193 protein-coding genes and 2 pseudogenes (2 of these 195 only partly in view) are annotated in these 230686 nt (G+C 32.7%); 111 read left to right on the top strand and 84 right to left on the bottom strand.

Annotation, left to right across the window (positions count from 1 at the left end; translation table 11 throughout):
- The 7 genes from IMCC3317_RS01805 to porX all read right to left on the bottom strand — a co-directional run.
- Positions 1-972, bottom strand: partial view of an alanine dehydrogenase gene (locus IMCC3317_RS01805; RefSeq protein ID WP_160127800.1) — the 5' portion only. It extends 228 nt beyond the left edge of the window; only the first 972 of its 1200 coding nucleotides appear in the window; the start codon lies at positions 970-972; its stop codon lies off the left edge, out of view.
- Between the two features lie 57 nt (positions 973-1029).
- On the bottom strand, positions 1030-1554 hold the full coding sequence (locus IMCC3317_RS01810) for a hypothetical protein (RefSeq protein ID WP_160127801.1): 525 nt from the start codon (positions 1552-1554) through the stop codon (positions 1030-1032).
- A 263-nt stretch (positions 1555-1817) separates the two neighbouring features.
- The gene (locus IMCC3317_RS01815) at positions 1818-2375 is read right to left on the bottom strand and encodes a hypothetical protein (RefSeq protein WP_160127802.1); all 558 of its coding nucleotides are present in this window, start codon (positions 2373-2375) and stop codon (positions 1818-1820) included.
- Positions 2376-2624: 249 nt separating this feature from the next.
- Complete coding sequence (locus tag IMCC3317_RS01820) at positions 2625-3083, bottom strand: hypothetical protein (RefSeq protein WP_228054913.1); 459 nt, start codon at positions 3081-3083, stop codon at positions 2625-2627.
- 22 nt (positions 3084-3105) lie between these two features.
- Positions 3106-3261, bottom strand: coding sequence for a hypothetical protein (locus IMCC3317_RS23640; protein ID WP_228054915.1), 156 nt, complete (start codon positions 3259-3261; stop codon positions 3106-3108).
- Between the two features lie 212 nt (positions 3262-3473).
- Positions 3474-3881 carry a tRNA (adenosine(37)-N6)-threonylcarbamoyltransferase complex ATPase subunit type 1 TsaE gene (gene tsaE, locus IMCC3317_RS01825; RefSeq protein ID WP_160127804.1) on the bottom strand — a complete coding sequence of 136 codons (408 nt, stop codon included), beginning with the start codon at positions 3879-3881 and terminating at the stop codon, positions 3474-3476.
- A gap of 90 nt (positions 3882-3971) precedes the next feature.
- Positions 3972-5519: a T9SS response regulator signal transducer PorX gene (porX, locus tag IMCC3317_RS01830; protein WP_160127805.1), complete on the bottom strand. Its 1548-nt coding sequence runs from the start codon at positions 5517-5519 to the stop codon at positions 3972-3974.
- Positions 5520-5610: 91 nt separating this feature from the next.
- Between porX and IMCC3317_RS01835 the strand changes: the two genes are divergently transcribed.
- From IMCC3317_RS01835 to IMCC3317_RS01895, 13 genes are all read left to right on the top strand, one after another.
- Entirely contained in the window at positions 5611-6840 is a 1230-nt protein-coding gene (locus IMCC3317_RS01835; RefSeq protein WP_160127806.1) for an HD domain-containing protein, read from the top strand.
- A 24-nt stretch (positions 6841-6864) separates the two neighbouring features.
- Complete coding sequence (lpxD, locus tag IMCC3317_RS01840) at positions 6865-7893, top strand: UDP-3-O-(3-hydroxymyristoyl)glucosamine N-acyltransferase (protein WP_160127807.1); 1029 nt, start codon at positions 6865-6867, stop codon at positions 7891-7893.
- Positions 7886-9307 (top strand): bifunctional UDP-3-O-[3-hydroxymyristoyl] N-acetylglucosamine deacetylase/3-hydroxyacyl-ACP dehydratase, encoded by a 1422-nt coding sequence (locus tag IMCC3317_RS01845; RefSeq protein ID WP_160127808.1) that lies wholly within the window; start codon positions 7886-7888, stop codon positions 9305-9307. The genes lpxD and IMCC3317_RS01845 overlap by 8 nt, the downstream gene beginning before the upstream one ends.
- Before the next feature lie 58 nt (positions 9308-9365).
- A complete protein-coding gene (lpxA, locus tag IMCC3317_RS01850) occupies positions 9366-10151 on the top strand; it encodes an acyl-ACP--UDP-N-acetylglucosamine O-acyltransferase (protein WP_160127809.1) in 786 nt (261 codons plus the stop codon).
- 15 nt (positions 10152-10166) lie between these two features.
- Positions 10167-10733 (top strand): elongation factor P, encoded by a 567-nt coding sequence (gene efp, locus IMCC3317_RS01855; protein ID WP_160127810.1) that lies wholly within the window; start codon positions 10167-10169, stop codon positions 10731-10733.
- A 191-nt stretch (positions 10734-10924) separates the two neighbouring features.
- Entirely contained in the window at positions 10925-11869 is a 945-nt protein-coding gene (locus tag IMCC3317_RS01860) for a UDP-3-O-(3-hydroxymyristoyl)glucosamine N-acyltransferase (RefSeq protein WP_160127811.1), read from the top strand.
- A gap of 403 nt (positions 11870-12272) precedes the next feature.
- A complete protein-coding gene (gene sucD, locus IMCC3317_RS01865; RefSeq protein ID WP_160127812.1) occupies positions 12273-13145 on the top strand; it encodes a succinate--CoA ligase subunit alpha in 873 nt (290 codons plus the stop codon).
- A 364-nt stretch (positions 13146-13509) separates the two neighbouring features.
- Complete coding sequence (locus IMCC3317_RS01870) at positions 13510-16482, top strand: M16 family metallopeptidase (RefSeq protein ID WP_160127813.1); 2973 nt, start codon at positions 13510-13512, stop codon at positions 16480-16482.
- Between the two features lie 392 nt (positions 16483-16874).
- Positions 16875-17621 (top strand): 3-oxoacyl-[acyl-carrier-protein] reductase, encoded by a 747-nt coding sequence (gene fabG / locus IMCC3317_RS01875; protein ID WP_160127814.1) that lies wholly within the window; start codon positions 16875-16877, stop codon positions 17619-17621.
- Between the two features lie 18 nt (positions 17622-17639).
- A complete protein-coding gene (locus IMCC3317_RS01880; protein WP_160127815.1) occupies positions 17640-18176 on the top strand; it encodes a hypothetical protein in 537 nt (178 codons plus the stop codon).
- Between the two features lie 19 nt (positions 18177-18195).
- Positions 18196-19161, top strand: a complete 966-nt coding sequence (locus IMCC3317_RS01885) for a hypothetical protein (RefSeq protein ID WP_160127816.1) — start codon at positions 18196-18198, stop codon at positions 19159-19161.
- A 3-nt stretch (positions 19162-19164) separates the two neighbouring features.
- Complete coding sequence (locus IMCC3317_RS01890; RefSeq protein WP_228054917.1) at positions 19165-21201, top strand: VWA domain-containing protein; 2037 nt, start codon at positions 19165-19167, stop codon at positions 21199-21201.
- A gap of 18 nt (positions 21202-21219) precedes the next feature.
- Positions 21220-22035 carry a prohibitin family protein gene (locus tag IMCC3317_RS01895; RefSeq protein ID WP_160127817.1) on the top strand — a complete coding sequence of 272 codons (816 nt, stop codon included), beginning with the start codon at positions 21220-21222 and terminating at the stop codon, positions 22033-22035.
- 480 nt (positions 22036-22515) lie between these two features.
- Here the strand turns inward: IMCC3317_RS01895 and IMCC3317_RS01900 are convergent, their stop codons facing one another.
- The gene (locus IMCC3317_RS01900) at positions 22516-23040 is read right to left on the bottom strand and encodes a hypothetical protein (RefSeq protein ID WP_160127818.1); all 525 of its coding nucleotides are present in this window, start codon (positions 23038-23040) and stop codon (positions 22516-22518) included.
- A gap of 9 nt (positions 23041-23049) precedes the next feature.
- Positions 23050-23877 carry an OmpA family protein gene (locus IMCC3317_RS01905; RefSeq protein ID WP_160127819.1) on the bottom strand — a complete coding sequence of 276 codons (828 nt, stop codon included), beginning with the start codon at positions 23875-23877 and terminating at the stop codon, positions 23050-23052.
- A gap of 347 nt (positions 23878-24224) precedes the next feature.
- Between IMCC3317_RS01905 and hisG the strand changes: the two genes are divergently transcribed.
- From hisG to IMCC3317_RS01960, 11 genes are all read left to right on the top strand, one after another.
- Complete coding sequence (hisG, locus tag IMCC3317_RS01910) at positions 24225-25082, top strand: ATP phosphoribosyltransferase (RefSeq protein ID WP_160127820.1); 858 nt, start codon at positions 24225-24227, stop codon at positions 25080-25082.
- Positions 25082-26368 carry a histidinol dehydrogenase gene (hisD, locus tag IMCC3317_RS01915; RefSeq protein ID WP_160127821.1) on the top strand — a complete coding sequence of 429 codons (1287 nt, stop codon included), beginning with the start codon at positions 25082-25084 and terminating at the stop codon, positions 26366-26368. The genes hisG and hisD overlap by 1 nt, the downstream gene beginning before the upstream one ends.
- A gap of 21 nt (positions 26369-26389) precedes the next feature.
- A complete protein-coding gene (gene hisC / locus IMCC3317_RS01920; protein ID WP_160127822.1) occupies positions 26390-27442 on the top strand; it encodes a histidinol-phosphate transaminase in 1053 nt (350 codons plus the stop codon).
- Between the two features lie 53 nt (positions 27443-27495).
- The gene (gene hisB / locus IMCC3317_RS01925; protein ID WP_160127823.1) at positions 27496-28629 is read left to right on the top strand and encodes a bifunctional histidinol-phosphatase/imidazoleglycerol-phosphate dehydratase HisB; all 1134 of its coding nucleotides are present in this window, start codon (positions 27496-27498) and stop codon (positions 28627-28629) included.
- Positions 28630-28782: 153 nt separating this feature from the next.
- The gene (gene hisH, locus IMCC3317_RS01930; RefSeq protein ID WP_160127824.1) at positions 28783-29364 is read left to right on the top strand and encodes an imidazole glycerol phosphate synthase subunit HisH; all 582 of its coding nucleotides are present in this window, start codon (positions 28783-28785) and stop codon (positions 29362-29364) included.
- A gap of 248 nt (positions 29365-29612) precedes the next feature.
- Positions 29613-30332: a 1-(5-phosphoribosyl)-5-[(5-phosphoribosylamino)methylideneamino]imidazole-4-carboxamide isomerase gene (gene hisA, locus IMCC3317_RS01935; RefSeq protein ID WP_160127825.1), complete on the top strand. Its 720-nt coding sequence runs from the start codon at positions 29613-29615 to the stop codon at positions 30330-30332.
- A 145-nt stretch (positions 30333-30477) separates the two neighbouring features.
- Complete coding sequence (hisF, locus tag IMCC3317_RS01940; RefSeq protein ID WP_160127826.1) at positions 30478-31233, top strand: imidazole glycerol phosphate synthase subunit HisF; 756 nt, start codon at positions 30478-30480, stop codon at positions 31231-31233.
- Positions 31234-31438: 205 nt separating this feature from the next.
- Positions 31439-32038 carry a bifunctional phosphoribosyl-AMP cyclohydrolase/phosphoribosyl-ATP diphosphatase HisIE gene (gene hisIE, locus IMCC3317_RS01945; protein ID WP_160127827.1) on the top strand — a complete coding sequence of 200 codons (600 nt, stop codon included), beginning with the start codon at positions 31439-31441 and terminating at the stop codon, positions 32036-32038.
- Positions 32039-32412: 374 nt separating this feature from the next.
- Positions 32413-32799, top strand: coding sequence for a hypothetical protein (locus IMCC3317_RS01950; RefSeq protein ID WP_160127828.1), 387 nt, complete (start codon positions 32413-32415; stop codon positions 32797-32799).
- A gap of 131 nt (positions 32800-32930) precedes the next feature.
- Positions 32931-33719 carry a tRNA pseudouridine synthase A gene (locus IMCC3317_RS01955; RefSeq protein WP_160127829.1) on the top strand — a complete coding sequence of 263 codons (789 nt, stop codon included), beginning with the start codon at positions 32931-32933 and terminating at the stop codon, positions 33717-33719.
- A gap of 189 nt (positions 33720-33908) precedes the next feature.
- Positions 33909-35543 carry a pentapeptide repeat-containing protein gene (locus IMCC3317_RS01960; protein WP_160127830.1) on the top strand — a complete coding sequence of 545 codons (1635 nt, stop codon included), beginning with the start codon at positions 33909-33911 and terminating at the stop codon, positions 35541-35543.
- 129 nt (positions 35544-35672) lie between these two features.
- On the opposite strand, the gene IMCC3317_RS01965 is transcribed toward IMCC3317_RS01960, so the two are convergent.
- Positions 35673-36974 (bottom strand): DEAD/DEAH box helicase, encoded by a 1302-nt coding sequence (locus IMCC3317_RS01965; RefSeq protein ID WP_160127831.1) that lies wholly within the window; start codon positions 36972-36974, stop codon positions 35673-35675.
- Positions 36975-37022: 48 nt separating this feature from the next.
- Between IMCC3317_RS01965 and IMCC3317_RS01970 the strand changes: the two genes are divergently transcribed.
- The 3 genes from IMCC3317_RS01970 to IMCC3317_RS01980 are packed head-to-tail and all read left to right on the top strand — an operon-like array spanning position 37023 to position 42882.
- Positions 37023-39857 carry an FAD-binding protein gene (locus IMCC3317_RS01970; protein WP_160127832.1) on the top strand — a complete coding sequence of 945 codons (2835 nt, stop codon included), beginning with the start codon at positions 37023-37025 and terminating at the stop codon, positions 39855-39857.
- 15 nt (positions 39858-39872) lie between these two features.
- Positions 39873-41792: a LodA/GoxA family CTQ-dependent oxidase gene (locus IMCC3317_RS01975; RefSeq protein ID WP_160127833.1), complete on the top strand. Its 1920-nt coding sequence runs from the start codon at positions 39873-39875 to the stop codon at positions 41790-41792.
- On the top strand, positions 41728-42882 hold the full coding sequence (locus tag IMCC3317_RS01980; protein WP_228054919.1) for an NAD(P)/FAD-dependent oxidoreductase: 1155 nt from the start codon (positions 41728-41730) through the stop codon (positions 42880-42882). Before IMCC3317_RS01975 ends, IMCC3317_RS01980 begins: the two co-directional genes overlap by 65 nt.
- Positions 42883-43241: 359 nt before the next feature.
- On the opposite strand, the gene IMCC3317_RS01985 is transcribed toward IMCC3317_RS01980, so the two are convergent.
- Entirely contained in the window at positions 43242-45767 is a 2526-nt protein-coding gene (locus tag IMCC3317_RS01985) for a M14 family metallopeptidase (RefSeq protein ID WP_174805949.1), read from the bottom strand.
- 482 nt (positions 45768-46249) lie between these two features.
- On the opposite strand from IMCC3317_RS01985, the gene IMCC3317_RS01990 reads away from it, so the two are divergent.
- The 9 genes from IMCC3317_RS01990 (at position 46250) to IMCC3317_RS02030 (ending at position 58838) form a co-directional block, all read left to right on the top strand.
- Entirely contained in the window at positions 46250-47035 is a 786-nt protein-coding gene (locus tag IMCC3317_RS01990; RefSeq protein WP_160127834.1) for an NYN domain-containing protein, read from the top strand.
- A 103-nt stretch (positions 47036-47138) separates the two neighbouring features.
- On the top strand, positions 47139-47807 hold the full coding sequence (locus tag IMCC3317_RS01995; protein ID WP_228054921.1) for a helix-turn-helix domain-containing protein: 669 nt from the start codon (positions 47139-47141) through the stop codon (positions 47805-47807).
- Positions 47808-48032: 225 nt separating this feature from the next.
- Positions 48033-50612: an NB-ARC domain-containing protein gene (locus tag IMCC3317_RS02000; protein ID WP_160127835.1), complete on the top strand. Its 2580-nt coding sequence runs from the start codon at positions 48033-48035 to the stop codon at positions 50610-50612.
- A 326-nt stretch (positions 50613-50938) separates the two neighbouring features.
- Complete coding sequence (gene ychF, locus IMCC3317_RS02005; RefSeq protein ID WP_160127836.1) at positions 50939-52030, top strand: redox-regulated ATPase YchF; 1092 nt, start codon at positions 50939-50941, stop codon at positions 52028-52030.
- A 231-nt stretch (positions 52031-52261) separates the two neighbouring features.
- Entirely contained in the window at positions 52262-52699 is a 438-nt protein-coding gene (locus tag IMCC3317_RS02010; RefSeq protein WP_160127837.1) for a hypothetical protein, read from the top strand.
- 189 nt (positions 52700-52888) lie between these two features.
- Positions 52889-53689 carry a hypothetical protein gene (locus IMCC3317_RS02015; RefSeq protein WP_160127838.1) on the top strand — a complete coding sequence of 267 codons (801 nt, stop codon included), beginning with the start codon at positions 52889-52891 and terminating at the stop codon, positions 53687-53689.
- A gap of 141 nt (positions 53690-53830) precedes the next feature.
- The gene (locus IMCC3317_RS02020) at positions 53831-55690 is read left to right on the top strand and encodes a DNA topoisomerase IV subunit B (protein WP_160127839.1); all 1860 of its coding nucleotides are present in this window, start codon (positions 53831-53833) and stop codon (positions 55688-55690) included.
- Positions 55691-55698: 8 nt separating this feature from the next.
- The gene (locus IMCC3317_RS02025) at positions 55699-56175 is read left to right on the top strand and encodes a hypothetical protein (RefSeq protein WP_160127840.1); all 477 of its coding nucleotides are present in this window, start codon (positions 55699-55701) and stop codon (positions 56173-56175) included.
- Positions 56175-58838, top strand: coding sequence for a DNA gyrase/topoisomerase IV subunit A (locus IMCC3317_RS02030; RefSeq protein ID WP_160127841.1), 2664 nt, complete (start codon positions 56175-56177; stop codon positions 58836-58838). Before IMCC3317_RS02025 ends, IMCC3317_RS02030 begins: the two co-directional genes overlap by 1 nt.
- A gap of 223 nt (positions 58839-59061) precedes the next feature.
- On the opposite strand, the gene IMCC3317_RS02035 is transcribed toward IMCC3317_RS02030, so the two are convergent.
- Positions 59062-59835, bottom strand: coding sequence for a hypothetical protein (locus IMCC3317_RS02035; protein ID WP_160127842.1), 774 nt, complete (start codon positions 59833-59835; stop codon positions 59062-59064).
- Positions 59836-59947: 112 nt separating this feature from the next.
- The gene (locus IMCC3317_RS02040) at positions 59948-60811 is read right to left on the bottom strand and encodes a GIN domain-containing protein (protein WP_160127843.1); all 864 of its coding nucleotides are present in this window, start codon (positions 60809-60811) and stop codon (positions 59948-59950) included.
- A gap of 353 nt (positions 60812-61164) precedes the next feature.
- Here IMCC3317_RS02040 and IMCC3317_RS02045 point away from each other — a divergent pair, with 353 nt between their 5' ends.
- Both IMCC3317_RS02045 and IMCC3317_RS02050 read left to right on the top strand, forming a co-directional pair.
- The gene (locus IMCC3317_RS02045) at positions 61165-62535 is read left to right on the top strand and encodes a tetratricopeptide repeat protein (RefSeq protein ID WP_160127844.1); all 1371 of its coding nucleotides are present in this window, start codon (positions 61165-61167) and stop codon (positions 62533-62535) included.
- Positions 62532-63221, top strand: coding sequence for a tetratricopeptide repeat protein (locus IMCC3317_RS02050; RefSeq protein ID WP_160127845.1), 690 nt, complete (start codon positions 62532-62534; stop codon positions 63219-63221). The genes IMCC3317_RS02045 and IMCC3317_RS02050 overlap by 4 nt, the downstream gene beginning before the upstream one ends.
- Positions 63222-63229: 8 nt before the next feature.
- Here the strand turns inward: IMCC3317_RS02050 and IMCC3317_RS02055 are convergent, their stop codons facing one another.
- Positions 63230-63649 carry a thiol-disulfide oxidoreductase DCC family protein gene (locus IMCC3317_RS02055; RefSeq protein WP_160127846.1) on the bottom strand — a complete coding sequence of 140 codons (420 nt, stop codon included), beginning with the start codon at positions 63647-63649 and terminating at the stop codon, positions 63230-63232.
- A gap of 331 nt (positions 63650-63980) precedes the next feature.
- Positions 63981-66143, bottom strand: coding sequence for an endonuclease MutS2 (locus IMCC3317_RS02060; RefSeq protein WP_160127847.1), 2163 nt, complete (start codon positions 66141-66143; stop codon positions 63981-63983).
- A 369-nt stretch (positions 66144-66512) separates the two neighbouring features.
- Between IMCC3317_RS02060 and IMCC3317_RS02065 the strand changes: the two genes are divergently transcribed.
- Positions 66513-67178: a uracil-DNA glycosylase gene (locus IMCC3317_RS02065; RefSeq protein WP_160127848.1), complete on the top strand. Its 666-nt coding sequence runs from the start codon at positions 66513-66515 to the stop codon at positions 67176-67178.
- A 344-nt stretch (positions 67179-67522) separates the two neighbouring features.
- Here the strand turns inward: IMCC3317_RS02065 and IMCC3317_RS02070 are convergent, their stop codons facing one another.
- From IMCC3317_RS02070 to IMCC3317_RS02095, 6 genes are all read right to left on the bottom strand, one after another.
- Complete coding sequence (locus IMCC3317_RS02070) at positions 67523-67687, bottom strand: hypothetical protein (protein ID WP_160127849.1); 165 nt, start codon at positions 67685-67687, stop codon at positions 67523-67525.
- 366 nt (positions 67688-68053) lie between these two features.
- Positions 68054-68908, bottom strand: coding sequence for a substrate-binding domain-containing protein (locus tag IMCC3317_RS02075; RefSeq protein ID WP_160127850.1), 855 nt, complete (start codon positions 68906-68908; stop codon positions 68054-68056).
- 14 nt (positions 68909-68922) lie between these two features.
- Positions 68923-69792 (bottom strand): nucleoside phosphorylase, encoded by an 870-nt coding sequence (locus IMCC3317_RS02080; protein WP_160127851.1) that lies wholly within the window; start codon positions 69790-69792, stop codon positions 68923-68925.
- Positions 69785-70714, bottom strand: a complete 930-nt coding sequence (locus IMCC3317_RS02085; RefSeq protein ID WP_160127852.1) for a DUF1835 domain-containing protein — start codon at positions 70712-70714, stop codon at positions 69785-69787. Before IMCC3317_RS02085 ends, IMCC3317_RS02080 begins: the two co-directional genes overlap by 8 nt.
- Complete coding sequence (locus tag IMCC3317_RS02090) at positions 70715-71065, bottom strand: translation initiation factor (RefSeq protein ID WP_160127853.1); 351 nt, start codon at positions 71063-71065, stop codon at positions 70715-70717.
- Between the two features lie 564 nt (positions 71066-71629).
- Entirely contained in the window at positions 71630-72580 is a 951-nt protein-coding gene (locus IMCC3317_RS02095) for an isopenicillin N synthase family dioxygenase (RefSeq protein ID WP_160127854.1), read from the bottom strand.
- A gap of 256 nt (positions 72581-72836) precedes the next feature.
- Here IMCC3317_RS02095 and IMCC3317_RS02100 point away from each other — a divergent pair, with 256 nt between their 5' ends.
- The 3 genes and pseudogenes from IMCC3317_RS02100 (at position 72837) to IMCC3317_RS02110 (ending at position 77643) form a co-directional block, all read left to right on the top strand.
- On the top strand, positions 72837-74813 hold the full coding sequence (locus tag IMCC3317_RS02100; RefSeq protein WP_160131849.1) for an alpha-ketoacid dehydrogenase subunit alpha/beta: 1977 nt from the start codon (positions 72837-72839) through the stop codon (positions 74811-74813).
- A gap of 171 nt (positions 74814-74984) precedes the next feature.
- A pseudogene (locus tag IMCC3317_RS02105) lies at positions 74985-75875 on the top strand (IS256 family transposase, variant Zn-binding type); the annotation flags it as partial.
- 448 nt (positions 75876-76323) lie between these two features.
- The gene (locus IMCC3317_RS02110) at positions 76324-77643 is read left to right on the top strand and encodes an alpha/beta fold hydrolase (protein WP_160127855.1); all 1320 of its coding nucleotides are present in this window, start codon (positions 76324-76326) and stop codon (positions 77641-77643) included.
- 25 nt (positions 77644-77668) lie between these two features.
- Here the strand turns inward: IMCC3317_RS02110 and IMCC3317_RS02115 are convergent, their stop codons facing one another.
- Positions 77669-78793 carry a tetratricopeptide repeat protein gene (locus IMCC3317_RS02115; RefSeq protein WP_160127856.1) on the bottom strand — a complete coding sequence of 375 codons (1125 nt, stop codon included), beginning with the start codon at positions 78791-78793 and terminating at the stop codon, positions 77669-77671.
- 174 nt (positions 78794-78967) lie between these two features.
- Between IMCC3317_RS02115 and IMCC3317_RS02120 the strand changes: the two are divergent.
- Positions 78968-79858, top strand: a pseudogene (locus IMCC3317_RS02120) (IS256 family transposase, variant Zn-binding type); the annotation flags it as partial.
- A 214-nt stretch (positions 79859-80072) separates the two neighbouring features.
- Here IMCC3317_RS02120 and IMCC3317_RS02125 read toward each other — a convergent pair.
- A complete protein-coding gene (locus IMCC3317_RS02125) occupies positions 80073-80540 on the bottom strand; it encodes a hypothetical protein (protein WP_160127857.1) in 468 nt (155 codons plus the stop codon).
- A gap of 234 nt (positions 80541-80774) precedes the next feature.
- On the opposite strand from IMCC3317_RS02125, the gene IMCC3317_RS02130 reads away from it, so the two are divergent.
- The 4 genes from IMCC3317_RS02130 (at position 80775) to IMCC3317_RS02145 (ending at position 83444) form a co-directional block, all read left to right on the top strand.
- Positions 80775-81257, top strand: coding sequence for a T9SS type A sorting domain-containing protein (locus IMCC3317_RS02130; protein WP_160127858.1), 483 nt, complete (start codon positions 80775-80777; stop codon positions 81255-81257).
- Positions 81258-81262: 5 nt separating this feature from the next.
- On the top strand, positions 81263-82144 hold the full coding sequence (locus IMCC3317_RS02135; RefSeq protein WP_160127859.1) for a hypothetical protein: 882 nt from the start codon (positions 81263-81265) through the stop codon (positions 82142-82144).
- 231 nt (positions 82145-82375) lie between these two features.
- Complete coding sequence (locus IMCC3317_RS02140) at positions 82376-83050, top strand: DUF4386 domain-containing protein (RefSeq protein ID WP_160127860.1); 675 nt, start codon at positions 82376-82378, stop codon at positions 83048-83050.
- Positions 83051-83279: 229 nt separating this feature from the next.
- Positions 83280-83444: a hypothetical protein gene (locus tag IMCC3317_RS02145; protein WP_160127861.1), complete on the top strand. Its 165-nt coding sequence runs from the start codon at positions 83280-83282 to the stop codon at positions 83442-83444.
- 76 nt (positions 83445-83520) lie between these two features.
- Here IMCC3317_RS02145 and IMCC3317_RS02150 read toward each other — a convergent pair whose 3' ends face one another.
- The 7 genes from IMCC3317_RS02150 to IMCC3317_RS02180 all read right to left on the bottom strand — a co-directional run bounded on the left by IMCC3317_RS02150 (position 83521) and on the right by IMCC3317_RS02180 (position 91937).
- Positions 83521-84642: an acyltransferase family protein gene (locus tag IMCC3317_RS02150; protein WP_160127862.1), complete on the bottom strand. Its 1122-nt coding sequence runs from the start codon at positions 84640-84642 to the stop codon at positions 83521-83523.
- Positions 84643-84939: 297 nt separating this feature from the next.
- Positions 84940-85803 carry a LytR/AlgR family response regulator transcription factor gene (locus IMCC3317_RS02155; protein ID WP_160127863.1) on the bottom strand — a complete coding sequence of 288 codons (864 nt, stop codon included), beginning with the start codon at positions 85801-85803 and terminating at the stop codon, positions 84940-84942.
- Between the two features lie 65 nt (positions 85804-85868).
- Positions 85869-86795, bottom strand: coding sequence for a M23 family metallopeptidase (locus IMCC3317_RS02160; RefSeq protein ID WP_160127864.1), 927 nt, complete (start codon positions 86793-86795; stop codon positions 85869-85871).
- 76 nt (positions 86796-86871) lie between these two features.
- Complete coding sequence (locus IMCC3317_RS02165; protein ID WP_160127865.1) at positions 86872-88197, bottom strand: M23/M56 family metallopeptidase; 1326 nt, start codon at positions 88195-88197, stop codon at positions 86872-86874.
- Complete coding sequence (locus tag IMCC3317_RS02170) at positions 88190-88573, bottom strand: BlaI/MecI/CopY family transcriptional regulator (protein ID WP_160127866.1); 384 nt, start codon at positions 88571-88573, stop codon at positions 88190-88192. Before IMCC3317_RS02170 ends, IMCC3317_RS02165 begins: the two co-directional genes overlap by 8 nt.
- A 460-nt stretch (positions 88574-89033) precedes the next feature.
- Positions 89034-90209, bottom strand: coding sequence for a M50 family metallopeptidase (locus tag IMCC3317_RS02175; protein ID WP_160127867.1), 1176 nt, complete (start codon positions 90207-90209; stop codon positions 89034-89036).
- A 102-nt stretch (positions 90210-90311) separates the two neighbouring features.
- Complete coding sequence (locus IMCC3317_RS02180; RefSeq protein WP_160127868.1) at positions 90312-91937, bottom strand: FAD-dependent oxidoreductase; 1626 nt, start codon at positions 91935-91937, stop codon at positions 90312-90314.
- A gap of 276 nt (positions 91938-92213) precedes the next feature.
- Here IMCC3317_RS02180 and IMCC3317_RS02185 point away from each other — a divergent pair, with 276 nt between their 5' ends.
- From IMCC3317_RS02185 to IMCC3317_RS02215, 7 genes are all read left to right on the top strand, one after another.
- A complete protein-coding gene (locus tag IMCC3317_RS02185) occupies positions 92214-92405 on the top strand; it encodes a cold-shock protein (protein ID WP_160127869.1) in 192 nt (63 codons plus the stop codon).
- 122 nt (positions 92406-92527) lie between these two features.
- Positions 92528-92968, top strand: coding sequence for a KTSC domain-containing protein (locus IMCC3317_RS02190; RefSeq protein ID WP_160127870.1), 441 nt, complete (start codon positions 92528-92530; stop codon positions 92966-92968).
- A 173-nt stretch (positions 92969-93141) separates the two neighbouring features.
- Positions 93142-93606 carry a cold-shock protein gene (locus IMCC3317_RS02195; protein WP_160127871.1) on the top strand — a complete coding sequence of 155 codons (465 nt, stop codon included), beginning with the start codon at positions 93142-93144 and terminating at the stop codon, positions 93604-93606.
- Positions 93607-93705: 99 nt separating this feature from the next.
- Complete coding sequence (locus tag IMCC3317_RS02200) at positions 93706-94275, top strand: hypothetical protein (RefSeq protein ID WP_160127872.1); 570 nt, start codon at positions 93706-93708, stop codon at positions 94273-94275.
- Positions 94276-94560: 285 nt separating this feature from the next.
- Positions 94561-95673 carry an alkene reductase gene (locus IMCC3317_RS02205; protein WP_160127873.1) on the top strand — a complete coding sequence of 371 codons (1113 nt, stop codon included), beginning with the start codon at positions 94561-94563 and terminating at the stop codon, positions 95671-95673.
- An 11-nt stretch (positions 95674-95684) separates the two neighbouring features.
- Positions 95685-96737 (top strand): NAD(P)-dependent alcohol dehydrogenase, encoded by a 1053-nt coding sequence (locus IMCC3317_RS02210; protein ID WP_160127874.1) that lies wholly within the window; start codon positions 95685-95687, stop codon positions 96735-96737.
- Between the two features lies 1 nt (position 96738).
- Positions 96739-97245 (top strand): redoxin domain-containing protein, encoded by a 507-nt coding sequence (locus IMCC3317_RS02215; protein WP_160127875.1) that lies wholly within the window; start codon positions 96739-96741, stop codon positions 97243-97245.
- 242 nt (positions 97246-97487) lie between these two features.
- On the opposite strand, the gene IMCC3317_RS02220 is transcribed toward IMCC3317_RS02215, so the two are convergent.
- Complete coding sequence (locus IMCC3317_RS02220) at positions 97488-98315, bottom strand: alpha/beta fold hydrolase (protein ID WP_160127876.1); 828 nt, start codon at positions 98313-98315, stop codon at positions 97488-97490.
- A 250-nt stretch (positions 98316-98565) separates the two neighbouring features.
- On the opposite strand from IMCC3317_RS02220, the gene hpf reads away from it, so the two are divergent.
- From hpf to IMCC3317_RS02245, 5 genes are all read left to right on the top strand, one after another.
- Entirely contained in the window at positions 98566-98868 is a 303-nt protein-coding gene (hpf, locus tag IMCC3317_RS02225; RefSeq protein ID WP_160127877.1) for a ribosome hibernation-promoting factor, HPF/YfiA family, read from the top strand.
- A gap of 172 nt (positions 98869-99040) precedes the next feature.
- Complete coding sequence (locus IMCC3317_RS02230; protein WP_160127878.1) at positions 99041-99691, top strand: SDR family oxidoreductase; 651 nt, start codon at positions 99041-99043, stop codon at positions 99689-99691.
- Between the two features lie 281 nt (positions 99692-99972).
- Positions 99973-101910, top strand: coding sequence for a ComEC/Rec2 family competence protein (locus IMCC3317_RS02235; RefSeq protein ID WP_160127879.1), 1938 nt, complete (start codon positions 99973-99975; stop codon positions 101908-101910).
- A 131-nt stretch (positions 101911-102041) separates the two neighbouring features.
- Entirely contained in the window at positions 102042-102932 is an 891-nt protein-coding gene (locus IMCC3317_RS02240) for an EamA family transporter (protein ID WP_160127880.1), read from the top strand.
- Between the two features lie 92 nt (positions 102933-103024).
- Positions 103025-105238 carry a DNA cytosine methyltransferase gene (locus tag IMCC3317_RS02245; protein ID WP_160127881.1) on the top strand — a complete coding sequence of 738 codons (2214 nt, stop codon included), beginning with the start codon at positions 103025-103027 and terminating at the stop codon, positions 105236-105238.
- Here IMCC3317_RS02245 and IMCC3317_RS02250 read toward each other — a convergent pair.
- Positions 105231-106160 carry a hypothetical protein gene (locus IMCC3317_RS02250; RefSeq protein ID WP_160127882.1) on the bottom strand — a complete coding sequence of 310 codons (930 nt, stop codon included), beginning with the start codon at positions 106158-106160 and terminating at the stop codon, positions 105231-105233. The genes IMCC3317_RS02245 and IMCC3317_RS02250 overlap by 8 nt on opposite strands.
- Positions 106161-106185: 25 nt before the next feature.
- Complete coding sequence (locus tag IMCC3317_RS02255; protein WP_160127883.1) at positions 106186-106398, bottom strand: helix-turn-helix domain-containing protein; 213 nt, start codon at positions 106396-106398, stop codon at positions 106186-106188.
- A 308-nt stretch (positions 106399-106706) separates the two neighbouring features.
- Between IMCC3317_RS02255 and IMCC3317_RS02260 the strand changes: the two genes are divergently transcribed.
- The 3 genes from IMCC3317_RS02260 (at position 106707) to IMCC3317_RS02270 (ending at position 110056) form a co-directional block, all read left to right on the top strand.
- Positions 106707-108047: a DEAD/DEAH box helicase gene (locus tag IMCC3317_RS02260; protein WP_160127884.1), complete on the top strand. Its 1341-nt coding sequence runs from the start codon at positions 106707-106709 to the stop codon at positions 108045-108047.
- A gap of 213 nt (positions 108048-108260) precedes the next feature.
- Positions 108261-109796 (top strand): SDR family NAD(P)-dependent oxidoreductase, encoded by a 1536-nt coding sequence (locus IMCC3317_RS02265; protein ID WP_160127885.1) that lies wholly within the window; start codon positions 108261-108263, stop codon positions 109794-109796.
- Between the two features lie 68 nt (positions 109797-109864).
- On the top strand, positions 109865-110056 hold the full coding sequence (locus IMCC3317_RS02270) for a cold-shock protein (RefSeq protein WP_160127886.1): 192 nt from the start codon (positions 109865-109867) through the stop codon (positions 110054-110056).
- Positions 110057-110539: 483 nt separating this feature from the next.
- Here IMCC3317_RS02270 and IMCC3317_RS02275 read toward each other — a convergent pair whose 3' ends face one another.
- Positions 110540-111361: an SDR family oxidoreductase gene (locus IMCC3317_RS02275; RefSeq protein WP_160127887.1), complete on the bottom strand. Its 822-nt coding sequence runs from the start codon at positions 111359-111361 to the stop codon at positions 110540-110542.
- 294 nt (positions 111362-111655) lie between these two features.
- Between IMCC3317_RS02275 and IMCC3317_RS02280 the strand changes: the two genes are divergently transcribed.
- The gene (locus tag IMCC3317_RS02280; RefSeq protein ID WP_160127888.1) at positions 111656-112054 is read left to right on the top strand and encodes a GlcG/HbpS family heme-binding protein; all 399 of its coding nucleotides are present in this window, start codon (positions 111656-111658) and stop codon (positions 112052-112054) included.
- Positions 112055-112267: 213 nt separating this feature from the next.
- Positions 112268-112459: a cold-shock protein gene (locus IMCC3317_RS02285; protein WP_117160149.1), complete on the top strand. Its 192-nt coding sequence runs from the start codon at positions 112268-112270 to the stop codon at positions 112457-112459.
- Between the two features lie 97 nt (positions 112460-112556).
- Here IMCC3317_RS02285 and IMCC3317_RS02290 read toward each other — a convergent pair whose 3' ends face one another.
- Entirely contained in the window at positions 112557-114092 is a 1536-nt protein-coding gene (locus tag IMCC3317_RS02290) for an alkaline phosphatase family protein (protein ID WP_160127889.1), read from the bottom strand.
- An 893-nt stretch (positions 114093-114985) separates the two neighbouring features.
- On the opposite strand from IMCC3317_RS02290, the gene IMCC3317_RS02295 reads away from it, so the two are divergent.
- From IMCC3317_RS02295 to IMCC3317_RS02305, 3 genes are read left to right on the top strand one after another with little or no spacing between them, the layout of a single operon-like run.
- The gene (locus IMCC3317_RS02295; RefSeq protein WP_160127890.1) at positions 114986-116074 is read left to right on the top strand and encodes a patatin-like phospholipase family protein; all 1089 of its coding nucleotides are present in this window, start codon (positions 114986-114988) and stop codon (positions 116072-116074) included.
- A 22-nt stretch (positions 116075-116096) separates the two neighbouring features.
- Positions 116097-116972 (top strand): hypothetical protein, encoded by an 876-nt coding sequence (locus tag IMCC3317_RS02300; protein ID WP_160127891.1) that lies wholly within the window; start codon positions 116097-116099, stop codon positions 116970-116972.
- Between the two features lie 5 nt (positions 116973-116977).
- Complete coding sequence (locus IMCC3317_RS02305; RefSeq protein WP_160127892.1) at positions 116978-118228, top strand: TRAFs-binding domain-containing protein; 1251 nt, start codon at positions 116978-116980, stop codon at positions 118226-118228.
- A 13-nt stretch (positions 118229-118241) separates the two neighbouring features.
- On the opposite strand, the gene IMCC3317_RS02310 is transcribed toward IMCC3317_RS02305, so the two are convergent.
- Complete coding sequence (locus IMCC3317_RS02310) at positions 118242-118853, bottom strand: DEAD/DEAH box helicase (protein WP_160127893.1); 612 nt, start codon at positions 118851-118853, stop codon at positions 118242-118244.
- A gap of 228 nt (positions 118854-119081) precedes the next feature.
- Between IMCC3317_RS02310 and IMCC3317_RS02315 the strand changes: the two genes are divergently transcribed.
- Entirely contained in the window at positions 119082-122000 is a 2919-nt protein-coding gene (locus tag IMCC3317_RS02315) for a hypothetical protein (protein ID WP_160127894.1), read from the top strand.
- Positions 122001-122021: 21 nt separating this feature from the next.
- Here IMCC3317_RS02315 and IMCC3317_RS02320 read toward each other — a convergent pair whose 3' ends face one another.
- Both IMCC3317_RS02320 and thiE read right to left on the bottom strand, forming a co-directional pair.
- Positions 122022-123983: an ATP-binding protein gene (locus tag IMCC3317_RS02320; RefSeq protein ID WP_160127895.1), complete on the bottom strand. Its 1962-nt coding sequence runs from the start codon at positions 123981-123983 to the stop codon at positions 122022-122024.
- Positions 123984-124235: 252 nt separating this feature from the next.
- Entirely contained in the window at positions 124236-124880 is a 645-nt protein-coding gene (gene thiE / locus IMCC3317_RS02325; RefSeq protein ID WP_160127896.1) for a thiamine phosphate synthase, read from the bottom strand.
- A 653-nt stretch (positions 124881-125533) separates the two neighbouring features.
- Here thiE and IMCC3317_RS02330 point away from each other — a divergent pair.
- From IMCC3317_RS02330 to IMCC3317_RS23760, 10 genes are all read left to right on the top strand, one after another.
- Positions 125534-127396, top strand: coding sequence for an OmpA family protein (locus IMCC3317_RS02330; protein ID WP_160127897.1), 1863 nt, complete (start codon positions 125534-125536; stop codon positions 127394-127396).
- Between the two features lie 582 nt (positions 127397-127978).
- A complete protein-coding gene (locus IMCC3317_RS02335; RefSeq protein ID WP_160127898.1) occupies positions 127979-128782 on the top strand; it encodes an alpha/beta fold hydrolase in 804 nt (267 codons plus the stop codon).
- 31 nt (positions 128783-128813) lie between these two features.
- Complete coding sequence (locus IMCC3317_RS02340; RefSeq protein ID WP_394351594.1) at positions 128814-129992, top strand: ATP-binding protein; 1179 nt, start codon at positions 128814-128816, stop codon at positions 129990-129992.
- A 973-nt stretch (positions 129993-130965) separates the two neighbouring features.
- Positions 130966-131313 carry a hypothetical protein gene (locus IMCC3317_RS02345; RefSeq protein WP_160127900.1) on the top strand — a complete coding sequence of 116 codons (348 nt, stop codon included), beginning with the start codon at positions 130966-130968 and terminating at the stop codon, positions 131311-131313.
- Positions 131306-132376 (top strand): caspase family protein, encoded by a 1071-nt coding sequence (locus IMCC3317_RS02350; RefSeq protein WP_160127901.1) that lies wholly within the window; start codon positions 131306-131308, stop codon positions 132374-132376. The genes IMCC3317_RS02345 and IMCC3317_RS02350 overlap by 8 nt, the downstream gene beginning before the upstream one ends.
- Positions 132369-133625, top strand: a complete 1257-nt coding sequence (locus tag IMCC3317_RS02355; protein WP_160127902.1) for an ABC transporter ATP-binding protein — start codon at positions 132369-132371, stop codon at positions 133623-133625. The genes IMCC3317_RS02350 and IMCC3317_RS02355 overlap by 8 nt, the downstream gene beginning before the upstream one ends.
- A gap of 1 nt (position 133626) precedes the next feature.
- Positions 133627-135315, top strand: coding sequence for a hypothetical protein (locus IMCC3317_RS02360; RefSeq protein ID WP_160127903.1), 1689 nt, complete (start codon positions 133627-133629; stop codon positions 135313-135315).
- A gap of 318 nt (positions 135316-135633) precedes the next feature.
- Positions 135634-136260 carry a hypothetical protein gene (locus IMCC3317_RS02365; protein ID WP_160127904.1) on the top strand — a complete coding sequence of 209 codons (627 nt, stop codon included), beginning with the start codon at positions 135634-135636 and terminating at the stop codon, positions 136258-136260.
- Positions 136261-136319: 59 nt separating this feature from the next.
- Positions 136320-138692, top strand: coding sequence for a hypothetical protein (locus tag IMCC3317_RS02370; RefSeq protein WP_160127905.1), 2373 nt, complete (start codon positions 136320-136322; stop codon positions 138690-138692).
- A gap of 217 nt (positions 138693-138909) precedes the next feature.
- Positions 138910-139041: a hypothetical protein gene (locus IMCC3317_RS23760; RefSeq protein ID WP_262887075.1), complete on the top strand. Its 132-nt coding sequence runs from the start codon at positions 138910-138912 to the stop codon at positions 139039-139041.
- Positions 139042-139171: 130 nt separating this feature from the next.
- Here the strand turns inward: IMCC3317_RS23760 and IMCC3317_RS02375 are convergent, their stop codons facing one another.
- Positions 139172-139807: a hypothetical protein gene (locus IMCC3317_RS02375; protein ID WP_160127906.1), complete on the bottom strand. Its 636-nt coding sequence runs from the start codon at positions 139805-139807 to the stop codon at positions 139172-139174.
- A 958-nt stretch (positions 139808-140765) separates the two neighbouring features.
- On the opposite strand from IMCC3317_RS02375, the gene IMCC3317_RS02380 reads away from it, so the two are divergent.
- Both IMCC3317_RS02380 and IMCC3317_RS02385 read left to right on the top strand, forming a co-directional pair.
- On the top strand, positions 140766-141800 hold the full coding sequence (locus IMCC3317_RS02380; protein ID WP_160127907.1) for a helix-turn-helix domain-containing protein: 1035 nt from the start codon (positions 140766-140768) through the stop codon (positions 141798-141800).
- Between the two features lie 327 nt (positions 141801-142127).
- Entirely contained in the window at positions 142128-145121 is a 2994-nt protein-coding gene (locus tag IMCC3317_RS02385; protein ID WP_160127908.1) for a BspA family leucine-rich repeat surface protein, read from the top strand.
- 153 nt (positions 145122-145274) lie between these two features.
- On the opposite strand, the gene IMCC3317_RS02390 is transcribed toward IMCC3317_RS02385, so the two are convergent.
- Positions 145275-147047, bottom strand: a complete 1773-nt coding sequence (locus IMCC3317_RS02390) for an ABC transporter ATP-binding protein (RefSeq protein WP_160127909.1) — start codon at positions 147045-147047, stop codon at positions 145275-145277.
- Positions 147048-147388: 341 nt separating this feature from the next.
- On the opposite strand from IMCC3317_RS02390, the gene IMCC3317_RS02395 reads away from it, so the two are divergent.
- Positions 147389-147946: a porin family protein gene (locus IMCC3317_RS02395; protein WP_160127910.1), complete on the top strand. Its 558-nt coding sequence runs from the start codon at positions 147389-147391 to the stop codon at positions 147944-147946.
- Between the two features lie 99 nt (positions 147947-148045).
- Here IMCC3317_RS02395 and IMCC3317_RS02400 read toward each other — a convergent pair whose 3' ends face one another.
- Positions 148046-148606: a DUF4494 domain-containing protein gene (locus IMCC3317_RS02400; protein ID WP_160127911.1), complete on the bottom strand. Its 561-nt coding sequence runs from the start codon at positions 148604-148606 to the stop codon at positions 148046-148048.
- Positions 148607-149042: 436 nt separating this feature from the next.
- Between IMCC3317_RS02400 and IMCC3317_RS02405 the strand changes: the two genes are divergently transcribed.
- Positions 149043-150092, top strand: a complete 1050-nt coding sequence (locus IMCC3317_RS02405; protein WP_160127912.1) for an ImmA/IrrE family metallo-endopeptidase — start codon at positions 149043-149045, stop codon at positions 150090-150092.
- A gap of 11 nt (positions 150093-150103) precedes the next feature.
- Positions 150104-150607, top strand: a complete 504-nt coding sequence (locus tag IMCC3317_RS02410; RefSeq protein WP_160127913.1) for a hypothetical protein — start codon at positions 150104-150106, stop codon at positions 150605-150607.
- 211 nt (positions 150608-150818) lie between these two features.
- On the opposite strand, the gene IMCC3317_RS02415 is transcribed toward IMCC3317_RS02410, so the two are convergent.
- Positions 150819-151154 carry a winged helix-turn-helix transcriptional regulator gene (locus IMCC3317_RS02415; RefSeq protein WP_160127914.1) on the bottom strand — a complete coding sequence of 112 codons (336 nt, stop codon included), beginning with the start codon at positions 151152-151154 and terminating at the stop codon, positions 150819-150821.
- Between the two features lie 366 nt (positions 151155-151520).
- Between IMCC3317_RS02415 and IMCC3317_RS02420 the strand changes: the two genes are divergently transcribed.
- Entirely contained in the window at positions 151521-152036 is a 516-nt protein-coding gene (locus tag IMCC3317_RS02420; protein WP_160127915.1) for a GNAT family N-acetyltransferase, read from the top strand.
- Between the two features lie 147 nt (positions 152037-152183).
- Here IMCC3317_RS02420 and IMCC3317_RS02425 read toward each other — a convergent pair whose 3' ends face one another.
- Both IMCC3317_RS02425 and IMCC3317_RS02430 read right to left on the bottom strand, forming a co-directional pair.
- Complete coding sequence (locus IMCC3317_RS02425) at positions 152184-152879, bottom strand: LytR/AlgR family response regulator transcription factor (protein WP_160127916.1); 696 nt, start codon at positions 152877-152879, stop codon at positions 152184-152186.
- Positions 152872-153891, bottom strand: coding sequence for a sensor histidine kinase (locus IMCC3317_RS02430; protein ID WP_160127917.1), 1020 nt, complete (start codon positions 153889-153891; stop codon positions 152872-152874). The genes IMCC3317_RS02425 and IMCC3317_RS02430 overlap by 8 nt, the downstream gene beginning before the upstream one ends.
- Positions 153892-154070: 179 nt before the next feature.
- On the opposite strand from IMCC3317_RS02430, the gene IMCC3317_RS02435 reads away from it, so the two are divergent.
- The 3 genes from IMCC3317_RS02435 (at position 154071) to IMCC3317_RS02445 (ending at position 159265) form a co-directional block, all read left to right on the top strand.
- Positions 154071-155312 carry a serine hydrolase domain-containing protein gene (locus IMCC3317_RS02435; protein ID WP_160127918.1) on the top strand — a complete coding sequence of 414 codons (1242 nt, stop codon included), beginning with the start codon at positions 154071-154073 and terminating at the stop codon, positions 155310-155312.
- 63 nt (positions 155313-155375) lie between these two features.
- Entirely contained in the window at positions 155376-157364 is a 1989-nt protein-coding gene (locus IMCC3317_RS02440) for a serine hydrolase (protein ID WP_160127919.1), read from the top strand.
- A gap of 521 nt (positions 157365-157885) precedes the next feature.
- Positions 157886-159265 (top strand): pentapeptide repeat-containing protein, encoded by a 1380-nt coding sequence (locus IMCC3317_RS02445; RefSeq protein ID WP_160127920.1) that lies wholly within the window; start codon positions 157886-157888, stop codon positions 159263-159265.
- Between the two features lie 7 nt (positions 159266-159272).
- Here the strand turns inward: IMCC3317_RS02445 and IMCC3317_RS02450 are convergent, their stop codons facing one another.
- Positions 159273-159470: a hypothetical protein gene (locus tag IMCC3317_RS02450; protein WP_160127921.1), complete on the bottom strand. Its 198-nt coding sequence runs from the start codon at positions 159468-159470 to the stop codon at positions 159273-159275.
- An 85-nt stretch (positions 159471-159555) separates the two neighbouring features.
- On the opposite strand from IMCC3317_RS02450, the gene IMCC3317_RS02455 reads away from it, so the two are divergent.
- The 7 genes from IMCC3317_RS02455 to IMCC3317_RS02485 all read left to right on the top strand — a co-directional run bounded on the left by IMCC3317_RS02455 (position 159556) and on the right by IMCC3317_RS02485 (position 167819).
- Positions 159556-159813 carry a type II toxin-antitoxin system ParD family antitoxin gene (locus IMCC3317_RS02455; protein WP_160127922.1) on the top strand — a complete coding sequence of 86 codons (258 nt, stop codon included), beginning with the start codon at positions 159556-159558 and terminating at the stop codon, positions 159811-159813.
- Between the two features lie 986 nt (positions 159814-160799).
- On the top strand, positions 160800-162014 hold the full coding sequence (locus IMCC3317_RS02460) for a multidrug effflux MFS transporter (RefSeq protein WP_160127923.1): 1215 nt from the start codon (positions 160800-160802) through the stop codon (positions 162012-162014).
- A 375-nt stretch (positions 162015-162389) separates the two neighbouring features.
- On the top strand, positions 162390-164564 hold the full coding sequence (locus IMCC3317_RS02465) for a T9SS type A sorting domain-containing protein (RefSeq protein ID WP_160127924.1): 2175 nt from the start codon (positions 162390-162392) through the stop codon (positions 164562-164564).
- A 245-nt stretch (positions 164565-164809) separates the two neighbouring features.
- On the top strand, positions 164810-165724 hold the full coding sequence (locus IMCC3317_RS02470; protein ID WP_160127925.1) for a hypothetical protein: 915 nt from the start codon (positions 164810-164812) through the stop codon (positions 165722-165724).
- Between the two features lie 3 nt (positions 165725-165727).
- Positions 165728-166516 carry a hypothetical protein gene (locus IMCC3317_RS02475; protein WP_160127926.1) on the top strand — a complete coding sequence of 263 codons (789 nt, stop codon included), beginning with the start codon at positions 165728-165730 and terminating at the stop codon, positions 166514-166516.
- Positions 166494-167153, top strand: a complete 660-nt coding sequence (locus IMCC3317_RS02480; RefSeq protein WP_160127927.1) for a hypothetical protein — start codon at positions 166494-166496, stop codon at positions 167151-167153. The genes IMCC3317_RS02475 and IMCC3317_RS02480 overlap by 23 nt, the downstream gene beginning before the upstream one ends.
- A gap of 219 nt (positions 167154-167372) precedes the next feature.
- Positions 167373-167819, top strand: coding sequence for a hypothetical protein (locus IMCC3317_RS02485; RefSeq protein WP_160127928.1), 447 nt, complete (start codon positions 167373-167375; stop codon positions 167817-167819).
- A 161-nt stretch (positions 167820-167980) separates the two neighbouring features.
- On the opposite strand, the gene IMCC3317_RS02490 is transcribed toward IMCC3317_RS02485, so the two are convergent.
- Together IMCC3317_RS02490 and IMCC3317_RS02495 are read right to left on the bottom strand one after the other, a co-directional pair.
- Complete coding sequence (locus IMCC3317_RS02490) at positions 167981-169201, bottom strand: bifunctional alpha/beta hydrolase/OsmC family protein (RefSeq protein ID WP_160127929.1); 1221 nt, start codon at positions 169199-169201, stop codon at positions 167981-167983.
- A gap of 428 nt (positions 169202-169629) precedes the next feature.
- On the bottom strand, positions 169630-171192 hold the full coding sequence (locus IMCC3317_RS02495; protein WP_160127930.1) for a protein adenylyltransferase SelO: 1563 nt from the start codon (positions 171190-171192) through the stop codon (positions 169630-169632).
- Between the two features lie 179 nt (positions 171193-171371).
- Between IMCC3317_RS02495 and IMCC3317_RS02500 the strand changes: the two genes are divergently transcribed.
- Together IMCC3317_RS02500 and IMCC3317_RS02505 are read left to right on the top strand one after the other, a co-directional pair.
- Entirely contained in the window at positions 171372-171605 is a 234-nt protein-coding gene (locus IMCC3317_RS02500) for a hypothetical protein (RefSeq protein ID WP_160127931.1), read from the top strand.
- Between the two features lie 422 nt (positions 171606-172027).
- Entirely contained in the window at positions 172028-172591 is a 564-nt protein-coding gene (locus IMCC3317_RS02505) for an ExbD/TolR family protein (protein WP_228054923.1), read from the top strand.
- 59 nt (positions 172592-172650) lie between these two features.
- Here the strand turns inward: IMCC3317_RS02505 and IMCC3317_RS02510 are convergent, their stop codons facing one another.
- From IMCC3317_RS02510 to IMCC3317_RS02555, 10 genes are all read right to left on the bottom strand, one after another.
- Positions 172651-174552, bottom strand: coding sequence for a GEVED domain-containing protein (locus tag IMCC3317_RS02510; protein ID WP_160127932.1), 1902 nt, complete (start codon positions 174550-174552; stop codon positions 172651-172653).
- 764 nt (positions 174553-175316) lie between these two features.
- Positions 175317-176999, bottom strand: coding sequence for a patatin-like phospholipase family protein (locus tag IMCC3317_RS02515; protein WP_160127933.1), 1683 nt, complete (start codon positions 176997-176999; stop codon positions 175317-175319).
- Between the two features lie 301 nt (positions 177000-177300).
- Positions 177301-179412: a flavin monoamine oxidase family protein gene (locus IMCC3317_RS02520; RefSeq protein ID WP_160127934.1), complete on the bottom strand. Its 2112-nt coding sequence runs from the start codon at positions 179410-179412 to the stop codon at positions 177301-177303.
- 979 nt (positions 179413-180391) lie between these two features.
- On the bottom strand, positions 180392-183355 hold the full coding sequence (locus IMCC3317_RS02525) for a leucine-rich repeat domain-containing protein (protein WP_160127935.1): 2964 nt from the start codon (positions 183353-183355) through the stop codon (positions 180392-180394).
- 980 nt (positions 183356-184335) lie between these two features.
- A complete protein-coding gene (locus tag IMCC3317_RS02530) occupies positions 184336-186531 on the bottom strand; it encodes a TonB-dependent receptor (protein ID WP_160127936.1) in 2196 nt (731 codons plus the stop codon).
- Positions 186532-186696: 165 nt separating this feature from the next.
- On the bottom strand, positions 186697-187020 hold the full coding sequence (locus IMCC3317_RS02535; protein ID WP_160127937.1) for a DUF6660 family protein: 324 nt from the start codon (positions 187018-187020) through the stop codon (positions 186697-186699).
- A gap of 193 nt (positions 187021-187213) precedes the next feature.
- Positions 187214-187546, bottom strand: coding sequence for a hypothetical protein (locus IMCC3317_RS02540; RefSeq protein WP_160127938.1), 333 nt, complete (start codon positions 187544-187546; stop codon positions 187214-187216).
- A gap of 99 nt (positions 187547-187645) precedes the next feature.
- Positions 187646-187828 (bottom strand): hypothetical protein, encoded by a 183-nt coding sequence (locus IMCC3317_RS02545; RefSeq protein WP_160127939.1) that lies wholly within the window; start codon positions 187826-187828, stop codon positions 187646-187648.
- Positions 187829-188200: 372 nt separating this feature from the next.
- Positions 188201-189514 (bottom strand): DEAD/DEAH box helicase, encoded by a 1314-nt coding sequence (locus tag IMCC3317_RS02550; RefSeq protein ID WP_160127940.1) that lies wholly within the window; start codon positions 189512-189514, stop codon positions 188201-188203.
- A gap of 488 nt (positions 189515-190002) precedes the next feature.
- A complete protein-coding gene (locus IMCC3317_RS02555; RefSeq protein ID WP_160127941.1) occupies positions 190003-190920 on the bottom strand; it encodes an SMP-30/gluconolactonase/LRE family protein in 918 nt (305 codons plus the stop codon).
- Between the two features lie 78 nt (positions 190921-190998).
- On the opposite strand from IMCC3317_RS02555, the gene IMCC3317_RS02560 reads away from it, so the two are divergent.
- Positions 190999-192078, top strand: a complete 1080-nt coding sequence (locus tag IMCC3317_RS02560; protein ID WP_160127942.1) for an adenylate/guanylate cyclase domain-containing protein — start codon at positions 190999-191001, stop codon at positions 192076-192078.
- A gap of 5 nt (positions 192079-192083) precedes the next feature.
- On the opposite strand, the gene IMCC3317_RS02565 is transcribed toward IMCC3317_RS02560, so the two are convergent.
- From IMCC3317_RS02565 to IMCC3317_RS02600, 8 genes are all read right to left on the bottom strand, one after another.
- A complete protein-coding gene (locus IMCC3317_RS02565; protein ID WP_160127943.1) occupies positions 192084-192284 on the bottom strand; it encodes a helix-turn-helix transcriptional regulator in 201 nt (66 codons plus the stop codon).
- Positions 192284-192730 (bottom strand): hypothetical protein, encoded by a 447-nt coding sequence (locus IMCC3317_RS02570; RefSeq protein WP_160127944.1) that lies wholly within the window; start codon positions 192728-192730, stop codon positions 192284-192286. Before IMCC3317_RS02570 ends, IMCC3317_RS02565 begins: the two co-directional genes overlap by 1 nt.
- 246 nt (positions 192731-192976) lie before the next feature.
- Entirely contained in the window at positions 192977-193279 is a 303-nt protein-coding gene (locus tag IMCC3317_RS02575; RefSeq protein ID WP_160127945.1) for a type II toxin-antitoxin system RelE/ParE family toxin, read from the bottom strand.
- Complete coding sequence (locus IMCC3317_RS02580) at positions 193269-193526, bottom strand: hypothetical protein (protein ID WP_160127946.1); 258 nt, start codon at positions 193524-193526, stop codon at positions 193269-193271. Before IMCC3317_RS02580 ends, IMCC3317_RS02575 begins: the two co-directional genes overlap by 11 nt.
- Before the next feature lie 134 nt (positions 193527-193660).
- Positions 193661-194401, bottom strand: a complete 741-nt coding sequence (locus IMCC3317_RS02585) for a LamG domain-containing protein (protein ID WP_160127947.1) — start codon at positions 194399-194401, stop codon at positions 193661-193663.
- An 84-nt stretch (positions 194402-194485) separates the two neighbouring features.
- The gene (locus IMCC3317_RS02590; RefSeq protein ID WP_160127948.1) at positions 194486-195220 is read right to left on the bottom strand and encodes a hypothetical protein; all 735 of its coding nucleotides are present in this window, start codon (positions 195218-195220) and stop codon (positions 194486-194488) included.
- A 692-nt stretch (positions 195221-195912) separates the two neighbouring features.
- Positions 195913-196311 (bottom strand): acyl-CoA thioesterase, encoded by a 399-nt coding sequence (locus IMCC3317_RS02595; RefSeq protein WP_160127949.1) that lies wholly within the window; start codon positions 196309-196311, stop codon positions 195913-195915.
- A gap of 503 nt (positions 196312-196814) precedes the next feature.
- Positions 196815-197714 (bottom strand): DUF72 domain-containing protein, encoded by a 900-nt coding sequence (locus IMCC3317_RS02600; protein WP_160127950.1) that lies wholly within the window; start codon positions 197712-197714, stop codon positions 196815-196817.
- A gap of 153 nt (positions 197715-197867) precedes the next feature.
- Between IMCC3317_RS02600 and IMCC3317_RS02605 the strand changes: the two genes are divergently transcribed.
- The 3 genes from IMCC3317_RS02605 (at position 197868) to IMCC3317_RS02615 (ending at position 199230) form a co-directional block, all read left to right on the top strand.
- Positions 197868-198287, top strand: coding sequence for a glyoxalase (locus IMCC3317_RS02605; RefSeq protein ID WP_160127951.1), 420 nt, complete (start codon positions 197868-197870; stop codon positions 198285-198287).
- Positions 198288-198379: 92 nt separating this feature from the next.
- Positions 198380-199003 (top strand): hypothetical protein, encoded by a 624-nt coding sequence (locus tag IMCC3317_RS02610; RefSeq protein ID WP_160127952.1) that lies wholly within the window; start codon positions 198380-198382, stop codon positions 199001-199003.
- Positions 199004-199008: 5 nt separating this feature from the next.
- The gene (locus IMCC3317_RS02615) at positions 199009-199230 is read left to right on the top strand and encodes a hypothetical protein (protein WP_160127953.1); all 222 of its coding nucleotides are present in this window, start codon (positions 199009-199011) and stop codon (positions 199228-199230) included.
- Positions 199231-199286: 56 nt separating this feature from the next.
- On the opposite strand, the gene IMCC3317_RS02620 is transcribed toward IMCC3317_RS02615, so the two are convergent.
- Together IMCC3317_RS02620 and IMCC3317_RS02625 are read right to left on the bottom strand one after the other, a co-directional pair.
- The gene (locus IMCC3317_RS02620; RefSeq protein WP_160127954.1) at positions 199287-199967 is read right to left on the bottom strand and encodes a DUF2461 domain-containing protein; all 681 of its coding nucleotides are present in this window, start codon (positions 199965-199967) and stop codon (positions 199287-199289) included.
- A 145-nt stretch (positions 199968-200112) separates the two neighbouring features.
- Positions 200113-200448, bottom strand: a complete 336-nt coding sequence (locus IMCC3317_RS02625) for a tRNA-binding protein (RefSeq protein ID WP_160127955.1) — start codon at positions 200446-200448, stop codon at positions 200113-200115.
- Positions 200449-200492: 44 nt separating this feature from the next.
- Between IMCC3317_RS02625 and IMCC3317_RS02630 the strand changes: the two genes are divergently transcribed.
- Entirely contained in the window at positions 200493-201047 is a 555-nt protein-coding gene (locus IMCC3317_RS02630; RefSeq protein WP_160127956.1) for a thioredoxin family protein, read from the top strand.
- 103 nt (positions 201048-201150) lie between these two features.
- Here the strand turns inward: IMCC3317_RS02630 and IMCC3317_RS02635 are convergent, their stop codons facing one another.
- The 3 genes from IMCC3317_RS02635 to IMCC3317_RS02645 form a co-directional block, all read right to left on the bottom strand.
- A complete protein-coding gene (locus IMCC3317_RS02635; protein WP_228054925.1) occupies positions 201151-202134 on the bottom strand; it encodes an IS110 family RNA-guided transposase in 984 nt (327 codons plus the stop codon).
- Between the two features lie 282 nt (positions 202135-202416).
- Positions 202417-202953 carry a YfiT family bacillithiol transferase gene (locus IMCC3317_RS02640; RefSeq protein WP_160127958.1) on the bottom strand — a complete coding sequence of 179 codons (537 nt, stop codon included), beginning with the start codon at positions 202951-202953 and terminating at the stop codon, positions 202417-202419.
- Positions 202954-203010: 57 nt separating this feature from the next.
- Positions 203011-203943: a peptidylprolyl isomerase gene (locus tag IMCC3317_RS02645; RefSeq protein ID WP_160127959.1), complete on the bottom strand. Its 933-nt coding sequence runs from the start codon at positions 203941-203943 to the stop codon at positions 203011-203013.
- Positions 203944-204401: 458 nt separating this feature from the next.
- Here IMCC3317_RS02645 and IMCC3317_RS02650 point away from each other — a divergent pair, with 458 nt between their 5' ends.
- The 3 genes from IMCC3317_RS02650 to IMCC3317_RS02660 all read left to right on the top strand — a co-directional run bounded on the left by IMCC3317_RS02650 (position 204402) and on the right by IMCC3317_RS02660 (position 207360).
- A complete protein-coding gene (locus tag IMCC3317_RS02650; RefSeq protein WP_160127960.1) occupies positions 204402-204572 on the top strand; it encodes a hypothetical protein in 171 nt (56 codons plus the stop codon).
- Positions 204573-204668: 96 nt separating this feature from the next.
- Entirely contained in the window at positions 204669-206684 is a 2016-nt protein-coding gene (locus tag IMCC3317_RS02655) for a tetratricopeptide repeat-containing sensor histidine kinase (protein ID WP_160127961.1), read from the top strand.
- A 4-nt stretch (positions 206685-206688) separates the two neighbouring features.
- Positions 206689-207360 carry a response regulator gene (locus IMCC3317_RS02660; RefSeq protein WP_160127962.1) on the top strand — a complete coding sequence of 224 codons (672 nt, stop codon included), beginning with the start codon at positions 206689-206691 and terminating at the stop codon, positions 207358-207360.
- A gap of 64 nt (positions 207361-207424) precedes the next feature.
- On the opposite strand, the gene IMCC3317_RS02665 is transcribed toward IMCC3317_RS02660, so the two are convergent.
- Positions 207425-209623 (bottom strand): RecQ family ATP-dependent DNA helicase, encoded by a 2199-nt coding sequence (locus IMCC3317_RS02665; protein ID WP_160127963.1) that lies wholly within the window; start codon positions 209621-209623, stop codon positions 207425-207427.
- An 85-nt stretch (positions 209624-209708) separates the two neighbouring features.
- Between IMCC3317_RS02665 and IMCC3317_RS02670 the strand changes: the two genes are divergently transcribed.
- From IMCC3317_RS02670 to lptB, 4 genes are all read left to right on the top strand, one after another.
- Positions 209709-210677, top strand: a complete 969-nt coding sequence (locus tag IMCC3317_RS02670; protein ID WP_160127964.1) for a KpsF/GutQ family sugar-phosphate isomerase — start codon at positions 209709-209711, stop codon at positions 210675-210677.
- A 23-nt stretch (positions 210678-210700) separates the two neighbouring features.
- Positions 210701-211498: a twin-arginine translocase subunit TatC gene (tatC, locus tag IMCC3317_RS02675; protein ID WP_317172569.1), complete on the top strand. Its 798-nt coding sequence runs from the start codon at positions 210701-210703 to the stop codon at positions 211496-211498.
- Positions 211491-211838 (top strand): carboxymuconolactone decarboxylase family protein, encoded by a 348-nt coding sequence (locus tag IMCC3317_RS02680; protein ID WP_160127966.1) that lies wholly within the window; start codon positions 211491-211493, stop codon positions 211836-211838. Before tatC ends, IMCC3317_RS02680 begins: the two co-directional genes overlap by 8 nt.
- Before the next feature lie 162 nt (positions 211839-212000).
- Positions 212001-212756 carry an LPS export ABC transporter ATP-binding protein gene (gene lptB / locus IMCC3317_RS02685; RefSeq protein ID WP_160127967.1) on the top strand — a complete coding sequence of 252 codons (756 nt, stop codon included), beginning with the start codon at positions 212001-212003 and terminating at the stop codon, positions 212754-212756.
- Between the two features lie 141 nt (positions 212757-212897).
- Here the strand turns inward: lptB and IMCC3317_RS02690 are convergent, their stop codons facing one another.
- Positions 212898-213647, bottom strand: coding sequence for a CDP-alcohol phosphatidyltransferase family protein (locus IMCC3317_RS02690; RefSeq protein ID WP_160127968.1), 750 nt, complete (start codon positions 213645-213647; stop codon positions 212898-212900).
- A gap of 145 nt (positions 213648-213792) precedes the next feature.
- Between IMCC3317_RS02690 and IMCC3317_RS02695 the strand changes: the two genes are divergently transcribed.
- Both IMCC3317_RS02695 and IMCC3317_RS02700 read left to right on the top strand, forming a co-directional pair.
- Complete coding sequence (locus IMCC3317_RS02695) at positions 213793-214851, top strand: putative type IX sorting system protein PorV2 (protein WP_228054927.1); 1059 nt, start codon at positions 213793-213795, stop codon at positions 214849-214851.
- A gap of 81 nt (positions 214852-214932) precedes the next feature.
- Positions 214933-216129: an Lnb N-terminal periplasmic domain-containing protein gene (locus IMCC3317_RS02700; RefSeq protein ID WP_160127969.1), complete on the top strand. Its 1197-nt coding sequence runs from the start codon at positions 214933-214935 to the stop codon at positions 216127-216129.
- A gap of 226 nt (positions 216130-216355) precedes the next feature.
- Here IMCC3317_RS02700 and IMCC3317_RS02705 read toward each other — a convergent pair whose 3' ends face one another.
- Both IMCC3317_RS02705 and IMCC3317_RS02710 read right to left on the bottom strand, forming a co-directional pair.
- Positions 216356-217753 carry a sugar transferase gene (locus IMCC3317_RS02705; protein WP_160127970.1) on the bottom strand — a complete coding sequence of 466 codons (1398 nt, stop codon included), beginning with the start codon at positions 217751-217753 and terminating at the stop codon, positions 216356-216358.
- Positions 217754-217762: 9 nt separating this feature from the next.
- Positions 217763-219040, bottom strand: a complete 1278-nt coding sequence (locus IMCC3317_RS02710; protein ID WP_160127971.1) for a phenylacetate--CoA ligase family protein — start codon at positions 219038-219040, stop codon at positions 217763-217765.
- A 164-nt stretch (positions 219041-219204) separates the two neighbouring features.
- Between IMCC3317_RS02710 and IMCC3317_RS02715 the strand changes: the two genes are divergently transcribed.
- On the top strand, positions 219205-220083 hold the full coding sequence (locus tag IMCC3317_RS02715; RefSeq protein WP_160127972.1) for a class I SAM-dependent methyltransferase: 879 nt from the start codon (positions 219205-219207) through the stop codon (positions 220081-220083).
- A gap of 63 nt (positions 220084-220146) precedes the next feature.
- Here the strand turns inward: IMCC3317_RS02715 and IMCC3317_RS02720 are convergent, their stop codons facing one another.
- The 10 genes from IMCC3317_RS02720 to IMCC3317_RS02765 all read right to left on the bottom strand — a co-directional run.
- Positions 220147-221154: a glycosyltransferase family 4 protein gene (locus tag IMCC3317_RS02720; RefSeq protein WP_160127973.1), complete on the bottom strand. Its 1008-nt coding sequence runs from the start codon at positions 221152-221154 to the stop codon at positions 220147-220149.
- 1 nt (position 221155) lies between these two features.
- Positions 221156-222124 (bottom strand): glucosamine inositolphosphorylceramide transferase family protein, encoded by a 969-nt coding sequence (locus tag IMCC3317_RS02725; RefSeq protein WP_160127974.1) that lies wholly within the window; start codon positions 222122-222124, stop codon positions 221156-221158.
- Between the two features lies 1 nt (position 222125).
- Positions 222126-223721 carry a hypothetical protein gene (locus IMCC3317_RS02730; RefSeq protein WP_160127975.1) on the bottom strand — a complete coding sequence of 532 codons (1596 nt, stop codon included), beginning with the start codon at positions 223719-223721 and terminating at the stop codon, positions 222126-222128.
- The gene (locus IMCC3317_RS02735) at positions 223718-224674 is read right to left on the bottom strand and encodes a glycosyltransferase family 2 protein (protein ID WP_160127976.1); all 957 of its coding nucleotides are present in this window, start codon (positions 224672-224674) and stop codon (positions 223718-223720) included. Before IMCC3317_RS02735 ends, IMCC3317_RS02730 begins: the two co-directional genes overlap by 4 nt.
- Positions 224671-225987: a hypothetical protein gene (locus IMCC3317_RS02740; protein ID WP_160127977.1), complete on the bottom strand. Its 1317-nt coding sequence runs from the start codon at positions 225985-225987 to the stop codon at positions 224671-224673. Before IMCC3317_RS02740 ends, IMCC3317_RS02735 begins: the two co-directional genes overlap by 4 nt.
- Positions 225987-227054: a glycosyltransferase gene (locus tag IMCC3317_RS02745; protein WP_160127978.1), complete on the bottom strand. Its 1068-nt coding sequence runs from the start codon at positions 227052-227054 to the stop codon at positions 225987-225989. The genes IMCC3317_RS02740 and IMCC3317_RS02745 overlap by 1 nt, the downstream gene beginning before the upstream one ends.
- 182 nt (positions 227055-227236) lie before the next feature.
- Positions 227237-228286: an exostosin domain-containing protein gene (locus IMCC3317_RS02750; RefSeq protein WP_160127979.1), complete on the bottom strand. Its 1050-nt coding sequence runs from the start codon at positions 228284-228286 to the stop codon at positions 227237-227239.
- The gene (locus IMCC3317_RS02755) at positions 228287-229402 is read right to left on the bottom strand and encodes a glycosyltransferase family 4 protein (RefSeq protein WP_160127980.1); all 1116 of its coding nucleotides are present in this window, start codon (positions 229400-229402) and stop codon (positions 228287-228289) included.
- A gap of 1 nt (position 229403) precedes the next feature.
- A complete protein-coding gene (locus IMCC3317_RS02760; protein WP_160127981.1) occupies positions 229404-230183 on the bottom strand; it encodes an FkbM family methyltransferase in 780 nt (259 codons plus the stop codon).
- Positions 230180-230686 carry the 3' portion of a glycosyltransferase family 2 protein gene (locus tag IMCC3317_RS02765; protein WP_160127982.1) on the bottom strand. It continues 495 nt past the right edge of the window, so the window shows 507 of its 1002 coding nt (coding positions 496-1002); the start codon falls outside the window, past its right edge — the gene reads right to left on this strand; it ends in the stop codon at positions 230180-230182. Before IMCC3317_RS02765 ends, IMCC3317_RS02760 begins: the two co-directional genes overlap by 4 nt.

Raw genomic sequence — 230686 nt, forward strand, 5'->3', positions numbered from 1 at the left:
ACAATAATGAATAACGCCGTGTTTTACAAACGTAGGTTTATCGTGAGAAGTTACTTCGCTTGTTTCAATACATCCGCCCATATCAATACTGACGTCAATAATTACAGCACCTTTTTTCATATGACTAACCATAGCTTCTGTAATCAGAATTGGAGATCTGTTTTTTCCGCGAACAGCGCCAATTAAAACATCACAACGTTTCAATGCTTTTAATAAATTTTTTGGTTGAATTGTAGAAGTATATATTGGTCTTCCTAAGTTGGTTTGAATACAACGTAATTTTGTGATAGAATTATCAAAAACTTTAATGTTAGCACCAAGTCCTAGCGCAGAACGAGAAGCAAACTCTCCAACTGTTCCAGCGCCAAGAATTACAACTTCAGCAGGCGGAACTCCGCTGATGTTTCCTAGCATTAATCCGTTACCATTATTGACATTTGCCATTAATTCGGAAGCAATTAAAACGGAAGCGGTTCCTGCAATTTCACTCAATGAACGTACCGCAGGATAGGTTCCATCTTCATCTCGAATGTATTCAAAAGCAAGTGCAGTAACACGTTTGCTTGCTAATATTTCAAAATATTTTTTTGAGCGTGTTTTTATTTGTAAAGCTGAAATTAGAATTGTTTGCGGATTCAATAATTGCAATTCCTCTAATGTTGGTGGTTCCACTTTTAGAATAATCGGGCAGGAGAATACTTTTTGTGTATCATTTGTAATTTCTGCGCCAGCTTCTGTATAGTCTTTATTTGAAAAATTGGCTTCTTTTCCTGCGTGGCTTTCAATCATAACACGATGTCCGTGTGCAACTAAAGCACCAACTGCATCAGGTGTTAAGCAAACTCGTTTCTCTTGATACGAGGTTTCTTTAGGAATACCAATGAATAATTCTTGTTTATGCTTGAGAATTTCAAGAGTTTCTTCTTGTGGAAGTAATTGTTGTTTGGTAAAAGGAGATAAAAATTCTGCCATGAAGCATTATAGTTGGTTAAAACATGAAGTTACAAATAAAAATGAAGTAAAAAAACACTATTTGTTGGCTTCCAGCATTTCTTGTTCTTTTCGTTCGTATTCTGCAAGTTCTGCATCTATTTTTTTCAAATCTATACCATAAACATACTTATCAAATAACTTTAATCTAATTAAATAGACTATGGGCATTATGATCATCATTATTGGAATTAACCAATAAATTTCAACTTCATCAACAGGATTATTTTCATCATGTATAATACTAAATATTTGAAATGCATACATTGCTATTGGAATTAGAATCACATGATACCACCAATCGCGACAAGTAAAAAACCAAAGTATTAATAATACGAGTGGAACTACTTTGCCTGTTAATAGCCAAGCAATATTATATAAACTTGAGCTACTTTTAAATGTAAACAAGAAAGTTTCCCAGCTTTTTTCATCTGGGAAACTCTCGTATAAATAGAATATATAGGGTGTTGTTGCTATGATTATAGCAACAATGCTACCCGTTACGAGGGACTTGGATTTTCTTCCTGTCGATATTTTGTTCTGTTTCGTATGGGTTGTCTTCATCAGCAATACTGTCTGGGTTACAAGATACAAATAATATTGTTGATACAGCGGCTAAAATATAAAGGTAGAATTTAGTTTTCATAATTAATTTAGTTATTTAGTTTAACGATGTGTCAAACTTATTCAATAACCAACTAATTATCAGAAATATAGCAATATAAATTTTCTACGTACTTTTGTTAGATTTGGGTTCATCCAACAAAAGTCGTAGAAATTGGTATTTTATATCTTTTTAACGTAAGTATTTTCGCGAATATACGTAATTATTTAATTTCTATTTTATTTTCAGCTTCTTTTTCTTTACGCTCATATTCTTCTAGTTCAGCGTCTATTTTTTGTAGGTCAATACCTAAAACATATTTATCATAAAGTCTCAATCGCATCAAGTATACAATAGGGGCTATTACCATAAGTACTATGATAACCCAAAGACTTTCATTTTCATCTATTATATTTGAGCCTTTACTCAATGCTGCAAAAAGTTGGAAACCAAATAGTGTAATAGGTACTAATATTATATGGTACCACCAATGTTTGCAGGTAATAAACCAAAAAATCAATAAATACAAAGGTATTAATTTGCTGACATACAGCCAAATAGCTATGTTAACACTTGAAAATCCATTTTTAGTAAAAGTGTATACACCTATGTCCCATGTTTCTCCCTCGGGAGCAGCTAAATATGAATATGCTACAAATGGGGATATGGCAACAAAAAAGACTATAATACTATCAATGAATATTCTTTTTTTAGACCATGTCTCCTGGTTTGATTTTAATTTTTTCGAGTCCTTGTTCTGTTTCGTATGGGTTGTCTTCATCAGCAATGCTATCTGGATTACAAGATACAAATAAAATTGTTGATACGGCTGCTAATAGGTAAAGGTAGAATTTAGTTTTCATCTGAGTAATTTTAGATTATTTAGTTTAACGATGGGTCAAACTTATTGAATAACCAAAAATTACCTTTAAAAAAAGCATAATATATTTTCTACGTACTTTTGTTAGTTTTATCCAAAATTAACCAAATACATAGAAAATAGTATATTTTATTTATTTCAATGAACTTTTTATTCTAATGATTTATCTTTTTGCTCTTCTTCTTTACGTCTATATTCTTCAAGTTCGGCTTCAATTTTCTTTAAATCAATTCCGTTTACTAATTTATCAAATAATTTAGCTCTTATTAAGTAAACTATTGGAATGATTATCATCATGATAGGTATTACATAATAAATTTCAATCTCATCAATATATGTGTCTCTTTGAAACGACGCATAAAATTGAAATGAAAACATTGCTATAGGAATTAATATAATATGATACCACCAATTTTTACAGGTTAAAAACCAAATTATAACTAATATCAGCGGAATTATTTTACTAGCATAAACCCAAGCAGCTGCTCTAACATCTTCATAATAATTACTAGTGATAGTAAAGTAATCATTTTTCCAAACTTCTGTACTTGGAAAACTTTCATATAATTGAAACAAATAAGGAGTAATAGCAATAAGTATTACAACCAAACTATCCCTTAATATTGCCTTATTAATGAGTTTGCGGCGGTGGCTTAAGTTTACTTCTTTCGATTCCTTCTTCGGTTTGGTATGGGTTGTCTTCGTCTGCAATGCTATCTGGGTTACAAGACACAAATGTTACTGATGCAAATACGACTGCTGCAAAAATATAATTTCTTAATTTCATTTTGTTAGGTTTTAGTTTTACGATGAAGCAAACTTATATATTAACCAAATGATTTTCAGAAAAGTATCATATTCTATTTTCTACGTACTTTTATCAATTTTTTACTTTTTTTGTATCTATAAGAATTTTCTTAAATATACTATAAAAGTCATTTATTTGTCAGTCTTTTAGGTTTATTTTACGGTTAAAGTTCTTAGTTTTCGGTAAAGTGTTCAATTTTTTAGATGAATAGAACGCATTTGTTCATTAATCTTATTAATTTTCACTTCTGTAATTTCTTCAGGCAATAAATTTTCAATGCGTTCAGGCCATTCTATGAAGCACCAAGCATCACTATACAAATACTCTTCAATGCCAATATCATAGGCTTCAATTTCGTCTTCTATTCGGTAACAATCAAAATGATAGATTATTTCTTTGTCAGTTCTATATTCGTTTACAATTGAAAATGTCGGACTGTTTGTCAACTCGTTTACACCTAATTGTTTTGCCAATACTTTGATCAAGGTCGTTTTGCCAACACCCATTTCACCATGAAAAGTAATAATTTTATGTTGAGATTCCTCAAGAATAGCCGCAGCTATTGTTTCTATTTCAGAAAGATTATATTCTATTTGCACTAATATTCAAAATTTTGAGACTTCGCGCCAAATTTACTAAATTTTCTCCAATAGTGCATAAAATCACTTGCTGCACTTGTTTTTAACATCTTATCTTGGCGATAAAACCGCAAACGGAATAATCATTTCTTCCAACGAAACGCCACCATGTTGATACGTATTTCTAAAATAACTCACATAATGATTGTAATTATTCGGATACGCAAAAAACAAATCGGTCTTGGCAAAAATAAACGAACTACTCATGTTAATCACTGGCAAATGAATACTTCTCGGATCTTTAGCCGCTAAAACATCTTTTTGTTCGTACGTTAAACTTCTTCCTGTTTTATAGCGTAAATTCAAACTTGTGTTTTTATCGCCAACTACTTTTGAAGGATGTTTTACATTAATAGTTCCGTGATCGGTAGTAATAATCAATTTAAACCCTAAACGTTGCGATTGCTGAATGATATCCAACAACGGAGAATTCTTAAACCAACTTACTGTTAACGATCTATATGCTTTGTCGTCTGAAGCTAATTCTTTTACAACGTCCATTTCGGTTTTAGCGTGTGAGAGCATGTCTACGAAGTTATAAACCACTACCGTTAAGTCATTATCTTTTTGCGATTTAAAGTTGTCTGCGAGCTTCCTTCCGCCTCGTAAGCTTGTTATTTTGTGATATTCATGCTTAATATCCAACCCTAAACGCTTCAATTGCGCTTTTAAGAAATCATTCTCATGCAAATTCTTTCCACCTTCATCGGTATCATTCTTCCAATATTGAGGATGTAACTTTTCCATGTCGGAAGGCATCAAGCCCGAAAAAATAGCATTTCTAGCATATTGTGTCGCCGTTGGCAGAATACTCACAAACGGAACCTCTTTCTCTTTTTTATAATGTGCATTCAAAATTGGTTCAAAAGCTCTCCATTGATCATAACGTAAATTATCAACGACAACTAATAAAGTTGGTTGTGCTTTGCTAATTTCGGGAGCTATTAATTGTCTGAATAAAGTATGTGACATAATTGGTGCTTCGTCGTCACCAAACCATTTCGGATACATTTTATCAACAAACTTTCCAAACTGTACATTGGCTTCATGCTTCTGCGATTCCAAAATTTCAAACATTCCAGTATCTTCAATATCTTCCAATTGCAATTCCCAATAAATCAATTTCTGATACAACTCAATCCATTCTTCAATCGAATTTACCATTGCCATATCCATTGCAATCTTTCTAAATTCTTGCTGATAATTAGAAGTCGTCTTCTCAGAAATCAATCGCGAATGATCCAAATTTTTCTTCAAACTCAATAAAATCTGATTCGGATTCACAGGTTTTATCAAATAATCGGCAATCTTAGAACCAATTGCTTCTTCCATAATATACTCTTCTTCACTCTTGGTAATCATTACCACAGGAAGGTTATTTTGTTTCTCTTTCAATTCAGCTAATGTTTCCAAACCCGTCAAACCAGGCATGTTTTCATCCAACAAAACAATATCAAAATTTTGTTCATCAATCATTTCAATAGCTTCTGTACCGCTTGTGCACGTTGTAACTTCGTAGTTTTTCTTCTCTAAAAAGAGAATATGTGGTTTTAACAAATCAATTTCGTCATCAACCCAAAGAATCTTGAATGTACTCATATATCTTTAATTTTGTAAATTATTAGTAAGGCTTGGCATTATGTACTTATATTTGTGCTTATTCCAAAAAAAATGTATAAAAACTTAGAAGTTGAATACTAGAAATAAGCTTAAAATATTAAACGACCCAATTTACGGATTTATTACAATTCCTAATGCGCTCATCTTTGATTTAATTGAACATAAATATTTTCAGCGCTTACGCAGAATTTCACAAATGGGCATGTCATACTTGGTATATCCAGGTGCGCATCATACTCGATTTCATCATGCGTTGGGTTGTATGCACTTAATGCAAAAAGCGATCCAAGTTCTTTGTTTTAAAGGTGTTGAAATTTCAGAAGATGAAAAACAAGCACTACTAATTGCCATTCTATTACACGATATTGGTCACGGACCTTTCTCGCATGCAATGGAACACAGCATTGTAAATAGTGTGACTCATGAAGAGATTTCACTCTTATTAATGGAACAATTAAACAAAGAATTTAACGGAAGTTTAACGCTTGCCATCGAAATATTCAAAGGAAACTACCCAAGAAAATTCATGTATCAGTTAATATCTGGTCAAATTGACATGGATAGAGCCGATTATCTAAAACGAGACAGTTTTTATACAGGAGTTGCAGAAGGAAACATCAATTCGGAACGAATCATTACGATGTTAAGTGTGGTTGATGATGAATTAGTAATTGAAGAAAAAGGGATTTATTCTGTTGAAAAATTTCTGGTTGCCAGACGCTTAATGTATTGGCAAGTATACTTACATAAAACGAGTCTGGCTGCGGAACAACTGCTCATTCGTGTACTAAAAAGAGCCAAAGAATTAACGCTTCAAGGAACACAATTACAAGCAAGTGCGGCATTGTCTTTTTTCATTCAAAATGAAATCTCTATTGACGACTTTAATTATGATGTTTTAGATCGATTTGCCAAACTAGACGATTACGATATTGTTTCAGCAATGAAAGAATGGATGAGCGAAAACGACTTTGTGCTATCAAATCTTTGCAAAATGATTATCAATCGTGATTTATTAAAAGTCAAAATCAAAAACAAAAAGATTTCGAGCAAAAAGCTTCAAATCGAAACACAAAACTTGATGAATGAATACAACATTACAGCAGCGGAAGCGGCGTACTTTGTGTTCTCAGGCGAAATATCCAATCAAGCATACAAAACCACAAGTCAGAACATAAACATCTTACTCAAGTCAGGAAAAGTACAAGATGTTGTCAAAGCTTCTGGTCAACTAAACCTAAAAGCATTGTCAAAAATGGTAACTAAATATTATATATGTTACCCAAAAGACAAACTTTAGGAGTTTTTTTATACTTTTGCGATAATGAAGTTTACAGCGACACAAATAGCAGGTATTCTAGAAGGAGATATCGTAGGTGATCCAAACACCGAAGTTTCTAAACTTTCTAAAATAGAAGAAGGCATGGAAGGTTCTTTGACTTTCTTAGCTAATCCGAAATATACGCAGTACATATATAGCACGCGCGCTTCCATTACAATTGTCAACAAAGATTTTATAGCGGAAGATAATATAAAAACAACGTTAATCAAGGTTGAAGATGCTTACGAATCGTTCTCTAAAATTTTGGAATATTACGATAAAGTAAAGCTAAATAAGGTCGGAATTGAGCAGCCTGCATTCATATCTGAATCTGCCAAATATGGTAAAGAACTCTACTTTGGTGCGTTCTCATACATGGGAGATAACGTAAAAATGGGTGATTATGTAAAAGTATATCCAAACGCTTATATTGGTGATAATGTCACTATTGGAAACAATGTGGTTATTTTCGCTGGCGCTAAAATTTACTCTGAGTCAGTTATTGGCGACAATTGTGTTATTCATAGTGGCGCTATCGTTGGAGCCGATGGTTTTGGCTTTGCGCCAGATAAAAATGGAGAGTTTCATAAAATTCCGCAAACTGGAAATGTAATTCTAGAAGATGATGTTGATGTAGGAGCAGGAACCACAATTGATAGAGCAACAATGGGCTCAACAATCATTAGAAAAGGAGTAAAGCTCGACAATCAAATTCAAATTGCACACAATGTAGAAATTGGTAAAAACACCGTAATTGCAGCGCAAACTGGAATTGCAGGATCTGCCAAAATTGGAGAAAACTGTATGATTGGCGGACAAGTTGGAATTGTAGGTCATATTACTATTGGAAATAATGTTAGAATCCAGGCACAATCAGGAATAAGTAGAAATATAAAAGATGGGGAAATAGTACAAGGTTCACCAGCTATAAATTATGGAGATTACAACAAATCGTATGTATATTTCAAAAATCTTCCTAAACTTGCAAAAACAATAAATCAAATCGAAAAAAAAATAAACAACAATGAGTGAAATTATTGTTAAACAAACAACCATCGCCAAAGAAATATCTTTAAAAGGCGTCGGATTACACACAGGAAAAGAAGTTTTACTAACCTTTAAACCTGCACCAGAAAATCATGGATATGCTTTTATGAGAGTTGATCTCGAAGGAAGTCCAATCATTGAAGCAGACGCAAACTATGTTGTCAACACACAACGCGGAACTGTTTTAGAAAAAAGAGGCGTCAAAATTCAAACCTGCGAGCACGTATTAGCGGCGTTAGTTGGTTTAGAAATTGACAATGTTCTCATTGAAATGGACGGATCTGAACCGCCAATAATGGATGGTTCGGCAAAATTCTTTCTAGAAGCACTGGAAGAAGCAGGAATTGTGTCGCAAAATGAGCCAAGAGAAGTATACATTGTAAAAGATGTTATCTCATACATTGATGAAGAATCTGGAAGTGAAATCACCATCATTCCTTCGGATGAATATCAAGTAACTACCATGGTTGACTTTGGAACCAAAGTACTTGGAACTCAAAACGCAACCTTAAAGCACATTTCTGATTTCAAAAACGACATTGCGAGTTCAAGAACATTCAGTTTCTTACATGAACTAGAAATGTTGCTAGAACATGGTTTAATAAAAGGTGGCGACTTAAATAATGCTATTGTATATGTTGATAAAGAACTATCACCAGCAACAATGGAAAAATTAAGAGTAGCTTTTGGCAAAGAAAATATTGCGGTAAAACCAAACGGAATTCTTGACAACCTTACACTTCATCATCCAAACGAAGCGGCACGACACAAATTACTAGATGTAATTGGCGATCTAGCTTTAGTTGGCGTTCGCATTCGCGGGAAAGTAATTGCAAACAAACCCGGACATTTTGTAAATACACAATTTGCAAAAAAACTGTCCAAACTCATAAAAATAGAAAAGCGCAACAAAGTACCAACATACGATTTGCATCAAACTCCTTTAATGGACATCAATCAAATCATGGCAATGTTACCGCACAGACCACCATTCTTATTAGTAGATAAAATATTAGAATTATCTGATACGCATGTTGTTGGTGTAAAAAATGTAACGATGAACGAACCATTTTTCGTTGGTCATTTTCCTGGCGCGCCTGTAATGCCTGGCGTATTACAAGTAGAAGCAATGGCGCAAACTGGCGGAATCTTAGTACTAAGTACAGTTCCAGATCCAGAAAACTACCTCACTTTCTTCATGAAAATTGACAAAGTAAAATTCAAGCAAAAAGTAGTTCCCGGAGATACATTGATATTCAAAGCCGATTTAATCACGCCAATTCGTAGAGGAATTTGTCACATGCAAGCATATGCGTATGCAAATGGAAAAGTAGTGGCAGAAGCAGAATTAATGGCACAAATTGCACGAAAAAAAGAAGAAGACATTGTAAAAAAATAAATGTGTAACGCATGTTTTATTACAATTGAAATCATAAAAAATAACTAAAAAATAGTAGATGAATCAACCTTTAGCATATGTTCATCCAGGCGCAAAAATTGCAAAAAATGTAGTTGTAGAACCTTTTACAACCATACATAACAATGTAATTATTGGCGAAGGAACTTGGATTGGCTCAAACGTAACCATCATGGAAGGTGCCAGAATTGGTAAAAACTGTAGCATCTTTCCCGGTTCAGTCATTTCTGCGCCACCACAAGATTTAAAATATCAAGGAGAAGATACAATTGCTGAAATAGGTGATAATACAACCATTCGTGAATGTGTAACCATTAACAAAGGTACTACAGATCGTATGAAAACGAAAATTGGTAAAAATTGCCTCATCATGGCATATTGCCACATTGCACACGATTGTATTGTTGGTGATAACTGCATATTTTCAAACAACAGTACATTGGCTGGACATATTACGGTTGGCGATCATGTAATCCTTGCGGGAATGACGGCTGTACATCAATTTTGCTCTATTGGAAACCACGCTTTTGTAACTGGTGGATCGTTAGTTCGGAAAGATGTGCCACCTTATGTAAAAGCGGCTCGTGAGCCTTTATCATATGTAGGAATCAACTCCGTTGGATTGCGTAGAAGAGGATTTACCACAGAAAAAATTAGAGAAATTCAGAACATCTACAGAATACTATATCAAAAAAATTATAACAATACGCAAGCTGCGGAAATCATAGAAGCTGAAATGGAAGCCACTACCGAGCGTGATGAAATATTACAATTCATCAAAAACTCGCACAGAGGAATCATGAAAGGTTATATTGCTTCAAACTAAAATAAAAAAACACCAATGGCATCAACATCAGACATTAGAAAAGGATTATGTATTCATTACAATCACGACATATTTAAAGTTATTGAATTTTTACACGTAAAACCAGGAAAAGGTCCGGCATTTGTACGTACAAAACTAAAAAGTGTTACCACAGGAAAAGTAATTGACAATACATTTTCGGCAGGTCACAAAATCGAAGATGTACGTGTGGAAACACATAAATTTCAGTTTTTATACAGTGATGGAGATGATTTTCACTTCATGAATACAAGTGATTACAATCAAATTAGATTGAATCGTGAAGTACTAGATTCGCCAGATTTACTAAAAGAAGGCGAAGTAGTAACAATTCTAATCAATTCGGAAGATAACTCACCATTATCAGTAGATATGCCAGCAAGTGTTATTTTAGAAATTACACACACAGAACCAGGCGTAAAAGGAAATACAGCAACAAACGCTACAAAACCTGCAACTGTTGAAACTGGAGCACAAATAAATGTTCCTTTATTTATCAATGAAGGAGACAAAATTAAAGTTGAAACAGACAAAGGTTCCTACATGGAACGTGTAAAAGAATAAAAAATACTGAAATAGGTTGTCTCAAAAGACTTGAAAAGCGTCATTCTGAACTTGATTCAGAATCTCATCGCACTAACTTTCAAGAATTATGTGAAACTGAATCAAGTTCAGTTTGACGAAATTTATACTTTTCCAGACAACCTCTTTTTTAATTTCATTACGTCTGACTTAATTTTAAAAAAAACAAACAGATGAAATTTCCTAGAATACACACACTCAAAGAAATTGCAGCGATTATAAAAACTTCGTACGTTGGTAACGATTCCTTTCCAGTACATGGAATGAATGAAATTCACGTAGTAGAAACTGGCGACATTGTATTTGTAGATCATCCAAAATACTATGACAAAGCGTTAGAATCCAAAGCAACAATTGTGTTGATAAACAAAGAAGTAGCGTGTCCTGAAGGTAAAGCTTTATTAATTTCGGATGATCCTTTCAGAGATTTTAACACGCTTACCGATCACTTTAAACCATTTATAAGTGCTTCCGCGTCAATTTCTCCATCAGCAATCATTGGAGAACGCACAGTAATTCAACCAAATTGTTTTATTGGAAATAATGTGACAATTGGAAACGATTGTATCATTCATGCAAATGTGGCAATCTACGACAATGCTGTCATTGGAAACAATGTAATCATTCACTCAGGAACGGTTTTAGGTGCAGATGCTTTCTACTACAAAAAACGCCCAGAAGGATTTGATAAATTACGTTCTGGCGGACGCGTTGTGATAGAAGACAATGTGGATTTAGGTTCTTTATGTACTATAGATAAAGGTGTTACAGGCGATACAACGATTAAAGAAGGAACAAAAATTGACAACCAAGTACAAATTGGTCATGATACAGTAATTGGTAGAAAATGTTTAATAGCTTCGCAAACAGGAATTGCAGGTTGTGTTATTATTGAAGATGAAGTCACTATTTGGGGACAAGTAGGAATCACAAGCGGAATTACTATAGGAGCAAAGGCAGTTATTTCAGCACAATCGGGCGTGAGTAAAAGCTTAGAAAGTGGAAAAAGTTACTTTGGAACGCCTGCTGATGAGTTCAGAAAAAAATACAAAGAAATTGCATCAATTCGTCAAATTCCAGAATTAATAGAACGAATAAAAAACTTAGAAAATAAATAGTTTTCAGTGTTTAAAAGTTTTTGATAAATAAAACTCAGAAAATACTTTATAAGAAACTATTTTTTACACAATTCATTTCTTTTCCGCAGTGTAGTAATTATTTTTCGTTAAGAATTTTTGAAGCCTTGGAAAAAATTTAGAAAAATGATTGCGGTTTTGACTTTTTCAGTCAACAACACCTCTGGAAAAGCGCATTTTCTTTTGTTTCTTTTCTTTGTGCGAGTAAAGATAAAGAAAATAAAAACCTAAAAATGAAGTGTTTATGCTGTAATTTGATTGATAATTACCTATGTTCTTTGTGAAACTTAGATCAAACTCTCGTTAATTATTGATAAAACTCAAAAAATACTTCTTAAATACTTTATAAAAAACTATTTTTGTTCAGCCAAAAAACAAATATCAAATGAGCGTTTTAGTAAACAAAGATTCAAAAATAATTGTTCAAGGATTTACAGGAAGTGAAGGAACATTTCATGCAGGTCAAATGATTGAGTACGGAACTAACGTAGTTGGTGGTGTAACTCCAGGAAAAGGTGGACAAACACACTTAGACAGACCAGTTTTTAATACAGTTTCTGAAGCTGTTGAAAAAGTTGGAGCTGATACCACTATTATTTTTGTGCCGCCAGCATTTGCTGCAGATGCAATTATGGAAGCTGCTGATGCAGGAATCAAAGTAATTATCACGATTACGGAAGGAATTCCTATTGGAGATATGACAAAAGTTGCTGCATATATTAGTAACAAAGACTGTCGCTTAATTGGACCTAACTGTCCAGGTGTCATTACGCCAGGAGAAGCAAAAGTGGGAATCATGCCAGGATTTGTTTTCAAAAAAGGAAAAATAGGAATCGTTTCTAAATCAGGAACATTAACATACGAAGCTGCGGATCAGGTAGTAAAACAAGGGTTAGGAATCACAACTGCCATCGGAATTGGTGGAGATCCAATCATTGGAACAACTACAAAAGAAGCGGTTGAATTACTAATCAACGATCCTGAAACGGAATGTGTCGTAATGATCGGAGAAATCGGAGGTCAATTAGAAGCAGATGCGGCTAAATGGTACAAAGAAAGTGGAAGTAAAAAACCTGTTGTTGGTTTCATAGCAGGTGTAACAGCACCAGTTGGAAGAACCATGGGACATGCAGGAGCAATTGTTGGTGGCGCAGATGATACTGCAGAAGCTAAAAAAGCAATCATGCGCGAATGCGGAATTCACGTAGTAGATTCTCCAGCAGAAATTGGAAAAAAAGTAGCAGAAGTGATGGCATAAGCATCATTTCTTAAGCATATTTAAAGCGCAATATCAGTCAAATGATGTTGCGCTTTTTTCGTTTACATACTTTTTAGGAATAAAAACATCATGCTAAAATTGTTTCTTCTTTTGATAAAAATCTATACAGTTTCAAGATGAAGATGAAGATGAAGATGAAGATGAAGTTGAAGTTGAAAGATAATTTTTTGGACTCTTTTTTAACAAACTATGATGTAGAAAATAAAAATTTAACAAATAATCTGTAACGTTTCGCTTCAATAGTAGACACATAGCGCGTGAATAAATAAATGTTAAAAATTGAAATTAAATATATAATAATCATAATTTTAACGTTTAAACACTACAAACTAATCAAAATATAATGAAAAGAATCAATCTGTTACTGCTGATCGTGTGTACACTAGCGATTTTCAGCTGTAAAGAAAAAAGCGATACTGCTTCCACAGAAGTAAAAGTAACGCAACAAAAAGATGCGAATGGTCTTTCGTATGAAACTGTATCAAACGATCCAACAGGATTGCGTTTATACACCTTAGAAAACGGACTAAAAGTATATCTAAGTAAAAACAGTGATGAACCAAAAATACAAACGTATATCGCGGTAAGAGCAGGTTCTAACTACGATCCGAAAGAATCAACAGGGTTGGCTCACTACTTGGAACACATGGTTTTCAAAGGAACAGACAAAATTGGTACTTTTGATTGGGAAAAAGAGAAAGTATACCTAGACCAAATCTCTGATTTATACGAACAACACAGAGCTGAAAAAGATCCAGAGAAAAAGAAAACACTCTACAAGAAAATTGATGAAGTATCTTTAGAAGCTTCCAATTACAGCGTTGCGAATGAATATGACAAAATGGTTGGCTCATTAGGAGCAACAGGAACGAATGCATATACATCATTTGAGCAAACAGTCTACACAAATAAAATTCCAACAAATGAATTAGACAAATGGTTGGACCTAGAAAACGAACGTTTTGGCCAATTAGTATTGCGTTTATTTCATACGGAATTAGAAGCGGTATTTGAAGAATTTAACAGAACGCAAGACAGTGATGGAAGAAAATCATACTATGCAATGTTGGAAGGATTATTTCCAAATCATCCTTATGGACAACAAAAAACTATAGGAACTCCAGAACACCTGAAAAATCCTTCGTTAATTGATATCAATAACTACTTTGACAAATATTATGTACCGAACAATATGGCAATGGTTTTAGTTGGAGATTTTGATTTTGATGAAACTATCCAGAAAGTAAACAATACGTTTGGTAAAATGGAAAAGAAGGAAGTTACACATCCAACATTACCAAAAGAAGAAACAATTACATCGCCAATTGTAAAAGAAGTATTTGGTCCAACAGCAGAAAGCGTTTCTATATCATTTCGTTCAAGTGGTGTAAATACGAAAGATCAAAAATTTATCACGCTTGCTGATATGATTCTTGCCAACGGAAATGCAGGTTTAATTGACTTAAACTTAAATCAAAAGCAACTCGTACAATACGCAGGAAGTTCACCAAGATTTTTAAATGATTATGGATACCACCAATTTTATGGAGGACCAAAAGTAGGTCAATCCTTAGATGAAGTGAAAAACTTATTATTGGCACAAATTGAAAAGCTGAAAAAAGGAGAATTTGACGATTGGATGATTGATGCGGTTATCAATGATTTAAAATTGAGTCAAACACAACAATATGAAAATAGTACTCGGTTAGCAGATACATATGTAAATGCCTTTATTTATAATGAAAAATGGGAAGACAAAGTTAAATTCTTAGATGAACTTAAAAAAATATCTAAAGAAGAATTAGTTGCTTTCGCGAACAAATTTTACAAAGACAATTATGTAGTTACGTATAAGCGTAAAGGAGAAGATAACTCAATTGTAAAAGTTGAAAACCCAGGCATTACACCAGTAAACTTAAACAGAGATAAAAGTTCAGAATTTATCATTGCATTTAATGCGATGGAAGCAAAACCATTACAACCTAAATATGTAGATTTTAAATCAGAAATTAAAGAAACAACGCTGGACAATGGAATCAAGGTTTCATACATTGAAAATGAGCAAAATGACTTATTTGACATGAACATTATCTTTGACATGGGAAGCGACAATGATAAAAAACTTGATTTAGGTGTTGGTTACATGGAATACTTAGGAACTGATACATATTCTCCAGAAGAGCTAAAGAAAGAATTCTACAAACTTGGAATTAAGTATTATGTAAGCACTGGCGCTGAAAAATCGTATGTTGGTTTAAATGGTTTAAAAGAAAACTTACCTAAAGGACTAAAATTATTATCACACTTATGGAATAATGCCGTGCCAAACCAAGAAGCATATGACAAATATGTAGCACAAATTATCAAAGGAAGACAAGACAACAAAACGCGTAAAGGAAGTATTTTGCGAAGTGGTTTAATGAGTTATGGGAAATATGGTGATAACTCTCGCTTGCGTAACATCTATAGCAATAGCGAATTAGAAGGAATGAATCCGCAAGAATTAGTGGATTTGGTGAAAGACTTCAAAAACTACGATCAACGGATCTTCTATTATGGTAAAGATATTGATGCTGCAGTTACTTCATTAAACGAGCATCACAAAGTAGCTGATAAATTAAAAAGTTATCCTACTGCGATGAAATATACAGAATTAGAAACTGGCGGAAACGTATACTTTGTTGATTACGATATGGTACAAGCTGAAATGATGTTCTTGGCAAAAGGAAGTCCTTTTAACCCTGAAAATATGGCTGCTTCTACATTATTTAATACCTATTTCGGAAGTGGTTTATCATCAATCGTATTTCAAGAAATTAGAGAATCTAAATCATTAGCATATTCAGCGTATTCATACTATGATGAAGCTTCTGACAAAGGAGATGCTAACTATGTAGTAGCATATATGGGAACGCAAGCGAACAAAATGCCACAAGCAATAGAGGCTATGATGGGCTTAATGAATGATATGCCAGAAGCTGAAAAACAATTTGAAGCAGCAAAAGAAGCTACTTTGAAAAAACTAGCAGCGGAGCGTATTACAAAATCAAACATTTTCTGGACGTACGAAAGACTTAAAAAACTGGGAATCGATAAAGATCATAGAGAAGAAATGTATAAGGCTATCGAAAAAATGACACTTGCAGACTTAAAAGCATTTTTCGATGAAAATATCAAAGGTGAACAATACAATGTAATGGTTATTGGAAACAAAAAAGATGTAGACATGAAAGCATTATCAAAACTTGGTAAAATTCAAGAAATGGATATCGATTATCTTTTTAATTATGAAAAAGCTAAAGAAATAAAGCAATAATCTTAAAATTTATTTACTCTAAAATAGAGTAAAATACAAAAGCGCTTCCAATGAAGCGCTTTTTTTATGTCAATATCTTTCAAACTATGCGCTAAAAAAATTATATTTGAATTATTAATCAAAAATAGTGCTGTTTTATTATCAAGCGAATTTTAAAATGATTGATACAAAATTTGAATTATATTTTTTTTAGATGAAATAGAAATCGAAGATTCATGAATACCTATTTAAGAAAATAGAAATGATATGAACTAAAATATAAGCATAGCATTAGTTACGGTTTTTTTTTATATTGAAGTATAAAGAAAATAGAAACGAATTTAATCAGTCATTCTGAAGTTTATTTAATAAAAGACTTCTATCACAGCAAAAAAAAGATAAAAAAACCAATAATGAAATTACTAGAAGGCAAAACAGCCATCATTACAGGCGCAAGTAGAGGAATAGGAAAAGGAATCGCGCAAGTATTTGCAGCGCATGGAGCAAATGTAGCATTCACATACAGTTCATCTGTTGAAGCTGCAAACGAACTAGAAAAAGAATTAAACGGGTTAGGCGTAAAAGCTAAAGGATATCAAAGCAATGCGGCAGATTATCAGCAATCACAAGATTTGGTTGTGGAAGTATTAAAAGAGTTTGGCACAATTGATGTTTTAATCAATAACGCAGGGATCACAAAAGATAATCTCCTAATGCGTATTTCAGAAGAAGATTTTGACAAAGTAATAGAAGTCAATCTAAAATCTGTATTCAACATGACAAAAGCGGTACAACGTACCATGTTGAAGCAACGCAAAGGATCAATCATAAACATGAGTTCTGTAGTTGGTATCAAAGGAAATGCTGGACAAACTAGCTATGCAGCCTCAAAAGCGGGAATCATTGGATTCTCAAAATCAGTTGCCTTAGAATTAGGATCAAGAAACATTCGTAGCAATGTAATTGCGCCAGGTTTTATAGAAACTGAAATGACAGGAAAACTTCCAGAAGATGTCGTAAATGGTTGGAGAAACGCCATTCCTTTAAAAAGAGGTGGAACTCCAGAAGATGTAGCAAATGTGTGTGTTTTCCTAGCAAGTGATATGTCAGCATATATCACAGGACAAGTATTAAACGTTGACGGTGGAATGTTGACATAAACTTAATAATAACTACATATGAAAAAAGCATTATTTTTAATGACGGTTTTTTTACTGTCATTTGGCGCTGTAAATGCGCAAGATTGGGAAAAGTACAAAGCTGAAGATTTATCTTTTATTGCTTACTACCCACAAGAACCAAAAAGAACAGTTCAAAAAGTCAGTACAGCTGTAGGTGAGTTAGACATGCACATGATAATGCATGCGCCAACTTCAGGTGATGACAACGCTGTATACTCTGTAATTAGATCTGATTATCCAAAATCTCAATTTACCAATGCAGATGATGAGTACAATGCAACTGTATTAGATGGTGCTGTTGAAGGTGCTGTATCAAATGTAAAAGGAAAGTTAGAATTTGATAATAAAGTAAAATTCAATGGATATCCAGGAAGAAGTATTAAAATTGAAATTCAAGGTGGATTTATCTATATCAATGCGTATTTAGTTGAAAACTCTATGTTTATCACGCAAGTAATTTGCTTAACTTCAAATGATGGAAACAAAAGTATTGACCGTTTCCTAAATTCATTTGAAATTATAAAAACAAAATAAGAAAGTTTAAAAGTTACATATGAGAAAGATTTTAGTATTGTTGACATTTATCATAGCTTTCATTTTAAATGTCAACAGTCAAACCCGTATAGGGAAGTTTGAAATTGAAGGAAAACATAACAAACTAAACAAAAAAACGCTAGCTAGTTTCAAAAATACTAAAACGTACTTTATCTTTATTGAAAGTGAAAATGCAGGTTATACCAAAACTGATTACGAAAATATTTTGAATGAAGTGTGGAATATAACACCTTTTCAAGTGATCACTGAAGACGAATTTTATGAAGTAGCGGAAGAAAAAGCTGCTTTTGCTCAATTTAGAGCCTTTTCGATTACGAGACACGGAAAATATGGTTCAACTGTATTCTCTTATCATGTATTAGATTTTTGGTTGATTGATAAATTAAAAAAACTTGACACAGAGAAAAAGAAGCTAAAAGCTAAAAGAAAAACGGTAGCTGCTATTTACTTTACACCAGATATCAATTCTAGACAACAAATTGTATCAGGAAAAAAATCTATTAGTGGAGATTTGATGAATTACCGACTTGGTTATATAAAAAATTATCTTCAGCATATTAATCATGGCTTAAAAGAAAAAAAAAGCTTTAATATGTTTGATGATTTCATCAACAAAGACAAAATTGGAGAGCTTAATAACAAAACACTTTACATGTCTGAAAATTTCATCTATTCCTACTCACCTTGGAAAGTGGAAGAAAAGGAAGAAAAAATGACTCCTGAAAAGCTGTTTGAAGATTATGAGCACACATACAAAGTTATTTCAGATAAGGAGCTAAATAATAAAATACTCGCCAATGAAGATTTTTACTATTTAATGTACAATCAAAACGTTAGCATAAAAGTAATATCTGTTGTCAATGGTAAAACGGGAGAAATCATATACTCAACTTACAAATCAATGTCTTACAACTTAAAGTCAAAAAATTTGAAAGAATTATCAAGAAAAATTTCAAAAAACTAACTATTGCAAACTATAACAATCCTATACATCAGTATAGCGGTACTAATATCAGCACTTATTGCGATATTTCATTACTACTACAAAACGAAAAAACGCACTAACAAACTAGTGCTTTTTTCGTTTTTAAGATTTTTAAGTGTATTTGCTTTATTGCTCTTAATCATCAATCCAAAATTCAAACAAAAAAGTTACTACACAGAAAAACCTGTACTAACAATTGCGGTTGATAATTCTTCTTCAATTGCTGAATTAGGCTACGCCGAAAAGGTCTCAACACTACTAAATGACTTAAAAAAATCAAAAGAACTTCAAGATAAATTCGAAATTGATACCTATACATTTTCGAAAGAATTAAAAGAAAGTGATTCCATAAACTTTTCTGGACAACAAACAAATATTAGCAAAGCACTCAAAGACATTAACAATCTCTACAAAGATGCGATTGCACCAACATTACTAATTACAGACGGAAATCAAACCTATGGAAATGATTACCAATTTCTATCTTCAAAAATAAAACAACCTATATTTCCTATCATTACAGGCGATACAATAACATATATTGATCTAAAAATCAATCAATTAAACGCAAATAAATACGCGTATCTAAAAAATAAATTTCCAGTAGAAATCATTGCAACCTACACAGGAAACGAAACCGTTCAAACGAATTTAGTATTAACGTCAGACGGAAAACGCTTGGCAAGTAAAGCACTTACATTTTCGCCAACAGACAATTCAAAAGTGGTCAACCTGAATATTTCGGCAACAAAAATTGGAGTACAAACATTACGTGCAACGCTCACACCATTAAACACAGAAAAGAATACACAAAATAACACACGCTATTTTGCTGTTGAAGTGATTGATCAAAAAGTGAAAATTGCATTGGTTTCTGATATCATTCATCCAGATTTAGGTGCGCTAAAAAAGAGTTTAGAAAGTAACGAATTGCGCAGTGTTGACATATTAAAACCAACAGAAGCTTCAAGCAAACTAAATGATTATCAATTAGTTATTCTATATCAACCAACAAGAATATTCTCAAAAGTATACGAAAGTGTAAAACGATTAGAAAAAAATACATTCACAATTACAGGAACACACACTGATTGGAATTTCTTAAACGATATACAATTAAACTTTCGCAAAGATGTTTTGTCTGAAACTGAAGAAGTACAAGGGCAATTAAACGCAAACTATACAAATTTCTTAATTGAAAACATTGACTTTTCAGACTATCCGCCACTTGAAAACGCTTTTGGCGAAATAGAATTTAATGTAGCGCACGAAATCATACTTTCGCAAGTAATATCAGGCGTAGCAACCGATGGCGCATTACTAGCAACCTATACAAACGGTACAAAACGTGCCGCAATATTAACAGGCGAAAATAGCTGGAAATGGCGCGCACATAGTTTCTTAGCACAATCAAACTTTATTGAATTTGATACATTTCTTGGAAAATTAGTACAATATTTAGCTTCCAACAAAAAGCGAGAACGTTTAACGGTTGGTTACGAATCGTTCTATTACGGAAACAGAGAAATTCAACTCACAGCACAATATTTCAATCCTTCGTATGAATTTGACGCGAATGCAAACCTAACGGCAATCATCAAAAACAAAGACACGGAAAAAATAACGACGTATCCAATGTTGCTAAATTCAGGCTTTTACACAGTCGATTTAAGCAATTTACCGCCAGCATCCTACAGTTTTACAGTAAGAGCAGAAGGGAAAAATATCCGTAAATCGGGAAGTTTCAAAATACTAGAATTCGACATTGAAAAACAATTTCTCAATGCAGATACAAATCGGTTGCAGGCAATTGCAACAAAATCCAATGGAAAAGCATTTCATATCAATAACGATTCACAAACGATCATTTCAGAATTAATAAACGATCAACGCTTTCAAACTATAGAGAAAAGTAATGAAAAGGTCGTATCTTTGATAGATTGGAAATATCTACTCGCATTAATTGCAATATGCTTATCGATAGAGTGGTTTCTACGAAAATACTACGGACTCATTTAATAAAAACAAATAAATAAGATGGATAAATTACCAAAAATTGGAATACCAATACTAATTGTTATTATCGGATTAATCATACTAATCGTAAAATCGGCAGTCACGATTAAATCGGGAGAAGCAGGCGTTTTATACAAAACGTTCGACGCCGGAGTTGTTATAGATGAAGCGCCTTTGGGCGAAGGATTTCACATCATTGCACCTTGGAACAAAGTATTCATATACGAAGTAAGACAACAAGAGTTATTTGAGCAAATGAAAGTATTATCATCAAACGGATTAGAAATTCAAATTGATGCATCTGCTTGGTACGAGCCTGTTTACAGTGAACTTGGAAGACTACACCAAAACTTAGGTGAAAACTATTTAGACCGTGTAATAAAGCCGTCTATTCGTAGTGCGGCACGTAGCGTTGTTGGTCGGTATACACCTGAACAATTATACTCTAGTAAGCGTGATGCCATTCAAGATGAAATCTTTACAGAGACGAAAAAAATCTTAGAAAAGCAGTATGTTCAGCTAAATGAAGTATTAGTGCGTGATGTAACGTTACCAAACACAATCAAAGACGCAATTGAGCGTAAACTAAAGCAAGAGCAAGAATCTTTAGAATATGAATTTAGATTAGTTACTGCGGCAAAAGAAGCTGAAAAAGTAATCATTGAAGCGCAAGGTAAAGCAGATGCAAACAGAATATTAAGTGCATCACTAACAGATAAAATTCTACAAGACAAAGGAATTGAAGCAACCATAAAACTTTCAGAATCACCAAACACCAAAGTAATTGTGATTGGTTCAGGACAAAGCGGATTGCCTTTAATACTAGGAAATCAATAAAAAAATTACCACATAAAAACAGAAAAGGGAAACATAACAGTTTCCCTTTTTTTATATCTTCAATCCAACATTTCGACTGCGCTCAATGCAAGCATTTTGATTACATTCAATATAAGAAATCTAACGAGTCTTATCAAGTCCAACAAAGTCTAAACCTGAGTTCGATCTAAAATTTCAGAGTGTTTTTTTTGTCTTTTCCGCAGTATAGTAGGGATTTTTCGTTAAGAATTTTCGAATCCTTGGAGAAAATTTAGAAAAATTCATGCGGTTTTAGTTTTTCCCTAAAAGAAAAACTAAAAATACCTCTGGAAAAGCGCACTTTCTTTTGTTGACGCCTGTGCTGAACTTGATTCAGTATTCTTTGTGCGAACAAAGAAAACGAAAATAATGATTTGAAAATGAGATACTTATTACTTATTTCGAAAATTTCTTCAAAATTTTATTTGAGTAAATTTATGTCGAACTCACGTTCTAAGTAGTCTAATCACCTTTCTTCAAAACAGCCGCTTGTCCTTTCCAATCATCACGTTCAATGCGTCCTGGGAAAAAGGAAATCAACTCAGTTACCGTTTGCATATCTTCTGTGCTAAACTTACTAATTTGATCAAAAGTGTAAATTCCAATCGTATTTAATTTATCTTCAATAAAAGGACCAACGCCTTTAATGCGTTTCAAATCGTCTTTCTGAGAAGCATCGGCAACGCCAAAACTTTCAAAATTTAATGGAGAATTTTCAATATCAACAGTTGTATCTGCTGCAGAACCTACTGCTATTCCTGAACGTTCTCTTGTTTTCTTAGCTCTCACACCTTGCGATGATGAAATATCGGTATCAATTTTTGATTTCTCAGATTCACAATCGTCTAACAATTTTTCATACTTGCGTTTCGATTTTCGTTTGGCAAAAATCCATCCAATCAAAAAACAACCAAATCCTATCAAGAATACTATAAAATATTCCCAATTAGAAGTAGGCGAGAGGTTTTGTAAAAATAAAAGTGGCATACAATCAGGTTAATTAGTTATATTAATTTCAATTCGTCTATTCAATTTTTGCCCCTCCGAAGTAGCATTCGTCGCTATTGGAGAAGTTTCTCCTTTAGAAGAAATCGTTAATTTAGAAGCGTCAATTCCTTGTAAAACAAAATAATCCATCACACTCTTGGCGCGTTCTTTTCCAAACCATACATTGGCTTTAGCATCGCCATTACTATCGGTATGACCAATAATTTCCACTTGCTTATTTGGATGTTTTGCTAAATAATTCTTCAATTCAAGTGCATACGTATTCAAGGTATTATCTGGCTGAAATGTTTTTGAACCAAAACCTGCATACAAAATCTTAGAAGCATTTGCTTTATCAATTGAATTCATGCGAGCTTCGGACATCGTCTGATATTCATACGCGAATCCTTTCTCGAACTTTTCAGCTCCTGAAAAATTAAAATCTTCACGTTTTGTCTGCAACACAACACGATCAATATTAATTCCAAAACGCTCCATAGCAGATTTTACTTCGTTTCCACGTAAAAGTGCAATTGCTCCATCTTCATCTCTATTAAAAAACGAAGTAATGACCAACTCTTCACGCTGATTCGTATTTAAATAATCAAAATAAGTTTGCAATGGATTAGAAACACTGTCAAGAATACCAACAGTTTCAGAATTTTTCGTAATAGAAAAAGGCAAATAGGTAATTGGTTTTTCAACAACAACTTTTGGTGGTTCAACAACTGGTGCTGTAGGAACTTCACAAAGTTTCTTTACACCGCATTCGTAATAACGAACGCCAAAATAGAGCCATGTACAAAGAAATACAAAAGCGATCAAAAAATGTTTCATAAGTGGGTTGGCTATTTATGTTCCTAAATTAACAATTCATTTTAGATATCACAATCTAAAAAATTAAAAATTAACGTTTTATCACATATATTCGATAAACTGTTAGGAATTGCCTAAAATTAATTCAAAAAACACTTGCAGGCAACAAAAAATATTAACTACATTTGCATCAAATAAAGAAACAACAATGTCGTTTACTCAATTACATCATCATCATTTTCATACTGGCTATCAAGCGAGCTGAGAATGTATTGAAGTAATTTCAAAATATATTTAAAACCCGTTTGAATTCATCAAGCGGGTTTTTTTTGTGCCCAATTTTTGTATTCAAACATAAAAATAATTCAATGAAAAAATTAAAAATTGCCATTCAAAAATCGGGACGCCTCAATGAAGATTCCTTAAAACTTCTAAGTGACTGCGGAATTTCCATCGACAACGGAAAAGATCAACTCAAAGCTTCCGCACGAAACTTTCCACTAGAAGTTTTCTATCTCAGAAATGGAGACATTCCACAATATTTAAGAGATGGCGTTGTAGACATCGCAATCATTGGAGAAAATGTATTAATTGAAAAAGGCGAAAACATTACCATCGCTGAAAAGCTTGGATTTTCCAAATGTAAAGTCTCGCTAGCCATTCCAAAAGGAGAAGCATACAACTCTGTAAAAGACTTAGAAGGCAAGCGCATCGCGACTTCCTATCCAGAAACGGTAAAATCATATCTCAAAGAAAAAGGTGTCAACGCCGAATTACACATTATCAATGGATCTGTAGAAATTGCGCCAAACATTGGCTTGGCAGACGCTATTTGTGACATTGTTTCTAGCGGAAGTACGCTTTTCAAAAACAATCTCAAAGAAGTAGAAATCATGTTAAAAAGTGAAGCGGTTTTGGCGGTTTCACCTGAAATTTCAACAGAAGAAAAACAATTGCTTCAAAAATTACAATTCCGAATTCAAGCTGTATTAACAGCGCGATCTTCAAAATATATTCTACTAAACGCGCCAAACGATAAAATAGACGCAATTAGCAAAATCTTACCAGTATTAAAAAGTCCAACAATTCTGCCATTAGCACAAAAAGGTTGGAGTTCATTACACTCAGTAATCAAAAAAGAAGATTTTTGGGACGTCATTGACGAACTCAAGCAAAATGGAGCAGAAGGAATTCTAGTATGTCCAATCGAAAAAATGGTATTATAATGCAGAAAATATTCAATCCGAAATCCAAAAATTGGAATACAATCTTAGAACGTCCGACGCAAACTGTGGATGACATTGAAGCTACGGTTTCACAAATCTTCTCGGAAGTTCAAAAAAATGGCGATCAAGCGATCAAAAAATATACATCTTTCTTTGACAATGTTGAGTTGGATAATTTTTTTATCAGTCAAGCTGAAATTGACACTGCAACAAACCATGTTTCTGCGGAATTGAAAAACGCAATTGCGATCGCGAAAGCAAATATTACCAAATTTCACAAAGCACAAGAAACGCCAAAAATTGAAATAGAAACGACGCAAGGTGTCAAATGTTGGCAAGAAAAAAGAGCCATTCAAAAAGTTGGATTGTACATTCCTGGCGGAACAGCGCCATTATTTTCCACCATATTAATGTTGGCAGTTCCTGCGAAAATTGCAGGTTGCAACGAAATCATATTATGTACGCCGCCAAACAAACAAGGAAACGTGCATCCAGCAATATTGTATACCGCAAAACTATGCGGAATCACTAAAATATACAAAATAGGAGGAATCCAAGCAATTGCAGGAATGACGTTTGGAACGGAAACCATTTCCAAAGTCTACAAAATATTTGGCCCAGGAAACCAATTTGTGACAGTTGCAAAGCAATTAGCCACCAAATACGGAGTTGCAATTGACATGCCAGCCGGACCAAGCGAATTATTAGTTGTTGCGGACGAAACGGCAAATGCAAGTTTTGTTGCTTCTGACTTATTAAGTCAAGCAGAACACGGAACGGACAGTCAGGTAATCTTAGTAACGACTTCAAAAAGCTTTTTAGACGAAGTAGAATCTGCTGTGGAAGCACAATTAAAGGTTTTGCCACGAAAAGAAATTGCCACAAAAGCGATTGCAAATTCAAAATTGATTTATGTTGAAAATGATCAAATTGCATTAGAATTAATCAACGAATACGGTCCAGAACACTTTATTGTTTGTGTAAAAGACGAAAATTTCTATATAAACGGAATTCAAAATGCAGGTTCGGTATTTGTCGGAAACTACACGCCAGAAAGTGCGGGCGATTATGCTTCTGGAACCAATCATACCTTACCAACAAACGGATATGCAAAAGCTTATTCTGGTGTAAACCTAGCAAGTTTTCAAAAAAGTATGACGTTTCAAAAAATCACGAAAGAAGGAATCCAAAACATTGGAAACGCTATCGAACTCATGGCAGAAGCGGAAGGTTTACAAGCGCATAAAAATGCGGTAACCTTACGATTACAAAGTCTAAACCAATAGCAAACTGCCAAAAGCTAAAACATGAAAACATTCAACCTAAATTCGCTCATCAGAGAAAACATAAAAACACTCAAGCCATATTCTTCTGCAAGAGACGAATACAAAACTTCGGGCAGTGAAATGGTTTTTTTGGACGCAAACGAAAATCCGTATGAAAATGGTGTCAATCGCTATCCAGATCCAAAACAAGTAGACGTAAAAGTTGCTTTAGGAAAAGTGAAAAACTGCAATCCAAACAACATTGTATTAGGAAATGGAAGCGACGAAATCCTTGATTTAATTTTCAGAGCATTCTGTGAACCAAAAAAAGATAACATCATTATATTGCCGCCAACCTACGGAATGTATACGGTTTTGGCAGGAATTAATGATATAGAAACCAAAGAAATAGTGCTTTCTGAGTCGTTTCAGCCAAAAGCGGATGAAATTTTAAACGAAGCAAACGAACACAGTAAAATCTTATTTTTATGTTCACCAAATAATCCAACAGGAAACAATTTTGACAACGCTACGGTGGAGAAATTGCTCAAAGAATTTAATGGAATCATAGTCATAGACGAAGCTTATATTGACTTTTCTAGCCAAGAAAGCTGGTTAAATCGATTAGAAGAATTTCCAAACCTTATCATTACACAAACGCTTTCAAAAGCGTATGGAATGGCAGGAATTAGACTCGGAATTTGTTATGCTTCGCTTGCTATTATTGAAATTTTAAACCGAATAAAACCGCCATATAACGTAAATTTGCTCACGCAAGCTTACGCGTTAAAACGTATTGAAGATCAAGAAAGTGTTCAATTAGAAATTGCGAGAATTCAAAAAAGTAAAGAACAATTAGTAAAAGCGTTGGAAAGTGTGAGTTTCATTACGGAAATCTTTCCATCAGATGCAAATTTTATCTTAATCAAAGTTGATAATGCAAATTTAAGGTACGATCAATTACTTGAAAAAGGGATTGTAATTCGCAACCGAACTACGCAACCATTATGTGAAAATTGCTTGCGATTGACTGTTGGTACTGAATCTGAGGTTGAAAGATTAATTGCGGAATTATTGACAATTTCGAAATCATAAGTATAAACTATAACAAAAAATAGATTCCTGCCTACGCAGGAATGACAAAAAATATGAAACGAGTACTATTCATAGATCGTGACGGAACGATCATAAAAGAACCAGCAGACGAACAAATAGACAGTTTTGAAAAACTAGAATTCTATCCGAAAGCGATTTCTGCCTTGCGAAAAATTGCAACTGAACTTGATTTTGAATTGGTGATGATTACCAATCAAGATGGTTTGGGAACGGAAGTTTATCCAGAAAATACATTTTGGCCTGTGCACAACTTCATTATGCAATCTCTTGAAAATGAAGAAATTGTATTTGATAAAATTGTCATTGACAGAACTTTTGCAAAAGACAACGCGCCAACACGTAAACCAAATACAGGTTTATTAACGGAATATTTCTCTGAAGCATACGATTTGAAAAATTCGTTTGTGATTGGAGACCGTTTGACAGATATCGAACTAGCAAAAAATCTTGGTTCAAAAGGAATTTACATCAATGATGAAACCTTTTTAGGAACTGATGAAATTACAGTAAAACGTACGGATTTAGACGAATTTATTGGTTTAGAATCGAATGATTGGGACGAAATTTATACGTTTCTAAAATCAAAAGAACGAAAAGCTTCGTTGACACGAAATACGAACGAAACGAAAATTCAAATCGATTTGAATTTGGACGGAACAGGAAAATCAAACATTGATACAGGAATTGCTTTTTTCGATCATATGTTGGATCAAATTTCGCGTCACGGACAATTGGATTTAGATATTATCGTAAAAGGTGATTTAGAAGTTGACGAACATCACACAATTGAAGATACAGCAATTGCTCTCGGAGAAGTTTTCGCGGAAGCGTTAGGAAACAAATTAGGAATCGAACGCTACGGATTCTGTTTGCCAATGGACGATTGTTTAGCGCAAGTAGCCATTGACTTTGGAGGAAGAAACTGGTTGGTTTGGGAAGCAGATTTCAAACGTGAAATGATTGGTAAAATGCCAACAGAAATGTTTTATCATTTCTTCAAATCGTTTACAGATGGCGCAAAAGCCAACTTAAACATCAAAGCAGAAGGAACCAACGAGCATCACAAAATTGAAGCAATTTTCAAATCGTTTGCAAAAGCAATTAAAGCTGCCGTAAAACGTGATGTTGAAAAAATGATTTTGCCATCAACGAAAGGAATGCTTTAGGAAATTATAAATGTTAAATGCTGAATTTTAAATTTAAAAGTATTTTCGAATAAACGAATAAACGAATAAACGAATAAACGAATAAACAAATACCGAAGCGATCAAACCAACTAAAAGCTAAAAGCTAAAAGCCAAAACCCAAGAGCCAAAAAAATGAAAGTAGTCATCATAAATTACGGAGCAGGAAATATACAAAGTATTAAATTTGCGCTCAAACGATTAGGCGTTGAAGCAATTTTGAGTAATAATGTAGATGAAATTAGAAACGCTGACAAAGTAATATTTCCAGGCGTAGGCGAGGCGAGTAGTGCGATGAAAAAATTACGCGAAAGCAAACTCGATGTTGTTATTCCGACGTTAACGCAACCAGTTTTGGGAATTTGTTTGGGAATGCAATTAATGTGTAATGCTTCGGAGGAAGGAAATACAAAAGGTTTGGGGATTTTTGACACAGAAGTTGTTCGTTTTTCAGACAATGTAAAAGTGCCGCAAATTGGTTGGAATACGATTCAAAATTTGGAAAGTCCATTATTTAAAGGAATTCGTGAAAACGAATATATGTATCTGGTTCACAGTTTTTACGCTAAAAAATCATCAGAAATGATTGCAGAAAGCGAATATGACATACAATATGCTTCTGCATTGCAAAAAGATAATTTTTACGGAGTTCAATTTCATCCAGAAAAAAGTAGTAAAGCAGGGAGTTTGATCTTGCAGAATTTTCTCAATCTGTGAATAAGTTACGAGATATTAGTATTAAGAATTGAGAAGCGTCACTTCGAGTTAAATTCTGAAAGAATTTAGTATCGAGAATTGCTTTGAAAACAAATATTTCTCGATACAATTTTTTCCAAAAATCACTCGAAATGACGTTAGAAACATCAACAAAATCGAACAAACAAACGAATAAACAAAACGACAAACAACAAAATAAAAACGAGCTAAAATCTCAATACTCAATACTAATAACTCAATACTTACTAATGAGAATCATACCAGCAATAGATATCATCGACGGAAAATGTGTGCGTTTGTCCAAAGGCGATTACAGCACTAAAAAAATATACAATGAAAATCCGTTGGAAGTTGCAAAACAGTTTGAAGATGCAGGAATTCAATACTTACATATGGTAGATTTGGATGGTGCAAAAGCCAAACATATTGTGAATTACAAAGTATTAGAACAAGTTGCTTCAAAAACGAATTTGAAGATTGATTTTGGTGGCGGATTAAAATCAAATTCAGATTTACATGTTGCATTTGAAAGTGGCGCAAAGCAAATTACAGGCGGAAGCATTGCAGTAAAAGATAGCGAATTATTTACGCAATGGATTCAAAAATACGGACGGGAACGTATTATTTTAGGCGCAGATGCGATGAATGAAAAAGTTGCGATTAGCGGTTGGCAAGAAGAAAGCAATGAAGAATTAATTCCATTCATTCAAGAATATCTAAAAAAGAACATTCAATATGTGATTTGTACTGATATCGCGAAAGATGGAATGTTAGAAGGGCCATCATTTGAATTATACAAAAGAATTATAGAAGAAAGCGATTCTAGGCTAAAATTAATCGCTTCTGGCGGAATTTCCACTTTTGACGAATTACCAAAACTAAAAGAATTAGGTTGCGAAGGTGTGATTATCGGAAAAGCAATTTACGAAAACAGAATCTCACTCAAACAACTTGAAAAATTATTGTAAAAATAAAACGTCTTTGCGAGGAAGTATGACGAAGTAATCTCAAAGTAGCAGATTGCTTCATTTCATTCGCAATGACAAAATAATAAAGTTAAGATTTAAAATTATTGAATCATTCAATTTTAAATCTTTTAATTAAATTTAAAAAATGCTCACAAAACGAATTATTCCTTGTTTAGATATCAAAAATGGTAGAACCGTAAAAGGTGTCAACTTTGTGAATTTGCGCGATGCTGGCGATCCTGTGGAATTGGCGAAAATATACGCAAACGAAGGCGCAGACGAACTCGTATTTTTAGACATTTCGGCAACGGAAGAACGCAGAAAAACATTGCAAAAGCTTGTTTTAGATGTTGCTTCGCAAGTGGATATTCCATTTACAGTTGGCGGCGGAATTTCTTCTACGGAAGATGTTGATCGTTTGTTACAAGCTGGAGTAGACAAAGTTTCAATCAATTCGGCGGCTGTAAAACGTCCAGAATTAATCAATGAATTGGCTTCAAAATTTGGAAATCAATGTATTGTCGTTGCAATTGATGCAAAGCAAATTGAAGGCGAATGGATTGTACATTTAGTCGGCGGAAAAGTACCAACAAAATTAAACTTATTCGATTGGGCAAAAGAAGTCGCACAACGTGGCGCAGGCGAAATTCTATTCACATCGATGGACAATGATGGAACTAAAGACGGTTTTGCAAATGAAGCGTTGGCGAAATTATCAGAAATTGTAAATATTCCGATTATTGCTTCTGGTGGTGCTGGAAATATGAAACATTTTAAAGATACGTTTATCGATGGAAAAGCAGACGCGGCATTAGCTGCAAGCGTATTTCATTTCAAAGAAATTGGCATTCCTGAATTAAAAGCAAATTTAAAAAGTAATGGAATTAATGTGCGAATTTAAACATGAAATTATAAATGTTGAATGCTGAATTTTAAATGCCAATTCGAGCACAGTCGAGAATCCTTAGAAGTTAAAAGTATTTCTCGATATAAAATTTCTTTGAAATTTCACTCGAAATGACGCTCAAGTCCAAAATGAAAATTAATTTTTCTCATAAACTCATAAACTCATAAACTCATAAACTCATAAACTCATAAACTCATAAATGAACATCAACTTCAATAAAAATAACGACGGATTAGTTCCAGTAATAATTCAAGACAATACGACTAAAAATGTATTAATGTTGGGTTATATGAACGATGAAGCGTATCAAAAAACAGTAGCGACAAACAAAGTAACTTTCTTCAGTAGAACAAAACAACGTTTGTGGACAAAAGGTGAGGAAAGTGGAAATTTTCTAAACTTAGTCAGTATTCAAAATGATTGTGATGAAGATACCTTATTAATCAAAGTAAATCCTGTTGGACCGACGTGTCACAAAGGTTCTGAAACGTGTTGGAACGAAGAAAACACAGCTTCATATGGTTTTTTAAGTCAATTAGAAGATACGATTCAAGATCGTAAAGAAAATGCTGATGATGAAAAAAGTTATGTCGCTTCATTATTCAGAAAAGGTATGAACAAAATAGCGCAAAAAGTAGGAGAAGAAGCTGTAGAAGTTGTCATTGAAGCAAAAGATGATAATGACGATTTATTCCTAAGCGAAAGTGCCGATTTATTGTTTCATTACTTAATTCTATTGCAAGCAAAAGGTTTCAAGCTGAATGATATTGTGGATGTTTTGAAAAGTCGGGGAAAATAATATTTTAAATTTTGAATGCTAAATGTTGAATTTTAAATACCAATTCTAATACAGTCGAGAATCCTTAGAAGTTAAAAGTATTTCTCGATAGTTCTGCTGAGTTCATCGAAGTACAAAATTTCTTTGAAATTTTACTCGAAATGACGCTAGAGTCCAAAATAAAAATTAATTTTCTCATAAACTCATAAACTCATAAACTCATAAACTCATAAACTCATAAACTCATAAACTCATAAACTCATAAACTCATAAACTCATAAACTCATAAACTCATAAACTCATAAACTCATAAACTCATAAACTCATAAACTCATAAACTGAAAGCAAAGCGACCAAAATTTTCCCTATCATTGCACAGTCATTAGCACAAAACTATGTTCGAACAACTATTTTACAAAGCGATTCTGAGTTATAAATCGCAATCAAAAAAGCGAAAACATCAAAAAGTGATTTCGTTGGCAACGCTATATATTACGGCGGTTCATTTAAGTATTTTATTCGTGTTGTGTATAATTTTGGTAAAAGCAACAGGCAGTAGTTTTTTACGATTCTATGAAATTTATACGCCAATATTTTATTTAGCTTTGACAGGAATTGTCTTGTATATATTTAATGCGTTGTATTACAATGGAAAACGTTTACTACAAATAAAAAACAGAGCCATTCAAGGAAAAGTTGAAGCTACCGAAGCCTGGAAACTTTGGATAGTTCCTATTGTTATTTTCGGTTTAGGCCTAATTTTACTCCAAACAACTAGATAAATTGAGTAGTGAAAAATTTAAAGTGAAAAGTTACTTAACTGTACGTCGCTGATATGTGTTGACCACTTTTAACAAATCAACGAACAAACAAATTAACAAAAAGGAGCAAAGCGACAAAAACCCAAAATCCATTGCAAAGAAAACGCTATTACTATCTCATCACGCTACAATACTTAGGATTTCGCTATCATGGTTGGCAAAAACAACCAGATGTGAACACAGTTCAGCGAATGACAGAGCGAACATTAGCGTATGTATTTGGACATAAAAACTTCAAATTATTAGCTTCTGGTCGTACCGATGCAAAAGTTTCGGCAAACGAAATTGCCATTGAATTATTTCTTGACAATGAAACCCTCGATATTCCTGCGTTTTTACCTGTTTTCAATCAAAACTTACCACAAGACATTCGCGCATTAGCGATTACGGAAACGAATGAAAAATTCAACATCATTCAGCATCCGAAAGTAAAAGAATACATCTATTTATTTGCGTTTGGTGAAAAATATCATCCGTTTTCAGCGCCATACATGACCAATATTTTGGGCGATTTAGATGTTGAATTAATGAAAAAAGGAGCAAAGCTGTTTGAAGGAAATCACTACTTAAAAACCTATTGCTACAAACCTACGGAACATACCATTTTACAAGGAGAAATTGAGTTATGTGAAATCGTGAAAAACGAAATCTACACAGCGAATTTCTTTCCAGAACAAAGTTTTGTATTGCGTGTGCAAGGTGCAGGATTCAAGCGACATCAAATTCGCATGATGATGGGAACATTAATTTTATTGGGAAAACACGAACTCGATTTAGACTTTATCGAACGTTCATTAGTACCAGATTCTACACTAGAAGTCAACTATATTGCGCCAGCTTCTGGTTTGATTTTGAATAAAATGACGTTTAAAGATTTATGAAACTAAAAAACATTTCTTGTTTATATTATTCATGTACGACATTAATAAATACTAGTATGAGTGAAGTAACAACTATCAAGACGATAACCGACAAACTTTACTATCATCAAATTTAGGAATTTGAACATTAAATCTTGACTACTTGAAGATTTTACCTACTTTTGAGGAGTTTTATGTATAATTATGAATTTGGGCAAAGAAATAACAGAAGCAACTTTTGAATGGGTTGAGAAATTGGCATCTTCTAATGATGTAAAAATAAGTGATGAAGATTTCAAGAAATTAGAAAATGATTATTTCAGAGGAAACAAGAATAATTGGTTTTCTGAAATTGAAGATGACGAGCCTTATATCGATTGGGATAAAGAAAAATGTAAGATTTTTTGGGAATTAATTAGAAAATACTGCATGCCAAGAGGTGAAGAGTTAGGAGTTTATCTATTTAGCGGATATATATTTCCTTCATTTGATGGGTTTAATTTTTTCTCTTTTGAAAAAGAATTTAAGTATCGGGTTGATTTTTCTGATTCTTATTTTTTAGGAGGTATCTTCATTGCTTATACACTATTCAAATCAGATGTTCTCATAAATAATTGTAAATTCTACTCAAATTCATTTTTTCTAAAATCTGAATTTGAAGGAAAACTAACTTTTAAAGAATCTTTTTTTAAAGATAAATTAGAGTTTGAAGAGAATATTTTTTCAAATAATAAGACGGTTTTATTCAGAAATGTACAATTTGAAAAGGCTGTAGGTTTCTATAAATCAGAATTTTTAAATGAAACAGCATTTAAGGATTGTGTTTTTCATAATGATTTTCTATTATTGGATTCTATTATATCAAAAAAAATGTTTTTTATTGATATTGAGTTTGAGGGAAATAATTCATTTATAAATTTAGTAGAAAATCCTCAATTAATATTTGATAATTGTTATAAGAAAATAGATATTAATTTAGTCAGTGATATTATTTATTCAGAAGTTAAAATGTTGAAACAAAGTTACTATAATTATAGTTACAAAAATGTTTTATCCCCTGAAGGATTTATTAATTATTATGAAAAACTATCATATAAAAATGAACAGAAATATCCTCATTTTTTAAAAAAATCATATAAAGACAGAAATAAAATTCTCAAAAAATTTTTTCTTAAAGAACATAGAATAAAAAATATAGACATCTACTTTAAAGGTATAAATCTCAATAATTCAATTTTTCGAAGAATGGATATGAGTAATTCAAAATTTTATGATACTTTTTTTTACAAAACTATATTTGAAAAGTGTACTTGGGGACTTTCAAATAGAGGAAGTAGAATAAAACTTTATGAAGAGAATGATATTATAAATAAAAAAAGGGGATTTTTGCCGCTTGAAGAACAATATCGACAACTAAAAAAAAACTTTGAAGATTCAAAAGATTGGGAATTGTCAAGTAAAGCTTATTATAGCGAAATGGAGATGCGTTTTTTACGCTATAAAAAAGAATATAAATTATCTTCAGTTAAGTCCAATATTGTACTTCTATTATTTTGGATTTATAAATTTTTTGGAGGATACCTTCAAAGTTATGTGAGACCTTTTTTCTTTTTAATTTTATCAACCTTTATTATTTTTCCGATTATTTATGGATGGTCAGATACATTAAAAGAAATAATTTTAAATCTTTCAAATGGAAAACCATTTCAAATGAGTATTGATGCAACAGTCGCATTTTATAGTTTTGAATATGAAAATCATTGGGGTTTGTATCGAATACAATCTTTTATATCAGTAATTTTAATTACTTTTTTTATTTTGGCTTTGCGAAAAAGGTTCAAATAGTAGATGCTTAAAATAGACTTTTTCTAAACTCTCTATTTTGAACCACAAATTATCACTATTTTAAAGCCAACACAAAATTTACAAAGTCCAAAAAGTCAAAGCAAGTCTAAAAATCTAAACAAGTCTAAATTAATACCTTCTCCTAGAATTCGGTTTCTTCTTTTTAGCAGAAGAACTATCACTATTAGAATTAGATTTCCTATTTCGTTGGCTTCCGCCAGAAGTCCCTTTTGATTCCTGTTTCGGTTTTCTAGAAGGGCGTTGTCCTCGTTTTTCTGGTTCTGGTGGCGTATAATTTGGATCTGCCTCAAAACCTTCAATCTCTTCTGAAACGAGTTTTTCTCCTAATAACTTTTCAATTCCTCTAACATATTCATATTCTTCCGCAGAAACTAAAGAAATCGCTTCTCCACTTGCGCCAGCACGACCTGTACGACCAATTCTGTGGACATAATCCTCAGGAACATTTGGCAATTCGTAATTTACCACATGTGGCAATAATGGAATATCCAAACCACGCGCGGCAATATCTGTTGCAACTAAAATACGAATGTTTCCTTTCTTAAAACCATCCAATGCTTTTGTTCGCGCATTCTGTGTTTTATTTCCATGAATCGCTGCCGAACTAATATTGCTAGAAACTAATTTCTTACTCAATCTATTTGCGCCATGTTTTGTTCGTGTAAACACTAAAACTTGACTCCAATTGCCTTCTGAAATCAACTTAATCAGCAACTCAGATTTTTGCGGTTTATCAACTCTATACACTTTCTGAATCACTTTCTCAGCAGTTGTATTCTCGGGAGTTGCTTCCACAGAAACAGGATTATGTAAAATACTTTGTGCTAACTTTCTAATATCTTTCGAAAAAGTAGCCGAAAACAATAAATTCTGACGTCTCTTCGGAACGAGTGCGATCACACGTTTAATATCGCGCAAAAATCCCATATCCAACATTCTATCGGCTTCATCTAAAACTAAAATTTCAACTTTCGATAATGACAATGCTCCTTGATTTTGCAAATCGAGCAATCTTCCTGGCGTAGCGACTAAAATATCAACACCATTTCGTAAGGTTGCAATTTGTGGTCTGGCATTTACACCTCCAAAAATCACGGTAGAACGAATATCTAAAAAAGTACCATATTCTTGTACGTTCGCATAAATTTGTGCTGCCAGTTCTCGCGTTGGTGTTAAGATTAACGCTCTAATTGGTCTTCTGCGTAATGGCGGTTCTTGTGATAATAATTGCAACATTGGCAACGTAAAACCTGCTGTTTTTCCAGTCCCAGTTTGGGCGGAAGCCAACACATCTTTACCTTGTAATACTAATGGAATTGCTTTTTCTTGAATAATAGAAGGCGTAGTATACCCTTTTTTGCTGATTGCACGTAATAATGCATCAGATAATCCTAATGATTTGAATGACATAAAAATTGTTTGTGAAATGACAATTTTTATATAAAACCTCATTTCCTAATGAAGCCGCAAGGTACGGCTAATTTCTATTACTTGTCTTGTTTATTTAAAATACAAAAATCACGTACAACTACGTATTGTTCATCTTACAAATTCAAACTAATTTACGTATTTTTAAATCCAAACCTTAACCCAAACCCAAACATGAACCATACTTTTGAATTTCTAGGAAGTACAAACCTAATAGACAATGATTTAAGCAAGACTGATTTTCAAACGTCAGATTTTAGCTTACAATGTTGGATAAAAACCGAAAGATCTGGTGAAATTCTCTCAAAATCATCCAAAAACACTTCTTTTTCATTACATATAAATGAACAAGGAAACGTTGTTTTTTCTGTTAAAACAGCAACAGAAACACAAAATAGTATAGCAACGAATGTATCTGTTTTAGATGAAAATTGGTATCATATTACTGCGGTAAAAACAACTGCATTTTTATACTTATATATAAATGATCTTGCGTTACAGATTGAAAACAGTACAAAAACACTCAAAACGGGAACCAAAGAAGAACTATTTTCAATAGGAGGAAGCTCAGAAGAAAATTTATTTCAAGGAATCATAAGTCAAGTCGCTATTTGGAACAAAGCGTTGCTTGAAAATGAAGTTTCAAAAATAATTCAAGAAACTGATATTACAAATACTGACGGATTACTGAAAATTTATGATTTTGTTGATGGATACATTCCATTAGATAAATTCAAACTATCTGTAACACTAAAAATAAAAAATACGTCGTTTGAAGCGTTAGAATTAACTGATTTAGTGATGACAGATGTAAATATTCCATCACGCATTAATGTTGATGAAGAAGTGACGATTCGTTTAGAAAGCGGTGCATTTCCTGTCATCAATGCAGCATTTCAATACAAAAATAGAAGCGGAAGCACGCTAATTACGGTCAAAAAGAACTTAGATCGTTTCAACACTTCTATCATAACTTTATCAGATAAAGATTTAGTAGACGATTTAGCAATCAAAGAAAATGAAACGTTTATTTCTAAAGCGGAATTAAATATTGGCGAAAATATGATTGTGGTCAACATGCGAAATCTGTACAATTTCTTAAATGGATTGCGCGGTTATCTAAAATGTGATCAAATACAAACGCCCGGCGGAAACTTATTGGATGAAATAGAATACAACAAAGCGAGTCAAGTATTCAATCGTAGATTTCAACCAAAACCGTTTGCGATTATTTATTGTGAATCTACCGAAGATGTACAACGTGTTTACAAAGATGCAATTGCGAATAACTTACCAATCAGAGTGCGATCTGGCGGACACGATCATGAAGCAGAATGTTCAGGAACTGATGTAATTTTATTAGATCTGTCAAGAATAAATCATGTGGAAGTCAGTCATAACAAGAAATTTGCGCGTATCGGACCGGGAAATCGTTTCAAAGATTTAACGCCACAACTTGCCGATGAAGGTGTTATGATTCCGCATGGAACTTGTGCAACCGTTGGTGTTGCAGGATTTACATTTGGCGGCGGTTGGGGACCGTGGACCCGAAAACATGGAATGAATTGTGAAGGCTTAGTTGGTGCAACAGTTGTTTTAGGAAATGGAGAAATTGTAAAACTTCAAACAGATTACACGGACAAAGAAGATTTGTTATGGGCGTTAAAAGGCGGTGGCGGAATGAGTTACGGAATTGTAACCGAATTGCAATTAGAAGTATTTCCGTTGCCGGAAGAATTAATAAAATTTGAACTCGAATGGAATCCGTATGATGAAAATGATCCTTCTATATTGCATGAAAACACACGAACAAAAAATGTGCTTCAAGCTTGGGAAAACGTCATCATGAACAAAGATATTCCAACTTCTGATGAATTTACAAACGATCAACTCATAGGAACAAACTTGAAAATTTCGGGGAAACATCTACAAGGAGATCTAGATGATTTTAAACCTGAAAATGAAATTCACAACTGTATCATGTATGGATATTGGCAAGGAACAGAAAAAAGTTTATTAGCTTTTGTTAAAACTTCTTTTATGATAGCGATGCCAGAAGAATTACGCTTAATCGGGAAAGGCGGACAACGTTTAAATTATGCTGATGATGGTTTAATGAGTGCTTGGGACAGAGAATCGTTTAGTACAATTAAAAGAAAAATAAAGTTTGGACAAGAAGATCGTGCAATGACAGAAAATGATGCGCCAATGTCCATTCAAACTCAGGAAGAAACATATGATAAAGTATACAAAATCAATGAAATTCTTCTAACAAGTAATGGATTAGATACTGCATCAAAAACAGAAACATTCACGCCAGTTTCTAATAAAAAACCGTTGCCACCAGATTTAGATGCGCCAGCGCCACACAAAATTACATCACGATTTGCCGATAAAGGTGGATTGGGCGATGTAGGAGCAAACCAACTCATACGTTCGTTAACCTCAAAGTTGATTTTGGATGACAGCAGAAAATTAGGATTATTTACCTATATTACTTTAGGCGCAATGGTTGGCGAATATTATGATAACATGTCAGAAGAAGCAAAAGCGAGAAGTGCATTTCCATATAAAGACAAAGCGTATACAATTCAATACCAAACTTGGTGGAATACGGAGTTGATTCAAAAAGAGCAAGAACAAAACAATGAAGTTTACAATCGTACAAACAGAGCATTAGATTGGATGCAAGTCTGTCGTGATTACAAAATAGAAAATTCTGGAGGCTCGTTTATCAGTTTCAAAGATGCTTCCATTCCTACGGAAACGTATTTTGCTGAGAATTATCAAGCATTAAAAGACGTAAAAAAAACGTATTCAGAAGATCCATTAAATCATTTCAGAACACGAAAAACAATTATATAATCAACCATAAAACCTATGAACACAAACGAAATTAGTAGTGTAGCCATTTATCCTCCAATTGGAATATCCAGAATTGGAAATTCGGAAGAATATTTCTTTTCACCCGATATTCCAGGTGTAGAAAAAGCACCTGAAGGCGGCTATAAAGACCAAAAAGGGCGCGTAAAAAAGCAAGTTGCACGTTTTAGAATTTACGCTTTTGACAAAAACGGCAACGCATTAGGAGAAATTACAGAAACACAAAATAGTAACATTGAATGGCGTTTACAGGTTGCCAATGTAAAATCGGCTTGGTACATGTTTAACAATGCCTTAGATTTACCTGGCGCGGGAATTCCCTCTGCATATAGAAACGCTGATGTTAAAGGAGATGAAAGAAAACAATTGGCAATTACGCCAAGTCCTGTTAGTATTTCTGGAAAAAATGAAAAAGGAAAAAAATATGATTTAGATGATGGTAAATTCTTTGATAAAAAAGTAAAACTAGGTCATGTAGAAACTGATGAAGAAGGCAGATTGCTATTTTTTGGTGGCGATGGAGATTCAGCATCAAACGATAATGAACCTGCCATAACTTTTGCAAATAATGAAGGTTGGCATGATGATACGTGTGATGGAGTTGTACGAGCAACCGTAAATATTGGAGGAAAAAAGTTTGAAGCCGAACCTGCAAATGTTGCGGTAACACCACCAAATTTTGGTCCAGGATTGTACGGAGTTGTGACAATGAATGATGTGGTTCAAGACTTATTTATTCGTGAAATGAACTATTCAAATCCATCTGAAGATGGCGTTGTTTTCTACGAACATATTTATCCAATGTTAGAACGTATGACAAATACGCAATGGGTAAACTCAGGTTTCTTCATGTTATTTGGAAAAAACTCGCCTTCAGATTTTACAAATCCTGAATTACTAGAACAATTGGAAAGTCCTTCGGATGATTCAAAACGATTGCGAGAACGTGTATTTGATTGGTTCCGTAATCCAGATTCTGACGAATATACACCAGCTAAAGTACCACCATTTTATGGAGACGGATTTGGCGAATATGCAAAAATTGCCATTGTCGATTTGCCAATTACACGAACACAATATACACGTTTGGAACAATGGGCTAGAGGAGATTTTGAAACTGGAAGACCTCAAAAATATGTTCCTTTTGATGAATTATCGCCAGAAGCGCAAGTAAATTCATTAAATCAAGCGCCAATGGAAGAATGTTTAGGCGGACCATTTCATCCTGGAATTGAACTTACGTGGCCAATGCGCGTAAAAGAGATGTGGAAAAAACCGTATCGTTTAAATGTTGTAGAAGAAGGTGAAGCAACAGATTTAAACTTTGGCGCATTACTATCGCCAGCAATTGCCTTAGGAAAAAACGGACCATTATCTAAAAGTGGACCAGGCTCGTTAACACGTTGGTTAGGTGTTCCTTGGCAAACGGATGAAGCAAGTTGTTTATCGGGTTATGATGTGACAACGTATTTACCATTGCCATCATTTTGGGCGGCTCGTGTGCCAAATCAAGTATTAAGTGTAGATAGTTATGTACGTAGTGTTAGAGCTGAAAAACTAAATATAGCACAACGTTTAAAGCATTTTGATTACCGTCAGGATTGGTTGCGCGATTTAGGAACTGTATATCAGAAAAAAATTAACTTAATGATTGCCGAATGGCACGAATTGGGAATTATTGCCAAAGTTGATAATCGTACAGAAAACAATGAAGAAGGATTCTTGCCAGATACAGTTTGGGTAGAAACTGGTCGTCATTTTGGCGAAGATGATGCTACTTTTAAACAAGTAATAAGAGCAGAAACAATTGCTCATGAAAAGTATGATACAGAAAATTTATTACAACGAGTAGATGCGCCTTCAACAAAAGAAGAAAGTACACGAAAAAGAAGAACGCTGTCTCGTGGAGAAAGATAAATATACATATAAAGTTGTGATAGTTGGTGGCGGTCCTGCGGGAATCGCCACTGCTATTACATTACTTTCTAAAGGAATTGATTGTTGTGTTGTGGAAGCGCATAAAACGCCGATTCGTAAGTCGGGAGAAGCCATTCCGCCAAATGCAAAACCTTTGCTGAAACAATTAGGAATTTTATCTTTAGTAGAGAACGAAAAACATAAGGTTTATTACGGAAATAAAAGCTGTTGGGGAAGCGATATTTTAGAACAAAAAGAATTCATTGCTGATAAATTTGGACATGGTTTTTTGTTAGATCGATTGTACTTTGAAACACAACTTCAAGATTTATATAAAAATACAAATGCTTCATTTTATAGTGGTTATAAGTTGAAAAAAGTAGTTTCTAATGAAAAAGAAGTTAGTACTACGATTGAAAACGATTCGGAAACCATCAAACTAAAAAGTAATTTTATTGTGGATGCAACAGGCAGAAAAGCTTCTGTTTGCAGACATTTAGGCGTTCAAAAAGAAACTTTAGATTCACAATTTGCGATTACGTTTAACGTGAAAATTTCAAACAATATTCCAAATGAAATCAGTGTTGAAGCTACTAAAAATGGTTGGTGGTACGTGGCGCCATTTACTGAAAATGAAATTACAATGATGTTTTTCACGCTTAAAGAGATTATTCCCGATAAGGAAAATATAGAAATATTTCTTCAAAAGGAATTACAAACTACAATTCATCTTTCAAAAATCATTAAAAATATAAAAATAGAGACTATTAAAATAATGCCCGCAGGTACAAGTTGTTTGCAAATTCCGTACGGAAAAAACTGGTTAGCCGTTGGCGATGCTGCGTATTCTTTTGATCCGATATCTTCTTATGGAATCACGTCTGCATTGGCTTCAGGCTTTTATGGCGGTCATGCTGTGGCAGATTATCTAAACGGAAAAGAAGAAGCGCTAGAAGTTTACCGATATGTAATGGAAAATGCATTTCAAGCGTATTTGCACAAATTAATTGCGCATTATGAGGTTGAAAAACGATGGAAACAGAGTTACTTTTGGATGAATAGATTGGAAATGTTGAAAACTAAATGTTGAATTTTAAAATATCCAATAGTGAAGCGAGTCTAGTAGGAGAATTTTAGTTTAAAAGTTTATTAGTTTATCTAATGTATAAATAATTCACATACCAAAATACCAATAATCTAAGAGCAAAACGATACTAAAGGCACTTGCATTGAGCGGAGTCGAAATGAAGCCATTTCTAACCCCAAAGTTTCTAAAGTCGAACTTTTTGATAAATGATTTAAAAGCTATCAACTTATTTACAAAAGAACATGTTGACTTGCAGATTATTTCTTAAAATCAAAAAACGGTGTCGACAAACAACCTTGAATCATTGAATTTTAAATTCTTGAATTGAGCGAAGCGATACTAAAAGCGAAGCAAGTCTAAAATCACATCATATTTGAAAAGAAAATAGCATTCATCAACAACTTATTCGTTCCGTACCAAAACGCTCTAAAGTTGGTGTTGTCTGTGAAAACAATCACGCGTCCGCTTCCCATTCGTGTAGTTTGAAACGGCACAGTATTTTTTAAATGCTCTAAGTTTTCTTCTGAAATATAACCACTTAACAACGGATTATTCGTGTATTGAATTGGATTGTCATAGCTTTTTTCATTCGGTTTAATGAACAACGTCGTGTTTCTAAACATAGGCAATTCATCTTGTAAATAGCCAAAATTAATTGGATGCGAACGATCTATTTTTGTATTAAAAATTGCGCCACCAATCACTTGTGCGCCGTTGTGATTTCTTTTGTCTTCAAACGAAACATTTTTTGATTCAATTTCTGTCTTTTTGAAATCGAGTGAAATGAATTTTTTATCACTTAAAAAACGAGTCGCATTTCGATAACCAATCAATGTTCCACCATTTTTTACCCAAGTTTTTAATTTACTGGTTGCATTTGAAGACAAAGAATACGTATTCGGTAAAATTATATGTGTGTATTTTGACAAGTCAAATCGTCCGAAATTATCAACATCCAACTTTGTCAATGGAATTTCGTAGCGTTGATCAAACAAATGCCAAATTTCTCCAGCGTCGTATGAAGTCACGTTTCCGCCAACAATCATAGCAACTTTGATGTTTTTCACTGCTTCAAAATTATTACTTCCCAAATCAATTCCTTCCGTTAAACCAGAGGAAACTGCCGTAATATTCAAATTACTTTCGCTTGCAACTTTCGTTAAAAACGCCTTGATTTCTTTTGCATTCATTGCCTGATTTTGCGCAGGAATCATAATTGTTCCGTAATCATAAGTTACACCTTCTAGTGTAAACGGTTTCATGGCAACTTTTGCGCGCAATCCTTTTGCCTTGATTTTTGCCAATGCTTTAGGTGAATAATACTCGTTCCACTCAAATACAAATGCATAATTTCCGCTTCCATTTACAATTCCGTTTGGAGCTTTTAAATCCGTTACTTTGTTTCCTGCATTTGAAATTGAAGATAATTCTTCGTATTGTAAATTGAACGCTAATGGCAATGTCCACGCAGAAACATCATAAAATAAACTATCTTGAAATTGTGTGCGTTTCTCAAACATCGCTTTGATCAATCTGCTTTGTCGTTGATTGGTTGGAATGATGAAACTTGCACCTTTTTTATATTTTTTTCCGTTTTGTGTAAAATCGTTTTTTACTTCATGAAACGCAATGTTGTGTCGTTGTAACATTTCTGCAAAATGATAGGTTTTTGCGGCATCTTTTTCATCTCCAAATACAATCGCTTTCGCGGAATTGGAATTGGCTTCGTTTCTTGCGTCTGTATAAAATTGACGTTGATAGTTTAAGATGGAAACACGCATGTTTCGAGCGGCTTCTAATGTTGATAAAGCGGCAGTTAATTGATTTCGAATCGCGAAAGGAAACGTAATCAACCCATTTTCAGTTTCCTGAACGTGTCCGCGAGCACTTCCTTGTTCGAACAAAATTCCTATACTTCCATTAATGTCTGGAAATGTGGAGCCTTTTCCGTAATAGAAATCGTCAAAACTTTCTTCAGTATAATATAAGGAACCAATTTTGTCAAAAGCTTTCGCGTGATAGGTTGCAATTTCTTTCGTTAAATCTTGATTCATTTGTGGTGTTAACGGATGTGTTCGTGAAGGAATTCCTGGTTGAAAAAAGAATGATGAATTTGAACCCATTTCGTGATGATCTGTCAAAATATTTGGCATCCATTGGTGAAACGATTTGATACGCGCGCGCGACTCTGGTAATTGCACAGGCAACCAATCTCTGTTCATGTCAAACCAATAATGATTTGTGCGTCCGGCTGGCCAAACTTCTGAAAATTCTCTATCGTTTGAATCTGTAATTAAGTGTTCGCTTTTGTGCATATTTACCCAACCTGCAAACCGCTGTAAACCATCAGGATTGAAAGATGGATCTAGAAGAATTACTGTGTTTTCTAGCAAATTATCTATTTGAGTTCCTTCGGCGGAAGCCAAATAATAGGCGAGAAGCAGTGAAGCATTACTTCCGCTAGCTTCATTTCCGTGAATGGAAAATCCTTGATAAACTACAATTGGCATGTTGGAAACGTCTGCGTTTTTTCCGCTAATTTCTGTTAAGCCAACATGATTTTTACGAATTGCTTCAATATTTTGATGATTTTTCGGTGAAGTAATTGTCAATAGTAATAACGGACGATCTTCAAAGGTTTTTCCGCGATCTTCCAATGTAATACGATCTGAACTATTTGCCAACGCTTTCATGTACATCACTAATTTGTCGTGCGTTACGTGCCATTTTCCAACTTCATGACCCAAAACACTTTTCGGTGTTGGAATCGTTTTATTATACGTAACTTCTTGTGGTAAATAATAGGAAAGTGCTGTTGTTTCTTGCGCATTCATCGCGAAAGCGGTAAAAAAAAGAACAGAAAATGCAAGCTTTAAAAACTGAGACATATACTATGGTTGATTGGTTTGAAACACAAAAATGAACTATTTACAATTCAATTCAAAACGGTAAAGCCGTATTTAACAGAAAACGACTCTAAAATTTTATATGTTGAACGCTAAATTTTGAATTAGAAAGTGAGTTAAATTCGTCATTACGAGGAGGAATCGACGAAGTAATCTGTTCATCGAGAAACAGATTGCCACAAGTTTTTTCATTTCGACTCAGCTCAATGTAAACAAAACTTTCGCAATGACATTTTAAATTAAAAGTGATTTTTTTAAAATAGTTCTTCATGATTTTGATTTGAGTTTTGAATCGAGTAGATTCGGTTGCTTGAAGAATGTATGTTGTGAATAGTTAACTAAAAATGACTAAAATTGAGCTAGTCAGACAATTTTGAATATTCCATACTTGAAATGGATAAAAGAAAAATAATTAAATTGGAGCTATAATTTACATCATATTAACACTAATCATTAAATAATAAATGGAAAATAAACTAAATATAGCAGTACTAATCGACGGAGATAATGCGCAAGCTAAATTGATTAAAGAAATAATTGAGGAAGTATCGAAATATGGAAAAGCTACTGTAAGGCGAATTTATGGAGATTGGACTTCGCAATATATGAACAGTTGGAAACCAATCATCAATCAGCACTCAATCAGTCCAATACAGAAATTTTCATATACCACGGGAAAAAACTCGACAGATAGTTCTCTTATTATAGATGCAATGGACATTTTACATGGGAAAAATATAAATGGTTTCTGTATCGTTTCTAGTGATAGTGATTATACAGGTTTGGCAAAAAGAATTAGAGAAGAAGGATTGTTTGTGATGGGAATTGGAGAGGAAAAAACGCCTGAAGCATTTGTGAGATCTTGTGAAGTTTTTACGTTTACAAAAAATTTAAAAAGCCCAGAGAGTGAAGAAAATGAAGAGATTGAGGAAGTTGAAGAAAGTGAAGTAAAAACAGTAAAATCAAAAAAGAAAGCGACAAGTCGAAAACCTAAAGTTGCCGCTGCAAAAGTGAAATTATCGAAGGAAGATTGGAAAACCATCAATAAAGCTTTTGATATATCAACAAATGAAGAAGATAGAGCGTATGTATCAACGTTAGGTTTAAATATTAGAAAAATTGATTCTAGTTTCGATCCAAGAAGTTATGGTTTTAGAAATCTAACGAAACTTTTTGAAAGTATTGATAAGTTTGAAGTCATTAAGAATGAAGTTGGCGGTTTGAATCATCCTTTAGTACAAATTAAATAACGGACATAAAACCGTAATAATTACGGCGACGTAAACATGTCGTATGCTTGACGCAATCAATAGAATGCACACAATATATATTTGCTAAGAACAAAAAATAGTTATGATGTACACAAACAATTTAGCAAAGAAATTAAAAGAAATACGAACGCTCAGAGGAATGTCGCAAGAATATTTAGCGGAAGAATCAAGAGTGAGTTTGCGAACTATTCAACGAATTGAGAACGAAGAGTCTGTTCCGACAGGAGAAACCATCAAACGAATTTCTGTTGCTTTAGACGTAGAAATGAGCGAGTTATTAGGCGCAAATACGATTGAAGAAACAAGTGATTTGAAAGGAACTATTATTTTTCTGAAACGGCAACTTTCCAAAACAAAAGACAACGCTGAAATTAAAACTTTTGAAAAGTTTATTTCGATTTTAAGCAATCTGAAAGAAAAAGAGTTGCCTCAAGAGCAATTAACTAAGATAGAAAGTTACATTACCTATTTGGAACTTGAAAAAATTCCGTCATTTAATAATGAAATCTTCAAGCAAAAACTGACGAAGTTTAAAAGATTCCTAAAGAAAAAATTAAAACTTGTACCGAATAACTATTATACAACGTACGCAATTAGTTTTGCTGCTTCATTTGCGATTGCGTTTGTAATTCAAGATGGAATTCCGTTAACTACGAAACTCATTGTGGTTTCAGCAGCTTTGGTATTAATTGGAATTGGAGTCAGTATTGATTCAAAAATAAAAAGACAGGAACGTGCTTTTGGGTTTTGAGGGGAAACTACTTGAAAAAATACCTTTTATTAAGAGAAAAAATAACGCCTTACAGCTTAAAAATGTTGGTTTGTCTTTAGTTTGAAGAAGTCTATCTGTATCTAATGTATGAATTTACGGAAAACCGCATTGCATATATATAATCTTTGTCTTACATTTAGAGAAAATAACTGGAACTTTGGAATTGGAGTTCTGTATATCTTTAGCTAGCATAAAAATAAATGAATGAAATATAGACCCTTAGATAGATTAAAGGTTAAGATTGAAACTGCAAAAGAAGAATCAGACTTAACATACTTTTTCGAACTTCTGAATTACGCAGAGTTCTTAACTAAAAATATTGCACTTTTTCTAGTGTCGGCCATTAATGACGATGCAGAAAGAACTCGATATCGATATCAATATAAACTTAGCAGAGCAAACGCAATAGGAGATTTTTCTAAATCTATCGACGAAGTTGTAATTGGACCTGCTGCACAATTATTAAACTCTAATATTAGGGATTATGAGCTAAAAGAACTTACTCAAAGATGTGGAAGCGGTGAATGGCAATACGATTGCCAGCTGTTGATTTCACAATGTCTATCGGATTTCAATATCGAACATAATAAACTGTCGAATAAAAGCCCTCTTAGAAATTGGTTTCTTTTGTTAACACAACTAAGAAATAAAACGAAAGGTCATGGAGCTCCAAGATTGGATAGTTGTAATAAAGCTTGTCCGAAACTTGATAAATCGATTTCTCTTATTATTAAGAAATTTAGTATGTTCAAGCGATCATGGGCCTTCTTACATCAAAATTTGTCTGGTAGATATAGGGTGTCTTATCTAACCGAAAATGTAGATGATCCATATGCTGATTTAAAAAAAGAAAATCAATTTAATTTTTCAAATGGAATTTATGTTTATCTAGACGAACCTAAGAAAGTTGATTTGTTTTACTCTAATGCTGAGTTAACAGACTTTTGGATTACAAACGGAAATTTAAAAAATGAAAGATTTGAAACTTTGTCCTACATAAGTGATGAGAGGGTTTATCAATCGGCAAATAATTATCTTGTTCCAATTACACAATTGCCAAAAAGTCATACAGAAGGCACTAATGATTTAAATGTAGTTGGAAACTGTCTCTCGAATTTGCCTACTACTCCTGAATTGTATGTAAAACGAAAAGATTTAGAAGATGAACTTAGAACAACTTTGCTACAAGAAGATAGATTTCCGATTATCACGTTGCTTGGAAAAGGAGGTGTTGGAAAAACATCTCTTGCAATAAATCTAATATATAGCCTCACAAATGAAAAAAGGTTTGATTTAATTATTTGGTTTAGTTCTAGGGATATTGACCTGTTAATGGATGGCCCTAAACAAGTCCAAACGAAGGTGTTGAATATTAGGGATATGGCAAAGGATTACTGTTCTTTGCTTTATCCAAAAGCCAAAAATTCTGAACAAGAGCAATTGTTTGCAAATGATTTAACTAAAAATTCATTTGGAAAAACCTTGTTCATATTTGATAATTTTGAAACTATTTCTAATCCAATAGAAGTTTTTGAATGGATAAACACATATATAAGAAACCCCAACAAAGTATTAATTACTTCTAGAATAAGTAGAAGTTTTAAGGCAGACTATCCTATAGAAGTACAGGGTATGACTGAAGAAGAGTGTCTAGAATTAATACATCAATTTGCTAAAGATTTAAACATTGAAGGTCTTTTGAATAATAGTTACATTAAGGATCTAATAGAAGAGTCTGATGGACATCCTTACATAATAAAGATATTACTTGGTGAAGTAGCTAGAAATAAGAAGACTGGTAAAATTAAGAGAATAGTAGCTGAACAAGAAAAAATATTAGACGCTTTATTTAAAAGAACATTCAATACATTGTCTCCAGCTGCGAAAAGAGTATTCTTGACACTTTGTAGTTGGAATTCGATGGTTCCAACAATTGCTCTAGAAGCGGTACTGTGGAGGCCAGAAAACGAAAAGATGAATGTCCAGTCAGCAATCGAAGAATTACGACAAAGCTCTTTTATCGAAATAATAACGAAGGATGATGATGAGATAATAAATGTTCCATTAGCTGCAACAATTTTCGGAAAAGGTGAACTGGAAATAAATCCTGAAAAAATTAAGATAATGTCAGATCGTGAGTTATTGATGGAATTTGGTACTACCACATTTAGTAATCTAAGTTCAGGTCTTTCATTACAAATAGAAAGAAAATTCAAATCTATTTCTAAAAGAATTAATTCTATTACTGAATTTGAAAACGAACTACCTTTATTAGAATACATAGCTTCAAAGTATCCAAAAACATATAATTACATCATTGAATTATTTGAAGAATATAATAAATATGATAGGGTCAAATACTACATCAGAGAGTATATAAAATCAAATATTCCATCTGAACAAAAAGCAAAACTTTGGAATAAGTTAGCCTCAGTTTGTCGGTATAGTAAAGATTGGGATGGGGAAAGTCATGCGCTAACAGAACTTGTTCAAATAGCTGGAGTAAGCTTAGGAGAAATTAGCGAAGCGGCTAACAGAATTAACAACCACATTTATAATAGTATGGCAGCTAAAAGGGATGAGTATAAAGCTGAAATGCTTAAAATTATTATTGATCAATTCACTCATCACATTCCTGAAGGAGATGCTACTGACTATTCAAGATTAGGTTGGCTATTGTTAAATAATAATGACCCAGTTAATGCTAAAATAATAGTTGAAAAAGGATTAGTTATTGATAATGATAATAGATATTGCCAAAAACTATTAGAAAAACTAAAATAATTCTAGAGAATAAAAATGACAACCATTATGCAAACCCATAAAAAAAATTGCAAATTGATTTATACAAAGCCCTTTTTAGGGCTTTTTTACGTTTCTAGCAAATGTCCTTTTTTGAATAATTTACACGAATTGTAATGAACTATTACAAAAAACCTTGAATTGCTTAATATCTAAAAAAAAGTGGTAATTGTAAAAAACTCAAACAATCTAAACACGCCCAATTTACCAACAACAAACCACTAACAACGAACAACCAAAATAAAATTATAATATCTACACATAAATACTATATTTGCACCACGAAATTTTCTATTAAAAGATAACACATGAAAGCTGGAATTGTAGGATTACCAAATGTTGGAAAATCAACCTTATTTAACTGTTTGTCAAATGCGAAAGCACAAAGCGCAAACTTTCCATTTTGTACGATTGAGCCAAATTTAGGCGTTGTAAATGTACCAGATGCAAGAATTGAAAAGTTGGAAGAATTGGTAAATCCAGAACGTGTAATGCCAGCAACGGTTGAAATCGTTGATATCGCAGGATTGGTTCGTGGCGCAAGTAAAGGTGAAGGATTGGGAAATCAGTTTCTTGGAAACATTCGCGAGTGCAACGCAATTATGCACGTATTACGTTGTTTTGACAACGATAATATTATTCATGTTGATAACAGTATTGATCCAATCCGAGATAAGGAAACGATTGATATTGAACTACAATTAAAAGACTTAGAAACGGTTGAAAAACGCCTAGAAAAAGTCAAAAGAGCCGCAAAAACTGGAAATAAAGAAGCGCAAAAAGAAGAAGCAGTACTTCTAAAATTCAAATTAGCTTTAGAACAAGGAATTTCTGCAAGAGCTGTAGAAGTTTCAGATGATGAAGCAGAATTAATAAAAGGTTTTCAATTATTAACTGCAAAACCAATCTTATATGTATGTAATGTAGACGAAGCTTCGGCAAAATCTGGAAATGCATATGTAGACAGAGTTCGTGAAGCGATTAAAGGTGAAGATGCTGAAATTATTGTATTAGCTGTCGGAACAGAAGCTGATATTGCAGAATTGGAAGATTATGAAGAACGTCAACTATTCTTAGAAGACATCGGATTGGAAGAAGCTGGCGTTTCTCGCTTAATTCGTTCTGCGTATAAATTATTAAATCTACAAACTTACTTTACAGCTGGCGTAAAAGAAGTGCGCGCTTGGACAATTCCTATTGGATCAACTGCACCACAAGCTGCTGGAGTGATTCATACAGACTTTGAAAAAGGATTTATTCGTGCTGAAGTTATCGGATATGACGATTATGTAACCTACGGAAGTGAAGCGAAAGTAAAAGTTGCAGGAAAACTTTCTGTAGAAGGAAAAACATACGTTGTAAAAGATGGAGATGTAATGCATTTCCTTTTTAACGTATAAATTGATACTAGAAAATCGAATTTAAGAATTCTGAAAATTCAGGTAGAAAAAGATAGTCAAAAGCGAACTCCGGTTCGCTTTTGACGTTTAAACAAACATTTTATGTAGGTTTCATCTTTCATAAATCACTAAAAAAGTACGATTAAACATTAAAGTTTTTACAATATAACAGTAACCATTTAGATTTTTTCTGGTGTAACTTAGCTTGATAACCAAATAAATTAAAGTATCATGAAAAAATTCACGTATGTATTAAGTGTACTATTATTTGCATTCACAGTAAACGTACAGGCACAAGAGTCTGAAACGAATGATGTGCAAAACAATCAAACAACAGTCGTTGAGCATATGGTTACGGAAGTTGCCAATGTAAATTCAGTAGTTATTTCGTATGATGTTCGTATTGAACTTGTTGACGAGCGTTCAGGACAACCAGTTGATCCAAGAACATTGCCTGGATATGCTGCCGAAAACTTAGATACCAATCAAGTGTATTATCCTGGTTATTATGATTACAATGAGTTTTCTAACTTGCCAGCAGGAACGTATCGATTTGATTCGTACAATGGATATTTTGATGGCTCTTCAAGCGCAGTTGTCACGTTAGATCCTTCCTTAGAAGGAAACGACGGATTTATTGTTGTGACGCTTCAATATTGGTCAGAATAAAAATACTATTCAAAATAGTTTGTAAAAAAGTGCATTGTTCAACAGAATAGTGCGCTTTTTTTTGATTATTTAAAAAAAACATCTGTTCAAAATAAAAGGGAAAACATTAAAAGTTTTACAATATAACAGTACCTATAAAGGGACATTCTATTCGTATCTTATCATGATAACCAAATAAATTAGTTTATCATGAAAAAAATTACGTACGCACTTAGTGCATTATTGATGCTATTCGTTATGAATACGCACGCACAACAATCAGTTATTGATGACTTAGATGAAACTTTTGATTCCGCAGAAGTCATTCGCGTGGAAGCGAAAAGAGGAAAAGCCGCTTTGAAAACTTTGACAGTTGATTATTTAGTCAACAACAATCCAAACCCTGATGTTGCAACGTACATTCAAGTAATCAATCAAAGTATGTCTGTTGTAGAAGAATTTAGCGATGAAGTTATTTATTACATTGGACAAGCGGCGCAAGGAAATAGCAACATTGATCCGAGTAGTATTCAAGGAAAAGCATCTACTATTGAAGCAAATGAAGATTATGTACTTAACAAAAGTGCTTTATTAAAAATAGCAATTGAACAGAACAATAGAAATACTGCTCGACAATTAATTCGTGAAATTCGTGGATTTCTAAATACTCAAATCAGTTTAGCGAAAGAAATTAAAACAGAAGCAACTGCTTTAAAATCGTTGGCGGTAACGTACAATGTTCGTATTGAATTGGTAGATGAACGCACAGGACAATCTATTGATCCGGCTCAACTGCCAGGGTATGCTGCTACGAATCAAGATACAGGAGAAACCATTTATCCTAGTCGTTACGATCACAATTTATTCTACAACTTACCAGCAGGAACGTATCGATTTGATTCGTATGATGGATATTTTGATGGCTCGTCTAGCGAGATTGTAACCTTAGATCAAAGCTTAGTTGGAAACGACGGATTCATCGTTGTGACACTTAGTTATTGGTCAGAATAAAGGCAATACTTCAAAATAGATTTCGAAAAGCGCAATATTCACAAAATATTGCGCTTTTTGTTGATTAATTTAAGGCGTTCAAGTTTTATTTTTTGAATGTATATAGTATATTAGCATCAAACCCTAATTGTACCTCATTCGATGGAAGAAAACACACAATATACCGAAGATAATATACGTTCACTTGACTGGAAAGAACATATTCGTTTGCGTCCCGGAATGTATATCGGAAAATTGGGTGATGGTTCGTCTGCCGATGATGGAATTTATATTCTTGTAAAAGAAGTACTTGACAACTCGGTTGATGAGTTTGTCATGGGCGCAGGAAAAACGATTGAAGTTTCCATTCAAGGACCAAAAGTAATTGTTCGCGATTATGGTCGTGGAATTCCTTTAGGGAAAGTTGTAGACGTAGTTTCCAAAATGAATACAGGAGGAAAGTACGATTCTAGAGCTTTTAAAAAATCTGTTGGACTGAACGGAGTTGGTACGAAAGCCGTAAATGCTTTATCCTCTTATTTTAGAGTTGAATCGTCTCGTGATGGAAAATCGAGTGCAGCGGAATTTGCCCAAGGAAACTTAAACGATCAGGAGTTTTTAGATGAAACTTCTAGAAGACGCGGAACAAAAGTGACGTTTATTCCAGATGAAGCTATTTTTAAAAACTATAAATTTAGAACAGAATATGTTGCAAAAATGCTGCGTAATTATGTCTATCTAAATAGAGGATTAACGATTCTTTTTAATGGTGAAAAGTTCTTTTCTGAAAATGGTTTAAGAGATCTTTTAGAAGATAATAACAATAAAGATGACATGTTATATCCTATCATTCACTTAGAAGGTGATGATATTGAAATAGCAATTACACACAGTAAAACGCAATATAGCGAAGAATATCATTCGTTTGTGAACGGGCAACATACTACGCAAGGTGGAACGCATCAAGCAGCTTTTAGAGAAGCAATTGTAAAAACGATTCGTGACTTCTACGGAAAAAGTTTTGAAGCGTCTGATGTTAGAAAATCGATCATTTCTGCAGTAAGTATTAAAGTAATGGAGCCAATTTTTGAATCGCAAACAAAAACAAAATTAGGTTCTACTGAAATGGGTGGGAAATTGCCAACGGTTCGTTCATATATAAATGATTTCGTCGGAAAATATTTAGACAATTATTTACATAAAAACCCTGATGTAGCTGATAAAATGCAACGTAAAATTCTGCAAGCAGAACGTGAACGTAAAGAATTATCAGGAATTCGGAAACTAGCTAAAGAACGTGCTAAAAAATCAAATTTACATAACAAAAAATTGCGCGATTGTAGAGTGCATTTAGGCGATATAAAAAAAGATAGACGTTTAGAATCAACCTTATTTATTACTGAGGGAGATTCTGCTTCGGGTTCCATCACAAAATCCAGAGATGTCAATACGCAAGCGGTATTCAGTTTACGCGGAAAACCGTTGAATTGCTACTCGATGTCAAAAAAGATTGTATACGAAAACGAAGAATTCAACTTATTACAAGCTGCATTAAACATAGAAGAATCAATGGAAGATTTGCGTTACAACAACATTGTAATTGCAACAGATGCCGATGTTGATGGAATGCATATTCGTTTATTACTGATTACTTTTTTCTTGCAATTCTTTCCAGAATTAATCAAAGAAGGACATTTATATATCTTACAAACGCCATTATTTAGAGTTCGAAACAAAAAAGAAACATTTTACTGTTACAGTCAAGCAGAAAAACGTGCCGCTATAAACAAACTTTCTGGAAAACCTGAAATTACACGATTCAAAGGATTGGGAGAAATCTCGCCTGATGAGTTCAAATATTTCATCGGAGAAGACATTCGCTTAGATCCAGTAATGCTAGACAGAGAAACCTCCATTGAAGAATTATTACAATTCTACATGGGAAAAAATACCCCTAACAGACAAGAATTTATTATTAACAATCTAAAGGTTGAACTGGACCTTGTAGAAGAAGAAAAATAATTGGGTGTATGCGGTTTGATAACGCAAAATCGAAAAAGTGGATACCATTTCTCTACTTTTTCTTGGGAATCGGAGGTATTTTAGTAATACTTTACTTTTTCTTTTTTCGAGAAGATCATAATCAAATAAAAATTTGGTACAGTATTCCTGTGCTATTTGTGGTTGTTGTAGGAATAATTTATAGTTCAGCAAAGTATTTTGAATTTGATAGTGACGGAAGTGTATTAACGTTCATTAACAAAGGATTATTTATTTCAAATTTTATTAATTACAGAGAACATAGAGCGGAATTTCCAAAAGAAAAACTAAAGCGATATCGAATACAGAACTACATTTTATTTTCCTATTTATATGTCTATGTAAAATCGAGAAGTAACAAAACCAAACGTGTACATTTCAACATATCATTGCTAAGCAGTGGAAAAAAGAGAGCCTTAAAAAAATCTTTAGATAAAGTCATAAAGCATAACAACGAAATTTCTTAATGGAAGAACATAACGAAGAATTACATGCTGAAAATCAGCAACATGAAAACAATGCGCAAGAAACCATTACCAAAGTTACAGGCATGTACAAAGACTGGTTTTTGGACTATGCGTCTTATGTAATTTTAGAAAGAGCTGTGCCGGCAATTGAAGATGGTTTCAAACCTGTACAGCGACGTATTATGCATTCAATGAAAGATTTGGATGATGGACGTTACAGCAAAGTTGCCAATATTGTCGGTCATACCATGCAATATCACCCACACGGAGATGCCAGTATTGCGGATGCAATGGTGCAAATTGGTCAAAAAGATATCTTAATCGATACGCAAGGAAACTGGGGAAACATTCTCACCGGCGACAGAGCGGCGGCTTCTCGTTATATAGAAGCACGTTTATCAAAATTTGCATTAGAAGTTGTATACAGCCCAAAAATTACGGAATGGCAATTGTCGTATGACGGACGTAAAAACGAACCTGTAAATCTTCCCGTAAAATTTCCGTTACTCTTAGCGCAAGGTGCCGAAGGAATTGCGGTTGGTTTATCTACCAAAATATTACCACATAACTTTTTAGAAGTCATTGACGCTTCCATCAAGCATTTACAGGGAAAACGTTTCGTAATTCTGCCAGATTTCCCAACATCGGGAATCATGGACGCAAGCAATTACAATGACGGTTTGCGTGGCGGAAAAGTGCGTGTGCGTGCTAAAATTTCGCAACTAGACAAAAATACTTTAGTCATTACTGAAATTCCTTTCGGAACAAATACATCGTCACTAATTGAATCGATTTTAAAGGCGAATGACAAGGGAAAAATTAAAGTCAAAAAGATTGAAGATAACACGGCTGCCGATGTAGAAATATTGGTGCATTTGCCGAGTAATCTCTCTCCAGATAAAACAATTGATGCATTATATGCTTTTACGAATTGTGAAAGTTCTATTTCGCCATTAGGTTGTATCATTTCTGAGAATAGACCTTTATTTATTGGTGTTTCAGAAATGTTACGCAGATCAACAGATCATACGGTTGAATTGCTAAAATCGGAATTAGAAATTCAATTAGAAGAATTACAAGAACAATGGCATTTTGCTTCGTTGGAACGAATTTTCATCGAAAACAGAATCTATCGTGAAATAGAAGAAGAAGAAACTTGGCAAGGTGTTATAAACGCTATTGATGAAGGTTTGAAGCCATTTATTACACATTTAAGACGTGCCGTAACGGAAGAAGATATTGTTCGGTTGACCGAAATTCGAATCAAGCGGATTTCTAAATTTGATATTGACAAAGCGCAACAAAAAATTGATGCTTTAGAAGATTCTATTGCTGAAGTAAGACATCATTTGGCAAATCTAATTACATATGCAATTGATTATTTTACACGATTAAAAACTCAATACGGAAAAGGAAGAGAGCGTAAAACAGAAATCAGAATCTTTGATGATGTTGACGCGAGTAAAGTTGTCATTCGGAACACAAAACTCTATGTAAATAGGGAAGAAGGCTTCATCGGAACTTCCTTAAAGAAAGATGAATATGTAGCCGATTGTGCTGATATTGATGACATTATCGTATTTACACGCGATGGAAAAATGCAAGTCACAAAAGTAGATGCCAAAACATTTATTGGTAAAAACATCATTCATATTGCCATCTTCAAGAAAAAAGACAAACGTACCATTTATAACATGATTTATCGTGATGGAAAAAGTGGCGCGAGTTATATAAAACGTTTTGCTGTGACAAGCGTGACACGCGATAAAGAATACGATTTAACGCAAGGAAAAAAAGGTTCCATGGCTACGTATTTTTCTGCAAATCCAAATGGAGAAGCAGAAGTTGTTACGATACTTTTACGTCAAGCGGGAAGCATTAAAAAGTTAAAATGGGATATTGATTTTGCCGATTTAGGTATTAAAGGTAGAGCAGTAAAAGGGAATATTGTTACGAAATATTCGATCAAACGAATCGAACTTAAAGAAAAAGGAGTTTCTACTTTAAAACCACGTAAAATATGGTTTGATGATACGGTGCAACGTTTAAATGTTGATGGAAGAGGCGAACTGATCGGCGAATTTAGAGGAGAAGATCGTTTGTTAATTATCAATCAAAAAGGTGAACTCAAAACCATTTTACCTGAATTGACGGCGCATTTTGATAGTGATATGATTGTCATGGAAAAATGGAATCCGAACAAACCAATTTCAGCAATTTATTTTGATGGAGAAAAAGAACGGTATTACATAAAACGTTTCTTGGTAGAAAATTCATCGAAAGTAGAACAATTCATTACCGATCATCCAAAATCGCAACTAGAAATTGTCATGACGGATTGGCGACCAATGGCGGAAATCGTTTTTTACAAGCAACGTGGAAAAGATCAAAAACCTGACATGGAAGTGAATTTGGAAGAATTTATCTCTGTAAAAGGAATCAAAGCACTTGGAAATCAATTAACTGCTGATAAAGTGCGTCAAATCAATGTATTGGAATCTTTGCCCTACGAAGAAGAAATTGAAGTTCCTGCAGAAGAAATAGAAGTTGTAGATGAAGAAACCGTAAAAGGCGCAGAAAACGGTGAAAAACCTTCAACTGACGATGATGATTCCGATGAAAAACCACCAATTGCGGGTGATGGACAAATAGGATTATTTTAGACTCGCTTCATTTCGACTCCGCTCAATACAAGTGCTTTTAATATATGTAACATTGAGCGCAGTCGAAATGTTGGTATGTGAATTATTTACCTAACTGCATAAACCTATAAACCTATAAACCTATAAACTTTTAAACTAAAAAATCGTATCGTGAGTTGTTCTCTAACTTATGATTGTTTCACAATATACCATCCTTTAATTATTAAATCCTTTAATCTTTCAATCAAGGAATCAACCAATGTCCATGAAAAGCAGTTTCAAAAATTGCAAAAGCTGTTAACCAATTTTCCTCTTCTGCAGTTGGTGTATCAGTTAGCGTGATAATTGGCGTTCCAAAACCTAATTCTTCAAATACTGTTTTCACAGATGAAACATGTTTAATATCATCATAATTTGGCGCAACGTTAATTGTTGCCAATTGTCTATTATTCAGCGTAAGCGGAAAAAAATCTTCACCCAAACGATGTTGTGAACTTGTAAATAATTGTAAATCAAACGAAGCTTTCATTGGATGTTTTGCGTGTCCAATAACTTTGTCAGTTGCATCGTAAATTGTTCCTGTTTTGTCAAATCGACCTAACAGCATATCGTCACAATAAAAAGTAGCTTCCAAGTCTGTAAAATCGTAGTAAAACGTTTGTTTCTTAGTCATTGCGCCCATATGACCTTTGGTGTGTAAACCACGTTCAATACGTTCAAAGGAAACAATAGGCTTGTGTTTTTCATTCAAAATAACGCCTGATAATTTATTATACGTGACCGCTTTTATGTAATTAAACACCATTGCGTCAGTAACTTGGGAATACAATGCTGCTTTGTGCGGATGCAATTCTTTTCGTTTTTTCTCCACATTGGCGCGCATTTCCTGTTTCTCATTTTCAATAAATTCCTGCGTTTTTTGAGTTGTTGATTTATTGATAACAAACGCAATCAAGATTGTAAATCCGCCAACAACTAGAACCGTTAGAATAATGATAATGGTTAAAAATGTGCCCATGTTCTATTTTGTAAATTTTATGATTTTGAAACGTCATTACGAGGAAGTTTGCGACGAAGTAATCTGTTACTTAAGAAACAGATAGCTTCGTTTCACTCGCTATGACGATTTACTAGAATATTCGTTTCAAAAAACCTTTCTTGTTTTCGTCAATTTTACGCAACAACGCTTCTCCTTCAAATTTATACATAATAATTGAAGCTGGACTTCCTAACAATTCAATTTCTGAATTGTCATGCGCGTCAATCGTAATTTTCTCCGTTACATTTACAACCACTTTTGCTTGTTCGGTTGACGTCACACTAACTTCTCTTGTTTTAAAAGTTGGCGCAATAAATTCACCTTTTTCCTTCACTTCCAAATACAAAACGTCTGTTTGTCCTTGTAGTTTCACTTCTCCAAATTCAACTTGCGAAGTGACTTTCGTAGCAGTTACGTTGGCTTTGATTTTTGAATCTTCAAAAGCTGTTACAATCAATTCTCTTGTATTAATTTGATATTGATGTTTCGAATTTCTGTAGCCGTTAATCGCCAAAGAATCTGACTTTATTCTCAAATCCAGTTTTGAACTTCCCATAGCATTTATTTCAACTTTCTTGATATTTAGTGTTGTCAATGACTTTAATTCTGCATCGCCTTCTGCATGAATTCGTTCTAAATCTTCTGAAATTGTCACGAAAATCTCTAACTTTTTACTGCTTCTAATTTCTTTAGATGTTGAAATAGTAAGCGTTCCATTAACAACATTGACGTTGAATACTTCGTGTAAATTTTCGTCTGTACTAATTTCTACTTGCGGCGTAGAACCGTTGATGAGTGTAACTTCAAGTTCTTCATTTACGACTAAGGTTGTAAATGAATCCAATTCGTAAATAACAGTCGTAACTTCACGATTTCCTTTAATTTTTTCTTTCTTCTGTGCGAAAGCGGAAATTGTTACTAATAATATAATTGCAGTAAGTATTTGTTTTTTCATGTTTTTTTATTTTAGTGAAACCAAATTTTAAGAAGCCTTTTTAGGCGAACTAAAAATTGTAAGTTGAACTAACTCCGCTGAAGAGCGGAGTCTCGTTTACATTATTTATTATTACAAAAATAGTATTTCGATTCGGCTAAAAGCGAGTTATTTATCAAATTCTTAGCGAAAAGTGTACCAATTGTTATTTTTTGGGTTGTAATGGTTTGAATTGTTGGTGAAAGTTTATGAGTTTACTGGTTTATAAGTTTAGATGTTTGTAGTATAGGTTTACGGAAATCCGTAGCATTTGGATTGTTAATTATTTTGTATATTAGATTTTACAAGCATGACAATTTAAGCGAATAAAATTTATGACAAAAAACTGGGTTTTCATTTCTATCGGAATAGGAATTATTAGTGGAATAATTGCGTACTTGTTTGTTCAAAATTGGAAACTTTCTTTAGTAGTCACAATTCTTGTTACTGTAATTAGTTTGGTATTTAACCCGAAACTTTTCTATGCAAGAATTTCGCTGTTTGCATTTTCTGCTTTAATTGGTTTAAATAAATTCTCATTTGAATTTATTGGAAAAATACTAGACATAGATTTCAAAATACAAAATGATACAGCCAATACAACCACAACGATTGTATTGTTTATAATTACCATACTATGTTTGATACTTTTCTTTTTGGAGCGAAATGATAAACTGAAAGGAACATTTTTAGACTTTTCATCGAAAGATAATAAGAAGGCATCTATTGATATTACAGGAGACGGAAATATCGTAACAGTTATTCAATCAAATGACGCAATACGAAAGAAAGAAGCAACCGTTGAACTTTACACATCTAACACTGAGGAAAAAATCAACGATTTACAACAACGATTAAAAGACAAAGTAAAAATTGAAGGTTTATTAGATAAAGAAGTATTGAAATTATCTCAAGAACTTGAAGAATTAAAGAAAGAAAGAGATCGATTAGAGCAAGAAGTTGAAAATATTATTGATAAAAATAAATCCGAAGATTTAGTAAAAGAATCTGATACTTATAAACAAGTTTTTAAATTGTTCTCAAAAGGAAATATAGATAAAGCTTTAAATGAATTAGAGGATGATAAATTAGAAATAGAGGAGATAAAGACTTCAAATAATAGAAAACAAGAGTCTAAATTACGTATGCTAAAAGCACAAATGCTTCGTGTAAAACATAACTACAAAGAAGCAGGAGAAAATTATGAGAAAGCAGTAAATCTCCATGGGAGCTATGAAAACTGTTTTGAAGTCGCTCATTATTTTCAATTTATAAATGAATTTAAAAAAGCAGAAAAATATTATTATAAATGCTTGGACAAAGTAACTTCTAAAGCAGAAAAAGCAACTACCTTAAATAATTTAGGGGTTTTACAAAGTGATCAAAATGAACATGCAAAAGCTGAGAAATCGTATCAAGAAGCTTTGTTAATCAGAAGAGAATTAACCAAATTAAATCCACAAACATATTTACCAAAAGTTGGAACGACCTTAAATAATTTGGGAAGTTTACAAAGCGATCAAAATGAATATACAAAAGCTGAGAAATCGTATGAAGAAGCTTTAATAATTTATAGAGAATTAGCCGAAGTAAACCCACAGACATATCTACCAGACGTTGGAATGATCTTAAATAATTTAGGGGTTTTACAACGAGCTCAAAATGAATTTAAAAAGCTGAGAAATCGTATGAAAAAGCTTTATTGATTAAAAGAGAATTAGCCGAATTAAATCCACAAACCTATTTACCAGATGTTGGAATGACTTTAAATAATTTGGGGAATTTACAATACTATCAAAATGAATATATAAAAGCGGGGAAATCGTATCAAGAAGCGTTAATAATTTATAGAGAATTAGCCGAAGTAAATCCACAAACCTATTTACCAGACGTAGGAATGACTTTGAATAATTTAGCGGTTTTACAAAGTGATCAAAATGAATATACAAAAGCGGAACAATCCTATCAAGAAGCGTTATTGATTAGAAGAGAATTAGCCGAATTAAATCCACAAACATATCTGCCGTATGTAGCAGAAACCTTAAATAATTTAGGAATTTTACAACGTGCTCAAAATGAATATATAAAAGCGGAGCAATCGTATCAAGAAGCGTTAGTAATTTATAGAGAATTAGCCGAACCAAACCCACAGACTTATTTACCAGGCATTGGGATGACGCTTATGAATATGGCAATTTTTTATCAAGCAGCTAAAGCTGATAAAAAGTTATCAATTCAATATGTTGCAGAAGCTATCACTATTCTATTACAATTTCAAGAAATAGGTTATATTCAAAATTATTTAAAAAGAGCTTTTAAGGTTTTAAAAGATTGGGATATTGATGTTGAAGCCTATTTACATGAAAAATTTCCAAACCAAGAAGAAGAGTAAGTATCTATTTAGTCTAAAAACTTAGCCTTCAACTCCGCTGTAGGAATGATACAACTATCTTGTTTTCCATACCATTTGTAACGGTTTTTCGCAATATAATTATACACTACATTTCGTAAAAACTCTGGGAAAATGTAAAAAGCTTGTGTCAATTTCCAAAAACCACCAAATTCATTCATAATTTTCAAAGCCGCTGTAGATTTGTGATAATAGGCTTTTCCAGGTTCATACAAAATAATAGAATCTAAATTCTCAGTATCAATCTGTAAATGATTCTGAATGGCTACACCAAGTTCTGACTGTAACGAAGCAAAGCGAAACACATCGTTTTTATCATGCGAAATAACTTTGTTCACAGAACTATTGCACAAATTGCAAACGCCGTCAAACAATACTATTTTTTTATCTTTTGGTAAGGTTTCAATCATTTTGTGATGTTTTAATGATTTTTGTAAAGATACGACTTTGGGAATTTTAAATTATAAATGTTGAATTTTAAATTGAAAAGCGAGGAAACTTGAAAGTAAGACTTCTCGATACAATTTTCTCTCGAAAATTACTCGAAGTGACGTTTTGTAAAATCAATCAATCACATCAACAAATGAACAAACAAACGAAAAAAACAAATCAACAAAAGAGCAAAGCGATTTAAAAAATATTGAATATCGAATAAAGAATACTGAATGTCGAAATGAAATTCGAGAAGCTTCAACAGACCAACAACTGAAAACTGAAAACCGACAACTGAAAACTAACAAACTACCGAACCAACTCCAATTGCTCCACCGAAATCGTCGTCGTAAACATTCCGTAATTTACCGTTGCTTTTCCTTTTTCTAGGCTATCAATCGTTCCAACGGCTTTTCCGTCAAGCATTCGAACGCGATCGCCAATTTTTAAGATTGCTTTTGGCTTGGAAGCTTCTTTTTTAGCAGCTTTCTTTTTCTCAACTTTTTTCTCTTCACGAATCACAGCCACTTTCTGAATTACTTCTTTCTTAGCGACTTGTTGCTTGACTTTATGTTCTTTTTTCTCCTTAACCGTTTGCTTTTTACGTTTCGAATTCTCCGTTTCTACAATGCGTAAAAATTCAGAGATCAACGGACGTTTTTTCTTAGTATCAAAATATTGTTCGGAAATCTCGTTGATTTTATTTCCCAAATGAATCATGCGTTTGTCATGATCGTACAATTGTTGATAGCTTTCCAATTTCGTTTTTGTTTTCGAATTCAATGCATCCAAACGTTCGTTTTCTTCGCGCGCTTTAATTTCTTCTTCTTTCAGTAATTTGGAAGTTTTTTCCATTGCGCTGCGTTCTTTTTGCAACTTCGCGATTGTTGCATCAAAACGAACTTTTCCACGTTCAATTTTTTTCTTTGCTCTATTTATCAAACTGTACGGAATTCCATTTTTCTGCGCAACTTCAAACGTAAACGAACTTCCTGCTTGTCCTAACGCCAATTTGTAAACAGGCATTAAGGTTTTATTGTCAAACAACATATTTGCATTGGTTGCGTGTGGCAATTCGTTTGCCAGTAATTTTAAGTTGGAATAATGCGTTGTAATAATTCCAAAAGCTTCACGTTCGTAAAAAACTTCCAAGAAGGTTTCTGCCAATGCGCCACCTAATTCAGGATCACTTCCAGTTCCAAATTCATCAATTAGAAACAAGGTTTTATTGTTGCATCGTTTTAAGAAATAATTCATCTGCTTTAAGCGATAACTATACGTACTTAAATGATTTTCAATCGATTGATTATCTCCAATATCTGTCAAAATTCGTTCAAACAAACATACTTTACTACGCTCGTGCACCGGAATTAACATGCCACTTTGTAACATGACTTGCAATAAACCAATCGTTTTTAGCGTAATACTTTTTCCACCTGCATTTGGTCCAGAAATCACAATAATTCTGTTGTCACTTCTGAGTTCAATAGTTTGCGGATATGTCTTTTCTTTTCGTTCTTTATTCGTTAAATAGAGTAGTGGATGATACGCATCTTTCAGTAATAACGTACGTTCTTCCGAGATTTCAGGCAAAATAGCATTCATAGAAGCGGCATATTTTGCTTTGGCATAAACGACATCTAAATCGCTCAGAAAATCTTGATATTGTTCTAAAAGCGGCGCAAACGGACGAATATAATCGGTGAGTTCTTTTAAAATTCGGGTAACTTCTTCTTTTTCTTCATATTCTAAATTGGTCAGTTCACGCGAATATTGCAGCGTAATTTCTGGCTCAATATAGACAATACTTCCAGTTTTGGAATTCCCCATTATTGCACCTTTAACTTTACGTCGATGCATGGCTTTTACAGCTAAAACTCTGCGATTGTCAACAACAGTTTCGCGAATTTCATCTAAATAATCTGCTTGATTGTATCTGCTCAAGGCAGAAGCAAAACTTTGATTTATTTTTCCGCGAATACTTAAAATTCCACGTCGTATTTGTCCTAAACTCGATGACGCCGAATCTTTTACTTCGCCAAAACGATTGATCACTGAATCAATTTGAGTCACTAAATCCTTGGTGAATTCAATTTGTTCTGCGCGCGATTGTAATGTTGGATAGTATTCTTGAAATTTCTTGAAAAACTTCAATAATAAGTTTACTGCGCTAGAAATTGCAGAAATCTTACGAAATCCTTGAATCTCTAAGAAACTATTTTCAATAGCTAACATTTTAATTTCCAATGAAATTCCATCAAAACCATGATTTGGAATCACGTTTTCGTTCGCAAAAGATGCCAAGTATTCGTTTACGTACGCCAAATGTTTTAGCAATACATCTTTATCTGCAAAAGGCTGTGTATCGCTGATTTTTTGCTTTCCGAAAGCGGTAACTGCATGTGTTGAAACCTGTTGTAAAACCGTTTCAAATTCTAAATCATCTAATGTTTTGGAATGTATTTTAATCATTGTAAATTTGAGCTAATTTTAATCTGCATTATAGCGCAGATTCAAGCCGATGCCAAAGGTACTTATTTATATGCTGATTTTGAAATGATGCCTAGAAAGAATGCTATTGGTTAAAGTTTGTTTTCTTTTGGTTCGTTTCCTTTAGGAAAGCAAAGAAATGAACATAAAACTATAACCAGTTGTGCATTTTTAATTCAAAAGTATAATGAAGCGTCAGTTCGAGTGATTTTGAGGCACGAAAAATCGTATCGAGAACCATTTTAGTGTAAAAAAATCTATTCTCGATACAAATTTTACTCATTTTCAATCGTAAAATTCACTCGAATTGACGAATTTTATCAAAATCCACAACGAGTAACTATACTAAACATGATTATAAAAATAGACGAAAGCTGGAAGTTTCATTTGAATGATGAATTTGAGAAACCATATTTTAAAGAGTTATTAACTTTTGTAAAGTCTGAATACACACAGAATCAATGCTTCCCGAAAGGCACAGCTATTTTTGCTGCGTTTGATCAGTGTCCATTTCACAGATTGAAAGTGGTTATTATTGGACAAGATCCATATCACGGCGTTGGACAAGCAAATGGTTTGTCTTTTTCTGTGAATGACGGAATTTCGCATCCACCATCGTTACAAAATATTTTTAAAGAGCTTAAACGCGATATTGGAATTGCTCCACCAGAAAGTGGAAATTTAGAACGTTGGGCAAAACAAGGCGTTTTATTATTAAATGCAACATTGACAGTTCGTGCACATGAAGCTGGAAGTCACCAAAAACAAGGTTGGGAAACGTTTACAGACGCTGTGATTAAGATGATTTCCGAGAAAAAGGAAAATGTAGTATTCTTACTTTGGGGCGGATTTGCCAAGAAGAAAGGAGCAAAGGTGGATGCAACGAAACATTATGTATTAACTTCTGGTCATCCATCGCCATTGAGCGCGAATAGAGGTTTTTGGTTTGACAATAAACATTTTAGTCGCTGTAATGATTATTTGGTAAGTAAACGGATTGAAGGAATTCGGTGGTAATCAGAAAGAGTTTAGTATTGAGAAGTGAGTATTGAGGTTAGTTATCGATATCATTTCGTCAAGTTGAACTTGATTTAACTTCGCATAATAATCTATGTAGCGGAAAAATAGACTTCTTAGATTGTTGGATTTTTAGACTTGCTTAGATTTTTTTAGTAGTTTAATTTGTTTTCAAAGTACTTCTCTATACAAAATTTCTGCGAAATTCCACTCGAAGTGACGTTTTTAGACTTGCTTAGAATTTTAGTCATTGAATCCTTTAATCTTTCAATCAAAATAGAAATAAGAAAAGGTTGTAACATTTTAAATGTTACAACCTTTTATATATAATTGGATAGTTTTTCTTAGTAAACTTCTACACAAGAAGCATCTTCTGCAGTTGCAGTCATGATGTAGTTTTCTTTAGCATCATCTGTATCAGCGAAATTAACGCCTTTTCCCATACAGTTAGATCCACAAGAAGCTAAAAATAATCCTGCTGCTGCTAATAATAGTATTGATTTTTTCATAATGATAGTAGTTGTAATGTTAATAATCTGATAAATTAGTTTGGTTTAAGCTAGAAAGTAATGTTTTGCCCTTACTACTTTCTGATAACAAATGTAATACGCCAACTCTTAATTAAATCATTTAATCGTTTACATGTATAATTTCTCGTTAACTTACATAAAATCGTGCTTTTGTGTCGATTCATAGGGGCAAAAGCACCACTCGTCGACATTTATCCCTTTTTAAAAAGGGGAAAAAGCCCCTAAAAAAACAGGTGCTTTTACTTGTATAAATTCTTAATGTGTTGATATACTTGAGTTGGAAGAGAAATTGTGCGCATTAAAAAAACGTTCGATAGAACGCTTCGTCGAAATATGCTATGTTTTCTAGGAGATTTTGTACGTAAGCTGATCATAATCCCACTTTTCTGGAATAATATCTAAATTTAGCAGTTTGTTTTGCACTTTAGTAATGGTTTCTTCATCTATGAGTTCTTGACTCCATTCTGTTAATGATAACCATTCTTGCACATCTTCTAATTGTTGTTCGTAGCGTGTTGCAATCGTTTGATCGATCATTGGAATGTCTTTAAATTCCGAAGTTGTTGCGTTGATGATGTCTAATATTGTCTTCACCGTTTCTTCATCTTCTTCTAGCAATTCTGTTCGTACAGCAATCACAAAACATGGCCAAGGTGTCGGACAATCGGCAATTCTTCTAAAAATCCCTTGATCTACGAGTGGTTTTGTCGTAAAATGTTCCCACATAAAGTAATCACCCTTTCCTTTATTTAAACCATCAATGGCGCCTTCTAAGTTATTAATGACTTCAAAATCTAAGTTTTCTGTGTCCCAACCGTTATTTTCAGCATTGATATACGCCATTAGATGCGAACCTGAACCATATCGACTAATGGCAGCTTCTGTACCTTTTAAATCTTCTATCGTTTTGTATTTTGAATCTGCGGCAACGTGAATTCCCCAAATTAAAGGCGATTGCACAAAGGTTTGTACTATTTTAGAAGGATTTCCATCAATGATATCTTTTATGATTCCTTCCGTAAGAATAACGGCAATGTCAATTTTTTCACTTCGAAGTGCTTTACACATAGCACCAGTTCCGCCAGGATAATCTTTCCATCGCAAACTGATTCCTTCTTTTTCGTAAGCACGTTCTGTAAGTGTAAGATACCAAGCTAAGTTAAAATGTTCAGGAACTCCACCAATATTTATTTTTTTCATTTGATGCTTTTGTATTATGCTAATTTCCCTAAGGTATATTGAATCAATGTATCAACTGTTTCTTTGGGCGTTTTGCTGAATTCTCCAAGTGGTCGGTTTGCAATGATTGCATTCATAGACAGCGAACGATGTCCTAATAAGTTTGCCAATCCGTAAATTCCGGCAGTTTCCATTTCTAAGTTTGTTATTTTTTTATTGTTATGATTGAATGCTGCAAGCTTTTCATTTAGCTGTTCATCTTGAACGTTTAATCGTATTTTTCGACTTTGCGGACCGTAAAATCCACAATTTGTCGCCGTAAAACCTAAAACTGTTTGTTCCGACGAAAATTGGTCGATCAATTCCTGATTTGCTTTCACAACATATGGAAAAGATTTTTTGGGCGACCAATTGGTTTGTTTTACAAATGCTTCTGCCATTTCTTCATCCAATACATGATCGCACTCATAAAAGTGTAATAAACTGTCGAATCCAATAGCAAGTTCGCTAATTAGAAAAGCATCAACAGGAATAGCTGTTTGAATAGAGCCAGAAGTTCCAATGCGAATAATATCAAGCTGTGTGAAGTCTTTTTTTACTTCTCGCGAATTAAAATCTACATTTACAAGCGCATCCAATTCATTGAAAACAATATCAATATTGTCCGTTCCGATTCCTGTGGAAAGTACCGAAATACGTTTTCCGTTCAGCATTCCTGTATGTGTGACAAATTCGCGTTTTGCTTTTTTTAGTTCGATTGAATCAAAATATTTACTAACAGAAGCCACACGATCAGGATCGCCAACGGTAATTATTGTTGTTGCAATGTCTTCAGGTAGAAGGTTTAAGTGGTAAATACTTCCGTCAGGATTTATAATTAATTCAGATGCTGCTATTTTACTCATGTTTTGTAATTAGTTGTTTTGATAGATGATAGCAATATTCATATTTTTTGCAATTGCCATAAATAGTATCATCTTTAAGTTGATCATAAAAGCTTTTCATATGATCCATTGCTAAAAGTCCTTGTCGATTTAAGACTAATCGTTCATTTTCTATTTCGAAGAAAGAAGCTAATTTAGCAATTATTTTTCGGATTTGTAAATCTCCAAACCCATAATATCCTTGATATTGCAAAACGTAACCTGTTAATTGTAAGGTACTCTTTATCTTTTCTTTTTGAATGATTTTGAGAAGATGTGTTTCCAAGACATTTAATCCGTTTGATACAGCAGGAAATCTTTTTAAATGCGCATTGATACAGCTTGATAGATACGGAAAAGAAGATTTTACCGTAACGTATTTTTTAAAGTCTGTATGATCGTTTGTGCAATACAATCGCCATAAGTCATCGGCGAGTCGGATATCTTCTTTTGTAAGCTCAATTCTATTGTCGTATTGTGTTTCTAGTTGTTTGTCAGTAAGTTCTCCCAATCCTTTTAAATTGGGTTCATGCTCTATCCAACCGCTACATACTAAATAAATAGGAGCTTTTATATGCAATTGTTTTAAATGACTTAAAGCAGCAATCATATTTATATGACAAAATAAATCATATTCAAACCATAATACTATGGACGTATATTTCGCGTAATTTGTAGTTAATAAAGGTATTAAGAATGAACTTGTATACGTTTCTTCTGTTGCGTTAAATTGCTGTAAGTAGGAGAGACGTTCGTTTTTAAACGCTTTCGATTTTAAATCATATACAGTTTTTCCTTCGCATAACATTTCACGCCAAACCAATTGATCGTCATGAATATCGATGTCTTCAAGTCGCGAAATTAAAGTATCGCCATTGAGAATATGTAGTGTTTGATGATTCATTTATCCGCCAACACGTTTTACATTGTATCCTTCTTTTTGTAGAATTTGAACAATTTTATCTCTATAATTCCCTTGAATGATAATTTCGTTGTCTTTCACGCTTCCGCCAACGCCACATTTTACCTTTAGTAGTTTGGCTAAAATTTTCAAATCTTCTTCTAAGCCAACAAAACCTTTGACAACGGTTACTACTTTTCCACCACGACCTTTGTTGCTAAAGTGTGCTTCTAAGTATTGTTCTTTCGATGAAAGCGTTTCTTCTGCCTGATTGTTTTCGAGTTCAAAATCATCATCTGTAGAGAATACAAATCCTCCCAAATCGTCTAAACTGCTGAGTTTTTTATTTCCCATAGGTATTGTACACTTATTTAGTGATTCATTTGGTATAAATATGTTATTTCAAAAAATCTTTTAAAGATAACTATTTTTTGTGTGATGAATGTGCTTAATTCCCTGTGTTTTGGAGCGATTGATTTTAAAAAGAGTGTATTTTGAATTTATGAATAGGTAAACTTCTTCATGAAACAATTACAAAGATATTTTTATATTAAAAAGAAAAGTAGTTGCTAAATAGTTCATTTTTAGTTTATTATTTTCATTTTCTTTGCTCGCACAAAGAAAACAGAAACAAAAGAAAGTGCGCTTTTTCCAGAGGTATTTTTAGTTTTTCTATTGAAAACTAAAACCGAATCTATTTTTCTGAATTTTAGTTTCCTAAGCTCTGTTTACTGCATAAAGTAGATTTATCAATGTTTTTCAAATCTTAGAAATTTCAAACGAAAAAAAGCTACTATACTGCGGAAAAAGGGAAAAAGTACTAACAAGACAAATTATCGAATTCAAACAAAAAAAACACCAAAAGCTATTGCGATTAGTGTTTGTATGATTGTTTATATTTTTTTCTTTCGATAGGAATTATTTCTTTACCAATCCAAGTTCAATAAGTCGCTGATTTAAAAATTCGCCAGCAGTAATATCATCAAATTTCTTCGGATTGTCTTTATCAACACAGTTTTCAAGGCAATCTAAAGGCATTTCGCTAATTGGATGCATAAAGAAAGGAATTGAATAGCGTGAGTTTCCCCAAAGTTCTCTTGGTGGATTCACAACTCTGTGTATCGTAGATTTCAACTTATTATTACTGTGACGCGATAACATATCGCCCACATTAATTACTATTTCATCAGGTTCCGCAATTGCGTCTAGCCATTCGCCATCATGACGTTGCACTTGCAAGCCTTTTCCTTGTGATCCCATTAATAAGGTTATCAAATTGATATCTCCATGCGCTGCCGCACGTACAGCATCTTTAGGTTCGCTTGTGATTGGTGGATAGTGAATTGGACGTAAAATACTGTTTCCGTTTTTGATGAAATTGTCAAAATAAAATTCATCCAATCCTAAGTATAAAGACAATGCTCTTAACACATAAACGCCAGTTTTCTCTAGCATTTGATAGGTTTCTTTACCGACAGCATTGAATTTTGGCAATTCCTTGACTTTTACATTATCAGGATATTCTTTTTTTAATTCATCATTATCTTCTACATATTGACCAAAATGCCAGAATTCTTTTAAATCGCCTACTTTTCTACCTTTCGCGCTTTCTTTTCCAAAAGAAACATATCCGCGTTGTCCGCCGATTCCTTCTATTTCATAGCTGCTTTTTGTTTCTAGTGGTAACGAAAAGAATTTTTTGATCTCATCGTATAAATTATCTACTAAAGTATCGCTTAAAAAATGTCCTTTTAAGGCAACAAAACCAATATCTTCATAGGCTTTTCCTATTTCATCAATAAACTTTTGCTTTCTTTTAGGATCATCAGATAAGAAATCAGTAAGATCTACACTTGGGATATTTTTCATTTAATTCAAGTTTAAATTTTTAAGAAACGTGTGGTTTATAGCTAATTCTGTTTGATTATCATAAAACCAATTGTTAATAACTTTATAGCAGTTAAATGCTTGCTTCTACAAATGTAGCTAAAAATTTACGGTTGAAAAAGGAGAGTTATTAACAATTTAAAAAATTAGTAAAATGTATTTTGATGAATCATTTTTTTTAATCAATTTTGAATATATATTTAATGCACTGAAATAATTGCCAACCATAGAACAATCGATGTTATACAAAAAAGGAAATTTGACCAACGAAACGTTGATCTCATTATATAAGAAAATGCTGAAACCGAGAATGATAGAGGAGAAGATGTTAATTCTGCTTCGTCAAGGAAAAATCTCAAAATGGTTCGGCGGAATTGGGCAAGAAGCCATTGCTATTGGCGTAACTTCTGCGCTTACAAAAGACGAATATATTTTACCAATGCACCGTAATTTAGGTGTTTTTACGACGCGAGAAATTCCGTTGTATCGGTTGTTTTCGCAATGGCAAGGAAAAGCTAATGGATTTACAAAAGGGCGCGATCGTAGTTTTCACTTCGGAACACAAGAATTTAATATTGTGGGAATGATTTCACATTTAGGTCCGCAATTAGGCGTTGCAAGTGGAATTGCGTTGGCAAATAAATTAAAAGAAAATAAACACGCTTGTGCTGTATTTACAGGCGAAGGCGGAACAAGTGAAGGCGATTTTCATGAAGCTTTAAATGTTGCTTCTGTGTGGAGTTTGCCTGTATTATTCTGTATTGAAAATAACGGTTACGGACTTTCCACACCAACTTCGGAGCAATATAATTGTGAAAACCTTGCTGATAGAGGCAAAGGTTACGGAATGGAATCTCATATTATTGATGGAAATAATATTTTAGAAGTCTATTCGAAAGTTTCTGAACTTGCCGATAGTATTCGCGAGAATCCAAGACCAATTTTATTGGAATTTAAAACATTTCGCATGCGCGGACATGAAGAAGCAAGTGGCACAAAGTACGTTCCTGATGAATTGATGGATGCTTGGGCAGCGAAAGATCCGATAGATATGTATCGTAATTTTTTAATGTTTGAAGGTTTACTCACAACGCAAATTGATGAAGTTTTTAGAAATGAAATTACGAATGAAATCAACGAAAATTTACAACTTGCTTTTGATGAAGAGAAGATAATTTCTACTAAAACAAAAGAATTAAGTGATGTTTATAAAGAGTCAATATATCAAGAAGTTACATCAACTTCAGAAACAGAAAATATTCGTTTTATAGATGCCATTTCTGAAGGATTAAAACAGTCTATGGAAAAGCATGATGATTTGATTATCATGGGACAAGATATTGCCGAATATGGAGGCGTTTTTAAGATTACGGATACATTTGTAGATCAGTTTGGAAAGGAACGCGTGCGCAATACGCCAATTTGTGAATCAGCAATTGTTGCTGCTGCATATGGACTTTCTATAAACGGAATAAAATCTGTTGTGGAAATGCAATTTGCTGATTTCGTTTCGAGCGGATTCAACCCAATTGTAAATTTATTAGCAAAATCACAGTATCGCTGGAATGAGAATGCAGCTGTTGTGATACGAATGCCTTGTGGCGCAGGCGTTGGCGCAGGACCATTTCATTCGCAAACGAACGAAGCTTGGTTTACTAAAACGCCAGGATTAAAAGTGGTGTATCCAGCATTTCCGTATGATGCAAAAGGATTGTTGGCAACAGCTATAAACGATCCAAATCCTGTGTTATTCTTCGAACACAAAGCGTTATATAGAAGTATTCGTCAAGATGTTCCAACGGATTATTACACATTACCTTTAGGAAAAGCTTCTTTGTTGAAAGAAGGAAACGATATAACGATTATAACGTATGGAGCCGCTGTACATTGGGCTTTAGAAACGTTAGACAAGAATCCTGAAATCTCTGCGGATTTGATTGATTTACGTTCGTTACAACCATTAGATACTGAAGCTATTTATACTTCAGTCAAGAAAACAGGAAAGGCGATCATTTTACAGGAAGATTCTTTGTTTGGAAGTATTTCGAGTGATATTTCAGCTATGATTATGGAAAATTGCTTTGAATACCTTGACGCGCCTGTAAAACGTCTGGCAAGCATGGAAACGCCAATTCCGTTTGAACAAGGATTAGAGCAACAGTATTTAGCGAAGAATGAGTTTGAAGCGGCTCTTTTAGACTTGTTGGAGTACTAGACGCGCTTTGCTTTTGGAAACGGCTTTGCCTTTGGTATCGCTTCGCTCTTGGTATTTTGGTATGTGATTTTTTGGCGTAATAGACAAAATGGTTGCTAAAAACCCTGTTAGAGCTTATATTAACTAGCTTTGGAGCAAATCAAAGGTTTTGAATAAAAAAAATGCACTTATTGTAACAGCTCCATAACCAAAAAGTATGGAGTCAGAAACGGAAAACAACGATATAAATGTCTAGCCTGTGGCAGGTTTTTTAAAGGCGGTAAATTTATAATTCCAGCTATAATCTGGGATGAATACAGCAAAGGCAAACAGACTTATTTTCAGCTTGCTCAAAAGTATGGATGCTCTAAGAGAACCATCCAGCGTAAAATAGACTTGCACATTGTTTCTATACCTGAGAAAATACCCAAAAAAGTTATCGTTTTAATGGACACAACCTATTGGGGTAGAAGTTTTGGATTGATGTTATTTAAGGATGCCCATACTAAGGAAAATCTACTTTGGTATTATGTACGTTCGGAAACAAACGCACTCTATTTACAAGGCGTCAATCACCTCAAATCAAAAGGATATACCATAGTTGCAATTGTCTGTGATGGAAGAAAAGGACTTATACGTGTATTCAAGGATTTACCTGTACAGCTTTGCCAGTTTCATCAGGTTGCAACTATACGAAGGTACATAACCAAAAATCCAAAAATGTCTGCCTCTATTGAGCTTAAGGAACTTGTGAGCCTATTAAAGCAGACAGATAGAGAATCTTTTGAAGGTGGTTTAACGTTATGGTTTTTGAAATGGGAACTCTTCTTAAATGAGCGTACAACAAACCCAGAGACTGGGAAAAGTCATTATACTCATAAAAGATTGAGAAGTGCTTATAGGAGCCTAAATACAAACATGAAATGGTTATTTACTTGGTATGATAATTACGAGTTGAATATACCTAACACAACGAATATGATTGATGGACATTTTTCAGATTTGAAGAACAAATTAAGAAACCATAATGGCTTGACAAAACAAAGAAAAATCAAGTTTATAAATGAGTTTTTAAAGGCATAATGCCCTCTAAAAAGATATAAAAAAGGAAGCCTAGAAAGGCTTCTTAAATCGACTTTTTTGTCGGGCATCCAATGTATCCCTATCGGGTTGCTCTCCAGCAGAGCCCGTTTCTGTTTTGTTGGATAATGTGAAGATATTAACTACTGTTGAAAATAAAAAAAATAGCCCTAAAAAACAGCAACCGTTTTGTCCACATGAAAAAGATTACATTAAATTAGCAACCATTTTGTCTATTACATCGATTTTTTCACATATTAGATAAACTTTTAAACTGAAATTTTGATCTTGGAATGTTAAACTCGCTCTGCTTTTAGTATCGCTGACGCTGTTGGCTTGCTCGATTTTTTTCTTTACACGTCACTGCGAGAAGCGAGAGAGACGTAGCAGTCTTTTGCTTTGTAAACAAATTGCTGCAGAAATTCATCGATCAAATTAAAAAAAATATATAATGCAAAAGATTTTTATCAAAATTACTATTCTATTATTTTTAGTTTCATTTCAAGTACATTCTGGAGAAACATCTTTTGATCAGTATACGTATCTCGCACAGAATATTGATATTTCAACGCATCAAAATAAAAAATTCAAATTATCTGTGAGTGTGCGAAAGGAAGTTCCCGAAGAAAAGGAATCAACACACTTATTTGTTAGTATAATAGATGATTCAGAGAGTCAAAATTCTTTGCAATACAAAACCTCTGGTAATAAGCAACTCATAAAGCAAAAATGGAGCAAATTTACAATTGAAGATACGATAGATGTAACTGCAAAAAAAATCGGGTTTGGTTTAATGTGCATGGATAGTGGGAAAATTTTCTTTGATGATTTTAAGTTAGAAATTCAAAATGAAGATGGAACTTGGGAACAATTACAACTTAAAAACCCTGATTTTGAAGAGAATTTTGAAAATAAAGAACCGATTTGGGGAAATGAACACATTAAATCAAATAAAAATTTCACAACGCTAATTACTAATGAAAACCCTCATAGTGGCAACTACTGTTTGGTAATTGAAGGAAAAAACATTTATGGAAAAAGTGAAGAAAACGGCGATTTTGTGGCTGTAAATGGAGTGAAATTGTATTATGAAATTTACGGAGAAGGAAAACCATTGTTATTGCTACATGGATCAGGACAATCTATAAGTGCTTTTACAAGTCAAATTGACTTCTTTTCCAAGCATTATAAAGTAATTGCGCTCGATAGTAGAGGCAGAGGAAGATCTACGGATAACGATGAAGAACTAACGTACGTAAACCAAGCAAAAGATGTAAACGATTTTTTAGATGAATTGCATTTGGATTCGGTTTCTATTATTGGTTGGAGTGATGGCGGAATTATAGGATTAATTATGGCAATGAAATATCCTGAAAAAGTCAATAAATTAGTGGCAATGGGCGCAAATATTTATCCAGATGGCTTATTAGCTGAGCGATTACAATTGCATAAAGAAACTGTAAAGAAGCTTGAAATGGATGAAAAAAATACAAACACCATCAATTATAAGCTGTTTAAACTAATGGTTGATTATCCACAGTTAAAATTTGATGATCTTAAAAGTATTACTTCGCCAACATTGATTATGGCAGGAGATCATGATCTTATAAAAGACATGCATACCGTAAAAATTTTTCAAGCAATTCCCAATGCAAACCTTGCGATATTTCCCGGTGAAACGCATTGGTTTCCTGCATCGAACTCAAAATTATTCAATAGTACTGTGTTTGATTTTTTACAGAAAGAATTTAAAAAGCCGAAGCGATTCTAAATTCTCAATTTTTCAACTACTTATTCTATAAATTCATCAAATATAAAACCAAGTCATCGCTAGATTTTAGACCAAGCTTTTTACGTACACGGCCACGAATTCCTTGTACAGTTCGGTGTGAGATTCCTAACATGATGGCAATTTCTTTGGAAGTAAGATTCATTCGGATGTACGCGCAATAGCGAATGTCTTTTGTAGTTAAATTTGGAGCTAATTCGTTTAATTTTTGAAAGAATCCTTCGTGAACTTTATCAAAGTGGAGTTTAAAATTTGTCCAATCTTCACTTTTGTTGAGTTGTTCTTGAAGATTTTCTTTTAATTCATCATTTGATCGATCAATGTTATCAATAACTTCCGTAAGTAATTGCGCTTTTTCATATTGATGCAAAAATAAATCTGCCAATTCTTTATTTTTTAATTGAACTTCATGTTCTAGATTTTCAATTTCTATTTGACTAATTTTATTTTCTTTAGCTGTTAATTCTGTTGCAATTTTGGATGATTTCAATTTTGCTTTAGAGTAGAATAGTAGGAACACCAAGGCAAGTATCAATATCAACGCAGTTAGTAAAATAGTCCAAGTCAGTAATTTTGAATATTCTTCATTTTTCTTTGCTGTTGTAATTTCTAAATCTTTTTTATCAATTTCGTAAGATATTTTTAACGTATTTAACTGTCTACTAGCTTCTTCGTTAAAAACAGAGTCATTCATGTCTGCATACTGTTTATAGTATTCAAGTCCTTTGGCATGATTTCCTTTCGTTTCTTCTAGTTCAGATAAGGCTTCAAATATTTGAGCTTGCGTGTCTAAATCGTTTGCTTTTTGTGTGAGTACAAGTGCTTTTTGTAAGTAGTCTTCTGCTTTTTTAAATTCTTTTTTTTTGGTGTAAATTAATCCTGCGTTGAGGCTCGTTTCAATAATATCACGGGAATCTACTAATCGTTCTTCTACTTTCCCTACAGAATCTACTTTTTCAATGTACTTTAACGCGTTGTCATATTCATCTACTTCATAATAATAATCAGACATAACAGCATACGCATATATCACATGTTGAAGGTCTTGACTTTCAAGTGCAAGCTTTATTCCATTTAAAATATATTTTTTAGCTTTTTTATAATCATTCACAGCCATAAATGCTGAACTCAACTCAATGTTAGATTTCGCTTCGACTGACTTGTGATAAATTGAATATTTATGAGCTAATAATAAGAATTCAATTTGTGGCGTAATAGACAAAATGGTTGCTAAAAACCCTGTTAGAGCTTATATTAACTAGCTTTGGAGCAAATCAAAGGTTTTGAATAAAAAAAATGCACTTATTGTAACAGCTCCATAACCAAAAAGTATGGAGTCAGAAACGGAAAACAACGATATAAATGTCTAGCCTGTGGCAGGTTTTTTAAAGGCGGTAAATTTATAATTCCAGCTATAATCTGGGATGAATACAGCAAAGGCAAACAGACTTATTTTCAGCTTGCTCAAAAGTATGGATGCTCTAAGAGAACCATCCAGCGTAAAATAGACTTGCACATTGTTTCTATACCTGAGAAAATACCCAAAAAAGTTATCGTTTTAATGGACACAACCTATTGGGGTAGAAGTTTTGGATTGATGTTATTTAAGGATGCCCATACTAAGGAAAATCTACTTTGGTATTATGTACGTTCGGAAACAAACGCACTCTATTTACAAGGCGTCAATCACCTCAAATCAAAAGGATATACCATAGTTGCAATTGTCTGTGATGGAAGAAAAGGACTTATACGTGTATTCAAGGATTTACCTGTACAGCTTTGCCAGTTTCATCAGGTTGCAACTATACGAAGGTACATAACCAAAAATCCAAAAATGTCTGCCTCTATTGAGCTTAAGGAACTTGTGAGCCTATTAAAGCAGACAGATAGAGAATCTTTTGAAGGTGGTTTAACGTTATGGTTTTTGAAATGGGAACTCTTCTTAAATGAGCGTACAACAAACCCAGAGACTGGGAAAAGTCATTATACTCATAAAAGATTGAGAAGTGCTTATAGGAGCCTAAATACAAACATGAAATGGTTATTTACTTGGTATGATAATTACGAGTTGAATATACCTAACACAACGAATATGATTGATGGACATTTTTCAGATTTGAAGAACAAATTAAGAAACCATAATGGCTTGACAAAACAAAGAAAAATCAAGTTTATAAATGAGTTTTTAAAGGCATAATGCCCTCTAAAAAGATATAAAAAAGGAAGCCTAGAAAGGCTTCTTAAATCGACTTTTTTGTCGGGCATCCAATGTATCCCTATCGGGTTGCTCTCCAGCAGAGCCCGTTTCTGTTTTGTTGGATAATGTGAAGATATTAACTACTGTTGAAAATAAAAAAAATAGCCCTAAAAAACAGCAACCGTTTTGTCCACATGAAAAAGATTACATTAAATTAGCAACCATTTTGTCTATTACATCCAATTTGTTTATAATTATTTCCTAATCCAGATTCATCTGCGGCAATAGAAGAATACGCAAAATAGAGATGTTTGGGACTTTTCGTTTGTTGTGCGATTTTTAATAAATCGTACGCAATTGGTGCTGCTTTTTCATAATCGCTAAAAGCATAATATACGGCTTCCATTAAATGAAATAGATCATATTTCAAATCTAGATCCGTTATTTTATCAGAATCATCAAATTCTCTTTTTACGTATGTATATAATTGTGGAGAATAATTTTCTATATACAAATGATCAATTTTTGAAACAAACGTAACTCGCTTTAAAGGTTCGTTTTCCAATGAATTTATTGAATCAATAATTATAGCAACATCTCCAGCATTAGATTGTGCTACTACTGTGTTTATAGAGAATATAAGCCAAATAGAAAAGAATACGTATAGGTGTTTCAACATCATGTAGCTAAAGTAAGTTCTTTAAAGTGAAAATCATTAAAATTTTGTGACATAATATCCTACTGCGTACCTATTACGTAGCTATAACGTAGCTAGTGCGTATGTAAAAATAAGGATACGTACCACTCACAAACTACTTTTACATCAGTATTATATAGTTGAAAAGAACACATAAAACTCAATTCTAATTTTTAACAAAATCTAAATTAAATAAACAAGTATTAAATCTATGATTATATGAAATATAAACAAGTAAAACACATGACTTTTTGTTTCCTTATGGGAACAGGATTTCTTTTTGCGCAAGAATCTGTTAATACGGCAGGAGGAACCGCCACAGGTTCTACAGGGAATTCTACTTTTTCTGTTGGACAAGTAACGTATACTCTAAATACAGGATCTAACGGATCACTTTCGCAAGGTGTACAGCAAAGTTTTGAAATTTCTACAACGTTAGGAATAGAACAAACAGGAATTCAATTGGAAGTTGCCGCTTATCCAAATCCAACAACAGACTTTATCAATCTTCGTCTGAAAAACACAGATGTTTCAGGATTAAGTTTTCAAATGGTTGATGTTTCTGGAAGAGTAATCGCTTCAAAAAAACTTACCACAGCTACTACGATCATTCCAATGCAAAAATTACCAACTGCCATCTATTTTATTTCAATATTAAGAAACAAAAAAATTATTAAAACATTCAAAATTATCAAAAAATAAGCATCATGAAAAAGAACATTACTTTAGTATTCGCTTTTATACTTACGCTAAGTTTATATGCGCAAACTCCAGAAAAATTGAGTTACCAAGCTGTATTGCGTGGCGTAACTAACACACTAATTACCAACCAAAATGTTGGAATGCAAATTAGCATTTTACAAGGTTCTGCATCTGGACCTGCTATGTATGTGGAGACGCATATGCCAACTACGAACGATAACGGATTGGTAAGTTTAGAAATAGGAACAGGAACCGTAGTTTCTGGAACATTTAATACGATTGATTGGGGAATTGCGACCTATTTTATTAAAACAGAAACAGATCCGCTAGGAGGAACTTCATACACAATTACAGGAACGAGTCAATTAGTAAGTGTTCCGTATGCACTGTACGCTAGAAAAAGTGGCGATAGCAAAGATACATTTAAGTATTTAGGAGCTGCAAGAGGAAAAAACGATGGAAGTCCAAATCCGAATGTAAACAATGAAATTCCTAGTTTTACCTTAGTTACGTTGCGTTGGTTAGGTGTTGCTGAAAATTATATGAATAGTTTAGGAGGCACAAATAATACACAAATTACGATTCCTGCTGGCGTTACGCATATCAAAATTAATACGGGAATTATTTATGAAGCAGGAACGGCTGATAGTATGTCTACCATAGCAATTTATCAAGATGGCACACCATTTGTCCTTGCAAATCAATCATATCCAACGTACAATCAATTTAACTCTAAATACGGTTTTAACTTGGCTACACAATACATTCCTGTAACTCCAGGACAAGTATTTGAATTTCGTATGTTCCAAGATTCACCAGATACAATTTACTTATCATGGGGAAGTATTAGTGCTTCTTTCTCTTTTGAATTTTATGCTAAAAACTAACCATCTTTTTATATAATTAATCATTATTTTAATTCAAATTTACTAAAAAGGCACTCCGAAACGAGTGTCTTTTTCATTGCATGGCATTCAAATTTAAAAACAGACAATAATTTGCCACTAAAGAAAAAATCTCAAAATTGAAAAATAAGTAGCATAAAACAAAAACACCTATTCCTTGTAACATTCTGAATTATAGATCGTCTTACAAACAATCAACCAAAAAATTATCAAATGAATTCAACCAAAAAAACAGCAAGAATTGTAGGTATATTATTCTTGCTCATTTTCGCCATTGGCGTGACAATGTATCAATTTTTGCAAAGTCCACTTTTTGCAGAAGATTTTCTGACAGCTACTGCTGCTAACGGAAATCAAATTATAACTTCTACCTTACTTGGAATTATAAGTGGCGCATTATCTATTATAATCGCTGTACTATTATTACCTATTTTTAAGAAATATAGTTACAATTTGGCATATATTTATTTAGCATTCAGCATCCTAGAATTTGCAGCCATCTTTGTTGATAATATTAGCGTGTTATCGCTCTTAGATTTGAGTACTGCATATATAGATAGTGGAAATGAGGCTTCTAGTTCATTTAATCTTATGGGAACGTTGTTGTATGAAAGACATGCTTGGACACACTATTTTTCACTATTAATGTCTTGTTTCCCAGTTTTTGTATTGTATTATACATTGTATGTTGCGCGATTAATTCCAAGAGCTATTTCTATTTTCGGAATAGTTGCTGCATTGCTAATGTGCGTTCATATGGTAGCTTCTATTTTTGGACATGGTATAAGTATGGATATGATGATTCCAATGGCGTTGGTTCAACTATTATTTCCAATATGGCTGATAGTTAAAGGGTTAAAACCGGCATTAGAACCAACCGTAGCATAAGAAATTTTAAACTTTCTAAATTAATATTCAAAACACAAAAGTTCAGCAAATTTGTTGGACTTTTCTGTTTTTTTAGGAATCAATATTATAGTATCTTCTTCATTCCACAAATAACAAGAATAAAAAATAATCGTGATTACTATATACTGTTTTAATGTTAAATACGGTGTTACCGTAAGTAGTTGCTAATTTGTTTTTATACTTTTCTTCTTAATCAAAACCTTATATCATGAAAAAAAATGTTTTAAACCTAAAAGGCGCTCAACAATTGGATAAGTCAGCTCAAGCTGAAATTAATGGAGGTAAAGTTCCTCCAGGAGGTTGTCCAGGTTCTTTAGAATGGAATCCAATAGAACGTTGTTGTTATAACTATTCAACGAATGTATGTTGCTAAAATAATCTTTATGTTAAGCGAACTTCGGTTCGCTTTTCTTCTGTTTTTTTCTTAATTTATTTAAAGTCGCTGAACTTTATCTAGTTTTTATCTTCTTAATTTTCATACCAAATAATACACGCGTAATTCTAAATGGATAAATTAAATATCTGTAAATCAATACAATAATAGGAAAAGAAGTGACTAGTAATAGTATGATTTTTATAAAAATGTTCAGCTCTAGCTGAATAATGAAATACCCAAAAACAATCAATACGGTTTGATGCAAAATGTAAAACGGATAAATTGCTTCGTTCAGTTTTTGAAGTATTTTACTTTTCTTGTTGAACCAAATTTGTGCAAAACCCAATAACGTAATTATAAACGTCCAACCAACTAAACAACAAACGATAAACCAAATATTCCAACGTTGATTGATTGTAAAATACGGTGAAATCCATTCATGTGGCATCAAATAGTACGCATAGAAAACGATGGAACTCGCTAGAAATAATATGAAGTTTAGCTTCCGAAATTGCTTCAAATATTTCCAAGTCAATTCTGCGGAAGCGAACAACATACCAAACACAAAAAAGAAACCATAATAGAAAGTTGAAGACAAATTTAAAATGTCTTTGCTATCGCTTGGATAATAGTTTTTTGAAGTGACTAAAATTAAGATTAGTGGAATTACGAATAGGAAAAGTCCAAAACGTTTTGCCGTAATTCGCTCAAAAAAGTGTAACAAACGATCTGATTTTGATGATTTTAGAAACAATATCAACGGAATTACAACGAGCGACATCCAAAATAAATTTTCAATAAACCATAAGTGATTTAGTTCAAAATCAGCATTTCTATACACATCAAAGTATGAATTATATTCGTTTATATGTTCAAAATACGTTTGTGGCGGAACAATAAATAACACACCAAAAAACAACGGAATCAATAAACGAATAGCACGTTCTTTTACGAATTGAATCCAAGTTCGTTTTGAAAACGCAAAAATGGTTCCTGTTCCAGAAATTAAGAATAATAATGGCAATCGAAATTGCTCAAAGAAAACCATAATGTCATCCAATAATTTGCTCGATTCACGATTCATAATGTGAAAATCATCGCCATTAAACGGCATTCCAATGTGATGAAAATAGACTGCCAAAATTGCAATGACACGTAACCAATCCAAATCGTATCTGCGTACACTTATCGCCATAAACTTGTTCGTTTTTTGATGAAACAAACCTACGAATGATTTTGATACTATTTCTTTGAATGTGACTGTTTGCAAGGGAAAGTGACGAAATGCACACTTCGACTCCGCTCAGTGTAACGCGCTTCTGCAAGCTTCGTTAGTTTTCAGTTTTCAGTTGACGGTTTTCGGTTTTCAGTTCGATGTGACAATTGACAAGCTCAGTTTGTAAATTTTTTCTAAACGTCACTTCGAGTAAAATTCTGAAAGAATTTTGTATCGAGAAGTGCTTATTTTCTAAATTGTTCTCGTAATGACGTTTTAGATTTTAGAAAAATACGCATTAAAAGCTTTAATATTCGAGCGCGAAACAGGAACCGTTTCTGCATAATTTTTCAATGACAATTGATAACCTTGTGCATTTCCAACACAAGCAGTTATTTTATGTAAATTAACTAAGTAGGAGCGATGCGTTTTATAAATATGTGGAAACGCTTGTAAATGTGTTTCGAGTTCTTTCAATGTGATTCGAAACAGTGTTTTATTGACTTCATCGGCTTTATACGTATAGATTTCTGTATAATTACTTTCTACTTTTGCGAATAGAAATTGGTGTACATCAAACTGATATTTTTCATTGTTAGATGAAATAGTAATAATTTGCTGCTTGAAACTTTCCGTTGCTGTTTGAAGCTTCAATTTTTGAAGACTTTTGGTGTTTTTATGAATCAATCGTTCCAAATTCAACGGAAGTACAATAGTCAACAATAAAGCGCCAACTAAAAGTGAATTTCGAATTTCTTCAAAGAAATAATGAAACGACCAATTATCGGGATTTGTATAAATGAGATCTCTAATGAGAAAACTTCCAATTCCGATAGCAATTAACAGAAAACACAAATGCATCATTTCTTTGCCCAATGTCCAACGAGAATCGTCTTTCATGCTCAAATTTAGCAATGTAAAATACAGAAAAGCAATTGGAAATGGCAAAAAAGCATGTATACACGAAATCCAGAAATAATCTAGTTTATGCTCGGAAACGTTGACTTCAAACGGTTCAAAAGCATATGAAAATAATAAACTTAACACACCAATAATTCCTAAAACTAGCAACAATCGGTGTGTGTTTCTATATAAATATGGATACGGTTCTTGAAGATATTTTAGCAGTTTTGCAGTCAAAAAGTATAAGTTTGATGCGCTAATTTACTTGTAAAATATAGATTAACACATCAAGCTTTCAAATATTATTGCGTAACAATCAATTTTTGTCCAATTCGCAACGTACTTGTTTTACGAATCGAATTTTCTTTACATAGCGAAGCAATTGAAACATTGTATTTATTTGAAATTCTCGACAATGTATCGCCGCGACGAACTGTATACAACTTCTTTTCAGCTTGTTTACTTTCAATAGCTTCCGCTTCCGTAGTACAAATTTCTATGTTAGATTTTCGTTTCGAATTGTGTCTGTAAGCAGTTGTCCACTTGGTATTTACCCAAATATCGTTTGCGTGAATTGTATGATCTTCATCAGAAAAATCAAATAGATATTCAGGATGAATCGGAATTCCTTGAAACAAAACTTCTAAGTGCAAATGACTTCCGCGCGCATTTCCTGTAGTGCCGCCTTTTCCTATAATTTGCCCTTTTTTCACAGTATCATTCACTTTTACAGATTGACGCGATAAGTGTGCATAAACGGTTTCTAAGCCATTAAAATGACGTACAACAATCGTTTTTCCGTGTCCAGCATGTGTATTTACATACCGAACAACGCCATCAAACATGGACATTACGTCATCGCCAGTAATCAAATCAATATCAATTCCGTTATGCGCTCTACGATTTCGCCAACCGTAGCGCGAAGTCACGACTTTGTTCCGCGGAATTGGCGAAGCATAGGTGCTATCTTCAAACGAAATATGTAACGGATATTGTTTTTTGACTTCTTTATACGGATTAAAAACGTTGGTATTCCAGTTTTCTGCAATCCAATCTTTTTTTAGGCTATGACTAACGATTTTAATGTGCTCAAATGTGTTCAACGCAAGTGAAACTATAGGCAAATTTATATTGACTTTCGCAGTTTCAACTTGTAAATTGTCTCGTGTTTGACTGTTCGCAAAAAATGACATGCAAAGTGCGCAAACAATCAGATAAAATGATTTCATATGGTATACTAGATTTTTACGGATCTGCGAGTATAACGCATTCCTGATAAATAAATTGTGTCTTTTTTTTAAGATTTTACTCTGTAATATAGTTCATCGGATCGAGTCGTTTTCCGTCTTGGCGCACTTCATAATGCAAATGTGAACCTGTAGATAATCCGGTATTTCCAACATACCCAACGATGTCGCCTTTCGTTACTTTTGTGCCTTCTTTTATATTGAATCCTTTTAAATGTGCGTACCAAGTTTCAAAACCATCTGCATGCGAAATTACAAGTAGATTTCCCCAATTTCCTTTTTTGGTTGCTTTTATAACAATTCCGTCAGCCGTAGCAATTACAGGAGTTCCATTTATTGCTTTAATATCAATTCCTCCGTGTGGTATAGCATTTTTCATTCTTGGATGATTTGGCTTCAAACCAAAATGTGAAGTAATATCTATTGAACTTCCATTTTTTACAGGAAATAAAGAAGGTTTTCCATTTGTTTTTATCGTGATTGGAATAAATTCATTTGAAATCATGCTTTCATTCCCACTTGTAAACGCCATAAAAACGAGTGCAATTACTGGAATTAGTAATAAATATAAGAGTTTTGAACTGTGTTTTGATTGTGATTTTGTGATCATTTCTATTCGTTTTTTGAGTGTTGGATGCGAAAAATAACTGTATACAGGATTTGTATTTTTTGGTTCGAGACTTTTTAAAAGAAGTTCCAAATAGGTTGATTTCTTTACGTGTTGCTTCAAAACAAACGCGTCAGCTTGAAATTCGTGAATCGATTTTAATGATTTCCTATAGGAATAGGCGAGTGGATGAAACCAGAAAAAGGCTATGAATAGTTCCGCCAAAACTACATCGATGGAATGTAAGTGTTGTACATGCGCCTTTTCATGTGTGATGATTAATTCGTCTACAGCTTCTTTTTGTGAGTTTGGAACGAAAATCCAATGGAAATAAGAGAAAATTTCGGAAACATTCGCTTTATAAAGTGTTGTATTGTTTGATGAGATTTTTTGTGAATTTCTTTTTAATGTAACTAAAGAAAGTGTAGTTTTTATAAATCGTACGAGATAACACAAAACGCCAATCGCGTATGCGAAAAACATCCAAAAACCATAATTTACAGTTTGATTGTTTAGTGTAACAGTTTCTTCTGTGAAATATTCAAAACCAGAAAATGCTGTGAAATTTTCCAATAATGGAATTTCTATCGTAAGATTTTGAATCTGTGGAAACAACAGATTACTGAACGGAAGAAGCAACGCTAACGGAAATACTAACAATAAAAAAGTTCTGTTTACTGCGTGAAACGTAAACTTGCTAAACAGCCATTTGTATAGCAAATAAAAGCTACCAAACACCAAACTGACTTGCAATAGATATATAAGAATGCTATTCATTGTTCGATTTTAAGTGTTCAATTTTTTCTTCTAATAAAGCTTTCATTTCTTCCATTTCAGTCAAATTGAGTGTATCACTTTCAGCAAAAAACGAAGCAAATTTAGTTGTGGAACCGTTAAAAAAGTTCCCAATTACGTGTTTCATATGTTGCGAAAAATAGCGTTCTTTTGAAATTGTCGCCGAATATTGACGAATCTTCCCAAAGGTTTCAAAATTCAAAAATTCTTTACGTACCAATACTCTAACTACCGTAGAAATAGTAGTGTATGCAGGTTTTGGTTCTGGAAATTGTTCTACAATATCTTTTAAAAATGCTTTATCAAGTTTCCACACAAATTGCATGACTTGTTCTTCGGCTTTTGTTAACTCATTCATGTGGCAAATATAGAAGAATATTTCAATATAACTATATAAATAGTCATAAAACTATATTTGTAGTCGTGACTGTAATTAAAAGATTGAATGATTTAAAATTAAATGATTGCATATTAGTTAATTAACTTCTTTTTGATATGGAATTGATAGGTGCTAGAATCTTTTTCAGCAGGATAGTATTTATTTTTCATCAAGAGTTTTCTAAATTTTGTAGAAGTGTAGGTTCATAAAGTCCTTTGCAGAGAATAGAGCTTGATATACTGAAACTTAGAAAAATCAATACGGTTTTAGCCTTTTCGGCTAAAAATACCTCTGGAAAAAGCGCACTTTCTTTTGTTTCTTTTCTTTGTGCGAGCAAAGAGAAAGAAAATAAAAAACTAAAAATGAACTATTTAATAAAAAATATTATTGAAAACTACAAAAGTTACTTTCAAAATAATTATGTCGAACTCAAGTTAAATTATGAGTTCATTACCGCTTTCACTTCATCAATATATTCCTGAATTTTAAAACCATCAGGATCTAATTTGAGTGCTTTTTCGTATAAACTGAGTGCTTTTTGGTAGTCTTTTTTGTAGAAATAATAAATACCAAAGTTTCGATGTACATATGGATCTTGATCGTCTAATTCTAGTGCTTTTTGTAAATCTGCATATCCTTCTTCTAATTGCCCAAGTTTTAGTTTTGAAAATCCAAGATTATCCCAAGCATATTGAAAATTAGGATCAATTGAAATTGCTTTGTTTAAGTCCGTAATTGCTTCTTCATGTCTATCTAACAAGCCATACGTTAAACCACGATTACATAGTACAATTTGATGTTTAGGATCAAAATTTAGTGCTTTATTAAAGGAATCTAATGCTTTTTGTAAATCATCTTCATTAATCTGTAGCACGCCTAAATTTACATAATCGATTAGATCAAAAGAGTTTTTATATTTTTCTGTGTACACCTTTTGAAATTCTCCTGCTTTGTTATAATTTTTAATTTGTAGATAGGAAGAAATCATCAATCTATACAATTCTTGATTTTCAGGAGCTTTAGTCAAACATTCTTCAAACAAATCAGCAGCCTTGGCATAATTTTTTTCATTGTAAAATGTCATTGCTTCATTCATTTCATCATACATATTTCGAATACTCCATAAATATGTCAAACGTTTTCCATCATTATATACAAAACTTCCATCATGCAATTTAATCTGTCTTTTTCGCGGAATTATATTAAATATAAAGTCAAGTATACATGAAAACGCAAATGCAAAAAGAATCATTTTTGCAAGAAGATTAATTTCAAAAAATAGAAGCACTATACAAGTAATACTTCCAAGTAGAAGTGTAGTTAATGGACCAAATACACTGATGAGTACACTACTTTTCCAAGAAACATTTTTTCCATGTGGCACACACAATCCGCCTTTCCATGCAAATATATTGTATTTAAAAAAGCATTCTAATCGCTTGATTTTGAACCGAAATGATTTCTCTTCATCTCCATAAGAACCAAGATACACAGTTACTTTTCCTGTAGAATTTAGTAGCGCTGAAATTGCATGACCAAATTCGTGAATTATAATAATGAGCCTCTGAAACACTAAAAGGCAAATTGCAAAGACTATAATGTATTCTTGATGCATGAATTATTTTTAAAAACGCAGCAAAGTTATGGGAATATTTGGAATATTTTTCAAACCAAAAAAAATAGAAACAACAATGACATCCTAAAATTACATAACAAGTTATTCTGGCAAAATACTCATCTCAAACTTAAAAAGTTGATTCGGATCTTGTTTCGTTTTAATTGCGCGTAATTTTTCTAAATTCTCTTCTCCATAATAGATTTCAAGAAGTTTCAAACGATTTTCATCTTTTTCAATATCTTCAACTAATGAACTATCTACAAAATTGATAAAAGAACCTTCTGTATAAGGCGAAAGTTCTTTTCTGAAATCTTTTACCCAATTTACATATTCAGCATTTCTTTTTTCATTGGTAAATACATTTGCAACATTGTCCCACCAAGCTTGTATTTGTAATAAGTATGGTTTTTGAGAAAACGCAAATACGCGGTCTTTTGGATTTTCTGTCACAGCGCCACCTAAACAGTGAAAACTCATATATCTAGTCACATCTGAGAAATAGCAAGTGTTTTCTAAAACATCAAAAATCTTATCTACCAATATATCATGATCAATATTATCTTTCGGAAATGCAGAAGTTACTTTGTGCGGATGTGGTTGATCGCAGGTAGAATCTGGCGCTTTAGCCAATATCGTTAATTTACGATTCCCACATTTTTTGTCATCGTCATTTTCAAAATATTCAAGACTTCCCGTAGGATTCACAAAATCAGCAATAAAACGTTGATGTGCTGTAAATGATAAAGTATTCTCCGAAGTTGGCATACTTTTAAGAATAAATCCTTCTGGTTGATCTTCTGGATCAATATAATTTTCAGGATGCTGTTTTGCAAAACTTGTATCTTTAGGAATCAAATCTCCAAAATGATGAGCTAACAATGCAACTAATTTTTTCTTTGAGCCATAATACAAACCGCCCATTCGTGCAAGTACGGTAACATCTTCGCCTTCTTTTTCAGGTTCAGAAACTAATACTCCACAAGCTGTAGACAAATTTACATCCAAATTCATTTTTGCATGTAAATTTGCCCATGTTTTAATCAATGATTTTGATTTCTTAGGAGATTTCAACGTAAAAGAAAACGAAGTCGTTACTGGTAATAATGAAACTAGTTTAAATTTAAAACGTGTTACGACACCAAAATTTCCGCCGCCACCGCCTTTTAACGCCCAAAATAAATCGCAAATATCTTGATCTTCGTCTTCATCACTTATAATAGCTACAGTTCCATCGGCTAAAACTATTTCACATTCAATAACAGAATCACATGTCAATCCATATTTACGAATGGAAGTTCCCCAACCGCCGCCTTGTGTAAGTCCGCCAACATTTACGGATTGACAACCGCCGCCAGGCAATGTTTGATCTCGCTTCTCTAATTCTTCATATACTTTCCCTAATTGTTTTCCAACAGGAATCCAAGCAGTGTCTTCAGTATCGTACACAATTGTATTCATTTCTGATAAATCGATAATAATGACATTATCTGCGGAACACATTCCTTCATGTTGATGTCCACCAGAACGTATTCTAAACGGAACAGTATAAGTTCTACAATAATTAATACAAAAAGAAACATCTTCTGCAGTTTCACAATACACTATTGCTGCTGGCATATAGCCAAAACGTGTATTGGAAATAACTCTTGCGTAATGATATAAAGAATCTCCTTTACTTATAATTTTAAGATTTTTTCGTGCTTTGTCCTTAATTGACTGATTCATGGTAAATGGTTAGGTTATTTATCTAAATAAGAACTTAAAAGTAAGAAATCCAATCTAAAAAAACTCATTTTTGTTAAAATATGCATAGAAAACGCTGGTTAAACTAGTTAAATTAAAATTTATTTTATGGGTTAATAGCTTAAAACAGTGCGTTTCACGTGAATAACTATGCTAAATTGAAGAAATATTAAAAATTTATGTATTAATTGTTTGTAAATCAAATTAATGGCATCATCTTTGCAAAGTTAAAAGTATAATAAATTAAATTACATTACAATGAGTAAAGGAACAGTAAAATTTTTCAACGATGCCAAAGGATTTGGATTCATCACTGAAGAAGGAGTAAACAAAGATCACTTTGTACACATTTCAGGATTAATCGATGAAATTCGTGAAGGCGATGAAGTTGAATTTGACCTACAAGAAGGTAAAAAAGGATTAAACGCAGTAAACGTAAAAGTTATCTAAGATATATTCTTCCAAGTTTAGTAAAAAGTCTATCAGCAATGATAGACTTTTTTATTGTTCAATTATTAGCATTATTTCCACTATTAGATGTAATTTTGCGCCCAGTTAAAAAATCCCTAGTTATGAAACGTATTAATCAATACAAAAAGCTATTTCAAGTTGAGAGTGAAATCGATCTTAAAATACTTAAAAAAACATATCGCAATCTTGTAAAAGAATGGCATCCTGATAAATATCAAGAAGAAGATTCAAAACACGCGGAAGCTGAATTAAAAAGTATTGAAGTTATTGATGGATATCACTTTTTAGTAAGTATTGCTCCGGAAACGCTAAAAGCAAATTTTGAAGCATACACAGAAACCATTACAAATTCAGGAATTGCAGATTTCAATCATAAAGGATTACTGTTAGAAATCACTTTTTTAGATGGAACTACGTATGAATATTTTGGTATTACAAAGCAAGTGTATATCAAAATGATTAATTCGGATAAAGTCAATCGTTTTGCAAAACGAAACATTTATCCAACATATACATACCGAAAATCAAAACGTGATAGCTAAGATTTTTTTCATTTCATAGTCGCTATTTTGGTTGAAATTGTATCAAATCGAGAAAAAAGACGCTTAAAACATACTTACAATCGAATTAATTTCGTCTTTTGTTACTGTTAACGTACATAAATCGTATCTTTATAGCCTAATATTAACATTATAAAAACAATTTAAAGATACGAATGGCTAAATCGCAACAAACATTTAATAAAATTGAAAAAGAAAAAAAACGTTTAAAGAAGAGAGAAGAGAAGCGTAAAAAAATGGAAGCCAGAAAGGCTAATGCAAAGGAAAATGGAACAAACGGAATTGAGTTTGCATACGTTGACTACAATGGAAATCTTACAGATACGCCACCAGATCCATCTCAAAAGGTAGAAATCGAAATAGAATCTATCGAAGTAAGTATTCCTAAAACATTAGAAAGCGACAAGGAAAAAGTGGATCCAGTTCGTAAAGGGAAAGTTTCTTTCTTTGATTCTTCTAAAGGTTTCGGATTCATTATAGATGCGGAAAATAACGAAAAATATTTTACGCATGTAAGTGGAACAATTGATGAAATCGTAGAAAACGATAAAGTTTCTTTTGAACTTGAAAAAGGGCAAAGAGGAATGAATGCTGTAAAAGTTACTATTATAAAAGAATAGTTTTTTTCAAAATATATACAAGAGAGTTTAGAATACTGCTTCGGCAATGTTTTAAACTCTCTTTTTATATGTAGCTTTGTTTTTACTTAAATCTATTTTATGAATTCACAACTAAAGTTACTAATTTTCGCTTGTTTGATTTCTTTCAATGCGCTTTCGCAAGAAATAACACCTGCAAAAAAATTCTGGAATACACTACAATCGCATTGTGGAAAAGCCTATGAAGGTGTTTTAGAACTTCCAAAAGAAGACAAGGATTTTGGCGGAAAAACATTAACGATGCACGTTCGGAAATGTTCTGAAACCGAAATGAAGATTCCTTTTTTTGTGGGAGAAGATAAATCGCGCACGTGGATTTTAACGTATAAAAATGATCGCATTGCACTAAAACACGATCATAGACATAAAGATGGAACTGAAGACGATGTTAATTTTTATGGCGGAATAACTACAAATACTGGGAAATCAGACATTCAAGTATTCTCTGCGGATGCAAAAACACAACAAATGATTCCTGGCGCGGCAACAAATGTTTGGTGGATTACTATTGATGAATCAACATTTACATACAATCTTCGCCGTTTAGGAACGGATCGCGTTTTCAAAGTGGTAATGGATTTAAAAAATCCTGTAAAAAAACCAAGCGCACCTTGGGGCTGGAAAGAATAATTCTTGAATCCGCTTTTTGTCACATAATTTCTACGTCACTCTGAACTTGATTCAGGGTCTCATTAAATGCTCTTGACTTATGGTAATATGTGATTCTGAATCAAGTTCAGAATGACGCATTCTATAGCTTTGTGACACTTAACTTACGTATATACATTAAAAATAATTCCCAAATAAAAATTCCTTGCTCATTTCATCTGAATCTTGACGCTATTGTCATAGATCAACAAAACTTTGTTTACTATTTTGTATTTTTGATTAAACAAAAAATAACAGAAAAAGAATATGACTAGAGAGCCTTTATTGCAAAAATACACTACCAACAATTTACAACTAAAAAACCGTGTCGTAATGGCACCAATGACGCGAAGTAGAGCCAACAATGACGGAAATGTACCGACAAACGAATTGCACGGTTTATACTATGAACAAAGAGCTTCCGCTGGATTAATTATAACGGAAGGTTCACAAGTTTCAGAAGAAGCTGTTGGTTATATAAATACTCCAGGAATACACTCAGAAGCACAAACAGCAGCTTGGAAAAAAGTTACGGAACGCGTTCACAACGAAGATGGAAAAATTTTCATTCAGTTGTGGCATGTGGGAAGAAATTCGCATCCAGATTTTCATAATGGCGATTTACCAGTAGCTCCATCAGCGATTAATCCAAATGGAGAATCATATACACCAGAAGGTCCAAAAGGTACAGTGACTCCAAAAGCAATGGCGAAAGGGGATATTGACAGAACAATTCAAGATTTTGTGAATGCTGGGAAAAATGCTATTGAAGCAGGATTTGACGGTGTAGAAATTCACTCTTCAAATGGCTACTTATTTCACCAATTCTTTACAAATTGTTCCAATGAACGTACAGATGAATTTGGCGGAAGTATTGAAAATAATGCGCGATTTTTCTTTGAAACGCTTGACGCGATGAAAAAAGCCATTCCTGAACAGAAAATTGGATGTAGATTTAATCCGTCATTACATGGAATGTTTGGAATTACACTTGATGAAGAAACGATTCCTACGTTTGAATATATCATCAAAAAATTAAACGAGTACGATTTGGCATATGTGCATTTATCGGAACCTTTCAATGATGTTTCTGATGTAAAATATGCCGTAGAAAATATTGCGGAACACTTCAGACCATTATATGATGGAACATTAATGATCAACACAAATTTCGATCAAGAAAAAGGAAATAAAGTTATTGAAAAAGGAAACGCGGATTTAGTTGCTTACGGGAAACCTTATGTTTCAAATCCAGATTTAGTGGAACGTTTTGAACATGGAATTGAACTTGCCGATTGGAACAAAGATACATTCTACACAACTGGTAAAGAAGGCTATACGGATTATCCAAAAGCCACATTATCAAAAATTAATAAATAAAAAAATACTTAATGACAACAATAAAAGCATATGGAACTGAATCAGCAGACGCTGATTTGGAACTCATGGAAATAGAAAGAAGAGATGTAAAAGCAACCGATGTTAAAATCGATATACTATACTGTGGTGTTTGCCATAGCGACATTCACGCGGCACACAATGATTGGGGAAGTGCAACATATCCGTTAGTTCCAGGACACGAAATAGTAGGTCGTGTATTGGAAGTTGGATCTGATGTAAAAAACTTCAAAAAAGATGATTTAGTCGGCGTTGGTTGCATGGTAGATTCTTGCCAAACATGTGGCGCATGTGAAGACGATTTAGAACAATTCTGTGAAAAAGGAATGGTTGCAACGTATAACAGCAAAAACAAACATACAGGAAAAAAGACTTTTGGAGGATATTCTACAAGTGTTGTAGTTACTGAAGAATTTGTATTAAAAGTTCCTGAAAACTTAGATATCAAAGCAGTTGCACCATTATTATGTGCAGGAATCACCACTTTTTCACCTTTAAACCATTGGAAAATTAAAAAAGGAGACAAAGTTGGAATCGTTGGACTTGGCGGATTAGGACACATGGGAATCAAACTAGCACATGCAATGGGCGCAGAAACGGTGATGATTACAACGTCGCCAGACAAAGCCAAAGATGCAAAAAGACTAGGAGCAGATTCCGTATTGATCTCAAAAGATGAAGACGAAATGGAAGAACACAAAGGAACGTTTGACTTTTTACTAAATACAGTTCCTGTAAAACACGACATTAATCCATATCTAAAATTACTAAAACGCGATTCGACAATGGTGATGGTTGGCGCAATTGAGCCGCTAGAACCAATGCATGGCGGAAGCTTAATTATGGGAAGAAAAAGAGTTGCAGGATCGTTAATCGGCGGAATCAAAGAAACGCAAGAAATGCTCGATTTCTGTGGAGAAAACAATATCGTTTCTGATGTGGAAATGATTGAAATGAAAGATATTAACAAAGCTTTTGAAAGAGTTATGGACAACGATGTAAAATATCGTTTTGTAATTGATATGAAAAGCTTAAAAGACAAATAAGATGATAAAACCAAGAGAAAAAGCACCAGAAATTATTGTAAACTTAGTAAACGATACTACGTGGAAATTCAGTGAGCAATCACCAGAAAATTTTGTAATGATTCTATTTTACAGAGGAAAACATTGTCCTGTTTGTAAAAAACAATTAGAAGAATTACAACGTAAACTAAGTAAATTTACAGAAAGAGGAATCAACGTAATTGCGATTAGTTCTGATACGGAAGAAGTTGCCAAAGCGACGTATGACGAATGGGAAATTTCAAACATTCCAATTGGATATGGATTTCCGATTGAAGAAGCTCGAAAATGGGGATTATTCATTTCGGAAGGAATCAAAAAAGAACCTAAACATTTCACGGAACCAGGATTATTTTTGTTAAAATCTGACGGAACAATGTATTGGGAATCTATTCAATCGATGCCATTTGGACGACCAAGTTTCAATGACGTTTTAGGCGGAATTGACTATATTTTAAAAGCTGGTTATCCTGCTAGAGGAGAAGCGTAAAATTTAATTTTTCAATTTGAAAATGTGATACTCTAAAAAATTTACTCTAGCGTCACATCGAGTGATTTTTTGTAATGAAATAAAGAAAAATTGTATCGAGATGCTATGATTACTTTACAAATATCAATTTCTATATTTAGTAAAATTTAGTAATAAAAAATGCTTGCAGTAAATTTGCAAGCATTTTTTTTTGCCAAAAGCCAAAAGCCAAAAGCCAAAAGCTAAAAACCAGATCAAAATTCCTATTTAAAGAAATCTAACAAAATTTCGTTCAATTCGTGTTTGTGTGTCAAATTCAATCCGTGTGGACCATTTTTGATCACTTTATACGTATTATTTTCAATTCCTTTCGCTGCTTGATCGCCCGCAGTTACAATCGGAACAATGTTATCCGCATCTCCATGAACAATTAATGTTGGAATATTTACATTTTTCAATTCAGGTCTAAAATCAGTTTCAGCCCAAGCTTTTGCAGCTTTTATTGTTGCATTTGGTGAAGCATATGACGCAATTGACCAATCGTACTGTAATTGTGCTTTGCTAATTTTATCTTTATTATCTTCATAATTATAGAAATTCTTATGGAAATCTTTCAAAAACCCAACTCTATCAGTTTCCAACGCGTCCATAATTCCGTCCAATTCTTTCTGTGGAACACCATTTGGATTGTCATCTTTTTTCGCAACTATCGGAATAATAGAGCTAACCAAAGCTACTTTACTTAAATTCTCAGTTCCATAATCGGTACAATAGCGAACTACTTCGCCGCCGCCCATGGAAAATCCGACTAAAATCACATCTTTCAATTCTAATTGTGAAATGATTGAATTTAAATCGGAAGCTAATGTTGAATAATCGTATTCGCCCCAAGGAGAATCAGAATCTCCAAATCCGCGTCTGTCATAAGCAATACAGCGATATCCTGCTTCTACAATTGCCCAAACTTGCTGTTCCCAAGCTCGGTGACTTAACGGCCAACCATGAATTAAAATGACTGGTTGTCCGTGTCCGTAATCTTCAAAAAATAAATCTATGTTTTGTGTTTCTGTTTCGTGTGTTAAAAATGGCATAAAGTTGTGTTTTAAATTAATATTACTTGTTATACAAATTTCTGATATCTCCGTTAGAATCGTTGTTTCAAATGATTTTAATCGTTGCTCATTTGATGAGATGATGCTTAATTTCTATTAAATTTTTCTTAAGAAATGATATGAGTTCACATAAAATTCATTCGAGCAAATAGAAGCTTATCTGTAATAGTAACTTTGCTAAAAGTGTCCTAGAAAGCATAATCATACGAACCTTAAAAACACAAAGAATATGAATATTATTTTTGAATATCACGATGTTACGGCAAGTGAATCATTAGAAGAATTTGCAACAGAAAAACTAAATAAATTAGCAGAAAAATATGATATGGTCATTCGTGCTGACGTATTCTTTAAAACAGAAAATACAACTTCAGATGAAACAGGAATGATTTGTAACATACGTTTGAGTCTTCCAGGACCTAGACTTTTTGCGGAAGCAAGTCATGCTAAGTTTAGAGATTCAGTTTCAGAATCTGTAAATGATTTGGAACGACAATTGCGCAAACGTAAAGAAAAGATGGCGCGTCACTAAAAGTGAATCCTCTATTTTTTACACTTAAAAGAAATCTAAAAAGAACTACGACGAAAAGAAATTTTGGAATTCGCGAGTTTGTGAATGTAAAAGCAATTACGCTGCCTAAAAAGTAGTCGAGTTGCTTGGATTAAACAGAAAAATAATTATTAATTAATGTAAAAGAAAGAACATGGAAAAGAACAAAGAAAATGTATTAGTAGCTGGTGCTACTGGTACGACAGGAAAAAAAATAATCAATTTATTGAATCAATCTCAATATTTTAATCCAATCGCGATGGTGCGAAAAGAGGAGCAAAGAGCGCAATTTGAAAGTAAGAATATAGAAACTGTTTTGGGCGATTTAGAAGAAAATTTGTATCACGCCACAGAAAATATAGATAGAGTTGTGTTTGCTGCCGGATCAGGCGGAAAGAAAGTAATTGAAGTAGATCAAGAAGGAGCAAAAAGATTGATTGATGCTTCTAAGAAAAATCATGTAAAGAAATTTGTTATGTTGAGTTCTATGGGCGCAGATCAGCCAGCACAAGCAGGCGATTTGAAAGATTATATGCAAGCGAAAGCAAATGCAGATGATTATTTACGAATCAGCACATTAGATTATGCAATTGTACGACCTGGCGAATTGACAAATAATGCAGGAATTGGGAAGATCAATCTTGGAGATAATTTAGATAAATCGGGAAGTATCAGTCGTGATGATGTAGCGCAAACATTGGTTCGTTCATTAAACGATGGAGCTGCACACAACAGAACTTTCGAAATTTTAACAGGAGAAGAACTCATCGGACAAGCGATGGATAAAGTTGCTAAGCGTGACTAATGTATTTTAAAATACACATTAAAAATTGCTATAAGAGAGAAAAATCGTCATGACATGTTGTTGTGGCGATTTTTTTCGAGATTAAATTAAATCTTCTTTAAAAGACGCTCAAAATTGGTTTCGCACATCAATCAATTTTGACCTTTTTTTGATGAGATAAATAGCAGGAAAATCAAATTTTTATATCAATAATCTGTTAATTTCTAATCAATTACGGTTTCACGTAATAAAAGTACTGTAATATTTTATACCTTCTGTGTGTAATTCAAAAACTTATAATCATGGCACAAGGATGGATACGCGCATACGGAGATGAATTTAGATTTTTCAAAAATAAAAATCCGAAAAGGAAAGAACGATCTTTTTTTAGAAAATCATTTACAACTTCACTTTTTGAAACTACTGATGATACTTCTACAGTACTCAAAACATTACATTGGGGAGATGAAATTACACTTCCTGAAGGTATTGGTTCCGCATCATGGACAAAAGCTATGGTTGATGGAATAGAGGGTTTTGTTAGAAGATGGCATGCCGTAGAAATTGGTTATTTAGCTAAAGATACTACAGATTCGAAAACGCCTTACACTACACGATTAGAATTAAATAACGACGAATATAAGAAGGATTTACTTTGGGGAGATGTAATTCAGATTCGAAAACGAGAAGGCGATGAATGCTTAATTCGTGCTAGAGGTTGGTATGGTAAATTGCCAGCACGACTTATTAGCGAAACAGGAATTTTGGATGTTAGTTTTATCGATGTTGGGCAAGGTGACGGCGTATTAGTACGATTTCCAGAAGGTAAACACATGTTAATTGATGGTGGATTGGAACGAACGAACCAAATGACAGGGAAAAATGCCGCAGATTTTGTCGATTGGAAATTCTTTTCAGATTACGGCGATTATTCCATTACACTAGATAGTATGATGGCTTCTCATTGTGATGCAGATCATTACGGCGGACTTTGGGATTTGGTAAAGTACGATCCGAAGAAAGATGAAGAATTAGATTGTATTGAATTCACAGCCAAAGAGTTTCATCATGCAGGATTATCTACTTGGGTTAAAAAAGACGATACGCACAAAGATAAACTTGGTCCAACAGATGATGGATGGTTTGTCAGACTTTTAGGAGATAGTGCAGATGCTAAACGCTGTTTAGATAAAACGAATACTGATACTTTAAATGGCAATTGGAAGAGTTTTATTAAGAAGATTCTAGCATTAGAACATCAAACTCAATTTCAAAGAATAGGTGTAAAGGCGGAAGATTTGGCAACCAATAAACCTTTGCCTGAATTATGGAAAGATGAAACAGCATGTAGTATAAAAGTGTTGGCGCCAGTGACTAAAAATAAAAATGGAAAAATTGCCTTGAAAGACCTTGGAAATACCGGAATAAATAAAAATGGACATAGTATTTGTTTGCGTCTTGATTATGGAAAAGCACGTATTTTATTAACAGGCGATTTAAATACGGCTAGTATGAACTGGCTAACGGAAGCCTACGGTGACAAAATAGATAACTTTAATTGCGATGTTGCCAAAGCATGTCATCACGGAAGTCACGACATATCTTTCAAATTTTTAAAACACATCAATGCTGGCGCAACTGTTATATCTTCGGGTGATGCAGAAGGGTATGCGCATCCAAGACCTGAAGTTGTTGCTGCAAGTGCTGTGACAGGACATTTTGAACTTGATGAAGAAAAAGACCGATTGATAACTCCGTTGATATATATGACTGAAATTGAGCGTTCTGTATCTCTAGGAAAAGTAAGTCATATTAAAATTCAAAATCATTCCAATGGCGATGGAACAGTTTCAGATAAAGCATTATTAGCTTTAAAAAAGAGAGAAATAAAAGATAACGCACTATTTTCATATGAAGAACGAAATGCATTTGATACGATCAAAGATAAAAACGAAAAAAAAGCGTTTAAAAAAGAAATTATTGAGCGTGAAAAAGCATTCATTGCATCTACGGAATCTGAACACAAACAATCGAAAACTACGGCAAGTTATCATTACAGAAGCGTGCACAAACTCTTTACAATTAATTACGGAACGCAACCAATAGAAAAAACACGTATTTTAACCAAAAACCATTATGGATTGGTAAATATCCGAACGGATGGAGAAACGATTATGTGCGCAACGATGAAGGAATCTGGCGGCGGATGGACGATTCATACGTTTCCAGCTAGATTTTAAATTATACGCAAATGAACATAAAATAGCACATTTTCATTTTTCTAATTTGACACAAAATAATATTCAAGAAATTGGATGGAAGTCGCATCAACTCAAAACAAGGTTGTACATTTGCGGTTTACCAAAATTACATGAAACCAATACCTTCAAAAGTCCTCATTATACTTGCATTTATCGCCATTTACATCATTTGGGGAAGCACGTATTTATTGAATAAAATTGCGGTTACAGAGTTGCCAGCATTTTTTTTAGCATCTGTTCGTTTTTTCTTTTCCAGTATATTATTATTCGGATTAGCGAAAATAACTGGTGCAAAAATAGGAATCAGCAAACGACAGCTTTTAAATTCTTTAATTGTTGGTTTTTTGTTTATGGTTTCTGGAAACGGAATTTTTGTATGGGCTTTAAAATATCTTGATAGCGGTTTTGCTGCTTTATTGGCTTCTACACATCCATTATTCGTTTTGATTATGATGCGTTTGATCGATAAAAAAAAGATGAAAACAAAGTCCATTATTGGCGTTGCATTGGGTATTATTGGAATGTATTTATTGGTAAGTCAAAAGGAATTTGTAACTGATGACGATACATTAATCGGAATTCTAATGATTTTTGTATGTATCATCGGTTGGAGTTATGCAGGCGTTTTTGTGGCAAAAGCTGATTTACCCAAAAGTCCTTTGGTCAGTACTGGTTATCAAATGGCAATTGCAAGTGTTTTGCTCGCAATTATTAGTTTTGCGCTAGGCGAAGAATGGACTTCTCCATTAATTTGGAGTTCAGACGTAAAATGGTCAATGATTTTGTTGATTATTTTTGGAAGTATTGTAGCATTCACGGCTTTCAATTACTTACTAAAAGAAGTTTCCACAGAAAAAGTCGCAACGTCATCTTACGTAAATCCTATAGTCGCACTGATTTTAGGTTGGTATGTGTTGGATGAACAACTCACAACACAATCCATCATTGCGGCAGTCATTTTATTGGCTGGTGTTTATTTTATTACATCTAGGAAGAAGTAGGGATTTGGAAAAATTTACATAATTTCAATAGGTTATTTTATTTAGTGTCCGTAAATTTGTCCGTGTCCGCATAAACGTCCGCAATTCAAAATATGGCTACAATAAATTTCTATCTCGATAAACCTGATAAAAAAGGATTCTCTCCGATTCACTTAACAATTAATTGTAATTCTGAACGAGTTAAATTATCAACAGGGGAAAAAATAAAGCAAGAAAATTTTGACAAAGAGACTCAATCAGTAAAAGAAAACTCCGAAAGAGCAACAGAAATAAATCATTACTTAGCTTATTTGAAAGATAGGGCAGATGATTTATTAAATAACTCCTATAAAAAGAGTTATACAAATAATGATATAAAGAAAATGTTAAATGGCTTTGTAAGTGCTTATAAGGAAAACCATAGCGTGAAAATTGTAAGAGAACAAGTTGAGTTATATGGCAATCCATTTACTTTTGTAGATTTATTTGCTGGTGCTGGTGGTTTTAGTGAAGGATTTTTACAAGCTGAACATAATAATAAGTTTTTTGACTTTCTTGTTGCTAATGATATTAATGAAAATGCTGAATTAACTCATGTCGTAAGATATAATCATCAATTAGGTTTAGATGCAGATTTTTTATGTCAAGATATAACTGAACCTGATTTTTTAGATAACTTACTTTCCAAAACTAAAGATAAACAAGTTGATGTTGTATGTGGTGGACCACCTTGCCAAAGTTTTAGTTTAGCCGGTAAAAGAAGAAAATTTGACAAGAAAGATGATTTGTTTTCTCATTATTTAGAAGTAATCAAAGTACTTCAACCAAAGTACTTTATTATGGAAAACGTTAAAGGAATTTTAACAAAAGAGAAAGGAAAAATAAAAGAGTTGATTCTTAAAGAAATTAACTCAATAGTTGATATTAAAGAAATTCCTCGCTTATCATCTTTTATAAAGTCTTTAAAGAAAACCAATGTTGATAGTAGTTTCTTATTAGATTGTTTAATTAAGAGAATTGAAATTGAACAGTTCACGGATTCTAAATCAGAAGAAGCAAAAGAGATTTACATAAAAACGATTGATTCTAAGTTTAAAAAGCTAACTCCAAATATTGCTGATTATAAAACGAGTAAAACTGATGAAAGAATAAGTACAATTAGACACGGTTTTAACCTTTTAGTTAGAAATAAAGAATGGGAGAAATTAAAACGTGATATTATTCGTGAAAAGGACTTTTGTAATATTGATAATGATTACTTCGTAGACTCTTTTACTCAATTCCTCACAGATATAGATTCAAATGAAATAATTAATAAGGTTGAAAAAGCATTTAACAAATTAAATGTAGCAAAAGAATTTAAGCAATCTTGTGATGACATAATCGAAGCATTAAAAATTTATGTTTTAAACATTGATGATTGTCTTACAATGATTCGTGCTTACTGTGATAAAGTTCAAAACAGAGAGTTAGATGAAATAATAAGCGACATAAGACTTTATAAAATAGAAGCTCCATTTATAGCAAATTCATCAAATTACGGAGTTCCTCAAAATAGAGAGCGGGTTTTATTCATTGGATGTAGAAAAGATCAAAAATTTATATCAGAAATTCCATCAACTGTTACAGAAGAAGAAAAGGTTTCTGTATTTGAAGCGTTGCATGATTTAGATTTCATTGGAAACAATCAAGAAGCTCATCAATATCATTTAGTTGATATTTCTAAACAATATAATGGAACAGCAAAATTAATGAAAAGCCTTTTAAAGAAACGTTCAATTAATGGCAAACCAATTAAAATAAAAGGAAAAACTTTCGCAGAATGGAGTAGAAGTGGTCGATTAAATGGTCGATTTAAAAAAGCTACCAAACCTTTTTACGTTAAAAATGAAGAAGCTTTAAATAAAGGAGAAAAAGTTTATGACCTTCTTCACAATCATAAAACAAGTAATCAAGGAGAAGACGTAATTAAGCGTCTTAATATAATCTTAAAAGAAGGAAATTATAAAAGAGCTCAGGAAGAATTAAATCAATGCGGATTATCTTCTAAAAAGAGAAATTACAACGTATTAAAACCAGATAGTCAAAGCCCTACGGTTATGACAATTCCTGATGATTATATACATTACAATTCCCCAAGAGCATTAACTGTTAGAGAAATGGCTAGATTGCAATCATTTGATGATTCATTTGTTTTTCAAGGTAAACGTTCCACAGGCGGAAATAATAGAAAAACAGAATTACCTCAATATACTTTGGTTGGCAATGCTGTACCACCATTAATGGCTAGAGCTGTAGCTTTAGAAATATTGAAGAATATTAAATAATATCGAAATAAGATAAACTATTACTGAATTTTGGAATTGCACTTTTTACCTCAGTACGAATATTATTTGGGTATCCAGTTTGAAAATTATTTGAAAATATTTCTTTTAATGAACGTGCAACGTTGTTTTCGGTTGGAAGTCCCCAATAATTACCGCCAGATAAATTGGTCACTCTCTTAACCGCTACAGAACTACCTTTGTACTTTGCGTTTTGATTAGAAGGAACTGTTACAAATGAATATGAAAAGTTACTAGCGTTATGAATATTAAAACCATTTCTACCAATAGTAATATTTCTTCCGCTAAATCCATTTGCAGAATATATCATATCCCAAAGCATCGGAATTTGTGCATTATCATTCCAATTAGCCTTACATTGAATTACACCAATTTCATAATCATCAAAATCTCTAGCAGAAAGAAAATCTGATAGTTCAGTATTAAATTTTCCTTTTTTGTAGTTATTTATTAAGTTTCCATTATTGGATATTGCTAACTTAGAAATATCAATATTATAATCTGGTAGATCAGGAAATGTTATAACAGTAATATCTGATTCTGTGTTACAAGCAAAATTTCCATAATTTACTGTTATAGCATCCTGAATCGGTTTGGGTACTAAACTCATTTTTCTTATGGCAACAGTTCTACTTCCCACTGTACAAAGGTTAATATACCAACATACCAATGATTCCCAAGCTACGCCGCCTCCAGATAATTGACCTTGACCACGACCTGAAGCCCCAGTAGTTCTAAATATATCTGATAATGAATCTCCAAGATTAATAACATCTAATTCATTATAATTATTTCCTAAAATTTGATTTGTTTTTATTTTCCAAGTTGGCCAACAATTTTTAAATGTATTTGCTGTAAATAAGCTTTCTATTGATATTTTTCTGAAGTATTCTGGTATTGTCATATGTATTTAGGCTATTATAACTTTCTTATTTTAATTTGAGATCCGCACATATTTCTTTGAAAATTTCACAAGGATTTATATCAATTGCTAATGCAATTAAATATAATTCGTTTACTCTAAGTTTTGTACGTTTATTATTTGCTAACTCACTAAGTCTAGTCTTGCTAATTCCTGTTTTTCTTGAAACGTCGGAACGATTAACTGATTTTCTTGATAGGAACAATCCTAATTCGGTCATTATTTTCTATTTTTTGGAACATAAATTTAAATAATAAGATAAAGTATTCCGATTTTAAGAATATTTGATTTCAATTTTATCTGTTTTTAAGTTTATTTGTTTAGAAAATCGGAATTTATAATCTTAAAATAAGAATTATACTTAGTCAAAAACATTCTAAAGCTCTACAATAGTAAGTTAGATATACTTTTTTGCTAAAATAAGATTTCAACTTTAAAATATATTTATACAAACCACCCAATTAAATATAACCCAATCAAAACAAATTCCTCCAAAACTCTACTTACCTTTGCCGAAAATTATTTTTCATGTCAAAACAGTTTTCAGATTTAGGAATTAATGAACAATTACAGCAGAGTTTAGCGGACTTGCAAATTTCTGTTCCAACGGATATTCAAGAAAAAACGATTCCGATTATTCTAAATCAAAAAGAAGATGTAGTTGCACTAGCAAAAACAGGAACTGGGAAAACTGCTGCTTTCGGATTGCCTTTATTGCAATTGATTGATACTGAAAACACCGCAATTCAAGCTGTAATCTTAGCACCAACGAGAGAATTGGGAAATCAGATTTTTAATAATTTACAATCTTTTGCAACACACAGTCCTAAAATTTCGATTGCTTCCATTTGTGGCGGCGTTCCTATAAAACCTCAAATAGAACGATTGAAAGAAGCTACACATATTATTGTAGCAACTCCTGGACGTTTGGCAGATTTAGTAAAACGAGAAGCCATCAACATAAAAAATATCTCTTACTTTATTTTAGATGAAGCGGACGAAATGTTAAGCGCGCTGAAAGAAGGATTGGATAGTATTATTAAAGAAATTCCAAAATCGAGACGAACTTTATTGTTTACAGCGACAATGCCAGGAACCATTAAACAATTGGTTCAGAATTACATGTCAAAACATGTGGTTCATATTGAAGCAGATATGAAAACTGTTGGTCATCAAGGAATTGATCATCAATATGTGGTGGTTGAACCGATTGAAAAACTAGAAGTTTTGCTTCATTTTTTAAATTCTAAAGAAGGCGAACGCGGAATTATTTTTTGTAAAACGAAAGCCGCAGTTAATAAATTAGCAAAAAAATTAGCTATAAATAAGTTCTCTTCTGGAGCAATTCACGGAAGTCTTTCGCAGGGAATTCGTGATCGGATTATGGGACAATTCCGAGAAGGTTATATAGATATTTTGGTTGCAACCGATTTGGCAGCGCGTGGAATTGATGTCAAAGAAATTTCATATGTTGTCAATTATCATTTGCCAGATACGTTTGACACGTATGTACATAGAAGCGGACGAACGGCGAGAGCAGGAGCAAAGGGACTTTCCTTATCTGTTATACAAAAAGAAGAAGTGATAGAAATTCCTGAATTTGAAGAAGAATTAGGAATTACGTTCAGTGAATTTAAAAAAGCGGACGCACAAAGTATTGAAGAGAATAATGGCTTGTTGTGGGCGAAAAAAATATTCAAGACGAAACCAAATCGTGATGTTTCGGAAGATTTTAAATCTAAGATAAAAACCATTTTTCATCATTTGACAAAAGAAGAATTGGTAGATAAAATATTCGCAAATTATTTGGCTCAAACAACTACTGTTGCTACAAAATCGGAGGTTTCTAAGAAGAAGCGAAATAAGTAATATCAACCCATTGTATATTTCAAATTCAAAAGTACAATGAAGCGTCAGGTCGAGTGATTTTGAGGCACGAAAAATCGTATCGAGAACCTTTCAAGTGTAAAAAACTCCTTTCTCGATACAAATTTTACTCATTTTCAATCGTAAAATTCACTCGAATTGACGAATTTTATCAAAATTCACAACTGGCAAAAGAAAATATATTTTTATAATTTTATGAGTGAACAAAATCGCAATCTAGATATAGAATCTTGTATCGAAACGATGCAGAAACTATTAGATGATACCAATCAACTTTTCGAATTGCCAGAAGCGCAACGAATTGCACTTTTTAAGGTTGCAGGCGAATTGTCTAGACCAAATCGTGATGAGTTTCAACGGCGCCGAAAAGATGCTAAGAAAGCCGCGAAACGTAAAATGATTGCGAAAGACAAACATGCTCGGAAAACTACAGGAATTAGATCTGCACGTGAAACCGCACTGTTTGTTGCTCCAAAATTACTCGCTGCTGCTTCAATTCCTGATGAAGCATTAGAATTAGAATCGCCAAGAAATTGTTACGTGTGTAAAACAGTGTACACGAAATTACATCATTTTTACGATACAATGTGTACAACTTGTGGCGATTTGAATTATGCAAAGCGTTTTCAAACTACAGATTTAAAAGATCAAGTTGCTGTAATTACAGGTTCTCGATTGAAAATTGGGTATCATATTACATTGATGTTGTTACGTTCGGGCGCGACAGTTGTTGCTACGACACGTTTTCCAGCAGATTCTGCCATTCGATTTTCTAAAGAAGAAGATTATAAAGATTGGAATGATCGTTTGCATATTCACGGACTCGATTTACGACATATTCCAAGTGTGGAGATTTTCTGTAATTATATAGAACAAAAGTATGATCGCTTAGATATTTTAATCAATAATGCTGCACAAACTGTGAGAAGACCTTCAGGTTTTTATTTCCATTTAATGGAAAATGAAAAATTGCCTGTAGATCAACTTCCGAAACTAGCACAGCGTTTATTGAAAGATCATGTGAGTTGTTTACAAGAATTGTCTGATTTGAGTGTTGATTCATCAAAAACAGCTAAAAATAATATGTTGCCAGTTACTTGGCACGGACCTGAACCTGGAATTGGGTTGCGAAATTCAGCCGAGCTTTCTCAAATTCCGTATAGTTTTGATAATTCGTTACAAACTGCTGAAGTTTTTCCAGAAGGTGAATTGGATGCTGATTTACAACAAGTTGATTTGAGAAAAACGAATAGTTGGCGATTGAAATTAGGCGAAATTGAAACCACAGAAATGGTAGAAGTACAATTGGTCAATGCTGTTGCGCCTTTTGTGTTGTGTAATCGGTTGTCAAATTTGATGATGAAAGAAGATACTGGTAAAAAACATATTATTAATGTATCGGCAATGGAAGGGAAGTTTCATCGCTTTAAAAAAGAAGATAGACATCCGCATACGAACATGGCAAAAGCCGCTTTAAATATGCTAACACATACATCTTCAGCTACTTTTGCAAAGTCCGGAATTTACATGAATGCGGTTGATACAGGTTGGGTTACAGACGAAGATCCTGCTGAATTGTCGAAAAAGAAGGTGGAAGTTCACGATTTTCAGCCTCCGCTAGATATTGTTGATGGAGCTGCGAGAGTACTAGATCCGCTGATTGACGGAATAAATACGGGAAAACATTGGTGCGGAAAATTTTTAAAAGATTATTTTCCTATCGATTGGTAGGTTTTATATCTTTTTTGGCACTATCTTTGCCTAGTTAAAAGTAATTATTAAAAATTAAATATATTAAGATGAGTAAAGGAACAGTAAAATTTTTCAACGACACTAAAGGATTTGGATTTATCACAGAAGAAGGTGTTGAAAAAGACCACTTTGTACACATTTCAGGATTAATTGACGAAGTTCGTGAAGGCGACGAAGTTGAATTTGACCTAGAAGAAGGAAACAAAGGTTTAAACGCAGTAAACGTAAAAGTTATCTAAAAAATATACTTCAAGTTTTACAAAAGCCCATCTATAAAGATGGGCTTTTTTTGTGGTTATAACTCGTCCAGAAATAAACATATAGTTTCTAGAAAATTTAGGCGCCTATTTAACCTGAGTTCGATATAAGTTTACTCAAATAAAATTTTGAACATAATTTCAAAACAAGTGCTAAGTATCTGATTTTCATATTTTTATTTTCGTTTTCTTTGTTCGCACAAAGAATACTGAATCAAGTTCAGCACAGGCTTCACAAAAGAAAGTGCGCTTTTAGTTCGTATGATTTCTATTTTATATTTTGGAACTCATGAATCTTTGATTTCCAGAGGTATTTTTAGTTTTTCTTTTATGGAAAAACTAAAACCACATGAATTTTCCTAAATTTTCTCCAAGGATTCGAAAATTCTTAACGAAAAACCCCTGCTATACTGCGGAAAAGACAAAAAAACACTCTGAAATTTTACATCGAACTCAAGTTATTTATTATTTTTTTGAAGGATCTACGGTGTCAGATTGGATTTTATATTGCGTTTCTTGATATTCTTTACACATTGCAACAAAATCGGTTGGTAAAATCGTTCTAAAATCATGCGATTCTTGAGGTATAATTTCTATCATTTTTTCAATCATTGCTTTTGGATCAAACTGATTTTCTGCCATTTTTTTCGCTGCAGCTTCAATATTTTTTAATGGTGTAAAATGTACATCTTCATCAAACCATTGTGCATAACTGTCATACATTCTATCGTTAAAACCTGTATCATAAGGACCAGGATTAATTGTTGCAACAGTAAGTCCCATTGGTGTTAATTCGTCTCTTAAAGACTGTACAATAGATTCAAGCGCATGTTTAGACGCATTATACGCACCTAAATATGGAGTTGTAGAAAGTCCGGCAACAGAAGATACAAATACTAATTTTCCACTTCCTCTTTTTACCATTTTTTGGATAAAAGGTTGTGCAAATTCAAGATTCGAAAATACATTCGTTTCCATTACTTCACGTATTAATCCTACGGGCATTTCAGAAACTGGCCCAGAATGTCCTATTCCAGCGTTGTTTACTAATATATCTACATCGTATTCCCAAGCTTTTTGGCAATCCATGATGTCTAATATATTCAATTTTATGATTTCGAGATTATCTTGAACACCTGCTTTTTTGGCATCTTCAATCAACCTTGATTTTTGTTCCCATTTGTGAACTCCTGCAATTACTTTGTGTCCTTTGGCAGCAAGACCTAACGCAGTTCCTTTTCCTAATCCTGATCCAGCTCCTGTAATTAAAATTGTTTTTTTAGTCATTTTTTATATTGTTTATGTAATGGACATGTGTACTAAATGTATCGATTACGGTTTAAAATTTATTTATTTTGAATTGTATCAATACAAATTTAAGCGGAAGCGGAACACACTATTAGCTTGAATACATTATATGTTAACACATTCCTTAGAAATATATAATGAATTTAATCATTAGAGTTTGTAGTACATTAAATGTTAATATTTTGCTAATTGACATAAGTCAGTAGTTATTGACGCATGTGTATTGTAGTTTTAATGAAAATATAATTTAACACGATATAAAAACATAAACTCATGAACATTACATTAAAACAAGCGCAAGCCGTTATTGAAAAGGCACTTGCAAAGTCGAAAGAAATTGACACAAAAATGAATATTACGGTTGTAGATACAGGCGCTAACCAAGTTGCATTTGCGCGAATGGATGGTGCATGGTTGGGAAGTGCTGATATTTCGCTTAAAAAAGCAAAGACAGCCTGTTTTTTCGGAATGCCAACTGGCGAAATAGGAAAGCTTTCACAACCTGGACAACCACTTTTTAATATTGAACATTCTAATGGAGGATTGATTTCTTTCCCTGGTGGATTACCAATTAAAGATGGTTCTGGACAAGTTATCGGAGCTGTTGGAGTAAGTGGAAGTTCCGTTGAAAACGATCATGCAGTAGCAAAAGCAGGTACAGAAGCTATATAATCGTAGTGTCCGATTAAAGATGTAAGACCGTTTATTTCGACTTCGCTCAGCATAAGTTTTTTTAGAGTCAAGATGAGTTCTATTTTAAAAGAGCATTTCACTACTATTGTTAAAATTAATTTAATGAAATAGTATACTTCTTAAGGCGACAATATCATTTTTGGCACGATCATTGAATGTATACAAGTAATATTAAAAATTAAATATATTACAATGAGTAAAGGAACAGTAAAATTTTTCAATGACACTAAAGGATTTGGATTTATCACAGAAGAAGGTGTTGAAAAAGACCACTTTGTACACATTTCAGGATTGATTGACGAAATTCGCGAAGGCGATGAAGTTGAGTTTGATCTTCAAGAAGGAAACAAAGGATTAAACGCAGTAAACGTAAAAGTTATTTAAACATACATTTCAAGTTTAATGAAAGCCCATCAATTATTGATGGGCTTTTTTTGTGGGTAAGATCAGGTTATACGTATTTTTTGTATTTCTAACCCTACTAAGAATAATACTTAGTATGCATTGTATTGATATACGATTTCACATCTTCTTCAGTTTTAAAATCAGGTGTCGTTTTAGCTTCACCAGTTTCTCGGTTGTGTTTATCTGTTAAAGCAGCAGCATGCATTTGTTGAATTTGTGAAGCATGATTCTGTATTTTAATAGTTGAATTTGCCACAGGAGCAGTTATTCCTTTCAATGGAGTATCTGTTCTTGGTTTAGATAACGTAAGTACATCGAGCACGTCCGGAGCAGCCTTATCACGATCGGTGAGTGGCGTAACATTAAAGTTTTTCTCCAATGTTGCCAGAATAGAAGTATGATCTAATGGAACATCGCCTTTGGTGCGATATACAGTGCCAGCTTCAATCCAAGGTGATATTAATACCGTAGGAACACGCACGCCATAACGTGTAAAATCAAACCCGAAAGCTGTAGATTTAGCAGGTGGAGAAGTTGCATTATTTGGTGGTGTAATATGATCATAACAACCGCCATGCTCATCATACGTAATCACAAGTAAAGTATCTTCCCAATGAGGAGATTCTTTTAGTGCAGTATAAATGTCTAGTAAATACTGTTCGCCTAGAGCTACGTTATAATTGGGATGTTGACTATTTCCTTGCGATCCCCAAATAGGCTCCAAAAAAGTATAATCTGGCAAGTTTTTTTCTTTTAAAGCGGTTTTGAAAGTATCGAAACTCCCTACTTGACAGTTTTTCGGCAATGAACTTGGAATATCTTGACAAAAAGAAACTGTATATGGTTTTCCGTTATTTCCAAAAATCCCCCATGATTTATTATGATTCATTAAATGCTTAAAAATACTTTTTGAACTATAGGAATGGATCTCGTCATACAAATAGCCTTCTGAAGTTCCCATATGCGTAAACGCTCTATTGGGTAATGTTTCTGTAGGAGCAGAGCAATACCAGTGATCGCAAACAGCATATCCTGTGGCTAAGCCTGATAATACAGGAAGTGTTTCGGGTGTGTACATTCCCATAATATCTTTAGGTGCAACACCATCCAAATCAGGAACATCTGAAGCATGTCCAGAAGGACTTGGCTTTTTATACCATTTTTTATAGTCATCACTTTTATAATCATGATCACTAGATGCTTTGGTAGTATTTGTTGCACTTTTCTTATATGGATGTTCTTTTTTCTCCAACGGACTATTATCTATAGGATTTTCAAAATCCCGAACAAAACCTTGATTGTTTGCAATGCCTTTTGGATAAGGTGCTTTGCCAGCTCCAAACAACTGAAAATTGGTATTGGCAAAACCTTCTCCTGGATCTTTTTTAGGCATAAAATAGGCATGAGAATCATTTTTGTCTATAGGAAATACAGTAATGGAATTCCCATTACTATCAGGATTGGTTTCCGTACCAGTTAATCCTTCAAAAGGATGACCAAGCGGCGATTTATTATTGTTGTCTTTATAAAGAAACCCTAACATACTGTCGAATGAACGATTTTCGAACATCATAACGACCACATGCTTAATACGTGAAGTTGGAACTTTCATACTAATTATTTTGGTGGTTAGTAGCTATAAGAGAACTAAGAATTTCAATTAAAGCTATCACTAAAATACTAAATAATTATAGAAGTTAGGTATTTGTCTAAAATATGAGATCATTGGATTTTCTTAAAAATTCCAAATCCATGAATCTCTAAAGATCTATTTCTTGAGCATAACTAAAAGAAATTAATTGATTGAAATAGTATTCTTTATCAGAAGATTTATAAGGTTGCTCCGTAATAATAGATATTTCTCCAAAATTAAAACTCAACATACCTTATATACTTCCCGTAGGAAAATTAATTTGATTTCCTGCTTGTTTCAAAAGCATTGTAAAATTGATTTCCCAACACATATTGAAACATTGGTTTATTCATGAAAACCTAGTAACGGTATTGTTTGGCGTTGCTCTAGAGCGTAAATTTATTGGATACCAAAAAATCTATAATTTTTTTGAGATAACTAAATTTTAGTCAAAAAAAGGTGCTTTCACTGGAGATCGGAGTGACGTAAAATAAGGAGTATTCGTTTTATTTTTTTGATTGATTGCGGGATTCCGTAAAAATATGGTTGTTAAAATTTATTATATTTATAGAAATATTAATTCAATTAAAGAAGCTTCAAAATAATAGATGACGACATTAAATAGCTATTATTCTTCAATAAAATTTGAATCAAGAAAATCATTCATTAACCAAAATGTAAATGTGTTTTTATTTCGTATCAAAATAGCGATAAGATTGAAGCAAAGAAGTAAACAAAAATAATGAGCTTATTCTGGAACTAAATTATTTAGATATCATACTGGATTATGCAACTGACAGGAAAAAACTTCTGAGACTGATAAAAGAATAGACTCATGAGTTAAATTAAAACATGTAAATAAATTATAAAACATGAACAATAGCAAACCAAACAGGATTTTATCTCTTGATGGCGGAGGAATACGAGGAGCACTTACATTAGGTTTTTTGGAGAAAGTTGAAGACCTTATTAGAAAAAAAGAAAATAATCCAAATTTAAGGTTATGTGATTATTTTGATTTAATTGGAGGAACTAGCACTGGAGCAATTATTGCCGCTGGACTTTCAATAGGAATGACAGCATCCGAAATAAAAGATTTGTATCTTACTATTGGCGATAAAATTTTTGGAAAAAAGCGAAGTTGGTTTTTAAATCCATTAAAAAGATATAAAGCTGAGTTTGATTTTAAACCGCTAGAAGAAGAATTAAAAAAAGTTTTTGGAGATATTACTATCGGAAGTGATAAAATCAAAACGGGACTATGTATCATTACTAAAAGAGCTGATTCATTAAGTACTTGGCCTATTATTAATCATCCAGACGGCAAACATTTCAATCATAATAAAGAAATGTTGTTAAGGCAAGTAGTTAGAGCAAGTGCTGCAGCTCCAAGCTATTTTATTCCTCAAAAAATTGATGTTGGTTTCGGAGAAATTGGGGCTTTTATTGATGGAGGTGTTAGTTTAGCAAATAATCCAGCGCTTCAATTGTTTCTAGTTGGAACGCTAAGTGAGTTTCCATATCGTTGGAAAACAGGAGAAGACAGCATATCGCTTGTTTCTATTGGCACAGGAACGTATACAAAAAAATATAATCCAGATAAAATTGCAAAAAAAGGTCTTTTAGGTTGGGCAAAAATGGTCCCTGAATTATTTATGGAAGATGCAAATTATTTAAACCAAACCATGCTGCAGTATCTATCAAATTCTCCTACCGCAAGAGTTATAGATAGTGAAATACTTGATTTAAAAGACGACTTAATCTGTGACAAACCAGCATTGCATTATGTGAGATATAATGTGATGTTGAATAATAACGAATTAAGTAATTTAGGTTTTAATTTAAATAAAAAAGAGATTGAATCATTACATGAAATGTCAGAATCTAAAAATAAAGAATTATTGTATGAGATTGGAAAGAAAGCTGCTAATAGAGATATTAAATTAGATCATATTAAGTAAACGTTTTTAGGCTAATAATATCTTGAAAAAAATACAATCAATAACAATTACACTAGTTCCAATTTTTATCATTGGCACATTGTCAATTTATTATTTTGAGTATGTTAATCACTCAAAGTGGTGGTGGATATTCGTGGTAATTACCTGTATTATTTTTGGTTCAAAACTTTTTATGAATTATGCTAATTTCAAAGATTTTCTAAAATTAAGACGACCTAAATATTATGGTGTTTCTAATTTTTTAGCAAATAATCATTTCGGAATTAGTCTTGCAGAAACAGCACTTATTATTCTTATTTATTGGGCGCTAAACGAGGTGATTCCATTTGAAAATAAGGCTTTAAAAATAATTGGACCAGTTTTAATTGCTATTATTTTTGCTAAATATTATTTTCATGTTTTGTTAAAAACATTAAAAGCCTTTCTTTCCAAAGGTTTTAACATAGTTATCTTTAGAAGATTTACCAAATCAATTAATTTATCAAATAGTATATTACCAATTGTAGGATTATATGGAAAGATAAACCTTATAAATGATTACACATTAGTTACCACAAGAATTATTGGTGACGAAACTGATACAACAGAAATTTTATCTGAGATTTCAATTCATAAGCATTCTAATAAAAATGACTGGGAATCAACAGTAATAGAGTTTATAAAAAAATCTAACATCGCTATTTTTTATTGGGCAGAAGCTCCAACAGAAAACATGAAATGGGAGATGAAGGAGGCTATAAAATTAAAAGACTCTATTAGAATATTACTTATCCTCGAAGATAATATTATTAATGATTCAGATATTCAAAATGCAATGATACAATTAGATAAAAAATCAATAATTGTATTCAAACTTGGAAATTTTACTTCTCAATTTTATCAATTTATTTTAAATTAAATATCATGAAAAAAACATGCTTTGTAATTATTGGATTCAAAACAAAAACTGATTTTGAAACGGGAAGAAAATTAAATCTAGATAAAACCTTTGAAAACATTATCAAACCTGTTTTTGATGATTTAGATATATTATGCTATCGTGCTTGCGATTTAGAACAAGCAGGAGTTATTGATAAAAAAATGTATGAAAATATTCTAAAAGCAGATTTTGTCGTTGCTGATATTTCAACGTTAAACCCAAATGCTATCTACGAATTAGGTGTCAGACATGCATTAAAACCAAATACTACAATTGTAATCGCTGAAGACAAATTAAAAATTCCGTTTGATGTAAGTCATGTATTTATCCATTCGTATAAGCATTTAGGAGAGGATATTGGTGTTACCGAAGCGGAAAGATTTAAAGCTCATTTGAAGCAGCAAGTAGAAAAATTTATAGCCAAACCAGAAATAGATAGTCCTATTTATACATTTATGCCAAATTTAATTCCGCCAAGTTTTACTGAAGATGAAATTGAAGAAATTAAAGAAAGTATTGATAAATCACATTCTACGTATGATTTAGTTGAATTAGCGGAAAAAAAGAAGAATGAAAAAAAATATAAATTAGCAAAAGATTTGCTAAAAGAAGCCCTTATAAACAAACCAAACGATAGCTTTATCATTCAACTTTTGGCACTGACGACTTATAAATCAAAAATCCCAACAGAAAAAGAAGCTTTAACTGAAGCAATAGGCTATTTAGACCAACTAAACCCAAAGGAAACAACAGATCCAGAGACTTTAGGTTTATTAGGAGCAATTCATAAACGGTTATATGAGCAAGATGAATCACTAGAAAACTTAAATAAATCATTGCATTACTATGAAAGAGGGTTTTACGTAAAGCAAGATTATTATAATGGTATCAATGTCGCTTTTTTGTATGTATTAAAAGCTAGTTTGAGCGAAGAAAAATTAGATTTATACGCTAATTATGGTCAGGCTAGAAAAATATGGAACGAAATTATAACCAAGTGGAGTAGCGTAGTTGAGTCAGATAGTTTTGAAGATCGAGGTGATAAAGAGTGGATTTGTTTTACGCTAGCTGAAGCATATTTTGGACTTAATGATACTGATAATGAACATAAATATCTAGAATTTGGAAAGGAATATATGAGTGGTGATTTTGCAATTGATTCGTATTTAAATCAAAAAGAAAAACAAGGAAATCTGTTGGCTAAACTCCACGAAAAATTATATAATATGAAGTAAAATATGAGTAAAATTAGTCAGCAATTATTCTAGAATATTCCATAAAATAGGATTCAAAACGTTTTAATATCGGATGCATTTTATCTGAGTATAACACATACTGACATTTTTCAATACTATTCGTAATAGACATTAGTGCTTTGTATGCCGATTTTTGAACTAAAAATTCAGCGTCATCAATACTAAATATCTTTAATTGAGAAACGCTTAATCCGTTTAATAACAACAACTTATTCATAGTTACAGGCGTGGAAATAAGAATGTCTACACCTTCAAATATTTCTGATTTTTGCACATCAATATGAAGCTGTTCATAGCCTACATACACTCGTAATGAAGTATGTTTCGTATATGTTAAAAAAGTTTCATATAATTCTAAGGCTCTTACTTTATTTTCTACAAGAACTACAGCTCTTGGCGAATTTCCAACGGCTTCACATTTTAATTTCTGCAACGTAGTAAGTATAAGTGTGGTTGTTTTTCCGCTATCTTTTGAAGCCGTGCAATACACATTAGCTCCACTTTTTATGACAGGAATACTTTTGCTCTGAAAAGGAGTTGGTGTAGTTATTTCGAAAGATGCTAACTTTTCTTGTATATCGGCATGTAATTTTTTAAAAGGCATAGGAATAAAGAACTAACTGTTCGTACAGTATTTATAATTGAGGCAAATATACTACCTGCAAACGAAATAAGTGGAAGAAGTTGTTTTTTCTATTTCATTATTAATTGGAATTGTTTTTCAGCAAGAGTTTACAACCAAAAAATTGAAAGATTAATCGAAAGATTAGCTACTGTCAAGAAGTAATAACTAAAAATTCTTATATTTGATTTAGATAAAAAACTATTTAAAATGAGAAAGTATCTATTCGTATTTTTGGTGTTTGTTTCTGTTATTTCCTGTGAAAAAGATGATAATTTTATAGAACCTACAACTCCTGAAACAGTAGAACAACCAACTCCAGAACCTGAACCAATACCTATTTCAGATGAAGAATTTGCATTGGAGAATTTTGGGAATATGGTAACTTCAAATTTTATTGGTAGAATTATAGATGAAGCTGGCTTAGGTATAGAAAATGTTTCAATTACAATTGGAAATTCTATTGCCACAACAAATTATTTAGGGGTTTTTGCAATCGATGGTGCTTCTGTGTTTGACAAATTCGCTTATGTAAAAGCAGAAAAAGACGGATATATTGCGGGAAGTAGAACCGTTGTGCCAATTCCGAATAGTACAAACGATATACAAATAACACTTTTAACGAAAAATATAATTGGTTCTGTAACTTCGGGAAGTGCAAGTTCAATTTCCTTATCTAATGGTTCAGAAGTAACGTTTCAAGGAGAATTTGTAACAGAAACTGGAACTGCGTATACTGGGCAAGTAGATGTAGTTATGCATTATTTACAACCTAACAATTCTGATACATTTTCACAAATGCCAGGAAGTTTATTTGGGAAACGAGAAGATGGTTCAGCAGCAATGATGGAAACTTACGGAATGCTTGGAATAAACTTATTTTCTCCTTCTGGAGAACAATTAAATATAAACGAAGAATTTCCAGCAACGCTTACTTTTCCTGTGGATACTTCTACACCAAATGCTCCAACAGAAATGCCTTTATGGTATTTTGATGAAGAAGAAGGATTCTGGAAAGAACAAGGAATTGCAACTAAAGTTGGGAACGAATATATCGCAGAAGTGGCACATTTTTCTTGGTGGAATTGTGATGCACCAATTATTCCAGTAACTATTTGTTTTGGAATTGACGCTGCTGTAACACTATCAAATAATAAATTAGAAATTATAAGAAATACAACGAATCAAGTTATATATTCTGGATATTCTAATGAAGTCGGTCAAGAATGTGGTCAGTTTCCTAAAGATGAAATTGTAACGATACATATATATTCTGAATGTTCAAATACAATTATTCACACACAACAAGTTGGTCCTTTTTCTTCAGATAATTCTTTTGTGTTAAATGTACCAAATTTACCTTCAGAATTAGTACAAACGACTATAACAGGAACATTAAATAATTGCGATGATAACCCAATTACAAACGGTTATGTATTACTTTATAAAGAAGCTGACACCAATTTTTTAAATGTTGAAATGGCTGTAATAACTGACGGAACGCTAAGCTATTCCAAAACGTATTGTGCATTAGATAATATGTATCAAATGATTGTTTTTGATTTGACTAATACTGAAGAATCAGCTCCAATTGATTTAGCTTTTGTAACAACTACAACAGACATAGGTATAGTATCTACCTGTAACGATTCTGGTGGAGGCACTTATGTCGGAGATGTTCAGTTATTAAGTCAACAAGAAGTTGATAACTTTGGTTTGTTTGGCTATACTGCAATTGAAGGAAATTTGATAATTAATGAGTATACGAGTCAGATAACTTCCTTACAAAGTCTTTCTTCGTTAACAACAATTACAGGTCTTGTATATATTCATGATAATGAAGTTTTATCAAGTTTAACTGGATTAGATAATTTAACAACCATTTCAGGAAATTTACAAATTGATCGAAATAATTCATTAACAGATTTGACAGGATTAACGAATTTAACAACTGTTTCAGGTTATGTTTTTATCGATGAAAATTCTTCATTATCAGATTTAACTGGATTGAATAATCTAACAGAAGTCTCTGATTATTTTAAAATAGAAGATAATGCTTCACTAACGAGTTTAGCCGGATTAGAGAACTTAACAACCGTATCAGGTGATCTTAACATTAAATACAATCCAGCGCTTATAAATTTAACTGGGTTGAATAATTTAACAACCGTTTCAAGTAATCTTTACATTCAATATAATGATGCATTGACAAGTTTGACTGGATTAGAGAGCTTAACAACTGTTTCTGGTGTGTTTGAAGTTTTTCGGAACAGTGCATTAACAAACTTAACAACAATGGGCAATTTAGTGACCATAAATAACTTAAGTATTTTAGATAATGATTTATTAACAAATTTATCTGGTCTAGAAAATTTAACAACTGTATCTAATATATTAAACATTTATAGTAACGACGCATTAACAAGTTTGACAGGATTGAACAACTTAACAACGGTCTCAGGTGACTTTATAATGAAAGATAATACTTTATTGTTAAGTTTAGCTCCTTTAGGAAATTTAACAACCGTTTCAGGTTACCTTGAAATAAATGGTTGTACTTCAATACCCGACTTAACTGGTATGGTGAGCCTGACAACTCTAAATGGCTTGCGAATCATTAGAAATCAATTGTTAACAGATTTAACAGGATTAGAAAATATTACATCTATTACTGGTTTATCAATTACCTATAATTATACTTTGACAAGTTTAACAGGGTTAACTAATATTACTAGCATTGGTAGTTTACGCCTTGAAACAAATGCGTTAACAAGCTTAACAGGATTGGAGAATTTAACTACTTTTAGTTCTATAAATATCAAAAACAATGATTCATTGACAAATTTAACTGGATTAGATAATTTAACAACTATTTCAAATCTTCTGATAATTGAAGATAATTATTCTTTAACGAGTTTAACTGGTTTAGAAAATTTAACAACAGTTGTTAATGATATTCGCATAGGGCATGATGGTTTTATTAGTCGTCCTAATCCTTCGCTTTCAAATTTTTGCGCGTTAACCAATTTGTTTACCAATGGAAATTATGACGCTAATCTTGTTAATATTCAAGACAATGCTTATAATCCATCAGCACAAGATATTATAAACGGAAATTGTAGTCAATGATGCTTATTTTTAGTTGGCACATTAAATTCTCCATGAAAATTTCAACGTTGTTCCAATTCCTTTTTCGGATTCAACCGAAATAATTCCATGATTTTCGTAGACTATTTTCTTTACTATCGAAAGACCAATTCCTGTACTTTCTACTTCATCATTCACATTTAGTTGACTAAACATTTCGAAGATTTTGGTATGATACTTTGCATCAATTCCAGGACCATTATCACTTACAGCGAATACATATTCGTTTGGAAGCTTAGAAAATGAAATATTGATTAGCGCACTGTTTTTATCGTTATGCTTAATGGAATTACTAAGTAGGTTTTGAAAAACATGTTCTAATTCAATTTTGTTTGTATAAATTTCTAAATCCTCATCAGGAAGATGAATTATATGTTCATTTTGAGTATCAACGACAGCTCTAATTTCGCTTAGTAAGTTATTTAGGCTGAACAATTCTTTACTCTTTTTTCCTTTCGTTACTTTAGAATATTCCAAAAGCCCGTTGATCAAAGCAAACATTTTTGAAACTCTATCTTTTAATAACTTAAAGTTATTTTTAACATCTGTATTAATCGTAGTATCAAGATCTTCTTCAATAAAAGAAACTAATGTGTGCATTGCTATCAGTGGAGCCTTCAAATCATGTGAAACAATGTGATTGAAACCGTCTAGTTCAGCGTTGGATATTTTTAAATTTTTTAAATTTTCTTTTAATTCAAGGTTCACATTTGACAGTTCGTTTGATTGTATAGAAATTTCTTTTTTCTGTTCAAGTGCAAACTCTTTTGCTCGTTCAAGTTCTTTGAATGAATTGGAAAACCGCGTCATTAAAAGCATAGAAAGGAGTAAAAAGACTAAAATATAACCAAAATTTACATAGATCATAGCGTTTCCATTCTTACCTAAAAAGAAAAATATATGAACAGAAAATATGATAGAAGCCAGCGACATGCTTACTAATAATAAGATAGATTCGTGTCGTTTACCGATGATAATAGTTTTCATTATTACAAAATACACATAGATCAAATCAATAATCATTAAGATTAAAAATGGTAAAAGTAATTTGGTAAAATGTGGAGGCGGAAGAAAAATAGCTAATAACGCAAGTAAACAGAAACTGTAAACTATAATTTTTGAATATAGCTTGTGAACAAAATTGGAGAAAATACTATAGAAAAAAAGACTTGCTGCTGCTCCTGCTAAAAATAGTATTATGTATTCAAACTTTGTCAATATTATCCAGCTGAATGATTGAAAAATTTCTGCAAATGGCGCATATCTGTCACTCAATGCCATATACGATAACGACATACAAAGAATGGCAAAGTAGAGAATAGCTTTGTCTTTATTCCAATAAAATAGAAAGAATAATAAAAAGAAACTTCCAATAAAGCCTAAACATCCAATAAAAATCATGTCAGCCATTATTTGCTTGGATCTTTTATTAAGAAGCAATTTACTAGCACCAAGGATTAACGGTTTATCAATTCCACCTTTTTTGTGATAAAAATTTGCTACTTGAATAACAATTTCAAAATCAGTTTCATTCGTATTTAAAGGAATAATTTGAGAAAACCTTCGATGTAACGTCTCATCTTTAGAAGTACCAACACGACCAATTTCTGAGATTAACTCACCATTTATCCACGTTTTAGAAGCCGCATACGCCGCTGGAATATATAATGAAACATGCGGTCTTTCCTTTGGAATAGAAATCAATAATCTATACGTTGCATATCCAAAAGAAGGAAGGTTTTCGTTGTTAGAATGCGTAAACGCTGTCCAATTCGTAAGAGATATTTTAGTAAATGGTTTATTTGGCTTAAAATTACTAGGTTCTATTAATTCATTCCAATAAAATAACCAGTCAGCATCGAGTGCTATTTCGGTGCTATTAGTAATCGAAGTTTCTTGAAGATCAATTGTAGCAACATCATCTGTATGTTGTTCAAAACCAAACATATAATGTGTTGAAAGCATACTTATAATGAAACAGCATACAAACTTCAAACTATGATTATTAGACAACCAATTAGTCATTATAAAAATTTTCGTAAGTATGTGTAGTCATTTTTAGGTGTAAATTCGTATTTCAAAAGACTAAAAATAGTTAATATATATGACTCTCAAAAATTGTAGCTAAATTATAGTACGAATCAGTGCTAGTTTGTAGAAGTTCTAATTTACGAGAATTATATATAAAAATGCTAACTATAAAATAGCATTCATTTCCTATTTGAATGTGTGGCGTTGCTCTTCTGTGGAAGATGCGTTTAGTAATTGGTTAAATATTTTGATGATATTAAAATCGCGTGTAATTTCTCCAGAAACCGCAATTCCAGAAATCCCCGTTTCTAATATGCTTGTAACATCTTCTGTGGTAATTCCGCCAACGCCAATAATTGGAGTTTCAGTTTGTAAGGCTTCAACAATTGCAGTATAACCGTTTAGACCTAAAATCGGAGGTAAATTGTCTTTCGTTGTAGTAAATTTAAAAGGACCCAAACTAATATAATCAACTTCTTTACTAATTAATGTTTCGCAATCTTGTAAAGTATTTGCGGTTCCACCAATAATTTGCCAAGTGTATACATGTTTTCTAGCAATAGTAGGGCAGGAGTCTGTTTTTCCTAAATGTACACCATCTGCTTTTACCTCTTTAGCTATTTTGTAATGATCGTTTATAATCAATCTAGTTTGAAAATGCGCTGTAATTTCTCTAGCTTCTTTGGCAAATTTTAGAATTTTCTTATCTGAAATATTTTTCAAACGCAATTGTACTAATTCTGAACCAGATGAACACGCTTTTTGAATATTTTCTAAATGTTCTTTTGGAGAATTTCCTTGAGATATATAATGTAGTTTGGGAATAATCATCTCTTCGTTTTTTATTGTTTGATAGATTTTGGGCAAGATAAATATTTTACATAGAACATTAGATTCCATTTCTGAAATTAAACAGAATATTTGATCGATTCAGGATTCATAGCAAAAAAGCGCTTTCTGTAGAAATTATCTCGCAGTATTGCCTAAAAATTACTAGAAATATGCCAACAAAGAATATTTTGTTCAAATTCTTAAGAAGGTTATTGCGTGTAAACTTCTGTAAAAAATCTATTAAATGAAGACTATACTAAAAAATATTAAACCCTTTAAATCTTAGATCAACTCAAAAATGTAAGATTCTGACTAATAATAAAAGCTAATTACTACTGAATTATCAAATTAATTCATTATACTATTGTAAATAATTAAGGCTTAAATTTCACGTTATTTACTTGCAGTAAAATAAACATAAAATAAGTAAATTATTTCGAAAAAATGTTGTTATTTTGCCGACCGATTTCTACCAAAATTATTAGTTAGTAATATTAATACAATAAAAATATTTTCTTTTGTGTTAATATAAACATCGAATGAGTTAGTTGTGTCCGAAAAAAGATATTACTTTCATATTGGTTTTACCAAAGTTATTAGTTAATAGTATCAAACAAAAAGAGAAAAAAATTATTCAAAAAAAATTTAAAATTATGAAACAGTATTACAATATTTTTACGTTAACATTATTGTTAGCATTTTGTACGCAGTCATCCTTTTCACAAGACACAGATAAAAGCTGGTTTTTTGATGCAGGTTTTACTGCTGTAGATTTATTTCCTGTTGGTGAAGATGCGCCACAAGGAGAGTTTTTAGACGAATTTATAAATGCTAATGACCATTGGAATTTTGGCTATTATGCAGGAGTTTCAAGAAATTTAACGAACAACTTATCTTTAAGTTTAAGAGGTACAGTAAGTGAGATAAGTAAATATGGAGAATTTGGAGAATTAGATGAAAGTGTATTAGTCGATAATCTAAAGTATTATGGAATCGATGGTATGATTAACTACAGCTTCGGTAAAAGTAAATTACGCCCTTTCATCGCCGTTGGTGGTGGATATACTTGGCTTGAAGGAGGTTCATATAATACATTTAGTGTTGATCCAAAAGCTTTAATTGGAGCTGGTACAGTAAACGGATCTGTTGGTCTTAAATACTGGGTTAGTGACAAGTTTGGAATAAATGTACAAACAACATACAAACATTCATTTAAGGATTACTTACCAAGACATTGGAATCACAACTTTGGTATTTCTTATAGACTTGATACTAGTAAAGATGTTGAAGATAACACAGTAGAAGCAACTAAAATGTCTGTAAAGCCAAGTCGTTGGTCTTTTGAAATCGGTTTAAGTGCTATTGATCTGTATCCTGTTGGTGAAGATGCGCCACAAGGTGAATACTTTGATGAATTTTTCAATCTTAACGATCACTGGAACTTAGGTTTTTATGTAGGAGCTACAAGAAACCTAACTGACAATTTCTCTATAACTGCAAAAGGAACAGTAGCTGAAATAAGCAAATATGGAGAATTTGGAGAATTAGATGAAAGTGTACTAGTTGATAATTTAAAATATTATGGATTAGATGCTATGGCTAACTATAGTTTTGGAAAAGGTAAATTACAACCTTTTGTAGCAGTTGGTGGTGGTTATACTTGGCTTGAAGAAGGTCCATATAATAACAATGGATCAAGTTCTAACTCTTTAGTTGGCGCAGGAACAGTAAACGGATCAGTTGGTGTTAAATACTGGTTTAATGATAGAATTGGTTTAAATGTACAAACTACCTACAAGCATTCATTAAAAGATTACTTGCCTAAACACTTTAATCACAACTTAGGTTTAGTTTACAATCTTGGAAAAAGTGCAGAAAAAGAAGAAGAAGAAGATGATAATGATAGAGACAAAGATGGTATTCCAAATGATTTAGATCTATGTCCTGATACTTTTGGGATCGCTGAATTTGGTGGATGTCCTGACACAGACGGAGATGGTGTTTCTGATAAAGATGATTTATGTCCTGAAGTAAAAGGTCTTATTGAATTTGGTGGATGTCCTGATTCAGATGGAGATGGTTTCCCAGATAACAAAGATAATTGTCCTGAAATTAAAGGAACACTTAATGGTTGTCCTCCACCAGTAGTGGAAATTCCAGTTGTAAAACCTGTTACCGGACAAAGAAAAGTTTATTTCAATACGGACAGTACTAAACTTGATCTAAATGCGCAGGCAATATTAGATGAAATAGCTACTAGTTTAACAAGTGATACGGACTATAATATTTCTATTCAAGGGCATGCAGATGCAAGAGGAACTGATAACTATAATATCAATCTATCTTTAGCTAGAGCGAAAGCAATTAAAAGTTACCTTGATTCTAAGAATTTAGGAAACAGTACAATTTCTATTTCTGCTAAAGGAGAATCTCAACCAGTTGCACCTAATACTACAGCAGATGGAAGAGCGAGAAACAGAAGAGTTGAAATAATCATTGATATTACTGCTAAGTAAATTCAATTCATTTTAATTGAAAATTGTGCTATCATAGTTAATATGATAGCACTTTTTTTTGTTTAATGAATGTTCATTTTTCACAAGAGTATTGAATTGGAGCGAAATAGACATTTTGTGTAATTGTATCAAAATACGATGAATTCGTAAACATTATCTTATCAAGAAGCTTAATGCTGTGTTAGGTAAGTTTGTTTATTAATATAATTTGAAGATGTAGTACCATTTATCTTTTTAAATGAATTAAAAAAGCAGATTTAGATTTAAAACCTGATTCTTTGGTAATTATTTATATAAAACACTTAGAAAAAATTTCATCTATAAAAATCTTTTAGCGTACGCTATCTGATAGGAATTTATAAAATCAAAGAAGGATTTTTTGGAACAATCGTTAATTGCTTTTGATAAATAGTTTGAATTCGTATCTAACAAGTTTGCTAAAAATACCAAATACTTGCGCATAATTTGTTTAAATAGTTACTTCAAAAATTGAAACAAGCAATTCAAATTCAAATTTATTAGTTCTAATAGTATCAAGATATAGTAAAAAATATTATTTTTGACTTAGCTAAAAACGGAACTATGGATATTCTTAAGCGTAACAATGTTAAAGTTCTGGGTCAAGGTAAAAAAACGATGCTATTTGCTCACGGATTTGGATGTGATCAAAATATGTGGCGTTATGTAACACCTGCATTCGAAGAAGACTTTAAAATTGTATTATTTGATTATGTTGGTTGCGGAAAATCTGACCTCTCTGCCTACCAACCAGAGCGCTATTCTCAATTACAAGGCTATGCGCAAGACGTCATTGATATTTGTAACGATCTACAACTTGAAGATGTTATTTTTGTTGGACACAGTGTGAGTTGCATGATTGGCGTATTGGCAGCTATTGAAAAGCCAAACATATTCTCCCACCTAATTCTTATTGGTCCTTCGGCGCGTTATGTCAATGATATAGACTATTTAGGAGGTTTTTCTCGTGAAGACCTTGAAGGCTTATTAGAAGTAATGGATAACAATTATTTAGGCTGGGCAGCATATTTAGCACCTGTGGTTATGAAAAATGACGACAAGCCAGAACTGACCAAGGAACTTCAAGATAGTTTCTGTTCTACAGATCCTATAATTACACGCAAATTTGCAGAAGTGACTTTCTTCTCAGATAATAGAGAAGATCTTTCAAATCTTTCAAAACCTTGCTTGGTTATGCAATGTTCGGACGATGCAATTGCGCCAGATACAGTAGGTCAATACATTCACGAGCAGATTCAAAACAGTACCTTTGAAAAAATGAAGGCTACTGGGCATTGTCCGCATTTAAGTCATCCAGAAGAAACCATTATAATTATAAAAAATTATCTAAAAACGCACGCGTATTAATAATTCTACCACTCAATCGTCTTGGGAAAACATTTACGAAGATCTCCCATGCTTTTTATTTTCTATTTCCGACACTGGAAAAATTATGAGAATGAATCGTGAATTGCGAACGAAATTAGGGGTAGAAGCAGCGCAAGTTGTCGGCTACCAATTAGAAGATTTACTAACCGTTGGTAGTAAAATATTTTATCAAACACATTTCTATCCTTTAATAAAAATGCAACACTCTGTTCGTGAAATATACCTTGTGTTCAAAGGTATCAACGGGCATATACCTGCATTGTTAAATGTGGAAGTAAAGCAACATAATGATGTTGTAGAAATACTTTGTGGAGGTATGGAAATCTCTAAAAGGCATAAATTTGAAAAGGAACTTATCGATGCCAAAATAGCTGCAGAAGTTGCATTAGCAGAAAATGCAGAACTGACGAAAGCAAAAAACAAATTACAAGAGCAGCAAACTATTTTAGAATTAAAATACCGAGAGGTTAAGCTATTAAAAGAGCAAGAACAGGAAATATACAAATTAATTTCGCATGATCTTCAGGAGCCTTTACGCAAATCTATATTTATGAGTAACTATGTACTGACTAAAAATAGTGAGCTACCTGAAGTTATTAAAGAAAGATTAAATAAAATTATTAAGTATAATACGGATATGAGTGAAATGCTGCTAACCTTATTGAGGTATAAGGAGTTAAAGCGTATTAAACTAAACCACAATTCTTTACAGTTAAATGACATCATAAAGAATGCTGCGAAATCTTTACAAATGGATGATCAAAAACAGATAGTGATTGAATATCCTATAAAAAACATTGAATTTCCAGGAGATGAGAAAATGCTGAGACGCCTTTTTATAGAATTGCTTCGAAATTCTATAAAAGAACAAAATCCAGAAAACGACAAATTAACCATTGAAATAACTGCGGTTAAAACGATAAAAAACTACTATTTCAATAACACAGAAAAATACAGATATAAAAATTTTGTCAAAATTACCTACAAAGACAATGGTTTAGGATTGAACTACAAATTAGATAAAATCATACAAAAGACAGCACATTTTAACAAAGTAAATATTGGCTTGGCATATTGCAAGCAAATTGTTGAAAAACATTTAGGCGCCATGGAAGCAGCATCTGTGCGAGGAAAAGGAGTAAGTTATACTATTTTATTTCCCTGTGATCCTGTTACAGAAGAGTTGTAATTTAAGTGAAATTTGGGGCAATGGAGCTATTTTATTTTGTGCACTTGGTTAATACTAAACACGGTAACCAGAGATTATATCATTAAAATTGTTGTGTTGTAAATTTCGAACGTATCTTATGGTATGTTTTGGGACACGAAAAGTAATCGATCTTCCTCCATAGTTTCTATGCTCATAAATTCGAACATAAAAATAAGTATTAAGAGAATTTGTGATATGAAGAGAAGATATTAAATCATGCGCATTAATATCACGCAGTTCAGCAACAGCGAAGTTATTAACATAATCCAAGCGAGCATTACTTCTAAAAATTCGAATACATGCGCCGTACTTAAAGCGCTTATTATTTCTTCATTTAAGTTGGTCTTGTCTAGTTCATCTTTGTCATTTATTTCTGTAGCATTAAAAGTACCTTTATATACAATGGAAATTTATTTCTGTAGTTCAGGAGTATTTTGCGTTGAAATTTCTTCTTCAGAGTACGAAGTGATAAAAAAGGCTAAAATCATTAAAAAAATTGATAGATTCTGTTTCATTTTATTTTTATTTAATTATAAAATATCATGAGTGTCCGATTAAAAAGATAGAAAACACACTATTTGCTTTTAAATTACTGCTGATTGTCAAATAGTTAGCATAAAGTCTTTATTCTTGGCTCTATGAGCGGCTTTTGCTGAGCGAAGTCGAAGTAAGCGGTCTTATATCTTTTATCGGACAACAATGATTCTGTATAAAGAAAGGCAATGTATCGTAGCGTAATTTTATACGCTAGCGAATTGTTTTATGAGAATTACACAAAAATTTTATTGAAGCGTAGGAGTAAAGTGAAATAGGAGTATTCTTTCTATCAGAATATTTCATTACGGTTATCCGTAAAATATTACTTGTTAATTTTTTTGTATCTTTATTGTAGTCAGTAATTTATGTTTTAATAAATATACTGAAGAAATCATTTTAAATAAATTTAATCTGTATGAAAGAGCAAAAAACACTTATTTCATTTGATAATGTTTCATTTCGCGATAAGCAGGTATTAGCTAACGAATTAGCAAATATTTTAAGTAAAAGCGCCGATTTACAAAATGAACTACTAAAAGAAAGACCTAACACTCAAGATGCTGGAACTATTATAGCCGTCATTCTAGGTGCGCCAGCAGTTGTAGCTGTATCAAAAGGCATCGTAAATTGGCTTATAAAACACAGAGAAGTAAAGTTAACTTTCAAAAAGGGCGATTCCGAATTTCATGTAGAAAATATATCTAGTAATGATCTAGATACAATCATTAATGGTTTACATAGTTTAGTAAAAGACAATGAGTAAAAACATCACAATTGGGTTAATCTTTCTTGGGTCTGGTGATTTTTATAAATCTAAGGAGCTCACGTCTTCATCTGCCTTTACGTCGTCTTATTTAAAAATGAAAAATTATTTTTTAAGTAATTCAAATTACAACATTGATGAAAAAAATATTCTTGATTTATTTGAATCAGATATCGCACCAAGTATTATTGATACTAAGCTTAGAGAGTTTTTACAAAAAACAGAAAATCAAATTACTGATTTGATTTTTTATTATGTAGGTCATGGTTGTTTTGATAGAAAACAAGGTTTTATTTTGGCAACAAAATCTATAGAAGATGACAATAAAGCGATGTCAGGTTTATTGTTTAGTAATTTAGCGAATAGAATGAAAAAAGATGCGCGCGATTTGCGAACTTATTTCATACTCGATTGTTGCTTTGCTGGTGAGGCTTCTACCGAATATCAATCGTCAATTCTTCCTATAATCGAGAAGCAATTTATAAGCGATTTCCCTCAAAGAGGCACCACAATGATGTGTTCTTCTTCTAAAGATTTACCGTCTATCATTATTTCAGAGCGTAATATAACCATGTTTACTGAAGGCTTAGAAAGATCTCTCACCGAAGGAAGCAAAGTAATTAAAAATAAATTTCTAACACTTAGAGAGTTATGTGATACAACTTATAAAAATATTAAATCTCTTAATCCAGGAGGTGAAGAAGTTCGTCCAGAAATACATACACCTATTCAAGATGAAGGTGATATAGCAGATTTGATTCGGCTTTTCCCAAACATGGCAACTTTTCAAGAGCCTTATGACATCAATAAAAGAGCAAATAAAATTCGCGAATTAATTATGTCAAATGGTTTTATTAATTCGTGTAATTTATTAATGGATTTTGTAGAGGATTTTGACATCCATAAAAAACATAATACGGAGGTAATAATATTGGTTTCTGAATGTAGAGACTTAGAAGATGAGAGAAGCGATTTAGAAAGACCTGATTATTTGGAGGAAAGAAGAGCTTACTACAAACAAATATTGGATATCCTAACAGAAATTGAATCACAGAATGTATAATACTGAAAAAATCAATATTCCATTTATTTCCGATACTGAAATCGAAGCAGATTTCCCAAATTCTTATGATTTGATTTTTGAGTTATCCAATTTTTTACTTCCAAACTCTGTATTGATATATGAAACTATTTTATTGGGTTCAGCAATAAGTTATAGAAAAGAAAATGGAATAACTCCTGCCCAATCCAAAGAATATTTAGAGATGTCTTTAGATTTATTAGCGAAGATACAGCATGAATTAAAAGAGACTCAAAATTTAGATGATTGGAACAAAGTACATAATTTAAGAAACCACTTTCTTCAGAAATTTAATAGAAAAGTAATTCTGGAAATCTCAAATATTACGAAATCGTATCCAAGAAGTAATTTTTCGCTTAATGATATTAGCATCAAAGTGTATTCAGGAGAGATTATTGGTATTATTGGTAAAAATGGAAATGGGAAAACCACATTATTAAAAATTATTGGAAGTATAATTCAAACAGATAGTGGTACCGTAGAATATCCTGGAATATCTTACAATTATAAAAATAAGTTTAGTACCATAAAAAAAAGTATTGCATACATTCCTCAAAAAATAAAGGATTGGGGAAATTTGGACACATTAAAGACGCAATTACATTTTATTGCAGCCATTAAAGGTATTATAGGGAAAGAAAACACTAGAGTTGTAAATCACTTTATTGAACGATTAAACCTAGATAAATACAAAGACCTCTATTGGCGTGAAATATCTGGTGGTATACAATTACGTTTTGAAATAGCAAAAGCGCTAATTTGGATGCCTCATTTAATAATTCTTGACGAACCTTTAGCTAATTTAGATGTCAAAGCTCAAACTAAGTTATTATCCGATCTTAGAAATATTACCAATTCGGTTAGCAATCCAACGGCAATTCTTATTTCATCTCAGAACTTGTATGAATTAGAAAAAATATCAGATAAAGTTATATTTTTAAAAGACGGAAATGTACTTCACAATGGACCTGTAGATAATATTGGTGTAAATAATAAATTTAATTGTTATCAAATAGACTCAGCATTGAGCCTTAACAAACTCAAATTTATTTTAAACAATGACATGATTAAGAATGTGGAAGCTGACGGAGAATATTATTTAATATATACTTCAAAAGATTGTAAAAAAGAGCAAATGCTTCGATTGCTAGTAGATAGTCAAATACCAATTAATTACTTTAGAGATATTACAAATTCTACAAGAATATTATTCGAATCTAAGAAAGCATAATATGAAAAAAATATCCATAAAAATATTTCCGCTTTTCATCAAAAAAATTGATAACTATTTGCTTCTTAACTATCCTGTTTTATGGTCAAGTAGAATTCATAAGTTGCTGTTTTTATGTGCGTTTGTAGTAGCTTTTATGGTACTACTTATAAAAATAACTCCTCTTAGTTTTACGAGTGTAATGTTTAATCATATTTTTATTAATTCTTTAAGTGTTTGCTTAGGAGTATTATTATTAGTCTACTGGTTGTATAGCCAAGCTCTATTTAATTTTGGTGCTAATTTTGGCAAAATGCGAAATGATCATCATATCAAAATAACCTTTTTATTTTTAATCGCGTTTTTTTCTATATTTTCAACCATAGTAATTCCTAACTGGTATTTCAATACATCTATTCAAGAAAAATATATTGAAAATCAATTAAATACAAATCTCTATCCGAAAATATATAATTATGGACAACGATTAAATAGTTATCCAAAAGATGATATAAAGTTTAGCAGGCGAGATTCATTTTTTAAAGATTTTGATAAAAAAATTAACTTCGATAAGCGCAAAATAAATGCTTTAAACGGAATTAACTTCAACGGAATTAATTTTGATAGAACAGGTTATAACTTGAGTCATAAAGATTCTACTGAAAATCAAAAGCCTTTTATTACGCTAACACCAAGCTTAATCAATTTTGAAAGCTCAAATACTAATCTGGAATTAAGTTTCAAACAATACCAAGAATACCACGATTACATATCAGATTCTCTAGTATACTACACGACAATCTTTGATCTATCAAAACAGAAATCAATTTCTTTTTATTCTGATACGTATGAAAAAGTTCTTCTAATTCACGAAACACCAACACAAATAATCAAGAATAACGGTACTACTATAAAAAGTTTTACAACCTTTTCTTATGAAGTGGATGGCGAATATTATGATGCTTCCATAATAAATTACAGACTTGTTTGTGAAAAAATGCTCAAAGATATCAAGCCCGATTTATTAAAGTCACAAAAATTAACTGGTAAAGAGATTATGCGCATCGCAGGTGTAGAATTATATAACTATGATGGAATACAATCATCTCTCTATGACTCTAATTTAGATGGAACTACGGATTATAAACTATCCAAAGTGCATTACCTTATATACACGAGTACGCAGTCTACTTCATACCAAATATTTGAGATGTTTATGTATGGATGTTTTATTGCATATTTTCTTTTCTTTACAACATCAATAATCAAATACTTTAATTTACACATCTATCTTACTGGGATCTTTATTTCAATTATTATATACTATATTTTTCTATTCATAAATTATTACTTTGTCTACGATCTGTCTGATACAAGTTCTGAATATTATACTTTTGTAGTTTCCATATTAGTTTTTCTAGTACTAATGATATGTATAAAAAGAGCAAAAAGAAGCGTTAAAATAATCCTTTATCAAATTATTGTATACTTAATATCTTTTCTCTTATACCTACTTTACATAGCCCTTACAAATTCTAAAAAAACCTCTTATATAGAAATTAAAGAAGCATTTTATATATATGAAAATAGCTTAAATACTACTCTTGTATATTCTTATGGAGTAGCCACTCTGATCATTTTACTAATAATTATGACTATATTATCCTATAATTTACACAAAATTTATGCAATGCCTAAATCTAAGTCTTAGTGTTAGTGTTAAGAATCTGAAAGAGATTAATTTTAGTTGAATTACAGAATTATTGACGATATAAAATGTAACGTTTCATACTAACAAAATAATCTAAAATTGGTAATATTTATAGTCTACTTATAAAAACATAGCTGTTTCATAATGTTACGCGTTATGAAATTTTGCTTTAGTAAAAGCGAAGTTATTACCTCATTCTTGCTATTACAACAAAAAAACCTTAGAAACTATACAGGAAAAAAACCCTTAAAAAAAAGGGAAAAACCATATATGCTAAGGATGTTCAATAACCTAAATTTGATAAAACACTAAAACATTATGGCAAGAACTGTTATAAGAGTATGGGATGAAGATGAGTTGCCTGAAGGTTTCTTAAATGAATCTCGTAAAAATATGATTCATTACACAAGACAGCAAGCTCTTATATATCAAAGGCAGGTTGAACAAGAAATAGCTGCAATTTGGAGTACAAGAAGAAGAAGGCGGCTTGCTAGAATTGCTGATTTTCCAAATATCAGAAAATGGATTGGAATGCAAACTAAACACAGAAAATTAAGACGTGTATACAGAAGAATCAGAAAGCTTAGAAGATGGTTGGAAAATAGACGAATAATAATAGTAGTACACCCAAATTCTTCTAATTTTTTTTCAGATTCTCCAGGTCGAAGAGGATATTCAAGAGGACCAAGATTTATAAGCCCAGTTATAAGGTTTCATATCAGTGAAAATTGGTTTGCTGCAAATCAAAATTATGATACTAGAGCAGCGTTATTTATACATGAGTTATGTCATGAAATGGGCATGTCGCACGGTAGAGAAGGAAATGATAATTCCTGTGACATTATATCAAATGCAGCTGGCGACAATCCGCAACAAGTGATCAGAAATCCTGTGACGTACCAAGGTCTATTTCGTGAATATACACCTTCTCCAATAAATTGTTAATATGTGTGTTGCATAGTTTCCTAGGAAGGAAATATTTTCATCATTTAAAATCATTTAAAATGAATTATAAAGACTTAAGTTTTCAACGATATCTAGCTGTAAGTTTAGTAGTGTTTTTTTTAACTAATAATCTACGCGCCCAAGGTTTCTTTGAACAAATAGCTGTTAAAAATAATAGCGTAAACTATTTTCCAAGCCAATTAGGTGATAATGGCTGGGTATTGAGATCACAAGATCATATTTCTCAAGTGGGTAAGTTTAATTTTGATAATAGAAGCGAACTTATTATTCAAGGCGGTTCAGGTTTAGGAATTATTGCATTAGATGCAAATAACGAATTTGCTACGGTAGTACAGACAGCGAATAGCTCAACAATACCAGCATCTTCCAGGTTGGGTTGGACTGTTAGTGCAACTGATAAAATATTAGGTGTTGGATATTTCTACCCAAATTATAAGCACGATATTTTAGTACAAAACAATTCCGGATTGGGAATCATAAGTTTAGACAATAACAGCAATTTTTTAACAACAAGTAATATTTCTAGTAACCGAACTTTTGAAGGAGGCTGGCGTTATAATAGGAATGATAAAATTTTAGGAATCGGTGATTTTAATAATGATAATAGAAGCGACTTTATAATTAAAAGTTATACACATATAGGAATCAAAAGTGTTGATGATCAAGGACTTTTTAAAGTAATTACTAGTGGAGTTGACAACTCATATCTAGGCAATTCATTTTGGAGATTAAAATACTCAGATCAAATTTTAGGAGTTGGAGATTTCGATGGAAACAAACGAAGTGACTTTATTATAAAAAGTAATACCAATTTATCCATTCTAAGTTTAGATGAAGATGAAAATTTTACGCGTGTTGCAATAGGAAGTAGAGGTGAGTATTTAGGAGATTCGTACTGGCGATATAAAGCGACGGATGAAATTTTAGGAGTTGGAAATTTTGATGGAGACAATCGAAGTGACTTTATCATAAAAAGTGCAACTAATATATCCGTAATCAGTGTGAACGATTCAGGAGATTTTACTAGAGTTGCCATTGGTGCCGTAGGAGAGTATTTAGGAGATTCGTTTTGGCGGTATAAAACGACGGATGAAATTTTAGAAATTGGTGATTTTGATGGAGACAATCGAAGTGATTTCATCATACAAAGTGATACACATATTGCAATTATTGGTGTAAACGATGCTGGGAATTTTTTTAGTAGCGTTATCCTAACAAAAAATACTGCCTTTAGTAGTTCAGGAATTAGCTTTCCAGCGTCCAATCATTATAAAGGAGTTGGAAACTTTAACGTTGATGATCGTAGTGACTTTATTATTAAAGATAACTACCATCTGAGAATTTTTAACTTCAAGGAAGACATAAATAGATACTTCAACGTTGATGACTGTGATGATTGTACTCGTATTCAAAATGAAGAAATTTCAATAGTAATGAATGAAATGCTAGGTATTAATGGCGGTGATTCTACGGGCAACTACATTAGTAATGCCGCAGCTAAAAAGCCCGTATTATGGGGAAGAAACTGGTATCCAGTCAGAGGAACTAGAGAAATACTATGTGGCACATTTGAAAGCTATGGTGTTACTAAAGGTGTGTTTGATAACGTTAGAGGAGCTAGCGAATATGATTGGAACATAAATATAAACCCTAATCCTAGTTTTGAAAGGTTAATAGACGAAGTAAGACCATATCGAGATGGATCTGATGAGTGGAAATTATGTCGTGGAGAACCTTGCATGGAAGCAGAAGTGACGCCTCCAACTGCGTTAAATGATTTTCATTATTTTATGACAGAACGTGATAGTACCTTATTTCAACAAAATCAACAAATATGTGTTTATGGACCTTGGGTTAGAGAAGAAGTACATGGTAACAGACCAGAAATACATCCTTCGGAATTGCTTTGGTGGGAAAACGCTAATGGATCAAAAGTAATGGTGATGGTAAAAGACGCTTCCGACCGATTTGATGAAGCCAAAAATTTTGCAGATAAACCTCCTAGATTTAAGCCTTGGGCAGCTGGCCCAATGATAAAACAATTTAAAATAGCATTTTCAATTGAATTAGGCACAGAAACAGAACAATTTACGTTAGATGTTGGTAGAAAACATTATGCGAATACCTATAAAAATGCAAGCATATACAAAGACATACTTGCAGGAAGGCGATACGGTCTTGAGAAAAATGGAGAAATTCCAATCCTTGTGATCGAAAGTCTTAAAGCTGATAAATATTTGGGCGTTACATTTGATTCCGTTTGTTACAACGCATCAACTAACCGTCTGCAAGGCTATATATTAGTAAAAGCTCAAATAGGAACTAGAGCTGCTACATTTATGAATGATGCCGAATTGGGTGCATTTTTGGAGATCAAATTAAATAGTGAGACCATTACAATCAGGAGGTAATAACTTTAGGATTTTCTTAGTTTGCAAAGCTTTGTACAGTCTTGGTTTTTTATTTCTTTTTTCATCAAAATAAAAAGATACTAAAATATAAGGAAACTTCATGAAAGTGTAGGAGTGAAGTGAAATAGGAGTATTTGTTTTATTTTTTTGTTGGTTTCGGATTTCCGTAAAGTAATGTCCAAAAACTGAGTTAGTTTTGATGAAATAAAATTTTACAATGAAAATTGAAGCTATTAAACCTGATCCAAAACCGAAGAAAGATGACGGATCTCCAGATAAAAAAAGAAAAGTCAATCCAACAAATAAGCCAAAACATCCAAAGTTAAAACCGCATAAGCCTAATGATTAATTAGCAACCATTTTGTCTATTACATCGTAATTCAATATTTTATTACACAACAACTTTCGTATAAACCTTCCTAACATAAAACTTCTCAGAAAGTAGTTGATGTTAGAAAGGTTTTTAATTTGTTATTGAATTAATACCACCCGCGTATTCCAGAGGTTATGTCATTAAAATTGTATGTTAGTAAATTTGGAACGAATTTTACGGTATGTCTCGGGACACGAAAAGTAAGTGTTCTTCCTCCGTAGTTTCTATGCTCATAAAGTCGAACATAAAAATAAGTGTTAAGAGAATTTGTGATATGAAGAGAAGATATTCTATCGTGCCAAGGAGTCCTATTATTTGCCCGTTGAATATCTCTTAGTTCAGCAACAGCGAAGTTGTTATCTAAACTTATGCGCGGAGTAATCGCTCCTCCAGAACCACTTCTATAATGTGAATGAATAAAAAATGCTGTTCTGGTAGTTCCTACAGGAATTTTACTTCGTATTTCCTTAGGATCGAGTTCATCTAAAAACGCATCTAATTCTTCAGTAGTATCAAATAAATACACTTTATTATCTTCTTCAAGTTCGAATACATTAGCCGTATTTAAAGCGCTTATTATTTCTTCAGTTAAATGAGTCTTGATAAGTTCATCTTTGTCATTTAGTACTGTAGTATACGAAACACCTTTATAAACAATAGAAATTTCTTTCTGTTGTTCAGCATCAGCTGGTGTTGAAACATCTTCTTTAGAGCACGAAGTGATAAAAAAGGCAAAAATCATTAAAAAAATTGACAGTTTAAATTTCATAGTTTTTTTATTTAATTTTAAATATAGTTGCTGCAAACATTTAAAGACACTCACAGTTTATGTCTATTTATTTTAGTGAGATAATACTTATTTAAGTTTTATAAAATTAAGTACAAAATGAACAAGAAAAAAGGAGTAGTCTTTCTGTTTTAAAAAATGAAGTTGTTCAATTTATAAACTGAACAACCCAAAATAATGCAGATGATGAATAGAAAAGAATGAAAACAACAAGTCTTTGTGTTTGCAGAATAATACCAAATGAATTTAATCAGTCATTATGAAGTTTATTTGGTATAATTGTGTCTTGCAAAAAGAATACACCAAAGAATTTAAGTATAATATACAGCTAGCTTTCCCCTAGTAATTTTGGGAATGCTAGAATATACTTTTGTAGGTAATGAATTATACTCAGTTAAAAAATGGATCTCTAGTGTAATAAACAAAATAATGTATTTGTACTTATGTTATGTAACTTGAGCTCGGTGAAAGCGAAAGTTATTTTTACTGTTTCTTAAAAAATTTATCTCAAAAGTTTCTCCTACAATGTTAATGAAACCGTTTGCGGTTCACGAGTACTTATTTGTTAAAATAAAGTGTGCGCGTGCACTCTTTTACGAAACGACGATAGGAGTGAAGTGGAATGTGTGTGGAATGAATTTAACAATATATTCATGGTTTTTGCTCAGCGTAAGTCTGTTAAAAGCTTTATATTGCAATTTTTGGAAATTCTTATAGATAAATTCAATTTGTAAGCAATCATCAATATTAACATTATTATCTTTTGAATAACATTCTCCTTATTATATCTGTTTTCGGTTTTGTTGTAACCATAAATCTATTTATAAAAAAACGGACTATAAATAAATCCATACTATTTTTAGCTTTTTTCTATCTTATATATTCCATATACATATTACAAACTTATATTATAGTGTCTAATTTAATTAGTGACTATAAATGGTTTTATGTTTGGCCACTTCCCATCTATAGCCTAATTAGTGTTCCTATGTATTTCTATTTTGTTAGTACTATTAAAAATAGTTTTAAATGGAAATGGATCTATTTACTATTGTTTATACCTTTTTTGTTAAGTATAATAGATGTTATTATAGTATATGCTAGCCCAAACCATACGTATGATACCATAATAGAACTAGCCATCAACAATCCAACGGAGAGGTTTAATGCTAAATATGGTCTATTGCATTTAAACCAACATTATGTAATAAGACATGTATGGCAGTTTTTTGCGCTAATAGCTATATTGCCAATGTTATTAAAATTTATTCGTTCTGTCAGATTAGGAAGTTCATCTAAAATTATTCAAATACGTTGGCTTATAATATTATATGTTTTGTTGTTTTTAATGTCATTAATAGCTTCCATCTATGGTATTGAAAGAATTTTTAATCTCCATATAATTTCATTTTTGCAGGATAATGCTAGACTAATACAAGTTACGCTTTATGTGACCTTGTTTTTAATAGCAATAATTCCTATTTCATTTCCTTCTATTCTATATGGTTTACATATAAACGGAACTAATGATCGTCTGACTAATAAAGTCAAACCAACTAAGCAACCTAAAAATGTGCAACAGGAACCAAAATATGGACTAAATATTGAAGACATAAAAAGTAAATTAGAACACATCGAAAAACAGGAACATTTTATAAACCCAGATTTTGATTTAAATAAGTGTGCGCAACTATTAGATATTCCTACACATCATTTGTCTCACTTTTTAAAACAAAATTTAAACTTGAGTTTTTCTTCCTATAGAAATACTTTAAGAATAACAAAAGCTAAAAGTTTAATTGTTGATGGTTATTTAAACTTAAATACGATTGATGCTTTGGCTTTACATTGTGGGTTTGCAAATAGAAGTTCGTTTGGTAAAGTATTTAAAAAATCTACAGGTTTTAGTCCAGGGACCTATTTGCAATCTATTCAAAATAATAATTAATTATTTGCTGTCAATAGTGTAATTTATATCATAAATAGGGTTTTTTCGTGTTCAAATCTTATTTAAACACATATATATTTCTCACAAACCAATAATTTCTTCAAAGTCCATTCTGTAGATTTTTTTATACTTATAACTTGCTGATTTTTAAAGTCTTAATCTAGCATAAATGCTTAATTTTTTCGACCTGATAATCTATTTATAGAGTGTCAAAATCTAATTTAGACGCATATCTAAAGTATGCTACTTACGTATTTCATCGATATTTTCGGTATGTTTGGCGATGTTATAAAATAATTCAATAACATATTTAGCCCCAAATACATTATGAAAAAAATCCCTCTATTCTTAGTTGCGTTGTGTTTCTTTACAATTGGAAACCTAACTGCACAAACCGAGTTCATTACCACTTGGAAAACTGACAACCCTGGAACTTCTACTACAACTTCTATTACCATACCAACTACTGGAACTGGTTATAGCTACGATGTTGATTGGAATAACGATGGTACTTATGACGATTTTGGCGTAACTGGCAGTATCACGCACGATTATACAATTGCTGGTACATATACAATAGCCATACAAGGAGCTTTTCCAAGTATATATTTTAATAATCAAGGAGACAAAGGCAAAATTTTGTCTGTAGAACAATGGGGAACTCAACAATGGAGTTCTATGGCCAATAGTTTTTATGGCTGTTCAAACCTTGTAGTAAATGCAGCCGACGTGCCTGATTTATCATTAGCAACTAGTACGGCTAGGGCATTTCAAAATTGTAGTAGTTTTAATCAGTCTATAAATGCTTGGGACATGAGCACTATTACCGAAACAAATAGTATGTTTGCTGGAGCAACAAGCTTTAACCAACCGCTTAATTCATGGGATGTGTCAAATGTTACCAACATGAGTATCATGTTTTATGATGCAACGGCTTTTAATCAGCCAATAGGTAATTGGGACGTTAGTTCTGTAACATCTATGAGAAATATGTTTAGTCAAGCTTCGATATTCAATCAACCAATTGGGAACTGGAATGTAAGTTCAGTAACTACTTTTGGTTCAATGTTTTACAGAGCTGTTGAGTTTAATCAACCGCTTGGAAGCTGGGACGTTAGTTCAGCAACAGATTTGTTAGGAATGTTTTATGATGCATTTAAATTTAATCAAAATATAAACACTTGGGACGTAAGTAGTGTGACTACTATGAATAGAATGTTTTGGAGAGCACTTGATTTTTCTTTTCCGCTAGATAACTGGGATGTTAGTGCTGTTACTGATATGGAATTAATGCTTGCTACAGCAAATAGTTTTAATCATCCAATAGGCAATTGGAATGTTAGCAACGTGACAACTATGCGTGGTATGTTTGCGGATAATAATGGTTTTAATCAAGATCTTAGTAATTGGGATGTCTCTAATGTAACCAATATGGAATTAATGTTCAGACAAACAACAAGTTTTGATCAGAGCCTTGGTGCATGGGACATTAGTTCTGTAACGAACATGGGAATTATGTTTATAAACTCATCGATCTCACTTGAAAATTATGACAACACCTTAATTGGATGGAACACTTTAGACACTGTTGGAGGAGAAACACAAATACCAACAGGTATTACATTTGATGGTGGATCTAGTCAGTATTGTGATGGTGAAACAGCCAGAGATAACCTAACAGCAACACATAGTTGGACAATTACTGATGGTGGAAAATTTTGTGATCCAACAGTTTATTTTATTACTAGCTGGAAAACAGATAACCCAGGAACTTCTACTACAACTTCTATCACTATACCAACTACTGGAACTGGTTATAGCTACGATATTGATTGGGAAAACGATGGTACATTTGACGATTTAGGTGTGACAGGAGATATCACGCACGATTATACTGTGGCGGGAACGTATACTGTTGCTATTAAAGGAGCTTTTCCAAGTATATATTTTAATAATCAAGGAGATAAAGACAAAATCTTGTCTGTAGAACAATGGGGAGCACAACAATGGAGCTCTATGGCCAATAGTTTTTATGGCTGTTCAAACCTTGTAGTAAATGCAGCCGACGTGCCTGATTTATCATTAGCAACTAGTACGGCTAGGGCATTTCAAAATTGTAGTAGTTTTAATCAGTCTATAAATGCTTGGGACATGAGCACTATTACCGAAACAAATAGTATGTTTGCTGGAGCAACAAGCTTTAACCAACCGCTTAATTCATGGGATGTGTCAAATGTTACCAACATGAGTATCATGTTTTATGATGCAACGGCTTTTAATCAGCCAATAGGTAATTGGGACGTTAGTTCTGTAACATCTATGAGAAATATGTTTAGTCAAGCTTCGATATTCAATCAACCAATTGGGAACTGGAATGTAAGTTCAGTAACTACTTTTGGTTCAATGTTTTACAGAGCTGTTGAGTTTAATCAACCGCTTGGAAGCTGGGACGTTAGTTCAGCAACAGATTTGTTAGGAATGTTTTATGATGCATTTAAATTTAATCAAAATATAAACACTTGGGACGTAAGTAGTGTGACTACTATGAATAGAATGTTTTGGAGAGCACTTGATTTTTCTTTTCCGTTAGATAACTGGGATGTTAGTGCTGTTACTGATATGGAATTAATGCTTGCTACTGCGAATGACTTCAATCAGCCGATAGGTAATTGGGATGTTAGCAACGTGACAACTATGCGTGGTATGTTTGCGGATAATAATGGTTTTAATCAAGATCTTAGTAATTGGGATGTTTCTAATGTAACCAATATGGAATTAATGTTCAGACAAACAACAAGTTTTGATCAGAGCCTTGGTGCATGGGACATTAGTTCTGTAACAAACATGGGAAGTATGTTTATAAATGCTTCAATCTCACTTGAAAATTATGACAACACCTTAATTGGATGGAATACGTTAGACACTGTTGGAGGAGAAACACAAATACCAACAGGTATTACATTTGATGGTGGATCTAGTGTGTACTGTAATGGTGAAATTGCTAGAATTAACTTAACTACTAATCATAGCTGGACGATTACTGATGGTGGTTTGGATTGTTCTACATTGGATGTGAATGATTTTGATACAACTGAGATTGTTTTATATCCAAATCCTGTGAACACAAGTTTTACAATTAAAGGTCTTGACAATAACATATATAACTTACAAATTATAAACTTGCAAGGTCAAGTGGTTAAAGAGCTAGATTATAATAATCAAATACCAGTTTCTATAGAAACTTTGGCAAATGGCGTTTATTTTGTGAAGTTACATTCAGACAATAAGACTAAAACAGTAAAGATTATTAAATCTAACTAAGTCAATTTTTTAAAAGAATAATATCAGTTTTCCAAAAGGAGTCAATCTAACATTAGATTGGCTCTTTTTAATTATACTATTATCCTCAAATAATAACACTTTGGGATACTACGATTTACTAAAACAATAAAAAACTAACACATCGATAATCACTTAAATTTTAGATTGATACGTATACAATTCATAATACCTACCTTGTTTGGCAATCAATTGGTCATGAGTTCCACGCTCTACAATATGTCCGGCTTCGATGACTAAAATTTGATCCGCTTGTTTAATAGTGCTCAAACGGTGTGCAATCACAATGGTAGTTCTGTCTTTAATTAATTTCGCTAAACTTTTCTGAATTAACGCCTCACTTTCAGTATCTAAGCTCGAAGTTGCTTCGTCCAAAATAATAATCTTCGGATTTGCCAAAATAGCACGCGCAATCGCTAAACGCTGTCGTTGTCCGCCAGAAAGTTTTACGCCTCTTTCTCCGATTAACGTATCTAACCCTAAATCAAATCTGTCGGTAAATTCGTTTACATATGCTGCATTTACGGCATTTAATAAGTCAGTTTCTGTGGCATCTGGTCTTGGAAATAGAATGTTTTCACGAATTGTACCTTCAAATAAAAATTCATCTTGTAAAACCACGCCTAAGTATTGACGATAACTACTCAATTTAATCTGTGATAAATCTTGATTATCAATAGTGACTTTACCAGATTGTGGTGTTAAAAATGTAGCTGATAATCCTGCAATAGTTGATTTTCCAGAACCCGAACTTCCTACCAAAGCTGTTATAGAACCAGCTGGTGCTTTAAAATTAATATTATGCAACACTTCTTTTCCTTCTTCATAAGAAAATGAAACATCATCAAATTCAATAGTTCCTTTTAGATTCTCTAATTGAATAGTTCTATCTTCATTATCCTCTTCAGCAGTCATATTCATGAGTTCTTCCGTTCTATCTAAACCTGCCAATGCTTCCGTTAACTGACTTCCAATATTACCCATTTGTACAATAGGAGCAACCATGAATGCTATAAGAAATGTGAATTTTATAAAATCGCCAAAAGTCATCGTTTCTTGAATCATATAATAGCCGCCAATTCCCATAACGCCAGTAGTTGCCACACCTATTAAAAAGGTGGAAGAACTCGTCATTAAGGCGGTTGCTGTCATACTTTTTTTGACATTTGTAAAAATATTTGCTACTCCTTTTTCAAAAACTTTACTTTCTTGATCTTCGGCATTAAAGGCTTTTATCACACGAATACCCGATAAAGTTTCGGTTAATCGTCCTTTAACTTCTGCATTAATTTTCCCTCTGGCTCTAAAAATTGGGCGAATATATTTGAATGATTTTAAGGCAATAATTCCAAAAATTGATAAAGGGATAAAAGTAAAAAGCGTCATCCAAACGTTCATTTTCAGTAAAATGACTAAGGTTAGAATGGCAGTAAACGTTCCGCCAACCAATTGCACTAATCCTGTTCCTATAAGATTTCGAACACCTTCCACATCACTCATAATTCTAGAAACCAACGCACCCGATTTTGTATTATCGAAAAAACTAATTGGCAACGACAATACCTTCTTTTGCACTTGGGCACGCAATTCACTAATCAAATATTGTGCTTGTATACTCAACACTTTCGTGAGCAAAAAAGAGGTAATTGCTTGCACTAAAATAGCTCCAAGAACAATAAAAATCAATGTATACAGTTGATTATAATCTTTGTTAGGTACAACTTCATCTAACAGCACTTTACTTTGTAGTGGCAACACAAAACCTGACAAACTCCTAATAATTATCAATAGTAAGCCGATAAAAACCAAATTTCGCCGAGGCCAAATAATAGTTTTAAAAGCCTGTTTCATGGTCACTTTTGGCTTTGATTTGTTTGTATTCTTTGTTGTTTCTTTAAGATGTCTCATATGTGCAAGTAATACTATAATCTGCAAAAATAGGCATTATCGTATGATTAACTGTTTAAACTGAATTTACATGTTTTAAATAATACCAAATTTTAAAAATGAAGGTATAGTATTTGTGTGTTCTGCCAACAAAGAACATGCTGAAACTGCCGAAGTTTATTTTAATAAATATCTTAGAAAATAATACTCTTTTAGCATCATAAGGTAAGTTTAACACTTTTTAACTAACTATATATCAGCTGTTTGTTAAAATTGGTTAAAAAAGTTAAATCAGTTATAAAGAGTAAACAAAGGCTCCTAATTTTCTTTTCTTTTGTTTCAAACAAATTAAATTTTAAACAATGAAAAAAATTTTACTTATTACCGTGATGACCATTTTTGGATTCACACATGTTACTGCGCAAGATGTTGAATTTGGAGCTAAAATTGGCGCCAACTTTGGATCAATTTATGGAAACAACACTGAAAATATTGATCCTATACTTAGTATTATTAATTTTGGTTTTTATTCTGAAATACCACTTACTAAAAAATTCTCTTTTCAGCCAGAAATAATGTATTCAATTCAAGGTTTTAGTGTGGACGATAAGATAACAAGACTAAATTATCTGAATCTTCCGTTAATGGGAAAATATTATCTGACAAGAAAATTAAGTGTAGAAGCAGGTCCACAAGTTGGGTTTTTGCTTTCTGCTAAAGGTCCTATGAGAAATGTAAAAGACAATTTTAAAACATTAGATTTTGGTGTAAACTTTGGCTTAGGTTATAAACTAGATAACGGATTAAACTTTAGCGCACGCTACAATTTAGGATTATCAAATATTAATGATGTAAATGGTTCATCTGATAAGTTAAGAAATGGTATGCTACAAGTTACTGTTGGCTATTCATTTTTCTAATTTCGTATTATTCTTTACTGATATAAAGTTTGAAATAAAAAACCTGAACAATACGATTATTGTTCAGGTTTAAGCTATTTTTTTAACGGTCAATGTCGGTTACTCAGCTGAAGTTGTAAGAGAATCGGCTAGTTCTAATTTTTCATCCGTTGTATTATGTACAGGAACAGAATCTTTCAATGCTATAAACTTTTCCAAATCTTTTGTTTCGCTTTCTTCACCAGAAAAATAAGGAAATACGTCCATAATAGGCGATTCAGCAACCGCTGGAATAGTATATTCTGCCATCGTATCTTTCATTGCGATTACGGTATTTTCAAACGCTTCTTTTACATCATTTCCTTGTATCAATAAATATAAATTTGTTTTACGCTCTTTACCACTTTCTTCATCAAAGGCAATCATTGCGACTTTACATTTAAACCATCTATCAGAATTCTCAAACGGATGTATTTCAGCATAATTAGCCACTTTAATATTCGTAATCTTAATTTCTTCGCCTTCTCTCAAATAGGCAGCCATTTCTTCTGTAATTCTACTTTCGGCTTCCGTGTAAGAAACAGCATCTACCAAAAAAGGTTCTGTTGTGATCTTTTGCGCACCTGTCGCTTCATCAAGTTTTCTATATTTTACCTTGCATTCATACCATGTAGCACTCATATCTTTTTGTTTTAAGGATGCCAAATATAGGATTTTGTTTTAGGCGAAAAAGTTAAAAATTGGGATAGATATTCACAATTTTGATAAGGATTTTATACTTGTTTTAGTTTGAGGAAGTTAGGGGTTTGTTAGGTTGGGATTGGTGTGATGAGATTGTGAAGTAATAAAGAACTTAGAAATATTATATGAATCATTTTGTTAGTATATTTTTAAAAGTTAGGTGAATTTACCTAACTTTATTATATTTGCGTATAATTTAGTGTTTTTTAATATGTAAATTTACCCAAGAATGAACGAAGATTCAGATTTCATTGAAGCTTTTAATCGATTAATCGAACCATTACACATTGCAGATAATAGTAGTAAACAGCCTTTTAGTATACTTTTTAAAAGAAGGATTGATGAGTTAGGAATAACACAAAGTAGAGTTGAAGCAATGCTTAGTATTGAAAAGAAAAGCTTAAACAATATTTTAAATAAGGAAGCAAAACGTGTTGGCATTATTACTATAATCAAGTTGGCACAATTTTTAAATTTACCAATAAGTGATTTTGTTAAAGTATATCTGCAAGAATTACCAAGTGAACAGATTGGAGATATAGAAAAAGCAAAAAAAAATAATTTTATAGTTCAAAATTTTGATTTACCTCAATTACACAAAAAGAAATTCATTTCTTCTAAAACAGATTATGATTTAATTGAAAACAGAATAGTAAAATTCTTTGGTTTGAATTCTATCTATGATTTTGCAAAAGAAGTTGTAACTCCAGCTTTTAGTAGAACAAAAAGAAGTTCCAGTGATTTAATGAGAGAGTTTTGGGTGCAATCTGCACTTTATCAATTTAAACTTTTGGAAAACCCAAATTCATATAGCAGAGAACAGCTAATTGATTTAATCCCCAAAATTCGCTCTTATACTAAAAACGTAAAAAAAGGTTTAGTTACTGTTGTAAAAGCACTTTTCTCTATAGGTGTTACTGTAATTTATCAAGAATCATTACCAAACATATCTGTTAGAGGTGCAACCTTTGTAGTCGATGGAAAACCTTGTATTGTGATAAATGATTTATACAAAAGATATCCTACTTTATGGTTTTCATTAATGCACGAATTACACCATGTTCTATATGACTTTGATGAAATACAACAAGTTAAATATCACTTAACAGGAGAACCAGACTTATGGTTGAAAGAAGAAAAAGCAAATAATTTTGCGCGAGAATATTTATTTAATGAAAAACGGTCTAAATACATATTGCCTTTTATTAATGAATCTGTTCTCGTTAAAGAATACGCTGAAAAATCACAGGTACATTCCAGCATAATTTATAACTTTTACATGTACGATACTAATCGTTGGGGGAAATTTAAAAACCAAATGCCCGATATCAATTTAGCTATTAATAGTTTAAATGTAAACATTTGGGAAAATGAATCTGTTGAAGAAACAACAGAAAAATTAAAAAAAGAAATATTCAATATTTAATAGTACAGATGATGAGTGATAATAAAAAAAGCAATCAAAAGAAAGAATCAGAAAAACTTTTAGAGCAAGAAGAATTAGAAAGAATGATGCTTATTTCTAAAGCTGATGAAGTAGTAGGAGAGCAGTTAACAATTGATACAGAAGGAATACTGCAAACTGAAAATGAATTAAAGAAATTTGCTTTAGGAGATATTGATGACCCAGAAAGGAAATACGATATTTATTATAAAGGTATTAGTAAGTTGCTTTTAAAGCATTTGCCAGAAGGTAAAGGTTATAAAAAAGCAAGAGATTTTATCTATGAAGAAAAGAATACTTATTTAACTAGAGGTCATAGAATTGATGAAAAAGGTATTCGTGGAGCAGATAGTAGAATGGGACATATTGAAGATGCAGATAAAATTTTAGAACTAATTACACATTGGATTATTAAAAAAGGTTCCATGGTTGATTTATATTCAACGATAAGAGATTTGAATATTAAGTTAGGTTATGGTAAACCAAGTCACGAATAGAAGAAAAAGATAAGAAAAGGTTTTAAAAAAATCTTCTGCTAATGGTAATGGAGCAATTTTTATACAAGTGAGTTTACGCTGAGCCTTTCGACAAACTCAAGATAAACTTTATCGAAGTGTAGGAGCGAAGTGGGAATCTGTATGGAATGGGATTATACTTCTAAAAAATCTTTCTAGAATCAGCACTTGAAAACCCGTATAGTTTTTTATATTAATCGACTTTATGTTCAATTACATAATTTCCCCAATCTATAATAACTTGTATTACGGGTAATAGAGTTTCGCCAAACTCGGTTAAGGAGTATTCTACTTTTAGCGGTGGTTTTGAGGTATAAACTTTTCTCTTGATGATTCCATCTTTTTCCAATGTTTTTAACTGTAAACTCAAGGTGCGTTCAGTTATCCAAGGTATTTTCTTTCTAAGTTCATTATAGCGTAATGTATTATTTTTCAGATGGTATATGATAACAGTTTTCCATTTCCCACCAATAATTCCCATTGCTAAACTTGTACAGCAGGGATATTCTTTTCCATTGAATTTGTGCATATTCCCAATTTAATTAAACTATCATTTTTGACCGTTATTGTAAATATAAGATAATATACTTACTATTGTAGCTATATTAAGTATAGTATTAAGTTATAAAATGAAAACATCTGAAATCTCAAAAAAAAAGATAACTTATGAACCCATTAATAATTGATAGTATTGGATACATTGCTTTAGTGATTAATCTATATTCTATGTCCACCAAAGGTGAGTATAAGTTGAGACTAATTTCACTAATTGCGAATATGGGTTACATTTTATATGGCGCATTAATTAGCGCTACTCCAATAATAGTAGGATGCACAATTGCAGTGTTTCTCCATGGATTTCACATAAGAAGATTACGAATAAAAAATAATAAAAATGATTAAAATAAAAAAAGCCAACGAAGCAGATATAGAAGTTTTAGCACTTTTAGGACGAATAACATGGGCTGAATCTCATGGTCATTATTTAGATGATAAAAACACGCTATTAAAATATCTTGACGAGAATTTTTCAGTAAATAAAACAACGCAAGAACTAAATGACTCTAATAAACTGTTCCATATTATGTATGTAGATGATTTACCTGTTGGTTATGTGAAATTAGTAGTAAATGCTACACAAGAAAATGTTGCTTCACAAAACAGTTGTCGATTAGAACGAATTTTCATCCTAAATGATTTTATACCCTTAAAAATTGGAAAACAGTTACTAACTTTTGTTGAAGAGCAAGCCAAAGCATTACAATTAGATACCATGTGGCTTTCCGTTTACATAAAAAATAATAGAGCCATAAGGTTCTATGAAAAAAATGAATTTAAAAACGTTGGAGAATTAAATTTTATAGTCAATGGAAAATCTTATGAAAATATCGTGTTCTCTAAAAAAATATAAGTAAAACAACTTACTTATCTCTTTTCCTTCTTATTAGAGCTATCAAATAGGAGCTTAGTGGAATGTGTGTGAAACCGAAAAGATTGAGGTTCATGAACTCAGCTAAAAAATAATAGGAAAGATGTGAGTAAATGGAAATTAACTATTTTATATTTTTGCTAAACCTTCCAATTTTTCAAAAACAATAACCTTATACATAGCACTGACTGGGACTTTATTATTTTCAATTAATACATGTGTTTTGGTTGCTTTTGTCACTCTATCCAAATTGGTAATGTATGATTTATGTGTGCGTTGAAAATTTTCAGATAATAAGGTAGTAATATTAATAAGTGTTTCGGAAATAAGATACATTCTTGAATCGGTAAAGATTTTTAAATAATTTCCAAAACTCTGAATATACAAAATTGATTCAAATGAAATATTAACAGGCATGCCATCATGTTTTATTTGAAGTTCTTCACTTCCGCTATTTTTTTTGGGTTGTATTATTTTTGAAGCTGAAACTTTATTTATGGCTTTTAAAAAACGTTCAATTTTTATAGGTTTTAATAAATAATCTACAACACCATAATTATAACTTTCTAATGCATATTCAGAATAAGCAGTAGTTAAAATAACCTTAGGTGGTTTTATCATAGAACGCAAAATTTCCATACCATTCAGTTCAGGCATTTCTATATCAAGAAAAATGAGATTTAGGTCATTTTGCTGAATAAAATTAATGAATTCAAGCGGATTTCCTGTACTTACTACTAATTCAAAGTTGTCAATTTTAGAACAATAGTCTTCCAACACTTTACGTGCTAGTATTTCGTCATCTATAATACCAACTTTAATCATTAACTGCTTTTTTAAATTTTGAAACTGCTAAATCAATAGATAAATTTACATGATATTTTTTTTCTTTATCAGCAATTTTCAATATGTGAGAGTTAGGATATAAAAGATTTAAACGTCTTCTCACATTTTCAAGACCCAGTCCTATTCTTTTCAATGAAGAAACTTTGTGAGGCTTAGAATTAACTACGCAAAAATGAAGCGTGTTGTTTTTTATAGAAACAGAAATATCAATAGTACTCTGTTCATTTGTACTTTGGGCACCATGTTTAACAGCATTTTCAACAAAAGGGATGAGCAACATTGGAGCAATCATTAAGCCTGATAAGTCTCCTTTAATTAAAAACTCAACAGTACAACGTTTACTTAATCTTTTTTCTTCAAGTAACAAATAATTTTCTACAAACTCAATCTCTTCTTTTAATAAAACAAACTCTTTTTTAGAACTCTCTAATTGATATCTCATTAATTCTGAGAGTTGCATGACAAGATCAGGAGTTTCTGGCGATTGTTCTCTAGAAAGGGAATAAATACTATTCAATGAATTGAATAAAAAATGAGGATTCACCTGTTCTTTTAAATAGGTAAGCTCCATCTCTTTTTGTAATTTTTCTTTCTCAGCATTTTCTCTTTGGATGATCATATTTCTTCTTAAAAAAAAAGCAGCCATACCAGTACCTGTGGTATAAAAATGAAATAAAGAAGTTTTAGTAACACCAGCCCAGTTGTTATTAGCATAAGCTTCTAAATATGCCACAAGAAATATACTCCCAATGAGTAAAAGTCCGTATATAAAATATCTTTTCTTATCAAAAAAGTAAGGAATAAGAACAAAATGATTTATCCATATAACTGCCATAATATTAATGGCATATTTAAATCCCCATAAAAAAAAAGAAAAAGGCGTGTCATATCGATCTGCAATCATCCATCCACTTAATAGTTCAAGGATGAGCACCAATAAAAAGGCTCCTATATTTATAAGGATTGTATTCTTTAATGACTTTTCAAACATATGTTCATTTAAAAATTAGATAAATATACCATCTATGAATAGAAATTATCTAAATTATTATACAAAAGCGTGATATCAATGACGAAATGACTTTATCATTTAATTGTTGTGTTTATCCTATTTAAGAAATTAAACCTAGACAATACTATATCTTTAGTCAACATTTAATTAAAAATAATATGAAAAACAGTATCTCAGTTCTCTTCATCATAATTCTTTTTCTAGCATGTAAAAATGAGCCAAAAAAGGACGCTGATATCGTAAACAATACCAGCCCAAAATATGAAACGTATAATTATGCTGGATTTACGCAAGAAGAGAAGTACGCATTCCATAAACATATGTACGAAGGCGGCAATTGGACAGTTTATGGTGATACGGAGCGTTATTTTTACCTAAACTTCTCCGAAATTGGGAATCACTCACGCATACTTAGGTCAGATACACCAAAAATTTTGGAAGAAACACCAAGAGATGATATAAAAAATTTCAGTACTCCAACAGATTTAAAAAAAGGAGGCGGACTATCATTAAACGACTATGTACAGCAAGTAGAAGTTAATGGGTTAATAATAATTCATAAAGGCAAAATCGTCTTTGAAGGCTATCCGAGAATGTTCCCAACCGATTTGCATATTAATATGGTAATCACCCAAACTTTTGTGAGTACTTCAGTTGCCATTCTTGAAGATAGCCATTTAATAGATACGAGCAAACCCATTGATTACTACTTTGAAGGGCTTAAAAATTCAGGTTGGGAAGGTGTTCCAGTACTAGATATTCTTAACATGAGTTCCGGAATTGATCGTATACCATTGGAGAACTATGAGAAAAGTTTTGACCCAATTAAAGATTTAGCTACAGCAAAATCTGCTAGACCATCAGGAACGAAGCACCAATGGTCGAATGCCGATGCTATGGTATTAACGCTACTAGTTGAAAAAATTAGTGGTCTTACCTTTCGCGATTTTGTGGAACAAGAAATATGGAAAAAGATAGGTACAGAACATAGTGCCCTTTTAGCAATCAATGCTAATGGAACCTCTATTTCTTATGCCGATGGAATGTCCACAACTCTTAGAGATCTTGCCAGATTTGGTCTTGCTTTTACGCCTAGTGGTAGAAAGGACGCCAATCCATTAATTTCTGATGCGCATTTATCTAAAATCCGAGATGTAAATAAAAACCTCAATATGTCACGGGATTTAGAAGAAAAGAAATATAGCAGCTATCAATGGGGCGCAGTATACGATGATGGCGATTTTTATAAAGGTGCACATGGAGGTCAAGGTCTTTATATATCACCTGCGAAAGATTTAGTAATTGCATTTTTCGGAACTTCCAATACGGATCGTCAACGAAATCAACTTGATGTCATTTCGCGACAGCTTTCCAAATCTGGACTGTTTGATCTTGAATAAAATGACCTACAAAGTAAAAGTTAACTATATACGAATGCCTATCACTAATAAAAGAAGACACATATGAAAGCAATTAAAATATTAATACTGTCAATCACTATTTTTTCAAATACTGCTCTTGCGCAGGAAAATAGTACAAAAGAATTCGTATCCAATGTAGAAGGTTCTTCTTTAGTATTACCACAAATACAAGTAATCCCGATAAAGGATACTAAAAATGACAGGCAATATGAATTGTATATTAAGCTACCAGAAGGGTATTCAGAAAATAATGATATTCAATATCCAGTGATTTACTATACAGATGCGATATGGCATGTTGAAATACTATCTGCCTCCACAGAATATATGCTAGAAGATGTAATTCTAGTTGGAATTTCTTGGCAAAAAGACATAAATGAAGACCTAAAAAAAGAGAGAGGAGCGCATATAAGTCGGTTCCGAGATTATAGTAGTCGTAAATCAACTAAACCTAAAATTCAAGCAAAATACCAATTAGGACAAGCTAATAAACATTTAGACTTTATTCGCAATGATGTCATTACCTATGTTGACAAATCCTATCGAACTGACCCAAATAGTCGTACTTATTTCGGCTATTCAATGGGTGGAGAATTTGGTACTTACATACTACTGTCTCAACCAGATACCTTTAACAATTACATTCTTGGCAGTCCATCGATCAAAAATGATGTTCCTTATTTAACTGAACTTAATACTAAATTTGGACCTTTCGATGCATCAAATAGAAATTCGAGTCTGAAGGCTAATGTTTTTATTTCACGTGGCTCATTAGAAAAAGAGATGGTTGAACCTATCGAGGAATTTATTATATTACTAAAAGATAGAAGAGATGGCGGTTTGTCCGTACATAAAGAAGTGATTTATGGTAATCATGGAACTGCATTCCCTATGACAGCAGTTCGAAGTGTCGCTTGGTTGTCATCCTTAATGAATCATGTTTCAAGTGACAATTATGACGTCTCATTCTGGGATATTCCACACCTCAATAATGCATTTATTAGCACAACTCCAGAGGATAGAAAAGATGGAATATCAGTTGATACATTAGCGGTAAATAGCAATGATCGAAACGCAATTCTCAAACTCTCTCAAGATATTTTTGATGGCAAACATGGAAGCTATGATGCGTTACTCATTTCACACAAAAACAAATTAGTTTTTGAATCCTATTACAAAAAAGGGCGTATCAACTTACCGCATGGACAGGCATCAGCAGTAAAAGCGTATACCAGTTTGGTATTGGGAAGAGCTATTCAGCTCGGTTATCTGACCATGGAAGACCTAGACAAACCTTTGATTCATTTTTTTAAAGAGTTGAATCCTGAAAAATTTACTAAAGGAGCAGAAAAAATTACACTCCATAAAGCATTGACGATGCACGGAGGACTGAATATAGATAGAGATGCATGGAAAGAAATTGAGAAAGATTCCGTTCAATTAAAAGGTCATGGGTTGGTTCAGATGCTTCTTGAGCAAAGCGGACCTATAACCTCAGAGTCTCAGACTTATTTGTACGGTAATTACAATCCAATGTTGGTGATGGCGGTCATTGACGCCGTTGTCCCTGGAACTGCTGAGGACTTTATTAAAACTGAGTTACTTGACAAACTCGGTATTACAAATTATAAATGGTCAACTCATATGAGTGGTTTGCCAGAAGCAGGTTGGCGTGCAAGTATCATGTCTCGCGACATGCTCAAATTGGGTCATTTAGTTCTCAATAAGGGTAAACTAAAAGGCGAACAGCTTATTTCTGCAGAATACCTTGCCAAAGCCACCAGTGGAATTGTGAAACCTACTCAAGATTGGATGCCTAAAGACTATCGTTTCGGTTATTTTTGGTATCAAACAATTATAACGGTTGGCAATAAAAGGTATGATACCACATTTGCTTGGGGAGGCGGAGGACAACGGGTAATAGTCATAGAAGAACTTGACTTAACTATTGTAATTTCTGGTCATGATGGAGAAGATAAAATAATGACTCAAATTTCTGAAATTATTATACCAGCGTTTGTTAAAGAATAATTCCTGTAAAAACAAACCTAACATTTATGAACCTGAACTAGCTTCGGGTTTTTTTTTATTAGATTTTTTATTTTCAATACGAAGTATCCACTAGAATCTTCGTATTTAAAAATGTATTATAATGTTCTTGATAATTATTTTTAAAAAAGCAATAAAGCGTTTGTGCGCAATAACTGCGAAGCAATCACGATACAAAATACTAGCGTGTCATTATATCTACAATTATGCTAAATACGCAGTATTCGCTATTTTACTAATCTAACACATTTGTATTATAATGTTCTCGCGTTATATTACTTTGCGTTGGCATACTACAATTTCTTAAAAAATTCTTACTAAAAAGTTTCTTCACAAAAGGTACTAGAACAATTTTTATACAAGTGACATAGGAGCGAAGTGGAATAGTTGTGGAATGAGATAAATATTACATATATTATCTTGTAATACGGGTTTCCGTAAAATGTTACTTGTTAAAATAGCTTATATTTACAATGACTTAATTTATAAAAGTAGTTGTTATAATGGATGATTCAAAAGAAATTGAAAATCTCAAAAAAGAAAATGAAGAATTAAAAAAAATAATTACTGATAGAGATAAGAAAATTGAAGAAAATAAAAAGAATAGGAATTGGTTTTTAAAAAAAATTGCAACTCCAATAATTGGTGTTAATTTAAAGAATAGTATTATTAATTCTATTGATGAGTTTAATGAAAAAAGGATTTTATCAAAAGATACTATTGCTGATTTGGGAGCTAACATTATATGGAGAATCACGAGAATTGGAATTTTTGCCGTTATTATTGGTCTTTTACCAACTATTTTATTGATTCAACAAAATAGATTGTTAGGAAATCAGAATCGTAAAATTGAACAACAAACAAGTCTTTTTAAATCTCAAAACAAATATATTAAACAACAATCATTTCTATCTGAAGCGTCGAGAAGGTCAGCTCAAATGATAATATTAGGAGACATTTTGAGTGATTTAAATAAAGAACTTCAAGATAAAAATAATACTAAAAGGATTTTATCTGATGCGTTAGTGGGAAGGATAGTTAGTATAAGTTCAGTCATGAAACCCTATTATTACTTAGAAGATGGAGAATTAATAGATAAACCATTAAGCCCTGAAAGAGGACAGTTATTAATCTCATTAATGATAAGTAAGATTGATACAGCATTTTTAAAAGAAAATATACTAAAAAAATGTGATTTTACTTATTCAGACTTACAAAATACAACTATAGAGAATGCATATTTAAGTGAAGCTAAACTAGCTAACTCAAGCTTTAAGGGATCAAAAATTTTTAATTCTAACTTTAAATTCGCAAATCTAAGTGGAAGTGATTTTAGTTATTGTATGGTTGCTGGAGGTAGCTTTAAACAATCATTCTTGACTAATGTTGATGTTTCTAATTCTAGTTTTTCAAATACAAATTTGGAAAATTCTGAAATGCGCAGGGCACGTATAATTAATGTGAATTTTGGAGGATCAAATATCAAAGGTGTGAATTTTAGAAATTCCATTTTAAATAATGTGAATTTAGGAAAAGTTGATATTGGAAAATCTGTTTACATAGACAATAGAAATTCCAAAATTATGAAGGACGATTTTTTATCTCGTCCATTTCCCACAAATACTAATTTCAAAAATGTGAGATATATTAATAATATAACTGTTGAAAGGAAAGATTGGTTAGAATTTGTAAAAGATAGTCTAAAAGTTAAAGGATTGGAAGATTTGACTATAACATCTCAAATCGGTAATCAAAGTGAACACTTTGGTCATACACATGGGCGTGATGGAAAAAAAATTAATTTATATGTTTTAAAATTAGAAGATTCTTTAGTTGGTAAAGTTAAAGATATCAAAGAATTTGTTTTAGGTCAACAAAACTGAATTTATATCACTCAAACTTCCCAGTTCCATAATTAACTCGTCTCTTAAAGTCAATAATTTCATCTTTTAGTTTCTTATTGGCATTTTCAATAAGTTCATTTTGGAGTTTCATAATCTTTAGTAAATCGTGAACTGCATTCAGATTATCTAGTTGTGTAGATACGATTTTCTCTAAGTCTGCTTTTGTATATTTTGGAAATGGCATTACACAAAAACCTAAAATTAAACTTTGTAATCACAAATAAATCAGCTAAATTGCACCAATAGTATGATTATTTAAACATTTGATGATGGCGACAATTAGAAAAACAATCACATTTACGGAAAAACAAGATAAATGGATCAAATCTCAAATCGAAGCAGGAGAATTTACAAATGATAGTGAATACCTTCGAGATTTAGTACGACATGATATAGCAAAAAACACCAAATTCTCAGCGCTAAAAGCAGCAATAACGGAAGGTATGGAAAGTGGAATTAGTGAGAAATCTGTTCCCGATATAATGAAAGAAGTCGAAGAACGAATGAAAGCAGATGGGCGATTATAAACTATCACGAAAAACCGAAATTGATCTTTCTAAAATCTACGAATACGGAATTGAAACGTTTGGACTAAAACAAGCCAAAGAATGAGGCTTTCTCAAAAGATTTGAAAAGCGTCATTCTGAATTTATTTCAGAATCTCATCATGCTAATTTTCAAAGGCTATGTGAAACTGAATCAAGTTCAGTTTGACGTAAATTTTACTTTTTAGAAAGATTTTTATGTAACTACTACAAACGGGATTTTAATTGTTCGCGTATTGAATCAAAGTACCGATTATGGAAACAATATATAACTTGATGACATCAGTAAAATCATTTCTCAAAAACCCGAAACTAAGTAATTTCATATAATTGACTGAGATAGTTAAAACATGTGAAAGTTCAAATCCACGAGAATCGCATGTTTCAAACTTTCTTAACCATAGTTCAGAATATTAAATTCTCAGAAAATCATTCTAATAAACTTCCGCAACAATCTCAAAAACCAATGCGATTTAGTTTTTTGAACATAAACGTTATTTACAACAGTATAGTTAAACTGACAATTCTTAAAGTTAAAATGCTTCATAGATACTATTTTTAAAGGGTTTTTAATGATTTTAGTATAATCTGCAAAATGATATAATTTGTACTATAATTTATATTATGTTAAATAGGGTATTTCAACAATCACAATCAATCAAGCCAACTACACAATTCTCCCAATCCTCCATTTGCTTTAAATCTCTCCTAAATTAAATAAACCACTTTTTAAATTAAAACTAATCCTTTCATATAATCATTCAAAAACCAAAACCTACCCATGACAAAGTTTCATATCATAGAAATGATAAAAACAATATCTTTTTCAAATAGAAACTCCAATTATGAGTTAGTCACAATCAAGTCTTTATTCTTGACTCTAAATGCAACCTGTGCTGAGTTTATCGAAGTAAGCGATCTTTCATCTTTTCAACTAAAAAACAAACTAGAAACTGTACTTTTGCGCAATGATTCCAAAACAACAATCGCAAACAGAATTTATCATCCTAATGGCATCGCTAATGTCAATTGTAGCACTCTCAATTGATGCCATACTTCCTGCTTTAGACGCGATTGGAATTTCCATCGGAATCACAGAATTCACAGACAAACGACTCCTAATCACCATGATTTTCTTAGGATTAGGTTTTGGACAACTCATTTTTGGTCCGCTATCTGACAGCATTGGTAGAAAACCAGTCATCTACATCGGATTTACATTATTTGTACTCGCTAGTTTTCTCTGTGTCATTGCGACAAGTTTAGAAATGATGATTGTTGGACGAATTCTACAAGGAATCGGACTCTCAGCTCCACGAACCATCAGTATTGCAATGGTTCGCGATAGTTTTAGTGGAGATTATATGGCAAAAATAATGTCGTTTATTGTCGCTATATTTATCATAATTCCTGTAGTTGCGCCAGCGTTAGGAAAACTCATGTTAGATACATTTGGTTGGCGCTCCATCTTTAACAGTCAACTAATATTTGGTGCAATCATCATGATTTGGCTCTGGAAAAGACAACCCGAAACACTGAATCCAAAACATAAAATAAAGCTATCTAAAACACTATTTATCAGTGGCTTTAAAGAATTTATGAAATTCAAAACGGCTATTGCGTTTACACTAATTTCAGGATTTATTACAGGATCATTCATGGTGTATCTAAGTGTGGCAGATCAAATATTTCAAATACAATACGGAATGGTTGAAGAATTCCCGTACCTATTTGCGGCACTAGCCATTTCTGTTGGTTTTGCAACGTTTCTAAACGGCAAATTTGTTCTAAAATACGGAATGTACAAACTAGTATTTGCATTCATGATTTCGTTTACTGCAATTCCAGTTCTATATCTTATTATTTTCTTCGGTCAACCGAATCCAAATGTATATATCTTATTGACTTTCTTTGGATTACAATTTTTTTCAATCGGATTTCTTTTCGGGAATTTACGCTCGTTAGCAATGCAACCACTTGGACACATTGCAGGAATTGGCGCGGCAATCAATGGTTTTGTCTCAACAATAATGGCAGTTCCGATTGCAACATACATTGGCGGATTTGTCACAAATACAGCCTATCCTCTATTCATTGGATTCCTAATTTGTGGTTGTTGTTCCTTGTTGATTCTCTGGATTTTAGGAAGAAATACAAAACAAGTTGCATTAAAAACAACATAGTTTGTAAAAAAACAATCTTTTTCCTAAGTCTATTATAATATAGATGCAAAATAACACGGAATTGATCCTTTTCCGAAGTGTAGCAAGACTTTTTCGTTAAAAATTTTTGAAGCCTTGGAAAAAATTTAGAAAAAGAATTGCGGTTCTAGTTTTTCAAAGAAAAAACTAGAAACACCTCTGGAAAAGCGCACTTTCTTTTGTTGAAGCCTGTGCTGAACTTGATTCAGTATTCTTTGTGCGAGCAAAGACAAAGAAAATAAAATAATAAATACAAGGTGTTTATTCAAATACTTTAAAAGTTTGTCATCAATATTATATTAGTTTGTAAAAAAACAATCTTTTACTTAAGTTTACAACAACTCTCGATCAACCCAAATGAAAAAGATTATTATAACAGCTTTTTTAAGCTTATTTCTCTCCATACCATTTCTACAAGCACAACATTCAGTAGCGCGCGATTGGAATGAAGAATTACTCAGCGCTATTCGTGGCGATTTTGCGCGTCCAACGGTTCATGCACGAAATCTATTTCATAGTTCTATTGTCATGTACGATTCGTGGGCAATTTTCAACAATCAATCACAAACGGTATTCTTAGGAAAAACCTATGGGAATTATACGTGTAATTTCAACGGAATTGCAACACCAACTGATATTGCTGCAGCGCAACATGAAACCATGAGTTATGCAATGTATCGACTATTAACACATCGTTTTGCAAATTCGCCTGGAGCAACCACTTCCCTATCCAATTTTCAAACGCTATTTCAATCTTACGGTTATGATGTAAATTTCACATCAACAGATTACAGTTCAGGTTCATATGCAGCTTTAGGAAATTATTTGGCAAATGAAATCATCAATTTTGGCTTGCAAGATGGCTCAAATGAACAAAATGATTATGCAAATCAATACTATACGCCTTCAAACAGTCCGTTAATTCTGGAGGTTTATGAAGACACCAACGATATCAATCCAGACAAATGGCAGCCGTTGGCTTTTGATGTATTTGTAGATCAAAGCGGAAATGTATTTCCATTAAATACGCCTGATTTTCTTAGTCCAGAATGGGGAGAAGTGACGCCTTTTTCACTCAAACCAGAAGATTTAGACATTATAAATGACGGATTTGACTGTTATGTATACAACGATCCTGGTGCGCCACCATACATTCAAAACTCAAATGAAGATGGAATTGACGATCCGTATAAGTGGCATTTTGCATTGGTTTCATTATGGTCTTCACACTTAGATCCTGCCGATAATACGATGATTGATATTTCGCCTGGCGCGTTAGGAAATCTTGATACAACCGCTTTTCCTCAAACATTTGAAGAATACAAAACATTCTATGATATCTATCAAGGTGGCGATCCGAGTACAGGTCGCAGCCTGAATCCGGTTACAAATTTACCATACACTCCACAACTTGTAAAAAGATCAGATTACGCGCGTGTGTTGGCAGAATTTTGGGCAGATGGACCAGATTCAGAAACGCCTCCTGGGCATTGGTTTACAATCATGAACTATGTCAGCGATCATCCACTAACAGTAAAGCGTTTGAATGGTTCTGGAGTAATCTTAGATGATTTACAATGGGATGTAAAATGTTACTTAACGCTCGGCGGCGCAATGCATGACGCGGCGATTAATATATGGGGAATTAAAGGATATTACGATTACCCAAGACCAATTTCGGCAATTCGGTACATGGCTGGAAAAGGACAAAGTTCTGATGCAACACTTCCAAGTTACGATCCGCATGGTTTGCCATTACTTCCAGGATATATTGAATTAATTGAAACTGGAGATGCTTTAGCAGGTACGAGTGATGAAAATGTTGGGAAAATAAAAATATTTGCTTGGAAAGGACCTGATTATATTAGCGATCCGACAACGGATATTGCTGGTGTTGACTGGATTCTAGCGAGTAAATGGTGGCCATATCAACGTGGAACATTTGTAACGCCGCCTTTTGCAGGATATCTATCAGGACATTCTACTTTTTCAAGAGCTGCCGCAGAAGTATTAACTTTACTAACAGGAACCGAATATTTCCCTGGCGGAATGGGAACGTTTGACATTCCACAAGACAATTTCTTAGTATTTGAAAAAGGACCAAGTGCGTCATTCACACTACAATGGGCAACCTATCGTGATGCTTCTGACCAAACAAGTTTATCAAGAATTTGGGGCGGAATTCATCCTCCGATTGATGATATCAAAGGAAGAATCATTGGAATACAAATTGGCGTCGACGCTTTTGCAAAAGCAACTGAATATTTTGTGTTAAGCACAGAAGAATTTGAATCAAAAACAACGCGAATTTATCCTGTTCCATTCACGAATCAATTGACAATTGAAACTGAAAACGATCAAATTTCCAACTTAGAATTATACAGTATTGACGGACGTTTATTATTTACGGAAACGATTAATTCGAATCAAAAAACCATCAATTTACCAAACTTACAAACAGGAATTTATTTTGTAAAAGCTTTTGGTTTTAATGGGAATGTTTTGTTGCAGGAGAAGGTAATAAAGGAATAATAGGTAAGTAACATTTAGCTTTAATAAAATAGTATTGGCTTGATCTATGATTTTTTCGTCAAGAGACAACAACTGGATTATAAACATAATAATATGCACACAAAATGCTTTAAAATAGTGAGCGTATATTTGAATTTTCAAAATTCTTACACAATATCTTCAATACTTGTAAGTTTTTACCTATATTTGAATAAATAAGTTTCCCCTAGACCTAACTTTTACAATTAAAAAAACAAAAGTTATTTATGAAACGTATTTTCAGATTATTTCCCCTTAGTGTCTTAGCAGCCCTGATGATTGTAATTTCTTGTCAACATGATGATGCTGTGCGTCAAAATGAACAAATTGAAACACTAGAACCGCAACTTAGTATAATAATGGAATCGGGCGAACATTTGCGTACTATTAATCCAACTATCTATCAACGATTATCTGAAACCTCAAGACATGCAGGCGCGTTGGACAATGCAGAAAATGATACCGCAGGTTTTACACTAGATTTGAGCATGGTACAAATCATTGAACGCAATACTTATACACAATACACAACTTCCGTTTTTGATCACGCAGAGTATCAAACTTATCTGATTAATTATCTATTACTTCATTTTGATGATGGTTCGCAATATCAGTTTCTTGTCAAATATCCACGCATTATCACTGATCAAGGTACAGAGCTAGATCGTGCCAATGCCGTTATGGAGCGTATTGACGGCGACACATTGCTACAAGCTGAAAATGATGTTCATCCTTGTTTAGATGGTGTTCCTGAAATTTTGAATACATATCAACAATATAATTGTGAAGAAACACCGTGTACAGGTCGTGAAGGTCATAACTGGGGCGAAAACTGTCCCTGTGCAACTCTTTCTAATTGTACGATGCCAACACGTAGTTGTGGGTGGCAAACGGTCAATGTTTGGACTTGTTCTGGCGGTGGCACACAAGCACCATCGGGTGACGGTGGAACAGCAGATGGCGGAAACAATAATGATCCAAATGATGATCCCAATAATGATGATCCGATTGAAACCGTGCCAATACTTTCTGATTGGGAGCAAATTGAAGATTGTATGAATACCGCATCTTTTACTGAAAATATTCAACTAACTTCAGCCATGGTTGTTTGGTTGCAAACAAATAATAGCCAAATTGCTTGAGCGATGAATGCTATGCTCCAAGAATATTCATGTAGCGAACAAGCTCAAGAAGAAATCTTTGAAGAAATTACTGGATTAATTGAATATGAGTTTACAGAAGCAAATTTTGATCACTTTGCCATTGATCAAATTGATAATGATTGTTTATTAAGAATTGTAAGAGATGAAATCATCAATCGTCTTAATGTTGGTATCATTAATCAAATAAGAAACACAATAGGTCAACAATCTAATTATGTACTAGGTTTTAGAGATAATGATATTCTTAATGGACAAGCGAATGCGGGAACATCTATGCCTTCAGCTTCAGCTATCAATAATGGGCATTATCCGATTATTATTAATTTTGCTGATGATTATCTAGCCAATAATCCGACAAAATTATCTATCGCAACAAATGCTATTCACGAAATGGTTCATGCGCATTTAATTTACCTTTATTTTGAGGGTGAACTGCTCCAGAAATACCCCAACTTCACAGATTTAAAAAGTAAATTTGATATTTACATAGCCAATTCAACCGAAATCAATCGTCTTGCTTTAGAAGATTCTATGCATATCTCAATGGTTGATTTGATAGGAACAATGGCTAATGCGCTTTTTAAATATGCCAAAGATAATCGTATGGACAATGTAACACATGAATATTGTAAAGATGTCACAAAAGGAACATTTTCTGGAACGCCTGCCATGAATATTATTACTCCTGATGTAAACCTACAAAATGGCTATATACTCAAAGCCCAAAATGAACAAAACAATACAGCAAATGCAAAAGGTAAAGATTGTTAAAAGAATAAGTTTTTTTGTATTGATATTACTAATAACAATATCATGTGAGAATAATAAACAAAGTGATGATCAACAATTATTAGAACTGGTTTTGAAACAAAAACAGAGCCAATTCAGCAAACCAATTTACTTAAATCCAAATGGTGATAATAATTCCTTGAAAGATTTTTTTAGATTCCGAAATAGCGAGAATGAAACATTTCGTTTTGCAAACCTCAAGGATTCTAACACGGAAATAGCAAATGATAGTCTGTACATTAAGTATGATACGATTATTTATGAAAAGCAAAAAATCATAAGTAATAACTATATCATGAATGGCAAAGGAATTGATGAAAACGTTGAAACCTTTTTAAAAGACTCTTTTAACTATAAGAAAGAAAGAATTGTCAAATGGGTTGTACCAAAATCCCTGAAAAACATAGTAAACAAAAATAAAGATACTAAAGACTATCTAATCAAAGTTTCTGCGCCTATTTATAATTTGGATAAAAATAAAGCGATCTTGATGACGTTTCATAGATCAAGTAAAAATATGGCTCAACAAAATATCTATTTTATCGAGCGTAAAACTGAAAATTGGAATATCATCTATTCTGAAGAAAGTGATATGTTCCTTGATTTAAGAATAGAATAATAAAAACTCAATAACAGTTTTAAGCGTATCATAAGTTTCTTTATGAATTATGTTTTATTAATAATCAACATACGGACGAATTTTATAACCAAATCGCTTGGATTGGACTAAAAGGGACAACAGCTTGGAATAATTTATCTCCAACCGAGAGAACAACAATCGAAACAGCCATTACTAATGCTATGAATAATAAAACACATAATTGTACCAACTAAATTAGTGCTATTAATATCCTTTTTTTTACAGATAGGATATGGATTTGCACAAGACATAAAGAAAGATAAAATTTATTTAGACTTTTCTCATTACAAAGAAAATTGTGAACATAGCGATCTTGCTAAACACTTAAAAGTAGAAAAAAAAGAGGGATTACAATTTAATCTATGTGGAAAAGCAGTCTTTCTGCATCCATTTGAATACAAGTCAGATACAATAAATAATAAATATTTGAGTAATTATTCACTTTCAAAAATTGAAGAAATTGACCAACTTATCATAAATTGGCATAGAAAAACAAAACCTTTATTTATAAAAAAATTCGGAGAGGTATATCCCAAGACAACAAACAAGAATAATATGTTTGAAACATATCTAATTGAAAAATTCAATAACGATTGTTTTATTCTATATCAAGTTTATTGGAAAAATCAAGAGATACAACAATAACGATTAAAAATCCAATCTCTTTATCAGAATTATGCCAAAATGGTTGCGCTATAGTCCAAAATTCATACTCATAAACTAGCTGGAAATATTTATGATTTCATAGCAAGAAAACTGATCATTAAAATAGTCCGAAAATCTAAAATTCCAACAATCCAAAAAGTCTAACCAACAACCAAACTCTCAAAAACAACATTCCCAGCCAACGTCTTATGTACAGGACATTTAGCTGCAATTTCTTTTAAGCGTTGTTTTTGTTCATCGGTAAGATTCCCAACGAACTTTAATTTCTTTGTAATGAAGTCAAGCTTTGTAGGCTTTTCCATCGGAATGTTCAATTCTACATTGCTTTTCTTGCTGTGAGAAATGTAAACAAATACTTCCTGTAAATCCCATTGTTTACGATCTGCGTACATTTTTAATGTCATCGTTGTACACGCCGCTAAACCTGCATATAAATATTGATATGGCGAAGGTCCAAAATCATCGCCACCAACTGAAATTGGTTCGTCGGCAATCATCGTATGGTTTTTGGTTTGAATTTTTGTAGTAAATTTATCTTCTACCAAATTCAAATGTCCAACCAAGTGTTCGCCTTCGGTATTAATCATTTGGTTTTCTTGCTTTGGAAAATAGCGTTCTACCCAAGTTCCAATCATATTTCCTGCGTAGCGACTGTCTCTTTCGTTTGATAATAAATGATCGGCGTCGTCCAATGAGACAAAACTTTTCGGATGATGCGCACTTACATACAATTCCTTTGCATTGTCAATTCCAACAATTTTATCAATTGGCGAATGTAGTATTAGTAATGGTTTGCGTAAGTTTTTGACGATTTTTGGTAAATCCGTTTTATCAAAATCTGACATAAATTCGTTGTTAATTGTAAAAGGTCTTCCGCCAATATTTACTTGAACATTTTCGTTTTCAGAAATTTCATCAACTCCATGTGAAAATAAATGCTTTACATGACTCACATTTGATGGCGCGCCAATGGTAGCAACCGCTTTTATATCATCTAATTGTGAAGCCGCAACCAAAACTGCTGCGCCACCAAGCGAATGTCCGACCAATAAGCATGGTGCTTCATAATTTTCTGTCATGTAATTTTGAACCGCTAATAAATCGGCTACATTTCCTGAAAAGTGACTTTCTGCAAATTCGCCCTCACTCCTACCCAAACCTGTAAAATCGAAACGTAGTACGCCAAAACCATAGGATGTCAACGTTCTGCTGATGTTTTTTACGGCGCTTAAAGTACTGCTACACGTAAAACAATGTGCAAATATCGCATAGTAATTTGGTTTTTGATTGGCTGGTAATTCTAAGTATGCGTTTAGGTGATTACCTTGTGCGTTTTTTATTTGGAGTTTTGTGCTATTCATTTGATTATTTTTTTATCATAATAATTATTCTTATAAATAACTATTACAACATTTAAAGATATTATTAGATAAATACATCATTATTAATTTCTCATTTTCTTTTTCTTTGTTCGCCCAAAGAAAAGAAACAAAAGAAAGGGCATTTTTCCAGAGGTATTTTTACCCGAAAAGGCTAAAACCGCATTTGTTTTTCTAAATTTTCTCCAAGGCTTCGAAAATTTTTAACGAAAAACACCTGCTATACTGCGGAAAAAAAATAAGTTTCAAATTACATATTATACAAATTTCCAATACAAACTTGATTTTTTATTCCCGATAGTTACACTAGGTATTTTCAATTAAAATGTATTTTATTTTCAATAATGCTCGAACTGACAACTGAAAACCGTCAACCGAAAACTCACAACTGACAACTCACAACAAAAACCCTACGAACTACACGATAACATAGAACAACCAACTTTGTTTCGCGCCCATTCTGGACGTTTTGCGTACCATTTTTCAAATTCTGGTTGTTCGTTATACGGACGTTTTAAAACTTCGTATAATTCGTTTAAAACTTCGTAGTTTCCTTTGTTTGCTGCATCAATCGCTAATTGTGCCATGTAATTTCGCAATACAAATTTCGGATTGACTTCGTACATTTTGAATTTCCGCGTTTCATCTCTATCAACTTCTTTTTGCAACCGTTCAAGGTATTTTGTAAACCAAGTTGTCCAAGCATCCGTTACAGAACCTGCGAGTTCTAAGGGTTTGTAGAACGATTTGTGTATTTTCTGAAAAGCTTCTTGCGGTGTATTTTTCTTTTGTATTCGAGGTAATTCGCGGAAGAAAATCGTCATGTCGGTTTCGGTAAGTTGCAGATTTTTCTCTAAATCTTCAATTAGTGTTTCTTCCTCTGCGTTAATTTCGGCTAGACCGATTTTATCAGCCATCATTCTAACATATTTCTGATCAAAATTTGTTTGATAATTCTCTAAGATATCTTCCAACGGTTTTGCTTCTTCAATCAACGGAAATAACGCATTTGCCAACTGAACTAAGTTCCAAAGCGCAATTCCTGGTTGATTTCCAAACGCATATCTATTGTGCTGACTGTCAGTTGTATTTGGTGTCCAATTTGCATCATAACCTTCCAGCCAACCGTACGGACCGTAATCAATGGTAAGTCCTAAAATGGACATATTATCTGTATTCATAACGCCATGAACGAATCCGACGCGTTGCCAATTTAATACCATTTCTAATGTCGAATTGACTACTTTTTGAAAGAAAGCAACATATTTTTCTTTTCCTTCTGTTTGAATGTCTTTGTGAAAATATTTGATCGTATAATCAGTTAATTTTTGAAGATTTACCACATCTTTTCGAGCTGCAAATAGTTGAAAGTTTCCAAAACGAATAAAGCTTGGCGCAACTCTACATACAACCGCACCTTTTTCATAAGCCTGATTTCCGTCGTACAACATATCTCGTAAAACTTCGTCGCCTGTGAGCGCAATTGATAAGGAACGCGTTGTCGGAACGCCCAAATAATGCATTGCTTCGCTACATAAATGTTCACGAATTGACGAACGCAAAACGGCTAATCCGTCAGCAGTTCTGGAATATGGCGTTGCTCCTGCTCCTTTTAGTTGTAATGCCCAACGTTTTCCATTTGCACGAATTTCTGCGAGATTTATGGCTCTTCCGTCGCCTAATTGTCCTGCCCAATTTCCAAATTGATGTCCGCCATAACACATTGCGTACGGCGAAGTTTTTGGATAGACTGTTTTCCCTGAGAATGTATGCAGAAATTCTTCAGCATTTGTATCACGTTCCAATTCAAGCATTTCAGCAACTTCATCAGCCACATGAATTAGTGTAGGATTTGAAGGAATTCGTGGTGTTGCAAACGAATAACACGCTTCAAATACTTTGCGTCGTGTATTATTTTTATCAGGATCGGCAGGTAATTCTTTGTTGAATGTATCTTGTATGTTGAGTTTCATGTGTGGCAATTCTTTTTATAGGATCAAGAATTTGGCTTAAATCTATATATTTTTTAAGAAGTGTAAAGATACCAATTATTGTTAGGTACACAATATGTTCAGTACTGAACGCATAATGTTCTATTTTTTGGCATAAATTTTGATGTTAACATTTCTTTAACATTAAAACCAAATATATTATGAAAAAACAACATTTAAAAAGTTTACAACTTAACAAAAAAGTTATTAGTAATTTCAAAAATCGTAGCCTTTCAGGTGGCGCAGTTGCTATAACGGCAGATCAGAACCAATGTCCAGATAACACATTAGCTGGAGGATGCGGATCGCTTGGCGCTTGTCCTATTACATTTTGGTGTCCAACTGAATATAGTCTAAATAATTGTGACATTAAATCTTTACCTCATGCATGTTAGCAGGCTTAGAATTGAATACATTAAATTTTGGCTCATTTAGAGCTAAGAAAGGTCAAAAGAAATTTTGACCTTTTGTTTTTTATAACTCTTCACACTATACTCTTAACTCTTATTTATATTTTGGTTACTTAAATTACTGCTGATTCATTGAATATGTGTTGAAACCTTTTGGTCTACCATAGTATGATTTTGTTTAGATAAATATAAGAAATATTTTCTATGAGAATATAGAAAAGAAAAGCATTTCAGAACGATTTTCACTCGATTTTACCTTCAAAATTTTAATAAAAAATACAAGCTTATTTTTTATACGGAACCATCAGTTATAAATTGAAGCTATTGAAATACAGTTTTTTGTAATATTTTTTTTTTTGGTATTAATTTTGATGTTAACATTTCTTTAACATTAAAACCGAATTATTATGAAAATGTCCAGAAAAACCATTTCAGGCGTAAACGCAGGCTCTATGGCCGATATTGCGTTTTTATTATTAATCTTTTTCTTGGTAACCACTACGTTTACCGAAGATGAAGGAATTAGAGGCACAATGCCAAGTCCGTGTCCCGAAGGCGTAGATTGTAGCTCCGATGTTGCACAAAAGAACATTTTTTCTATTCAATTGAACAGAAATAATGAATTGATGGCAAACAACGAAACAATTTCCGTTGACAAACTCCGAGAGAGTGTAAAAGCTTTTATTGACAATAATGGCGATCAGTCTTGTGAATATTGCAATGGAGTTAAAAAAGTAGACATGTCTGATAATCCTCAGAAAGCTATTATTTCTATTCAAACAGATCGAGAAGCTTCGTATGATCACTATATCGGTGTTCAAAATGAATTGGTTGGCGCGTATTATGAGTTGCGAGAGGAATTGAGCAAAACTAAATTCAACAAAACCGTTGAAGAACTAACCGAGGAAGAATTGACAATTTTGAAAGAATCGTATCCGTTTCGAATATCTGAAGCTGATTTGAATCAATAATTCAAAAGCCCGATACGTACTAATGTATCGGGCTTTTTGGTTGGGGGAATTTTTTATTTTTATTGTTTGATAAATTTCTTTGTTAATGTTTGAGTTCCGTCTGAAACTTCAATGAAATATATTCCAGATTTTAGTCTCTCTACATTAATTTGATTGTCTACAGTTCCCGTTAATAAAGCTTGCCCATATAAATTGATAATTCTGAACGATTTTGCATTTCCAGTATCTAACTTTATGTTTAAGACATTTCCACGAACAGGATTTGGGTAAATAGTTAAGGTATTTTCTTCTCCAAATTCGTCTGGTGTAGCTATACTATTTACTTTTGAAGCAGCAGTATTATTTTTGTCTTTGGAATTTGTTGTTGCTGTTCCACGTGCGGCATATGATGTATTTAAAGCAACATTATCAATAGCAAGATCCGCTTTCCAAGTTGTACCAGTAATTCTATTGAAACGTAGTTGTACGCTTGCGCCAACATATTGAGAAAGATCAATGTTTGCATTTAACCAACGATCTCCTTTGTTTCCAGCTTCGCTCCAAATAGGAGTCCAAGAAAGTCCATTATCATCACTTGCTTCTAAAGCTAATGTTCCCATATTATTTGCTCCATACATATGATAGCTAAAACTAAATGTTGCACTTGTTTCGTTGCTTAAGTCATAACAAGGCGAATTGATAACTGCTTGTTTGTTAGGATAACCAGTTCCGTTACCTGAAGCTTCTACATAAATATACGTATTTCCATCGGTTGCATTTGAAGGTCCAGTTCCATTTGAAGGTGTTCTATTATAATCATATATCCAATTGATATCATCTTGTGTAGATTGTGTCCAACTCCCAAGTGTATTTTCATAACTTTCTGTGTATGGAAATGTATTAATTCCGTTGGTACATCCATTGTTTACTGGAGCTACTGTGATAGTTCGTACAGCTTCAGTTGCATTGTTTCCTGCTGTATCATTTACATTGTAGCGCACTGTGTACATTCCAGCGAAAGCGGTATCCACATCTCCAGTAATGTTAATGTTTGGTGTTAAATTTTCGTCTATATTATCCGTTGCAATCGCGCCAAATTCTGTGTATTCATCTCCAACATTTAAGTCGATCGTTTCTGCTCCATTTAATGAAATTACTGGTACTGTTGAATCACGAAGTTCCGAGATAATGTTTACAGTATAATCTTCTACTTCTCCATACGTAAATTCTTCACATGGTTGCGGAATTGCATCATATTTCATAGCAATACGCATTCTAGTATGTCCATTTGGTATTGATGTTGGTATTGTAAATGTTCCGCTAATTGATGCTTGTGTTGTAGGTGATTGCGAAAAAACTTGTTCTCCTGGATCAAAAAAGTCTCCATCTTGATTGTAGTCTATCCAAACCGAATATCCTTCATTGTATGCTGTAGTAGTCCAGCTTGGAGTAATGGTAATAGTACATTCTCCATTTTTCATTACATCGGTTACAATTTCTGTAAATTCAGAATAAAAACGTGCATCAGAGCCGTTGTCAATACCTTCACATTGAATTCTGGCAATATATTCCTCATTTACGTCAAAACTACGCGATTCACAGTAGTATACTGGAATATCTTCTAAAGTTGTAATGGTCGCTTGATCACTTTCGCGAGATTCATTTCCGGCAGTATCAAAAGCAGTAACGTAGAATGTGTAGGTTGTATTTGGTGATAAACCTGTCATTACAAAATTTGTTTCCGTAAGTGTTTCCACAAGGACTCCATTTTGAAATAATTTGTAGCCAGACATGTTATAATTATCTATGGATGCTCTCCAAGATAAATCTGTGGCAGTTTCTGTTGTATTTACCGCAATAACATCTTCTGGAATAGTCGGTGCTTGATAGTCTTGAGATGTCGTTTCTCCAGACTGCTGAGTTTGTGCTTGTAAGCTAATCGCTAAAAGAACTAGCACAACGAAGTGTAATAATTTTCTCATGATTTTGATAATTTAGGTTAAGTTCATTTAATAATTTTGGGCAAATAATCTGTTAAAACAGTTTTACCATTTTGAAATAAACATTTAGGGCAAAATGTATACTTCGAGGGCTTTTTTATTATTAATAGTAAACATGCTTGATTTACAATGGTTTTTTTTAGTGTTTGATCAATTGCTCTAGAAACATCGATTAAATACATTATTTTACCGTTAAAATACTCTTTTTTAAATTTCCAAGAAAGTAAATCTTTACAAAAGTATCTAATTTTTTTATATTGAATTAATGTTTTGCCTTAATAAAAATAAGGTAATAACGTATAAAATGCTTTTTTCATTTTATTTTGTAAAGCAGGATATCGAGTCTTTTTTTTAGAAAAATAGGTATTTAAGTCATCTAAATGACTAAAATAAGTAATTAAATTAGTGTAAGGTTTCACTGAAAAGTTTTTACTACATATGTAGCTTAAAATTGGTTTATCTTTATGTAGATTTCGGTGTGAGAGTCTGTTAGGTATTTTTAAGTAGCGTATCGATCTAAAAAATTATCAGGAGTAAATCAATATTTAAATGCAAAAAAACCACACTGTACTTTTTATACAGAATGGTTTCGTTTGGTTCACTAAATTCTATTTTTTACCTCAGAATTAATGAATTTTTATTTTCTACAAAGACTTGAAGATTTTAACGAAAAATAGTTAATGCACCTTCATAAAGTGTATTATTTACAAAGTATATTTTCATTCGTTACATCAAACTAACGTAAACTATTGTTTTAATGCTTCCACATGAAACATTGGGTTTTCGTTGAATTGTTTCCAATCACTTTCCAAAGCAGTGTAAAGTGCATCTACAGCAATGGTATCTTCTTCAGAAAGTTCTACCTTTTTATTCTTTTTTAGTTTGAGGATATAATCCATCAACTTATAACACGTTGTAAATTGACCACAAGCAATGAGTGTGTCCATACGATCTTTGGCAATATCAGTTTTGTCCCACCAAAGTGTAGTTGGTGTTTCAGAAGCTGTTAATCCTACGTTCTTTAATAATGTACTTGGTGCTAAACTGATGTTTTTATTATACCTGAAAGTTGTTGTATACGCTGTAGCTTCTCCATTTAATTCATACACAGTCGATGTTATTAGTTTGTGTTGTAAATCTCTATCTGAGTATAATAAACGATAATTTAAACGTCGCACTTGCTTTAAAAATATATCATTTACCATCAATACTGTAGAAGAAACACGTTCTGTAAGCATGCGTTGTACCAAACCAATACTTAGTTTTTTGAAGCTCAATACATCGTCTACTAAAGGTCCAGGCACGTTTTTCTTAAATAACGATGCTATGGAACGAACAACAAAACCTTTTACAATTCCTGCCACAAGTCCACCAATTGTCAGCACTAAACCAAGTCCTGTTATAATTCCGCCAATAATGTAGAATGCTGGCCACGCTTTTCCTTTGATAATTTCTAATGAATTTAAAACCATCATAAGGATTCCTAAAAGCAGTATAATAAGGTATAACGGTTTTACTTTTAAGTATCCTAATACTTTAGAAACAGTACTTTTAATGCTCGCACTTTCGTTCAGGTTTTTTGGTTCTGGTTGCCACGGAACCATTTTAAAACTTCCCACATCATTGATAACCATTAAATCCAAATCACGATCACGAGTTTTGCGTTGTCTGCTAATTTTCATCATGCTTCCAATTCCTTGATTATCAGCAATTCCTCCATCCATAATTCCGACGCCATCGCAAAAACGTTCTAAATTTTTTAGTGATTTATAGTCTGAACTTTGTTGATTTTTTATATAATCATCAGGAAATACAAGCGGCTCAAATCCTAGAGGAAAGCAAGAAGATGAAGCGACAATATCCGCTAATTGAATTTCGTTTTTAAGATTATTTACTTGTGTATTATTCAATGGTTTATTACCAAACATTCCTGTATTTTGAAACCGAAATGCCAATCCGAATGAAAAATCTGTTGCATTGAAACATACATGTTTTAAATGCTCAGAAGTTGGTGTTTCAAAGTGTGAAAACTCACCTTTAAAGATATCCATGTCAGCATACGTAAGCGCAAATGCATTAATTAAAGATCGTTTTTTATGCGGATTTGCTTTCCAAACTTCATCATTCCCCAATTTGCCAATCGCTGTTTTTAGTAATTTATCATTTTCAGGTTCAAAAGAAGTATAAAATTTTTGAAAGAAAGATTTGAAATCAAAACTAGGATCTTGTACTGCTTTCGTATACGCAACTCCTAATAATGTTCCGCCACTAACGGTACTAAATGCTTCTACATTTTTGGCTAAAGATGCATTTTGGTATTGTATTTTTTCAAAATAAGAAACAACTCCTAATGAGAAAAATGTAGCTCGGTAACCGCCGCCGCTAAAACAAAGTCCGATACTTTTAAATGGAATAAAATCTTCATGCATAATATATGGTATTTTGGTTAGTTGTGTTTTTGAAGGCTACTAAAAAACTTGGGAAGTTTCTCAAATATAGGCATTTAACATGGGATTTGAGTTGTGAGTTATCAGTTGTGAGTTATGGGTTATGTGTTGGTATGTTGGTATGTTGGTATGTTGGTATGTTGGTATGTTGGTATGTTGAAAATAAACTTTTACATTCAACATTTAAAATTCAACATTTATAATTTATAATTTAAAATTCCATTCCCTATTCCCTTTATATGAATGTTAGTATGTTTTAAACTCATAACTCATAACTCATAAACTATTTTTTAACATTTCCAGCAACATCTGGAGCTGTAAGTTGTCCCCAAATTGCTTTCATTTTCACAAGATGTTTGGTTGCATTCATTTGTTCTAGAATGTTATTGACTGAATTGTATGCAGAATCTAATGCGCCAACAATCCAACCGTGATGTACAGAACAGCATTCGCCAGCGATGTTTAACGCACCTTTAAATTCTGGAGTTAATAATGTTGGATATAAATTCTTGAATTGCCCTGGATTGAATAATGCAAATGCACCGCCACCAGCATGTTGATCCCAAAACCATGTCTTTGTCGTTACTTCTGGATGATATCCTGCGTAATGTTCGTAAATATCAACTTCTGGATACATGAACTGAATTCCTTTTAAGCATTCGTTTACACGTTCTTCATCTGTTAATGCGCCCATTCGTTCCGCATCTTGCGCCCACGAATATACTTGTAAAACTCCTTTATCTGCATCATATCCGTACGATGGATATACTATTTGTCTGTTAGATCGATCACTTGCCGAAACTCCTAATCCTGTTTCATACTGACGATTTCCTAAATCTTTCCAAAATTGTTTTTTAAAGGTTACAAATGCTTTGAAAGCTGGCATATAATTGCATTCGCGCAACGCACGTGCTTTTGAAAATGATAAATCGTCAAAGAAATTTGTTTTTTCTTGTCCGCTTAAATACGCACCATTTGGCAACGTACTAATAACATATGGATATTCTTTTTCAACACTTTCTTTTTTCCCGTCTTTAGTTGTGTGATCCATAACCAAACGCATTCCGCCATTTTTATCAAATAACGATTCATCATAAATAGCTTGTGTAACTTTATGATTCATAAAAACACGTTCTTTTTTCTTTGAAGGATTTTTATCTGTATTCGCGGTTCCTTTTGGATCTGCTGGAGGAACTGAACTTGGCGGCTCAGCATCTTTAGTAAGGTTTGGTGGCGAATATCCATATTCGTTATTCTGTCCTTTTTTCATTCCAATCAATACTTGTGCTAGGTTTCCGTCATCTGCGGTAACGCCATTTTCAAGATTCAAAACCGTACGACACGCATCTGGAAAATGTTGCATTCCGTTGTTCATCGTTACCATATAAATGTTTGGATCTTCTAAATCGTATGAATTTTTACTTCCATCCCAATCGTATACAGCAATCACCATTTCCACAAAGGAAACACTATACATTCCTGTGCCAACGTTTACAGTTTCCAAATAACTTGCAATGTTGAATGAAAGATTTTCGCAGGGTGCGCCCATTTTTGGATCGTAATATTCTTCCATATCCGCCAACGTAAATACATTGGTCAAATATGCCCACATGGAATAATTGTCAAAACGCATCAATTTGGCAAAACCTGTTTCAAACGATTTGTTAATCGCTTCAATAAATGGACCGTTTACTTTGTCTAAAATGACATTGATTGGTAAAAATTTATTTCCGTTTTCATCTGTTTTTTCAGTGACCCAAACTTCTGGTAAATCGCCACCTTGTGCTTCTCCAAAATTCATCGAATTTGTATTCGCTTCAGGTGCAAAAATTGGTGCTTTCATATTATTAAAACGCAAACGCTGAAAATCTGAATTGTAATAGAATTTTCGCCAACGCAACATTTTATCTTCAAGTCCATTGCGCTCCAATACATAATTTAGCGATAACGCCAAATGTTGTACTGGCAACATATCATTTGAGAATTGCGGAATCCGCATGCCTCCTACTTCACCGTACAATCCTTTATTTTCTTTACTTTCTGGATCATATTCTGAGGAATACCACGTATCAATTCGTCCGCCAACTCGGTCAGAAGCTTCAAATATTTCAAACTCTAATCCTAATGATTGTAAAATGAGTCCTGCGTACATTCCAGCAAATCCGCCTCCAATAATTCCGATTAAGGGTTTCTTTTCTGAATCATCTGCTTTAAACATTTGTTCTTGAATCAATCCGACTTTTTGGACTTGCGAACGTTGTTTTTGCAATGTTTTTGTATAGTCTTCTCCGTGATTTTCAATAATCCAATCAGAAAATGCTTTGCGAACAGAACCTTTGGCTTTCTTGCCTTTTCCCGAAGATTTGTTTCCAGGATGAAATGAAAAATAACTCATGTATATGGTTTAGAGGTTAGTTTGTCAGTTGTACAACTGATAATTTCAAAGTTAATAAACTGAATACAGAATGGCAATAGGCGTTTTTACGTGATTTCACTTCGACTTCACTTCGACTTCGCTCAGTGACCGCAGACTTCTTGGATTTGCTTATATATCAAGAACGTCACTTCGAGTGAAATCTAGAATAGATTTTGTATCGAGAAGTACTTTTATTTCAAAGCGGTTCTCAACTTTAGTTTATCTTGAGCGATAGTCGAAAGGCTCGAACTGACAACTGAGTTACTGAAAACTGCGACTAAATTCTACACCAAATCCATCAAATACTATTTCAAAGCGGTTCATTAAAGAATAATTGGAGTTTTTTAATGGTTGTCAGCCCTCACTAAAGTGGTTCGAAGCGGTTATTTGTAGCTTTCAGTCGATAATATATAGACTATTTAGGGTTCATTAAGGGTTAAAAGCCCTTGTATAACCGAATATGTTCTTTAAACAACCGCTTCGAGATATTTTGGGATAGCTAAGAGATATTATGACAACCCAAACGAACCTTTCAGGAACTGCTTTTATTCTATAATCAACCGCGTATATCTATTAATGAACATCAAAGAGATACTTATATAACCGAAACGAACCTTTCAGGAACTGCTTTTATTTTTTGCCACGAATGCACGAATTCTTTTTGTTACGTCATTGCGAGGAACGAAGCAATCTGTTGCTCGATAAAAAGATTACTTCCCACGCATCAAGCACGAGGTCGCAATGACGTTTATGAATTATAACTCAACGTCGCTTCGAGTGATTTTGTAGCGAGAGCGGAAAAATTGTATTTCGACTCCGCTCAATAGAACTATCGAGAAGTTGCCACGAATGCACGAATGTTTTTTGTAACGTCATTGCGAGGAACGAAGCAATCTGTTTATTGAGAAGCAGATTACTTCAGTCATACTTCCTTCGTAAGGACGTATTAATAGTTTAGTTATTTCGAATTCTTATCCAAATATCCAGCAATAAGACGTTCTCTTAGTTTTTGTATTTCCTTAGAAGAATCAAGGCGAAAACTTGAATCATTATCGTGTTCTATGGCAATACGAATAGATTCCGTTGTTAAATACCAAGCTTTGTTTATGTTATCAAAATCTAAAACAGGTTTTGCTGTATACGGCAATGCATTATATTGTCCTAAATTCATTGTTTGATCTTTTCGTACCCAACTGCAATGATCTAGTATTATAGGAATTATTTTGAGTTGTTCTCCAACAGGTTTGTTTGCATTTAATTGTTTGGTACGTTTTTGAATAGCCGTTTTTATTTCATGTTCTTTAATATAGTTTGTTGCTAAGAAGTTTGGACTTACCATAAAAAATATCATATCAGCGGTTTCAAAGTTTTCTTGAATTTCTTTGTCCCATTCTGTTCCTGGTTTTAAGTCTGTGCAATACCAAACAGGCGATTCTATTAATCCGTCGTCTTGTAATGGCACTAAACTTTTTATAAATTCATTCACTAATGCTAAGTCATCTTTTGAATAACTGATGGCTACTTTCTTCATTCTCTTAATACTTTTCTCTGTAAACACTTGAAACTGATACAACGGCAATAGCTTACTTCTGCCCTGTTCATTGGTTACTTGAATATTATACTCGTTAGTATCAATACGATTTTTTAAGGTGGAAAGTAGCGCATAATATTTTCCGTCAATGGAAACTTTGGCGGTTTCTGGAAATTCATTGTGTTTTAAAAGTGCTTTTTCTTCTAGATGCTTTTCAATTTCATCTTTAGAAGTCGTTTTTTCTTTTTTGAAATCTTCCCAAGAAATCAATGGTTGTTGATGATACATCTTAGACAAACACAACCATAAATAGCGTTTGTATTTCTGTACATTAAATGTAGTGTCACGTGATTCCACAGAAACATCCAAGCAAAGTTTCGGAATGTTTACCACAATAAATACATTGGCTTTCGGCTTTTCATCTTCGTGTTGAATGAAATAGATCGCATCGCGCCAAAACTTCTTTTTATTGGGTTCTTTTCCAAAATGATGAATTAATACATTAATAAAACCAAACGGAACAAAGTATTGCAATTGTATGGAAAACGCCATGTGTTGCGCCGACACGTTTAGGAAATACCGTTCTTCATCTTGTGTGTATAGCGGTAAATAATTGGGAAATACATACGCTTCAGCATACGTATCAATAAACATGGTTTTTTGTTTTAGCATAAAAGATTCAATCAGTTTGGCGTGCTTTCCTTTTTTTATAGCTTTCCAATCCTCAAAAGAAATCTTTCCTTCCTTTTTTAAAATACTGTCTTGTTTTAGAATGTTTTCGTGAATATGTGTAATAAATGCTTTCGGATTGGCAATGACTTGTGTTTTATCTTCCGATAGAAATAATACACCAGAGTTTTCAAGTAATTGCAATTGGGTCAGCATATTTTCTGCCGAAATACCTTCTATTGTATAGCTTGATCGTTTTTCTATTTTAAGTCCAGCTTCAATACTTTCTGCATACACTTTTTTATAAAAATCAATAACTCTTTCAGAAACTACTTGAGACTCATACAATTCTTGTAATAATTGTTTTTTTAGATATTCTAATTGCAACCTATTGTTATTCTCTTTTATAACATTTACAGGAACTAATTTTTTTAAGAATACATGAAATATACCGTTTGGCGCATCAAAGTCACACACAATTGGATAGTCTTTTGCAAACGCAGATGTTACTTTTTCATCAATCTTATTTTCTACAATAAAGTATGGGTTTTTAGTGCCTTTTTCTAAATATTCTTTTTCTTTGAGCCAAAATGATAATGGATATGTATACGTGTCATAACCATTAGTGTCTTCACCTAATGATATTTCAGTTTGATTTGCACAATAAACTACAATTTGAAAAGCAGTTTTAGAAGAAAAACTTTGATACAAACCATGGTAAAAATCTTGTCCGCCAAAGTCATAATACATGAGTGGCAATATTTCTTTTATCTTTTCCTTATTCTCAAATAATGATTTTACATATGTTGACTCAGTAGGTTTTAATTTATGTTGCGTCACATTTAACACATGTGTTGTATCGGTATGTAAAGCATATGTTTCTTTTTGTAAATAATGTAACAAACTAGATTTTCCTGAAGCATGATTTCCTAGAAAAACTACTTTTTTAGGCATCAATACCGAAATTTTATCTTCTAACTTGTTCTTTGCTAACCATAAATTTAAGAAGTCAATATGATTTTCAAGCAGTTCAAGATTTTCATTTACTGTACAAGGATTGTTATCAATATAAATAGTTTTTAAAAACTTTAATTCACTTAGTGGGTTGAGTTTACTAATTAAATTACTTGAAAGATCTAAATAAGTCAAGGAAGTTAACTTAGGAAGCGATTTAAGGTTGCTTATTTGATTACTTGAAAGATACAACTCAGTCAAGGAAGTCAACTTAGAAATCGGATTGAGGTCGCTTATTTGATTTTCTTGAAGACTCAAATCAATCAAGGAAGTCAACTCCGAAAGCGGATTGAGGTCTCTTATTTGGGTATTGTCAAGATTCATGATAGTTAAGGAAGTTAACTTAGAAAGCGGTTTGAGGTCGCTTATTTGATTATCTGAAAGATATAAACCAGTCAAAGAAGTCAACTTAGAAAGTGCTGAAATATCGCTGATATCATTCTGATAAAGATTTAAAGCTGTTAGTGAAGTTAGATTTTTAAGCGCATCAATGTTGGATATTTTGTTTTCAGATAAGTCTAAAATTTCCAAAGAAGTAAGATTCGTTAAAAAATCAATATTAGAAATTCTATTATTAGATAGGTTAAGTGTGATTAGTTTTCCGTCTTTATTTAATTCATAATCTTTAGTAGGTACATTTATTCCTGTAACAGCTTCTACATATTCCAATTCATTTTCAAAATCTGATGGGTTTATTTCTTTTGACATATAATATGTGTGTGTTGCTTTTTTGGTTTAAATAACAAAAACGTTTTACGAGAAACAGACTGCCGCGTCGCTATCGCTTCTCGCAGTGACGTTGTTCCTGTTTTTTATTAAAATGATAAAACTGAGATCCTGCTTTTCATCAAGATGAGTTCGACTTACAATTTTAAGTGTGTTTATCAACTTCTTAAAATTGAGTCTGACTAAAATACGGAATAAAATCTTACACTTCGTCAAGTGATTGAAAAATTAAAGAATTGAAAGATTGAAAAGTTACGTCATTGCGAGGCACGAAGCAATCTGTTTCTCGATAACAGATTGCTTCAGTCATACTTCCTTCGCAATGACGTGGTAAAAAAATTAAAAGATTGAAGAATTAAAAGATTCAAAAAGTTGCGTCATTGCGAGGAACGAAGCAATCTGCTTCTCGATTAACAGATTGCTTCGTCATGCTTCCTCGCAATGACGTTTTAAAGGTTCTCGATAGTTCTGCTGAGTTTGTCGAAGTACAAATTTGTTCCACAAATTCACTCGAACTGACGTAATGGATAACTCAACGTCACTTCGAGTAATTTTGTAGCGAAAGCTGAGAAATTGCATTTCGACTCCGCTCAATAGAACTATCGAGAAGTTGCCACGAATCCACGAATGTTTTTTGTTACGTCATTGCGAGGCACGAAGCAATCTGCTCCTCGATGAACAGATTGCTTCAGTAATGCTTCCTTCGCAATGACATTTCCGAATAGTTCTCGATACAAAATTCTTTCAGAATTTCACTCGAACTGACGTATAGTGAATCGATAGTAGGAGATGCTGAATCACGTTTCAACTTCGCTCAATGTAAAAGTTCAGCATGACGCAAAAAGCCGCTATCTATAAAAGAATAACGGCTTTAAACTATAATTCTAAGTTGAACTTGCGAAGCATCTCAGTTCTCAATTCTGATATCTCAATACTTCGACTCCGCTCAGCACAAGTACTTCTTAATCATGATGATCACTATGATTACCAAATGGTTTGATAATGATTCCGACGCTGAAAATAAATCCGTCTGTTGGTGCGTATATTTCTGGAAAGTCGGAATTGTTGTTTGTGGGCGGCACTAACGACGAGAAACGACTTTGTCTTCGATCAGTGAAATTTTCGAAGTTGGTGTAAATTCCTCCCCAAGAAAAGTTGCGCATTGCTAAGAATCCCATCGTAATAAAATCGGTAGTTTCTGTGCCGTTTGATAATACTTGCGAACCTGTATAATACGTTTCGTAACCCAAACGCCAAGTACTCGTTTCGTACATAATTACGCTTCCTGCATTGTGTTTTGCAGTTAATGGTTTTCTAGGATTTCCAGCTAAGTAGCGAAGTTTTGTATCAATTAATGCATAGTTAAAGAACCATTTGAAATCGTTGTATGAGAATTTTACATTCGTTTCTGCACCTTTACTTAAGATTTCTCCAGGAGCATTTTCAAACTGAAATAAATTGTCTGAGTTTAAGTTTAACAACAATCCGTCATCAATAGAAGTCACATAAAATAATTGATTTATAGAGAATCCTACGGTGTCATTGAATAACTTTGTTTTGTAGTTAAAATCAAGGTTTAAACCATACGAACGTTCCGCCTTGAGCGAGTTTTTATCAATTCCTAATACATCTTGAAAGTTTAAAAATTCAGCTTCTTCGGTAAAGATATCTGGCGTCTTATAACCCAATCCGCCACCAAATCTGCTCGAAAACCCTGTATCATTTTTGTAGAGTAACGAAATTCTTGGCAAAACAAAAATTCCCCAACTGTCTGCAATATCGGTTCGCAAACCTGTTTCTAAAATCCACTTTTCCGATAAGTCAAATGTAGTGTTTACAAAGGCTCCAAAGGTTACATCGTTTTGATCGCGTTGCAATGCAGCACTATCATCTTCATCAAAATTTGTCGTGTATAAATTCGCGCCAAGCGTCCAATCATTTTTTTCATTGGTGTGATTTAAGGCTACTTCCGTAAAGGAATTTATCTGCTTTCCTTTAAATTGCATATTTGGTACATTTAATTCACGATCAAAGTACGAAATACTGTTTTTGATGGTAAAGTTTCGAGTAGAATCTAGCTTTGTCGTGTATACTGCTTGACTGCTTAAACGCTTCGAAATGTTTTCTTCTGTGTATTGATTTGTGCCGTTATCGCCATTTTCAATTTTGTCTATATCGCCACCAATTCGATCATCATATGTACCATTTAGTCCAATCCAAAAGGTTGTGTCTTCCGATGGATAGTAATAGAATTTCGGATTGAAAGAGAATGATTTTATTTCTGGCAAGTTGCTAAATCCATCATCTTCAGCGTCGTATACTTTTTGTAAGTTACTAGAACCATATAAACTAACGCCATATTTTTCATTTCGCTTGCTGTAAAAAACGTTTGCCGTAGTTCCTGAAGCTTGCGTTTGCGTTAACATGATGTCCATTTCTGGTTCAAAATCAGGCGTTTTTGAGACTAAATTTACCAAACCAGCAATGGCGCCGCCACCATATAATGTAGATGCACTTCCTTTGATGATTTCAAATTGTTTTAAGTCTAACGGTGGAATTTGCATGATGCTCAATCCGCTAGAAAATCCTCCGTATAACGGAAAACCATCACGTAATAATTGCGTGTAACGTCCGTCCAAACCTTGAATTCGAATGTTTTGATTTCCACTACTCAGTGAAGTTTGCTGCATTTGAATTCCTGTACTTTCACGCAATACCATTGAGATATTGGCAGAATTCATCATATTTTTTTCGCCTAATTCTTCGCCACCGATATATTCGATCCGCGTTGGAATTCTTCTAATCGTTCGTGAACTACGAGTAGATTCAATCACAACAGCATCTAACTCGCCTTTTTCTTCTTCCATATAGAAAATTAATTCTTTAGAAGTTGGCAATGTTACGTTGGTTTCTATCGTTTTAAATCCAACAAAAGAAATCATTACATGATGCGTTCCATCAGGAATATTTTTGAAGGTGGCAACTCCGTCAAGGTTTGTAATTGCACCTTTTTCTAAGTCTTCAAATAAGACAGTTGCACCTAGTAATGGTGTTTTTTCGTGTTCTGAAAAGACTTTTATATTGATGTCATTGTTTTGTGCGTTGACAACTCCGCATAGTATAAAAAGGAACAATATGCTCCATATTTGTTTTTGCATAATTTTTATTTTGTTTGTTTGAGAATTGGCACTTCGACACTTCGACACTTCGAGAGCCTCAGTGTCAGTGTCCTGCCTTTTGTTTATTCGAATGCTGAGGCACTTTAAAGTCAGTTTCTTTGGAAATTTTTGACTAAAAGAATGCTGAGGCACTCGAAGCATGTTTTAGGTAAGCTCGGAAAATTGTGGCGGTTGCCAAATGGAAAATAAGAGATCGAATCGGTAGTGTGATTCGTAGTGTGAATTGATTTGTGTAGAGATTATTTTTTTTGATTGTAGTACGAATGTTGGCGGAACTTGACTTATGACTAACATTCCGCAACAGTTACATACACAAAGCATTGCGCAAGAATCATCGTGATCATTTTGATGATTGTGTTCCAACCCAATTTCAGTGTCGCTTTCATGTTCGGTATTAAAACCGTCCGAACATGGTTTTAACGCCAATGCTAAAATTAAAATTCCGAGTATGAGACTGATGCTTTTCATTTGTCTTACAAATATAAGAGAAAAGGATTTTAAGGAATAATTTGTAGTGTTTTTATTTTTATTTCTTCCGAAGAATTGAATTTGATGCTAATTTCAAAAGTGTTCTCGACTGCATTTCGACTGCGCTCAATGTGACACGCTCGAACTGACAAAATTAAAAATCGTTAATCGTTAATCAAAAATCAAAAATCAACTAATCTATTCCAGGAAAGCTAGTTACAAATTTCACTTTGATGTCTGCAAAATTTTCTGCTACATAGACTTTTAAATCTTCGCCATATTCTACTACTTGCCATTCGCCACAATCATCTGCGAAGTTTTCTACGAGTTTTACTTTGATATCGGGAAAGCTATTGACAATCTTGATTTTAACGTCTGCATTGCCTGAACTTTCTACGAAACGTATTTTTCCATATAGTTTTTTGCCTTCAAATTTACAATCATCATCTTGCAATTGCTGTGTGGACGCTGAAATACAAACTAAAGTTACAGTTAATATTGATAAGAATTGACAAATACGTTTCATGCTATACTAGACTTGTTTTATAAATATAAACAGAAAAAGCGAACCGAAGTTCGCTTGTAAATATAGATAATAATTGATTTTGATAGCTGTTTTTAACGATTATATTGGTAAAGCATCGTCTGGGTTTGGAATTGGTTGAAACGTCGTAGTTGTATCTATTGGTTCCAGTTTACATTTTGTAAGTGGATACGTTTTGTTTGCACCACCAATAATAGTTGCATTTTGTAAATTAGAAATAACTTTTTTGTTAAGCGTTAACGATGTAAGGTTCATTGTTCTCATATGTTATATTTTGTAGTTAATAATGGTTCAAATGAATGAATTAAAAATATAAATTAAAAAGAAAGCCATTGACGGTTTATGAACTATCAATGAAGTGAAATTTAATGCGTTAAAAACAAGTAGTTTACTATTATTAAAACAAAATCTTGATTTATAAAACAAATTGCGAAAGTTGTTCATTTTGATAAACTTAATGAACAATTTTCGCAATGATACTTTGTTGATCTAGTAGATCTCGATACTGATTTGTTTCACAAATTCACTCGATCTGACGGCTTCATAATATAATAATCTTTACTTCTACTCCGTATACTTTTACTTAGTAGAATGATTATCAGATATTTTCACATAGTAGACTGAGGCACTCGAAGCCTAAATTATCGTTATTCTTACTTTTTTCTTTTTTAAGTGTGTTTCAGAGGCGAGTTTGATGACTTCTTTGGCTTTGGAAGCTGCAACTGCTACAAATGCACAATCGCTTTTAAGTTCTATCATACCGATTTCATCTTTGGTCAGTTTTCCTTGCTTCATGAACAAACCTGCGATGTCGCCTTTGGAAATTTTATCTTTTCGTCCGCCTGAAACAAATAATGTTTTCCAACCAGAAGCTTCCGGTCTTGCGCCAGAAGAAATTTGAGGAACTTCTTCTACATTTGAGATAAAATCCGGAACCGTTTCATTCTGCCATTGCAATACAAACGCAGTTCCTTCCGCATGCATACGCGCTGTACGTCCGTTTCGATGCGTAAATTCTTCACTTCGCATTGGCAATTGGTAATGAATGATGTATTTTATTTCAGGAACATCAATTCCTCTTGCTGCTAAATCAGTTGCAATGATGATTTGATGTGTTCCGTTTCTGAATTTTATTAATGCGCGTTCTCTTTCTTTTTGCTCCATTCCGCCATAAAAACAACCATGTGGAATGCCTTTTGACGTTAGAAAGTCACTTACATATTGAATTGTATTTTTGAAATTACAGAAGATAATTCCTGGTTGATTCGCTACTAAAGAGATTGTATTTAATAACGTATCCAATTTATCTTTTGATGGAGAAAGAATGCGTTTTACTTTTAATTTCGCAATTTTTTCGCCTAAGTAATTAATCAACAATGGATTTCGCATGCCAACAAATCTTGGAATTTCCATGTCTTTCGTTGCAGACGTTAATATACGTTTTTCAAGATTTGGCAATAACGAAATGATGTCTTTCATTTCATCTTCAAAACCAACTTCTAACGATTTGTCAAATTCGTCCAAGACTAACGTTTTGATTTCTTTGGTAGAAAACGTTTCTCTTCGTAAGTGGTCGGCAACTCTTCCAGGCGTTCCAACTAGGATTGCTGGACGATGTTTTAAATCGACTTTATCTTTTGAGAAATTTCGTCCACCATATACTTCATTGGTTTTGAAACCTGTTCCCATATCGCGTGTTACTTGCGCTATCTGAATTGCTAATTCGCGCGAAGGCGCTAAAATAATGACTTGAACTTCTTCGTTTTTAGGATCTAATTCTTCAAGAATAGGCAATAAAAACGCCAATGTTTTTCCTGTTCCTGTTGGCGATAACAGAATTGTATTTGGATGCGAACTAATCGCTAGTTTCGCTTCTTCCTGCATTTCATTGAGCGTAGTAATGCCCAATTTTGCTAGAATTTCACGTTGATTTTTAATGGATTTTGACATGGTGCAAAAATACAGTTATTTGAATGAATTGAAAGATTAAATTGTTGAATTATTGAAAGATTAAAAGATTGAAGAATTAAATAGAAGTTTATGAGTTTGGTAGTTTATGAGTTTAAAGGTTTATGAGTTTATTACATTGTGTAAATAATTCACATGTCAAAATACTAAGGGCGTAAGCGATTTTAGTTTAAAGGTTTAAGAGTTTATTACATTATGTGAAAAATTCACATACCAAAATACTAAGAGCGTAAGCGATACCAAAGGCAAAGCCGTTTCTAAGAGCAAAGCGAGTCCAACCCCAAAGTTTCCAAAGTCGAACTTTTTGATTGAGGATTTGAAAGCTATCAACTTATTTACAAAAGAATATGCTGACTTGCACATTGTGTCTTAAAATCAAAAAATAGTGTCAATAAAAAACGTTGAATCATTGAATTTTTAAATCATTGAATTGAGCGAAGCGATATTAAAAGCGAAGCGCGTCTAAAAATCTACTTTCCAGCTTCTTGAAATTCATAAATCAATAATTGACTTTGAATGTTCATCGGTAACGCCAAGAGTTTTTTCTCAGGAATGTATAATATATCGCCAACACTTCTACCAACAGTTAAAATATTTTCTACGTCGCCATTTGTGTTTATTTTCATGATTTTTCCTGTATTCCAAGCAGAAATAAGGAAATTGTCTTTGTCATAGATTTGAACGCCATCAAGGTTTCCGAGTGTGTCTTTTGAAACCTTTACTATTTCTTTGGTTTCCATGTTCACTTTTAAGAAGTTTCCGCTTTGCTTTTTGTCGTCTCCTTCTCCAATCACATTTCCCCAAGCGGCAACATACATTTCATTGCCAACTTTTAAGAGTCCATTTGGATGTTCTAAATCATTGGAATTTAGCCATTCTGAAAAGATTCCATCAGGAGTTAAGACGAAAATTGAAGATTTAGAGGTGTCAGAAACATATACTGCTCCGTGTTCTCCAATTTCTACATCGTTCAAAAATAAAGTTGCATCATTCGTATAAGTTTTGATTATTTTTCCTGTGTTTAAATCAGCTTCTACTAAATTTAATTGGTCACTGACATATAATTTATCGCCTGTAATGGCAATTCCTTTCGGATCATTTAAACCAGAAATAAATATAGAATCGATAATTTTTCCGTCAAGTGAAATTTTAGCAATGCTTCCGTCTCCTTTTTCTCTGTTGCCAATTAGAGAAGCGTATAATACATTTCTTTTTTTGTCATATACAACAGATTCACAATGTGTTAAACCATTTACTTCGTGTAATAGTTTAGGTATTAAAATAACTTCTACGTTTTCTTTTTCAGGTGTTTTATCAACTTCTTTTTTTTCACTTTTGCAAGCGAAGAAACACATTGATACAATTATAAGAGTAAGGAAATTTTTCATGAATCGGTTTTTTAATTTATCTCTAAAATACAGAATCAAACACAATATTTGTAATTTACTTTTAGTATTTTGCATTTTATGAGCAGAACATTCCGACAGTACTTATTATTTACCTTGCAATCTATTGGATTTTGGATGTTAGCATTTAGTTTTCTAATAGTGATTCGCTATTTCGGTGTTTTTGAAGAAAAAGGTGTGAGCGTACTTCCAAAGTATAGATTAGCACTAACTGATTTGCTAGCTTTTGTATCGTTAGTTTCAATTCCATTTGGTATTTTTTATGCTGCTATTGAGTTTTTGTTTGATCGATTTTTATCTAAAAGTCTCTCACTTGGTATTGTCATTTTTGCTAAAACGGTTATTTATTTGATATTGTTGGTAGTATTGGTTTCTTTCGTGGTTGATTATACGGGTTACATTTTGGATGATTCTACGGAAACTGGAAATGATTGGTGGTATACTAATAAGACGTTTTGGACAATTGTAGTGTTTTTTATTGTAGCGTCTTTAGTGTTTTCATTTATTAAGATTGCAAACGAGAAATTTGGTCGCGGTGTATTTATTAATATGCTGCTCGGAAAATATCGCAAACCACAAGAAGAGAAACGAATTTTTATGTTTTTAGATTTGAAATCTTCTACTACAATTGCTGAAAATTTAGGACATTATACATATAGTCAGTTGATTCAAGATTGTTTTTATGATTTGAATTCGATTGTTCAAAGGTATGATGCCGAAATTTATCAATATGTTGGAGATGAAGCTGTGTTGAGTTGGACGTATGAACGCGGTATCAAACGAAATAATGCAGTGCAGTTGTACTTTACTTTTCAAAAAAGATTAAATACTCGAAGGAATCATTATCAAGAGAAATACGGTTTGATTCCTGAGTTTAAAGCTGGAATTCACGGCGGAACGTTAATGGTAGCCGAAGTTGGTAGCATTAAAAAAGAACTTGCATATCATGGCGATGTTATTAATACGACAGCCAGAATTCAGGCAGAATGCAATACGTTTAATGCAAATGTGTTGATTTCTGAATCTTTATTGCAAGAGATGAAACTTCGCAAAATTTTTACGACAAAAAGAATTAATGATTTGTTACTAAAAGGAAAAGTACAAACCATCAATATTTATAGTATTTCAACAGAAAATTAAATTAATTAATCTGTTTCTTCTAAAAAGAAAAATTCACCAATTGATTTGTTAAAAACAGTACTCAATTTCAGCGCTAATACTGTTGATGGCACATAACGACCTTTTTCAATAGAATTTATCGTTTGCCTTGAAACGCCTATTTTCTTGGCTAAATCATCTTGTGTAATGTCTAAAATGGCGCGTTCTATTTTGATTCGATTCCTCATTACGACTTTCTTTTTAACATGTAGAAAAACAATAAATACATCGTTAATAAAAACCATAGTATTTGAAAATCGCCAAGGTCAGTTAATGGTCCTTTGTCGTCTTTAACAAATAAATCAGCAATATAATTTACCAATGGTTGAATCAATGTATATACAACGCCGGCAATAAACGCCATAGAAAATGCTTGTCCGCGCATTGTCAGAATTCGCTCGTCTTCTATTTTTTCTCTAGCCAATGCAATTACTAATAATCCGATTAACATGATTCGTTTCATTGCAAACTTTAGTGTAGGATTTGTAAAATCTGCCGTTTTTGCAATAATTATAGTGAGTATTGAAAGTAAAATGATTGCGATTCCTATTTTTTTAAAGGAATACGGCAATCCAAAGTTTTTAAATTTTTCAAATAGTTTTTTGTCTCTATCACAAGATTTTTCTTTAGTCATAATATATAATTTAATTGACAAGTTTGCTTTATGTTATGTCAAATATACTTTACATTTTGTAAAGCGCAAAATATTTTTATAGATTTCTAGAAAATTTAAAATGCTGTGATATGGTTTGAAAGTGTTTACGAATTGAGATTTACGGAGGAGTTTTAAGTATTCACGATATAAATCTACTCGAATTGACGTTTTGATTTAAAGTAGATTCCTGCCTACGCAGGAATGAAAAAATCTAAGAAGTCGAGTTTAATGCCGCTTTTTCTTCTTCGGATTCTGTTGTGTATTGAATACTGAATAAATGTAGATTTCATCTTCAATATGCTCATATATAATTACATAAGGAAAGCGTTTGAGCGCCAATTCTCTAAAGACTGGTTTGCGTTTTATTTGAAAAAAGACGTTGCCAAGTTGTAATGTTTTGAAATAACCTTCTAAATAGTAATAGAATTCACGACCTAAACCTTCTTGTAGTGTTTCATAATATTCAATAGCTTTTTCAATTTCTATTTGAGCTTCTACATCTAAGGTAAGCTTTAACTCAAAATCCATACTTTTTTTTCAATTCGAGTTTTACATCGTCCCAATTTTTTCCTTGAGTCTCACTATTTAATCGTTTATCTCGACGAACTTCCACAACTTTGTAGTGTTGTTCAGGAATAAGTGAATTAGTATTGGAATCACTTGGACTTACATTCATAGAATCAAAAACACCGTCTAGTGTGACAAGTTTAGATTCATCTTGGATGAAGATTTCAAATTGTTTGATGAGTTTGTCTCTAAGCTCTATTGCTCCCATAATACTGAGGTGTTATGCTAACAAATATACGTAAATTAACGAGATTTTAGTTTAAAGTAGATTCCTGCCTACGCAGGAATGACAAAATCTAAGAAGTCCAACAATCTACATTTCGACTCCGCTCAATGTACGATTTACTCTTTTACAATAATCATTGTCGCTTTAACACCTGTGGTTAAGTTCCATTCGTTTGCAGAAATGAGTTCGCCTTTGTCGTTATATACACGGAATTCGGCTGTATTTGGTCCAGATGAACCTTGATTCAACGCCTGAAAGTCTATTTTGTTAAATCCTTTTTCTAAGGTTACATTTATTTTTTTGTATGCAGCTTCCAATCGAATGTTATCTGCTACAATGACATCATTTACAAAGACACGAACTCTATCACCATCGACAAATTCATGATCTCTACACACAATTTCTACGAATTTTCCGTTGCTTCTAAAATCGCCTAAGTACTGCTCTACTTTGTATTCTGGACGAATTTCTTTGTCTTTGTTATTCAGTTTGCGTTCAAATTCTTTGTTGCGCGTTACGAATTGCTCTTGCCCAACAAATTGGATTTCTTTTTCTTCTTTTAAAGAAGTTAGATTCGATTCAGGCAATTTTATCAAGCTTGTACGCTTTTTTGTCAACAAACTCGGCGTTTTGAATTCCATGAAGTTTGGAGAATTCTTTTGCTGTTTTAATGGCTCTTCAGGTTTTGGAAATGGTAATTTAATGCGTCCTTTTGTAATATCTACATCCGTTGTTTTAGTCTTCGTCGTATCTTTTTGCGCATACGCAGATAGCATTCCAATTAGGATTAACGCGATAGTAATACGAATTTTTGTTTTTATATAGCTAGAAGACACCATTTTTGATTTAAGGTACATTGCAAATATGTACTACAATAGTACGTTTTTTTTAATGACAATTTTAGATGTTAACATACAATTATCATTCCAACTTATAATAGCTTATGTCCAAGCAATTGCTGTCAATTCTAAATGAATTATTTTTTTGATTCCTAGGTTGATGTTTTTTCGTTTCCAGAAACCACTATTTGGATGATGTACTTGGTATTCAACATTAATTACACGAGAAAGTTCTTGCGAAATAATTCCCTTAAAAGCGCGTGTACTTCCGTTAATGTAATAGTCAAACGTATGTCGTTTTAGGTAATTCATGAAATCATTTCTATATTTTAGATTGATCCAACCATAAAACCAAAAATTTAAACGTGTTTGGTTGCTTCCTCTCTTTCCTAATAAGTAATGTAATGAAGTTTGATACGGAACTAACGTGTAAAATGTTACTTCAAAATTAGAAATTTCGCTTGAAGCAATTTGCGCCATTAATTCCAAGAATCCAGCTTTGAAACTTTGAAAATAACCTGTAAGCGGATTTGTTGCTCTAAATTCATTTTTATAGTCAAACTCGTTTTTATCGGGCGCTTCAACTGTAAAAAGTACTTTTGTATGTTGTATATCTTTTGTTGGCGCAACTTGTGGTTTGCCATTTTCTATCCAAAAAGTCCAAGGTTTTACTAAATGTGGCGCTCTGAAAAAACGATCTTTTATGATAACAAAATCACCTTGCACATCAAAAAACTCTTCATCTTCATTTTTAATTATCTGGAAATCATCAGTTTTAAGACTTGTAACACGTTTACTTTTTCTATTATATACAGGAATTGTTTGTAGTACTTTCATATCGGGGAATACTTTCGGAGTGCATAATTAAGTATTCTAAGTCAGATTCGAAACTATTTTTCTTAACAATGCATTTGTTAATTTCTTTTTGATGCTATTCAAAAAGCTATAAAAAAAGAAAGAGAGCACGGAGCTCTCTTTCGGGTTTTAGGGGGGAATATTTTTGTCAATTTTGATATTAACAGTGCAAGAGTACAACTATTCTTACTTTATAAAAAAGTATGAAGATCAAAAAACTTGAAATTGCGATGAAGTGTATAAATTTTCGTCAAAAGGGTTTTTAAGTAGAAATAAATTTATAGTTCAGATACAAAAACGTCTTTAATTGTTGAAATAAAGGACGTTACCTTGTCAATATATTTGAGTCAAATCAATCTGTATTTAAAAATTAACTAAACAGCAAATTAATTTGAGAAAGTTTTTTCTATTTCATGTAAAAAAAAGAGCCCAATTTAGAATCAGGCTCATAAAAACTTGTTACAGTTTTTTTAGCATTGCTGAATTACAAACCTACTACTTTTATTTTTTTGTAAGAAATTATTTTTTATATAAATATAATTTTCTTAGTTTTTTAACTGAATTTCGATTTTTTTTTCAATCAAACAAGAGATAATTTTATCATATTCGTAAACAAAAAAAGAGAAACTGTACGTTTCTCTTTTAAGTTGGTGCTATATTGTGACTATATAGAGTTAATCTTCATCCGAATCTAATCGATCTTTTACAAATTCAATTTCTTGTTTTCCGTGTGGTAAGGCATTTCCGTTTTTATCAAGGTTTACCATGACAATATTATCAACCGTAAGAATGGTTTCGCGAGTCATTTTATTTCGAACTTCAGATTTTAGTGTAATGGAAGATCTCCCAAATTTTACCACTTCTATTCCTATTTCTACAATGTCTCCTTTTTTAGCCGAACTTTTGAAATCAATTTCTGATATAAATTTCGTTACCACTTTTGGGTTTTCAAGTTGAATAATGGCATATAACGCCGCTTCTTCATCTATCCAAGCTAACAATCGTCCACCAAATAATGTTCCATTAGGATTTAAGTCTTCGGGTTTAACCCATTTTCGTGTGTGAAATCTCATAACTTATTTTTTGTAAAAGTACACTTTGCTTCACTCCTATTTGTAGATTTTGAATAGAGTTTCTTTATGTTGCTTTTGGTAGAATTTATCATTAGTGTCTCTTAAAAGATATAAGACCGCTACGCTGATAGAAATAAGATCATAGACTTTTCAATTGGCTCTATTTGAATATTTTGTAGATATAAGATATATATCGGTTGTGCATTTTAAATTCAAAAGTATAATGAAGCGTCAGTTCGAGTGATTTTGAGGCACGAAAAATTTTACCGAGAACCTTTTTAGTGTGAAAAATTCTATTCTCGATACAAATTTTACTCATTTTCAATCGTAAAATTCACTCGAATTGACGAATTTTATCAAAACGCACAACAGGTTATATATATAATTATGAACGCTGTTTTTCAGTCTGTTACTAATTTGTCTTTGTTCTATAATCTAACAGCGGATTGTGCCGAGCGAAGTCGAAGTAAGCGGTCTCTTATCTTTAATAGGACAACAGTAATTTAAAACAATGTTTCCGGTTTTTGAGGTTTTGTTATGGTTTTTGGTATTGTCAAATTTACTTGCAAACGTTCATTTAGTTTTTTTGTAAAATATGCTGATAATAATGGAGATTCTACTTCCAGATTTTGATGAATGAAAAAGTGAATTTTTTGTAAACCAAAATCAATCCATTGTTCCAAACGATCAACCCAATCGTCCAAACGTGCATAATCGCTTTCATGATTGGCACCAACATATCTTATAAACGCTTCATTATTTGTCATACGCATATGCATAATATCGCGTCTTCCAGCCGTATCTACGAGAATATTGGCAATGTTATTTTCTTGTAATAGATGATATAATTCGTTCGCCACTTTTTCATCATTATACCAATCTGTATGTCTAAATTCCATTGCTAACGGAACTTCTTTTGGCCAAAATTCAGCAAATTGTACTACGCGATCAAAATCTTTTGGCGAAAAATTAGAATGCATTTGTAAAAAGATTGTTCCTAGTTTTTCTTGTAAATGTGTTGCGTTAAAAATGTATTGATCTACAATTGCTTCCGTCGCTTGCAAGCGTTTCCAATGGCTTATTTCTTGTGTGATTTTTGGAAAAAACTTAAAACCTTGAGGTGTTTTATCGCGCCATTTTTCAAATTGCGCTGCTGGAAACATTCGGTAAAATGTGGCGTTTAATTCTATCGAATTGAATTGCGAAGCATAATATTGTAATTCATCTTTCGTTCCGCGTGGATAGAAACCTTTTAAATCTTGTTTGTTCCATTTGGCGCAACCAACATATATAGAAGGAGTTGCGTCGTTTTTATACGTTTGTAAAACGACTTCCGTTTCTGGATGGTTTTCGGGTAATGTAAAATCTATGTTCTCAGGATTGGTTACTTTTCCAAATTGCATGCGTTTGTTTTTTAAAGCATAAAAATAAGGATTTCTTACAGAGCATATATTTAATTTTTATATTTTAATCCTGTTAATAAATCGGTTAACAAGTTGTTCATAACCTGTTCATTACCAAGCTTATTATTTCTAATTTTAATAAAACTTTTTGTCATGAACGATAGAGAAAACGATTTGGTCAAAGCAAGACCACAACTTTCCCAAAAGTTAATTTCTGAAAATATGTCTACTGATGAGCGCTTTCAAAACGCTACATTGCGTCCTGTAATTAAGCTTCAAAGTCCTTTATTAATTGCTGCTTTTCGTAATTATATCAAGAAACATAAAAGTGTATTTCACGGTTTGTCACTTGAAAAACGCTTGTTATATATTGAAAATGCGATTCAGAAAGATATGAAGTTTCGCAATTCTGTCAAAGGAATGATTATTGGTCAATTTACATTGGAAGAATATCATTTATACATCGAAAATTCGTCTTCTTTAAACAAACGCATGATGAATATTGTTACAGAACGTTTAAAAGATCACGTGCTTTTGTTTGACAAAGAAGTGTTATTTAGTGATGTTGTGTAAATGAGATTGTATAATCTTTCTTAAAATTTAATTATTTTGTAGTATATTTTCTATATATTTATATGATTTTATCATATTTTCAGGAAGTGCTTATGAATTATTGGAAGATTTTATTTACACTTAGTGTGATTCTCCTCTTTATTGTTGCCTGTGATCACAACTACAAAGACGATAAAAAAATGCCTGATGGTTTGCGAAAAGTTATGTTGGGAGAAAACAACTTGAATTTTAAGTATTGGCTTGGCTCTTCTGACAATTCTAATGATGAAAAATCGTATCAATTATATATCGCTGACGATTCCTTAAAACATCTTAACCTTCTTCCGAAAGGTCTTTATGATATTCGTTTCTCTTATAGTACTGACGACATTCAAACTATAACGTTCTATACTGATACTATATTCAATACAAAAGATGTAAAACTGCTCTCGGATAATATTTTAGGCGTTCAAGTTCATTATAAAAGCGATGAATATTTGAAAACAGAAGTATTTGATTATCAGAATAATGCTATACGAAAAATTGCATCATTAACTTCTTTTGTGGATTATTTTTCATTCAATGATACTTATGACTGTTCTAAAATTTTCAATACAGATTACACTACTGTTTTGATTATCTTCAATGAAAATATAAAGCAAAAAAAAGGAAAAGCTAATTTTAAAAAAAACTTAGTAGTTTACAAAAATGTTCAAAATAGAATTGAAAAAAATTAAAAGGTTTGAAAACGCTTATTCTAGAAAAAATTGTTGATTATACATTTAATATTGATAGCAATTATTTCATTGATAATGAAGAAAAACTATTGTTTCAAAACATCATTGCAAAATTAAAAAATGTTAGTAATGACGAAAATTATATCACCATGTTAGATGATGTATTAAATGATCTTAATCAATTTTCAAACAAAACAGTTTCAGAAATTAAGGCTGAAATTAATTAGTTTTCATTAATAATTTCCCTTCAATTACCTCTTATCCTTACCTTATATCATTTGCTTTATCCCAACAATGAAACACCATTTAAATCAGTAGTTAGCACTTCGCTCATGTAGTTAAAAAATGGGCGAATTGCTTTGAATGCTTTATCTACTTCTTCCATAAATTCTGGAGAAGTCACTTCTTTATCCGTAAATTTTTTGGTAAAAATAAATTGCTTCTTTTTGATTAAATCAATATTTGCATCTTCTTTGCTAAATCCTCTTGGAGCTGATTTCACTTCATCTCCAACAAATTCTCCCCAAATAGTATTGAATGATTTTTTAGCAAGAATTTTTCTAATTTCTGCTGAATCCGTTTCAAATTCTTTGCGAATTCTTAATAAATCTTCTTTTGTTGGTTCCCAAAATCCAGTAGCTATAAACGATTCATTATTTGGCTGAATATGAACATAATAACCGCCACGTAATGCAGGTTTCAATCTATGAAAGCTTCCGCCAAAATGTGTTTTATATGGAGTTTTATCTTTAGAAAATCGTACATCACGATACACACGAAAAATTTTTACTTTATCAATTTTATCGTGTTTGTTCAAATGTTCAGAAAGTTGATTGTAAAATTGTTTTACTTCATTCTCAATTTCTTTGAACTCTTTTTTATTTTCTGTAAACCATTCTCTATTGTTATTTTTGCTGAGTCTATTAAAAAAAGAAAAGACTTCTCTAGGAATTGTTTCGTTCATGTTGTGTTTTTTACGAAAATACAAAATAATACATTGCTTAAAAAATCTTAATTGTCCCAAAAGAGTAAGTTCTTATCGATTTTTTGTATTGAATTTTAAAGCAATTTTAGAATTAGACAGTATCTTAAATCCTTCTGATGATGAATTAAGAAACCTTCAATCCATTTGGAATTTTTGCAGAAGGTTGCATTAAAATGACATCATCGCCATTGACCGCGCCCATAAGTAAACATTCTGAAAAGAAATTGGCAATTTGCTTCTTTGGAAAGTTTACAACTGCCATAATTTGTTTGCCGATTAATTCTTCTTTGGAATACCGCTTGGTAATTTGCGCAGAAGATGTGCGAATACCGATTTCCTCGCCAAAGTCAATTGTGAGTTGATACGCTGGTTTTCTGGCTTTTGGAAAATCAGTTGCTTCGATAATTGTTCCAATACGCATGTCTACTTTTTCAAAATCGTTCCAACTTAAGGCTTCCATTCTATTTTTTTGAGTAAATTTAAACATTAAAAACTATAAATCAAATGGCACTTACACCTTCAAATATGCTTCCGCTTGGCACAAAAGCTCCCGATTTTTCATTAATTGATACAATTTCAGATACAACTATTTCTTTACACGATGAAAAAGGAACTAAAGGAACAGTTATTATGTTTATTTGTAATCATTGCCCGTTTGTAATTCATGTAAATGAAGGAATTGTGAAATTGGCGAATGATTTTATGTCGAAAGGAATTGGTTTTATTGCAATTTCGAGCAATGATGTAGCCAATTATCCAGCTGATTCGCCTGATTTGATGAAGAAAAATGCTGAAAAGCAAAAATTCCCTTTTGTGTATTTGTATGATGAAACACAGGAAGTTGCCAAAAAATATGATGCAGCTTGCACGCCCGATTTTTATATTTTTGAAGAAGAATTAACGTTAGCTTACAGAGGACAACTAGACAATTCGCGACCAAATAATGGAATTCCAGTTACAGGAACAGCTATGCGCGAAGCTTTAGATACATTACTGAAAGGAGAAAAAATATCGGAAGTTCAGAAACCGAGTATTGGTTGTGGAATTAAGTGGTTTTAGCTATGAGTTATGCACTTCGACTTCGCTCAGTGTGAAAAGTTTATGAGTTTATGAGTTTATGAGAAATTACTATTTTGATTGCTATTAATTGTCATTTCGATTTCTATGACATTTGCAAACGATTTTGGTAAAAAGTTTGATTTTTTATTAGTGCCATTGTAATATGTATTAGTTTATTGCGAACTGCATTTAATACACTCATTTTATTTTTTCCTTCTTTGACTTTTCTAAGATAGAATTTTTGTAAATCATTTTCCATTCTCACAGCTCTCATCGCTGCCATTTGTAATACACATTTGAGTTGTTTATCTGCCATCTTAGAGACTCTTGGTTTGGTTTTTAAACTAGTGCCACTTTGTTGTTCAAAAGGTACAACACCAGTGAAACAAGCAAGTTTTCTTGGATCGGTTAATCGTGTAAAACCTTCTGTTTTTACCACTAAAGACCAAGCGCTTATAGGTCCTATACCTGGTACTGTTTTGATTCGTTTTATATTTTGATGGAGTTCTTTATCTTCTTTAATTTCTAACTCAATTAATTTTTCTAATGTTTTTATATGGCTGGTAAGCTGTTTGATTTGTTCCATATTGATACTAATAATTTTTTTAACACAAGCAAGGTCTTTCATTATTTTGAGTTCTTTATTTTGTTGCTTCAAACCTTGTCTGGCTTTGACTTTATGACGTCTTTGACTTAATAAAATTTTAATAGCTTGTACTTGCTTACTAGCTGGTTTCCAACATTGAAAATCTTGATGATTTCTTTCTATAAAAATAGCAATTCGCTTGGCATCAACTTTATCATTTTTTCCACGAGCTAACCCTATACTTTTCTTAACATGTCTTGAATCTACAACATATACTTTAAATGAATAGCACTTCAATACTTCATAAAGATTATAGTTATAATGACCTGTATTTTCCATTGCTACAAAAAATTGAACCTGTTTTTCAGCTAAACCTTTGAAAAATTTAGCAACACTTTTAATGGTATTAGTAATCTTAAAATAGGATTCTAATCCTTGATCAATAAGACAAATGTCTAAAGTTTTCTTACTAATATCAATCCCTACATAAATACTTTTCATAACTTTGTTTGACTTTGATAAAGAGCAATTCATCAATAACTCAACTCCTTGATAATGGGCTTTAAATCCCGAATTTCTATTTGAGATTGCTGATGAAAGAACGAACTTAAGTCTGAATCGAATAATGAATTTGTGAATTCTGAGTGATTATAGTGTACTTAAGTTCTGCTCTTTTGTTTTGTTAAATATAACTATACAAGTCTAAAGGAGTGATTTTCGTAGAAAATTGTATCGAGAAATAATTTAAAATTCAACATTCAACATTCATAACTTAACATTTCTCTATTTCCAACCTTCACGAATCATTAATTGTTCAATATGTGCATAATGATGATTGCAATGCCAAGCATAGATTCCAATATTTTCTTTGAGACTTACTTTTTCATTTCCGTCTGGATGAATAAAAACTTGTTCTAAATCGGAAGTATTCAAACCTTTTAAAAAATACGTCCATTTTGCGTGCAACGCTTTTATAGAGTCTAGCGAAAGTATAATTGGCGCCATTTTACTATCAAATAATTCTGCCCAACGATCTTCATAATAGACTTTGATTATTGGTTTGTCTTCTGTTAACGTCCATTTAAAACGCGTATAACTATTGTGATGACTATCTGCAATGTGATGAATTACTTGACGAATTGTCCAACCTTTTGGACGATATGATGTATTCAATTGTGCAGACGTAAGATTTACCACTAAACTTTCTAATCGTTTGGGGAAATTTTCTAAAATTGCAATCCAATCTGAGATCTGTTCAGCAGCAATAATAGCCGGAATTTGCAGTTTCCCGATTGGGTATTTTAATTTTTCTAAATCCACAGTATATATAGTTGTATAAAAAAACGCTCTGAGATTTTCAGAGCGTTTTGGTATTATTTATTTTACATCCATTAGTTCTACATCGAACATTAACGTTGCGTTTGGTGGAATAACGCCTCCAGCGCCTCTTTCGCCATATGCTAAATGTGGAGGAACTACAAAACGTGCCTTATCGCCTACTTTCAGTAGAGCGATTCCTTCATCCCATCCTGCAATAACATTTCCTTGTCCTAATGGAAAATCGATTGGTTTGTTTGATTTGTAAGAAGAATCAAAAATGCCACCATCAGGAAACATTCCTTTATAGTGTACAGAAACCGTTTTTCCAGCTTCTGCTTGCGTTCCTTCTCCTCTTTGAATAATTTTATATCGTAATCCGCTTTCAGTTTTATCAAAACCAGTTGCAATTTCTTCTAATTCTTTTTCTTCCTTTTCTTTAGATGCTTTAAGGCGAGTAGCTTTTGCACCATTAAATAACAGAAACGCTTCTACTGCATTAAATGCTTCAGCTTCAGCTCCAACACGGATAATTTCAACTTTCTCAACGGTATCTCCTTGTGCAATAGCATCAACAACTTCTTGTCCATGAAAAACATTTCCAAAAACAGTATGTTTTCCGTCTAACCAAGGTGTTGGAATGTGTGTGATGAAGAATTGACTTCCATTCGTTCCAGGTCCAGCATTTGCCATAGACAATACACCAGGCTCATTATGTGTTAATTCTGGATGAATTTCGTCGTCAAAATTATGTCCTGGACCACCAGTTCCTGTTCCTAATGGACAACCACCTTGAACCATAAAATCTGGAATTACTCTATGAAACTTTAATCCGTCATAATATGGAGTTCCTTGTGGTTTTACATTATTTTCTAATTGTCCTTCAGACAAAGCAACAAAGTTACCTACTGTTCCTGGTGTTTTTTTGTATGTCAAGCTCAATAAGATTTCTCCTTTACTTGTATGAAGTTTTGCGTATAATCCGTCTTTCATTGTTATGTATTTAGTTTAAAATGCGAAGATACGCATCAAAATACAATTAAAAAATACACACTTAAAAATTTTCTTCTCCAAAATAGTAATGTTATACCGTATACATTTTACCGAGAAACCGTACCGTTGATCGGATTTTTGATTTTAACTTGATTTCAAAATCAAGTTAAAAATCTGTTTCGTTACAATTACTGATTTTCAGATAGTTAGGTTGGTTTTGAATCAAAAAAACGTTAAAAATATCACGAAAATAATTATTGATTTGATGTCAATGACGTTTTCAAAAAAATAAAAGGTAAGGTGTGTTTTTAGTGAATGTATGGTTTTAAAAAAGAAGTTCATTACGGTAATCGCTTAAAAAACACCAAGATGACAACTTTTTTACAGGAATAAGAAAAAATGGGTGACAAATAAGTAAACAATAAACTAGTAAATAACTTAATTAAAAAATTAAAAAAATGAAAAAAGTATTCGGATTATTCGCATTATTAGTAGTAGTAAATTTAGGATTTATCGCTTGTGAGCCAAACAGCACTTCTGATGCAGGAGACGATAACGTGTTTGAAAATGTGACGGGAACTGGAGATGAGGAAGAACAAGTTGAACCTGATGAAAATCCAAATGGTTAAAATTGATTTTTAACAATATAAAAGTCTTAGACATTGGTCTAAGACTTTTTTTTATTGAATATTTAAGATAGATTTGTATTTCTTAAAACATTAAAATTGAATTTACTAAATAAGTGTAGTGTAATTATAATTATTTTTTTTACTCAAGTTTGTATTTCTCAAGATACAGATTACAGTGAAATACAACTTCTTATTGATAAATCAAGAAATAGAAATATCGATATTAAAGAAAGAAAAGAAGCTATTCAAAATGCATATGAATTAGTCTTAAATAAAAGTAATGATTCATCAAAGAGTAAATATTTGCATAGTATTTCGAAAACATATCTTAGTTTAAGAGATTCTATAAATTTCAAAAAAACGTATAAATTAGGCTTATCTATTGCGGAAAAAGTTAATGATTCTTCTTCTATTGCAAATCATTATTGGAATCTAGGAATTTATTATATTAGGAATGATCAAAAAGATAGTGCATTTTTCTTTTATAATTCATCAAAAAAGATTTTTGAAAAAATTACACCAAATGATATCAATGTTGGTTTACTTCTCAATAATATGGCTCGTATTCAAAAAGATATGAAAAATTATACTGGAAGTGAAGTTACAACGGCAAAAGCTATAGAGATTTTTAAGCCTTTAAAGGATTACAATCAATTATATAATTGTTACAATAATTTAGGGATTATTTATAACAATTTAGAAGGTTTTGATAGAGCTATAGAATATCATAATTTAGCACTTGACTATTCAAAAAAAATCAATAAAAAAAGTACAAAAGAAGCTATTACATTAAATAATTTAGGGATCGTTTATAGAAATTTAAACAATCACGAAATAGCTATTAATAAATATCAAGAGGCTTTATCTCATGACAGTTTATTTTTTAAAAACCCTAAACTATATGCTACTTTGACCGATAATTTAGCATATTCAAAATTCAAATTGAATGATACTACAGAATTACCAAATTTATTTTATAGAGCATTAAAAATAAGAGATAGTTTAGAAATACCTGTTGGAATTGTAATTAATAAAATTCACCTCTCTGAATATTATTTATCACAAAAGGATACAGTGAAAAGTTTTGACTTTTCTTCAGAAGCAATGGATTTAGCTAAAAAAATAAAATCATACGATCACTTATTAGATGTTTACAAATTATTAGCCAAAATAAAGCCGAAAGAAGACACATATTATTTAAATTCATATATCCACCTAAACGATAGTTTAATAAAACAAGACCGTTTAATTCGTAACAAGTTTACACTCATCGAATTTGAAACAGAGGAAGTTAAAACTAAAAATAAGAGACTTAGCAACCAAATTACTTGGGTAGTAGGCATTTCAACAGCACTTATTTTCTTTGGTTTTCTTATTTATATCATAAATCAGCAACGAACACGCAATAAAGAACTCGAAATGGAACGTCAACAGCAACGTGCCAACGAAGAGATTTATAACTTAATGATTGGTCAACAAGATCAGATTGAAGAAGGAAGAAAACGCGAAAAAGAACGCATTTCATTAGAATTACACGACGGAATTCTTGGCAGGTTGTTCGGAACACGACTTAGTTTAGGAAGTTTAAATGCAAAAGATGATACGAGTTCTAAAAAGTCTAGAGAGCAGTATATCAATGAACTTCAAAGTATTGAAGAAGAAGTAAGAAATATTTCGCACGAATTAGGTGCCGATAATTTCAACTCTACGACGAGTTATAATACAATGATCGCAAATCTTTTGGAAGAACAGTCGAAAATAACTAACTTTAAATACCAAATTGAAGATGACAATCGTATTGTTTGGACAGATATTCCTGGACATATTAAGATAAATATTTATCGTATTATACAAGAGTCCATCCATAATATAAATAAATATGCGCAAGCAGAAAACGTAATACTAGATTTTAAAAAGAATGATGAACATATTATTCTTACCGTTAAAGATGATGGCGTTGGTTTTGACCAAGAGAAAAAAAGCAACGGTATAGGACTTAAAAATATGAAATCAAGAGTAGATTTACTTTATGGACAATTTATAATAAATTCAATTCCAGGTAAAGGAACTTCTATCAGTGTTGACGTTCCAATGACGAAGAACTTAACCTAAACATATGAATAAAGATATTAAAGTACTAATTGTCGACGATCATCCAATGATCATTGAAGGCTATAAAAATGCATTACTAGGCATTAATTCTGATGAAATGACCTTGCGAATTGACACAGCAGATAGTTGTGACGGCGCATATACCAAAATAAAGAACTCGTCTACTGGAACACCATACGATGTTATTTTTTTAGATATAAAATTACCGCCTTCTGCTGATGGGAAAATCATTTCCGGAGAAGATTTAGGAATAAAAGTAAAAGAGTTACTTCCTGATACAAAAGTAGTTATATTAACTATGTTCAATAATAACTTTAGGATTCACAATATTCTGAAAAATATAAATCCTGATGGTTTTCTAGTGAAAAGTGATGTAACTTCTGATGAGTTAATGCGTGCTTTTCAAGTCGTATTAACCGATCCACCATATTACAGTCATACTGTAACAAAATTATTACGTACCCGAATTATTAATGAAGTTGTACTAGATGATATAGATAGAAACATCCTATTTCATCTTTCAAAAGGAATTAAAACAAAAAACTTAACAGAATATATTCCATTGTCACTCGCCGCGATTGAAAAACGTAAACGTCATTTAAAAGAAGTATTTGATGTAGAAAAGAAAGGTGACGAATCACTATTAGAACAAGCCAGAAACACAGGTTTTCTGTAAATTATAAAGCAATAAAAAAGCTGTTTGAAGTCTCAAACAGCTTTTTTTATATCTATTAAAAGGTTTAATTCGCTACATCACTAATAAATTTAATGCGATACAAACGTAACTCTTCAACGTCATAATCGCCATCAAACTCTTCCATAGCAGCTTCAATTTTGTCATTTTCAGATTCTAAGAAATATTCGTGAATTTCCTCTTGTTGATCTTCATCCAAAACATCATCAATCCAATAATTAATATTTAATTTAGTGCCACTGTATACAATTTGCTCCATTTCTTTAATGAAATTAGCCATGGAAAGTCCTTTGGCAGCAGCAATATCATCTAGCGGAAGCTTTCTATCTACATTTTGAATAATATATAATTTTAATGCAGAATTGACGCCTGTACTTTTAACAATTAAATCATCTGGTCGTGTAATATCATTTTCATCAACATATTTTTTGATAAATTGGATAAAATCTTTTCCATACTTTTTCGCTTTTCCATCGCCAACACCATGAATATTTTTCATTTCCTCAATAGAAATTGGATACTTCAAAGCCATATCTTCCAAAGAAGGATCTTGAAAAACCACAAATGGAGGAACACTTAAACGTTTGGCAACTTTTTTACGCAAGTCTTTCAACATGTTCATCAACTGCTGATCTGCGACAGCACCACTTCCTTTATCAGCAGTAATAACAGTGTCATTATTTGCATCATAAAAGCTGTGATCTTCTGTCATCATAAACGACTCAGGACTTTCAATAAACGTTCTTCCTGCGTCTGTCAACTTAATAACGCCATACGTTTCAATATCTTTTCGGAGGAATCCTGCGACTAAAACTTGACGAATTAACGCCATCCAATATTTATCATCGTGCGATTTTCCTAGTCCAAAAAATGGTTGTAAATGTGTTTTGTGCGATTTGATCAAAGCATTTTCATTTCCAATCAAAACATTCACAACATTCCGTGATTTATAAGTTTGTTTAGTACTTTGAATCGCTTTCAAAAGTTCTACAACTTGATCTTGAGCTTCTATTTTCTTTTTTGGGAAACGAACATTATCATCCATCTCTGCGCCTTCTCCATCATCTGGAAATTCTTCACCAAAATAGTGTAATATAAATTTTCGCCTAGAAATAGAAGTTTCAGCATACGCAACGACTTCTTGCAACAGCGCATGACCAATTTCTTGTTCTGCAACAGGTTTTCCAGACATAAATTTTTCTAACTTCTCAATATCTTTATAGGAATAAAAAGCCAAACAATGACCTTCGCCGCCATCTCTTCCTGCTCTTCCGGTTTCTTGATAATAACTTTCAATACTTTTCGGAATATCATGATGAATCACAAAACGAACATCTGGCTTGTCAATTCCCATACCAAATGCAATCGTAGCTACTACAACTTCGCAATCTTCCATCAAAAACATATCTTGATGTTTTGCTCGTTTCTTAGGATCTAATCCTGCATGATATGGAACAGCATTCACACCATTTACCTGAAGTACTTGCGCCAATTCTTCCACACGTTTACGACTCAAACAGTAAATAATTCCGCTTTTTCCTTGATTTTGCTTTACAAATCGTATAATATCCGCATCAACATTTTTTGTCTTCGGACGTATTTCGTAATACAAATTTGGTCTATTAAACGAAGCTGTAAACGTTCTGGCATCAGGCATTCCTAAATTCTTAAGAATATCTTCCTGCACTTTTGGAGTAGCGGTAGCCGTTAATCCAATTATTGGAATATTGTCTCCTATCTTACCTATAATACTTTTAAGATTTCTGTATTCGGGACGAAAATCGTGTCCCCATTCTGAAATACAATGGGCTTCATCAACAGCCATGAAAGAAATTGGAACAGTCCGTAAGAACGCTACATTTTCATCTTTTGTCAATGATTCCGGAGCTACATATAACAATTTCGTAATTCCGCTTGTAATATCTTCTTTAACTTGTCTAATCTCAGCTTTGGTAAGCGAAGAATTTAACACGTGTGCAATACCGTCATGAGAGGATATTCCTCTAAGCGCGTCCACTTGGTTCTTCATCAAGGCAATTAGGGGAGAAACAATAATAGCAGTTCCTTCTTTCATTAATGCTGGCAATTGGTAACATAATGACTTACCGCCGCCTGTTGGCATAACTACAAAGGTATTTTCATTGCTGATGATGCTTTTAATAACTTCTTCCTGTAGTCCTTTGAATTGACTGAACCCGAAGTGCTTCTTTAGCTCCTTATATAAGTCAATTTCTACTAAACTCATTCTATGTTTTTACTATTTTACATACATTTGCATACTCTAAAGATACTATATTCTTTAGTAACAGCAATTTTTAAATTTATTCATTTTGAAATATAAAGATAGTATTATTCGAGTTGCCAAGCAAACCGTTCAAACAGAATGTGATGCGATCAAAAATTTAATTCCATTAATCGATGACGAGTTTGCCGAAGCAGTCTCATACATCTATAATTCTAACGGAAGAGTCGTTGTAACTGGTATTGGAAAAAGCGCCAACATTGCCACAAAAATCGTCGCAACGTTAAATTCTACGGGAACGCCTGCAATTTTTATGCATGCCGCAGATGCTATTCACGGTGATTTAGGAATTATTCAAGAACACGATACAGTTATTTGTATTTCAAAAAGTGGGAACACTCCTGAAATCAAAGTATTAGTTCCTTTAATTAAGAATGGCAACAACAAATTAATCGCAATTACCTCTAACAAAGAATCTTATCTTGGAATACAAGCAGATTATGTGTTACACGCTTACGCTGAAAAAGAAGCCTGTCCAAACAATTTGGCGCCAACTACAAGTACAACCGTACAATTGGTCTTAGGAGATGCATTGGCAATTTGCTTATTAGATTTACGAGGTTTTTCAAGTAAAGATTTTGCGAAATTTCATCCTGGTGGCGCTTTAGGAAAAAAATTATACTTGCGTGTCAACGATTTGGCTTCTGTAAATCAAAAACCGAAAGTACTCGCGGATAGTTCTGTAAAAGATGTCATTATCGAAATTTCCAAAGGAATGTTAGGCGCAACTGCCGTTGTGAATGATGTTGAAGAAATTATTGGTGTCATTACGGATGGAGATATTAGACGTATGTTAGCTGATAATGATTTTATTGGCGATTTAAAAGCACACAATATAATGTCGTCCAATCCAAAACGAATTGCGAACGACGCTATGGCTGTTGAAGCGTTAGAAATAATGGAAAACAACGGAATTTCACAATTAATGGTAGAAGATGAAGGAAGATACGCAGGAATCGTACATTTGCATGATTTAGTTAAAGAAGGAATCTTATAATGGGGAAAAAAAATAAAAATGAAATGTCATTCTTAGATCATTTAGAAGAACTAAGATGGCATCTTATCCGTAGTTTTAGTGTCATATTTGTTATTGCAGTTGTAGTATTTATATTCATGACATCTATTTATGATAACTTATTAATTGTCCATTTAGATGGGAATTTTGTAACGTATAAATTTTTCTGCCAAGCGTTTGAACTTATTAGTATTGACAGTGAATTTTGTTCGCTTACCTTCAATGACAAATTGAATAATTTAGATGTCACAGGACAATTTACAATGGCAATTTGGACATCACTAATTTTAGGACTCATCTTTGCATTTCCATATATTTTATTTGAATTATGGCGATTTATCGCTCCAGGATTAAACCCGAAAGAACGTGGAAAATCACGCTGGTTTATAGTATTGGCTTCACTCCTATTCTTTGTTGGATTATTGTTCAGTTATTACGTAATTATGCCAATGTCGTCGTACTTTTTCTACACATTCTCTATTACAGATAAAATTCAAAACACCATTACAGTTCAATCACACATTAGTTTACTAACTAACACATTACTAGGTGTTTCATTAGTTTTTGAATTGCCATTAGTTATATACTTTTTATCAAAATTAGGATTAATTACGCCTGCATTCTTACGCAAGTATCGAAAACATGCGTTAGTTGTCGTATTGATTCTTGCTGCCGTAATTACGCCTCCTGATGTTGCGAGTCAAGTTGTAGTAGCAATTCCAATATTAATCTTATATGAAGTAGGAATCATCATATCAAAAAGAGTAGAGAAAAATTTAAAAAAGAAATTAAAAAATGCCTAATCAAGTAGAAGAATTTAATGCGTATCGAGTTAAAATGAATGATAAAATTTTAGCCGATAATAACAAAGTAATCAAACGTATCTTCAATTTAGATACAAATGCTTTTTCAGAAGGTGCTTTAGACGTAAAAACAAAGGAATTACTTGGTTTAGTAGCTTCTACGGTATTGCGTTGTGACGATTGTATAAAATACCACTTAGAATCTTGCCACAAAGAAGGTTTGAGCAAAGAACAAGTAATGGAAACGCTAAGTATTGCCACGTTAATTGGCGGAACAATTGTCATTCCACATTTACGCAAAGCTTATGAATATTGGGAAGCATTAGAGGAACAGGCATAAGTTAGATTTTAGACCGCTTTGCTGATAGAATTTAGATTGCTTCGCTGTTAGATGCTAAATGTATTAAATCCAATTCAGTATCATGCGACGTTAATTTAATACTAAAAAACACCTGCGTTGTACTGAAATTAGTATTTTTACAATTCACAATGACCAAATTATATGATTTTAAGAGCTGAAAATATCATGAAGTCCTACAAAGGACGAAAAGTTGTAAAGGGAATTTCTCTTGAAGTAAATCAAGGCGAAATTGTTGGATTACTAGGTCCAAATGGAGCTGGAAAAACAACTTCTTTCTATATGATTGTTGGATTGATAAAACCCAACGGCGGAAAAATCTTTTTGGACGACAAAGAAATTACCAATTTCCCAATGTACAAACGTGCGCAAAACGGAATTGGTTATTTGGCACAAGAAGCTTCGGTATTCAGAAAATTGAGCATTGAAGACAATATTTTAAGTGTATTACAATTGACTAAACTATCAAAAAAAGAGCAATTAATGAAAATGGAATCGCTCATTGAAGAATTTGGTTTAGGACACATTCGTAAAAATCGTGGCGATTTATTGTCTGGTGGCGAACGAAGACGAACAGAAATTGCTCGCGCATTAGCAACCGATCCAAGTTTTGTATTATTAGATGAACCTTTCGCAGGAGTTGATCCTGTTGCGGTTGAAGACATTCAGCGAATAATTGCACACTTAAAAAACAAAAACATCGGAATCTTAATTACCGATCACAACGTACAAGAAACCTTAGCAATTACAGATAGAACCTATTTAATGTTTGAAGGAAACATTCTAAAAGCTGGAAAGCCACAAGAATTAGCCGAAGACGAAATGGTTCGGAAAGTATATCTTGGTCAAAACTTCGAATTACGTAAAAAGAAAATTGACTTTGAAAGCGCGAAAGGTTAGATTTTTTTCAGTTGTGAGTTGTGAGTTGTGAGTTGTGAGTTGTGAGTTGAAAATAAAGTAAACTGACCATTTCGACTATCATTCATGATAAATTATAGCCAAAATTATACATTTAAAATTCAACATATATAATTTAAAATTTCAATTATTTTTCACCAAAGAAATCAACACATACAATAAAATTATAATCGGAATCGCTAAAAACTGTAAAAACACTAATAATAACAGACAAAGCGCGATAAAAATATACTTTACAGCATTATTTTTAAAACTCCAATCTTTAAATTTTAAGGCGAATAATGGAATCTTTGCATTCAATACATAACAACTTACTAACGTCATTCCTATCAAAAACCATTTATTTAGAATAATTGCGTCAACTATTTCGCTTCCTTGATACATTAAAATCAGCGGAAATGATATAATAAGCAATGTATTTGCAGGTGTTGGCAATCCGATAAATGATGAAGTTTGGTTTTCATCGATGTTGAATTTTGCCAAACGATACGCTGAAGCAAGCACAATTAACAACCCAAATAACGGCAAGAAATGAACTTCATTTTGAAACCAATGCCACGAATCTGACCAAGAATGTCCATCGTTCACTTTCTCATGTATATCTAAGGATTTATTAAATAATTGATACATTATAATTCCAGGAACAACGCCGCTAGTTACCATATCCGCTAACGAATCTAGTTGCAAACCCAATTCACTTTGTACCTTTAACATTCTGGCTGCAAAGCCATCAAAAAAGTCGAAAAATATTCCTAGAAACACAAAAAATGCAGCAATCTCTAATTGGTTTTTCACAGCGAAAATTACTGCCAAACAACCGCAAAATAAATTCAATAATGTGATGAAATTTGGAATGTGTTTTTTGATATTCATGTAGTATGATTTTTTGTAAAAATAATTAAACTTTACAAACTCCACTGAAAAGAAGTGAAAATGTTCGCTAAATCCATACAATATCTACGTAATTTTTGAGTTTATTAGGGTAGAAAATCGCATATTTGTATAAAAAATTACACTCTTGAAAAAGCAATTCCTTTTCCTCTTTATAATAGTTACACACTTGGCAAATAGCCAATCGGTCGCTAAATACTCCAACGAATTTATGAATATTGGTGTAGATGCTGGCGCGTTCGGTATGGCAAATGCTGTAGTTGCTAACGTTAGCGATGTCAATGCTGGTTACTGGAATCCTGCGGGATTGGTGCAATTGGAAGACAAACAAATGGCATTAATGCATTCTAGTTATTTTGCAAACATTGCATTGTATGATTATGCCGCGTTTGCGATGCAAATTGATGATAGAAGTGCTTTTGGAATTTCATTGATTCGATTTGGAGTTGATGATATTCTAAACACAACACAATTAATTGATAGTCAAGGAAATATTGACTTTAACAGAATCAGCCTCTTCTCTACTGCCGATTACGGAATTACGTTTTCGTATGCACGAAGAATGCCTGTTCAAGGATTAAATTACGGTATAAATGCCAAAGTAATTCGTAGAGTTATTGGCGATTTTGCTTCTTCTTGGGGATTTGGATTTGACTTCGGATTGCAGTTTAGACATAAAGATTGGAAATTTGGTTTGATGGCGCGCGATATTACAACGACATTCAATACTTGGAGCATTGATGAAGATTTATTCAATAATGTAAGTGACCAAATTCCAGCACAAGATTTACCAGAAACTACCGAAATTACGATTCCAAAATTACAACTTGGAGTTGCACGAACGTTTACATTCAATTACGATTATTCGCTAACTGCGGAAGTTGACCTTAACATGCGTTTTGCTGAAACAAATGACTTAATTTCTACTTCGTTTGCAAGTATTACACCTTCTCTCGGATTGCAATTTGCATATACAGATTTAGTGTTTTTAAGAGCTGGTATTGGAAATTTCCAAAATGAAAACAACTTTGGATCTGAATCATTAACGTTTCAACCAAACATCGGAATCGGTTTTAAATACAAAGGAATTCAAGTAGATTATGCACTAACGGACATTGGCGATCAAAGTGCGGCTGTATATTCGAATGTATTCTCATTAAAAATTGACTGGAGTTTATTTAGATAATAAAAACTTCTTTTTAAAATTCTACTAAAAAATAATTTTAGATATTTTCCGTGTGACGAATAAAAGCAATAAATTTATCACATGAAAAAAACGATACTTTTGCTACTCTTTCTTTCTGTTGGAATGCTTTTTGGACAAGAAGCAACTCACGTTCGACTTTCCTCAGAAGCTGAATTTTCAATAATTACCTGCGGTTCAGGCAACGAGTTATACTCATCTTTTGGGCACAGCGCATTTCGCATAAAAGATCCTGTATTTGGGTACGATGTCGTTTACAACTACGGAACTTTTGATTTTGAAGCTGATTGGTTTTATTTAAAATTTGTGCAAGGAAAACTTCCATATCAATTAGGTCGTGCCAATTTCAAAAACTTTTTACGCACGTATAAATATGAAAAACGTTGGGTAAAAGAGCAAGTTTTAAATCTAACTCCTGAACAAGTTCGGCAATTATTTGACTTTTTAGAAAACAATTATAAGGTAGAAAACAGAGATTATAAATATGATTTCTTCTTCAACAATTGCGCAACAAAAATTAGAGACGTTATAAAAGAGAACTTTGGTGATGAAATCATTTTCAATGAAAATCATATCACTGAAGAAAAAACATTTAGAGGTTTAATTCACGAAAACTTAGACGATAACTCTTGGTCTAGTTTCGGAATTGACATTGCGTTAGGTTCGGTGATTGATAAAAAAGCGCCACCAATAGATTATCAATTTCTACCAGAATATGTGTTTGAAGCGTTCGGAAATGCTACTATGCGAGATTCGGGAACTCCATTCGTAAAAGAAACAAATCTCATCTTAAAAGCGCCCGAAACTGCTAAAGCAAACAAAAATTCTATATTGAGTCCGTATGTGATTCTCTCTATATTGATGTTGATCGTTCTCGTAATCACATTCCTAGATTTCAAAAATAACAAACGAACTAGATGGCTTGATGCTGTTTTACTAGTCGGAAACGGAATTGCAGGAATCATCATTCTATTACTTTGGTTTGCAACCGATCACACGGCAACAGCAATGAATTGGAACGTTTTATGGTTGCTCCCGATAAATATTTTCTTTGTTAAAAAGTTTTTCTCTAAAGCACAAGAATGCAGAGAATTATGGAAACATACTGCTTTTCTATTGCTATTAATCGCAGTCGTTTTCTTTTTATGGATTATTGATTTTCAGCAGTTTGCATTAGCAGCAATTCCTCTACTAATCATGTTTACCATTCGGTATGCGTATTTGACGTATTATTTTTTGAGGTTGGAGGAAGAAGTGTAAATCGCTTTTTATTGAAAAATTGAAGCATTGAATGATTAAAAAATTCTTTTTTGTCATTCCTGCGCAGGCAGGAATCCATTGTATCGTGATTAACAAATTCAATAATTGAAGGTATATTTTTGCCACAAATTCACGAATGTTTTTTGTTGTCATTCCTGCACCGCTAGTGCGAGTTTCAAAACTCGTACCGACAAACAAGCTAAAAGCAAACAGCTAAAAGCCAAAGTTATCTTCCCCGATAAAACAACACTGTACTCAACGTTTTTACAACGATATTAACATCCAAAAATAAGCTTCGATGTTTTATATAATATAAGTCGTATTGAAGTTTTCTCAAACTGTCTTCTTCTGAAGCGCCATAATCTGTTTTCACTTGCGCCCAACCTGTCACACCTGGTTTTACTACATGTCTAATTTCATAAAAAGTAAGACTTTCCGAAAGTTGTTTTACAAACGCTGGACGTTCTGGTCGTGGACCAATCATGCTCATTTCGCCTTTTAACACATTAAAAAACTGCGGAACTTCATCCAAACGCGATTTACGCAGAAAACCACCAAATTTAGTAATTCGGGTATCATTTCTCGTAGCCCAAACTGCGCCATCTTTTTCGGCATCAATCACCATACTGCGGAGTTTGTAAATTTTAAATGGCACACCATTTTTCCCAACACGTTCTTGCGTATATACTAAAGGTCCACGATTTCCGATCAAGTTTCCGATCAAAACAAATGGGAGAAATATCAAACTTGCAACCAGTCCTAAAATCGAAAAAACAATATCAAACAAACGATGAGAAAACAGGTATAATTTATTTTGATTGCTTCGGCTGAACGGAAAATATTTATAAAAATCTTTTCCAATATATTGTAATGGTACGCGAAACATCAATTCTTCATACACTTGTGTGTATTCTTTAATTGGCAAACCAGTTTCAAGCAAAGAAATCAAACTATCAAATAGCGGTTTACTCAATTCTTCACGTTCATTACTTGCAATAATAATTTCAGAAACTGCTTTTTGTTGTGCAATTTCTTTAAGATTTAAATTTTTAATTTCCTCTAAACCAGCTAATTCAGGAGCTTTCACGCTAGTATCAGAACTTGAATTTATATAGCCTACAATTTCATAATAGTTTGTACTTGAATTAATAGCATCTAACATTACTTTAATTTCTTGCGTATTTCCTATCAATAATATGTTTTTGAAGAATCTTGGCGAAGAAATAAAGAAAATATAAGCGCAACGCCACAAAAAGATTGCGACCGAAATTGCTAAGAAGAAATATAAAATTTGTAACCGATTTACGGGCAATTCAGGCGTTAAGAAAGGCGTCAATAAATAGCACAAAACCGTAATGGAAACCGAAAGTACAATCCCTTGAAATGTAGATTCAAAACGACTTGATTTTTGCAAATCATACAATTCAAAAATAGTAGAAAACAATAAGAAATATACAATCAATACCAACGTCCAAACCCAACGTTGTTGCGTGATCATAAAGTAATCGAAGTCGAAAATGTTGGAAACCAAATACAAGCCAAAAAGCAACGCAACTACATCGAAAACTCGAAGTAGCAGTTTACGTTCCGATATTTCGAAATGTATGTTAGATTTTGAGGCCATAATGTTCGTCTAAATATAAGAGATAAAACTTTTAGTTTTTCCGTTGCCTGCTTTTTTCTTCACATTTTGATTGATATTGTAGGTAATATCATCGGAAAAATAATTATAAATCTCTTGTTTTAGCAGTTGTTCATGCTTGTTGGTTAAATTTTCTTTGAGGTTAAATATAAGGATTCCTTTTTCCTTTTGGATAATTTGATAGGTAAGTTTTATGTCATGCTTTTTTCCTAAGTTTTTAAAAATGTAATAAAAATATAAACTTGGATAAATTTCTTTATTTCCGTAGACGTTCTCTCCTACTCTTCCTGCAACTTCGTTTAAAATATAATGTGCCATTCCACAGGAACATTTAGTATCTTTTGAAGCCAATTCAATATAATCGCCCAATTGATATCGAATGATGGGAAACGTTTTCATTTGCAAATTTGTAACTACAATTTGCTTGTCAATTTCTTCTACTAGCACGCCTTCCATGTTCAAATGCATGTTTCCTTTTGCACATTCAAACGCAATAATTCCAGTTTCGGCAGCACCATATTCGCTGATAATTGGCACACCAAAGGCTTTTTGGACTTCTTCTGTATAACTGTCGTAAATTTTCTCCGAAGTACCTTTTACCATTTTTAAATGCTTCGGTTTAGGTAGTTTTTTATCATTAATCAATTTTGCTGATTGATAAATCATAGAAGAATATCCGTGAATATAGGTTGCTTTTCTCAGCTTTTTCACAAATCGATTGAATGCTTTTTCTTTGTAATCAAACATACGAAAACGATTCTGTAAAGCATCTAAAGCACTGATTTTTAATTGTTTAAATCGCGAAAAATCAAATCCCCAAAAATAACCATTGCGTTCCCAAGGTTGTACATTATGCCAAGAATAACCTCTAAATATGGACGCTCTATTGAAAGAATCGGCACTTTCTTCCCGTTTATACACTAACGGATCGCCCGAAGAACCTGAAGTTGTGGCTGTAAATACTTTTTTAAAGGCATGTTTTGTATGAATTTTTTCGTTGTGCAGAATCACATCTTGCTTCGACAATAAAGGCAATTGCTGTATGTCTTTTAAAGATGTAAATGACTTAATATCAATGTTTTTGAACGTTTCTTTATAATATTCAGAATTTACTTTCGCGAAAGAAATGAGATCCTTTAATTGTGCTAATTGATACGCTTCTAACTGTTCAATCGACCAATGTTCGGATTGTTTTAAAAACACAAACCACTTCCGTATAGAAGGATTCCGTAAGCGTTCGCCAATATTGAAAATAAGTTTGTGAAACATGATTTTTTAAAAGCTAATCTGTTGTGAAACAAGCCTTAACAATTGGTTTCTACCAATCGAAATGATTATTTGCGAATTCCATCTGACTAAAATAATCTAATAAAAATAAACAGCTAAGAATAATCATTTTTTATTTGTTATTTTGCAATCGAATCAGCTCATTTATGAATCATAAAATCAAGTCTTTAATTTTTAAATCGTTAGACATCTTACCCAACAAGTTTGGTTATGGCGTGTATCATCAATTGCAAAAATTTCTAAACAGAAATAGCGTAAATTACAAGATCAAGACCAATGACAGCTCATTTAATGAAGCTTTAAAAATTCTAGCGAAAGCTACTATAGAACTGAAAAACAAGACGATTTTCGAATTGGGTTCAGGTTGGGCGCCAATTATTCCATATTTTTTTACCTATTTCGCAAAAGCTTCAAAAGTTGTTACATATGACATTAATGAACATTATGATGCAAAAACGATTGCGAAATTAAATGCGTATTTTTCTTCTGAATTCAACATTAACGTTGTTACTAAAAAAGGTACATATGAATTGCCAAGCAATATTTCTTATTATCCGAATAAAAATTTAGCAAACTCAGGTTCAATTTCTGATGATTCTGTTGATTTAATTTTTTCCAGATTCGTACTAGAACACATTCCACCAGAAGATTTAGTGAAAATTCATGAAAATTTTGCACAAAACTTGCCAAAACCATTCCATATTCTACACATGATTTCGCCAAGCGATCACAGAGCTTACAACGATTCTTCGCTTTCGTATTACGACTTTTTAAAATACAGTGCTGAAGCATGGAAAAAAAACCACACCAAGTTCGATTATCACAATCGGTTGCGCTTACCCGATTACCTTGACATTTTTAAAAATGCTGGTTTTGAAGTTGTTTCCTTAGATTATGATACCTGTGACAAAACTTCTGAAAAGTATAAAAAATTCAAAGAATTAACGCTTCACAAGGACTTTGAAAACTACACTGAAGAAGAATTATTAGCTGGAAGTATTAATGTGTTGTTGAGAATGTCGTAGAATTTTGATTTGATAATTTGATGATTTTTCAATTTTAAAATTACGCTATTTCTCATTTTCAAATCATCGAATTAACAACTTTTTCCATTTTTCTTTCACAATTTCCCAATCAAAACTTTCAGCTTTTTTACGCGCATTTTGCGTGAGTTTTTCAACCATTTCTGGAGAATGTATAAGTGCTTCAATCGCGTTCACCATTTCAGAAATATTATTTTCTGCAACTAAAATTCCATCTTTTTGGTTTTCGATTAAATACGGAATTCCGCCAACATTTGTAGAAACAACAGGCATTCCGAGCGACATTGCTTCAATCAAACTAATTGGTGTATTATCAAAATTTGTGGTATTTATGAAAATGTCATAATCCGTAGAAAGTGAAATCCAATCGTGTTTTGATAGTTTTCCAGTGAAATTTACATCAACATTGAGTTCTGAAGCAAGTTGTTTTGTTTTCTGGAAAGAAGCATCTTTTTCAGGTCCAACCATGCAAAGTGAAGCTTCCATTCCGTTCGCTTTCAAACCATGCAATACATGAACAGCTAATTCCGGATTGTATATTTCGGCAAACGATCGAACCCATAATAATTTTGCCTGAACGTTTTCGCGCTTTTTAAAAGGATAATCTGCTAATTCAACATTATTCGGAATGTGAACTAAATTCGTGTAATTATAACGTTCAAAAACAGTTTTCAAGAATAATGAAGGCGAAACATTCACATGCGCATTTTTAAAAATTGCATCGCTTTTAGATTTGCTTTGTTGCAAACGGTTTTCTAAATTTCCTCCATGTAAAATTGGAATGTATTTGATTTTCAATATAATACATAATTTACTCATCAAATATGCATACTGAAAATTCGTTGTACTATATGTATCAATCAACACATAACGCACGTTTTTTCGGTGCTTAAAAACTGTCCAAAGCATATCGAGCATTCGGACTATTTTATTCTTTTTATTGGAAGTCAATCGAATATCAAAACCTTCTTTTTGGAGTAATTTACCTAAAGTTTCAACAGTAGTTGCTGTTTTTCCGTGACCTGAAACGATATTTCCAACATATACAATCATGCTAAAAATTATTTGAAAAACTGAAGGTTATTTCCTCTGTTCCGAAGCCATAACCATCAAAAATTGCTTTGTAAGTTCCATCTGGTAATTTATGAATATCAATATGGTGCATTCCATTTTTCGCCCAAGTTTCTCCTTGATTTTTTAGTATTGGATTATTTTCAAGTTCAGATTCTTCATAATATTCTTTCGAAATAGAATCAATTGAAAAACCATACACAGCGCGTCCATAACCGCCAAAATGATCTTGCGCAAAACGAATCATTTTTTTATCTTCCTCAAAAATTCTACCTGCGGAACGCGTATAATTTCCAGAACGCACTGGCGACATCGGATGTTCTGTAAATTCGCCATGCAAACTATCTGAAACGTACAATCTCAAGTACATATCATCGGTTGCAAAAAGATAGGAAACGCCATCTTTTTCAAGGTATGTTGCGTCTACCAAACGCTTGTCTTTAATCAATACTTTAGCCACTTTCCAATCGAAAGGAAAGTTATTCGTTGTATATAATCGAACTTGACTGTGACGCTTTGTTTCAGGAATCATATACGTAATTCCGTCTTTTTCAAATATAAAAGGATAGGACAAATGAACCTTTTCATCAAGCGCAATTCCGAGATATTTCCACGTCCCGTTTTCTTCTACAGCAACACCAATATCTGCATGTTTCTCGCTCATAATTTCAAAAAAAGCATACCATTTTCCATCTTTTTGATGTAAAAAAGGATCTGCCATCAATAAATTTGACGGAATATTATTTATTTCTCTATTAAATACTTTTGCTTCGTCAACATTCCATTGCAATGGATTTTGAGTCGTTCCGGTTGCAATTGAATAATACGCGCCTGTAATTTTTCTTCCGAAGAATGGAACAGGTTTTTTCATCACATAAAAATACCCAACATAGCCCGAAAACAGTATTCCGAGTGTTAGCAAGAGTCCTATGATGTTTTTGAAAATTTTCACGTTATTTAGTCACTTTGTACAATCGCCATTTTCCTTTTTGAAAAAGCAATTCAAATTCAGGTAAATCTATATAAATTAAAACATACTCCACGCCATAATCACGTAAAAATTGATTTCCTTCTAATCGTGTTGGCAAACTATTTATTGCATGATAGTCTTCATACCATTGCACAAATCGCTTCGGATTTCCTTCTATCAGCATATTTGCGCCTTTGCTATCCAAATCAACCGAACGTCTTCCGCCGGAACGCCCAATATCTGGCGCATAGAATAGTGCATCTTTTGGTGTATGTTCCCTAATATATAGTAAAACTTCGTTTAAATCTTCATCTCCAATACTGTTTTGCATTGTTCCGATGGAAAGTGAATTTGGCAAAATGCATCGCGTAATATCGTTTAAAATGAATGGAATTTTATCAAAAATTGTATGTTTAGAAACAATTAGCAATAACAGAAATCCTCCAAAAAGAAACGGAAATAACTGTTTGAAACGCTCGTTTTTATAGAAAATATCAAGTATGAATACTACCGAAAAGAAAAATGCTAAGATGAGTAATTTCTGAATGCGCACTAATTGAAACGACATGCGAATGTTGAGATCGAACGCTAAATTCACAAAAAGTTCTACGTATGTAACTAGGTTTGGTAAAATAAACACGATTAAGCTTAGCCACAGTACATAAAAACTTCTCGTTTTATCTTTATGATTTCCTTTGAATTTAGCATATCCAATAAAGAGGAATACTGGTAAAAAGTAGATGATATATTTTAATCGCAACCATTGATACCAAAATGTTGTCGGTTCACTTAAAAAGGAAGAAAATTTCAGTTCTAGCGCTTTTTGATACGTTTCCAAACTATAATCTGTCGCTGTAGAAACATTGCCAAAATAGGTTAGAAAAAACGGCAACATTCCCGCGAAAGCGAGCAAAATAACAATGAAATTCCGTTGACTGAATAGTATTTTAAACTTCTTTTTTTCATAATATGAATGCAATAACACACAACTTAAGAAGAGCAAAACGCCACCTAATCCTGTGATTGGGTGAAAGTTAAACAATAATCCTGCAAGAAAAGCTGCTAGATATAGTTTTGTGTTGTTTTTGAAATTTATCAGCAAAAATGGCAATGGCATAACTGCGTAATACACAACACGCGGCAACATAGACCATAAATCGGAAATTCCCCAATATTCGTTTCCAGGAATCCAAATAATTCCACGCATGAATACTGAGATCAATAACGCAATCCAGAAGTTTTTCGTGATTCTAAATAGTAAAAAATACCAAAGTAATCCGAACAAAATGTGACAGATAAACGTTAATATATTGAGCGCTTGCACATAGTTTCCGTCTGTGAATTTTGCCAAAAATCGTAAGGTTTCTACATAAAAAGGCGTGTAATACTTGACATTATTAATGTCATTACAAAATAAATCTTTTGCAAATAAACTTGGATCATCTTTTTTGAGACATACCGGAATAATGTTGTGTAAATCTGAACTTAATTGGGTTTCGTTTGCTGACAAATTCCCCAAATAATATCCAAATGCAATACAAATATTTAGTAGAATTACGAGGACGTGTTTGCGATTCATGACACAGATTTTGGAGCTTTTGAGATGTCAAACTGAATGGCTTGTAAAAGCAATTGAAAACCTAAAATCAATGAAACTGTAATCAACATAATGGTTCCTGTTGGTGTAAATTCGCCTAAAGAAGCGTAATGAATCCAGTTGTAAATTCCGTAAACTAACCCAAAGAGAAACATCGGGAAACCGAATACTAAATATACAGAAGCAATATTGAAATCGTAAATAAAGTAACTTTTCAGAATACGTTTGAAGAATGTTTTTGTCAATTTTGGAATAAAAATAAACGGTATTTTCCAAATTTGCATGTTCGATTTTTCATCTCCGTAATTGGCTGGCATTGGCACATCTTTGATTCTGGCTTCATGAAAATACAATTCGGAAATCAATGACGATTCAAAATAATAATCGCGGTGAATATTTTTGAAATCTAACTTCTTTAGCAACTCAACTTTAATCGCAAAGAAGCCATTTGTCGGATCAAAATTATTCCAATAACCCGAAGCGGCTTTGGTTAAAAACGACAATCCTAAGTTTCCAACTTTTCGTGTAAACGGCATTTGTCGCAACGCTTTAAAGTCTTTAAAACGATTTCCTTTAGCATATTCGGCTTTTCCTTCAAGTAACGGACGTAATAAATCTGGAATAAATTTGCTATCCATTTGATCGTCAGCATCTACTTTTAGGACATAATCGAGTTCCAATTCAATTGCTTTTTTAAAACCCGTTTTCGTAGCGCCACCAACGCCTAAATTTTTTATATTTCTTACAATGAAAATTCTATCTCCAAATTTATCTTTGTACAATAAACTATCAGGGATAGGTTCTTTTCCACGATCATCAACAATGATAATTTTATCAATATATTCGGGCAGTTTTTCCACTACTTTTTCTATATGATTTGCGGCATTATAGTATGGAATAACGACACCTATTTTGTGTTCGGTAAAGTTTGTCATGACTTTATGTAATATCTTGGGGTAAGTAATACTGCGGTTGCAAACAAAAACAAGCCTAATATAGCAAAAATAGGTCTATAAATATACAGATGTTCTCCAAATAATAAAGTAACCATCATGGCGAGCACTAATCCTTTTAAGGTAATTCCTAAATATTGGAAACGTCTAAAATTCAAACTAAAATAGCTTACCAACCAACGTACGTAGAAAAATAATCCTAACAAACCAACTTCATTAATCAACGTTAGATAAATATTATGTGCTGAATTACCAACTAATATAAAGTTGTTAAACCCTGAACCAAAAGGAACTATGTATATATGTTCTAATAAATAATCAACGTACATCAAGGATAAATTTTTTCGTCCTGCGCCTAAATCTTCATACAATTGCTCTACATCACCTTCTGCAATTAACGATGGATCTGAAATTTTATTGACAACTCTACCTTCAAAAACATCGGTTACAATAGAAAATACTTCCGGATTGTAGCTAGAAACAATTCCAATGGCAATTCCGACAATGATTGACATGTAAATAAATTTTCCCGTAGAACGCACAAAGAAATACAGTAGAAATATTGAAAGTCCTAAATAACTTGTTCGTGAACCGCTTAAACCTAATCCTAATATTGCAAAGATAATTCCCGAAATTAGGATTAATTTGTTGATTTTCAATTCTTTCTGAATAAATAACCCAATGAATGTAATGACTGAAATCATCATGATCATTCCTAATACAATCTTATTTGGTCCTAAAATACCTGAAAAAAATCCTCCGTACGCTTTTCTGTCCAATTCACTCCATAAATACGCTACAATTCCAAGATGTTGTAATAACACAACTAACGAAGCAATACTAGCCATTATAATATGTAAATACACCAATTGACGTAATATTTTTACATTCCGCATCAGAATCAAGAAAAATATAAAGGAGAAGTAAAATATCAAGAAATGATACATAAACAAAGTTGTTCGTAAAATCCACGTCAGTCGTTCTGTAATATAACTAATGAAAAACGTGAAAATCATCATAAACATGCACCATTGGATAAAAATCCATAAGTAATGTGAAAACTTTTCTTGTTTTATAAACCAACCTAAAATGACGCGATTTTGATAGAATTGATACATCACCAACATACCGACAAAATCATACAATCGCAACTCGTTATTTCCTGTAATACTATAATTAAATACGGCTACATTGTAAAAATAGGAAACCAAAATAACGAATAACGTCAACTTTAGAAATGTAGATTTTCCCAGTGTCGCCAAGCGTTTTTCGATAATTTCCTTTTTTGTAGGCATTACAATTCGCTGTAAAATGTTGTTAATTGTTGAATGATTACTTTTTCTGCAAAACTTTCTTGAATATGTACATGTAATTGTTTCGCTTTCGCGATGCGACCCTGTTCGTTAGCAATCAAATATTTCAATTTTTCAGTGAACATTTCTGTGTTTTTAGAAGCTACTAAAAATCCTTTCGTTTCGTCGGAAACAACACGTTTACATTCGCCGACATCGGTTGCCAATACTGCCAATTCGTGCAATCCGTATTCTAGCAATGCAATTGGCAAACCTTCAGATTGTGAAGATAACACACCAATGTCACATTGCGATAAAATAGAGGAAACATCTTCCCTACTTCCGTATACAAACACGTTTTTGTTCAATCCGTGATCTTTAATGTATAATTTTATCTTTTTTGAATATTCATCTTCAAAATCTTTTCCTACTAAATGTAGCGTCCAATCGCTTGGCAGTAAGTTTTTAAAGGCTTCCAGCAACATAAAATGATCTTTCTGCGGACGCAAATTTGCCAAACAAACAATGCGTTTTCCATCAATTCCATACAATTTTGTGCTTGCTTTTACGCTTTCATTCTTCACAGGAAAATTAGACAAATAGATCACTTTCTTTGCATGTAAAGTTTGGACTGCCCAATCTTTCAACTGTTGATTCACCGAAATAATTCCGTTCATCCAACGAGAAGCAATCTTCAAAACCAACGACTTACGTTCGGCTAAAAATTCACTATTTCCATAATGATCGTGCCAAACCATTTTAAACTTCGGATAATACAATCGTACCAAAAACACAATAAAAAACGAAGTCGCATGCGCATGTACAATTGTGATTTCATTTTCTTTGATAAATGTTGCCAATCGCTTTACTGCCGAAAAATCAAACGTACTTTTCCGATTCAAAAACAAATAACCAACTTCATTCGCAATTTGATCCTTCAATAAACCTTCTTTTCGTGTCGCACATAAAAACGAAGCTTCCACTTCTGTCACCAAGGCATTCGCATACGTAACGGCTAATTTCTCAGCGCCGCCAGCATCTAAAGTGTCTATGACTTGAAGGGTTTTCATTTATAGTTTATGTGTTTATGTGTTTATGTGTTTATGTGTTTATGTGTTTATGTGAAATTACTTTTTAATTTAAAATTCAACATTTAGCATTCATAATTTAAAATTTACAAAAACCGTCAGTTCGAGTGAATTTGTGAAACAAATTGGTATCGAGAACCGCTTTCAAATTTAACATTTAGCATTTATAATTCAGCATTTCTTATAAGATCATGAATCCGAGCAAAGAACGTCGTCAACGTTAAATATTCTTCCCATAACTTTCTATTTTCTTTTTGAATGTGTTCAAATTGCTCTTGAGTTAAATTTTGATGAAATTCCAACAATCGCTGTTCCATTTCGTGTTCCTTTCCTTGCGGAATGCGAATGCAATGTTGTGTCCAATCAATGATTCCTTCTAGTGGCAACAAACAATCAGTATCAATCAACACAGGAATTCTTCCCATAGCCAACGTTTGATAAAAACGAACTGAAAAATTTCCTGCGCCACGCAAATTGAAAATATAATCGGAATCGTTTATATTTTCATAAAACTCATACGTAGTCCTATCTACGGAACGATTTTTTCGTACGCCAGCTCGATATCGTTGTCTGTAAACAATTTTCGTTTCAATCTTTGTATTTTTCTCTAATCGCTTCAAATATTTATAGCGCATAAACGGCGCGGCAAACCATTGTTGCGGTTCGTTAAGCGTTTTTCCTAAATGAAATTTTAAATTTCGATAGATGATTAATCCGATATCTTTTGCGACTTTCAACAAATTTGGCGTTGCTTGCCCAACAAAACCGATCACAGGTTTTTCATCTTTTATACGAACTTGATGCGTTGATTTCTCCATATAATGAACCAATGGATCTTTAAAAAAAGCAGGAAACGCAATCTGATTAGGTAACTTTTTACTTTTATAACCACTATTTCTAAAAACGTATACATCTTTATTTGTAGGCATCACGCCTTCATCTCCAGAAACGTAACTTAATACTTTTAAATTATTCGTATGACAGTCATTTACAAAACGTTCTGCCTCTGATTGCAAGTTATTATTTAAGTAATAATTCCATGAAAATGGTAAAAAAGCAACTTCGGCTTCCTCAATAGAATCAACTAATTGATAATAATTTTTCACTTCCGTAAACTCGTTTCGTTCATCAAATAGCAATGCATAAATCAATGGAAACTTCTCTCCAATGGAATGTGTTTTTATAAAATTTGTATCTGTGTAAACGTTGAGCATTTATAACAATGATTTTAGTTCTTCTTCAAAAGTATCCAATGTATACACGCGACTCCACGCAATTGCACTTTCAACTTTTTGTTGATATTTTTCTTCCGATTGCAACACATTTTCAATTTCTGCAACTGCGCTTTCCACCGTTGGTTCAATCAAAATTCCGCGATTTCCTTCGTCCAACATATATGGAATACACGAAATTTTGGTTACAATTGGCAAACTTCCCCAAAACATGGCTTCTGCAACCACTTTTGGCCAACCTTCCGATTTTGATGGCAAAATCGTAAAATGAGCCGTTTTATGAACTTCTTTAATAGATTCGGCAACTACATTTCCGTGCAATGTAATGTATTCTTGTAATTTATTTTTTTCTATATAGCTTTCCAATTCGTTTCGCATCGCGCCATCGCCATAAATGTCCAATCGTACATTATAAGTACGTTTTTTCAGTTCAGAAATGGTTTGAACCGCCAATAATGGACGTTTTCCTTTTGATAACGAACCGACAAAACTAAACTTTACAATTCCATCAAATTTACGAATAGAAACCGCTTCTTTGTCAGTATTTCTGTAGGTTGCCGTAAAAAATGATTTGATATTTTTTGTTTGATTCTTCCAATTACCATACACTAAAACGCTCATATTTTTAGTCAAAAATGTAGTTGATAAAATTCGTTTTTGCAACCGATAACTCAAAGGTTGTTTACTATTTGGATCCCAATTTCCTGCGTATTTCGCCGTTTTTGTCTTCGATGGAAAGAAAATTTGTGCCACACAACCAAGCAAACCAATATTTCCAGGACAACGCAAATGAATATGATTTGCTTTTCGCATAGCACCAATAATTCTAAAAAATATAATTGGCAACACCAAAAGCGTCTTCAAGCTAGACTTGATACTTAACAAGTTAAAAGCAGGAATTGGTCTAAAATCAATTTGATCGTGTTCATAGGCAATATCTATTGGGCGAATTTCTTTGTTTGGCAATAATGGCGCAACAATTGTGACATTATCCACGTACTTTAACCACAAGTTCATTTCCTTCACATACGGCGCGTATGCAAAGAATTCTGCCTTTTTTTTGGCATGTAACACATGTGTAATAATTAAAAAATTCATGTTAGGCAACGCTATTTCCTGCAAAGGTTATGACTTCTCCATCTTTATAAAAAACCGTTTTGTACGGATAGTTTTTTGCGGCAAAGAAAGCTTCAACTTTCTTATAAGTTTGTTCTTCATTAACCCAATGATAACTTGCGATGGCAAAGTTTGGTTTAAATTTTTCTAAAACGTCAACCAATCCATCCATAGCTTCAATTTCTGCACCTTCAATGTCCATTTTGACAAAATCTAAACGCGCTAATTGTTCACGTTTTTGGAAACTATCAATTGTAATGGCATCTTTTAAAATAGCTTTGGCATTTTCGGGTTTGTAATGAATTGAGGAAGAAACAGTTCCTGCTTCAAAAAACTCTAATTTTGTGTTTTCATTCCAAATCAATTCTTCTTGAATCTGAATATTTTCTACATCAGTATTTAATGCCATATTCGCTTCCATTTCAACAATATTAATCTTGTCAGGTTCAAAAGCATATACTTTTCCTGCGGAACCAACTTTTTTTCCATAATAAATTGATAAATACGCATGATTTGCGCCTGCATCTATAACAATATCATCTTTTTTTACGGTGTAAAACGTCTCGTATCTATTGATATCCTTTACAACATAATACATCGGAAGTTTTGTGACAACTTCAATTTTGCCAAAAAACGTTGTTGAATACGCATCGTTTTTTCGTTTGAATTTCTCCTTTCGGATGCAATTGAAATACACTTCTTTGAGTGCTTCTTTCAATCCTTTAGATGGCAATATTTTATATATTTTTTTGAGTAAACTCATCGTATTATTTGAGGTTTTTGGAACCATAATTGAAACCACGCAACTATTCTACCAATAGCTTCTGTAAATGCTTCCATTTTATTTGGCTGGGTAAATATATTTGTTAATCTGAGAAACGCCAAGAACAAAGTGGTTACATTCCATTTTATTCGTGCTTTTAGTGTCGGATTCGGATATTTTACACGCCAAACGTACCAACCATTTTTGACAACCATTTTACCGTAACTATATTGATTTGGACGACCAGAAGCATTATGGTGATGTTCTAATTGCGCCGAAGTGTTCACATATAACGCTCCAAATTTGGACGCACGTAACGTAAAATCAGTGTCTTCGTATAAACCGTAACCATCAAAATACGTTGAAAAATTAATCGTTTCGAAAACACTTTTTTTGAATGATGAAACGCCGCCCATAAAGACTTCCACAGGATATGTCTTTCCAGATGGCGGCAAAAATCCGACAGCTCTTCCATGTGCAAATGTTGGCATAATACACGGTTT

The sequence above is a fragment of the Kordia antarctica genome, assembly GCF_009901525.1.
Lineage (GTDB): Bacteria > Bacteroidota > Bacteroidia > Flavobacteriales > Flavobacteriaceae > Kordia > Kordia antarctica.

What these genes read in the sequence shown, in the direction of transcription:
- IMCC3317_RS02075 (WP_160127850.1), bottom strand. Translation starts at nt 68,908, where the DNA reads ATGAAAAAAATAAATATTGGTGGAGTTCCTGAACATTTTAACTTAGCT.
- IMCC3317_RS02425 (WP_160127916.1), bottom strand. Translation starts at nt 152,879, where the DNA reads ATGATTAAAGTTGGTATTATAGATGACGAAATACTAGCACGTAAAGTG.
- IMCC3317_RS02645 (WP_160127959.1), bottom strand. Translation starts at nt 203,943, where the DNA reads ATGAAAGACGGATTATACGCAAAACTTCATACAAGTAAAGGAGAAATC.
- IMCC3317_RS01810 (WP_160127801.1), bottom strand. Translation starts at nt 1,554, where the DNA reads ATGAAGACAACCCATACGAAACAGAACAAAATATCGACAGGAAGAAAA.
- lpxA (WP_160127809.1), top strand. Translation starts at nt 9,366, where the DNA reads ATGAATCAACCTTTAGCATATGTTCATCCAGGCGCAAAAATTGCAAAA.
- IMCC3317_RS02290 (WP_160127889.1), bottom strand. Translation starts at nt 114,092, where the DNA reads ATGAAAGTTCCAACTTCACGTATTAAGCATGTGGTCGTTATGATGTTC.
- IMCC3317_RS01995 (WP_228054921.1), top strand. Translation starts at nt 47,139, where the DNA reads ATGATGTACACAAACAATTTAGCAAAGAAATTAAAAGAAATACGAACG.
- IMCC3317_RS02555 (WP_160127941.1), bottom strand. Translation starts at nt 190,920, where the DNA reads ATGAAAAATTTCCTTACTCTTATAATTGTATCAATGTGTTTCTTCGCT.
- IMCC3317_RS02710 (WP_160127971.1), bottom strand. Translation starts at nt 219,040, where the DNA reads ATGTTTCACAAACTTATTTTCAATATTGGCGAACGCTTACGGAATCCT.
- IMCC3317_RS01860 (WP_160127811.1), top strand. Translation starts at nt 10,925, where the DNA reads ATGAAATTTCCTAGAATACACACACTCAAAGAAATTGCAGCGATTATA.
- porX (WP_160127805.1), bottom strand. Translation starts at nt 5,519, where the DNA reads ATGAGTACATTCAAGATTCTTTGGGTTGATGACGAAATTGATTTGTTA.
- IMCC3317_RS02345 (WP_160127900.1), top strand. Translation starts at nt 130,966, where the DNA reads ATGAAAGAGCAAAAAACACTTATTTCATTTGATAATGTTTCATTTCGC.
- IMCC3317_RS02015 (WP_160127838.1), top strand. Translation starts at nt 52,889, where the DNA reads ATGAAAAAAATTACGTACGCACTTAGTGCATTATTGATGCTATTCGTT.
- IMCC3317_RS02025 (WP_160127840.1), top strand. Translation starts at nt 55,699, where the DNA reads ATGCGGTTTGATAACGCAAAATCGAAAAAGTGGATACCATTTCTCTAC.
- IMCC3317_RS02460 (WP_160127923.1), top strand. Translation starts at nt 160,800, where the DNA reads ATGATTCCAAAACAACAATCGCAAACAGAATTTATCATCCTAATGGCA.
- IMCC3317_RS02020 (WP_160127839.1), top strand. Translation starts at nt 53,831, where the DNA reads ATGGAAGAAAACACACAATATACCGAAGATAATATACGTTCACTTGAC.
- IMCC3317_RS02705 (WP_160127970.1), bottom strand. Translation starts at nt 217,753, where the DNA reads ATGGCCTCAAAATCTAACATACATTTCGAAATATCGGAACGTAAACTG.
- IMCC3317_RS02630 (WP_160127956.1), top strand. Translation starts at nt 200,493, where the DNA reads ATGGCACTTACACCTTCAAATATGCTTCCGCTTGGCACAAAAGCTCCC.
- IMCC3317_RS01880 (WP_160127815.1), top strand. Translation starts at nt 17,640, where the DNA reads ATGAAAAAAGCATTATTTTTAATGACGGTTTTTTTACTGTCATTTGGC.
- IMCC3317_RS02715 (WP_160127972.1), top strand. Translation starts at nt 219,205, where the DNA reads ATGAATCATAAAATCAAGTCTTTAATTTTTAAATCGTTAGACATCTTA.
- fabG (WP_160127814.1), top strand. Translation starts at nt 16,875, where the DNA reads ATGAAATTACTAGAAGGCAAAACAGCCATCATTACAGGCGCAAGTAGA.
- IMCC3317_RS02190 (WP_160127870.1), top strand. Translation starts at nt 92,528, where the DNA reads ATGAAACGTATTAATCAATACAAAAAGCTATTTCAAGTTGAGAGTGAA.
- IMCC3317_RS02000 (WP_160127835.1), top strand. Translation starts at nt 48,033, where the DNA reads ATGAAATATAGACCCTTAGATAGATTAAAGGTTAAGATTGAAACTGCA.
- IMCC3317_RS02045 (WP_160127844.1), top strand. Translation starts at nt 61,165, where the DNA reads ATGACAAAAAACTGGGTTTTCATTTCTATCGGAATAGGAATTATTAGT.
- IMCC3317_RS02235 (WP_160127879.1), top strand. Translation starts at nt 99,973, where the DNA reads ATGGCACAAGGATGGATACGCGCATACGGAGATGAATTTAGATTTTTC.
- IMCC3317_RS02650 (WP_160127960.1), top strand. Translation starts at nt 204,402, where the DNA reads ATGAAAAAAGTATTCGGATTATTCGCATTATTAGTAGTAGTAAATTTA.
- IMCC3317_RS02335 (WP_160127898.1), top strand. Translation starts at nt 127,979, where the DNA reads ATGGATATTCTTAAGCGTAACAATGTTAAAGTTCTGGGTCAAGGTAAA.
- IMCC3317_RS02700 (WP_160127969.1), top strand. Translation starts at nt 214,933, where the DNA reads ATGAAAAAAACGATACTTTTGCTACTCTTTCTTTCTGTTGGAATGCTT.
- IMCC3317_RS01900 (WP_160127818.1), bottom strand. Translation starts at nt 23,040, where the DNA reads ATGCCACTTTTATTTTTACAAAACCTCTCGCCTACTTCTAATTGGGAA.
- IMCC3317_RS02470 (WP_160127925.1), top strand. Translation starts at nt 164,810, where the DNA reads ATGAAACGTATTTTCAGATTATTTCCCCTTAGTGTCTTAGCAGCCCTG.
- IMCC3317_RS02430 (WP_160127917.1), bottom strand. Translation starts at nt 153,891, where the DNA reads ATGTTTGAAAAGTCATTAAAGAATACAATCCTTATAAATATAGGAGCC.
- IMCC3317_RS02690 (WP_160127968.1), bottom strand. Translation starts at nt 213,647, where the DNA reads ATGAATATCAAAAAACACATTCCAAATTTCATCACATTATTGAATTTA.
- IMCC3317_RS02195 (WP_160127871.1), top strand. Translation starts at nt 93,142, where the DNA reads ATGGCTAAATCGCAACAAACATTTAATAAAATTGAAAAAGAAAAAAAA.
- IMCC3317_RS02110 (WP_160127855.1), top strand. Translation starts at nt 76,324, where the DNA reads ATGCAAAAGATTTTTATCAAAATTACTATTCTATTATTTTTAGTTTCA.
- IMCC3317_RS02420 (WP_160127915.1), top strand. Translation starts at nt 151,521, where the DNA reads ATGATTAAAATAAAAAAAGCCAACGAAGCAGATATAGAAGTTTTAGCA.
- IMCC3317_RS02010 (WP_160127837.1), top strand. Translation starts at nt 52,262, where the DNA reads ATGAAAAAATTCACGTATGTATTAAGTGTACTATTATTTGCATTCACA.
- IMCC3317_RS02100 (WP_160131849.1), top strand. Translation starts at nt 72,837, where the DNA reads ATGTTATACAAAAAAGGAAATTTGACCAACGAAACGTTGATCTCATTA.
- IMCC3317_RS02435 (WP_160127918.1), top strand. Translation starts at nt 154,071, where the DNA reads ATGAAAAACAGTATCTCAGTTCTCTTCATCATAATTCTTTTTCTAGCA.
- IMCC3317_RS02610 (WP_160127952.1), top strand. Translation starts at nt 198,380, where the DNA reads ATGAATTATTGGAAGATTTTATTTACACTTAGTGTGATTCTCCTCTTT.
- IMCC3317_RS02510 (WP_160127932.1), bottom strand. Translation starts at nt 174,552, where the DNA reads ATGAGAAAATTATTACACTTCGTTGTGCTAGTTCTTTTAGCGATTAGC.
- lptB (WP_160127967.1), top strand. Translation starts at nt 212,001, where the DNA reads ATGATTTTAAGAGCTGAAAATATCATGAAGTCCTACAAAGGACGAAAA.
- IMCC3317_RS02035 (WP_160127842.1), bottom strand. Translation starts at nt 59,835, where the DNA reads ATGGGCACATTTTTAACCATTATCATTATTCTAACGGTTCTAGTTGTT.
- IMCC3317_RS02140 (WP_160127860.1), top strand. Translation starts at nt 82,376, where the DNA reads ATGAATTCAACCAAAAAAACAGCAAGAATTGTAGGTATATTATTCTTG.
- IMCC3317_RS02310 (WP_160127893.1), bottom strand. Translation starts at nt 118,853, where the DNA reads ATGCCTTTTAAAAAATTACATGCCGATATACAAGAAAAGTTAGCATCT.
- IMCC3317_RS02260 (WP_160127884.1), top strand. Translation starts at nt 106,707, where the DNA reads ATGTCAAAACAGTTTTCAGATTTAGGAATTAATGAACAATTACAGCAG.
- IMCC3317_RS02405 (WP_160127912.1), top strand. Translation starts at nt 149,043, where the DNA reads ATGCTTAGTATTGAAAAGAAAAGCTTAAACAATATTTTAAATAAGGAA.
- IMCC3317_RS02320 (WP_160127895.1), bottom strand. Translation starts at nt 123,983, where the DNA reads ATGCTTTCAACACATTATATGTTTGGTTTTGAACAACATACAGATGAT.
- IMCC3317_RS02595 (WP_160127949.1), bottom strand. Translation starts at nt 196,311, where the DNA reads ATGAGATTTCACACACGAAAATGGGTTAAACCCGAAGACTTAAATCCT.
- IMCC3317_RS02350 (WP_160127901.1), top strand. Translation starts at nt 131,306, where the DNA reads ATGAGTAAAAACATCACAATTGGGTTAATCTTTCTTGGGTCTGGTGAT.
- IMCC3317_RS02390 (WP_160127909.1), bottom strand. Translation starts at nt 147,047, where the DNA reads ATGAGACATCTTAAAGAAACAACAAAGAATACAAACAAATCAAAGCCA.
- IMCC3317_RS01970 (WP_160127832.1), top strand. Translation starts at nt 37,023, where the DNA reads ATGAAGCCGCAAGGTACGGCTAATTTCTATTACTTGTCTTGTTTATTT.
- IMCC3317_RS02735 (WP_160127976.1), bottom strand. Translation starts at nt 224,674, where the DNA reads ATGACAAACTTTACCGAACACAAAATAGGTGTCGTTATTCCATACTAT.
- IMCC3317_RS02490 (WP_160127929.1), bottom strand. Translation starts at nt 169,201, where the DNA reads ATGAATAGCACAAAACTCCAAATAAAAAACGCACAAGGTAATCACCTA.
- IMCC3317_RS02255 (WP_160127883.1), bottom strand. Translation starts at nt 106,398, where the DNA reads ATGACCGAATTAGGATTGTTCCTATCAAGAAAATCAGTTAATCGTTCC.
- IMCC3317_RS23640 (WP_228054915.1), bottom strand. Translation starts at nt 3,261, where the DNA reads ATGAAATTAAGAAATTATATTTTTGCAGCAGTCGTATTTGCATCAGTA.
- IMCC3317_RS02585 (WP_160127947.1), bottom strand. Translation starts at nt 194,401, where the DNA reads ATGTACCTTAAATCAAAAATGGTGTCTTCTAGCTATATAAAAACAAAA.
- IMCC3317_RS02455 (WP_160127922.1), top strand. Translation starts at nt 159,556, where the DNA reads ATGGCGACAATTAGAAAAACAATCACATTTACGGAAAAACAAGATAAA.
- IMCC3317_RS02150 (WP_160127862.1), bottom strand. Translation starts at nt 84,642, where the DNA reads ATGGCGATAAGTGTACGCAGATACGATTTGGATTGGTTACGTGTCATT.
- efp (WP_160127810.1), top strand. Translation starts at nt 10,167, where the DNA reads ATGGCATCAACATCAGACATTAGAAAAGGATTATGTATTCATTACAAT.
- IMCC3317_RS02275 (WP_160127887.1), bottom strand. Translation starts at nt 111,361, where the DNA reads ATGACTAAAAAAACAATTTTAATTACAGGAGCTGGATCAGGATTAGGA.
- IMCC3317_RS02070 (WP_160127849.1), bottom strand. Translation starts at nt 67,687, where the DNA reads ATGAAAAAATCAATACTATTATTAGCAGCAGCAGGATTATTTTTAGCT.
- IMCC3317_RS02505 (WP_228054923.1), top strand. Translation starts at nt 172,028, where the DNA reads ATGAAAATGTCCAGAAAAACCATTTCAGGCGTAAACGCAGGCTCTATG.
- IMCC3317_RS01990 (WP_160127834.1), top strand. Translation starts at nt 46,250, where the DNA reads ATGGAAAATAAACTAAATATAGCAGTACTAATCGACGGAGATAATGCG.
- IMCC3317_RS02750 (WP_160127979.1), bottom strand. Translation starts at nt 228,286, where the DNA reads ATGCTCAACGTTTACACAGATACAAATTTTATAAAAACACATTCCATT.
- hisG (WP_160127820.1), top strand. Translation starts at nt 24,225, where the DNA reads ATGAAAAAATTAAAAATTGCCATTCAAAAATCGGGACGCCTCAATGAA.
- IMCC3317_RS02270 (WP_160127886.1), top strand. Translation starts at nt 109,865, where the DNA reads ATGAGTAAAGGAACAGTAAAATTTTTCAACGACACTAAAGGATTTGGA.
- IMCC3317_RS02620 (WP_160127954.1), bottom strand. Translation starts at nt 199,967, where the DNA reads ATGAACGAAACAATTCCTAGAGAAGTCTTTTCTTTTTTTAATAGACTC.
- IMCC3317_RS02500 (WP_160127931.1), top strand. Translation starts at nt 171,372, where the DNA reads ATGAAAAAACAACATTTAAAAAGTTTACAACTTAACAAAAAAGTTATT.
- IMCC3317_RS02495 (WP_160127930.1), bottom strand. Translation starts at nt 171,192, where the DNA reads ATGAAACTCAACATACAAGATACATTCAACAAAGAATTACCTGCCGAT.
- IMCC3317_RS02560 (WP_160127942.1), top strand. Translation starts at nt 190,999, where the DNA reads ATGAGCAGAACATTCCGACAGTACTTATTATTTACCTTGCAATCTATT.
- sucD (WP_160127812.1), top strand. Translation starts at nt 12,273, where the DNA reads ATGAGCGTTTTAGTAAACAAAGATTCAAAAATAATTGTTCAAGGATTT.
- IMCC3317_RS02360 (WP_160127903.1), top strand. Translation starts at nt 133,627, where the DNA reads ATGAAAAAAATATCCATAAAAATATTTCCGCTTTTCATCAAAAAAATT.
- IMCC3317_RS02085 (WP_160127852.1), bottom strand. Translation starts at nt 70,714, where the DNA reads ATGAATCATCAAACACTACATATTCTCAATGGCGATACTTTAATTTCG.
- IMCC3317_RS02130 (WP_160127858.1), top strand. Translation starts at nt 80,775, where the DNA reads ATGAAATATAAACAAGTAAAACACATGACTTTTTGTTTCCTTATGGGA.
- IMCC3317_RS01885 (WP_160127816.1), top strand. Translation starts at nt 18,196, where the DNA reads ATGAGAAAGATTTTAGTATTGTTGACATTTATCATAGCTTTCATTTTA.
- IMCC3317_RS02060 (WP_160127847.1), bottom strand. Translation starts at nt 66,143, where the DNA reads ATGATTAAAATACATTCCAAAACATTAGATGATTTAGAATTTGAAACG.
- IMCC3317_RS02365 (WP_160127904.1), top strand. Translation starts at nt 135,634, where the DNA reads ATGGCAAGAACTGTTATAAGAGTATGGGATGAAGATGAGTTGCCTGAA.
- IMCC3317_RS02315 (WP_160127894.1), top strand. Translation starts at nt 119,082, where the DNA reads ATGAGAAAGTATCTATTCGTATTTTTGGTGTTTGTTTCTGTTATTTCC.
- IMCC3317_RS01905 (WP_160127819.1), bottom strand. Translation starts at nt 23,877, where the DNA reads ATGAAACATTTTTTGATCGCTTTTGTATTTCTTTGTACATGGCTCTAT.
- IMCC3317_RS02535 (WP_160127937.1), bottom strand. Translation starts at nt 187,020, where the DNA reads ATGAAAAGCATCAGTCTCATACTCGGAATTTTAATTTTAGCATTGGCG.
- IMCC3317_RS02400 (WP_160127911.1), bottom strand. Translation starts at nt 148,606, where the DNA reads ATGAGTGCTACATGGTATGAATGCAAGGTAAAATATAGAAAACTTGAT.
- IMCC3317_RS02465 (WP_160127924.1), top strand. Translation starts at nt 162,390, where the DNA reads ATGAAAAAGATTATTATAACAGCTTTTTTAAGCTTATTTCTCTCCATA.
- IMCC3317_RS02355 (WP_160127902.1), top strand. Translation starts at nt 132,369, where the DNA reads ATGTATAATACTGAAAAAATCAATATTCCATTTATTTCCGATACTGAA.
- IMCC3317_RS01985 (WP_174805949.1), bottom strand. Translation starts at nt 45,767, where the DNA reads ATGTCTCAGTTTTTAAAGCTTGCATTTTCTGTTCTTTTTTTTACCGCT.
- IMCC3317_RS02410 (WP_160127913.1), top strand. Translation starts at nt 150,104, where the DNA reads ATGAGTGATAATAAAAAAAGCAATCAAAAGAAAGAATCAGAAAAACTT.
- IMCC3317_RS02200 (WP_160127872.1), top strand. Translation starts at nt 93,706, where the DNA reads ATGAATTCACAACTAAAGTTACTAATTTTCGCTTGTTTGATTTCTTTC.
- IMCC3317_RS02740 (WP_160127977.1), bottom strand. Translation starts at nt 225,987, where the DNA reads ATGCCTACAAAAAAGGAAATTATCGAAAAACGCTTGGCGACACTGGGA.
- IMCC3317_RS02525 (WP_160127935.1), bottom strand. Translation starts at nt 183,355, where the DNA reads ATGTCAAAAGAAATAAACCCATCAGATTTTGAAAATGAATTGGAATAT.
- IMCC3317_RS01870 (WP_160127813.1), top strand. Translation starts at nt 13,510, where the DNA reads ATGAAAAGAATCAATCTGTTACTGCTGATCGTGTGTACACTAGCGATT.
- IMCC3317_RS02040 (WP_160127843.1), bottom strand. Translation starts at nt 60,811, where the DNA reads ATGAAAAAACAAATACTTACTGCAATTATATTATTAGTAACAATTTCC.
- IMCC3317_RS02680 (WP_160127966.1), top strand. Translation starts at nt 211,491, where the DNA reads ATGCCTAATCAAGTAGAAGAATTTAATGCGTATCGAGTTAAAATGAAT.
- IMCC3317_RS02530 (WP_160127936.1), bottom strand. Translation starts at nt 186,531, where the DNA reads ATGCAAAAACAAATATGGAGCATATTGTTCCTTTTTATACTATGCGGA.
- IMCC3317_RS02080 (WP_160127851.1), bottom strand. Translation starts at nt 69,792, where the DNA reads ATGAGTAAAATAGCAGCATCTGAATTAATTATAAATCCTGACGGAAGT.
- hisIE (WP_160127827.1), top strand. Translation starts at nt 31,439, where the DNA reads ATGAACATCAACTTCAATAAAAATAACGACGGATTAGTTCCAGTAATA.
- IMCC3317_RS02635 (WP_228054925.1), bottom strand. Translation starts at nt 202,134, where the DNA reads ATGAAAAGTATTTATGTAGGGATTGATATTAGTAAGAAAACTTTAGAC.
- hisB (WP_160127823.1), top strand. Translation starts at nt 27,496, where the DNA reads ATGAAACGAGTACTATTCATAGATCGTGACGGAACGATCATAAAAGAA.
- IMCC3317_RS02600 (WP_160127950.1), bottom strand. Translation starts at nt 197,714, where the DNA reads ATGCAATTTGGAAAAGTAACCAATCCTGAGAACATAGATTTTACATTA.
- IMCC3317_RS02520 (WP_160127934.1), bottom strand. Translation starts at nt 179,412, where the DNA reads ATGAGTTATTTTTCATTTCATCCTGGAAACAAATCTTCGGGAAAAGGC.
- IMCC3317_RS01845 (WP_160127808.1), top strand. Translation starts at nt 7,886, where the DNA reads ATGAGTGAAATTATTGTTAAACAAACAACCATCGCCAAAGAAATATCT.
- IMCC3317_RS02160 (WP_160127864.1), bottom strand. Translation starts at nt 86,795, where the DNA reads ATGAAATCATTTTATCTGATTGTTTGCGCACTTTGCATGTCATTTTTT.
- IMCC3317_RS02395 (WP_160127910.1), top strand. Translation starts at nt 147,389, where the DNA reads ATGAAAAAAATTTTACTTATTACCGTGATGACCATTTTTGGATTCACA.
- IMCC3317_RS02265 (WP_160127885.1), top strand. Translation starts at nt 108,261, where the DNA reads ATGAGTGAACAAAATCGCAATCTAGATATAGAATCTTGTATCGAAACG.
- IMCC3317_RS02475 (WP_160127926.1), top strand. Translation starts at nt 165,728, where the DNA reads ATGAATGCTATGCTCCAAGAATATTCATGTAGCGAACAAGCTCAAGAA.
- IMCC3317_RS02370 (WP_160127905.1), top strand. Translation starts at nt 136,320, where the DNA reads ATGAATTATAAAGACTTAAGTTTTCAACGATATCTAGCTGTAAGTTTA.
- IMCC3317_RS02575 (WP_160127945.1), bottom strand. Translation starts at nt 193,279, where the DNA reads ATGGATTTTGAGTTAAAGCTTACCTTAGATGTAGAAGCTCAAATAGAA.
- IMCC3317_RS01815 (WP_160127802.1), bottom strand. Translation starts at nt 2,375, where the DNA reads ATGAAGACAACCCATACGAAACAGAACAAGGACTCGAAAAAATTAAAA.
- IMCC3317_RS02210 (WP_160127874.1), top strand. Translation starts at nt 95,685, where the DNA reads ATGACAACAATAAAAGCATATGGAACTGAATCAGCAGACGCTGATTTG.
- IMCC3317_RS02185 (WP_160127869.1), top strand. Translation starts at nt 92,214, where the DNA reads ATGAGTAAAGGAACAGTAAAATTTTTCAACGATGCCAAAGGATTTGGA.
- IMCC3317_RS02415 (WP_160127914.1), bottom strand. Translation starts at nt 151,154, where the DNA reads ATGCACAAATTCAATGGAAAAGAATATCCCTGCTGTACAAGTTTAGCA.
- IMCC3317_RS23760 (WP_262887075.1), top strand. Translation starts at nt 138,910, where the DNA reads ATGAAAATTGAAGCTATTAAACCTGATCCAAAACCGAAGAAAGATGAC.
- IMCC3317_RS01980 (WP_228054919.1), top strand. Translation starts at nt 41,728, where the DNA reads ATGCGCCTTCAACAAAAGAAGAAAGTACACGAAAAAGAAGAACGCTGT.
- IMCC3317_RS02720 (WP_160127973.1), bottom strand. Translation starts at nt 221,154, where the DNA reads ATGATTGTATATGTTGGAAATATCGTTTCAGGTCACGGAAAAACAGCA.
- IMCC3317_RS02385 (WP_160127908.1), top strand. Translation starts at nt 142,128, where the DNA reads ATGAAAAAAATCCCTCTATTCTTAGTTGCGTTGTGTTTCTTTACAATT.
- IMCC3317_RS01965 (WP_160127831.1), bottom strand. Translation starts at nt 36,974, where the DNA reads ATGTCATTCAAATCATTAGGATTATCTGATGCATTATTACGTGCAATC.
- IMCC3317_RS02305 (WP_160127892.1), top strand. Translation starts at nt 116,978, where the DNA reads ATGAAAAAAACATGCTTTGTAATTATTGGATTCAAAACAAAAACTGAT.
- IMCC3317_RS02570 (WP_160127944.1), bottom strand. Translation starts at nt 192,730, where the DNA reads ATGACTAAAGAAAAATCTTGTGATAGAGACAAAAAACTATTTGAAAAA.
- IMCC3317_RS02550 (WP_160127940.1), bottom strand. Translation starts at nt 189,514, where the DNA reads ATGTCAAAATCCATTAAAAATCAACGTGAAATTCTAGCAAAATTGGGC.
- IMCC3317_RS02250 (WP_160127882.1), bottom strand. Translation starts at nt 106,160, where the DNA reads ATGACAATACCAGAATACTTCAGAAAAATATCAATAGAAAGCTTATTT.
- IMCC3317_RS01975 (WP_160127833.1), top strand. Translation starts at nt 39,873, where the DNA reads ATGAACACAAACGAAATTAGTAGTGTAGCCATTTATCCTCCAATTGGA.
- IMCC3317_RS02145 (WP_160127861.1), top strand. Translation starts at nt 83,280, where the DNA reads ATGAAAAAAAATGTTTTAAACCTAAAAGGCGCTCAACAATTGGATAAG.
- IMCC3317_RS02480 (WP_160127927.1), top strand. Translation starts at nt 166,494, where the DNA reads ATGCAAAAGGTAAAGATTGTTAAAAGAATAAGTTTTTTTGTATTGATA.
- IMCC3317_RS02755 (WP_160127980.1), bottom strand. Translation starts at nt 229,402, where the DNA reads ATGAATTTTTTAATTATTACACATGTGTTACATGCCAAAAAAAAGGCA.
- hisC (WP_160127822.1), top strand. Translation starts at nt 26,390, where the DNA reads ATGAAAACATTCAACCTAAATTCGCTCATCAGAGAAAACATAAAAACA.
- IMCC3317_RS02095 (WP_160127854.1), bottom strand. Translation starts at nt 72,580, where the DNA reads ATGAAAAATATCCCAAGTGTAGATCTTACTGATTTCTTATCTGATGAT.
- IMCC3317_RS02330 (WP_160127897.1), top strand. Translation starts at nt 125,534, where the DNA reads ATGAAACAGTATTACAATATTTTTACGTTAACATTATTGTTAGCATTT.
- hisF (WP_160127826.1), top strand. Translation starts at nt 30,478, where the DNA reads ATGCTCACAAAACGAATTATTCCTTGTTTAGATATCAAAAATGGTAGA.
- IMCC3317_RS02090 (WP_160127853.1), bottom strand. Translation starts at nt 71,065, where the DNA reads ATGGGAAATAAAAAACTCAGCAGTTTAGACGATTTGGGAGGATTTGTA.
- IMCC3317_RS02215 (WP_160127875.1), top strand. Translation starts at nt 96,739, where the DNA reads ATGATAAAACCAAGAGAAAAAGCACCAGAAATTATTGTAAACTTAGTA.
- IMCC3317_RS02180 (WP_160127868.1), bottom strand. Translation starts at nt 91,937, where the DNA reads ATGAATCAGTCAATTAAGGACAAAGCACGAAAAAATCTTAAAATTATA.
- IMCC3317_RS02625 (WP_160127955.1), bottom strand. Translation starts at nt 200,448, where the DNA reads ATGGAAGCCTTAAGTTGGAACGATTTTGAAAAAGTAGACATGCGTATT.
- IMCC3317_RS02295 (WP_160127890.1), top strand. Translation starts at nt 114,986, where the DNA reads ATGAACAATAGCAAACCAAACAGGATTTTATCTCTTGATGGCGGAGGA.
- IMCC3317_RS02665 (WP_160127963.1), bottom strand. Translation starts at nt 209,623, where the DNA reads ATGAGTTTAGTAGAAATTGACTTATATAAGGAGCTAAAGAAGCACTTC.
- IMCC3317_RS02135 (WP_160127859.1), top strand. Translation starts at nt 81,263, where the DNA reads ATGAAAAAGAACATTACTTTAGTATTCGCTTTTATACTTACGCTAAGT.
- IMCC3317_RS02245 (WP_160127881.1), top strand. Translation starts at nt 103,025, where the DNA reads ATGGCTACAATAAATTTCTATCTCGATAAACCTGATAAAAAAGGATTC.
- IMCC3317_RS02230 (WP_160127878.1), top strand. Translation starts at nt 99,041, where the DNA reads ATGGAAAAGAACAAAGAAAATGTATTAGTAGCTGGTGCTACTGGTACG.
- tatC (WP_317172569.1), top strand. Translation starts at nt 210,701, where the DNA reads ATGTCATTCTTAGATCATTTAGAAGAACTAAGATGGCATCTTATCCGT.
- IMCC3317_RS02540 (WP_160127938.1), bottom strand. Translation starts at nt 187,546, where the DNA reads ATGAAACGTATTTGTCAATTCTTATCAATATTAACTGTAACTTTAGTT.
- IMCC3317_RS02170 (WP_160127866.1), bottom strand. Translation starts at nt 88,573, where the DNA reads ATGAATGAGTTAACAAAAGCCGAAGAACAAGTCATGCAATTTGTGTGG.
- hisA (WP_160127825.1), top strand. Translation starts at nt 29,613, where the DNA reads ATGAGAATCATACCAGCAATAGATATCATCGACGGAAAATGTGTGCGT.
- hisD (WP_160127821.1), top strand. Translation starts at nt 25,082, where the DNA reads ATGCAGAAAATATTCAATCCGAAATCCAAAAATTGGAATACAATCTTA.
- IMCC3317_RS02220 (WP_160127876.1), bottom strand. Translation starts at nt 98,315, where the DNA reads ATGCCATTTTTAACACACGAAACAGAAACACAAAACATAGATTTATTT.
- IMCC3317_RS02450 (WP_160127921.1), bottom strand. Translation starts at nt 159,470, where the DNA reads ATGCCATTTCCAAAATATACAAAAGCAGACTTAGAGAAAATCGTATCT.
- IMCC3317_RS02065 (WP_160127848.1), top strand. Translation starts at nt 66,513, where the DNA reads ATGATTATAAAAATAGACGAAAGCTGGAAGTTTCATTTGAATGATGAA.
- IMCC3317_RS02745 (WP_160127978.1), bottom strand. Translation starts at nt 227,054, where the DNA reads ATGAAAACCCTTCAAGTCATAGACACTTTAGATGCTGGCGGCGCTGAG.
- IMCC3317_RS02565 (WP_160127943.1), bottom strand. Translation starts at nt 192,284, where the DNA reads ATGAGGAATCGAATCAAAATAGAACGCGCCATTTTAGACATTACACAA.
- IMCC3317_RS02760 (WP_160127981.1), bottom strand. Translation starts at nt 230,183, where the DNA reads ATGAGTTTACTCAAAAAAATATATAAAATATTGCCATCTAAAGGATTG.
- IMCC3317_RS02445 (WP_160127920.1), top strand. Translation starts at nt 157,886, where the DNA reads ATGGATGATTCAAAAGAAATTGAAAATCTCAAAAAAGAAAATGAAGAA.
- IMCC3317_RS02205 (WP_160127873.1), top strand. Translation starts at nt 94,561, where the DNA reads ATGACTAGAGAGCCTTTATTGCAAAAATACACTACCAACAATTTACAA.
- IMCC3317_RS02030 (WP_160127841.1), top strand. Translation starts at nt 56,175, where the DNA reads ATGGAAGAACATAACGAAGAATTACATGCTGAAAATCAGCAACATGAA.
- IMCC3317_RS02280 (WP_160127888.1), top strand. Translation starts at nt 111,656, where the DNA reads ATGAACATTACATTAAAACAAGCGCAAGCCGTTATTGAAAAGGCACTT.
- lpxD (WP_160127807.1), top strand. Translation starts at nt 6,865, where the DNA reads ATGAAGTTTACAGCGACACAAATAGCAGGTATTCTAGAAGGAGATATC.
- IMCC3317_RS02440 (WP_160127919.1), top strand. Translation starts at nt 155,376, where the DNA reads ATGAAAGCAATTAAAATATTAATACTGTCAATCACTATTTTTTCAAAT.
- IMCC3317_RS02375 (WP_160127906.1), bottom strand. Translation starts at nt 139,807, where the DNA reads ATGATTTTTGCCTTTTTTATCACTTCGTGCTCTAAAGAAGATGTTTCA.
- IMCC3317_RS02660 (WP_160127962.1), top strand. Translation starts at nt 206,689, where the DNA reads ATGAATAAAGATATTAAAGTACTAATTGTCGACGATCATCCAATGATC.
- hpf (WP_160127877.1), top strand. Translation starts at nt 98,566, where the DNA reads ATGAATATTATTTTTGAATATCACGATGTTACGGCAAGTGAATCATTA.
- IMCC3317_RS02125 (WP_160127857.1), bottom strand. Translation starts at nt 80,540, where the DNA reads ATGATGTTGAAACACCTATACGTATTCTTTTCTATTTGGCTTATATTC.
- IMCC3317_RS02605 (WP_160127951.1), top strand. Translation starts at nt 197,868, where the DNA reads ATGAACGATAGAGAAAACGATTTGGTCAAAGCAAGACCACAACTTTCC.
- IMCC3317_RS02055 (WP_160127846.1), bottom strand. Translation starts at nt 63,649, where the DNA reads ATGATTGAAACCTTACCAAAAGATAAAAAAATAGTATTGTTTGACGGC.
- thiE (WP_160127896.1), bottom strand. Translation starts at nt 124,880, where the DNA reads ATGATTATTCCCAAACTACATTATATATCTCAAGGAAATTCTCCAAAA.
- IMCC3317_RS02580 (WP_160127946.1), bottom strand. Translation starts at nt 193,526, where the DNA reads ATGGGAGCAATAGAGCTTAGAGACAAACTCATCAAACAATTTGAAATC.
- IMCC3317_RS02545 (WP_160127939.1), bottom strand. Translation starts at nt 187,828, where the DNA reads ATGAGAACAATGAACCTTACATCGTTAACGCTTAACAAAAAAGTTATT.
- IMCC3317_RS02240 (WP_160127880.1), top strand. Translation starts at nt 102,042, where the DNA reads ATGAAACCAATACCTTCAAAAGTCCTCATTATACTTGCATTTATCGCC.
- IMCC3317_RS01950 (WP_160127828.1), top strand. Translation starts at nt 32,413, where the DNA reads ATGTTCGAACAACTATTTTACAAAGCGATTCTGAGTTATAAATCGCAA.
- IMCC3317_RS02515 (WP_160127933.1), bottom strand. Translation starts at nt 176,999, where the DNA reads ATGCATGAAGATTTTATTCCATTTAAAAGTATCGGACTTTGTTTTAGC.
- ychF (WP_160127836.1), top strand. Translation starts at nt 50,939, where the DNA reads ATGAAAGCTGGAATTGTAGGATTACCAAATGTTGGAAAATCAACCTTA.
- IMCC3317_RS02285 (WP_117160149.1), top strand. Translation starts at nt 112,268, where the DNA reads ATGAGTAAAGGAACAGTAAAATTTTTCAATGACACTAAAGGATTTGGA.
- hisH (WP_160127824.1), top strand. Translation starts at nt 28,783, where the DNA reads ATGAAAGTAGTCATCATAAATTACGGAGCAGGAAATATACAAAGTATT.
- IMCC3317_RS02175 (WP_160127867.1), bottom strand. Translation starts at nt 90,209, where the DNA reads ATGCATCAAGAATACATTATAGTCTTTGCAATTTGCCTTTTAGTGTTT.
- IMCC3317_RS02590 (WP_160127948.1), bottom strand. Translation starts at nt 195,220, where the DNA reads ATGAAAGTACTACAAACAATTCCTGTATATAATAGAAAAAGTAAACGT.
- IMCC3317_RS02165 (WP_160127865.1), bottom strand. Translation starts at nt 88,197, where the DNA reads ATGAATAGCATTCTTATATATCTATTGCAAGTCAGTTTGGTGTTTGGT.
- IMCC3317_RS01895 (WP_160127817.1), top strand. Translation starts at nt 21,220, where the DNA reads ATGGATAAATTACCAAAAATTGGAATACCAATACTAATTGTTATTATC.
- IMCC3317_RS02730 (WP_160127975.1), bottom strand. Translation starts at nt 223,721, where the DNA reads ATGAATCGCAAACACGTCCTCGTAATTCTACTAAATATTTGTATTGCA.